Genomic DNA, 223,357 nt, shown 5'->3' with positions numbered 1-223,357 from the left:
CCGCCCTCTGCGCCCGGTTGCGCGAGGAGGATTTCGTGACCGTGGACACGGAATTCATGCGCGAGAAGACCTACTGGCCGGAGCTGTGCGTGGTGCAGCTGGCGGGTGAGCGCGACGTCGCGGTGGTGGATGCCCTGGCCCCGGGGCTGGACCTCGCCCCGCTGGGCGAGCTTCTGGCCGACGAGCGGGTGGTCAAGGTCTTCCACGCCGCCCGGCAGGATGTGGAGATCTTCCTGCTCCGCTTCGGCAATACGCCGCGGCCCATGTTCGACACCCAGATCGCCGCCATGGTGGCCGGCTTCGGCGACCAGGCTTCCTATGACAGCCTGGTCCGCGCCCTGGCCCATGCGCAGATCGACAAGGCCCACCGCTTCAGCGACTGGGCGGCCCGCCCCCTGTCCGCGGCCCAGATCGCCTATGCCGCCGCCGACGTGACGCATCTGCGCCGGGTCTACCGCGCCCTGCGTGACCGCCTGCAGCGCGAGGACCGGCTGGACTGGGTGGGCGAGGAGATGGCCGCCCTGACCGACCCGGCGAACTACCGCACCGATCCGGAGACGGTCTGGGAGAAGCTGCGCCCCCGCACCAGCAACCGCCGCTTCCTGGCGGCCCTGCGCGCCGCCGCCGCTTGGCGGGAGCGCGAGGCGCAGCGGGTGAACGTGCCGCGCCAGCGCCTGGTGCGGGACGAGAGCCTGCTGGAGATCGCCGCCACCATGCCGCAGGACGCCGCCGGCCTGGCCCGGGCGCGCGGCGTGTCCGAGGGCTTCGCGCGCGGCAAGTCCGGCGCCGGGCTGCTGGCCGCCCTGGCCGAGGCCCGCGACCTGCCGGACGAGGCCCTGCCGGAGCTGGCGCGCGAGAAGCAGGGCCCGCCCGCCTCGCCGGCCCTGGTGGCGCTGCTCAAGGTCCTCCTCGCCGCCAAGGCGGAGGAGCACAGCGTGGCGCCCAAGCTGATCGCCAATGGCGAGGATATCGACCGCATCGCCTGCCGCGACGGGGAGCAGGTCCAGGCCCTGTCCGGCTGGCGCCGCAAGGTCTTCGGCGAGGATGCCATGGCGCTCTGCTCCGGCCGCCTCGCCCTGGGGGTGGACGGCAAGCGGATCCGCCTGATCCCGGCCCGGTAGAACCCCGCCGCACCGGCGGCGGGCCTGGTGGGCCGGCAAATCCGCCGGCCCTCATCCGCCCCGCCGGCACTCTCCCGGCCAAACCTTCTTCCACCCGGTGCGTTGGTCGCCCAGAGCTTGGGGAAGGCCCCTGGCATCAGGGAAGCGAGGTTCATGCCATGGATGAAGACCGGATCATCGGCGCCGCGAAGCAGGGCGCCGGCCGCCTGCAGAGCGCCACGGGCGAGCTGATCGGCGACAGCCGGATGCAGGCTCGCGGCGACTACTACGAGGCCGAGGGCCGTGCCGAGAACGCCCTGGGCGGCCTGGCGGACACGATCCGCGAGCAGCCGCTGACCTCCGCCCTGATCGCGGTCGGCATCGGCTGGCTGATCGGGCGGCTCCGCATCATCTGACACGGCGCGCCCCGGCGCTGCCTTACCAACGCGCGGCGACGGTCACGGCCGCCGCCACCGGAGGCAGCGCAAGGCGCCTCCCCCTCGCGGGGGAGGCCGGATCGCGGGACGTGGGGTCCCGCGCCGGCTTCCTGGCCCGGATGGCGGTGCGGGAGCCGCTCATCCGGGCCCTGCCGCCTGCGTTCCGTCCTGTTTTCGGCGCATCCTTGCCATTCTGGAGACACACCCTGCGGAACAGCGGGGTTGTTGCAGTTGTGAGAACGAGCCTGTGTGCCGTTCCGTCACATCACGCGTTGCAGGCCATACCTCACCATGATGTGGCCCGATGCCCGACCCGTCTTCCGCTATCCCTGCGTCATCCCCCCCGGCGCCAGCCATGGCTTCCAGCCCGGTCGGCCTGTCCGCGGCCCAGGGTGCCCGGCAGGTCCCTCCTCCCCCAGCCCAGGTTCCCCCGCCCTACAGCCCCGACCTGAAGCACCTGCTGACCATCGTGGTCGCCGTCGTGGTGGTCAGCGCGCTCTACTTGGCGCGCGAGGTGCTGATCCCGATCACCCTGGCCATCCTGCTGTCCTTCGTGGTGGCGCCGATCGTCGGCCTTCTCCGCCGCCTGGGCCTCTGGCGCACCCCGGCCGTGCTGGCGGCGGTGCTGCTTGCCATGAGCGTGATCCTGGTGCTGGGCAGCATCATCGGCCTGCAGATCGCCGGGCTGGCGCAGGACCTGCCGCGCTATCAGGTCACCATCCAGCGGAAGGTGGACACGGTGCAGGGCACCGCCCTGGGCTGGGTGAACGATTTCGTGCGGCAGATCGACCATGCCCAGCCGGGCACGCCACCCGCCGCCACGCCCGGCGAAGGCACCCGGCCACTGCCGGTGGAGATCCAGCAGGGCCCGCCCTCGCCCATGGAACTGGCGCAGCGACTGCTCTCGCCCGTGCTGGGACCGCTGGAGACGGTCTTCATCGTCTTCATCGTCGCCATCTTCATCCTGCTCCAGCAGGCTGACCTGCGGGACCGGCTGATCCGCCTCTTCGGCTCGGACGACCTGCACCGCACCACCGTGGCCCTGGACGACGCGGCCAAGCGCCTGTCGAAGTACTTCCTCGCCCAGCTCGCCATCAACGGCTGCTTCGGCGCCTTGGTGGCGGCCGGGCTCTTCTTCATCGGCGTGCCGAGCCCGCTGCTCTGGGGCATCCTGGCCGCGCTGTTCCGCTTCATCCCCTATGTCGGCGCGCTACTGGCCGCCGCCCTGCCCATCGCCCTGGCCGCAGGTGTCGATCCCGGCTGGAACATGGTGATCTGGACTGCCGCCCTCTTCCTGGTGACGGAACCCATCATGGGCCAGGTGGTGGAGCCGATGGTCTATGGCCACAGCACCGGCCTCTCCCCCGTCTCGGTCATCGTCGCGGCGATCTTCTGGACCTGGCTCTGGGGCCCGATCGGCCTGATCCTGGCCACACCCCTCACCCTCTGCCTCGTGGTGCTGGGCCGGCATGTGGAGCGGCTGGAATTCCTTGACGTCATGCTGGGCGACCGGCCCGCCCTGACGCCCGCGGAGAACTTCTACCAGCGGATGCTGGCCGGCGACGCGGACGAGGCCCAGGCGCAGGCCGAGAGCCTGCTGGAGGACCGGCCCCTTTCCTCCTACTACGACGAGGTGGCGCTCAAGGGCCTGCGGCTGGCGGCCAACGACGCGCAGCGCGGCGTGCTGTCCGAGGCCAAACTGCAGCAGATCCGCGACACGACCTCCGTCCTCGTGCAGTCCCTGGCCGAACAGGAAGACCGCGACCCGACGCCGCCCGAGGAACGCAGCGCTGTGGAGGAGCAGAGCGTGGCGGAAAAGGCCCTGCCCCGCCGCGCCGCTCCCGCCGTGGTGCTGCCGCCGCCGGAATCCTGGCCCGAGGCCTGGCGTGGCGAGGGCGCGGTGCTCTGCCTGCCCGGACGCGGGCCGCTCGACGAGGCGGCCTCCGCCATGCTGGTCCAGATCCTGGGCCGGCACGGGCTGGGCGCGCGCCTGCTGCCGCACGAGGCGGTTTCCCGCACCGCGATCGGGCGGCAGGATTTCTCGGGCGTGGCCATGATCTGCCTGTCCTACCTGGATATATCCGGTAGCCCGGCGCATCTCCGCTACCTGCTCCGCCGGCTGCGGCAGAAGGCCCCCGGCGCACCTGTCGTGGTAGGCCTCTGGGACGCGCAGGACGAGGTGCTGCGCGACGCCGCCCTGCGCGGCGCCATCGGTGCGGAGCACTACACCACCTCCCTCGCCGAAACCGTCACCGCCTGCCTGAAAACCGTTCGCGCCGCGAGCCAGGTGCCGGAGATGGCCCCGGCAGCGGAGTGAGGCGCAGGCGGTCTGGACGTTGCGCTTCCCGGCCGTCCCGGGAGCAAGGCTCTGCCTCGTCCCCGAGACCCCCACTCCGCCGGGGACCGAAGCCGGTCCCCGGACCCCGGGCTTTCAGTGGTTCCGGTGGCGGTTGTCAGCCTGCGCCCCGATCCCCGGGCGCAGGTGGATCGGCGGGGCTCCCGAAAAGAAGGACATCCCGGCCGCGCTTTTGGCGCCCGCAGTCGCCGGAGAGCCAAACTCTCCGGCGCGATCAGGCATCAGCGGGCGCCAACGAAAACGGATCCAGGGCGCGCAGCGTCCTGGCGGAGAGGGTTCGGGGAAGGCGGCAACTCCCCCGGAGAGCCACGGCTCAGAGAATGAACCGGCTCAGATCGGTACTCGCAGCCAGGGCGCCAACCTTCTCCCGCACATAAGCGGCGTCGATGGCGACCTCCTGCCCGGCACGGTCGGCGGCGGTGAAGCTCAGCTCCTCCAGCAGCCGCTCCAGCACGGTGGCGAGGCGACGGGCGCCGATATTCTCTACCCGCGCGTTGATGTCCGCCGCCATGTCGGCGATCGCGTCCATCGCATCCTCGCCGAAGCTCAGCCGCACGCCCTCGGTGCCGAGCAGGGCGACATACTGCTTGGCCAGCGAATGCTCCGGCTCGGTCAGGATGCGGCGGAAGTCGTCGCGCGTCAGCGCGCTCAGCTCCACGCGAATCGGCAGGCGTCCCTGCAGCTCCGGCAGCAGGTCTGAGGGCTTGGCGAGGTGGAAGGCGCCCGAGGCGATGAAGAGGATATGGTCCGTCTTCACCGGCCCGTGCTTGGTGTTCACCGTGGTGCCCTCGATCAGCGGCAGCAGGTCGCGCTGCACGCCCTCGCGGCTCACGTCGCCGCCACGGAAGCCCTCCGTGGTGCGGGCACAGACCTTGTCGATCTCGTCGATGAAGACGATGCCGTGGTTCTCGGCATGGGACACCGCGTCGCGGGTCAGCTTCTCCTGATCGAGCAGCTTGTCCGCCTCCTCCCGCACCAGCAGCGGACGCGCGTCGGCGACGTGCATCTTGCGCGGGCGCTGGCGGCCGCCGAACATCTTGCCGAGCATCTCCTGCATGTTCGCCATCTGCGCGCCGGGCGGCATGCCGGGGATGTCCATCATGCCGACCGGCGTGCCGCCGCCATCGGCGACCTGGATCTCCACTTCCTTGTCCTCCAGCGATCCCTCGCGGAGCATGCGGCGGAACTTCATGCGCGTCTCGCCCGAGGCGCCCTCGCCCACCAGGGCGGTGACGATGCGCTCCTCGGCGTTGACCTCGGCCTTGGCCTGCACGTCGCGCCGGGCGGTGTCGCGCACCTGCACGATGGCGGCCTCCACCAGGTCGCGCACGATCTGCTCCACGTCGCGGCCGACATAGCCGACCTCGGTGAACTTCGTGGCCTCGACCTTGAGGAAGGGCGCGTTGGCGAGCTTGGCCAGGCGGCGGGCGATCTCCGTCTTGCCCACGCCGGTCGGGCCGATCATCAGGATGTTCTTCGGCACCACCTCCTCGCGCAGCCCCTCAGGAAGCTGCTGGCGGCGCCAGCGGTTGCGCAGCGCGATGGCCACGGCGCGCTTGGCGTCGCCCTGGCCGATGATGAAGCGGTCGAGCTCCGAAACGATCTCGCGCGGAGACAGGTTCACGGGCTCGGCCGCGGCGGGGGAGTTGTCCAGCGGCATGGTCACAGGGTCTCCAGCACGAAGCGGCCATTGGTATAGACGCAGATATCGGCGGCGATGGTCATGGCGCGGCGGGCGATCTCCTCCGCGTCCAGCCCCTCCACCGGCATCAGCGCGCGGGCGGCGGCGAGGGCGTAGTTGCCGCCGGAGCCGATGCCGATGATCTGGTCCTCCGGCTCCAGCACGTCGCCCTGGCCGGTGATCAGCAGGGAGCGGTTGCTATCCGCCACAGCGAGCAGCGCCTCCAGCCGCCGCAGGTAGCGGTCGGTGCGCCAGTCCTTGGCAAGTTCCACCGCGGCGCGTTCGAGCTGGTCGGGAAACCGTTCCAGCTTGGCCTCGAGGCGTTCGAGCAGGGTGAAGGCGTCCGCGGTGGCGCCGGCGAAGCCGGTGATCACCCGGCCGCCGGCGATGCGGCGGACCTTGCGGGCGTTGTTCTTGACGACGGTCTGACCCATGGACACCTGGCCGTCGCCGGCCATGGCCACCTTCCCGTCCTTGCGGACGCAGAGGATGGTGGTGCCGTGCCAACCGAGGGGGTCACGAAGAGGGTCGTGGTTGGAATGCTGTTGCATGGACCGCGATGTGGCGATCCCCGCGCCGCAGCGCAATCCGGGGGGTGGGGCGGAACGCAGGGCAGGGTCGCAGTGCCGGAAGGGCTCGGTCTCCTCCGGCCAGGGCGCCGCCGGATTCCCCCCGGAACACCGCCGGAACTGTGCCGGGAACGCCCTGGGCGGAGCGCAGAAGGCGGGTGCGGAAGAGGCGCCGCTGTGCTTTGCTGCGCCCCCTGGCGGTGCCGGCACCCCCTTCGCCAGGCGGGCGGCCCTGGCCGTCGCCTTCGGGGACCAACCTTTCGGGGTGGCGCCGCCGACTGGCTTCCGGACGGACGCGGCGCGACAGGATGCCGGACAGGGTCCCGGATGGATCAGCCTGTGGGGTCAGGTCCGGCCGAGGGCGCCTTGATGAGAAGGCCTGGGGTCATGGATGTCCCCGGGCGGGTGGAATGGGGCACGATGCCGGGCAAGGTGAGCCGGAATCTCTTGGTCAGGACAGGCTGCGGAAGTTGAATCGCATGCGCGTGCAACGGCTCGCCCCGGTCCTGCCGGCCATGGCCCTGCGTCAGCCTCCCGGCCTGCTGCCCGCCCCGCCCCCGCTGCCACCCGGTGGCGGTCATGGCGCGCCGGCGCGACCTCCCGCGCCCGCCCGCCCGCCATCCGGCGGCAAGCGGCCGGAGGATCGTGGCTGGCGCCGCTGGCGGCGGCCGGCCTTTCTCGCCTCGGCCCTGCTCCATGCCGCCCTCCTTCTGGCGCTGCTGCTGACCTGGCAGGGGCGGGAACAGCCGACACCCTTGCCCGAGGCCGGCGTGCCGGTGATCTTCGAGGATGCCGGGGACGCGCAGCGGACCGCACGGCCGCAGGAGCCTCCCTCGGCCCCCATGCCGCCGCCGAGCCCCGAAAGCGCCGCCCCGCCGCCGCCCGCCCTGGCCGAGGCGCCGCGGCCGGAAGCCGCCCCGCTGGCCCCGCCGGCCGAGACCCCGCCCGTGCAGGCGCCGCAGCCCGAGCCCACCCCGCAGGCGCAGGAGGCCCCGCCGCCCCCCGCCCCGCCGCCGCCGCTTCCCACCCCGCCCCAGCCACGCACGGCCGAACCCCCGCCGCCGCAGCCGCCCACGGTCGCGGAGGAGCTGCCGCCACCGCCGCCTCCCGCGCCCCCGGCGCCGCCCCGCCCGGCAGCTCCCGCGCCCGCCCGGCCGCCCGCGCCGCATCGCGCGCCCTCGCCCTTCGCCGGGGCGCTGGACCTCAGCCGCGGCCCGGCGGTGAACCTGTCCCAGGCCGTGCCGCGCCCGAACATCCGGCCGAACGCCACCGGCCAGGGCCGCGGGCTCGACCTGTCCTTCAACACGCCCTCCCCGCGCGCGCCGCGCGCCGCCTCGCCCTCCGACCTCGGGACCTCGGTGAGGATCCAGGGCGCCAATCCGGGCGCCGACTGGATGGCCGCCTTCCGCGCCTGGCTGGACCGGAACGGCTACTACCCGCAGATGGCCGCCATGGCGGGGGAGGACGGCACCGCCACCGTGCGCTTCACCGTGCTGAAGAACGGGCGGGTGCAGGACCTGCGGCTGGTCAGCCGGTCCGGCTCCAAGTGGCTCGACATGGGCGCGCAGGCCATGCTGCGGGACAAGACCCTGCCGCCCTTTCCGGAAGGGACCAGGGCCGACAGCACGGAGATCACCCTGACCATCGACTACATCCTGATCCGCCGCTGAACCCATGCCGGCGCGGCCTCCTGCCGGATGCCGGCGGGCGGCGGCTTTCCCTGGCCGCGCCTCCCTCTTCCCCCGGTTGCCCCCTCGGGACTAAACGGACGCCATGAATGCCGTCCCCGCTCCCCTCGCCCCCCGCATCGCCGAGATCGCCCGCGAGACGGGCGAGACCGCCATCACGCTCCGCCTCGACCTCGACGGCACGGGACAGGCGGAGATCGCGACGGGCATCGGCTTCCTGGACCACATGCTGACGGCGCTGGCCCGCCACGCCATGTTCGACCTCAGGGTCGAGGCGCGGGGCGACCTGCATGTGGACTTCCACCACACCACCGAGGATGTCGGCATCGTGCTGGGCCAGGCGCTGCGCCGCACGCTGGGCGAGAAGCGCGGGATTCGGCGCTACGGCCATGCCGTGGTGCCGATGGACGAGGCACTGGCCGAGGCGGCGATCGACCTTTCGGGCCGCCCCTTCCTGGTCTGGCAAGTGCCCTTCGAGCGCCCGAAGATCGGGGAGATGGACACGGAGCTGTTCGAGGAGTTCTTCCGCGCCCTTTCCTCCAACGGGCTCTTCGCCCTGCATGTGATGCTGCGGCACGGGCACAACGCGCACCATGTCGCCGAGGGCTGCTTCAAGGCCGTGGCCCGCGCGCTGCGCCAGGCGGTGGAGCCCGACCCCCGCGCGGCGGGGGCGATCCCCTCGACCAAGGGAATGCTGGAGGCGTGATGCGGGTCTTCACCATCCACACGCCGCCCCGCACCTCCGTTCCCGTCACGGGCATGGCGCCCCGCGCGGCGGAGCCCGTGCTGGTGCCGGAAGGCTTCTCCTTCGCCGCCTTTCTGTTCGGCCCGCTCTGGTTCCTGTTCAAGGGCCTCTGGTGGGGCCTGCTCGGCTGGATCGTGCTGGCCGTCGCCATCGCCTTCCTGCCCGGTGCCTCATCCTCCTGGGCCGGCCTCGCCCTGGCGCTGCTGACGGGCTTCCAGGCCCGCGACGTGCAGCGCTGGACGCTGGCGCGGCGCGGCCTGCCGGAATCCGGCGTGGTGGCCGGGGCGGACGAGGAGGTGGCGCTGCTGCGCCTGGGTGGACGATCCCCGGCCGGGAGGCCCGCATGAGGATCGCCGTCATCGACACCGGGGCGGGCAACCTCGCCTCCGTGCTGCGCGCCTTTCGCCGGGCGGCCGGGGAGGCCGGCCTCGCGGCGGCGATCGACGTCACCACCCGGCCGGAGGATGTCACGGCGGCGGACCGCGTCGTGCTGCCGGGCCAGGGTGCCTTCGCAGCCACCCGCCACGGCCTGGACGCGCTGCCGGGCATGGAGGAGGCGCTGCGCGAGGCAGTGGAGCGGCGGGGCCGCCCCTTCCTGGGCATCTGCGTCGGCATGCAGCTGATGGCCGAGCGCGGGCTGGAGCACGGCAGCCATCCCGGCCTGGGCTGGATCCGGGGCGAGATCGCGCCGATGGACCCGGTCGGGCCTGATGCCTCCCCGCTGCCCCTGCCGCAGATGGGCTGGAACGGGCTGGACCTCGCGGCCCCTTCGCACCCGCTTCTGGCCGGGGTGGCGCCCGGGGAGCACGCCTATTTCGTGCATTCCTACGCGCTCCGCGGTGGAGCGGCCGGGGAGCTGCTGGCCAGTGCCGGCTATGGCGGGCCGGTCTGCGCCATGGTGGGGCGCGACAACCTCGCCGGCACGCAGTTCCATGTGGAGAAGAGCGGCGGCCTCGGCCTGCGCATGCTCGGCAACTTCCTGCGCTGGTCTCCGTGAACGGTCCCCTGCCCAACCCCATGCACGAGCTTTCGGTGGAGCGGGTCGATTCGCTGGACGAGGCCGACCTCGCCGAGCTCTGCGAGGCGACCGACGCCGCCATCGCCGAGGGCGGCGGCTTCGGCTGGATCATGCCGCAGGGGCGCGAGATCCTGGAGCGCCATTTCCGCGGCGTGATGCTGGTGCCGGAGCGGGAGCTCTTCGTCGCCCGTCTGGATGGCCATCCGGTCGGCAGTGCCCAGCTCATGCGCCCGCCCCGCAACAACGAGGCCCAGGCCTGGGCCGCCCAGCTCAGCCACGCCTATATCGCCCCCTATGCCCGCGGCCACGGCCTCGCGCGGCTGCTGATGCGGCGGGTGGAGGAACGGGCGGCGGCGCTGGGCCACCGGGTGCTGAACCTCGACGTGCGTGCGACGCAGCATACCGCCATCGCGCTCTTCGAGGCCTGCGGCTATATCCGGTGGGGAACCCACCCCGCCTATGCCCGGGTCGAAGGCGCCACCGTGCCCGGCCACTACTACTACAAGCTGCTGGAGCCCGGGCGGGGCCGACGCGGAAAGGACCGGATGTGAGCCTGACCATCTACCCCGCCATCGACCTCAAGGGCGGCCGTGTCGTCCGCCTCCGCCGCGGCGAGATGGACCAGGCCACCGTCTACAGCGAGGACCCCGCCGCCCAGGCCGCCAGCTTCGCCGGCGCCGGCTTCCGCTGGCTGCATGTGGTGGACCTGGACGGCGCCTTCGCCGGCCGCCCGGCCAATGCGGCGGCGGTGCGCGACATCCTCGGCGCCACCTCGCTGCCTGTGCAGCTCGGTGGCGGGGTGCGCGACATGGCCACGCTGGAATCCTGGCTGGAGGCCGGGGTGGCGCGGGTGATCCTGGGCTCCGCCGCCGCCAAGGACCCGGATTTCGCCCGTTCCGCCTGCCGCGCCTATCCCGGCTGCGTCGCCATCGGCATCGACGCCAAGGGCGGCCACGTCGCCACCGAGGGCTGGGCGGAGGTCGGCGAGATGACGGCGCGCGAGCTGGCGCTGCGCTTCGAGGATGCCGGTGCGGCCGCCATCATCCACACGGATATCGACCGCGACGGCATGCTGGGCGGCGTGAACGTGGAGGCCACGGCGGCGCTGGGCGCGCGGCTCACCACCCCGGTCATCGCCAGCGGCGGCGTCGCGGGGGTGGAGGACATCACCGCCGTGCGCGAGGCCGGGACGATCGAGGGCGTCATCGTCGGCCGCGCCCTCTATGACGGCCGCCTGACCCCGGCCCAGGCCCTGGCCGCGGCAGGCTGAGCGCCGCGCGCCAGCCGGTGGCGGACGCCCCGCCCGCCCCGCCCTACGCGCTGGCGGCCTTCGACTTCGACGGCACGCTTGCCGACAGCTTCCCCTGGTTCGCCGGCGTGTTGAACGGGGTGGCGGACCGCTACGGCTTCCGCTGCACCCGGCCGGGCGAGGCGGAAGGGCTGCGCGGCCTCTGGAGGCGGGCGCCATCCTCGACCACCTCGGCGTCGCGCGCTGGAAGCTGCCCTTCATCGCGCGGCACATGCGGCGCCTGGCGGCCCGTGACGCCGACGCGCTGCCCGCCCCGCAGCGATCCGCTGCTGGCGCGTCAGTCGAGGATGCGGATCACCGCCTCGATCTCCACCGGCACGTCGGAGGGCAGCGAGCCCATGCCGACCGCCGAGCGGGCATGGCGCCCGCGCTCGCCCAGCACATCGACGAACAGGTTGGAACAGGCGTCGATCACCTTGGGCTGGTCGCCATAGCCCGGCGCGGCGTTCACCATGCCGAAGACCTTCAGCACCTCCACCTTCTCCAGGCTGCCCGCCGCCGCCCTGGCCACGGCCAGGATATGCAGCCCGCAGAGCAGGGCGGCCTTGCGCGCCGCCTCCAGGTCCAGGACGGTGCCGACCTGCCCGGTGATCAGCGAGCCGTCTGCCAGCCGCGGCACCTGGCCGGAGATATAGACCGTGTCCCCCGCCCGCCGGAACGGCACGTAGGAGAAGAGCGGCTTGCCCAGCACGGGCAGCTCGTGGCCGAGTTCGCGGAGCTTCGCTTCGGCGTCCATCGTTTCTCTCCCGGCCTCAGCGCGTCATGCCGCGGGCCGGGATCGGCCAGGAGCCGACCACCTCGCCATCGCGGGCGAAGACCACCTCGTCATGCAGGTTGGTCACCACGCAGGTGTGGTTGGGGATGATCCGCACGCGCTCGCCGAGCTCCGGCTTCTTCGCGCAGCGGCTGACATCCACCGTGCCGTGCTCCTCGTTCACGCGGGTGATCACCGCATCCGGGTAGTCGGGCATCAGCCCGTAGCCCGGCCCGACCTCGGGCGCCACCATGTCGCTGGACAGGGTCTTGGAGCCGCAGTCGAGGATCGCGCGCCCCTCGGCCGGGCGGCTGATCACGGTGGCCCAGACCACCATGGCGCAGTCGTCCAGCGTCGCCGCGCCGGCGCCGACCATGGCGCGGTCGTTGTAGATGTAGGTGCCGACCCGCATCTCGTCGATCGGCGCGACCTCGTGCACCGCCCAGGCACCGGGCGAGCCGCCGCCGGAGAGCATCGGAATCTCCAGCCCCGCCGCCGCGAAGGCCGGCCGCGCCTCCTCCAGGAAGACCCTGGTCTGCGCCGAGGTCGGATAGGTCATCAGCCCGTCGAAGCGCAGCCCCGGCGTCGCCGCGATCTCCTTCGCCAGCACCAGCGCCTCGCCCACCGTCTCGACGCCGGTGCGCTTGTTGCCGCTGTCGAATTCCACCACCACGCCGATCTCGGCGCCGCTCTCGCGCGCCGCCTGCGCCGCCGTGGCCAGCGCCAGCGGGTTGTCCACCGCGACCCGCATCCGCACCCGCTTCGCCAGTGCCGCGAGCCGGTGCGCCTTGGCCTCGCCGATCAGCGGATAGGAGATGAAGATGTCGTCCAGCCCGGCATCGGCCATCACCTCGGCCTCGCCCAGCTTCTGGCAGGTGATGCCCTTCGCCCCCAGCTCCACCTGCCGCTGCGCCAGGCGCGGCAGCTTGTGCGTCTTGATGTGCGGGCGCAGCGCGATGCCATGCGCGTCGCAGTAGTCCTGCATCCGCTTCAGGTTGCGCTCCATCACGTCGAGATCCACCACCGGCACCGGGGTTTCCAGCTCTTCGACCCGCATCCGCCCATCCTTTCCGCAGCCCGCACCCGGAAGGGCCGGGAAGCGGCCGCCGGGATGCGTTCCCCGGGGATAGAGGGCCATCGCCCCGGCCTCAACCCCGCATCGCCCCGGAGGCAGCGCCTGCGGCAGGCACCCCGGCCCTGCCGCCTGTCGCGCGGATGCGATGGCTGGCATGGTGGACTCCGGTGCGCCGCCGGGCGAAGCCAGGCGCCGCGCCACCGGCCGCCCAGCGGCCACGCAACCACGGAGAAGGCCCGCATGGAGATCGTCACGGCCGATATCGGCGGCACCAATGCCCGCTTCGCCATCGCAGAGGTCGAGGGCGGCCGCGTCCTCTCCCTCGGCGAGCCGGTGGTGCTGAAGACCGCCGAGCATGCCAGCCTGCAGACCGCCTGGGAGGGTTTCGCCCGCCATCTCGGCCGCCCCACGCCGCCCGAGGCCGCCATCGCCGTCGCCTGCCCGGTGGACACGGAGGTGCTGAAGCTCACCAACAACCCCTGGGTGATCCGCCCGGCGCAGCTTCCCGCCCAGCTCGGGGTGGAGCACATCACCCTGATCAACGATTTCGGCGCGGTGGGCCATGCGGTGGCCGCGGTCGGGCCCGAACACCTCGCCCATCTCAGCGGCCCAGACGGGGGCCCGGACCAGCCCCTGCCGGAAAGCGGCACGATCAGCGTGATCGGCCCGGGCACCGGCCTCGGCGTCGCGCTGGTGCTGCGGCGCGACGGGCATGTCCATGTGATCGAATGCGAGGGCGGCCACATGGACTTCTCCCCGGTGGACCGGCTGGAGGACGGGATCCTGCAACGGCTGCGCGACCGCTTCCGCCGCGTCTCCTCGGAGCGTGTGGTCTCCGGCCCAGGCCTGCTCAACATCTACGAGGCCCTGGCCGCCATCGAGGGCCGCGCCCCCACCCATGGCACCGACACCGCCCTGTGGCAGGCCGCCACCTCCGGCGAGGACGCCCTGGCGGCGGCGGCGCTGGAGCGCTTCTGCCTCGCCTTCGGCACCTTCTGCGGTGATGTCGCCCTGGTGCACGGCGCCAAGGCGGTGGTGCTGGCCGGCGGCATCGTGCCCCGCATCGCCGACCGGCTCGCCGTCTCGGGCTTTGCCGACCGCTTCACCGCCAAGGGCCGCTTCGAGACCAACATGGCCGCGATCCCGGTGAAGCGCATCACTCACCCGCAGCCCGGCCTCTACGGCGCCGCCGCAGCCTTCGCCATGCACCATGCGCGGTAGGGGGTGCTTCCCCCGGTCCCGGGGGGCATCCCGCGGGGCCGCCCGCGCCAGGGCACGACAAGGCGGTTAAAACACGACATCAAATAGTGTTTTCCCGCAAAACACTTTCCGTGCCGCATCCTCCGGGCTATCCCGTTGGCACCATGATTCGCGCCCGACAGAACCTCGCTCCGGCGCGCCGCGCCGCCGCCCTTGCCGCCCTGCTGGCCCTCGCCCTGCCCGCCGCGCCGCTGCGGGCTCAGAGCGTCACCATCGCCGGCGCCAGCCCTGTCGCCTCGGCCGATCCGCATATCTCCAACACCGCCTCGAACAGCGCGCTCGGCCTGCATGTCTTCGACCGGCTGGTGCTGCAGGATGCCGCGGGCAACCTGCGGCCCGGCCTGGCGACGCAATGGCGCGCCGTGTCGGACCGGGTCTGGGAATTCCGCCTGCGCCCCGGCGTGAAGTGGCATGACGGGCGCGACTTCACCGCCGACGACGTGGTCTTCACCTTCGATCGCCTGCCGAATGCCCAGGGCGGCTTCGTCAGCGCGGTCCGCCCCATCGCACGGGTGGAGGTGCCGGACCCGCTGACCCTGCGCGTGGAAACGAAGCAGCCCTGGCCGCTGCTGCCCAGCGACCTCGCCAACATCGCCATCATCGCCCGCCACGCCGCGCAGGATGCGAAGCCCGAGGACTTCAACAGCGGCAAGGCGGCGATCGGCACCGGCCCCTACCGCTACGCCTCCTTCACCGCCGGCGAACGGGCGGAGCTGGTGCGCAACGAGGACTACTGGGGCGGCCGGGAACCCTGGGCGCAGGTGCATTACCGCTTCATCGCCAATGACGGCTCGCGCGTCGCGGCACTCCTGGCCGGCGACGTGGACCTGATCGACCAGGTGCCGAGCAACGACCTCCCACGCCTGTCGCGCGACCCGCGCCTTTCCGTCACCACGGTGCAGGGCACGCGGCTGATCTACCTGCAGACGGACTTTTCGCGCGAGGGCGACGTGCCCGGCGTCAGCGGCATCGACGGCCAGCCGCTCGGCCGCAACCCCTTCCTCGACCGGCGGGTGCGGCAGGCGCTGAACATCGCCATCGACCGCGAGGCGCTGGCCACGCGGATCATGGAGAACACCGCCACGCCGACCGGGCAGTGGCTGCCGCCCGGCACTTGGTCCTATGCGCCGGAGGTCCCGGTGCCGACGCACGACCCCGCCGCCGCGCGCCGCCTGCTGGCGGAGGCGGGCTTCCCGAAGGGGCTGCGCGTCACCCTGGCCACGCCGAACGACCGTTATCCCAACGACGCCAAGGTCGCCCAGGCCGTGGCGCAGATGTGGAGCCGCATCGGCGTCGCCACCACGATCGAGGCCCTGCCCTGGTCGGTCTATCTGGCACGCGGCACCAGGGTCGACCTGCCGGTCCGCCTCGGCGGCTGGGGCAGTAGCAGCAACGAGGCCTCCTCGCTCCTCCGCAACGTGGTGGCGACCTTCAGCCGCGAGGCCGGGCGCGGCCAGCCGAATTTCAGCCGCTACAGCAACCCGGCGCTGGACGGGCTGATCGACCAGGCCCTGGTCACGCTGGATGATGGGCGGCGCGAGGCTTTGCTGCGGCAGGCGACGAAGCTGGCCACCGAGGATGTCGGGCTGATGCCGCTCTTCCTGCTCAACAACAGCTGGGCCAGCCGGAAGGGCCTGCGCTACGAGCCGCGCCGCGACGAATACACCCTGGCCCAGGGGCTGCGGCCCACGCCCTGACGGGCAGTTCCGGCGGGCCCGTTTCCGGCAGGCCTCCGCAGGCCCGGGCCGGCGCGGCGCCCCGACTGGCGGCCGCATCCGGCGACCCGGGATCACATGAGCAGGATGCACGGGTCCCAGCTTGACCCGGAACAACTTCCGGCGCATCGCGGCCTTGTCACAGTCGCTCCCTTCCCGCCCCGGAGGAACCGCCGCCCTGCTCGCCCTGCGTGTCATTCCCTGCCTCGACGTCAAGGACGGGCGTGTCGTGAAGGGGGTCAACTTCGTGTCGCTGCGCGATGCGGGGGACCCCGTGGAACAGGCCCGCCTCTACGATGCCGAGGGCGCCGACGAGATCACCTTTCTCGACATCGGCGCGACGCATGAGAACCGCGGCACCATGCTCGACGTCGTGTCGCGTACCGCGGAGAAGGTCTTCATCCCCCTCACCGTCGGCGGCGGCGTCCGCTCGGTGGAGGATGTGCGCGCCCTGCTCCTCGCCGGCGCCGACAAGGCCTCGATCAACTCCGCCGCCGTGGCCGATCCCGGCCTCGTGCGTCGCGCGGCCGAGGCCTTCGGCTCCCAGGCCATCGTGGTGGCGGTGGATGCGCGCAACGTCGCGCCCGGGAAGTGGGAGGTCTTCACCCATGGCGGCCGCCGCGGCACCGGCATCGACGCCATCGGCTGGTGCCGCCGCGTCGCGGAACTGGGGGCGGGCGAGCTGCTCGTGACCTCCATGGACCGCGACGGCACCAAGTCCGGCTTCGACCTGGATCTGCTGCGCGCCGTGCGCGCCGCGGTACGGCTGCCGCTGGTGGCCTCCGGCGGCGTCGGCAACGTCACCCATTTCGTGGAGGGCGCGCGGGCCGGGGCCACCGGCCTGCTCGCCGCCAGCGTGTTCCATTACGGCGAGATGCGGATCGGGGAAGCCAAGGCGGCGCTGGCCGCCGCCGGCCTGCCGGTCCGCCCGCCCAGCGAGGCGGAGGCCGCCTGACATGGCCAAGGACAGCAAGAGCGCCCGCGAGGATCTCGCCAAGGGCAAGAAGAAGCGCGTCGCCATCCCGGCCGCGAAGGGCAAGCCCAAGCCGGCCGCCAAGGGCAAGAAGAAGGCGCCCGCCCTGCCGCTGCCGGAAACCCTGCCGGCCGTGCCGCTGCCGCCCGCCAAGCGCGCCCGTGCGGCGGAGAAGAAGCACCTCCAGCCGCTCGACGTGCCGGCGCGGGGCGATGTGACGATCCTCGAACGGCTCTGGCAGACGGTGGAGCAGCGCCGTGTCTCCGGGGATGTGACCGCCTCCCACTCCGCCCGGCTGATGGCGCGCGGCACCGCCAAGGTCGCCCAGAAGCTGGGCGAGGAAGCCGTGGAATGCGTGATCGAGGCAACGCTCGGCAACCGCCACGCCACCGTGCTGGAAAGCGCCGACGTGCTTTATCACCTGATCGTGGTCTGGGTGGATGCGGGCATCCGCCCCGAGGAGGTCTGGGGTGAGCTGACGCGGCGCGAGGGCATCAGCGGCATCGCCGAGAAGGCCGCCCGGCCCAAGGGCGTCCTGCGCGCGGCCCGTACCACCAAGCTGCCCTGACTGACGGCTGCGCCCCTCTTGCGTCCAGGCCGGACGCGTCCCAGGAAAGAGGGATATGTCCGGAGGAGCAAACCATGCCCGTCAGCGGCCTTCCGCCCTATGATGACGGCAACATCTTCGCCCGCATCCTGCGCGGCGAGTTGCCCGCCAAGACGATCCACGAGGATGAGTGGGCCGTCGCCTTCCACGACATCGCGCCGCAGGCGCCCGTGCACGTTCTGGTGATCCCGCGCGGCCGCTACGTCTCGCTGGCGGATTTCGCCGGCAAGGCCAGCGAGGCCGAGATCGCGGGCTTCTGGCGCGCCGTGGCCAAGGTGGCCAGGGATCTGGGCCTGGAGCAGCCGGGCTATCGCACCCTGTCCAACATGGGGGAGAATGCCGGGCAGGAGGTGCCGCATTTCCATGTCCATCTCTTCGGCGGCAGGCCGCTGGGGCGGATGCTCTCCCCGGCCGAAGGCTGAGCGGAGGCCGTGACCCCGCCGGCGCCCTTTTCGGCTGTTCCTCCGGCATGAGCGCCGCCGAGGCCCGGGCCGCGCTCGATGCGGCCGGCAGCCTGCCCGACCCGGAGCTGGACCTCGTCACCGTGGCCCTCCAGTTCGCGCGCATCGACGCGCCGGAGGCCGACTGGCAGGCCGCGCAACAGCTCCTCTCCGCCCTGGCGCGCGAGGTGGTCCAGGCCGCCATGGCCGATCCCGAGGCGGATGGCGGCGACCCGGAAGCCCGCCGCGCCCTGCTGGTGCGGGTGATCCACGGCGCGGGTGGCTATGGCGGCGATACCGAGAGCTATGACGACCTCTCCAACGCCAACCTGATCCGCGTCACCGAGCGGCGGCGCGGCCTACCGGTGGCGCTCGGCATCCTCTGGCTGCACGCGGCGGAGGCCGCCGGCTGGGGCGCGCACGGCATCGACTTCCCCGGCCATTTCCTGCTGGGGATCGAGGGCGGGCGCGGCCAGGTGGTGACGGACCCCTTCTCCGGCGGCCAGTCCCTGGGTCCGCGCGAGTTGCGGAACCTGCTCAAGGCCGTCGAGGGGGAGCGCGCCGAGCTGCGCCCCGGCCTGCTGGCGCCGATGGGCAAGCGCGCGGTGCTGCTGCGCCTGCAGAACAACATCAAGCTGCGCCGCCTGCGCGCCGGCGACGTGCCGGGCGCCCTCTCCTGCACCGAGGACATGCTGCGCCTCGCCCCCGATGCCGCCGGCCTGTGGCGGGAGGCCGGGCTGATGAACCAGCGCCTGGACCGCATCGGCGCCGCCATCGCCAGCCTGGAGCGTTTCCTGGAACTGGCCGGCGCGGGCGAATCCGCCGACCGCATCCGCCAGCTCATCGAGGAGCTGCGGCAAAGGCTGAACTGAGCGCGATCCCCCCTTTTGGCCGGTGCCGGGGCGCGCTTAGATGCGGGGAATGAGCGAAGTCGTCAGTCTGCGGCCCGCACAGGGTCCCTCCCTCCGCGGTTCCCCGGAAGACAAGATCTGGGCGGTGATCGCCTCGGTCGGCAAGACCAGCCGCATCGCGAACATCTACGCCAGCCGCGACGCCGCCCTGGCGGACCGCAGCTGGCGCGAGCAACAGGTCCGCGCCTACGCCACCTTCCTGCGCAGCAGCCAGCAGCCCGTGCCGCATTACAGCGTGGCACCAATCCGCCGCGCCGACCTGCCACGCAAATGGTCCCCCCTACCGGCACTGGGCTTCCTGCGCGGCGAGTTCGCCTGATCCAGGCGCGGCGGCCGCCGGCCCTGGGCGCCGCGCCTCGTGGCGGCCCGCCCGGGGACAGGGCGGCGCCCGAAACAGAAAGGGCGGCGCATCCGGCGATGCGCCGCCCTTTCCGAAATCGACCGGGGCACAAAGGCCCCGGCTGTTACGCCGCGGCGCTCTCCGAGCGGCGGGCGTGCTTCTTGCGCTCATGCGGGTCGAGGTAGCGCTTGCGCAGGCGGATCGCCGAAGGCGTCACCTCCACCAGCTCGTCCTCCTCGATATAGGCGATGGCCTGCTCCAGGCTCATCCGGCGGGGCGGGGTCAGGAGAAGCGCCTCGTCCTTGCCGGCGGCACGGATGTTGGTGAGCTTCTTCTCCTTGATCGGGTTCACTTCCAGGTCGTTGTCCCGGGAGTGCTCGCCGAGGATCAGGCCCACATAGACCTTCACGCCCGGATCGACGAAGAGCGTGCCGCGCTCCTGCAGGTAGAACAGGGCGTACTGGATCGCCTCGCCATCGGAATTGCTGATCAGCGAGCCGTTGCGGCGGCCCTCGATCGGCCCGGCCCAGGGCTGATAGCCCAGGAAGAGCCGGTTCATCATGCCGGTGCCGCGCGTGTCCGTCAGGAACTCGCCGTGGTAGCCGATCAGGCCGCGCGAGGGCATGTGGAAGGTGAGGCGCACCTTGCCGCCGCCCGAGGGGCGCATGTCCTGCATCTGCCCCTTGCGCATGGAGAGCTTCTCCACGACGACGCCGGAGAACTCCTCGTCCACATCGACGAGCACCTCCTCGAAGGGCTCCTCGCGCTCGCCGGTCTCCTCGTTCTCGCGGGTCAGCACGCGCGGGCGGCCGATGGTGAGCTCGAAGCCCTCGCGCCGCATGGTCTCGATCAGCACGCCGAGCTGCAGCTCGCCGCGGCCGGAAACCTCGAAGCTGTCGGCCTCCTCGCTGTCCTTCACGCGGATCGCGACATTGCCCTCGGTCTCCTTGAAGAGACGGTCGCGGATCTGGCGGGAGGTGACCTTCTTGCCCTCGCGGCCGCCGAGCGGGCCGTCATTGATGCGGAAGGTCATGCTCAGGGTCGGCGGATCGACCGGGATGGCCGGCAGCGGCTCCGTCACCTCGGGGGAGGCGATGGTGTCCGGGATGGTGGCGTCGGACAGGCCGGCGATGGCGATGATGTCGCCCGCCTGCACCTCCTCCACCGGCACGCGGTCCAGGCCGGAGAAGGTCATCAGCTTGGTCAGGCGGCCGGTCTCGACCACCGTGCCGTCCTGGCGCAGCACGCGGACCGGCATGTTCACCTTGGCGGTGCCCTGCTCGATGCGGCCGGTCAGGATGCGGCCGAGGAAGTTGTCCGCCTCCAGGATCGAGGCGTTCATGGCGAAGGGCTTGTCGAGATCGACCTTCGGCGCCGGCACATGGCTCAGGATCAGGTCGAACATCGGCGACAGGTCCTTGCGCGGCCCGTCCATCGTCAGGTCGGCCCAGCCCTGGCGGCCCGAGGCGAACATGGTGTGGAAGTCGAGTTGCTCGTCCGTCGCGCCGAGGGCGGCGAAGAGGTCGAAGACCTCGTTGTGCACCTCGTCCGGGCGGGCGTCCTGGCGGTCCACCTTGTTGATGACCACGATCGGCTTCAGCCCGCGGGCCAGCGCCTTGGTCAGCACGAACTTGGTCTGCGGCAGCGGCCCCTCGGCGGCGTCGCAGAGCACGATGGCGCCATCGACCATGGAGAGGATGCGCTCGACCTCGCCGCCGAAATCGGCGTGGCCCGGCGTGTCCACGATGTTGATCTTGACGCCCTTCCACTCCACCGCCGTGGACTTGGCGAGGATGGTGATGCCGCGCTCGCGCTCCAGGTCGTTGCGGTCGAGGGCGCGCTCGGCCACGGCCTGGTTGGCGCGGAAGGCGCCGGCCTGCTTCAGCAGGTTGTCGACGAGCGTGGTCTTGCCGTGGTCGACGTGCGCGATGATCGCGACGTTGCGAAGTTCCATGAGCAGGGATGTCCCGGTAGCGTTGCGCAAGCCGGAAATGCCCCGACAGCGCCATGTTGCGGCACACAAATAGGCGACCGTGCGGCAAAAAGCGAGGGTTGAAGCCTTGCACCGGGCTCGCCACAGACGCGCGCGCCTGTTCCCAAGGTCGGGAAAGGCGGGCTCCGGCCGTATCAGACCCCAGAAAGCGCGCCCTGGGAAGCCGGTCCGGAGCCCGCCATCCGGGAAAGATCACGAAAACTTCCCGGACAGCCGTTCGGGCGGAGGCCGGTCCGGGAACCTGCCCGGCCGGACCTCCCCAGCCTCAGCGCATCGGGGGCGGCATGCTGCCCGGAGACGGGGGCTGCATAGAGCCCGCAGGGGGCGGCGGTGAAGCCGGGCGCATGCCGGGCGGCGGCGCGGCCGGGCGGGAGAGCGCCGCATCGGCCTCGTCGAGCGCGGCCAGCGAGGCCCGGGCGTCACGCCGCATCAGCGCGGCCCGCGCCTGGGACAGCGCCCGCACCACCGGGCCCTCATAGGGCCGGGCCGCCCGGGCCAGGACCTCGGCATTGGCGGCGGAGGCGCTGGGCGCCGTCGCCGAAAGGCTGCGGGTCAGGATGCGGCTTTCCGCCCGCTCCACGAACTCGTTGGCCTGGCCGAACTGGCGCCGCGCCACGGCGGCACGGGCCGAGGTCAGGAAGCCGTGGATGTCGTTGATGTCGGCCTGATCCGCCTCATGGGCGATCCGGTCCTGCCCGGGCAGCGTGGGCATGGCGGACGGGTTTCCATGGGCGCGTTGCATCTCGCCGGCGGCACCCTGCGCCCAGGCCGCCATCGGAGCCGTCAGCGCCACTGCCGAGAGCGCCATCGCGCCCAGGGAAAGGGATAGGAAGCGCGTGGACATGATTTCTCCTCGTTTCTTCCGGTCGTCGTGTCGAGACCAGGGCGGAAAACCCGGCATGGGCCGGCTTCCGCGGAATCCGATCCGGCGAAGCGCAAGCTGGGCCAACAACGGATCGGAAGGAAGGGCCGGCCACGGTAGCGCGCCTCGCGCCAACGCCCCGGCTCTGTTCCGGCGGGCCGTCGCGGCCCGCCGGGCCCGCCACGGATCAGTCCGTGATCCGGGCCGGCGAATTGGCGTCCACCGTCGGCTCCATGCCGTCGCGGCTCGGGCGCAGGGAGCTCAGCGGGCGGTCCATGTCCCGTCCCGGCACGAGCTCGGTCGGGGCGAGGCCCGCCGAATAGGGCGCCGTCGCCGCCGCGGCCCCGGTGCCGGGCGGCCTGTCGCCGGCGCAGGCCGCCAGCCCGGCCAGCATGGCCGTGGCCGCGGCAAGGCGGATCAAGGCTCTGGGCATGGTTCTCTCCTCATCGGAGCTCGGGTTCGTCCGGGGGGACACGGGCGATCAACCACCCCGGCGCGGGAAGGTTGCCACCCTGTCCCCGTCGCATGGCCGCATGGGGGCGAAAGCATGGCGCTTCCGCGCGCCGGGGTGGCAGGGACGCGGGCGGCGCCCTGGGAAAGCCGCTTCCCGAGGGAGGCACCACCCCTTGGAAAAGGTCACCCCAGGCCGACCAGCGCCTTCAGGTCCACCTGCGGCCGGGCGCCGAAATGCGCGATGACCTTCGCCGCCGCGACGCTGCCCCAGCGGCCGCATTCGCCTGGCGGCAGGCCGCGCGTATGGGCGGCCAGGAAGCCCGCCGCATAGGCGTCGCCTGCGCCGGTCGTGTCCACCACCTGCGTCGGCACGGCGGCGACCTCGTGCACCTGTCCGTCCATGGCCACGATGCTGCCCTTCTCGCTGCGGGTCAGCACGGCCACCCGCACCTCGCGCTGCGCCGCCGCCAGCGCCTCCTCGAAGCTCTCCGTCTCGTAGAGGCTCAGGATCTCGGTCTCGTTGGCGAAGAGGATGTCGGTCCGCTCCTGCACGAAGGCGCGGAAGGCGTCGCGGTGGCGGCTGACGCAGAAGGGGTCGGACAGGGTGATCGAGACCTCCCGCCCCGCCGCCCGGGCGATGTCGGCGGCGGCGCGGAAGGCCTGCTGCGCCGCCGGCGGGTCGAAGAGATAGCCCTCCATGTAGGTCACCTTGGCCCCGCGCACGGCGGCCTCGTCCACGTCGGAGGGACCGAACTCGACACAGGCGCCGAGATAGGTGTTCATGGTCCGCTGCCCGTCCGGCGTCACCAGGATCAGGCAACGCGCGGTGGGCGTGCCGCCGGTCGAGGGCGCGGTCGGGAAGTGCACGCCGATGGCCCGCATGTCGTGCGCGAAGACTTGGCCGAGCTGGTCGTCGGCAACCTTGCCGAGATAGCCCACCTTCGCCCCGAGCCCCGCCGCCACGGCGCAGGTGTTGCCGGCGGAACCGCCGCTGCTCTCCGTCCCCGGCCCCATCACCGCGTAGAGCGCATCGGCCTCGGCGGTGTCGACCAGCCGCATCTCGCCCGGTGTCAGGCCCTGCCGCCGCAGCAGCTCCGGCTCGGCGCGGGCGATCACATCCACGATGGCATTGCCGATGCCGAGGATGTCGAGGGACGGGGCGGTCATGCGCGGACTCCGGAATGGGAGTGCGGGCGTAGCAGGCATGGCGCCGGACGTCAGCATGCCGGGGGAATTCCGCCTCCCTGGGCTGGGATGGCGATTCTGCCACACCTGCCGTGCCGATCAGCCACAATTGATGATCGTCACGCCAGCGTGCTAGCCGGTGGGTCCCGGAAGTGCGCGGCGGGGGCCGCGCCAGCCGGGACCGCCGGGCCGAGGGGAGACCGTTCCGGTGGGTGCTCAACGCAAAAAAGGGGGAGCAGCTTCATGTCCGTCTTCCGACGCAAGCGGGAGGATGCTGTTCCACCCGCACCCGAGGCTTCGTCGGCCGCAGTGCCTGTTGCCCGTGATCCAGAACTGACCGTGCCGCCCTTCCGCCCGGCGCCGCCGGCGGGCGCCGCCGCCAAGGACCCCGCCATGAGCCTGCCGCCGAAGCCGAACGCCATGCCGGGCCTGCCCCAAGGCATGAACCCCGGAGGGATGAATCCCGGAATGAACAACGCGCCCAACGCCCAGCCCAGCCCCTTCCCCGGCGCGCAGCCGCGCCCCGGCGCGCCGTCCGGCCCCATGGGTGGCCCGCTGCCCGCCTCGGCCGCGCCGCAGCGCCCGCAGGCGCCGCAGGAGGCCGAGCGCCGCACCCTCGTGGTCGGCAAGGGCATCAGCCTGCAGGGCACCGTCTCGGATGCCGAGCGCCTGGTGGTCGAGGGCACGGTCGAGAGCCAGATGATCCACGCCCATGAGCTGAACATCAGCGGCACCGGCGTGTTCAAGGGCGAGGTCGAGGTCGAGAACGCCGAGGTCGCCGGCGTGTTCGACGGCACCATCACCGCCCGCGGCAACCTCGTCATCCGCGCCACCGGCCGGGTGCTGGGCGTGGCCCGCTGCCGCCGCCTGCAGGTCGAGGATGGCGGGCAGCTTTCCGGCCGCATGGAGATGCTGACGGACAACAACCCGCCGCGCATGGGCGTGCCGGCCTTCCCCAGCGCCGAGCCCGCCGAGGTCTGATCCATGGGGCGGCACCGTGCCGCCGCACACCGGAAGCAAGGGGGCGGGCTCTTCAGGGCCTGCCCCCTTCTTCTTGCGCTCCTTGCGGCGCCCCTGCTGGCCGCCTGCGCGGGACCGGCGGACGGGCTGCCGGACCGCAGCGCGGTCCTGGACGAGGTGATGCGGAACTACCGCGCCAGCCTGATCGCCGTGTCCGGCGAGAACCCGCTTCCCGCCGGGGCGGCAGGCGGAAAGGCGGAACCGGCGGCGGTGCAGCCCGCCATGGCGCTGCGCCCCGGCGTCCCGCCCGCCAGCGTGGCGAGCCTGCGTGGCCAGACGGGCCCCGCCGTCCGCGCCGCCCTGGGCCAGCCGGTCTTCCGGCGGGTCGAGGGGCCGGCGGAAATCTGGCTCTACAGCGGCCAGCGCTGCCAGCTTGACCTGATCCTCTACCCGAGCGGGCGCGAGATGCTGGTTGCCTGGGCCGCGGCACGCGCCGCCGGAACCGGCCGCGTGACCGAGGAAGCCTGCCTGCGCGAACTCGGCTCCCGCCCGCCGGGCGCCTGACGCACCGTCACTGGCCCCCCGCCCGGGGGGGGGGAACCACAAGCGCAACGCGAGGCCGCAGCAGGCCCCCAACCATGGCGTCTGTGCACGGCGGATGACGGTGCGGATTGCACCCTGCCACTGTCCTGGCCGTTAGAGGGGAGCCTTCCGGAGCGGCCGGAAGGCCGGCGCGGGACGAGGCGGCATGAAGGCATTCCTGGATTTCGAGGCATCCTCCCTGGAGAAGGGCGGCTTTCCGGTCGAGGTCGGCTGGGTCCTGGAGGACGGCGCGGAGGAAGCGCACCTGATCCGCCCGGCCCCGGACTGGACGGTCTGGTCGGAGGAGGCCGAGGCGATCCATCGCCTGTCCCGCGCGCGGCTGGAGGCCGAGGGCGAAGCGCCCGGAGCGGTCGCGACGCGGATGATGGAGGCCCTGGCAGGGCATGAGATCCTGGCCAGTGCCCCGTCCTGGGACGGGCAATGGCTCAGCCGCCTGCTCCGGGCGGCTGGCCTGCCGCGCCATGCGCTGCGTCTGGGCGACACGGATGCCGCCGAGGAGGCCGAGGCCGACCGCATCCTCCGCGAAGCCGGCCTTGCCGCGGCGAAGCGTGCCGAACAGGTCCGGCGGATCGTGGCCGAGGCCCGGCAGGCGGACGAAGCGCTCGGCCCGCCGGAGCACCGTGCCCTGGCTGATGCACGGCGCGCCCACCGTCTCTTCGAGGCCGTGCGCCAAGCGGCCCGGGCCGGCGCGGAACAGCACAGGGCCGCCGCGACGGCGCAGGGGTAAGGGCGGGCCGTCAGCCGGTGCCACCGTCATCCGTCTTGTCGCTGCGGGCCTGCTCCCGCAGCTGTTCCAGCGTCAGCCCGGCCGGGGTGGAGCCGGCCAGTGTCCCGTCGCCGGCATCCTCATGGGCCTTGTCGGTCGGCGCTCCCTCGGGCGTGTGGCTGGAATCCTCAGCCTTGGTCGGGTCCTCGGCACCGCTACCCCCTGGCTTGCGTGCATCGCTCATCGGGCTTCTCCGGATACCGGGGCGACATGCCCCGCATTCGGGAGCAACGTTTGGGAGCCGCCCTCGTATGCCTCCGCCCACCGATCCGGCCCTCGTGGCGCGCGATCCGCCTTCCATCCGCCGGCCAGGCCAAGCCTATCCCGCCGCGATCCGCCGGAACGGCAGGCCGCGCGCCAGCCAGCAGCCGACGCGGATCTCCGCGACCTCGCCAGCGGCATCGCGCAGGGCACGCAGGGTCCAGTCGCCGGGTGGGGCGAAGTCCAGCGCGCGGGGACAGGGCAGCAACAGCATGTCCTGGGCGAAGGGCAGCAGCGGCTGCATCATCCCCTCCCCCAGCCGTCCGGAAAAGGCGCCGTAGAGCGCCCCGCCCGACGCGGCGATGGTCAGCTCCGCCGCCAGTTCCTCGCAGCGGAAGCGCCCCTCGAAGCCGGAGCCTGGCTCGCCACCGCGCGGCTCCAGCCGGGTCCGGAGATTATCACCGGCACGCTCCAGGATGACGGCATCGCCCTCGCGGAACAGGCGGCTCGCAGCACTGGCGGCACCGCCTTCCACGCAAGCCGAAAGGATCTCCGCCCCGCCCGAGAAGCCCAGCCGCAGGCGCCCGTCCGGCATCGCCTCCACCCGCGTCGCCAGCCCCGTCTCGGGCTCCAGGTAGCAGCCGGCCAGGGTTGCATCGACGGGCGCTGCCGCCGGATCGGCGGGCAGGTCCAGCAGCGCGCCGAAGAGCTCGGCGGCGGCGGCGCGGGGATCGGCCATGTGGTTGAACAGCACCACGACGGAAACCCGTTCCGCCGCCGCATGGGCGCGGAAGCTCCGCCAGCCGCGCAGCCCGCCGCCGTGGGCGGTGACCTGGCGCCCCAGCAGCGCGCCACGCCCCAGGCCGAAACCATAGGCGGCGGGCCTGCCGTCGCGGAAGGCGACCGGCGCGGAAAGCCGGTTGTAGAGCCCGTCCGCCTCGTCCCGGGTCGCGTCGATGAAGCGCTCCCAGGCGATCATGTCCTCCAGCGAGGCGGCGAGGCCGGCATCGCCCGTCCAGTGGATATGGTTCTCCGCCACGCGGAAGCCGCCCGCCAGGGAGCCCTCATAGCCGACCGTGCCGTCCCGCACCGCCGAGGTATCCGGGTTCAGCCCGGCCCGTGGCATGCCTGCGCGGTCGAGGATGCGTTCGCGCAGCAGCGCGGCGAAACCCCGCCCCGTGCGGCGCTCGATGATCTCGGACAGGAGGCGGAAGTTCTGGTTGACGTAGGAGAAGCGCGTGCCCGGCCTGAAATGCAGGCTCCGCGTCCGCCCGATCAGCCAGCGCGCCTCCTCCGGGCCGAAATGCCCCTCCACCGGCGCGCCGCAGAGCATCGCCTGGGCCCAGTAGTCCCGCAGCCCCGACTGGTTGTGGCAGAGATCGAGGATGCCGGGCGCTTCCCCCGCCAGATCCGGCATCAGCCGACGGATCTCCTCGTCCAGCACCGAAGGGTCGGGAAAGAGGTCGAGCAGCAGGGCGCAGGTGAACTGCTTGGTGATGGAACAGACCAGAAAGGGTGTCCGCTCCGTGAAGGGCAGGCGCTTTTCGGCATCCGCCCAGCCCCAGCAGCGGCTCGCCACCACCCGTCCGTCCCGCAGCACCGCCACCGCGCCCCCAGGACCGGCATAGCGGTCGGGCAGGCTGCCGAGGACTCGGTCGAGGCGGTGCGCGGTCTGGCTCATGCACGGCATTGAAGCCCCTCCCATCCGCTCCGCAAATCCCCTGGGCGACGGTCCTGGCCACCTCCACGCGCGACACCGGCCGGTGGGTGCCAGGGCTTCGGGCATTGCGCTTGGGTGGCTGCCCGCCGGAAAGCCATGCTCTCCGGCGCGATCCGGCATCAGCGAGCACCAGCGAACGGGAGGTCCAGGACCCTCAGGGTCCTGGCGGATAGGGGGTCCGGGGGAAAGGCGGAGCCTTGCCCCCGGGGACAGCGCAACGCCGGAACGGGAGGCACCGGCCGCGGTGCCCAGGGGCAGCCGTCCCTCCGGATCAGCCGATCGCCGCGACGATCTCGCCCACCATCGGCTTGAGGTGGAAGTTCTCGCCCGGCTGCATGGCGACATGGCCGCCAGCCTCTTCCACCGCCCGCGCCACCAGCGGGCCCACGGCGGCGATGCGGGTGCGGGCCAGGGCCTCGGCCAGCAGCGCTTCCTCGCCGCTGGCCTTCGCCACCTCGCGCAGGCGCCGCACCTGGGGGGAGGAGGTGAAGGCGATCAGGTCCACCGCCCCCGCCGCCATCTCGCGGATCACCGCCAGGACACGCCTGTCATCCTCCTTCGAGGCATAGGCATAGGGCACGACCGGATCGGGCCGGGCGCCACGGTCACGCAGGAAGCCCAGCAGCGCCTCGTTGGGATTGTCGGGATAGAGCTGCACCGCCACGCGCCGCCCCTCCAGCGGCAGGGGCTCCAGCGCGGCCATCACCCCGGCCGTGGTGGGCGTGGCCGCGGAGATGTCGGGCCCCAGGCCCAGGCTTCGCAGACGGGCCGTCGGCTTCGGCCCGCGCACGATGCGGCGCACCCCGGGCAGCGCGGCACGGAAGCCCTCCGTCAGCCCGGACCGTTCCGCCACACCCAGCAGGCGCGACAGTCCCTCTCCGGTCAACAGGATCAGGTCGTCCGGTGGCGTGTCGATGAAGCGCCGCAGCCAGGCCTCGGCAGGCGCCGTGTCCTCCAGGTCGAGGATGGCGACCAGCGGGCAGCGCAGCACCGAGGCGCCCTGGCGCTCCAGCATCCGGGACATGGTCTCCAGCTCGCGCGTTTCGGGCACCGCGACGCGGCGGCCGGCCAGCGGCCCGGCCACGCCCTGGTTCCCCGCCTCGCCGTCCACAGGGCTGTTCATGGGCTCTTCCTTCATTCCTCGTCGGGTGTTCCGCATCGGGGTGGTGCCCTGGTGAGGCGGCGAAACCCGGGCCGGACACGAACGTTTGGAGAACAATCAACACGAGGATGCCAGATCCATGGCTCAGAAGCACGGTCCACACGCCGAAGCCGCCCAAAATGCGGCCCAGGAAGCGGCGGAGAATCCCAAGACGGATCCCGATCCCGGCTCCAACACGGTAAAGGACCCGGACAACTGGACCACCGGCGACGAGGCGATGACCGGCGCCCAGGCGAGCTATCTCAAGACGCTGAGCGAGGAGGCGGGCGAGGAGTTCGACCCGAAGCTCAGCAAGGCGGACGCCTCGAAGCGGATCGATGCCTTGCAGGCCAAGACCGGACGCGGCCGCGACCATTAGGGCGGATCGCCGCGGGGCGGCATGGAGCGGGGGAAACTGGCCCACGCCCCGTCCTCGCCTCGGGGGGACCACAGCGCCCCAGGCGCCCAGACTAGCCTCGCCGCAGGCCCAGCTTCTCCGCCGCCTGCGCCACGCAGAGTTCGAATACGTCCAGCGCATCGAAGGCCCGGTCCCGCCCATCCGGCGGCAGCACCATCGGCAGCCCACCGCCATCCAGCACCGCGCCAGGGATCATCAGGTTGTCGGGCGCCCCGAAGCCCTCGATGGTGATGCCCTCCAGCGGGTCCGGCAGCGCCGCGACCTGTGTGCGGCTGCGCGTCTCGAACAGGCTGGCGCTGTTCGAATAGCCGAAGATCGGTTTGCCGCGCCCCAGGAACCAGCCGATCTCCACCAGCGTGCCCGAATCGGCGGAAGGACCGCGGAAGGGCGTGAGGTTCGCGATCACGATGTCGCATTCCTCCATCATCGCCACATCCTTGCGATAGATGCCGAGCCAGGTTGTCTCGGCCGCCAGCCCTTCCGCATCCTCGTTCAGCGGCGGGCGCCCGGCGATGCCATAGCGGGCGCAGATCTCGGTCTTGCGGCGCGCATGCTCACGCGCCTTCGGCAGGAACACGTCCGGCCCGGCCAGATAGGCCCTCATCCCGCATTCTCCCTCGGCTGTCCCGCCCTTCTGTCGCGCGGGCGCCGCCCGGCGTCCAGGGGATCGGTCCTCCTTCGGTGAAGGCCGCCGCCTTCCCCCTCTGGGTGCCGCCCCGGCGGAAGGGCACTCCGCCCCGTCCCGGACCCGGTGGCCGCGAGCCGCCTTGCCGCGAGCCCTGCACCGGTGCCATTGATCCTGGATGGCCCCCCGCACCCGCGCCTTCCCGGCATCCGCACCGCTTGGCCTGGCCCTGCTGCTGGCCGCCTGCGCCACGCCGCAGCCGCCGATCGTGCCGGGCCAGCCCTTGCCGCCGCAGGAGCCGGTTTCGGTGCAGGTCACGGACGAGCCGGGCCAGCCCTTCCTGGTCTACAGCGTCACTCCCAGGATCGAGGAATACCCGGACGGCCCACCCCTGCCCCGCGTCCTGACCGCGCTGGGCGCCGGGCGGGCGAGGCAGGACGCACGGGAAAGGGTCTTCCGCGCCACGGTGGAGGTGACCTATGCCGGCCCGGGGCGACAGCGCTTCGACAGCATCAGCATCGCCAACCATCCCCCCGCCCCGATCCGGGAGATCGACCACACGCTGCGCTGCGGCCAGGGCCCCTCGGGGCGGAGCTGCCTCTACACGGAAACCGTGGCCAGCTTCATCCCGGAGGTGGACCTGCGGGCGGCCGCGGCGGTGAACCAGCCGCTGCGCTTCCGGCTCAACGGCCCGCGGCCGATCGTGGTCTCGCTGCCGCCCGACCGGGTCCGCGCCCTGCTCGCCAGGATGGGTGCCGCCGGGACCTGATACGGGTGCCGGCCTTCCCGGGCCGCATCGCGCTTCGTGGCGGGCCGCCGGGGACAGGGCGGTGCCAGACGGGACATACGCCCCGCCTTGGCCCCGGTTGGTTCAGAACTCGGCTTCCAGGTCCAGCTCCGTGACATGCTCGGGCTCGGCCTTCGCTGCGGCGACCCACTCGGCCATGTCCGGCCAGGACATGATGGTGTCGGCATAGCGGGCCGCGGCGCCGTCCAGGCGGACGCCATAGGTCAGGAAGCGTGTCACCACCGGCGCGTACATGGCATCGGCGATTCCGGGCCGAGCGCCGAAGAGCCAGGGCCCGCCCCATTTTTCCAGGCACTCGTTCCAGATCGTCAGGATCCGATCGATATCGGCCTTCGGCCCCGACCACAGCGTGAAGTCCGGCACATGCGCCCGCAGGTTCATCGGCAGCGAGGAGCGCAGCGCCGAGAAGCCGGAATGCATCTCCCCCGAGATCGAGCGGCTGCGTGCCCGCGCCGCCCGGTTCTCCGGCAGCAGACCAGCCTTGGGGAAGGTCTCGTTCAGGTATTCGGCGATGGCCAGCGTGTCCCAGACCGTGACCTCGCCATGGATCAGGCAGGGCAGCAGGATGGAGGAGGAGCGCATCAGCAGTTCCGCCCGGGCCACAGGATCGTCCGCCGCCGCAACGGAAACCTCGACCTCCAGCCCCGCCAGGCGGCAGAGTAGCCAGCCGCGCAGCGACCAGGAGGAATAGTTGCGACTGCTGATCAGCAATCTGGCATCCGCCATGGCACCCGGCCTCCGGTCCTGAATCCGACACCACACAGCTTAGGCACTTCGGCACCGCCAGGGAATCGCGCACTTCCCAGGGCCGACAGCACCGGCCGCAACCGGCCCCGCCCCGCGTTCCGTTCCGCCGGGATGCGTTTCGCCTGGGCGTTCCGGTGCGGCTGCTATATGCTGCGTCGCAGCAAACCCTTCCGGCGGGTGCAGCCTGCCCCGGCCCGGCCCATGGTCCAGCGCGGAGACCGATCGGACCCATGAACTACGCGCTCTACCAGTTCGGGACCGATCTCCTTGCCCCTTGGCAGGGCCTCGCCCATGGGCTGGCGCCGCTGCTGCGCCCGCTGCATCCGCTGCAGCCGGGGGCACCCCTGCTTCGCCGCGCCTCGGCGGCGCTGGAGGTCCTGTCCGAGCTCCGCGTCACCCACAAGCGCCCGGCCTTCCACCTCGCTCCCGTCCGGGCCGGCAATGCCCTGGTGGCGATCGAAGAGGAGGAGGTCTTCGCCACCCCCTTCGGCCGGCTGCTGCATCTCCGCAAGGACAGCGACCTGCCGCAGCCCCGCGTGCTGGTGGTGGCGCCGATGTCTGGGCATTTCGCCACCCTGCTGCGCGGCACGGTGCAGGTGTTGCTGCAGGACCACGACGTCTACATCACCGACTGGGCCAATGCCCGCGACGTGCCGCTGGAAGCCGGGCGCTTCGACCTCGACGACTGCATCGAACATATCATCCGCTTCCTGGAGGAGATGGGCGGCGAGGAGCGTGCGCCCACCCATGTCCTGGCCGTCTGCCAGCCGGCGGTGCCGGTGCTGGCCGCCGTCGCGGTCATGGCGCAGGCCCGCAACCGGCACCAGCCGCGCTCCATGACGCTGATGGCCGGACCGATCGACACGCGGCGGAATCCCACCGGGGTCAACCGCCTCGCCCAGTCCAGGCCGATCGAGTGGTTCGAGCGCAGCCTGATCGACACCGTGCCCTGGCGCTTCGCCGGGCATGGGCGGCGCGTCTATCCCGGCACGACCCAGCTCAGCGCCTTCATGTCGATGAACCTGCACCGGCACGCCCGCGCCTTCGCCACGCAGTACGAGAACATCGCCGCCGGGGCGCTGGCCGCGATCGAGGCGCACAGGCGCTTCTACGAGGAGTATTTCGCGGTGATGGACCTCACCGCCGAATTCTACCTGCAGACCGTCCGTTCCGCCTTCCAGGAGAACGAGCTGCCGCGCGGCACCATGCAGTGGCGCGGCAGGAAGGTGCGGCCGGAGGCGATCCGCCGCACCGCCCTGTTGACCGTGGAAGGCGAGAACGACGACATCTGCGGCATCGGCCAGACCATGGCGGCGCTGGACCTGTGCAGCGGCATCCCCGTGACGATGAAGCGCCACCACCTGCAGACCGGCGTCGGCCATTACGGCGTCTTCAACGGCCGCCGCTGGGCGAACGAGATCTATCCGGTGGTGCGCGAGATGATCCAGACGACGAACTGACGCCGGGCACCGCCCGCGCCACGGCGATGCGGGCCGGGAGGAGGTGCGAGGTTCACAGGAGCAGCCGCCCCTCCACCTCCGTATCCAACGGCCGGATCGGGCGGGCCACCCTCGACCAGGGATAGCGGCGGTAATCCGTGGCCAGGAGCCCGTCGCCGGTCGCGTAGAGCACCGTGGCTGAGATCGGCGCGAAGGACGCATGGAAATGCTGGTTGGACTTCACCACCAGCAGCCGCTCGCCGAGCGGGTCGATTCCCATGTTCGAGAAAAGGTCATGGCCCATCGCCTGGCGGCGCCGGGACGTCAGCACGGCACCAACCCCTGTCGCGGTGCGTATCCCGACGGCATCCCCGAGATCGACCGGCCCGCCGGCAAAGCTCTGATATGCCTCGGGAACGCAGGACAGGACCTCCACCTCCGCATCCAGCGGCTGCCCCGAGGCCCAGCAGGCCTTGCCTCCGATCCGCAGGCGCATCCTCGCGCCGGGCCCGGCGTCGAAGGCCAGGCGGACCGCAAGCGGATCCCAGATCGGTCCGACCGAGGCACCAGCGATGCCACCCTCGGTCAGCAGGCGCAGGAATGTGGTGTTGTCCGACGGAGCACCGCCGCCGGCATTGTCCGAGGTATCGGCAATGGTCACGGGCGCTTCCGCCGTCGCGGCAAGCCGCAGCCCCTCGGCGACCGCTTCCGCCGGCTCCAGGAAGCGCTTCGCGGGGTGGGCATGAATCGCGGCCATGGCCTCGCCGAACTCGCGGGCCAGGCGGTCGCCCACAGGCTTGGCATCATCCGTGACGACCAGCACCCGCGCGCCGCTCTCCGGCACGTCGCCCGAAGGGAAGCCATGGCCCAGCGAAATGGAAAGCACGCCCGCCCGGCCTTCCAGCGCCATCGCGCGGTCGACCAGCCCGCGCATCGGCTGTTCGGTGGTGGGAAAGGAGGCGATCAGCCGGCAGTCCCAGAGCGACATCACCGGGCGGATCTGCCCGCGCAGGGTCGCCAGGACCAGGTCGAGCAGTTCCTCGCCACGCTCGACGAAATCGGTGTGCGGGTACTCCTTGTACAGGACGATGATGTCCGCGATCTCGCAGCGCCGGACGGTGAGGTGGCAATGCGGGTCGAGCTCGACGCCGATCACCGCCTCCGGACCGACCATGCGGCGGACATGCTCCAGCAGGTCGGCTTCGCAGTCGTCATAGTTCTGCGCCACCATCGCGCCGTGCAGGCCGAGCACCACGGCATCGACGGGCAGCGCTGCACGAAGCTGCGCCAGGATCTCCTCACGCATCCGCTCATAGGCGCTGCGGCCGGCCATCCCGCCTGGCATGGCCCAGAAGCAGGAACCAGGGATGAATTCGTACCCGTCGGCCGCCGCACGGCGACGGGTCACCCAGAAGGCGGCCGTCTGCATGGTCGGCTCAGCCGGATGCTCGCCAGGCCGCCAGGCCTGCTGGTCCAGGAAGTTCCGGTAGCTCGTCGGCATCGGCGAGAAGGTATTGGTTTCCAGGGCCAGACAAGCGGAGAAGATGCGCATGGCGAATCCTCGGGCGGAGATACACGGCGCGGCATGATCCCAGGCCATCGCCCGGATATACCATAGTGCAGGGACGCCATTTCCGTCCGTCGCGGCCCTCTTCCGCCAGATCGGCCGCCAGTCCTGTCCCCAGGGAGAGACTCGCCTCATGCTGGACCGGTATCGCCCCGGTTTTTCCTCCGCTCCCTCTGCGGACGCTTCCGCCGGATCCTTCCTGGCCCGAATCTCGACCAACCCGGTCAACGCCGCGCTGCTGGAGCGCCTGCCGGCGCTGGGCCTGCCGCAGGGTTTCCTGACGGCGGGCTGCCTGTTCCAGGCCGTCTGGAACCATCGCTCCGGCCAGCCCGCCGGCCAGGGCGTCAAGGACTACGACGTCTTCTACTTCGACGACCGGGACCTGTCCTGGGAGGCCGAGGACGCCGTGATCCGGCGCGTCGCGGAGGCCACGCGCGACCTGCACGACGGGATGGGCGCGGTGATCGAGGTGAAGAACCAGGCCCGCGTGCATCTCTGGTACGAGCAGCGCTTCGGCTCGCCCTATCCCCGCCTGACCTCGGCCCGCGACGGGATCGGCCGCTACCTCGTCGCCTGCACCTGCATCGGCATCGAGGCCGCCACGGGCGCGGTCCACGCCCCCGACGGCTTCGGCGACCTGGAGGCCGGCATCCTGCGCATGAACCCGCTGAGCGGGAACCGGCACGACCTGTTCCGGCGCAAGGCGGAATCCTACCGCGCCCGCTGGCCCTGGCTGAGCATCGCCGAGCCGGGCCCAAAGGGAGGCCCGCTCACCCCATGAAGCTCCCGGGCCCGAAACTGTCCGGCAGCAACTCGCCCAGGCGCCGCAGCAGCACGGTCTTCCCCGCCGCATCCACCATCCGCACGGTGGTCTCCGCCGTGCCGAATTCCCGCAGCTTCTGCCGGCAGCCGCCGCAGGGGGTGCAGGGCTCCTTCGCCTCGGCGGCCACCACCACCTCGGCGATGCGCCGGCTGCCATCGCCCATCACCATGGCGGCGATCGCCCCGGCCTCGGCGCAGGTGCCCTCGGGGAAGGCGGCGTTCTCGACATTGCAGCCGGCGAAGACGGCGCCGTCCTCCGTCCGCAGCGCGGCGCCGACCTGGAAGCGGGAATAGGGCGCATAGGCCCGCCCCCGCGCCGCCAGCGCCGCCGATACCAGATCATCGGGACCGGACATGCTCAGCGTTCCTTCACATAGGGCGTCCCGCTCGCCTTCGGGGGCACGGAACGCCCGACGAAGCCGGCCAGCAGGATCACCGTCAGCAGATAGGGAAGCGCCTGCACCGCCTGCACCGGGAAACTGCCGATCAGCGGCACCGGCACGCCCTGGAGGCGGATCGCCACCGCATCCAGCAGACCGAAGCCCAGGCAGGTGAGCAGGATCGGCCACGGCCGCCACTTGCCCAGGATCAGCGCCGCGAGCGCGATGAAGCCCCGCCCCGCCACCATGTCGCGCACGAAGCCCGCCCCCTGCGCGGTGGCGATCGTCGCCCCGGCGATGCCGCAGAGCAGCGCCGCGATGACCACCCCGGCATAGCGCAGCCCGGACACCGAGATCCCCGCCGTGTCCACCGCCGCCGGGTTCTCCCCCGCCGCGCGCAGCCGCAGCCCGAAGCGCGTTCGCCCCAGCACCCAGGCGGAAAGCGGCACCAGCAGCAGGGCGAGATAGGTCGGCAGGGTCTGCCCGCTGACCACCACGGCATAGAATCGCCCCAGCACCGGCACATCCGCCAGCGCCGCCGCCCCCGGCAGGGCGATGCCCAGGAAGCGTCCCGAGGCCGGCAGCGGCGGCGTCTGCCCGCCCTGCCGGAACCATGCCAGCGCCAGCACCGCCGTCAGCCCCGAGGCCAGGATGTTGATCGCCATGCCGGAGACCACCTGGTTGCCGCGCAGGGTGATGCAGGCCCAGCCATGCACCAGCCCCAGCGCCAGCGAGGCCGCCATGGCCACCAGCAGGCCCAGCAGCACGTCCCCCGTCACCGCCGCCGTGGCGGCGGCGGCGAAGGCGCCGACCAGCATCTTGCCCTCCAGCCCGACATCCACGATGCCCGAGCGTTCGGTGAACAGCCCCGCCAGCGCGGCCAGGATCAGCGGCGCCGCGGTGCGCAGCGTCGCCGCCAGCATGGAGAGGACCAGTTCCTCCATCAGAGCTCCCCCATCAGGCGCGCTCCGCCGGAAGGGCCGCGCGCGGCGCCAGCAGACGCGCCAGGGCCGGGCGGAACAGGTTGCCCAGCGCCCCGGTGAAGAGGATCACGAGGCCCTGGATCATGATCACCATCTGCGCCGGCACCTCCGGCATCTCGAAGGCCAGCTCCGCCCCGCCCTGGGTCAGCGCGCCGAAGAGCAGCGCCGCCAGCACCACGCCGAAGGGATGGTTGCGCCCCATCAGCGCCACCGCGATGCCGGTGAAGCCGTAGCCGCCGGTGAAGCCGATCAGCAGCTTGTGCTGCGCCCCCAGCAGCTCGTTCACCGCGACGCCCGAGGCCAGCGCGCCGGACAGCGCCATGACCAGCACGATCTGCCGCCGGGCATCGATGCCCGCATAGGCGGCCACGGCGGGGCTGACGCCCGAGACCCGCACGCCGTAGCCCCAGGGGGTGCGCCAGACCAGCAGCCAGACCGCCAGCGCGCAGAGCGCCGCCAGCGGCAGGGCGAGGTTCACCGGCACGTCGGGCGAGAAGCCGAGGAAGCCCAGCTTGGGAAGCCAGGCCGCCTGGGTGAACTCGCGCGTTTCCGGCGCCATGGAACCAGGCGCGATCAGCACGTCCACGATCAGGTAGACCATCAGCGAGGCGGCCAGGAAGTTGAACATGATGGTGGTGATAACGATGTGGCTGCCGCGATAGGCCTGCAGCCAGCCCGGCACCGCGCCCCAGGCGCCCCCGAAGGCCGTGCCCGCCAGGATCGCCACGGGGACCAGCAGCGGCGTGGGCAGGAATTCCAGGTTCAGCGCCGCCAGCGACACGCCCAGCCCGGCGATATAGGCCTGCCCCTCGCCCCCGATGTTGAACAGCCCGCACTGGAAGGCCAGCGCCACCGCCAGCCCGGCGAAGACCATGTCGGTCGTGTAGTAGAGCGTGTAGCCCAGCGCGTCGAAGGAGCCGAGGCTGCCCAGCACCAGCGCCCGCAGTGCCTCCAGCGGTGGCTGCCCCACCGCCAGGATTACCCCCGCCGTCACCAGCAGCGCCAGGAACAGGTTCACCAGCGGCAGCAGCACCAGATCCGCCCAGCGCGGCAGTTCCGCCGCCGTGCCTCCGCTCATGCCGTTCCTCCGGTCCCCATGCCCCGCGCGCCGTCCCCGCGCGCGGCGCCCGCCATCATCAGGCCGAGCACCGCCTCGTCGGCTTCCGCCGCCGGCAGCTCGCCCATCACCCGCCCGCCGCACATCACCAGGATGCGGTCCGACAGGCGCAGGACCTCGTCCAGCTCCACCGAGACCAGCAGCACCGCCTTGCCCGCCGCCCGCGCCGCCAGCAGCCGCGCGTGGATCGCGTCGATGCCGCCGATATCCACCCCGCGCGTCGGCTGCCCGACCAGGATCAGCTCCGGGTCGCGCCCGATCTCGCGCCCCATGATCAGCTTCTGCTGGTTGCCGCCGGAAAAGAGCGCGGAACGCAGCCGCGGCGCCACCGGCCGCACGTCGTGCTCGCGCATCAGCCGCTCCGCATGGGCCTCGATCCGCGCCGGGTCCAGCAGCCCGGCGCGGCGCCAGGCGGGATCGTGCTCATAGCCCAGGATCGCGGAATCCATCGCCGGAAAGCTGCGCACCAGCCCGGTCTTCAGCCGGTCCTCCGGCACATGCGCCACGCGGCGGCGGCGCATCTCCGCCGGGCCGGGCATCGCGCCGGGAAAGATGTCCTTTCCCCGCAGCCGAATGCGCCCCGAGCCCGGCACACGCATCCCGGCCAGCACCTCCAGCAGCTCGCTCTGCCCGTTGCCCGCCACCCCCGCGACGCCGAGGATCTCGCCGCCACGCAGGGCGAAGCTGACATCGGCGAGGCGCTCCACCCCGGCGGCATCGCGCAGGCCCAGCCCCTCGACCTCCAGCAGCAGCGGCCCCGGCCGCGCCGGCGGCTTGGAACGGTCGCGCCGCAGCCGGCGCCCGATCATCAGCTCGCCCAGCTCCTCCACCGAGGTCTCTGCCGTGGTCCGGTGCGCCACCATCTCCCCAGCCCGCATCACCGAGACGCGGTCGGTGACCGCCATGATCTCGCGCAGCTTGTGGGTGATCAGCAGCACCGTCTTGCCCTGGCTCCGCAGCGCACGGAGCACGCGGAACAGGTCGTCCGCCTCCTGCGGCGTCAGCACGCCGGTCGGCTCGTCGAGGATCAGCACCTCGGCGCCACGGTACAGCGCCTTGAGGATCTCCACCCGCTGCTGCGCCCCCACCGGCAGATCGCCGACCAGCGCGTCCGGATCGACCGAGAGCCCGTATTCCGTGGCGAGCCGCCCCAGCTCCGCCCGCGCCCTGGCCCGACCCTTCGCCAGCAGGGCGCCGCCCTCGGCGCCGAGCATGACGTTCTCCAGCACGGTGAAGCTCTCCACCAGCATGAAGTGCTGGTGCACCATCTCGATGCCGAGGGCGATGGCATCGGCGCTGGTGGCGATCCGCACCTCCCGCCCGCCGACCAGGATGTGGCCGGAATCGGCGGTGTAGAAGCCGTTCAGGATCGACATCAGCGTCGATTTCCCGGCCCCGTTCTCGCCGATGATGCCGTGGATCTCGCCGCGGTGGACAGTGAGGTCCACCGCCCGGTTCGCCTGCACCGCGCCAAAGCGCTTGCTGATCGCCACCAGCTCGATGGCGGGCGCCCCAGGAATTCTCCTGGAAATTCCCCCGGAGACTCTCCCGGGCGCGGCCCCGGCCATCGTCCCGGGGCGGTCCCCGCTCAGTTCGGGCACGAATTGTCGGTCATGTAGTCATGGACCTTGATCTTGCCGGCCACGATGTCCTGCCGCGCCTGGTCCACCTTCGCGCGCATCTCGGCGGTGACGATCTTCGCGTTGTTGTCGTCGAAGGCGAGCGAGATGCCGTCATCCTCCAGCCCCAGCACGCGCGTGCCGGGCTTGAAGCGGCCCTCACGCGCCTCCTGAAAGGCCTTCTGCACCGCGACGTCGAGGCGCTTGACCATGCTGGTCAGCACATGGCCCGGATGCAGGTGGTTCTGGTTGGAATCCACGCCGATGCCGTACTTGCCCGCATCCGCGGCGGCCTGCAGCACGCCGAGGCCGGTGGCGCCGGCGGCCTGGAAGATTACGTCCGCGCCGCGCTCGATCTGCGAGCGCGTGAGTTCCGCGCCGCGCACCGGGTCGTTCCAGGCGGTGGGCGTGGAGCCGGTCATGTTCTGGAACACCTCGGCCTTCGGGTTCGCCGCCCGGGCGCCCTGCCCATAGCCGCAGGCGAACTTCCGGATCAGCGGCACGTCCATGCCGCCGACGAAGCCGACCTTGCCGGTGCCCGAGCGCAGCGCCGCCAGCATGCCGGCGAGGTAGGAACCCTGCTCCTCGCGGAAGACGATCGACTGCACGTTCGGCGCCTCGACCACCGTGTCGAGGATCACGAAATGCAGCTTCGGGAACTCGGCCGAGACGGTCTTGAGCGCGCTCGCCTGGTTGAAGCCCACCGCCACGATCGGCGTCTGGCCGCGGCGCGCCAGGTTGCGCAGCGCCTGCTCCCGCTGCGTGTCGTTCTGCGGCTCGAACTCCCGCACCTCGATGCCCGTCTCCTTGGTGAAGGCCTGGGCGCCGTTATGGACGGATTCATTGAACGACTTGTCGAACTTGCCGCCCATGTCGAAGACGATGGCGGGCTTGATCTCCTCGGCCAGCGCCAGCACGGGAAGCGCGGCCATCACGGGAAGGGCGCAGAGCGCGCTCAGCAGCAGGCGTCGCATGGGCAGGGTCCTCGCTCGTTCGGGCGGGTTCATGGGAAACAGGACATGGCCGGGGCGCGAGGGCCGGGCGCCCCCCGTCCCCGCGGTGGCGGCGGGCACCGCGTCCGGGCCGCCGCGTCCAGGCGAAAGGGCGCTCAGCCGAAGGAGACCCGGAACTTCGCGAAGCCGCCCGGTGCATCGCCCAGCGGCTCCGCCTTCAGCCCCGCCGGCAGCGCGACCTTGGCCGCCGCCGGGGAGGTGACGTAGGAGACCACGGCATTCGCCGGCAGCGGCACGATGGACCAGTTTCCGTCGGCCTTCGGGTCCACGCTCTTCTGCTCGACGATATAGCGCACGATCACGTCGCGGTTCAGGTCCGGCGCGTCGAGCACGATGGTCTTGCCGTCCGCCCCGGGGAAGTTTCCGCCGCCCCCGGCGCGATAGTTGTTGGTGGCGACCAGGAACTCGGCCGTCTCGTCCACCGGCTGGCCGTCGAAGCGCAGGTCCCGGATGCGGTGCGCGCCGGGCGCCACCAGCTTCCCGTCGTTGTCGTAGCGTGATTCCTGCGTCACATCGATGCGATAGGTCACGCCGTCGATCACATCGAAGTTGTAGGATGGGAACTTCGCGTTGATCAGCTCCTGCTCGGCCGTCGAGGACGGGTCGATCCGGTTGAAGATGCCCGCCGAACGCTCCAGCCATTCCCGCACCTGCGCGCCGGTGACCTTCACCACGCGCACGGTGTTCGGATAGAGGTAGATATCCGCCATGTCCTTGATGGCGAGCGGCCCCGGCTTCACGTCGGTGTAGTAGTCCGGCCCCGAGCGCCCGCCCGCCTTGAAGGGCGCCGCGGCGGAGAGCAGCGGCAGCTTGTCCAGCCCCGACCCGGCGGCGATACCGCGGATGTACCAGGTCTGCGCGTTGCTCACGATCTGCACCGAGGGATCGTCGGCCACCAGCGCCCAGTAGCTGTTGATCGGCGCCTTGGTCTCGCCCACCGGCTGGCGCACATAGGCGAGCGTCGCCTCGTGCTCCGCCTTCGCCGCCTCCAGCACCACAGGCGCCGCCGTGGTCAGGGCCACGATGCTGCGGTCCGGCTTGCGCTCGTAGATCGGCCGCGCCTCGACCTTGAAGTCCGCCACCTTCCAGACGCCGTTCCGCCCTTCGAGCTCCAGGTCGATCACGCCCAGATGGCTGCCCCAGAAGCCCGCCATCACCGCCGGCACGCCGTGCAGCGTGCCGCGCGCGGCATCCACGCCGTCGATGTTGGCGAAGTCCTTGCCGGGGAAGACGAGGTGCTGGTGCCCGGTGAGGATCGCGTCGATGCCCGGCACCTTCGCCAGGTGCAGCGCCGCGTTCTCGTCGCCCTTCTGGTGGTCGCCGCCGGCGATGCCGGAATGGCACAGCGCCACCAGCAGGTCGCATTGCCGCCGCAGCTCCGGCACGTAGCGCACCGCCGCGTCCACGATGTCGAGCGTGGTCGCCTTGCCGTCGAGGTTGGCCTTGTCCCATTGCGTGATCTGCGGCGGCACGAAGCCGATCACGCCGATCCGCAGCAGGCGCCGCCCCCCCTTCTCGTCCACCATCTCGCGCTCGAAGACGCGGGTGGGGGCGACCAGCGGCGAACCATCGGCCTTGAACACGTTGGCGCAGACGCTGGGAAAGTTCTGCCCCGCCAGCGAGGTGCCCAGATAGTCCAGCCCGTAGTTGAACTCGTGGTTGCCCAGCGTGCCGCAGAGATAGTCCAGCCTGTTCATCGCGGCGATGATCGGATGCACCTGCCCCGGCTTCAGCCCGTGGCTATAGGCCATGTAGTCGCCCATCGGGCTGCCCTGGATCACGTCGCCATTGTCGAAGAGCAGGCTGTTCCTCGCCTCGGCCCGGGCCGCCGCGATCAGCGTCGCCGTCTTGGCCAGGCCCACCGTGTCGTCCGTCCGGTCCCGGTAGTAGTCATAGGGATAGACGTTCACATGCAGGTCGGTGGTTTCCAGCAGGCGCAGCCTGATCCGCGTCGGCTCCGTCACCGTGCCGGTGGTGCCAGCACTGGTCTGGGCCAGGGCCCCGGGAGCGATCGCCGCCGGGGCGGCCACCGTGGCGGCTCCCGCCAGCAGCAGGGAACGGCGGGAGAAGGGAGGAAGGCTCATGGGCACCTTGGGGTCCGTGCGGCGGCGCTAGTCTTCCCCTGCCACCGCGCGGCGATCAATCCCCGTCCCCGCTCACATTGGCCGGGCCACCACCCGGCCAGCGGACACGTGCCCTCAGAAGAAGCGTACCAGCCCGCGTTGGAGGCGATGTTCGGCCTGTTCCAGGTCTTCGGGGGTGGAGAGATGGAACCACACCCCGTCATGCACCAGGGCGAAGGCGCGCCCCGCCGCGATCGCCTTGTCGTAGAGGCGGTTCATGGACCAGGCCCCTTCCGGCGCGCCATCGAAGAGGCGGGGGTGCAGCACCTGCACCCCGGCATAGGTATAGGGCACCACCTCCCGCTCCTTCGGCCGTCGGATGCGCCCCAGCGGGTCCAGCGCGAAATCGCCGCGCCCGACATCGCCCTCCACCGTGGCGGCGCGCGCGACCAGCAGCAGCACGTCCATGGCCTCCGGATCGAAGGCCGCGAAGAGCCGCCGCAGCGCCGGCACCGGCCCGTTCAGCCAGTAGGAATCCCCGTTCACCGCCACGAAGGGATCGGGCCCCAGCTTCGGCAGGGCATTGCGGATGCCGCCGCCGGTCTCCAGCAGCTCCGGCTCCACGATCACCTCGCAGGCGGGCCTGTTCCGGGTGGCGCAGGCGGCCTCGACCTGCGGCGCCAGATGGTGCGCGTTCACCACCACGCGCCCGATCCCGGCCGCGTCCAGCTGGTCGAGGATATGGTCCAGCAGGCTTTCCCCCTGCAGCCGCAGCAGCGGCTTCGGCGTGGTCTCCGTCAGCGGCCGCATCCGCGTGCCAAGCCCGGCGGCCAGCACCATCCCGGTGCGCGGGCTGACACCCGGCGCCGGCAGGGTGAGGTTTGGCAGGGGGGGCTCCTGCGGGGCTGCCTTCTGGGGGGCCGGGGCGGCCGGACGGGTTGCGGAGGCGTCGTTCGGTTCGCTCACGCGGCCAATCCCTTCACGAGCCCCTCGGGGGCGGGTTCATCCGCTTCGCCAATGGCACATGCGCATCCAGGAAGGAAGCGAGCGGCCGGGCCGCCGGTTGCGCCAGCGACGCCGCCAGCAGCCGCCAGCAACGCGGCCCATGGGCGAGGTAGCGCGGCTTGCCGTCGCGGCGCGCCAGCCGTACCCAGAGCGCGGCGACGCGCAGGTGCCGCACCGCGCCATGGGCGGCCATGGCAGCCTCCAGGTCCGGCACGTCCCGCACTTGGCGATAGGCGGCGATGGCGGCCACGCGGGCCTCCGGCGCCACGTCGCGCCGGGCGTCCTCCACCAGGCTCAGCAGGTCATAGGCCGGGTGGCCCAGCGCCGCGTCCTGGAAATCCAGGATGCCCACGGCGCGCACGCCCTCCCGCCCCGGCACCGTGGTCAGGTTCGCCGGAAAATAGTCGCGGTGCACGATGCCGCGCGTGCCGGCGAAAGGATCGATCGTGTCGCAAACGGCGCGCCGGAACCCCTCGCGCTGCGCCTCGGAGGGCGCCTCGCCCAGCGCCGCGGGCCACCACCAGTCCAGGAAGGTGCCCGCCGCCGCCCGGGCCATCGCCGCGCCGTCCCAGGCCGGCAGGCCCGGCGGCGGCGGCACCGCATGCAGCGCGGCCAGCGCCTCGCCTGCCGCGGCATAGAGCGGCGCCGGGGCGGCGCCGGCATCCAGCAGGTCGGCATGGGTGCGCTCGCCCAGGTCCTCCACCAGCAGCAGCCCGGCGGCCTCGTCGCGCGCCAGGATGCGTGGCACGGAAAGCCCGGCCCCGGCCAGAGGCACCTGCATCCGCAGGAAGGGATGCAGGTCCACCTCCGGCTCGGCGGAGCAGTCCATCAGCAAGACCGGCGCGGGCCCGCCGCGCAGGCGGATATAGCGCCGCCGCCCGGCATCGCCCGGCAGGGGTTCGCGCGCCGCGCCGGCGAATCCGCTCGCGGCCAGGAAGGCGTCGATGGCCGGGAAGCCGGGGGCCGGGCCGACCGGGGCAGCGGCAGCCGGGACATCGGTATCCGGGGCGGCGGCGTTCAGGGCATCCATGGTCATGGGGAAAGTCTTTCGATTCGTCCGGGCCAGCCCCGCAGCGTGGCCCGCCGCGCCTCGCCCTCCAGCGGCGTCAGGCGGATGCGCAGCGCATCCTCCGGCGCCAGATCCTCCAGCCGATCCGGCCATTCCACCAGCACCACCCCGTCGCGCGCCTCTTCCCAGCCCAGCTCCGCCACCTCATCCGCCCCGCCGAGACGGTAGAGGTCGAAGTGATGGGCCATGCGGAAGGATGCAGCGTCCGGCAACTCGTAGCCCTGCACCAGGGTGAAGGTGGGCGAAGGCACTTCCAGCCCGGGATCGCAGGCCGCCGCCCGCAGGAAGGCCCGCGCCAGGGCGGATTTCCCCGCCCCCAGGGGACCGTCCAGCAGGATGGCGTCGCCGGGCCGGGCCAGCCGGGCCAGCCGCGCCGCGAGTGCCTCGGTGGCGGCGAGGTCAGGCAGCAGGATGTCGAGGGATGAAGCAGGCGCCATACGGGCGCACCATGCCCCGGCGCATCGCGCAGGGACAAGCGGCCCCAACCAGGATTGTGCCGGGATGACACCGGCCGCGCGCCGATGGCGGGGAAGCGGTGCCGCGATGCACCACCCCTCCCCCGCGCCGGGTCTTCAGACCACCGTCAACCCGACATCCACGTTGTTGCGCGTGGCGTTGGAATAGGGGCAGATCTGGTGCGCGGCCTGCACCAGCTCCTCGGCCTTGGCGTGCTCGACGCCCGGCAGGGAGATCTTCAGGTCGGCGGTGATGCCGAAGCCGCCCTCGGAACGCGGGCCGATGCCGACCGTGGCGGTGACCTTCGCATCGTTGGGCACGCGCACGCCCACCTTGCCGCTGACCGCCTTCATGGCGCCCAGGAAACAGGCGGAATAGCCCGCGGCGAAAAGCTGCTCGGGGTTGTTGCCCTCACCGCCGGCGCCGCCCAGTTCCTTGGGCGTGCTCAGCTTCACGTCCAGCGAGCCGTCCTCGGTGGCGGCGCGGCCGTCGCGGCCCCCGGTGGCGGAGGCGGTGGTGCGGTACTTGACGTCGACGCTCATTCTCTTCTCCTCGTCGCCGCAACGCCCTTCGCGGGGCCGGCGGTCATGGAACCGTGTGCGGGAAAATGGTCAGGCCGCCCGCAAGGCATCGCGCAGGCGAACCAGGTCGTCGCGCAGCCCGCCGATCTCGGCAGGGGAACGGTCGATCGCGCAGGCCAGGCGGTAGGGGATCTCCCGCGCCTTCTCCCGCAGGGACCGGCCTGCCTCGGTCAGACGGATGCGGACCATGCGCTCGTCCGACGGATCGCGCATCCGCCCCACCAGCCCGGCCACCTCCAGCCGCTTCAGCAGCGGCGTGAGGGTGCCGGAGTCCAGGAACAGCCGCCGCCCCAGTTCCTTCACCGACAGGCCGTCCTTTTCCCAGAGCACCAGCATGGCCAGGTACTGCGGGTAGGTGAGCCCGAGCGGCTCCAGCAACGGGGCATAGGCGCGGCCGAGCGCATTCATTGCCGAATAGAGGGCAAAGCAGAGCTGGTCATCCAGCAGGGGAATGTCCTGCGTTCCGCCCGACATGCCGCACCTCCATCGAAGGATTCATTTGGAGCAATATATAGTTGTGTGCAATGAAATCTTTCTCAATGAAATGCGAGCTCTACCATCCGTGACCTGCTCCCATCTCTGCCAAGCCACACCAGAAGTCACGAATTCGTGATAATAGGTACTTAACCTCTTGATTGTGCATCGAATCGTTCTCCGGATCACCCCATGCCGCTGCTATCTTCGCAATCTCCTCTTGTTTTCAGGGATGCACTTCCCCACTCTATGGCCCATCAAGTGTTTGGTTCGGCCTGCTCTCCGAGCTCGTGACGGAGCGCCGAGCCTGGTGTCTGCATCCTTTCCAAAGGCTTGGTCCGCCGTGCATGTCTGCGCGGCGGGGATTTCTGCCAAGGATCGGAAAACACCATGGCAACCGGCACTGTTAAGTGGTTCAACGCAACTAAGGGCTATGGCTTCATCCAGCCGGATGATGGCTCCAAGGATGTGTTCGTCCACATCTCCGACGTTGAGCGCTCTGGAATCGGCAACCTGAACGAGGGCGACAAGCTCGAGTTCGAGATGCAGCGCGGCAATCAGGGCAAGGTCTCGGCCGGCAACCTGAAGCGCGCCTGAACGGGCGTGACGGGACCGCAAGGTCCCGGCGGCCACTCCCCGCATCCGCCGGCCATGCCGGCCGCGGGGATGGTGGCGGCGACGGCAGAGGGGGCTACGGCCTCCCTCCGCAACACTGGAGCGGCAACCAGCCGTGACCGAGGCTTTCCGGCCGCCGCATGTGACAGCCGTCACGCGGCCACCACGCCAACCCGGTCCCTAACGCCAACATCGTTCCAGTGACATTCTTCCAGGCGAAGGCCGCCTGATTGATCGTCTCCCCCTTTCTTGCTGGCTTCGCCCGCGATGACGGATGACGATCTTCATCATGAAGTCACCGACTTCGGGCCATTCTCCACGTTAATCTTCGAAATCAGCACCGAACGGCTCCGATCCCGGAGGCCGCGGCCAAAGGAATACCATGAATACGCCTTCTCATAATCATTCCGGCCATCTGGCCGTCACCGCCAGCCTGCCCTTCCCGGCGGCCCTGGCTTCCACCCCTTCCCTGCCGGCGCGCCCGGAGGCTTCCGGCCTGAGCAGCGAGGAAATTCGCCGCATCGTGCGCGAGATCATGGGCTGACCCTCAGCGGGTTTCCCCTCTCGCCCCGGATCTTCCCCCACCGGATCTTCCCTTAACCGGGTTTTTCGCGATCCGGGCCACCCGGCGGGCCTCGCGCCCAGCCCGGCCTTTCCCATTCCCCGCACAACGCCCCGTCCATCCCTCCCGCGCAGGCGCTAATTTCCGCCCGTCGCCGGCAGGCGGCTTTGACCGCGGCGCGCTTGCCTGTATCACCCAGCCCCGGACTGGCCCGTATCAATGGGAATTGGGGAGACAGGGATGGCCGCGCGCATCGAGACCGACGTCGCCGTCATCGGGGCAGGGCCCGCCGGCCTGTTCGCCGTGTTCGAGTGCGGCATGCTGAAGATGCGCTGTACGGTGATCGACACGCTGGATGCCATCGGCGGCCAGTGCACGGCGCTCTACCCCGAGAAGCCGATCTTCGACATTCCCGCCTTTCCCCGCATCCCGGCCGGCGAGCTGATCGACCGGCTGGAGGAACAGGCGCGCCCCTTCACCCCCACCTATCTCCTCGGCCGTCGGGTCGAGAGCCTGGTGCGGGAGGGCGAGCACCTCGTCCTCGGCACCAGCGCCGGCGACACGGTGGTGGCTAGGGCAGTGATCCTGGCCGCCGGGGCCGGCGCCTTCGGCCCCAACCGCCCGCCTTTGGCCGGGCTGGAGGGCTATGAGGCTGGCGGCGCCGTCCGCTACTTCGTCGCCCGGCGCGAGGATTTCCGCGGCAAGCGCGTGGTGATCGCCGGCGGCGGCGATTCCGCCGTGGACTGGGCCCTGTCGCTGAAGCAGGTGGCGGCCAAGGTCACCTTCGTCCACCGCCGCCCCAAGTTCCGCGCCGCGCCGGAAAGCGTCTCCCAGATGGAGGAAGCCGCCGCGCGGGGCGAGATCGAGATGGCCATCCCCTACCAGCTGCACGGGCTGAAGGGCGACGGGCGGACGCTCACCCATGTCACCCTCGCGACCCTGAAGGGGGAGGAGTGCGACGTGGAGGCCGATCACCTGTTGGCCTTCTTCGGCCTCGCCATGGAGCTCGGCCCCATCGCCGAATGGGGACTGGGGCTGGAGAAGACCCATGTCGCGGTGGACCCGGCGACGATGGAAACCAGCATCCCCGGCGTCCACGCGATCGGCGACATTGCCACCTACCCTGGCAAGCTCAAGCTGATCCTGCAGGGCTTCGCCGAGGCCGCCGTCGCCGCCCATGCCGCGCATGGCCGCGTCTTCCCTGGCGAGGCGCTGCATTTCGAGTACTCCACCAGCAAGGGTGTCGCCGCCGTTCCGGCGGAATAAGGGAGCCAGTCCTATGTCCGAAGGCCGCCTCGTCATCGGCACCAAGCGCTACTCCTCCTGGAGCCTGCGCGGCTGGCTCGGCGTGCATCTCGCCGGGCTGAAGGTGGAGGAGGTGGTGATCCCCCTCGCCGGCGGCGGCGGGACGGCGGCCATCCACGAGGCCACCCCGGCCGGGCTCGTGCCCTATCTGGAGCATCGCGGCGCCCGCATCTGGGAAAGCCTCGCCATCCTGGAATACTGCGCCGAGCAGAGCCCCGCCCTCTGGCCCGCCGACCGCGTGGCGCGCGCCCAGGCCCGCTCCGTGGCGGCGGAGATGCATGCCGGCTTCCGCGCCATGCGCATCGCCATGCCGATGAACCTGGGCCGTGACTATGCCGGCCTCGGCCGCAATCCGGAGAGCCTGGCCGACATCGCCCGGATCGAGGCGGTCTGGGCGGAATGCCTCATCGACCAGAGCGGCCCGTTCCTGTTCGGCCCCGAATTCGGTGCGGCGGATGCGATGTACGCCCCGGTGGTCGCCCGCTTCCTGACCTACAGGCCGGAACTCTCCCCCCGCTCCCTCGCCTATCTGGAGGCCGTGCGCCGCCACCCGCTGATGGAGCGCTGGTATGCCGAGGCCGCTGCCGAGCCGAAGGAATGGCTGCTGCCGAAATACGAGAACCTGGGTTGAACGGCAGCACCGGCGGTGCCGGCACCGCCTCGGACCTCGACCATATCGGCGTCTGCACCCGCGACGGCCCCGCCCTCTGGGCCCAGTGGGAGCGGCTGGGCTTCGCCCTGACCCCCATCGCCCGGCAATCCGCCCCCCGCATGCCCGGCGGTCCGGCGGAGCCGCTGGCCACCGGCAACCGCTGCGCCATGCTGCGCCGGGGCTACCTGGAACTGCTGGCGATCCTCGACCCCGCCCTGCCGGATAACGGGCTGGGGCGTTTCCTCGACCGCTACGTGGGGATGCACATCCTGGCGCTCGGCACCGGGGATGCCGCCGCCAACCTGCCGCGCCTGCGCCGCGCCGGGCTCGACATCCGCGACGTGGCGATGCTGGAACGCCCGGTGGACGATCCCGAGGGGCCCCGCGCCCGCTTCGCCCGCGTGCCGCTGCCGGATGCGCCGGAAGGCCGTGTCCAACTCATCGAGCACCTGACGCCGGAGCTTCTGTGGCAGGCACGCTGGCTCGACCACCCCAACGAGGCCGTGGCCCTGGCCGAAAGCATCCTGGTGGCCGAGAAGCCCGCCGAAAGCGCCGCGTGCCTGTCCCGCCTCGCCGGCCTGCCGCTGGAACCCGACCCGGCGGGCGGCTACGTCCTTCCCCTTGCCGAGACGCGCGTCCGCATCCTGCCGGTGGCGGCGCTGGAGACCCTGCTCCCCGGTGTGGAACCGCCCTCCCTGCCCTTCCACGCCGCCATCACCGTGCTGACCGGCGACGGCAACGCCGCCGCCCGGCGCATCCTCGCCGGCATCGCCACGGAAACCCCGCTCGGCCTCACCGTCCCGCCCGAAGCGGCCGGCGGCGTCGCCGTTGCCTTCCGCGCCGCGGACCGCCACGGATGACACAGGCCGCGGCGATCGGCCGCTCGCTGCGGACCTACTACGCCCCGGGCCGGGCGGCGGCGCTGGACGCGCATCTGCGCCGCTTCCTCGGCCCCGGCGAGCTGGGCTTCGACCTCGGCGCCCATGTCGGCGACCGCACGGCGAGCTTCCGCCGCCTCGGCGCCCGCGCCCTGGCCGTGGAGCCGCAGCCGCGCCTCGCCCGGCTGCTGCGCCTGCTCTTCCGTGCCGATCCCGGCGTCGCCGTGCTGGCCGCCCTGGTCGGCGCGGCAGAGGGCGAGGCCGAGTTGCACCTGAACAGCGCCAACCCCACCGTGGCCACCGCTTCCGCCGATTTTGTCGCCGCCGCCCGCGATGCCGAGGGCTGGGAGGGACAGCGCTGGGACGGCACGCTCCGCCGCCCGGTCACCACGCTCGATGCGCTGATCGCCCGGCACGGCCTGCCGCATTTCGCCAAGCTGGATGTCGAGGGCTACGAAGCCGAGGCCCTGGCCGGGCTGAGCCGGCCCCTGCGCGGCCTGAGCTTCGAGTTCACCACCATCCAGCGCGACGTCGCGCGCCGCTGCCTCCAACGGCTGGCGGCCCTCGGCCCCTACCGCTTCAATGCCTGTCTCGGGGAGGAAACCCGCTTCCTCTTCCCCCGGCCACGCGGCGCGGCGGAGATGGCCGGCTGGCTCGATGCCCTGCCACAGACGGCCAACAGCGGCGACATCTACGCGAGCCTGGAACCCGGGCGCCTCCTCCCTTGACCCGACTCCTCTGACCCACCGGCCCTGATGCAGTTCCAAGCCTTCCTCCAGCACCTCGGCTTCGCCGCGATGCTCGCCCTCCTCTCGGCCGTGCTGGTCCGGGGAATGATCGCCTTCCCCATCCTCGACCGGCCCAATGCCCGCTCCGCCCATGTGGTGCCGACACCCCGCGGCGGCGGCGTCGGCGTGGTGGCGGCCTTCGTGGCGGGGATGGTCGTGCTCTATTCGGGTGCGCAATACGCCCGCATCGCCGATCCCCAGTTCGTCGGCGTGATCCTGGCGGCGGTGGCCATTGCCGCCGTTTCCCTGGCCGACGACGTGGTGAACTTCCGCTTCTCCCTCAAGCTCGCTGCCCAGGCGGGGGCTGCCATGGTGGCCATGGCCTGCGGCCTGGTGGTGCAGCGCCTGGCCCTGCCGCAGATCGGGCTGGTGGAGCTGGGGCCCCTCGGCCCGGTGCTGACCCTGTTCTGGATCCTTGCCTGCACCAACGCGGTGAACTTCATGGACGGGCTGGACGGCCTCGTCGGCGGCTCCCTCCTGGTCGCCTCCATCGCCCTCTGCGGCATCGCGGCGCTGCTGGGCGGCTGGTTCGTCTATGCCGCGGCGCTCTTCCTCGCCGCCGGACTGCTGGGCTTCCTGCCCTTCAACCTCACCCCGGCGCGCATCTTCATGGGCGATGTCGGCTCGCAGTTCCTGGGCTTCATGATGGCGGTGCTGGCCGTGGCCGCCGCCCGCTTCGAATACACCCAGGTCTCCTTCCTGATCGTGCCGCTGCTGCTCTTCGCCCTGCTCTTCGACAGCGGCTTCACCCTGCTGCGCCGCATGGCGATGGGCGAGCGCGTGGCCCAGGCGCACCGCACCCACCTGTACCAGATGGCCCAGCGCGCCGGCATGCCGACTGCCCGGATCGCCGCCGCCCATTGGGGCTTCGCCGTCTTCCAGGGCCTGCTCGCGCTGCTCTTCCTGTATCTCGCGCCCTGGGCCAAGCCGCTGGTCCTGCTGCCGGCCCTGCTGGTGCAGCTCGGCTGGCTGTTCCTGGTGGCGCGGCGGGTGCGGCGGGCAGGGCTCAGCTGGCGGGCGGCGTGAGGACCTCGATCACCATCGGGCGCTCCTCCCCGACCCATTGCTCGGAACGCCAGATCGCCCCGGTTTCCGGCACCGCCCAGTAGCGGTTGGTGAAGGACGCGCCGCCGCCGCAGCGTTCCTCCACCAACAGCGCCTCCCCGCTCCGCGCCGCCCGCAGCCGGCATTCCAGGCCCAGGCCGAAGCGCATGTGGTCTGGCGAGCGGTCGGGGCGCATCAGGTCCACCCAGCGGCGCAGCGTGGCCGGGCGTTCCGCCAGCGCCGTCGGATCGTCCAGCGGGTCCGGCCCGTCCAGCCGCGTGGCGGCCAGATAGGTCCGGGTTCCTGCCGTCGCCGTCACCCGTGCCCCGTCCGTCGCGACCACCAGCCCGTCCGGGCTGCGCCACAGCCGCCGTTCGCCATTCTCCTCGATCATCACCGCCACCACCCGGCGCGAGCCCTGCCGCACCGACAGCGCCGGCTCGGCCGGCAAGCCGTCCCCCGCCGGGGCGGGCAGGCGGCTGCGCGGCATCGCCTCCCCGGCCGGATCGTCCGCCGCCGGACCGCCGAGGACAGGACGCATGAGGTCAGCCATCACAGTGTCGCCACAGGCGGCGAGCAGCAGGAGCGGAAGCGCGAGGAGGAATCGCATGATTGTGACCATAGGTTGTTATTCCGGCCGCGTGGAGATCCTCCGGAACGCCGGTCACGTCTTGTGTCCGGCGTTGCGCTGTCCCGGGTGAAAGGCGCTGCCTTTCCCCCGGACCCCCTATCCGCCAGGACCCTGCGGGCCCTGGACCCGGTTCGTTGGCGCTCGCTGATGCCGGATCGCGCCGGAGAGCCAGGCTCTCCGGCGGACTGCCGGTGCCATGAGAGCGGACAAGGTGTCTTTCTTTTTTTCGGGAATCCCGCCTTTCTACCTGTTCCCAGGGATCAACCCGCAGACTGACGGCCACCACGCAGAACCCACGAAAGCCCGGCGGGGTCCGGGAACCGGCTCCGGTCCCCGGCGGAGAGGGGGTTCCGGGTGGAGAGGCAGCGCCTCTCCCCCGGCGACCGGCCACGAAGCGCAACGTCCGAAGCCGGAACCACCGGGAAAAGCGCCGTCCTCACCCCCTGGCGCGACGTGGTGCCCGCACGCTCAGCAGCATCAGCGCCCCCAGCCCCAGGAACACGCCGATGGTCGCCATGCCGAGCCGCTGGCTGCCGGTCAGCGTGGTCACCGCCGCCAGCACGGCGGGGCCGAGGAAGCCGGTGATGCGGCCCGACAGGGCGAAGAGGCCGAAATGCGCCGCCATCTCCCCGGGCGGCGCCAGCCGGGCCAGCAGCGTGCGCGAGGACGCCTGGGCGGGGCCGAAGAACAGGCCCAGCAGCAGTGCCAGAACCCAGAAGGCCGGCTTGGACGGCACCACGACCAGCGCCGCGCTCAGCAGCAGCAGCGCGGCCAGCGAGAGCAGCACCGTCCGCTTCGAACCCAGCCGGTCGTCCACCAGCCCGCCCGCCGCCGCACCGATCCCGGCCGTGACGTTGAGGGCGATGCCGAACAGCAGGATCTCCTGGATCGCCATGCCGTGCACCCCGGCGGCGAAGATGGCACCGAAGGCGAAGAGCGTGTTCAGCCCATCGGTGTAGAGCATGTTGGCCAGCAGGAAGCGCCACAGGTCCCGCCGCTGCGGCAGGCGGCGCAGCACGGAGACCAGTTCCTCCAGCCCGCCGCGCGCCGCCGCGGCCCAGCCCGGGCGTGGCCCCCTGGGGTCCGGCACGGCCAACAGCACCGGCCAACCGAAGCCGAGCATCCAGGCCGCCGTCAGCAGCGCCGCCGCCCGCACCGGCTCGGCGCTCGCCTTGTCCAGCCCGAAGAGCGGCGGGTCGGGCCGGATCAGCAGCACCAGCGCCAGGGCGAGGCAGGCCAGCCCGCCGGCATAGCCCAACCCCCAGGCCAGCCCCGAGACCCGCCCGATCCGCTCCGGCGGCGCCACCTGCGGCAGCATGGCGTTGTAGAAGACGGTGCCGACCTCGAAGGCCACGGTCGCGCCCCCGACGCAGGCGAGCAGCCACAGCGTCCAGGACGGGTCGGGCCGGGCGAACCAGACCAGCGCCGTCAGCAGCGCCGCCAGCAGCGTGCAGAGGCCCAGCAGCAGGCGCCGCCGCCCCCCGGCATCCGCCACGGCGCCCAGCACGGGCGAGAGCAGCGCGATCGCCACCGCCGCCGAGCTCTGCATCCAGCCCCACATCGCCTGTCCCTGCGCCGGACCGGGCGCCACGGCCTGGGTGAAATAGGCGGCGATGACGAAGGTGGAGACCATGGTGGGAAAGGCGCTGTTCGCCCAGTCGTAGAGCGCCCAGGCGAAAGCTCGTCGGTTCAATCCACTTCCCCTCTCCGCCCGCCCCTCGCGGGCATCACCCGGGGACGGAGGAGGGACAGGCGCCGCCCCTCCCCGTCCCGCCTCACCCCGGCAGCCGCGCCAGCACCCGCAGTGCCACCGTCACGGCGGCGAGGTCCGGCACCGAGGCCGCCTCGCGCGCCGTGGTCAGTGCCGCCTCCGCGCCCGCCGCCGGGTCGCGCCCTTCCAGCAGCACGCGGGCGAAGCGGGCCTGCAACCCGTCCAGCTCGTCCAGCAGCGCCGCCCGCGCCCGGGCGCCGAAGGCCCCGCCCGCCGGGGCCGACTGGGCGGCGCCGCGCAGCGCGTCCAGCCCCATGCGCCGCCCCGCCTCGGCCCACGCCCGGGCGGCCTCGCCCGGCGCGGCCCCGGCGGCGGCCGCCAATCGCAGCACGCCGAGTGCCGGCAGCAGCGCCGGGGCGGCCGCCACCAGCCGCGCGGGCTCGGGCGGCAGCAGCGGGTCCACCTCCCCCGCCGGCACCGCCGCCACCAGCGCCGCCGTGCCGGGCAGCAGCCCGTCCAGCGCCTCGTCCAGCGGCCGGCGCATCTCGCGGCCGGTGAGCAGCCCGCGCGCCGCCGTCTCCTGCAGGGTTCGCAGCGCCAGCAGCGCGTCGCGCCGCCGCGGCCAGGGGGCGGCGGAACGGTCGATGGCATCCGCCGCCGCGTCGATGCGGAACAGCGCGCCCGCCAGCCAGGCCGCCCGCGCCGCGGTGGCCGGGTCGGATTCCGCCGTCAGCCGCGCCAGCCCCGCCGGGCCGATCCGGTTGGCGACCAGGTTGCCCAGCACCGTCGCGATCAGCTCGCGCCGCAGCCGGTGCCGCTGCGCCTCGGCGGAGAAGCGCCGGCGCAGCGGCGTCGGGAAATATTCCACCAGCAGCGGCCGCAGCGCCGGGTCGTCCGGCAGCTCGCTGGCCTCGATGGCATCCGTCAGCCAGAGCTTGGCCACCGGCAGCAACGCCGCGATCTCCGGCCGCGTCAGCGCATCCCCGGCGGCGATCCGCGCCGCCATCGCCGCCGCATCCGGCAGGCCCGCCACGGCGCGGTCCAGCAGCCCGGCGGATTCCAGCCGTGTCATCAGCAGCGCATGCGCCGGCAGCGCATCGGCACCCGCCGCTTCCTCCAGGCTGACGGCGAGCGACTGCTCGACATTGTCGGCCAGCACCTGCCCTGCCAGCTCGCCGGTCATCTCCGCCAGCAGCGCGTCGCGCCCCTGCATGGTCAGCGCGCCGGAGGCGGTGGCATCGGCCAGCAGGATCTTGATGTTCACCTCGTGGTCGGAGGTGCTGACGCCGGCGGAATTGTCCAGCGCGTCGGTGTTCAGCCGCACGCCGGGTCTATCCCCATGGGCGCGCGCCGCCTCGATCCGCCCTGCCTGGGTGATGCCGAGATTGGCGCCCTCCCCCAGCACGCGGGCGCGCAGCTGGTTGCCGTTGACGCGCAGCGCGTCGTTGGCGCGGTCGCCCGCCTCCGCCTGGGTCTCGCCGGAGCCTTTCACATAGGTGCCGATGCCGCCGAAATAGAGCAGGTCCACGTCCAGCGTCAGGATCGCCTTCATCACCTCGGCCGGCTCGGCACGGTCCTTCGCGATGCCCAGCAGCTTCTGCGCCTGCGGGCTCAGCGGCAGGAACTTGGCGTTGCGCGGGAAGACGCCGCCGCCCTCGCTGATCCGCCGCGCCTCGTAATCCGCCCAGGAGGAACGCGGCAGGCGGAACAGCCGCTCGCGCTCGTCGTAGGACGCCTCCAGGTCGGGGTCAGGGTCGAGGAAGATGTGGCGGTGGTCGAAGGCCGCCACCAGACGCGTTTTGCGCGACACCAGCAGCCCGTTGCCGAAGACGTCGCCGCTCATGTCGCCGACGCCGGCCACGGTGAAGGGCTCGGCCTGGATGTCGTGCCCCATCTCGCGGAAATGCCGGGCGATCATCACCCAGGCGCCCTTGGCGGTGATGCCCATCGCCTTGTGGTCGTATCCCTGCGAGCCGCCCGAGGCGAAGGCATCGCCGAGCCAGAAGCCGTATTCCGCCGAGATGCCGTTGGCGATGTCGGAGAAGGTGGCCGTGCCCTTGTCGGCGGCGGCGACGATATAGGGATCGTCGCCGTCCCGCCGCACCACCCGGTCCGGTACCACCACCGCGCCATCGGCGCCGTAGTTGTCGGTGACGTCGAGCATGCCGCGCACGAGCTGGCGATAGGCCGCCTGCCCCGCCGCCATGAAGCCCTCGCGGTCGGTGGGCACCGCGCCCTTGAGCACGAAGCCGCCCTTCGCGCCGGTCGGCACGATCACCACGTTCTTCAGCCGCTGCGCCTTCATCAGGCCCAGGATCTCGGTGCGGAAATCCTCGCGCCGGTCGCTCCAGCGGATGCCGCCGCGCGCCACGGGGCCGGCGCGCAGGTGGCAGCCCTCCATCGCCGCGGCATGCACGAAGATCTCGCGCCAGGGCCGCGGCAGCGGCATCTCGCCCGCCGCGGCGCTGTCGATCTTCAGCACCAGGCGGTCGCGTTCCTGGAAGTAGTTGGTGCGCAGCACCGCATCCAGCAGGCGCCGCAGCCGGGTGAAGATGCGGTCCGCGTCCGGGTCCGCATTCGCCTCCAGCAGCGCGTCCCAGCGCCGCGCGAGCGCCGCCTCGGCCGCCTCGTCGCGCGGCCGCGCGGGATCGAAGCGGGCGTTGAACAGGTCCACCAGCAGCCGCGCCGCCTCCGGCTGCGCCGCCAGCGCGCCGGTCACCGCCTCCTGGCTGAAGGCGAAGCCCACCTGCTTCAGCCAGCGGAACATCGCCCGCAGCAGCCAGCATTCCCGCCAGTCCAGCCCGGCGCGCAGCACCAGCCGGTTGAAGCCGTCCGCCTCGGCCCGGCCGGTCAGCAGCGCCTCCAGCGCCGCCAGCAGTGCCGGGAAACGCTCCGGACGCGCCTCGCAGCCGGCCTCCAGCGTGAAGACATGCAGCACCGCCGGCGAGGCGCCCGCCGGGCTCAGCCGGTGCGGCACCTCCTCCAGCGCGCGCAGGTCCAGCGCCTCGAAGAGCGGCAGCGCATCGGCCAGCGGCAGCGGCCCGCCCGGCCGCACCAGCCGCAGCGTCAGCCGCCGCCCGTCATCGCCCGGCGCGCGCTCGATCCGCGCCGCCAGCCGCCCCTGGCCGATCGCCTCCTCCGCCAGCCGCAGGTCGGCCACCGCCAGCGCCGCCGGCGTCTCCTCGCGATAGGCGGGCGGGAAGCCCTCGGCCCAGCGGGCGAGCAGCCGCGCCGCCTCGTCCTCTCCCCGGTCGCGCGCCAGGGCATCGCCCAGCCGGTCGGCGAAGGAGCGCGCGGCCTGTGTCATGGCCGCCTCCAGCACCGCGTCGTCCACCTGGGGGACGGCACCGGCTGTGGTCGCGATGATGTAGTGGACCCGCGCCAGCGGCCCGTCGCCCAGCGCCACGCTGACCGAGGCGAGCCGCCCGTCGAAGGCGGCGGCCAGCAGCCGCCCCACCCGCTCGCGCAGCCGCGTGTCGAAGGTGTCGCGCGGCAGCCAGGCGATGGCGGCCACCGAGCGCCCGGAGGGATCGCGCCGCAGCATCAGTGCCGGGCGCGGCCGCAGCTGCAGGTCCAGCACCCGCCGCGCCGCCGCCAGGATCTCCGCCTCGCCGGCCTGGAACAGCTCGTCGCGCGGCCAGGTATCGAGGATGAAGCGCAGCGCCCGCTCGTCATGGCTTTCCGGCATGGCCCCGGCGGCATCGAGGATCCGCTGCACCTTGGAGGAGAGCCAGGGGATGGAACGCGGGTTGCGGTTGTAGGCCGTGGCCGCGAAGAGGCCCAGGAAGCCGTGGACGGCCACGACCCGCCCCTCCAGCACCACCGGCGTCAGGATCAGGTCGAGATGCACCGGCCGGTGGACCCGCGCCCGCGTCCCGGCCTTGGCCACGGTCAGGGCGGGGATCGCGGCCCGTGCCGCCTCGCCTTCCGGCAGGGGGGGCAGGGCGTCGAAGACCGGCAGGGCCGGGTCGCGCAGCAGCCCCAGCCCCTCATCCTCCCGCGTCCCGGCGGGCGTCGTTCCGCCCGACACGGCCCCGTCCGGGGCCTCCAGCCGCAGCCGGCGATGGCCGAGCAGCACGAAGTTGTCCTCGTCGAGCCAGCGCAGGAAGTCGCTGGCCTCCGCCCCCGAGGGCGCCCCGGCCACGTCCTGCGCCGCGAGGCGGAGCTGCGCCCGCATGGCGGGATAGTCGGACACGGCCTGGCGCAGGTCGGCCAGCGTCCGCCGCAGCGTGGCCTCCACCCCGGGCCAGTCCTCCGGCGGGGCGGCATCCTCGCCCAGCAGCCGCGCCGGGGCGGGCGAGATCTCGATGCGCATCATGCTCTCGGCCGGCTCCTGCGGGCCGAAGCCCAGCAGCCGCCCCCCGGCATCGCGCCGCACCGTCATCACCGGGTGCAGCAGCCGCCGCACCGTGCGCCCCGACAGGGTCAGCGCCGCCATGGCGCTGTCCACCAGAAAGGGCATGTCGTCCGTCACGATCTCCAGCAGCGCGCCGCCGCGCCCCGGCCCCGGCGGCTGCAGCCGCAGCTTCGCCTCGGCGGGCCGCCGCTCGGAGGCCAGGGACCAGAGCGAGATCGCCGCCGCGGCCAGCGCCTCGGGCGATTCGGCCGCCAGCTCGGCGGTCGGCAGGGCCTCGAAGAGATGGCGCAGCAGCACCGGCAGGTCTTCCGGCAGGGCCGGCGCCAGCCGCCGCGCCGCCTCCCCGGCGGCGCCGAGGATCTCCTCCCGCAGCCGGTCCGGCCCCGTCCCGGCCCCTGTCTGCCGGCCGGCTTCCTGTTCCACTCCACGTCCGGCGGGGCTGGCGTCCTGCGGCATGGTCCTTGTCCTTGTGCTCTGCCCTGCCTCCGGCCTGCTTGCTGCGGTCCGGTTGCACAGGGCGGTTCCTGGCGTCCCCGTTGGTATCGGCGCCCTGTCCTGGGGACGCAAGGCACGCGCCCGTGACGCTTCCGCGCACCGTTCCCCACCGCTCCGCTGGCCCCGGTCCACCGGTAGCAGGACGCCCTTCCGATGCAACCGCGCCACAGATGCCGGCGATGCGCGCCGCACAGGGTGACGGCCCCGGGGGCGGCGATGACGGCCGCCCGGCCCTCGGCTAGGCTGCGCGCCATGGCCCTGTCGCTCTCCGACCTGCTGTCGCCGGTCACGCCGGAACGCTTCTTCGCCGAGTTCCACGACCGGCAGCCGCTGCACATCCCGGGCGGGGCGGCGAAGTTCGCCGCCATCCTGTCCTGGCGCGCGATCGACCGGCTGCTGGACATGACCCATATCTGGTCCAGCCATTCGCTGCGCCTGATGATGGACACTCAGGCGGTGCCGGCGGAGGCCTATTGCATCCGCGCCACCGGCCGCGACGGCCAGCCGGTGCAGCAGCCCGATTCCCGCAAGCTGCGCGAATGGGTGGCGCGCGGGGCCTCGGTCGTGATGAACGACGTGGACAGCCTGAGCCCCGGCCTCGCCTCGGTGAGCGATGCGCTGGAGGATGCCGGGCTCGGCAAGGCGCAGGCCAACGTCTATATCTCCTTCCGCCAGCACAAGGCCTTCCCCGCCCATTTCGACACGCACGACGTCTGGGCCGTGCAGGTCGAGGGCGAGAAGGTCTGGAACATCTGGGCCAACCGGGCGGAATGGCCGATCAGCCATCCCTCCTTCCGTTCGCTCGGCCAGGCGCACCACGAGCAGGCCAAGGGCCCGCTGCGCGAGAAGGTGGTGCTGAAGGCCGGCGACCTGCTGTACTTGCCGCGCGGCTGGTATCACGACGCCATCACCGAGGCCGACACCTCCGTCCATGTCGCCTATGGCGCCAACGCGCCGCTTGGCCTGGACCTGCTGTCGATGCTCTTCGAGCGCGCCATCCAGGACCCGCTCTTCCGCCAGCCTCTGCCCCGCCAGGACGGCACCCCCGCCACACAGTTCGCGCTCACCACCCGCGCCGGGCAGCTCGGCACGCGCCTGTCGGAATACTGCCGCGAGCCGCGGGTGCTGGAGATGCTGGGCCGCCTCGTCGCCGAGCACCGCTTCCACCGCGGCGGCAACAACCTCCTCGCCACGCGGGGCCTGGCCGTGCCGGAGGCGGAGGGCACCCCCCCGGAGGAAACGGGCGAAGGCGGCTTCCGCGTCGTGGCCGAGGGCGCCAAGCCCGTGCGGCGCGGCAGCGAATGGCTGCTGAAGACCGGCGCCGGCACCCTGCCCCTGTCCCCCGCCGAGGCCGAGGCCGCCGGCTGGGTCCTGTCGCGGCGGGAGGTGGACGAGGCCGGGCTCAGCAGGGCGCATCCGGGCGTGGATGCCGCCGGCTTCCTCCAGCGCCTCGCCGGGGCCGGGCTGCTCGCCCAGGCGGCCTCGTGATGCTCCCGCTGCTGCACGGCCTGCTGGCCGCGATCCTCGCCCCCGCGATCCTCGCATTGGCCTCCGCCCAGGGCGCCGCCCAGGCCCCGCGGCGGGACTTCAGCTGCGTCGGGGCGGAACGGCTGGAGGACGATGTCTTCGCCATCCCCTTCCACTCCGGCAATGCCCAGGTCACGGATGCGGCGCGCAGCGGCCTCGCCGCCGCCGCCCGGCTGATCAAGGCGGAACCGGACCGCGATGTCTGCGTGCTGGGCCACAGCGACCGGGAGGGCGGCCAGACCAGCAATGTCCGGCTCGCGGCCAGCCGCGCGCGGGCGGTGGCGGAGGCTCTGACGGCGCAATACGGCATCCCCGCCGCGCGCCTGCGCACCGAGGCCCGCGTCGCCGGATTCAGCCGCAGCACCGAGAACCGCAACCAGCGCAACGTCACCATCGTGGTGCTGCCGGCCCGCGCGCCCACGCCCGAACCGGCGCCGAAGCCCCAGACAGCGCCCCAGACGGCGCCCCAAACGAAGTCTCCGGCGAAGCCCGAGACCCCGGCCGCGCCGCCCGCCGATTCCCGGCCGCCCGCGTCCCAGCCCTCGGCTGCCCAGCCCGCCGCGCCGGATGCCCCGGCCTCGCCGCCGGCCGCCGCGCCAGCGAAGCCGCCTGCGGAGAAGCAGGAGGCGCCGAAGCCCGCCGCCGGGCCGAAACCCGGATCGCCGGAGAGCCATCCGGAAAGCGAGAAGCCGGCCGCCACCCCGCCTGCCGCCGCAGGCGACGGCGCCAGGCCCCCGGCGGACGAGAAGAAGCCCGACCAGCCCGGCACCACCGAGGCTCCGAAACCGGCCCCCTGATGCCAAGGGCGAAGGGCATGGATCATCGGAGGCACCACGGTCCGGTGTTGTCTGCCCTGCGTGCCATCGGGGATTTTCAGGGCTTTAGGATTTTAGGGCTTTAGGATTTTAGCCCTTTATCCGCGTGGTTGGGGGTGGGGTCTTCCTTGCGGTGAAAGCGGATGCTGGCCGGGCTGCGCATTCAGAGGCCGGTGGCATCGTGAGGGGTGTTGACTTTATTCCTATAGCTTGAAGCGGGTCCGGGAAGCAAGGGCGTTGGGACCTGTGCCGCGGGATCGGACCTCCGGGCTGACGGTCAGCCTGCGGAGGACAGCCCGTCCCGGCGTTTCATCTGGCGGCGTCAGGCCGCGGCGGGCAGGCTGCGGGCGGTGGCGGCGGCCTTGGCCAGATCCTCCACGAAACGGTCGTATTCGCGGGCCTTCATGGCGGAATCGGGAATGCGGAGCAGGTAGGAGGGGTGGACGGTCGGGTAGAAAAGCCGCCCGTCCGGCGCGCGGAGCACATTGCCCCGCACCTTGGTGACCGGCATGGCGCGGCCGGTGACGGCGCGCAGCGCGGTGGCGCCGAGCGTGACCAGCAGGCGCGGTGCCACCAGGCCGATCTCGCGTTCCAGGAAGGGCCGGTAATAGGCGATGTCCCCCGCATCCGGCGTCTGGTGCAGGCGCCGCTTGCCGGTCGGGGTGAACTTGAAGTGCTTCACGGCGTTGGTGACATAGGCCTCGTCCCGCGCGACGCCCGCTTCCTCCATCGCCCGGTTGAAGAGCCGCCCGGCCGGGCCGACGAAGGGCCGGCCGGCGAGGTCCTCCTCGTCACCCGGCTGCTCCCCCACGAACATCAGCAGGGCCTCGGGCGGCCCTTCGCCGAAGACAAGTTGCGTCGCCTGTCCGGACCAGCCCGGCAGGTCGTTGCGGGTCTCGATCTCGCGCTTCAGAGCGGCGAGGGCGGCGGGGACGTCGCTGTCCGTCGGGGTTTCGGCATGGGGCATGGCGGGCGTTCCAACGCGCGAAGCCGCCGCCGGGTGCAGGCCATCCGAACGGCCGCCCGGCAGGGAGACGAGATGCGCCGTCCGCTGCCGGCGCAAGGCGGGCGGGGTGGCGCCGCGCTCCACCATCTCGGCGACCCGGGCCGGGGCCTCGGCGATCAGGCGCGGGATGTCGCGTGCCTCGGGCAGGTTGCGCCAGTAGCGGCGGGGCATCTCGGCCAGCATCGCGCCGGTCTTCAGCCGGGCCGGGTTGAAGATGGCGGCGAAGTAGGTGCGCCAGAGATCCTCCGCCGCATCCTCGGCCGGGGCATCGGCGCGGCGGGCGCCGGGGCCGAAGCGGACCTCGCCGCCTTCCGCCCCTTCCCAGTGCGCCGATCCACAGGGCGTCAGGATGCTCCAGCGCAGGGCCGCGAAACGCCGCCGGAAGAAGCCCGCCTCGGCCCGGAGGATGTGGTGCCCCGGCTCGAACCAGGCGACGAAGCGGGCGCCATCCGCCCCTTCCGCGACACGCATCTCCCGGAAGCGCACGAAGGCATGCATCTTGTGCGCGTCCCGCCGCACCGCGCGGGCCATGGCCTCGGCGCGCGCCACATCGGGGTCGGAGGCCACTTCCAGCAGCCCCCGCTCCGCCTGGAGCCGGTGCAGCAGCCGGTGCAGCAGCGCGAAGCGCTGCGGATCGCGGTGGCGGATCGCCAGGGCGGCCAGGTCCGGGAAGCCCCGCGGCACGCGTGGCGCCGGGGCGTCCTCCGGTGCCTCCGGCGGCGGCGGCCCGGCCAGCAGGGCGGGCGGATCGGCGGGGCTGGACCAGGAGACCCGTTCCGGCGCGATGCCGGCGATCACCAGAGCCCGCGCCGCCGCCCGCCAGCCGTCGAAATCGTCCGGCGCGGCCAGGGCGACACTATGCATGGGCGCTTTCCGGAACGGGACCGGCGGCGAAGAGCGAAAGCTGCCGCGGCCGCCCCGGAAGCGAGGCGGCCATCCCCCTTTCGGGCACCAGCAGGGCGCGCAGGTCCGCGCGGTCGAGCAGCCCGGCGCGCGGATGGTGCCCGGCGGCGATCAGGAAGGGCGCCACCTTCCGCAGCGGGATGTGCAGCCGCGCCAGGTCCTCCAGCCGCAGCGTCCGGTGCCGCCGCGCGGCGATCACGCGCTCCACCGTCTTCGCCCCCAGGCCCGGCACGCGCAGCAGCATCTCCCGCCCCGCCCGGTTCAGGTCCACCGGGAAACGGTGCCGGTTGCGCAGGGCCCAGGCGAGCTTCGGATCGATGTCGAGATCGAGCATCCCCGGCGCGGCGCCGTCCTCCCCGGCTGGCGCCACGATCTCCCCGGCCTCGAAGCCGTAGAAGCGCATCAGCCAGTCGGCCTGGTAGAGCCGGTGCTCGCGGACCAGCGGCGGCGCCGTGGGCGGCAGCAGGGCGGGCGCGTCGGGGATGGGCGAATAGGCGGAGAAATAGACCCGCCGCAGCCGGTAGGATCCGTAGAGCGCCGCCGTGGTGCCCAGGATCTGCCGGTCGTCCACGCCATCCGCGCCCACGATCATCTGCGTGCTCTGCCCGGCCGGGGCGAAGCGGGGCGGCGTGGCGCGGACCCGTCCGGCCTCGTGCTCCCGCCTGGCCTCCGCCGCGCCCTCGATCCGCAGCCGCAGGTCGCCCATGGCGCGCTTGATGGCGCCGCTGTCCTTCTCCGGTGCCAGCCGGGCCAGGCTCTCCACCTTCGGCAGCTCGACATTGATGCTCAGCCGGTCGGCATAGGCACCCGCCTGCGCCACCAGCGCCGGATCGGCATCGGGGATGGTCTTGAGGTGGATATAGCCCCGGAAGCCATGCTCCTCCCGCAGCGAGCGCGCCACGCGCAGGATCTGCTCCATCGTGTAGTCCGGCGAGCGGATGATGCCGGAGGACAGGAACAGCCCCTCGATATAGTTCCGCCGGTAGAAGTCGAGCGTCAACGCCACCAGTTCGGCCACCGTGAAGCGCGCCCGCGGCACGTTCGAGGAGGCACGGTTGATGCAGTAGGCGCAGTCATAGACGCAGGCATTGGTCAGCAGCAGCTTCAGCAGCGAGATGCAGCGCCCGTCCGGCGCATAGGCGTGGCAGATGCCCATTCCCTCGGTGCTGCCCAGCCCGCCATCGCGGCTGTCCCGCTTCTCGGAGCCGGAAGAGGCGCAGGAGGCGTCGTATTTCGCCGCGTCGGCAAGGATTTCCAGCTTCCGACGGAGGTCCATGGCACGGCTTTGCATGGATGTTCATATTGTGTTCCGGGCGGAACCCGCAAGCTCCCTCCGCCCGGCGGCGGAATGACCTGCGGGACAGGAGCAGGCAAATTTTCCGTAATCTCCCGGCCCATGTTTCCGCGGAGGCAGGAGGTCTAGCTGACACAAGACTGCCTGCTGGGAGCATACCCCCTTGCCCACCCCCACCTCCCGAAAAGACCAGATCAAGAACGTCTTCCGGGTTGCCTCCGGCAACTTCCTGGAAATGTACGACTTCACGGTCTACGGCTACTACGCCGCCGCCATCGGCCGGACCTTCTTCCCCTCGCAGAACCCCTTCGCCTCGCTGATGGCCTCGCTCGCGGCCTTCGGCGTCGGCTTCCTGATGCGCCCGCTCGGCGCGCTGGTTCTGGGCACCTAATATCGACCGCCACGGCCGCCGCAACGGGCTGCTGCTGACGCTGGCGATGATGGCGGTGGGCACCCTCTCCATCGCCGTGGTGCCGGGCTATGCCACGATCGGGCTGATGGCGCCGGTGCTGGTGCTGATCGGCAGGCTGCTGCAGGGCTTCTCCGCCGGCGTGGAGCTGGGCGGCGTCTCGGTCTATCTCTCGGAGATCGCGACCCCCGGCAACAAGGGCTTCTACGTCTCCTGGCAGTCGGGCAGCCAGCAGGTGGCGGTGATCTTCGCCGCCCTGCTCGGCGTGACGCTGGCCAGCCTGCTGTCCCCGGCGCAGATGGATGCCTGGGGCTGGCGCGTGCCGTTGCTGGTGGGTTGCCTGATCGTGCCCTACCTCTTCTACATCCGCACCTCGCTGCCGGAGACCGAGGCCTTCCTGGAGCAGACGCGGCACCGCCGCCCCACGGCGGGCGAGATCCTGCGCTCGGTGGCCGCCAACTGGCAGGTGGTGCTGCTGGGCATGATGATGGTCACGATGACCACCGTGTCCTTCTACCTGATCACCGCCTATACCCCGACCTATGGGCGGGAGGTGCTGCACCTCGCCTCCACCGACGCGCTGGTCGTAACCCTCTGCGTCGGCGTCTCCAACCTGGTCTGGCTGCCCGTCGGCGGCGCCATCTCCGACCGGCTGGGGCGCTTTCCCGTGCTGGTGGCCTGCACCGTGCTGGCCATCGCCACCGCCTATCCGGTGATCTCCTGGCTGGTGGCCGCACCTTCCTTCGACCGGCTGCTGCTGTCCCTCCTGTGGCTGTCCTTCCTCTACGGCTCCTACAACGGCGCCATGGTGGTCTACCTGACGGAGATCATGCCGGCGGAGGTCCGCACCTCCGGCTTCTCCCTCGCCTACTCGCTGGCCACGGCCACCTTCGGCGGCTTCACGCCGGCGATCTGCACCTGGCTGATCGAGGTCACCGGCAACCGCGCCATCCCCGGCCTCTGGCTCTCGGTCGCGGCCGTGCTGGGGCTGGTGGCGACCCTGCTGTCGCACCGCCGCGCCATGGCGGCGGAACGCGCCGCCGGCGTGCTGGTGCCCTGATCCGGGCGGCGGCCTTCCCCTGGCCGTCGCGCGTTACGTCCGGCGTTGCGCCGTTCCCGGGGGAAAGGCCCTGCCTTTCCCCCGGGCCCCCTATCCGCCAGGACCCTGCGGGCCCTGGACCCATTTTCGTTGGTTCTGTCTGACGCCGGATCGCGCCGGAGAGCATGGCTCTCCGGCGGATTGCCGGGGCCGCCCGTGCGGAAACGGTGTCTTTCTGTTCGGGCGCCCCCCGTTGCCACCTGCCCCCAGGGATCAACCCGCGGGCTGACGGCCACCACGTGGAGCCAACGCAAGCCCTGGGGTCCGGGGACCGACTTCGGTCCCCGGCGGAAAAGGGGTCCGGGGCGAGAGGCGGAGCCTCTCCCCCGGCGGCCAGCCATGAGGCGCGACGCGGCCAGGGCGGGATTGGCCACTCCATCCGGCCCGCGATTGGACCTCCCCGGAGCAGCCATCCAGGCGCATGGACGATTGCAGAAGGAGCCTCGCCATGCCGAGCCGTGCCAGCACCCCGTCCAGTACTCCGTTCCGGGGTCTTTCCGCCTTTCCGGTCACCCCCGCCGATGCGCAGGGCCGCGTCGAAGCCGGGGCGCTGGCGCGCCTCGTCCGCCGGCTGGCGGAGGCCGGGGCGGATTCCATCGGCCTGCTCGGCAGCACCGGCACCTATGCCTATCTGAGCCGCGCCGAGCGGCGCCGGGCCATCGAGGCCGCGCGGGAGGCCGCCGGGAAGGTGCCGCTGATCGTGGGAGCCGGCGCGCTGCGGACGGACGAGGCGGTGGCGCTGGCCCTGGATGCGGAGGCCGCCGGGGCGGACGGGCTTCTGCTGGCGCCGGTCTCCTACACGCCCCTCTTCGACGAAGAGGTGTTCGAGCATTTCCGCGCCGTCGGCACGGCCACCGCCCTGCCGCTCTGCATCTACAACAACCCATCGACCACGCATTTCAGCTTCGGCGAGGCGCTGCTCGAACGCCTCGCGGCCCTGCCCGGCATCGTCGCGCTGAAGCAGCCGGCCCCGCCGCCGGAGGAGGCCGCCGCCCGGCACCAGGCCCTGCGCGCCCGGCTGCCGGAGGGCTTCGCCCTCGGCTACAGCGGCGACTGGAACGCGCCTGCCTCCGTGCTGGCGGGCGGCGCGGCCTGGTACAGCGTCCTGGGCGGGCTGCTGCCGGTGCAGGCCCTGGCCCTGATGCGGGCGGCGCAGGCGGGCGATGTGGCGGAGGTGGCGCGGCTGGAGGCGAAGCTGGCGCCGCTCTGGGCCCTGTTCCGCCAGTTCGGCAGCCTGCGCGTGGTCTATGCCGCCGCGGGGCTCCTCGGCCTTTGCCGGGCCGAGCCGCCGCGCCCGATCCTGCCGCTGGCGGAAGCGGAGCATGGCCGGCTCCGGGCGGCGCTGGATCAGGCGGGCGGCGCACCGGCCTGAGAGCCCGCCGCCGATGGTGCCGGAGGACATCCCGATGCGCTGCCCGCCCGCTTTCGGGGCGGACACCCGGGGGATGGTGCCATCCTGCACAAGACGGCGCCAACCGGAGCCGCCACCGGCCTCGATGATGCCGGGGCACAGCCCTATTCCGCTGGCTTCCAGCGCCTTCGCACCGCCAAGCTCGGCCCGTGGCGATCCGGAAGGAGCGAGCGATGCGGCGCAGGCAGTTGCTGGCGGGCGGCGTGGCCCTGGCGGCGGGCTCCGGCCTGTCCCGTCCTTCCCTGGCGGCGCCGCCGGCCGGCACGCTCCGCTTCGTGCCGCAGGCCGACCTGTCGAGCCTCGATCCGGTCTGGACCACCGCGACCGTCGCCTTCAACCACGGGATGATGGTGTACGACACGCTGTACGGCATCGATGCATCCCTGACGCCGCGGCCGCAGATGGTGGCGGGCCACGAGGTTTCGGATGACGGGCTGAGCTGGACCTTCACCTTGCGGGATGGGCTGGTCTTCCACGACGACGAGCCGGTCCGCGCCATCGACTGCGTCGCCTCCATCAACCGCTGGGGCAGGCGCAAGGGCTTCGGGCAGCAGCTCCTCGCGCTGACCCAGGAGATCGCCGCACTGGACGACCGGCGCTTCCGCATCCGGCTGAAATCGCCCTTCCCGCTGATGACCTTCGCCCTGGGCGGGCCGGATATCTGCATGATCATGCCGGAGCGCCAGGCGAAGGTGGACGCCTTCGCCCAGGTCACCGACGCCATTGGCAGCGGCCCCTTCCGCTACCTGCCGGGAGAGCGCGTTTCCGGCTCCTTTTCCGCCTGGGAGCGCTTCGCGAAGTACCAGCCGCGGCAGGAGCCGCCCTCCTTCTGGGCCGGCGGCAAGGTGGCGAATGTCGCGCGGGTCGAATGGCGCGTCATCCCCGACCCGGCCACCGCCGCCAACGCGCTGCAACAGGGCGAGGTGGACTGGCTGGAAAGTCCGCTTTTCGACCTGCTCCCCACGCTGCGCCGGCAGCCGGGGGTGAAGCTGGTCTCCACCTCCTCCCTGCCCACGCCGGGCGTGATCGCGCTGAACCACACCCAGCCGCCCTTCGACAACCCGAAGCTGCTGCGCGCGATCCTGCCGGCCATCGACCAGGCGGAGTTCATGAGCGCCGTGGTCGGCGACCAGACCGACCTGATGACCGTGCCGACGGGCGTCTTCACCCCGGGCACGCCCATGGCCAGCGATGCGGGGATGGAGGTGCTGACGGGAAAGCGCGACCTCGCCCTGGCGCGGAAGCTGGTGGCCGAGAGCGGCTACAAGGGCGAGCCGGTGGTCTTCATGTCCGCCTCGGACCAGGCGGCGCTGGTGCCGATCGCCCAGGTGGGGCAGAGCCTGTTCCGGCAGATCGGGATCAACGTCGATTTCCAGAGCATGGACTGGGGCACGCTGGTCGGGCGGCGGGCCAGCGACAAGCCGGCCGCCGAAGGGGGCTGGAACGTCTTCTGCACCTCCTGGGCCGGGCTCAGCCTGAGCAATCCCGGCAGCCACTTCCCGCTGCGCGGCAACGGCAAGGGCGGCTGGTTCGGCTGGCCGACCAGCCCGCGGCTGGAATCCCTGCGCGATGCCTGGTTCGCGGCGCCCGACCTCGCGGAGCAGAAGCGTATCTGCGCCGGGATGCAGCGCATCGCGCTGGAGGAGGTGCCCTTCGTCCCGGTCGGCTCCTACAACCTGCCCGCCGCGATGCGCGGCAGCCTTGACGGGGTGGTCCAGGCCAGCGGCACCATGTTCTGGGGCGTGCGGAAGGGCTGAGGCGCCACGCGGGACGCCCCGGCCCTACCCCGCCGTGTCGAGCGGGAAGCCCCTGTCGATCGCCGCCGTGACGTCGATCCGCTGCTTCAGCACGCCGTACTCCACCGCCCGGTCAGCCGCCTGCTGCAGTTCCGCCAGCAGCGCCCCGTCGAGCGGCACGGCGCGGGTCTGCTGCTTCTCGAAGGCCAGTTGCACGGGCTTCTCCGGCAGGCGGGTCAGCTTCGCGTTGTAGGCGGCGTAGTCCGGCAGGTGCGCCGCGGCCCAGTCCCAGCCCCGGCGCTGCCGCCGCATCAGGTCGGCCAGCGCGTCGCGCCGGTCGCGCAGCGCGTTGCGGTGCGCGGCCAGGAAGCTGACGGTGGGGGTGAGGCCCGTGCCGTCCTCCAGCACCCGGGCGCCGAACTGCGCCACCTCGATGGAGACATAGGGCTCCCAGATCGCCCAGGCATCCACGGAGCCCGAGCGGAAGGCCAGCGCCGCCTCAGCGGGGCCCAGGAAGACATGCTCCACCGCATCCGGGGGCAGACCGGCCCGTTGCAGCGCGGCCCGCACCAGGAACTGGCCCCAGCCGCCGCGATTCCCCGCCACCCGCTTGCCGCGCAGGTCGGCCAGGCCGCGGAAGGGCGCGTCGCCGCGCACCAGGATGGCCTGGGAACGCGGATCGGCCCGGGTGGCGGCATAGGCCTGGAGCGGCGCGCCGGAGGCGAAGACCGAGAAGAAGGCGAGGTCGCCCATCGAGCCGACATCCAGCGCATCGGCGGAGAGCGCCTCCAGCAGCGGCGCGGCGGCGGGGAACTCGCTCCATTCGAGGCCGTAGGGCACGCCCTCCAGCGCGCCGGAGGCTTCCAGCAGCGAGCGCAGCCCGCCTTTCTGGTTGCCCACCCGCAGCACCGGCGCGGCCTTCGCGGCACGGGACAGGGCCGGGGCGGCGAGCAGACCGGCGGTGGCGGCGACCAGGGCGCGGCGCCCCAGGGGAAAGGGCCGGCGGCAGGAGGCCGGGGGGGCGGAATGCGTCGTCATGGCGCCATTCTGGACTGGCCGGGTTCCCATCCCGAGTGGTCCAGTCTGGCAAAATCCAGCCGGAAACGAGATGATTCCGCTCCCGCGCGGCACGGTTGGGGAAGGCTTTTCCGGCCTGCCCGGCGTCCCTCCGCGTGGATGTTCGATCCATTCCCCCTGCGCCTCGTTCCGGCACGGGCGCGGCGGCGGGCCGGCCGGCTTCCGCGCTTCAGCCCGCGCCGCCGCCCGTCTCCGCCCCGGCCTGCGGCTTGCGGCCGAACAGGCCCCCGGCCCAGGCCAGCACCGGCCCGCCCAGGTGTTCGGCGAAGGGGATCAGCAGGCTGCCCACCGCCAGCCCCAGCAGGCCGGACAATGCGGCCGTGACCATCCACGAGGCGGCGGCGGCCGTGACGGCGGGCACCAGCGCGGCGACGGCATGGGCGGCGGCCTCCACCCAGTGCTCCGGCAGCGCCAGGCCGAAGGTCTCCATCCCGTGCAGCAGGATGCCGCCGCCGACCCAGAGCATGGCGGCGGTGCCGACGATGCCGAGCAGCCGCAGGAAGGGCGGCATCCCCCGCACCAGCCCCCGCCCGATCGCCTGTGTCACCGGCGCCAGGGCATGGTCGGCACCGGAGGGCTCCCGTGTCTCCGGCAGCCGCCGCAGCCCGAGCAGGCTGGTGACCGGGCGCGGGTTGGCCGCCAGCGCCACGCCCACGTCGTCCGCCTTCACGATCAGCGCCACGCCACCATAGACCAGCGCCGTGAGCCCCAGCCCCACCACCGCCAGGATCACCGCCTGCGCCACCACGGAATCCGTGGTGAGGGAGGCCAGGGTCAGCGCCATGATCTCGGCGGAGAGGATGAAGTCCGTCTGGATCGCGCTGCGGACGCGCGCATCCTCGTGCCGCTTCGCCGCGGCCACGCCACTGGCCGCCGGCGCCCCGGGGGACAGTGGCGTGGCCGGGGATCCGGCCGGCGGAGCTGCGTTCCCGGGGGGCGGATTCCCGGGTGCGGGATGCCCGGGCACCGGCTCGTGCCCCTCCTCGCCAGGCGGCGGGTGGATGGCGTGCCAGACCTTCTCGGCGCCCTCGTAGCAGAGATAGGCGCCGCCCAGCATCAGCAGCACGGAGATGCTCCAGGGCGCCACGAAGCTCAGCACCAGGGCCAGCGGCAGCAGGTAGAGCAGCTTGTTCTTCACCGAGCCGACGGCGATCTTCCACACGATCGGCAGTTCGCGCGAGGCCGCGAAGCCCGTCACGTAGCGCGGCGTCATCGCCGCATCGTCCACCACCACCCCAGCCGCCTTGACCCCGGCCCGCGCCGCCTGGGCCGAGATATCGTCCAGCGAGGCGGCCGACATCCTGGCCAGCCCGGCGATGTCGTCCAGCAGCGCCAGCAAACCCGTGCTCACATCCGGTCCTTCCGTATGTCCGGCGGCGTTTCGGGCCGCTTCCCTGGCCGCCGTCCCTGGAACACCCTAACCGGCCAGGACCGGCGGGGATGCGCCCGCGCCGCCGGGACCGGGATCGTCCGCGCCGTCCAGCCGCAGGATGGCCCCGCCCAGCGCCACCTCCCCGGCCCGCAGCACGCGCGCGGTGATGCCGCCATGGCCGCGCACGGCGTTGTAGCCGCCGGGGCCCAGCACCTCCTCCATGCGGGAACAGGGATGGCACTCCCCCGTCATCTCCAGCACCGCCGTGCCGAGCCGGAAGCGCCGCCCCTTCAGCGCCAGCAGGTTGATTCCCGCGGTGACGACGTTGCGGCGCAGCTCCTCCGGCGCCACCCGCTCCCGTCCCAGGAAGGCGGCGATGGCCGCCAGGTGCTCCGCCTGGATCAGCGTGACCTGCCGCGCCCGGCTCTGCCGGTTGCGGTAGTGGTCCCCCGCCAGCCCGCCTTCCGGTTCCATCCCGGCCAGAAGCACCGGGCGCAGCACGGCGCGCCGGGCCGGGCGCAGGCCGATCCATTCCACCCGGCCCGGCCGCATTGGCGCATCGAAGAGTCGGGACAGGGTGGAGGCGGGGTTCAGCATCGGCGACGATGCTGAAGCCGCTGCCCGGCCGGGGATCAAGGGCGTGCGAGATTCCGTCAGCCCTTCTGACGGCATCCTGATCAGGACATGGCTGATTCCGCCAATCAGACGGTCGCAGGGCGGCGATCGGGACTGCCCTTCGGCGGTGCTCCGGCCTAGATATGCCGCACCGCGATAATCCGGAGGCTCTCATGGCAGACAAGAAGCTCTATTTCGTCTGGGGCGGCGTCTTCACCGATCCGAACTGGCAGGAACTCGAGCCCGGCACCGAGGAGTGCTACGGTCCCTACCACGACGCCCAGCAGGCCGAGCGCATCTGGAACGAGAAGGCCCGCCGCAACATCGACATCGCCGCGCACCGGCTCTTCGTGCTGTCGGTGGACCGCCCTGGCGCCTCCGCCCTGGCGGCCTGACCGGCCGGCTTCCAGGAAGAGGGCGCGGCGGGGCGGGCCCCGCCCGGCCTACCGGGCCTGCCGCGAGATCACGGCCAGGGCGGCGGCGCTGACGCTCACCTGGCCCAGGACCTGCGTGATGTCGCGGATGAAGCCCCAGGTCTCGTAGGGGCTGGGGTCCTGCGGCACCACCACGAGGCTGCCCGGCGGCACCGGCGGCCCGCCGCCCTGCCAGGAGCCGATGCCCGCCGGCACGGACTGCCCGTTCGGCAGCACCACGAAGGCGCGGCCGGCATCGGCGAAACGCTGCTCGCCCCCCGCCGCGCGGACATAGTCCACTGCCTTCTTTCCGGTGGTGAACTGCATGCTGCCCGGGTTCAGCACCGCGCCCACCACCGTCACCTCGTTCGGTCGCTTCGGGATGGCGATCAGGTCGCCCGGCTCCAGCAGCGTGTCCAGCTCCGGCCGGGCCGCGAGGATCGCCGGGTTGGCCTCCACCGACATGCGCCCTGCCGCCTTGGCCTCGCGCAGCGCGGAGGCCATCTGCCGCCCGGCGGTGATGGCGCCGCCAAGGTCGCCGCTGGCCCGGCTGCCCGCCACCGCCTGCCCCGCCGCGACCTGGAGCAGGCTGGATTCCAGCTCCCGCGCCGTGCGCTCGAAGCCGTCCTGCTGCCGCACCCGGACGCTTTCGCGCGTGAAGACGGTGCCATAGGGATAGGCCTGCGGCGTCAGCCCTCCGGCGCGGCCGATCAGCTCCGACAGCCGCTCGCCCCGCCGGATGTCATAGGTGCCGGGCCGCACGAACTCCCCCACCAGCGTCACCGAGCCGATCTCCCGGTCGCCGAAGCCGCGCGGGATGCGGATGCCGTCGCGCGGCGACAGGCGCACGGCGGCGAAGTTGCGCGAGCGCAGGTCGAGCCGCAGCCGGGTCAGCGGCACGGCCCCGGCCTGGTCCAGCGGCTCACGCGAGAATTCCACGGCGGCGAGGTCCGCCGTCTCCCCCACATCCCCCGCCGCCGCCAGCACCTGGTCCAGCCCGGTATCCTCCAGCACGGGATAGAGGCCGGGCAGTCCCACCTCCCCGCCCAGCAGCACGCTCTGGTCCAGCAGGAAGGGCAGCAGGGTGGGATAGTCGATGAAGACCTGCGGGCAGGGCGGGTTGCCCAGGTCCGGGAAGCCCGCGCCGCGCGCATGGGCATAGCGCATCGGGCTGCCCTTGGCCGCCACGGCCAGGGATTGCAGCGCCGGGCAATCCGGCTGCGCCGGCACCGAGGCGGGCAGCCCGGCGGAAACGGCGGTGTTGGCGGTGGGGCCGCCATCGGGCGGGCGCTGGGCGGTGCCGGCCGAGACCGTGACCGGCACCAGCAGGGGGGTCGGCATCTCGCCGCGCAGGGCGCGCTGCACCGGGGGCGAGGAGAGCCAGAGGATGTCGCTCTGCGCCAGGATGATCACCTCGTCGGCTTCGGCGAGGGACAGGTTGGCCTGCCCCTGCAGCACCCGGCCCAGGTCGAAGCCGACGAAGCGCCGCACCCGCGTCCGCGGGTCCACCCGCCAGACCACGCCCAGGCGCACATAGGGATCGGGCCTGATCTGCCGCGAATCGGCCAGGAGCTGGCGCAGCGAGAAGCCCGCCTTGCCGTAGCCTCCGCCCGCCGAGCGCATCACCGGCACCGCCACATGCCCGGCCAGCCGCAGCGCGTTGGCGGAAACGTCCGCCCCCGGCTGCACCAGCACCGCGTCGCCCCGGCGCAAGGGCGCGGCGGGGGCGATCTCGGCATAGGCCCGCCGCCCCCCGGCATCCGTGCCCTGGAGCAGGAAGCGGTTGCCGGAAGGGCGCAGCGCCTCCCCCGCCAGGCGCAGCACGAGGGCCAGCGGCTGCTGCGCTGCGCCGGGCGGCAGCTCGTAGATGCCGGGGCGCGTCACCTCCCCCGCCACCGCGACCACCCCGCCCAGCGGCGGCACCACCACGCGCTCGCCCTCCCGCAGGGACAGGTCCGGCGTGGCACCGGTGCCGGCGATGGCGCCGTAGAGATCGACGATCCGCGCGCCGCCCGGCCCCTCGACCCGGATGGCGCGCAGCGAGCCGGTGCGGCGCACCCCGCCCGCCAGGCTGAGCGCGTCGAGCACGCTGGTCAGCGCCGGCAGGGTTTGCAGGCCGGGCCGCACCACCTCCCCCGCCACGAAGACCGCGATCTGCCGCGTCTGGCCGAGGGAGACATAGGCCTCCGACCCGCCCAGCTCCCGCGCCACCCGCGCCTCGATCTCCGCGCGCAGCTCGCCCAGGCTGCGCCCGGCGGCGGGGATCGGGGCGAGGTCGGGCAGGGTCAGCATCCCGTCCCGTCCCACCCGCAGGGTGTAGGAGGTCCGCACCCGCCCGCGCACCGCGATGATCACCTCGTCGTCGCGGCCGAGCAGGTAGCCCTCCGGCATGGCGCCCGTGGTCAGTCCGGGCACCGCCGCCTGACGGAAGCTGTCATAGCCGAACTGGCGCAGCGGCGGCTGCTGCTCCGGCAGGCGGGCGGCGAAGAAGCTTTCGGTGTTGGAAAGCGGATCGGGAGGCGGCGCCATGCCGGGGAATGTGCCGGCCGTGGCGGCGGGCATCGCGGGGATGGGCGCGGCGGGCGGCAGAGGTGGCGGTGGCGAGAGGGTGGTGCTGCTGCGCCCCGAGGCGGCGTCGAGCAGGCGCTGCACCAGATCCCCCTGGGCTCCGCCCGCCAGCCCGCCGGACAGCGCGCCCGGCAGGGGCTGCCCGCCGGGCAGGGTGGAAGGCAGGGAGGGCGGCATCAGCAGGTTCGGCTGCGCCCGGGCCGCCGGGACGGCCAGGCACGCCAGCATGGGAGCGGCCAGCAGCAGCGACAGGACGTGGCGCGATCCGGAAGGGTGGAGGAGGCTCAATCTGGCGTATTCCCGATTCGGTGCGCACACCCTTGGCAACTCAGGTCATTCCATGGTCTTGAACTGCAACTTTAAGTGATTATTAACTTATTTTACAGCAATTTTAGGTTGTTCCATCACGGAGCGGCATGGTTTTCCGAGCGCTACCCTCCCGTACCGCCATGCTGCTCCGCTTCGATGCCGCCTGGCGGCTCGGCGCGCGGCCGGTGGGCCTGCTGCTGCGCCACCGCCTCCGGCTGGCGGCCGGTCTCGCCCGGCGTGCCCTGCCCGACCTCCGGCCTGCCGAAGGCCCCTTCCTGCCCGGCGGCCATTCCCCGCTTCCCGCGGCGCTGCGGGCGGAAACGCTGCCCGTGCTGATGGCGGTGGCGGAACTCCCGCCACCGGAGACGGAGCCCCGCGATGCCGCCCGTCCCCCTGCCTGCCCCTCTGCCTGCCCCCCTTCCCTCCCCTCGGGCCACGGCCCCTTCGCTTCCCACGCCCATGGGCTTTCGCTCGACCTCTTCGCGCCGGGCGATGTGCGGCCGGTCTGGGAGGCCAACCGCCTGGGGGAGATCCCCCTCCTCGCCCTGGCGCACCGGCTCGACCCGCAGGGAGGCCACCGCGAACGGGCGGAGGCGAGGCTCACCGCCTGGTGCCGCGCCAACCCGCCCTTCCGGGGGCCGAACTGGGCCTGCGGGCAGGAGGCCGCGCTGCGCGCCCTGCACCTGGCCCTGGCCCATGCCCTGCTGGGCGGCGAGGCGGCCAGCCCGGGGCTGCGGGCACTCCTCGCCCAGCACCGCCGGCGCATCGCCGCCACCCCCCGCTATGCCGAGGCGCAGGACAACAACCACACGGTCAGCGAACCCGCCGGGCTCTTCGCCTGCGACCTTCTTCTCGGCGAGGACCCAGCCCCTGCCATGGCCCGGCTTTCCGCCGCGCTGGACCGGCTGGTGGCGCCGGATGGCGGCTTCGCCCAGGTCTCGACGGGCTATCACCGCCTGCTGCTGGACGTGCTTTCCACCGCCGAATGGCTGCGGCGCAGCTACGGGGCCCTGCCCTTCCCGCCGCCCTTCGCCGCCCGCGCCGCCGCCGCCAGCCGCTGGCTCGCCCGGCTGCTGGACCCCGCGACCGGCGCCCTGCCGCGCCTCGGCCACCAGGATGGCTCCCACGTGGCGGACCTGTCGCTGGGCGGGCCGGGCGATGCGCGCGGCAGCGTCGAGCGCGCCGCGCGGCTCTTCCTGGGCGCCTCGGCCGGGGTGGCGGACGATCCGGGCTGCCTCTGGCTCGGCCTGCCATCCGCGCCCGTGCCGCGCCCCGAGGCGCGCTGGCAGGCCAGCGGCAGCCGCGGCTGGACGGTGGGCCGTGCCCGCGCCCTGCTGCGCACCGGCCCGCTGGAGTTCCGCCCGGGGCATTCGGACCTGCTGAACCTCGACCTCTGGGACGGGCCGGTGAACCTGCTGCGGGATGGCGGCACGCTGTCCTACAACCCCGCCCCCGAATGGCGGGCGGTGGCGCTGGGGCTGGAGGATGCCGCCGGGCACAACGCCATCCTCTTCGACGAGGCGGAGCCGATGCCCCGCGCCGGGCGCTTCCTGCGCGCCCGCTGGTGCCGGGGCGGATTGCTGGCGGATGGCGCCTGGGTGCGCGACCGGCACGGCAACCGGCAGGACCGGCGCGTGCTGGGCCAGGGCCGGCGCTGGAGCGTGCTGGACGAGGTCTCCGGCCCCTTCCGGCGGGTCACGCTGCGCTGGCGCCTGGCCCCCGCCGCCTGGGAACGCATCCCCCAGGGCGTCGCCTCGCCGCTGGGCCGCATCGCCGTCTCGGCGGATGTGCCGCTCGACATCGTTCTGGCGTCAGGATGGGAAGCTCCCCGCTATGGCGAGCTGCGCCCGGTTCCCGTTCTGGAACTCCGCGCCCGGGCGCCGGTCTCGCGCATCCTGACGGTGATCCGCCTGCCGGGCTGACCCAGCAGGCCCTCCCCACAGTGAGCGCAGCAGGGTTGCGGGCTTGGTTTCAATCCAGGGTTGAATATTTCGTTAACAAACTCGATAGTCACGGGAAGTCACGCTGGACCAGGGGATGCCGCTTCCGGAACTGCTGCGCGCCCTCTGGCTCTGGCGCTGGAGAATCCTCGCCACCTGGTTCCTGTTGCTGGCGGCCGGCATCGCGCTGGTGCTGTCCTGGCAGCGCCAGTACGTGGCGGAGGCGGTGGTGACCCCCGCCGAGACCACCGGCCTCGCGGTGTCCACGCTGATCCAGGCCAATGCGGTGTTGCAGGCCGGTGGGCTGCTGGACAACCGCTCGGGCGGGAATTTCGCGGTCTATCTCGCCCTGCTGCGCTCGCCCGAGGCGGCGGCGATGCTGATGCGCGACACCGCCCTGCCCGCCTGGCTCACGCAGCAGCGCGCCAGCGGCCCGATGGGCCTGCTGCGGCAATGGCTCGGCCTGCGGATCGAGAGCGATGCCGACGACCTGCAGACCTGGCTGGAGCGGAACTTCGCCGTCACCCAGTCGCTGCAAACCGTGACGGTGACGCTGGACCTGCCGCATCCCGACCGGGCCATGGCGCTCGACGCGCTGGCCCGCCTGCACGCCTTCGCCGAGGGCAAGGTGCGGGCGGATCTCGCCGGCCTGACCCGGAACCGCATCGCCCAGCTGGAGGAAAGGCTGGGGCGGGAGCCGGATGTCTTCACCCGCACGCCGCTCTACGACCTCCTGGCGCAGCACCAGCGGGCCGGGCTGGCGCTGCTGACCGACGAGGCGGTGGCGGCGCGGCTGGTCTCCGCCCCCAGCGTGCCGCTCGCCCCCACGCTGCCGAACCGGCCGCTGCTGATCGCGCTGCTGCTGGTTTCCGTGCCGCTGGCGGTGCTGCTGGGCGCGGCCTGCCTCGTCCTGCTGCGCCAGGCCCTTCCCTCCGGCGCGGGGCCGGGGGGCCGCATGGTGCTGCCGCCCCTGCCGCCCGTCGGCCTGCCGCCGGAGCTGCGGGGCGGCCCGATGGACGATCCGGGCCAGGAGCCGGGACGCCATGGCGGGCGCGACGCCCGGTCCGCCCCCGGAGGCAGTCCGCCGGACACCCCCTCCCCGGCGCCTGCCGGTCTTCCCCCGGGCGCGGCGGCCGGTCCCTACCCCGCCGCCCGGCCGGCACCTCCGCGGGGCATGGGGAACGCCCCCGCGATGCCCCTCGGCCAGCGCCGGGGCCATCCGGATTTCGCCCCCCTGCCACGCTCCCCCTCCCCCATGCCGGAAGGCTGAGCCGGTGGCACGGGTCGATGCCGCCGCGCCGGGCTCGCTGGCCGGGATGGCCGCGGCGGTGCTGTTCCTGGCCGGGGCGCTGAAATCCGTGCCGCAGACCGCCGCCCTGCCGGACATCACGGTGCTTTCCGCCGGCGCGTTGGCCGTCTCCTTCCCCTGGCTCCTGGCCTCGCGCCGCTGGACGGTGCTGCGCCCGGTGGCGCTGCCCCTCGCCGCCGCGGGGGCGCTCTGGCTCTGGATGGTGCTGGCCGCGACCTGGAGCAGTTCGGCCGAGATCCTGTCGCAGAAGCTGCCGGAGGCGGTCCTGCTCGGCCCCACCATGCTGGCGGCGGGCATGGCGACCGGGGCGGATGCGGCGGCCCGGCGCTGGCTGGTGGCCACGGCGATGCTGACCGGCCCCTTTGTCGCGGCGGGCGTGGCCTGGGGGCTCGCTTCCGGCGAGGTCGTCCTCGGCGGCCTGGTCGGGGCCACGGATGCGACGCGGGTGCAGTACCAGCTCGCCGGCCTCGCCATGGCCTGCGGCGCCGGGCTGGCGGCGGTGCGGCTGGTGGAGGCCGGCCGGGCCGGGCGGGTCTTCTGGGCGCTGCTGCTGCTGGGCCTTGCCCTGGGGGCGTTGCTGCCGGGCGGGCGGGCGGCGCTGCTTTCGCTGGGCGTGGCGGTCACGCTGGCCCCGGCGGCGCGGCTCTGGACCGGGCGGCGCCCGCTGGCCGCCGCCGGCTGGATCGGCGCGATGGCCCTGGCCGGGGGGCTTGGGCTGGGCCTGCTCTATGCCGATCCCGATCGCAGCCAGGGCCTGCGCACGCTGGAACGCTTCACCGGGGAGGGCATCGCCGCCTCGGCCCGCCCCGTGCTCTGGTCGGCGGCGCTGGGCTGGGCGGGGGAGGCGATGCCGCTCGGCCTCGGCGCCGGGGGCTTCACCGTCGCCGCCGGCTATGGCGAGCGACGCGGCATGTACCCGCACAACCACGCCCTGGAAGCCCTGGCCGAGGAAGGCCCGCTCGGCCTGCTGCTCTGGCTCGGCGCCTTCGGCGGCGGCGCGGCGGTGGTGCTGGTCCGGCTGCTGGCCCTGCCGGAGGATCTGGAGCCGGAGCGGGTGGGGCGGATCGTGGCGCTGGTGATCCCGGTGGCGATCGGCGCCATGGTCTCGACCGACCTGGGCAACCGCATGGTCTGGTTCGCGCTGGGCCTCGCTTTGTCGCTGGGCATCAGGGCGCAGCGTGTCTGAGCCGGGGGAAGGCTTCTACGCCCGCCGCCTGAAGCGCGGGCTCGACCTCGCGGGCGCGGCGCTGCTGATGGCGCTGCTCTGGCCGCTGCTGCTCGGCACGGCGCTCGCCGTGGCCCTGGCCTTCGGCCGCCCGGTGCTGTTCCGGCAGAGCCGCGCCGGCTGGCGAGGGCGGAGCTTCACCATCCTCAAGCTCCGCTCGATGCGCGACCCCGCCTGGCCGGGCGAGCCCGATTCGGCGCGGCTGACCGGCTTCGGGCGCCGCCTGCGCGCCAGCGGGCTGGATGAGCTGCCGCAGCTGGCGAACATCCTGCGCGGCGAGATGAGCCTCGTCGGCCCGCGCCCGCTGCCGCCCGCCTATACCCCGCTCTACACGGCGCGGCAGGCCGGCCGCCTCGCCGTCAGGCCCGGCCTGCTCGGCCCGGTGACCGCGCGCGGCCGCAATGCCCTGCCCTGGGAGGAGCGGCTGGAATGGGATGCCCGCTACGTCGCCCGCGTCACGCTGGCGGGGGACGTCGCCATCGTCCTCGCCAGCCTGGCGCTGCTGCTGCGCGGGCGGGGCGCCACCGCGCCCGGCCATGCCACCAGCCCCGGCTTCACCGGCACGGCGCCCGCCAGCCAATCCACGGCGGCGGATGCGGGGGGCACGCCGTCGTGCTGATGCAGCGCCGCAACATTCCGCCGGGGATGGTGATTCCGGCCACGGAGCGCATATCTTAAGTTGTAATTCACGATATATTTACAACCATGAACGCCGGAATCCCCCGGCCGGCGAGGGGTGTCCAGAATGGACAGGGCAGCATGGGCATGGATGTAAGCGCCGCCGGGGAGACAGCACTCCTGTCCCTCTCCGACACGCTGCTCAGCCCGTCCGGGCCGCCCCGGCATCCCGCTATGCCGGATCGCGGCCGCACGGCATCGCCCGCCACCCGCATCCACCTTTCCCCGCCGCAGCTTTGCGGGGAGGAGGAGCAGGCGCTGCGCGACACGCTGGCCAGCGGCTGGCTCGCCCCCGCCGGTCCCGCCCTGCCGGCCTTCGAGGCGGCCATCGCCGCCTGCACCGGCTTCCGCCACGTCGCCGCCCTGGCTTCCGGCACGGCGGCGCTGCATCTCGGCTACCGGCTGCTCGGCCTCGAGCCGGGCGACGAGGTCTGGACCAGCACCCTGACCTTCGTGGCCACGGTGGCCCCGGCGGCGCAGATGGGCGCGCGGCTGGGCTTCCTCGACGTTTCCCCGGAAAGCTGGACGCTGGACCCCGGCCTGCTGCGGGAGGCCCTGGCCCGCGCCGCCCGCCAGGGCCGGCTGCCGCGCGTGGTGGTGCCGGTGGATCTCTACGGGCAATGCGCCGACCTCGCCGCGATCGCGGAGGCCTGCGGCCGCTGGGGCGTGCCGGTGCTCAGCGACAGCGCCGAGGCGCTGGGCGCCTTGCAGCACGGCCGTTCCGCCGGGCGCGGGGCGCGGCTGGCCGCCTTCTCCTTCAACGGCAACAAGATCGTCACCGGCGGCGGCGGCGGCGCCCTGGCCTCGGACGACGAGGCGCTGGTCGCCCGCGCCCGCCACCTCGCCACCCAGGCCAAGGAGCCGGCGCCCCACTACCAGCACGAGACCACCGGCTATTCCTACGGCCTGTCCTCGCTGCTGGCGGCGGTCGGCCGGGCGCAGCTGCGGCACCTGGAGGTGCGGGTGGCGCAGCGCCGCGCCGTCTTCGCCCGCTATGCCGCCGGGCTGTCGGGGCTGCCCGGCCTGCGCCTGATGCCGGAGCCGGTCTGGAGCCGCTCCTCGCGCTGGCTCACCGCCATCCTGGTCGATCCCGCCGAGGCGGGCACGGACCGCGAGGCCATCCGCCTGGCGCTGGAGGCGGCCTCGGTGGAAAGCCGCCCGGTCTGGAAGCCGCTGCACCTGCAACCGGCCTTCCGCGCGGCGAGCCATCTGGGCGGCGGGGTCGCCGCCACGCTCTTCGAGCAGGGCCTCTGCCTGCCCTCCGGCGCCATGGGCCCGGCGGAACAGGACCGGGTGATCGGCATCATCCGCGCCTGCTTCGGGCACGGCCCATCGGGACGTGCCCGGACGGGCCGGGGAGGCACCCGGCCGTGACCGGACCGCTGCGCATCCTGTACCTGCACCAGCACTATTCCGCCCCCGCCGGCAGCACCGCCACGCGCGCCCATGCCATGGCCGCCGGGCTGGCGGCGCGGGGGCATGACGTGACCCTGGCCTGCGGCCGCTACGACGGCGCCGAGACCGGGCTGGAGGGCCGCTTCCGCCTGGGCCGCCGGCAGGGGCGCGCACCCGGCCCGGCGGGCTTCGGCCTGATGGAGTTCGACATCCGCTGCGGCAATGCCCAGGACAGGGCCGGGCGCCTGCTGGCCTTCGGGCGCTATGCCGCCGCGGCCTCGGGTCTGGCGCTGTCGCGGCCCTGGGACCTGGTGGTCGCTTCCTCCACCCCGCTCACCGTGGCGGTCCCGGCGCTGGCCGCGAACCGCCTGCGCGGCACGCCCTTCGTCTTCGAGATCCGCGACCCCTGGCCCGAGCTGCCGCGCGCCATGGGCGAGGCCCCGGGCTGGGCCCTGGCCGGGATGGAGGTCCTGGCCGATGCCGCCTGCCGCCGGGCGGCGGCGGTGATCGGCCTGACCGAGGGCATGGCGGACACCGCGCGGGCGCGCGGCACCGATCCGTCGCGCCTGCACGTGGTTCCCAATGGCTGCGACCTCGACCTCTTCGGCCCGCACCGCGCGCCCTGGCGTCCGGACTGCGCGGCGCCCTGGGAATGTCTCGCGGTCTATGCCGGGGCGCATGGCCGCGCCAACGGGCTCGACGCGCTGCTCGACGCCGCGGCCGAGCTGCACCTGGCCGGCGAGCGCCGCCTCCGCATCCTGCTGGTCGGCGAGGGAGCCGAGAAGCCCCGCCTGATCGCCGAGGCGGCGCGGCGGGGGCTGCACAATGTCAGCTTCCTGGACCCGCTGCCCAAGCCCCGGCTGGCCTCGCTGCTGGCGGGCGCGCAGGTGGCGCTGCACTGCCTCGCCCCGGTGCCGGAATTCGCCGAATGGACAGCGCCCAACAAGCTGATGGACGGGCTGGCCGCCGGACTGCCGGTGGTGACCAACCTCGCCGGCCGCGCCGCGCGCATCGTCGCGGAGGGGCCGAGCGGCATCGCCACCCCGCCGGGCGACGCCCGCGCCCTGGCCGAAGCCCTGGCGCATCTGGCGGCGCGGCCCGGGCTGCGCGCCGCCATGGGTGCCGCCGCCCGCGCCCAGGCGCAGCGGCGCTGGGACCGGCGGCTGCAGGTCCGGCAGTTCTGCGCGGTGGCGGAGGCGGCGGCGCGGCCGCTGCCCCGGCCCGCCCTGGCCCCGGCCTGACGCCATGCCCCGCCCCGCCTCCCCCGCGGCCCCGGAAACCCGCCTGCCGGACGGTCCCGCCCCCGCCGCGCCAGGGCCCGCCCCGTCCCCTCCGCCCGGGCCGCGCCTGCCGGAGTTGCACCTGGTGGCCGCCGCCCGGCCGAACCTGCCCAAGATCGCCGCCCTCTGGCACGCGCTGCGGGAGAATCCGATGGGCGCACGGCCGGTGATCCTGCACACCGGCCAGCACCACGACGCCGCCATGTTCGGCGACCACCTGGCCGATCTCGGCCTGCCGGCGCCGGACGTCTCCCTCGGCATCGCCGGGGGCAGCCATGCCGAGCTGACCGGCCGCACCCTGATGGCCTGCGCCGCGTTCTGGGAAACGCGCCGCCCCACCCTGGTGGTGGTGCCCGGCGACGTGGACGGCGCCCTGGCCGCCGCCCTGGCGGCGCGCAAGCTGGGTATCCCCGTGGCGCATCTGGAGGCTGGGCTGCGCTGCGGCGAGCGCGACATGCCGGAGGAGATCAACCGCCGCGCCATCGATGCGGTGAGCGACCTCCTCTGGGCCCCCGACCAGGAAACGGCCGCCCGCCTCCTGGCCGAGGGACATTCCCCCCGGACGGTCCGGGCGGTGGGCAATGCGATGGTGGACAGCCTCCTCCGCGCCCTGCCCGCCGCCCGCCGGCTGCCGCTGCCCGGGGGGCTGCGGCCCGGCGGCTACGGGCTGCTCACCCTGCATCGCCCGGCCAATGTGGACAGCCCCGCCGCGCTGGCCGCGCTGCTGCGCGCCGCCGGCGAGGCCGCGCGCCGCCTGCCCCTTGTCTGGCCGCTGCATCCACGCACGGCGGCACGGCTGGCCGCCCTTGGGGACGCCCTCGGGGACGCGCAGGGGCTGACGCTTCCCCCCGGCATCCTGCGCCTGCCGCCCCTGCGCTACGGCGCCTTCCTGTCGCTGATGGCGCGGGCCCGGCTGGTCGCCACCGACAGCGGCGGCTTGCAGGAGGAGGCGGCGGCGCTGGACCTGCCCTGCCTGACCCTGCGCCCTTCCACCGAGCGGCCGGTGACGCTGCTGTCCGGTGCCAACCGGCTGGTCCGGCCGGAGGATCTGCCCGGGGCGGTGGAGGAGGTCCTCCAGGGCCGCTGGCCCGCCGCCCGGCCGATCCCGCTCTGGGATGGGCAGGCCGGGGCGCGGATGGTCGCGCATCTGCGCGAAGCCCTGCCCGGCCTGGGCGCTTCCTTGGGAATGGCTCCGGGGGTGGCGGCGTGAACGCCCTCGCCCCCTCGCCCCTCCGCGCCGGCGCCAGGGCATCGGCGCCCCTCGTGGTGATGCTGTCCGCCGCCCATCCGCCGGAGGATGTGCGCGTCGTCGGCAAGGAGGGCGCCGCCCTGGCCGCCGCAGGCTGGCGGGTGTGGCATCTCTGCCCCCAGCCCGCCTCCGGCGTCACGGCCCGACCCCCGGCACAGTCGCGCGGCGTGTTTCTCGTGCCCTATCGCCGCCGGCCGGGCTGGCTGGGGCGGCTGCTCGGCATCCCCGCCCTGGCCCGCCGCGCCCGCGCCTGCGACGCGGCGGTGCTGCATGCCTCGGAGCCCGATTCCTGGCTGGCCGCGCTGATCGCCGCGCGTGGCCGCGACACGCGGGTGGTGCTCGATGTCCACGAGCACTACCCCTCCCGCCTCGACCACCGCCTGCCCCGGGCGCTGCGTCCCGTGCTGGCGCCGCTGGCAAGGGCGGCGATCCGCCGGGCCTGCCGCGCCATGGCGGCGCGGGCCGATGCGGTGGTGGTGGCCAAGGACGGGCTGGACGAGGATTTCCGCGCCGCGCCCCGGCTGGCCGCGGTGCGCAACTATGCCGAGCCCCTGCCCCTCGCCCCCCGCCGGCACGCCCCCGGCCCGCTGGTCCTGGCGCATCTGGGCAGCCTGACCCGCAGCCGCGGCTCGGAGGAGATGCTGCAGGCCCTGGCGCTGGGCTCACCGCAGGCGCGGCTGCGGCTGATCGGCCGCTTCGCCGATGGCAGCGAGGCGGAGTTCCTGGCCCTGGCCCGGCTGCTGCTGCTGGAGGACCGGGTGGAGCGGCTGGGCTGGATGCCGCAGCCGGCGGCGCTGGAGGCCCTGGCCGGGGCGGATATCGGCCTCGTCCTGTTCCAGCCCGGGGTGGAGAACCACCGCCTCGCTTTGCCGCACAAGCTGTTCGACTGCATGCTGGCCGGCCTGCCGGTGATCGCCCCGGATTTCGCCACCGAGGTCGCCGACGTGGTGCGGGACAGCGGCTGCGGCCTGCTGGTGGACACCGCCTGCCCCCGTGCCATCGCGGCGGCGGTGGAAACCCTGCGCGACCCCGCCCTGCGCGCCCGGATGGGCGCGGCGGGACGCGAGGCCGCCCTGGGGCGTTACGGCTGGGCTGCGGAAGCCGAACGTCTGACCGGCCTTTACGGGCGCTTGGCCCCCCTCCCCGGGAGGGGCTAGACGAGGATGGATGGCGCCCAGACGCATCCTGCTGAACTTCCTCGTGGACCTCGCCCTGGCGGCGGCGGCCCTGCCGCTCGCCCTGTGGCTCGACGCACCCGGGGACTGGCCACCAGCCCTGTGGTGGCCGCCCGCCCTGATCGGCGGGCTGGGGGCCTTCCTGCTGGGGGCCGTGCCGCTGCGGCTGGCCCGGCAGTACTGGCGATTCTCCGGCCTGCCGGACATGCTGGCCGTGCTGGCCGCCGCCGTGACCATGGCCGCGCTCTTCTCGCTGGGCCTGTTCGTGGCCGGGCCGGTGCGCGGCTGGGGGCCGCCCAGCATCGCCTTCCCCTTCCTCCATGCCGGATCGCTGGTCGCCCTGCTGGGCGCGGCGCGCATGGCGGTGCGGATGCGCCACACCCATTACCGGGGCGCCCGCGCCCTGTCCTCGGGAGAAGCCCCGGCCCGCACGGTGATGCTGGCCGGCGCCGGCGATGCCGCCGACCTCTTCCTGCGCGCCCTTTCGGCGCAGCGCGTGCCGGGCTTCCGGGTGCTGGGCATCCTGGCGCCCCGGGCGCGGCAGGCCGGGCGGCGAATCCTGGGCGTGCCGATCCTGGGCGCGCTGGACGATGCGGACGAGGTGCTGGAGCGGCTGCGGGAACAGAACCGCCTGCCCGCCACCCTGGTTCTGGTGGGCAGCGACGTTTCGGGCAAGGAGCTGGAGGCGCTGCTGGATGCGGCCGACCGCCACGGCGTGACCGTGCGCCGCGCCCCGCGCCCGACCGCGCTGGACCCCACGGCGCCGGAGCGGCAGCGCCCGGACGGGGGGGCCCTGGGGGCGGAGCGCCGCATCACGCTGCGCCCGATCGGCATCGAGGAGCTGCTGGACCGGCCCCAGGTGCCGCTGGACCGCGAGGGCATCGCCCGGCTGGTGCGGGGCCGGCGGGTGCTGGTGACGGGCGCCGGCGGCACCATCGGCGGGGAGCTGGCGCGGCAGGTGGCGGGCCTCGGCCCCGCCATGCTGACGCTGCTGGACCATGGGGAGTTCGCCCTCTACTCGATCGACCTGGAGCTGGGCGAGCTGCACCCCGAGGTGCCCCGCCGGGCGGTGCTGGCGGATGTGCGGGACGAGACCCGCATCCGGCGGCTGATGGAGGAGGCCCGGCCCGAGCTGGTCTTCCACGCCGCGGCGCTGAAGCATGTGCCGATGGTGGAGAACGATCCGGCCGAGGGGCTGCTGACCAACGCCCAGGGCACCCGCATCGTGGCCGACGCGGCCCGGGCGGCGGGGGCCGTCGAGATGGTCTTCATCTCCACCGACAAGGCGGTGAACCCGACCTCGGTGATGGGCGCCGGCAAGCGGCTGGCGGAGATGTACTGCCAGGGCCTCGACATGCAGGCCCGCCAGGGGGCGGCCAGCGGCCATGGCGGCATGCGCTGCGTCACCGTCCGCTTCGGCAACGTGCTGGGCTCCACCGGCTCGGTCGTGCCGCTGTTCCGGCGGCAGCTGGAGCGCGGCGGGCCGCTGACCGTCACCCATCCGGACATGCGCCGGTATTTCATGACGGTGCGCGAGGCCGTGGGGCTGGTGCTCCAGGCCAGCGTGGTGGGGGCGGAGGACCGCGCCGACCAGCCGCCGGAGCTGCGCGAGGGCGGGATCTTCGTGCTCGACATGGGCGATCCGGTGAAGATCGTGGACCTCGCGCGCCGCATGATCCGCCTCGCCGGGCTGCGCCCGGACGAGGATGTGGCGATCCGCTTCACCGGCCTGCGCCCGGGCGAGAAGCTCTACGAGGAGCTGTTCCACGGGCAGGAGCCGCCGAACCCGACGCGCTTCCCCGGCCTGCTGGTGGCCACGCCCCGCACCGCCGATCCGGCACTGGTGGGCCGGGCGATCGACGAGATCGCCGCCGCCTGCCGCGCCGGGCAGCCCAAGCAGGCCCTGGCGCAGCTTTCGCGCCTGGTGCCGGAATTCGACCACGACCCGCATCACGCGGCGGCGCGGGGGGCCTGACCCTTCCCCGGGTCGCTGGAGCGGCCCGCCCAGGCATACGGCGGGCCGATGGAGGCCCGCGATGAATGCCCCCTTCCTGCCTTCCCGCGCCCGCGGCCTGATCCGGCGGCTGGAGGCGCGGCAGGCCCGGATCGGCATGATCGGCCTGGGCTATGCGGGCTTTCCGCTGGCCCTGCGCTATGCCGAGACGGGCTTCCGCGTCACCGGCTTCGACATCGACCCGGACAAGGTGGCGGCGGTGCGGGCCGGGCGCTCGCCCGTCCACGGCATCGCCGATTCGCGCGTGGCGGCCGCGGGCATCGAGGCCCATGCCGGCATGGAGGCGGCGGCGGCCTGCGACGCGCTGGTGATCTGCGTCCCCACCCCGATCGGCCCGCACAAGGAGCCCGACCTGTCCGCCGTGCGCGACACGCTGCACGCCCTGCGGCCCTTCCTGCGCCCCGGGCAGGCGCTCTCGCTGGAAAGCACCACCTATCCCGGCACCACCGAGGAATACGTGCTGCCCGTCCTGGCCGAGGCCGGGCTGCAGGCCGGCCGCGATGCCTTCTGCATCTACAGCCCGGAGCGCGAGGACCCCGGCAACCCCGAGGGCACGGTGGGCCGGGTGCCCAAGCTGGTGGCCGGCGCCACGCCGGCCTGCCGCGCCGTGGGGGAGGCGCTCTACGCCCCCGTGGCGGGCTCGGTCGTGCCGGTCTCCTCGCTCGCCGTGGCGGAGCTGGCGAAGTGCTACGAGAATGTCTTCCGCGCGGTGAACATCGGCCTGGTGAACGAGCTCAAGCGCCTCAGCCACGCCATGGCCATCGACGTGCACGAGGTGATCGACGCCGCCGCCACCAAGCCCTTCGGCTTCATGCCTTTCCGCCCCGGTCCCGGCCTCGGCGGCCACTGCATCCCGGTGGACCCCTACTACCTCGCCTGGAAGGCGCGGGAACTGGGCGTGCCGAGCGACTTCATCGAGCTGGCGGGCCGGGTGAACGATGCCCAGCCGCATTACGTGGTGAACCGCCTGCGCGACGCGCTGGACGCGCGTGGCCGCACCCTGCGCGGCGCCCGTGTGCTGCTGCTCGGCCTCGCCTACAAGCCCGACGTGCCGGACACGCGGGAAAGCCCGGCGGTGGAGATCTTCCGCATCCTGGAGGGCCATGGCGCGGCCTTGGCCTACCACGACCCGTTGGTGCCGCGCTTCCCGGTGACGCGGCGCCTCGCCGGCACGGCGCCGGAGCTTCGCAGCCAGGACCTCACCCCCGCCCTGCTGGCCGGGCAGGATGCGGTGGTGATCGTGACCCCCCATAGCGACATGCCGCTGGAACTGGTGCGCCGCCATGCCCGGCTGGTGGTGGACACGCGCGGCGCCCTGCGCCAGCCCGGCCTTTCCCGGCCAGCCCCGGCACCCGCCATGCCCCCTCCGGCACCCTGGCCGCTCAGCGGGATGCGGGAGGAACAGGCGGGCTTCCTCGGCCCGCAGCCCCGGACGCCGGGAGCAAGATTGCCGGGCGATACGAAGGGTGACTTGGCCCCCGGGGGCGGCGGGGCCTACATCGTCCCCGCATAGGGCCAGCCCCTGCCGCCCCCGGCGGCACCGGGGCGGGCCCGCACTCCCCGAACGGGGCCGGGCCACCGGGCCGGGTCCCCAGCCAGCTGGAATGCCATGACCGCCGCTTCCGAGTCCTCCCCCCGCCCCATCGCCCTCTTCGACATGAAGGCGCAGCAGGCGCTGATCCGTGGCGAGCTGGACCGCCGCATCGCCTCGGTGCTGGATTCCGGCCGCTTCGTGCAGGGCCCCGAAGTGGACGAGCTGGAGAAGCAGCTCGCCGCCTTCGCCGGCTGCCGGCACGCGGTCGGCGTCTCCTCCGGCACCGACGCCTTGCAGATCGCCATGATGGCCGAGGGCATCGGCCGCGGCGACGCGGTCTTCCTGCCCGCCTTCACCTACACCGCCACCGCCGAGGTGCCGCTGGTGCTCGGCGCCACCCCTGTCTTCGTGGACGTGGACCCGCGGAGCTTCAACATCGACATCGCCGACCTGAAGCGCCGCATCGCCACGGTGAAGGCGGAAGGCAAGCTGCGCCCGCGCGCCGTGGTGGGCGTGGATCTCTTCGGCCTGCCCGCCGACTGGCCGGCCATCGAGGCGATCTGCGCCGAGGAAGGCATGTTCGCCCTCGACGACGCCGCCCAGGCCTTCGGCGCCAGCCTCGACGGCAAGCGCCTGGGCCGCTGGGGCGGGGCGGCGGCGCTCAGCTTCTATCCGACCAAGACGCTGGGCTGCTACGGCGATGGCGGCGCCATCCTGACCGACAGCGACGAGAAGGCCGAGCTGTACCGCTCGCTGCGCACCCATGGTGAGGGCAAGCAGCGCTACGAGGTGCTGCGCACCGGCATGAACGGCCGCCTCGACACGATCCAGGCCGCCATCCTGCTCTGCAAGCTGCCGCTTTTCGAGGAGGAACTCCGCAGCCGCGCCCGTATCGCCGGCTGGTATGCGGAACGCCTGGGCAACCGTGTGCAGACCCAGGCCCAGCGCCCCGGTGCCGGGAGCGCCTGGGGCCTCTATTCCATCACCCTGCCGGAGGCCGCCGACCGCCCCCGCGTCCAGGAGGCCTGCAAGGCCGCCGGGGTGCCCACGGGCATCTACTACCCGCTGCCTCTGCACCACCAGCCGGCCTATCGCGGCCACCACGCCGGCGCCGCCCTGCCGGTCAGCGAGGACCTCTGCACCCGCATCCTCAGCCTGCCGATGCACCCCTATCTCGACGAATCCCAAGCCGACCGCGTCTGCCACGCCATCCTGTCGGCGCTCTGAGGGGATCGGACGCGGCGCTCCGGGAGGCTCTGCCTCCCGGACCCTTTGCTGAAGGAGGGGCCGCTCAGGGGGATAGTATCCCCCCGAGACCCCGCCATGAGCGCTCCGCGAGGAGGGGGGACAGGACACCCGTCGCCATCTGGCGAAACGGCGGAACCATCCCCCTCCTCGCGGAGCGCTCACAGGGTTCCAAGGGACTAACGTCCCTTGGCGGGGTGTCCAGAGGGGCAGAGCCCTTCTGGCCCCGGCCTGATCCTTTCAGAAACCCCGACGCAGGGTGGCGAGGCCGAAGCCGGCCAGGACGAGGCCGGCGAGGCGGTCGATCCAGAGGCGGGCGCGCGGGGTGAGGAGGTGGTGCAGGCGGGTGAGTGCCGCGACCAGCCCGCACCACCAGAGCATCGAGCCGGCGAAGACGCCAAGCACGGTGAGGACGGCCGTGGCCGTGTCGAATCCGTTGCGCGGCGCCAGGGCAGTGAAGATCGCCGCGAACATCAGGATCGTGGGCGGGTTGGTGAGCGTCAGCAGGAAGGCGCTCGCCAGCGCGGGCCAGGAGCGCGCCCGCACCGCCCCGGGCGCGGTCTCGGCGGGGCGGCGGCACCAGCTTCGCAGGCCGAGATAGAGCAGGAACAGCCCGGCGGCGAGGTGCAGCGGCTTCTCCTGTGCCAGCAGGAAGCCCGACAAGCCGGAAAGCCCCAACGCCGCCACCAGAGCGTAGCACGCATCGCCCAGCGCGATCCCCGCCCCCGTGGCGAGCCCGGCCTGCCAGCCTTGCCCCAGGCAGCGTCGCATGCAGAGCAGGCTCATCGGCCCGACCGGCGCGGCGACGGCCAGGCCGAAGCCTGCAGCCTTAAGGAAAAGGGCAAGGGGGATGCTCGGTTCCACGCGGAACTCCCGTTCGGCGAAGGCAAAGAAAAAGCCCCGCGACATGATGTCGGCGGGGCCTGCTGAGGGTTGCGGATGTCGGGTCCTTAGGAGGCGGATCGTCTCCGGCCACCGCCCTGTGCCGGGCCGGGGCCCGGACAGGTCACACGCATCCCCTCGGCACAGGCCGTGACCGGCTGTGCTTGCAGCGCTTGTCGCGCAACGGGGAGGAGTCGGCTCAACATTCCGCGAACAGGATGGATGGCGATGGCTGGTGGCGTCAACGCGGATTCCGTGCTGCCCCGCACCATTCCGGAACCGGCCGCAGCCACTCTCCGGCATCCGGCCATACCTCCCGGCCAAGAAGTGCATTTCTTTACAGAGTTTACTCATTGAATAAATCAGCAGTAAATCATGTAACAGCTTTACAAGGCCGGATGTAAATCCGGTGTTCCCTCCGAGGCGGGACGGACGTTCTATGTCCGACGAGAAGTCGTTCTCGGATCAGAGGGAGACCGAAGCCATGTTCATCACCACCAAGACCCAGACCATCCCCGCCGTGACCCAGTCGCGGAACCTGCCGGCCAGCGACGCGGCGTCCGCGCAGCCGCGGGACGAGAACACCTATGACGACGGCCTGGTGCACAACCACGACTGGGCGAACGATCGTCGTGAGGAAGGGCCGGTGGGCCTGCGGCCCGAGCGCCTGGTGGCCGACGCGGCCAGCGTGCGTACGCCCAGCAGCGCCGTGCACGACGACCTCCACTACAGCTGACCCTTCCGGGCCGCACCACGGCCACCACGGCAGACGCCTTCACGACAGCAGGAACAGAGACATGCCCTTCCCGAACCACGCACCGGATGGACTGAGCGGCGGCTTCCCGGGCCCGCGTGGCGGCGCCTCCGCCTATCGCGACGATGTCGAGCAGATCGGCAAGCTGGTGGAGAGCCGGCACGGCACCTGGGACGCGATCAGCCCCGAATCCGCCGCCCGCATGCGCCTGCAGAACCGCTTCCGCACCGGCCTCGACATCGCGCGCTACACCGCCGGCATCATGCGCGCCGACATGGCGGCCTATGACAGGGACCCGGCGCTCTACACCCAGTCGCTCGGCGCCTGGCACGGCTTCATCGCCCAGCAGCAGATGATCGCGGTGAAGAAGCATTTCGGCGGCACGGAGCGGCGCTACATCTACCTCTCCGGCTGGATGGTGGCGGCGCTGCGCTCGGAATTCGGCCCCCTGCCCGACCAGTCGATGCACGAGAAGACCAGCGTCCCCGCGCTGATCGAGGAGATCTACACCTTCCTGCGCCAGGCGGACTCGCGCGAGGTGAACGACCTGTTCCGCGCCTATGACAAGGCCCAGGCCGCGGGCGACCAGGCGAAGGCGGCGGAGCTGCTGGCCAGGGCGGAAAGCCACCAGACGCATGTGGTGCCGATCATCGCCGATATCGACGCGGGCTTCGGCAATGCCGAGGCGACCTATCTCCTGGCGAAGAAGATGATCGAGGCGGGCGCCTGTGCGCTGCAGATCGAGAACCAGGTTTCCGACGAGAAACAGTGCGGCCACCAGGACGGCAAGGTGACGGTGCCGCACGAGGACTTCATCCAGAAGATCCGCGCCATCCGCTACGCCTTCCTGGAGCTCGGCGTGCCGGAGGGCATCATCGTCACCCGCACGGACTCGCTGGGCGCCGGCCTGACCAAGCAGATCGCCTATAGCCGCGAGCCGGGCGATCTCGGCGACCAGTACAACGCCTTCCTGGACTGCGAGGAGATCACCGCCGGGCAGGCGAAGGACGGCGACGTGCTGATCCGCCGCGAGGGCAGGCTGCTGCGCCCGAAGCGCCTGCCCAGCAACCTTTATCAGTTCCGTCCTGGCACCGGCGCGGACCGTTGCGTGCTGGACAGCATCACCTCGCTGCAGAACGGCGCCGACCTGCTCTGGATCGAGACCGAGAAGCCGCATGTCGAGCAGATCGCCAGCATGATGGACCGGGTGCGCGAGGTCGTGCCGAACGCCAAGCTGGTGTACAACAACTCGCCTTCCTTCAACTGGACGCTGAGCTTCCGCCAGCAGGTCTATGATGCCTGGAAGGAGGAAGGCCGCGACGTTTCCGCCTATGACCGCGCGAAGCTGATGAGCGTGGACTATGACGGGAGCGATCTGGCGGAGGAGGCGGATGCCCGCATCCGCAGCTTCCAGGCCGATGCCTCGAAGCGTGCCGGCATCTTCCATCACCTGATCACGCTGCCGACCTATCACACGGCCGCGCTGTCCACCGACACGCTGTCGCAGAAGTATTTCGGCGAGCAGGGCATGCTCGGCTACGTGCTGGACGTGCAGCGGCAGGAGATCCGCCGCGGCGTCGCCTGCGTCCGCCACCAGAACATGGCGGGCTCCGATATCGGCGACGAGCACAAGGAGTACTTCGCCGGCGAGGCCGCGCTCAAGGCCAGCGGCGCCCACAACACGATGAACCAGTTCGCCTGAAGGGGCGTCTCCTCCACAACGCCAGGGCCGCCCCCGCACCGGGGCGGCCCTTCGCCTGTTCGCCGCCCTTTGGGAGGAAGGCTCCGCCGCCCATCACCTTCCCTTGATCAGCCCGCCTCCCCCTCCCATCCGGGCGCCGGGAGATCTGGCCAAAACCCCTTCCCATCGCCAAGTTCCCCGCACGCGCTCTTTTGCCGCCTTTTCCAACCGCGCCACCCACGAGGGCGGCCGCGATCCTTTCCCCTGCCTTCTTCGTGCGAGGACATCCGCATGTTCACCTGCACCGGCTATGCCGCGGAAGCGGCCACGGCACCGCTCGCCCCCTTCACCTTCGAGCGCCGCGATCCCGGCCCGACGGATGTGCGAATCGACATCCTCTATTGCGGCGTCTGCCACTCCGACCTGCACCAGGCCCGCAACGAGTGGCACAACACCCTTTATCCCTGCGTGCCCGGCCATGAGATCGTCGGCCGCGTCGCGGCGGTCGGCGATGCCGTGACCCGCTTCAAGGTGGGCGACCTCGCCGGCGTCGGCTGCATGGTCGATTCCTGCCGCGAATGCGCGAGCTGCCAGGAAGGGCTGGAGCAGTACTGCGAGCGCGGCTTCATCGGCACCTATAACGGCGAGGACAGGCACGGCGGCGGCCATACCTTCGGCGGCTATTCCCGCGCCGTGGTGGTGGACCAGGCCTTCGTGCTGAAGGTGCCGGAGAAGCTGGACCTCGCCGCGGTGGCGCCGCTGCTCTGCGCCGGCATCACCACTTATTCCCCGCTGCGGCACTGGAAGGTCGGCCCCGGCCAGCGCGTCGGCATCGTCGGCCTGGGCGGGCTCGGCCACATGGCGGTGAAGTTCGCACGGGCCTTCGGCGCGCATGTCGTGCTCTTCACCACCTCCGCCAGCAAGGTCGAGGACGCGCTGCGCCTCGGCGCGCACGAGGTGGTGCTGTCACGGGACGAGGCGGCGATGGCCAGGGAGGCCAACAGCTTCGACTTCATCCTCGACGCCGTGGCGGCCCAGCACGACATCAACGCCTATCTCGGCCTGCTGAAGCGCGACGGCACGCTGGTGCAGGTGGGCGCGCCGGAGCAGCCCCTGCCGGTCGCCGTGTTCAGCCTGATCTTCAAGCGCCGCAGCTTCGCCGGCTCGCTGATCGGCGGCATCGCGGAAACGCAGGAGATGCTGGATTTCTGCGGCGAGCACGGCATCACCTCGGACATCGAGATGATCCGCATGGACGAGATCAACACCGCCTATGAGCGCATGATCCGGTCCGACGTAAAGTACCGCTTCGTGATCGACATGGCGACCCTGCCCGAGGCCGCCTGACGGCCGGCCGGGGCGCAGGGCCCCGGCCGCCTCCCCTCATGCCACGAGGCGCCGGTACAGGTGCCAGGTGGCGTGGCCCAGGACGGGCATGACCACGGCCAGCCCGACGAAGCAGGGCAGCGAGCCCAGGACCAGCAGCACCGCCACGGCCAGGCCCCAGCCGAGCATCGGCCCCGGATTGGTGGCCATGGCCCGCATCGAGGCGCGCACCGCCTCCGCCACGCCGACATCGCGGTCCAGCAGGAGCGGGAAGGACACCGCCGAGATGCTCAGCACCAGCAGGGCGAAGAAGAAGCCCGCGCCGTTGCCGAGCAGGATCATGCTGCGCCCCTCGCGCGTCCGCAGCACGTCGCGCAGGAACTCGCCCATCGAGTCCGGCGGGGCGGCGCCCAGCGTGGCGACATAGATGGCCTTGGCCACGAAGAGCCAGGCGACGAAGATGGCGAAGAGCACCACGCCCAGCGCCGCGATGGAGAAGAGCGAGGGCGAGCGCAGCACGTCGAAGGCGTTCACCCAGGAGGCCGGCTCGCCACGCTCGCGGCGGCGGCTGATCTCATAGAGCCCCAGCGCAGCGACAGGGCCGAGCAGGCTGATGCCCGCCAGCATGGGGAAGAGCAGCGGCAGCAGCTCGTAGCCGAAGGCCGCGCGGGCGGCGACGAAGCCGACCAGTGGGTAGATCACACCCAGGAAGACCAGCTGGGTCGGTGTTTCCCGGAAATCACACCATCCTTCGGACAGCGCGGCGCGCAGGTCGTCATAGCCGATGCGGCGGATGACGGGACGCGCGGGCACCCCCATGGTGCCGGCGGCCGCGGACGGATTCCTCACCATTCTCTCTACCCTCCCGAATGCATGGGCCCGGCGGGAACCATGGGAGGGGCACGTGGCCGAGGCGGTCCAGAGAGTGACCGGGCCGGGTCAGGACTCCTGCCCGGGCCCATCGCTGCTTGTGGCGCCGTGCTCCATCGATCGGTCTGCCCGCCACCGGGCCCGTCCTGGAAAGCGGCGGTCCGGCTATCCCTGATCTGGGCGGAAACGAGGCCATTTTCCAGAAGATTCCAGCCGGAGGGCTGGCGAATGGATGGTCATTTCGCGGTGAAGAGTGAACCCGATTCGGCAATCTGCGCGCGCTGTTTCACGAGGTTACAATATCGTGATAGGGTGTCCCAGAACCGGATCAGTTAATCCTTTCCTCCGCGCGGAAGCCAGGCAGGAAAAGCCTTCGCACACCGAGCATATCCCAGGGCGCCACAAGAATAATTCGCCCTGCCGCCGATGGACCCGGCCCATAACTCCTGGCCATGCGCAGGTAATCATCTTTCCGGATTGCTTCCCACATAGCGCATGTCTGTGCCGTTAGGTGTGGACAATCCAGTTCATCCATTCTACATCGCGATCGAGCTTATTTACGGCAGCGGCACATCATTGTGTCATTTTCGGGGCAGAAGGGTCCGACAAGGAACTTTCCGCCCGTTCTGTGCTCATAGCGGCCGTGCCTGCCGGCGGCCGCTCGCATGGAGGTGAGTGCCATCCCAGGGCGGATGGCCAACTGGGAGAGGCATATGGATACGGCGACGACCGCGACATCCCCCGGGATGTCCGCGACCGGTTCCCCACTGGCGATGACCACCGCAGACACGGCCACCGAGCCGCAGGTGAAGATCGCCCTGCGCGATGTCTACAAGGTCTTCGGCGACCATCCCGACCGCGCCATGGAGATGGTGCGCCAGGGCAAGGGCAAGGACGAGATCCACGCCGAGACCGGCTGCACGCTGGGTGTCAACGGCGCGAACTTCGACATCATGGCCGGCGAGATCTTCGTGATCATGGGCCTTTCCGGCTCCGGCAAGTCCACCCTGCTGCGCCTGCTCAACCGCCTGATCGAGCCGACCTCCGGCGCCATCCTGGTGGAGGGCCAGGACATCACCCGCATGTCGAAGCGCGAGCTGACCGAGCTGCGCCGCCGCGACATGAGCATGGTCTTCCAGTCCTTCGCCCTGCTGCCCAACCGCACGGTGCTCGACAACGCCGCCTTCGGGCTGGAGGTCGCGGGCGTGGCCGAGGCGGAGCGCCATGCCAAGGCCATGGCGGCGCTGGAGGGCGTGGGCCTCGCCGCCTATGCCCCGAGCCGCCCCGACCAGCTTTCGGGCGGCATGAAGCAGCGCGTCGGCCTCGCCCGCGCGCTGGCGAGCGAGCCGACCGTGCTGCTGATGGACGAGGCCTTCTCGGCCCTCGACCCGCTGATCCGCACGGAGATGCAGGACGAGCTTCTGCGCCTGCAGTCCGAGCACAGCCGCACCATCATCTTCGTCAGCCACGACCTCGACGAGGCCATGCGCATCGGCGACCGCATCGCCATCATGCAGCACGGCAACGTGGTGCAGGTCGGCACGCCGGACGAGATCGTGACCAACCCGGCCAACGACTATGTCCGCTCCTTCTTCCGCAACGTGGACGTGTCGCAGGTCTTCCGCGCCGGCGACGTGGCGCGCGACGCGCAGGTCGTGCTGATCGAGCGCAAGGGCCTCGCCGTCCCGGCGGCACTGGAGCGCATGCGCCGGCACGACCGCGACGTCGCCATCGTGGTGGGGCGCGACCGCCGCTACCACGGCATGGTCAGCGCGGAATCCCTCGCCCGCGCCGCCCGCAGCGGCGAGGCGGACCCCTATCACCGCGCCTTCCTGTCCGAGATCGAGCCGATCGACGCCGACCAGACGCTGTCCGACGTGCTCGGCCGCGTCGCGCAGAGCCCCTGGCCCGTGCCCGTGATCGACGCGCAGCGGCGCTACATCGGCTCCATCAGCAAGTCCGCCCTGCTGATGACCCTGGACCGCGCCGCCTGAGGCGAGGCCTCCGCAGCGCCCTGCCGCGGACCTTCCCGCGCCCCCTCGGGCCCACAGCACCGGAACCCGTTCCATGAACATGCATCTCGGCATCGGCGAAGCCGCCGACACCGTCGTCAACTACATCCTCGACCACTTCATGCCTTTCCTCGACGGCATCGCCATGGTGATCGGCTTCGTCACCGGCACCATCAAGGCGGCCCTGACCGGCGTCCCGCCGCTGGCCGCCGTGGCGGTGATCGTGCTCCTCGCCCTCTGGCGCGTGGGCTGGAAGTTCGCCCTCTTCGCCGTGGCAGCCCTTTTCGTGGTCCTCGGCATGGATCTCTGGGAGCGCACGATGGAGACCCTCTCCCTCGTCCTCTCCGCCACCGTCATCGCCATCGTGGTCGGCGTGCCGCTCGGCATCGCCATGGCGCGCAGCGAGGCCGTGGCCCTGGTGGTCCGCCCCGTGCTCGACCTGATGCAGACCATGCCGGCCTTCGTCTACCTGATCCCGGCCGCCATGTTCTTCGGCCTCGGCGCCGTGCCCGGCACGATCGCCACGGTGATCTTCGCCATGCCGCCGGTCGTGCGCCTGACCAATCTGGGCCTGCGCCAGGTGAACAGCGAGTTCATCGAGGCGGGCCTTGCCTTCGGCTGCACGCCGGGCCAGCTGCTGATGAAGGTGCAGCTCCCGAACGCGCTGCCCTCCATCATGGCCGGCATCAACCAGACGATCATGCTGTCGCTGTCGATGGTGGTGATCGCCTCGATGATCGGCGCGGGCGGGTTGGGCAACACCGTGCTCACCGGCATCCAGCGCCTCGATGTCGGCACCGGCTTCGAGGGCGGCCTCGCCGTCGTGATCCTGGCCGTGCTGCTCGACCGCATCACCCAGAGCTTCGGCCAGAAGCGCCCCGCCCTGGTCCCCGGCCTGCGCGCGCTCTTCGCGCGCAAGGCCCAGGGTGAGGATGAGGCGAAGCAGGGCGGCACCGCCGCCCGCCTGGCCAGCCACTGACCGCCACACACGAACCGCAGAAAGGAAGACGCCCCATGCTGAACCGGCGCAACCTCCTCACCCTCACCGCCGCCGCGGGCGGCACGCTGCTCACCGGCACCCTCGCCCGCCCGGCCCTGGCGCAGGCGCGGCAGAAGGTCACCCTCGGCTACGCCCCCTGGGCCGATGCGGAATTCGTCACCAAGCTGGCGGCGAAGCTGATGCAGGACCGCCTGAACGTCGAGGCGGTGCTGATGCAGAGCGATATCGCCCCGCTCTACCAGGGCATCACCCGCGGCGACGTGGACGCCATGCTGCAACTCTGGCTGCCCGAGACCCATGCCGACTACTGGAAGCGCATCGAGGGCAAGGTGGACCGCCTCGGCGTGCTCTACACCGATGCCAGGCTGGGCTGGGTGGTCCCCGACTATGTCCCCAAGGAGGAGCTGAACTCCTTCGCCGACCTCAAGAGCGGCGAGGTGCGGGAGAAGCTCGGCGGCATCGTCCAGGGCATCGAGCCCGGCGCCGGCCTCACCCGCGTGTCGCGGGAGGCGCTGAAGACCTACGGCCTCGACGACATGTACCGGCTGCAGGAATCCAGCGAGGCGGCGATGATCTCGATGATCGAGCGCTCCATGCGCCGCAAGAAGTGGGTGGTGGCGACGGCCTGGAGCCCGCACTGGATGTTCGGCAAGTACGACCTCCGCTACCTTGCCGATCCGGAGAAGGCCATGGGTGGCGTGGAAAGCGTCTATGCCATCGCCCGCAAGGGGCTGAAGGAGCAGAGCCCCGGCGTCACCAGCCTGCTCACCCGCATGAACCTGCCGCTGGACGAGCTGCAGAAGGCCATGCTGGACGCGCAGGAGACCAGCTACGACAAGGCGGTGGCGAACTACATCGCCGGCCACAAGGACCGCGTGGAGTCCTGGCTGAAGACGGCCTGACCGGGCACGGGCACTCCCGGGGGAGGCGGCGCCTTTCCCCGGGGGGACCTTCCGCCTTCGGGCCCGCGGCGCCCCGTCCACGGCCGGTCGCGGCCGCCCCATCCGCCCGGAACACCCCTTGCACCGCCCCGCACCACGGGCTACCTAATCCACCATGATCACGCGCGAACCCTCCAGCCGCTGGTGGTGGCCCCTGTAGAACAGGCGGCCCGCGCGTTCCCACGTTTCAAGGCCGCCTCGGAGATCCGGGCGGCCTTTCTCATATCCCCTGCCAGCCTTCCCGGACCCCGAGGCCGCCCAGCCACCCCGGAGTCGAGATGCAGGCATCCACGATGTCCCAGACAAGCTACCGCACCGAAGGCGGGTTGACCGTCCGGCGGGAAACCCTCGCCGCCGATGCCGCGACGCTGATGCCGGACCTGGCGAAGCGCCTCGACCGCCAGCGCGGCGTGCTGCTCTCCTCCTCCTTCGAGTTCCCCGGCCGCTACACGCGCCTGGACATGGGCTTCGCCGACCCGCCGGTGATGCTCACCGCCCGGGGGCGGGAGGTCACCGTCACGGCGCTCAACGCGCGTGGCGAGACCCTGCTGCGCGCCATCGCCCCCGCCCTGCGCGGCATGGCGGAGGCCGGGGAGGCGGAGGCCTCCGCGACCCGCCTTTTCCTCCGCCTGCGCGAGCCGGAAGGCCGCTTCCCGGAGGAGCAGCGCTCCCGCCAGCCCTCCGTCTTCTCCGTGCTGCGCCGCCTGGGCGAGCTGTTCCGCGCGCGCGAGGACGAGCATCTCGGCCTCTACGGCGCCTTCGGCTACGACCTGGTCTTCCAGTTCGAGCCGATGAAGCTCCGCCTGCCCCGCGCCGCGGACCAGCGCGACCTCGTCCTCTTCCTGCCGGACGAGGTGCTGGTGGTGGACCACATGCGTGGCACCGCCGAGCGCCACCGCTACGAGTTCACCGTGGAAGGCGCCGCCACCGAGGGCCTGCCGCGCGAGACGCCCGCCGATCCCTACCGTCCCGGCACGGAGAAGGACGGCGAGATCCGCAGCGACTACGGCCCCGGCGAATATGCCGCGATGGTCGAGCGCGCGCGCGAGGCCTTCGCCCGCGGCGACCTGTTCGAGGTGGTCCTCGGCCAGACCTTCGCCACCCCCTGCGCCGATGCGCCGAGCGAGCTCTTCGACCGGTTGCGCCGCGTGAACCCCGCCCCCTATGGCGCGCTGATGAATCTCGGCGAGGGCGAGTTCCTGGTCGCCGCCAGCCCCGAGATGTTCGTGCGCGTCGAGGGCAGGCGCATCGAGACCTGCCCGATCAGCGGCACGATCAGGCGCGGCCGCGACGCGCTGGAGGATGCCGAGAACATCCGCACCCTGCTCAATTCCCGCAAGGAGGAGAGCGAGCTGACCATGTGCACCGACGTGGACCGCAACGACAAGTCGCGTGTCTGCGTGCCCGGCAGCGTCAAGGTCATCGGCCGCCGCCAGATCGAGATGTATTCCCGCCTGATCCACACGGTGGACCATGTGGAAGGCGAGCTGCTGCCGGAGATGGACGCGCTGGACGGCTTCCTGTCCCATGCCTGGGCCGTCACCGTCACCGGCGCGCCCAAGACCTGGGCGATCCGTCATGTCGAGAACGAGGAGCGTTCCGCCCGCCGCTGGTATGGCGGCGCCATCGGGCGCATCACCTTCGACGGCAACATGAACACCGGCCTGACGCTGCGCACCATCCGCCTGAAGGACGGCGTGGCCGAGGTGCGGGCCGGCGCCACGCTGCTGCACGACAGCGACCCGGCGGCCGAGGAGGCCGAGTGCCACCTCAAGGCCAGCGCCATGTTCGCCGCCATCAAGGGCGCCGCCCCCGCCGCCCCGCCGCAGCGCCCGGCCCCGGCCGAGCTGCTGGGCCACAGCCCGCGCGTGCTGCTGGTCGATCACGAGGACAGCTTCGTGCACACCCTGGCCAGCTATTTCCGCGCCGCCGGGGCCGAGGTCACGACGATGCGCCCCGAACTGGCGCGGGAACGGCTGCGCGAGGGTGCCGAGGGCATCGACCTCGTGGTGCTGTCCCCCGGCCCGGGCCGCCCGTCGGATTTCGCGATGACCGAGACGCTGGACCTGCTGGTGGAACGCAGGCTGCCCGCCTTCGGCGTCTGCCTCGGCTTGCAGGGTATCGTCGAGCATTTCGGCGGCGCGCTGGACGTTCTGGAGCGGCCCATGCATGGCAAGCCCTCGCTGATCCACCGCAAGGACAGCCGCTTCCTCCAGGACCTGCCGGAGGAGTTCGCCGTGGGACGATACCACTCGCTGCACGCGCGCCGGCTGGTGCTGCCGGAGGAGATCGCCGTTACCGCCGAGACCGAGGATGGCGTCGTCATGGCCGTGGAGCACAGGCGCCTGCCCATCGCGGCGGTGCAGTTCCACCCGGAATCGCTGATGACGGACCCGAACCGCATCGGCATGCCGCTGGTCGCCGCCATGCTCACGCGCCTGACCCGCACCAATGCGGAGCCGGCCACGGCGGGTTGATCCGGCGCTGCCCCGTCCCGGGCGGGGCTCCGCCTCCCGCGGCGCGATCCGGCCTGCAACAAGCGCCAAGGAAGGGGAGGTCCAGGGCCCCCAGGGTCCTGGCGGATGGGGGTTCGGGGGAAGGCAGGGCCTTCCTCCGAGGCCGCCGCCACCCCGGTTGACATCCCCCGCCCGCCTCCAAACCTCTCTCCGGACCCATCCGGAGGCGCGCGGCATGACGGACCACCCCTCACCCCCTCGCCCCGGTGCCGCCCGCCCCGGTGCCGCCCGCCCTGGCTGGCGCCGCCGCGACGCCCTTCTTCTCCCCGCAGCCCTTGCCGCCGCGACGCCCGCGCGGGCCGAGGGACGGGTGATCGACCTGCTGCTGGTCCTGGCCATCGACGCATCCGGCAGCATCGATGCCGACGAGTTCCGCCTGCAGCGCGAGGGCTGCGCCCAGGCCATCACCCATCCCGATGTGCTGGCCGCGATCGGTTCCGGACCGCTCGGCGCCATCGGCATCGCCCTGGTGGAATGGGGCGCCCCGGGCGGCGCGGCCACGGTGGTGGGCTGGCACCGCATCGACGGCGCCGCCGCCGCCCAGGCCATGGCGGGCGCCGTGATGGCCGCGCCGCGGTCGCCGCAATCCTGGAACGCCATCGGCGACGCGGTGGAGCATTCCACCAGCCTGCTGGCCGCCGCGCCCTGGCGGGCCGACGAGAAGGTGATCGACGTTTCCGGCGATGCCCCCGACATGCGCAGCCTGCGCCCCCTCGAGGAAGCACGGCAGGCGGCCGAGGCCCGGGGCATCGTGATCAACGCCCTGGCCATCGAGGGCGACCGCCCCGGCCTGCGCCAGACCTACGAAGCCACCGTCATCGCCGGACCTGGCGCCTTCGTCATGGCCGCGGAATCCCGCGCCGACTTCGCCCGCGCGCTGCGCGCCAAGCTGGTCCGGGAGATCGCCTGAGCCCGCGGCCCGCACGGCGTCCGTGAGGGCATGGCCTCACCTCTCCCCCTTTGGACGCATGGCGGCACCGGCAGCCTCGCGCTCCCTCGCGCCCCCTCGTCACTTGCAAATCCCGTTCCGGGCGCCCATGTTCCTCCGGTCAGTCTCGTCGTGCCGGCCTGTTCTCCTTGCTCCTCCGAGCGTCGAGCTCGGTGTCCGTTCCCCTCGATGCCGATCCGGTGCGCATGTCGCGCCCCGGCCTTTCGGAAACGGAACACCCATCATGGCCTCAGGCACCGTCAAGTGGTTCAACAGCACCAAGGGCTTCGGCTTCATCCAGCCGGATGACGGCTCGAAGGACGTTTTCCTTCATGTCTCCGACGTGCAGCGCGCCGGCCTCCAGGAGCCCCGCGAGGGCGACAAGCTCGAGTACGAGCTCGTGCAGGGCCGCGAAGGCCGCGTCTCCGCCGGCAACATCCGCGCGGCGTGACGTGTCGGGGAGGGGTCTCCCCTCCCCGCGACCGGCGGGCATGGCCCGTCCGGATACCGGACCGGCCCCTGCGGGGACCGTCCGGACATCCTGCGGCAGGCTCCACAGCCCGGAAGGAAAGCCCATGGCCAACCACCGTTTCCAGATCGGCGACGAGGTCGAGCTGGTTCCCCATCTCTTCAATCCGCACGAGGCACGGGGCCGTTACACCATCACCCGCCTCCTGCCGAATGATTCGCCGGACCGCGAGTACCGCGTCCGCCAGGGCCAGGACGGCCAGGAACGCGTCGTGCGCGAGAGCGAGATGCGCCTGAGCCCGACCAGCGTCCTCGGCCGGAACACCATGCCCGCCTGACGGTTCCGCTTCACCTTTCCCCTCTTCCTCCCTTCCAGGTGCAGTCCCGTGTCCCAGCAGACCAAGCCGAAGCCCAAACCCGCCGCGGAGCCGGCCGCCCCGCCGGAGGGCCTGGAGGACACCATCGCCTATCTGGCCAAGCGCCACCGCGTTTCCCCGGCCATCGTGCGTGAGATCGCCCGCCGCTCCGGCCAGACCGAGCGCAGCGCCCTGGAACGTGAGATCGAGCGCGGCAAGTCCCGCCGCTGATCCGCGGCGGTTGATGCATCCGGCGCGGGACGCCCTGGCCGGGGCGTCCCCCGCGCTGTCCTTTTCCAGACGCGAACGCATCGCGGATGGCGGCGTCCATCTCCTGGGCCTCGCCGCCGTCCTGGCCGGTGGCATCCACCTGCTGGGCGCCGCCATCGCGCGCCCCGGCTGGCTCACCCTCGCCGCCGTCGCCCCCTATCTGCTGGGCCTGGGCGCGAGCTTCGCCTGCTCGGCCGCCTACAACATGGCGCCGCCCGGCCGGCTCCGGCAGCGCCTCCGCCGCTTCGACCATGCCGCCATCCACCTGCTGATCGCCGGCACCTACACGCCCGTCATGGCCCTCTCCCTTGGCGGCGGATGGAGCATCGCCCTCCTCGCCATGGTCTGGACCGGCGCCGCCGGTGGCGTGGCCCTGAAGCTCCTGGCTCCGGGGCGCCACGAGGGCCTGGGCCTCGCCCTCTATCTCATTCTCGGCTGGGTGGGCCTGATCGCGCTCCCACCGCTCATCCGCGCGCTCTCGGCCTGGCAGCTCGGCGCGCTGGGCCTCGGGGCGCTGCTCTACACGGGCGGCGTGGCCTTCCACCTCGCGCACCGCCTGCCCTTCCACAACGCGCTCTGGCACGCCATGGTCCTGGCGGCGGCGGCCAGCCACTACCTTCTCGTGCTGTCGCTGGTCTTGGCGGGACCGTAGCGCCCCGCCCGCGAAATCCGCCGCACCGGCAGGGCTGGGGCATCACACCCGCGGCTCTCCAGCCCGGCCCTCGCCCGCGCGAAGACGTGGGTCCCGGACATCAGGCCGCCTGGGCGGTCCGCGTCACCCGCCCCATCGCATAGGGCTCCACCGGGATCCCCGTCTCCCGCCCTGCGATCATCGCCGCCAGCAATTCGCCCGTGCCGCAGCCGATGGTGAAGCCCAGACCGCCATGACCGAGGTTGAGCCAGAGCCCATCGACCCCGCTCGGCCCCAGGATCGGCTTCCAGTCCGGCGTTGCGGGGCGCAGGCCAGCCCAGGGCTGCGCGCGCGGCCAGTCGGCGGCGGCGGGGAAGACCTCCCGCGCCTGCCGCGTCAGCGTGTCGAGCCGGCGCTGCACCAGATCCGTGGCGAAGCCGACGAGATCCACCATCCCCGCCACGCGCAGCCGCCCCTCGGCGCTCTCCGTCGCCCGGTCCAGCAGCGCATAGACCACCTTGTGGTGCGCGTCGGTGATGCTGATCTCCGGCGGCAGGTCCCCTGCCCGCGTCGGCACGGTCAGGCTGTAGCCCTTGAGCGGATAGAGCGGCAGCATCAGCCCCAGCGGCTCGGCCAGAGACAGCGCCCCGATGCCGGAGGACAGGACGAAGGCATCCGCCTCCACCAGCCCCGCCGGGCTTTCCGCCGCGACCACCGCGCCGTTCCGCAGGCGCAGCGCCGTCACCGGATGGTTGAAGCGGAAGCGGATGTTCGGCCAGCCCCGCAGCACGCCGCGCAGCGCCTCGCAGAATCCGTGCGCGTCGCCCACCGCCTCGTCCGGCGTGAAGACGCCGCCCGCCAGCTTCTCCGCCGTGTCGCGCAGCGCGGGCTCCAGTGCCAGGCATTCGCGGGCATCCAGCACCTGCTGCTTCGCGCCGTACCGCGCCTGATAGGCCACCAGCGAGGCCGCGCCGCGCAGGTCGCCCTCGTCGCGGAACACCACCAGCTTGCCGTTCTGCCGCCAGGAGAAATCCAGCGGATCGCGTGCCATCATCGCATCGAGCACGCCGCGGCTGTGATAGGCGAGCGCCAGCATCTCGCGCGTGCCCTGCTCGAACACCTCGCGCCGCGAGGCCCGCAGGAAGGCCTTCAGCCAGCGCCAGAGCCGGGGGTCGGCCTGCGGCTTCAGCCGCAGCGGCGCCTCGCCGTCGAGGATCCAGTGCATGCCCTTGCGCGCCACGCCCGGCGCCGCCAGGGGCGCGACATAGGAGTAGCTGAGCTGACCGCCATTCGCCTTGCTGGTGCCCAGCCCCGGCCCGGCCTCGCGGTCCAGCACCGTGACCTCGTGTCCGTCCCGCCCGAGGTGATAGGCCGCCGCCAGGCCGGCGATGCCGGCCCCCAGGACGCAGATCCTCATCGCCCGGGGCATCCGGCACAAGGGAACGACGAGGGGCAGGGGCGGCATCCGGGCATGACAGGTCTCACGAGGCAACGATCCGCGGGACAGGGGGCCGGAAAGCCGGCCCCTCTGTCAAACGATGATGCTCCCTGTCCGCGAGACCGGCCTATCCCGCGGGACGCAGCCCAGCCCTGTCGGGCACGAGGCCGCTGGCCACTCCGGGGGGAACCGGCCCCCGGGATTGTCTCGCCGGGATTGTCTCGCCGGGATCAGTTCGCCGCGATCCGTGTCTCGCTCACCAGCTTCGCCCAGCGCATCCGCTCCTCGGCCATGAAGCGGCCGAAGGCCTCGCCGCCCATGCGGGCCGGCACGGCGCCTTCCTCGTTCAACCGGCGGGCCACCTCGGGCACGGTCAGGCTGTCGGCCACCGCCGTTTCCAGCCGGGCGCGGATCGCCTCCGGCGTGCCCCTGGGCGTGAGGATCCCGTACCAGGCGGAGGCGCGATAGCCCGGCAGCGCCGCCTCCGCCACGGTCGGCACCTCCGGCAGCGCGGCGATCCGGCTTTCCCCGGTCACGGCCAGCGGCCGCACCAGCTCGCCCTGGATCAGCCCGATCACCGAAGGCAGGGTGGTGACCATGAAGGGGATATGCCCCGCCACCACGTCGTTCAACGCCGGGCCGGCACCGCGGAAGGGCAGGTGTTCCGCCTCCGCCCCCGCCATCTGGAACATCAGGGCGGCGGCGAGATGGCTGGCCGAGCCGTTGGAGGCCGAGGCATAGCCGAAGCTCCCCTTGGCGGCCCGCGCCTCCTGCAGCAGCGCCGACAGGTCCTTCGCCTTGCTGCCCGGCCCCGCCACCGCGACCAGCGGCGCATCGGCCATCAGAGCCACCGGGTCCAGCGCCTTCAGCGGATCGACGCGCATGTTCGGGAAGAGCGACTGGTTGACCGTCATCGGCCCCTGGTTGCCCACCAGCAGCGTGTAGCCATCGGGCCGCGCCGAGGCGACCGCCTCGGTCGCGAGGTTGCCGCCCGCGCCGGGCTTGTTCTCGACGACCACCGGCTGCCCCAGCACGGACTGGAGCTGCGCCGCCAGGACGCGCGCCACGTTGTCCGTGCCGCCGCCCGGCGCATAGGCGACCAGCAGGCGGATCGGCCGGGCGGGCCAGGCGGGCTCGGCGCCCCGGGCGGCGAGCGGCAGGGCCGCGAGCGGTGCGGCGGAGAAGGCGCGGAGCAGGTTGCGACGGTTCAGCATGGATGTTTCCTCGTTTCTTGTGTTTGCGGGAAAAGCCTACTCGGCGGCCATCAGGAAGGCGGCTTCCCCCTCCGGCTCGGGCACCAGCAGGTTGCCCTCGAAGATCCGCCGCGCCGTGCGCAGCACGCTGGCCCAGCGCACCACCCCGTCCTCGATGCCGAGGCCGATCTCCAGAACCCCGGCGGGATGCGCGATCCGCACCGCCTCGCCCGGCGTGGCGAGATCGGCTGCCACCGTCCCCGCCATGCGCGCCGCGACGGCCAGGGTGATGCCGCCCGTCACCGCCATGGCGCGGTGCACCGCATGCGGGGTGAGATAGCGCGCGGTGAGCGTCGCGCCCCCCTCCCCCGGCCCCAGCAACGCCGGCTTGGGCACGACGCTGCCGGCGACATCGCCCAGCCCCATGCGCCGCCCGGCCTCCAGCCGCATCGCCTCGATGCGCCGCAGCAGCGCGGCATCGCCCTCGATTGCCTCCGGCGCCGCATCGGCCCGCACCCCCAGCGCGGAGGCGGGGATCAGAAGCATCGGCATGGCGCCGTCCACCAGCGTGACGGCGATGCCGCCGATCTCCTCCCGCCGCGATCCGGTCGGGAAGAGCATGCCGGTCTTGCTGCCGGACACATCGCGGAAGCGGAGCGCCACCGGCGCCGAGCGGCCCGGCACGCCGGGGATCTCCGCCTCGCCCGCATAGGTCACGCGCCCGTCCGGGGTCTGCACCACCGCCTCGACCAGAGCGCCGGTGTTGCGGTTGCGGATGCGCACCAGCGTTTCCGGCGCCCGCGCCCGCACCAGGCCGGCCTCGATGGCGAAGGGGCCCACGGCGGCCAGCATGTTCCCGCAGTTCGGCCGCGTATCCACCGTGCCGCGGTCCACCGAGACCTGGGCGAAGAGGTATTCCACATCCACGCCCGGCTCCTCCGATGGGCCGACGATCGCGGTCTTGCTGGTCAGGCTGTTGCCGCCGCCGATGCCGTCGATCTGCAAGGGATGCGGCGAGCCCATCGCGGCCAGCAGCAGCGCGTCGCGCCGTGCCGGATCGGCCGGCAGGTGCCCCGCCAGGAAGAAGGGGCCGCGGCTCGTGCCGCCGCGCATCAGCACGCAGGGGAGACGGATCTGCATCGGCGTTTCCAGAACCTGTTGCGGTTTCCCGCGTCGGCCCCCTTCTGCGCCCGGGAAAGCTCTTGCTGAAGTGCAAAGATCGGCAGAACTCTTGCGCCACACGCAACAAGGACCGCCCGCTTGGCCATCGACCTCGACCAGCTCCGCGCCTTCGTCGCCGTGGCCGAGGCGCAGAGCCTCACCCGCGCGACGGAAGTGCTGCATCTGTCCCTGCCCGCCGTTTCGCGCCGCCTTTCGGCACTGGAGGAGGAGCTCGGCATCGCCCTGCTTGCCCGCTCGACGCGCCGCGTGGCGCTGACCCAGACGGGGCGAGAGTTCCTGCCACGCGCGCGCTGGCTGCTGGATGAGCTGGAGGAAAGCCTGCTCGGCATCCGCGAGACGGCGGCGCGGCGGCGCGGCCTCGTCACCATCGCCTGCATCCCCACCGCGGCCTACTACTTCCTCCCCGCCACGGTGGCGGATTTCGCGCGACGCTTCCCGGCCGTGCGCGTGCGCGTCATGGATCTCTCGGCCGATGGCGTCACCGACGCGGTGGCGACCGGCGGCGTCGAGTTCGGCATCGGCATGGAAGGCGCCGGTCATCCCGAAGTGGAGTTCCGTCCGCTGCGCCGCGATCCCTTCGTGCTCGCCTGCCGCCGCGACCATCCCTTCGCCCGGCGCCGCAGCCTGCGCTGGTCCGATCTGGCGACGGAGAAGCTGGTCGGCGTCTCGCGCCGCTCCGGCAACCGGCTGATCCTGGATCGTGCCTTGCTGCCGCGCGGCATCCAGCCCAACTGGCACTACGAGGCCGAGCACCTTTCCACCAGCCTGGGACTTGCCGAGGCCGGGCTCGGCCTCGCGGTCGTGCCGCGCCTCGCCCTGCCGCGCGGCCCGCATCCCGTCCTGGTGGCGCGGCGCCTGGAAGAGCCACGCATCGAGCGCGCCACCGGCGTCGTCATCCGCCGCGGTGCCGTGCCTGGCCCCGCCGCCCGCGCGCTGCTCGACCTGCTGGAAAGCCGCATGAAGGCGGGCTGAACAGCGCTGTCACCACGCTTCGTGGCCAGCCCCGTGCCGGTCCGCCGCCCTCTCCTACTCCGCTGGATGCAGCCGCGCTGGCCCCGGATCGCGTCGCCCGCGCAGCCGCCAGCGGTCCAGCGCCAGGTAGATCACCGGCGTGGTGTAGAGCGTGAGCAGTTGCGACAGGATCAGCCCGCCGATGATGGAGATGCCGAGCGGCTGCCGCAGCTCCGCCCCGACCCCGCTGCCCAGCGCCAGCGGCAGCGCGCCGAACAGCGCGGCCAGCGTCGTCATCAGGATCGGGCGGAAGCGGTCGCGGCAGGCGGCCAGGATGGATTCCTCGCTCGACGCGCCCTCCTCCCGCTCATGCGACAACGCGAAATCCACCAGCATGATCGCGTTCTTCTTCACGATGCCCATCAGCAGGATCACGCCGATCAGCGCCACGACGCTGAAGGAGGTCCCGGTGACCAGCAGTGCCAGCAGCGCGCCCAGCCCCGCCGTGGGCAGGGTGGAGAGGATCGTCAGCGGGTGGATGTAGCTCTCGTAGAGCACGCCCAGCACGATATAGATCGAGACCAGCGCCGCCAGGATCAGCAACGGCTGCGAGCTCTCGAAATCCTGGAAGGCGGCGGCATTGCCGCCATACTGGGTGCGGATGCCGGCGGGCAGCATGATCTCCCGCTCCGCCTGGGCCACAAGCGCCTGCGCCTGGCTCAGCGAGATGCCTTCGGCGAGGTTGAAGGTGATGGTGGTGGCCGGGAACTGGCTGCGATGCGTCACGCGCAGCGGCGCCGTTTCCCGCCGCACCTTCGCCACGGACAGCAGCGGCACCGGCCCGTCGCGCCCGGGCACGAAGACGCGGTCGAACTGTGTTGCGCTCTGCTGCAGAGACGGGGTGACCTCCAGCACCACGCGGTACTGGTTGCGCGACATGTAGATGGTGGAGACCTGGCGCTGCGCGAAGGCGTTGTTGAAGGCGGCGCTGATATCCTCCACCCCCACGCCCAGCCGGGCCGCGGCGTCGCGGTCGATGATCAGGCGCTCCACCAGCCCCGCGCTCTCCTGGTCCGAGGACACGTCGGTGATGCCCGGCACCGTGCGCAGCTTGCGGACCATCTTCTCGGTCCAGTCGCGCAGCTCCCCGATATCCGTGCCCAGCATCACGTAGGAATACTGCGCGTTGCCGCCCCGGCCGCCGATGAAGAGGTCCTGCTGCGACCGCATGAAGACGTTCACGCCGGGAATATGACTCAGCGGCGCGCGCAGCCGGTCGATCACCTGGGCGGCGGTCACGCCACGCTCCTCGCGCGGCTTGAGCTGGATGAAGATGGAGCCGGAATTGGTGCCGCCGTTGAAGCCGGAGCCGATGGTGGTGCCGATGCTGGCCACCGCCGGGTCCGCCGCGATGATCTCGCCGACCCGCTGCTGCAGCCCCAGCATCCGGTCGAAGGAGGTATCGGGCGCGGCCTGGCTGGAGCCCTGGATCAGCCCGGTGTCCTGCTCCGGAAAGAAGCTCTTGGGCACGACCATGTAGAGCCAGATGGTCAGTGCCACGAAGCCGATCGTGGCCAGCAGCGCGGTGCGCCGGAAATGCAGCACCACGCGCAGCGTGCGCAGATAGAAGCCGATCAGGGCATCCAGCGCCCGCTCGAAGCCCCGCGCCAGGAGGCCGGGCAGGCGTTCCGGCCCGGCACCGCCGAAATGCGCCGTGATCATCGGCGTCAGCGTCAGCGACAGCACGCCCGAGACCAGCACCGCCACCGCGAGCGTCACCGAGAATTCCCGGAAGATGCGCCCGACCACGCCGCCCATGGCCAGCAGCGGCAGGAAGACCGCCACCAGCGAGACGGTGATGGAGACGATGGTGAAGCCGATCTCCCGCGCCCCTTCCAGCGCCGCCTCGACCGGCCCCATCCCGCGCTCGCGCAGGCGGGAGACGTTCTCGATCATCACGATGGCATCGTCCACCACGAAGCCCACCGCGATGGTCAGCGCCATCAGCGAGAAGTTGTTCAGCGAGTAGCCGAGGAACCACATCACCACCAGCGTGGCCAGCAGGGACAGCGGCACCGCCGCGCTGGCCGCCAGGATCGAGGAGAGCCGCCGCAGGAAGACCGCCACCACCCCGATCACCAGGCCGATGGAGAGCAGCAGGGTGAACTCCACCTCCTCCACGCTGGCGCGGATGGTGCCGGAGCGGTCGCTCTGCACGTTGACCTGCACGCCGCCCGGCACCCAGCCCAGCAGTTGCGGCTCCATGGCCCGCACGCCGTCCACCACCTCCAGCACGTTGGCGTCGGCCTGCTTGTACACCTGCAGCAGCACCGAGGGCCGGCTGTCGAAGAAGCCCGCCTGCCGCCGGTTGCGGCTGCCGTCGGTGACCCGCGCGATGGCGGAAAGCCGCACCACGCCCTTGTCCGTCGCCTTGACGATCAGCGTCTGGAAGTCCCGCGCCCGGAGCAGCCGGCTGTTCAGCCCGATCGAGGCCGCCTGCTCCGGCCCGTCGATCAGCCCGTTGGCCTGGGTGACGTTGGCGTTGCTGATCGCGGTGCGGACGTCCTCCAGCGACACGCCCGCCGCCGCGACGGCATCCGGGTTCACCGCGACGCGCACCGCCGGCTGGTCGGCCCCGCCCACCTGCACCTGCGCCACGCCGTCCACCTGCGACAGGCGCTGCGCCACGACGCTGTCTGCCACGTCATAGAGCGCGCTCTGCGTCAGCGTGTCCGAGGTCAGCGCCAGGATCATCACCGGCGCATCCGCCGGGTTGATCTTGCGCACGGTCGGCGGGTTGGGCAGGCCGGAGGGCAGGTCCTGCCGCGCCGCGTTCACGGCGGCCTGCACATCACGCGCGGCGCTTTCCTGCGTCCGGCTGATGTCGAACTGGATGATGATGTTGCCCGTGCCGGTGGAGGAGAAGGAGGTCATCTCCGTGATCCCCGCCACCGCGCCGATCTGCCGCTCCAGCGGCGCGATCACCGTGGCCGCCAGCGTCTCCGGATTGGCGCCGGGCTGGTTCACCTGCACGAAGATGGTGGGCAGGTCCACGCGCGGCATGGCCGAGACGGGCAGCTTCACGAAGGCCACGACGCCCGCCAGCATCATTCCCACCGCCAGCAGGAAGGTGGCGATGGGCCGCCGGATGAAGGGCGCCGAGATCGAGAACACCGCCCCGCTACTCCGCCGGCGCCGGGGAGGTCCCGCCCGCCCCGCGCCAGCGCTCCACCATGGCCCGCAGCCGCTCCATCGCCAGATAGACGGCGGGCGTGGTGAAGAGGGTGATGAGCTGGCTCAGCAGCAGCCCGCCGACGATGGACACGCCCAGCGGCAGCCGCAGCTCCGCCCCGATGCCGGAGGACAGCACCAGCGGCAGCGCGCCCAGCAGCGCCGCGGCGGTGGTCATCATGATCGGGCGGAAGCGCAGCAGGCAGGCCTCCACCACCGCGTCGTGCGGCGACATGCCCCGCTCGCGCTGCGCCTCCAGCGCGAAGTCGATCACCATGATGCCGTTCTTCTTCACGATGCCCATCAGCAGGATGATGCCGATCAGCCCCACCACGGACAGGTCGAGCCCCCAGAGCTCCAGCGCCAGCAACGCGCCGATGCCGGCGGAAGGCAGGGTGGAGAGGATGGTGACCGGGTGGATCAGGCTCTCGTAGAGCACGCCCAGCGTGATGTAGATCACGATGATCGCCGCCAGGATCAGCCAGGGCTGCCCGGCGAGCGAGGTGTTGAACTCCGCCACGTCGCCGCCGAAGCGCCCCTGCACCGTGTCCGGCAGGCCGATCTCGGCCTCGGCGGCATGGATCGCCTCCACCGCCTGGCCCAGCGACATCCCTTCCTCCAGGTTGAAGCTGATCGTCACCGCCGGGAACTGGTTCTCCCGCGTCACCAGCAGCGGCGCGCGAATCCGGGCGAAGCTCGCGATCTCCGCCAGCGGCACCTCCGCGCTGGTCGTCGTGGTGGTATCGGAATCCGCCGCGCCGGTGCTCGTGCTGCTGCCGGTGACGCGGATCTGCCCGATCATGTTCGGATCGCTGCGCACCGGGTCGGCGGCCTCCAGCACCACGCGGTACTGGTTGCTCTGGCCATAGATGGTGGAGATCTGCCGCTGCCCGAAATTGTCGTAGAGCGCGTTGGCCACGCTCGCCATGCTGACGCCGAGGCGCGAGGCCTTGTCCCGGTCCACCTGGATGGCGATGCGGATGCCGTCGTCGCGCTGGTCGCTCGCCACGTCGCGCAGGCCGGGGATCCGGCGGAACCGATCCACCACGCGCGGCGCCCAGAGGCCCAGGCGCTGTGCGTCGGAATCGGTCATCGTGTACTGGTACTGCGTGGTGGAAAGCCGCGCGCCGATCTGGATGTCCTGCACCGCCACCGGATAGGCGATGCCGCCCGGCACCGCGTTCAGCCGCGGCTGAAGCCGCGCGATCACCTGCTGCGCCGTGGCGTCGCGCTCGTCGCGCGGGCGCAGCACGACGATGATGCGCCCGGTGTTCTGCGCCGGGTTGGTCGCCCCCGCCCCGGCGGTGACGGCGACGGAGGCGACCGCCGGGTCCTGCCGCACCACCTCGGCCAGCCGCTGCTGCAGCGCCGCCACCCTTGCGAAGGAGGCATCCTGCGGCGCCTCGGTGGTGATCTGGATCAGCCCGTTGTCCTGCGCCGGCAGGAAGCCCTTGGGGATCACCACATAGAGCCAGCCGGTCAGGATCACCGTGCCCAGCGCCACCAGCAGCGTCAGCCCCTGGTGCCGCAGCGTGACGGCCAGCATCCGGCCGTAGCCGCGCCGCATCCGCTCGAAGCCGCCCTCCACCCAGCGCGCCACCAGCCCCGGCCGGGAATGCGGCCGCAGCACCAGCGCGCACATCATCGGCGTCAGGGTCAGCGAGATGACCATGGAGACCAGCACGGCGGCCGTCAGCGTCTCGGCGAACTCCCGGAACAGCCGCCCGACCACGCCCTCCATGAACAGCAGCGGGATGAACACCGCGATCAGCGAGACGGTGAGCGAGACGATGGTGAAGGCGATCTGCCGCGCGCCCTCGAAGGCGGCCTCCAGCGGCTTCTTCCCTTCCTCGATCAGCCGCACGATGTTCTCGATCATCACGATCGCATCGTCCACCACGAAGCCGGTGGCGATGGTCAGCGCCATCAGCGACAGGTTGTCGAGCGAATAGCCCATCATCGCCATGACGCCGAAGGTGCCGATGATCGACAGCGGCAGCGACACCGCGGGCACCAGCGTCGCCCGCCCGCTGCCGAGGAAGAGGTAGATCACCCCCACCACCAGCGCCACGGCCAGCACCAGCGTCAGCTGCACCTCGTGCACCGAGGCGCGGATCGTTTCCGTCCGGTCCGACACGACCGACAGCCGCGCCCCCGCCGGCACGGCGGCCGAAAGCTCCGGCATCAGCGCCTGGATGCGGCTCACCGTCTCCACGATATTGGCGCCCGGCTGCCGCTGCACGTCGATCAGGATGGCGGGCCGGCCGTTGAACCAGGCGCCGTTGCGGTCGTTCTCCAGCGCCTCGGCGGAGGTGCCGACATCGCGCAGCCGCACCGGCGCGCCGTCCTTCCAGGCGATGATGACGTCACTGAACTCCGCCGGCGTGGTGATCTGGTCGTTGGCCAGGATGCTCGCCGCCTGCCGCGCCCCGTCCAGCGTGCCCTTGGGCGAGTTCTGGTTGGCGTTGGAGATGGCGGTGCGCACCGTCTCCAGCCCGATGCCATAGGCGGCGAGGCGCTGCGGATCGACGCGCAGCCGCACCGCGGGGCGCATGTTGCCCTGCACGCTGACCCGCCCCACCCCGCTCACCTGCGCTAGCTTCTGCGCCAGGATCGTGTCCGCCGTGTCGCTCAGCCGCGCGATGGGCAGCGTGTCGGAGGTCAGCGCCAGGGTGACGATCGCCGGGTCCGCGGGGTTCACCTTGCTGTAGGTCGGCGGATAGGGAAGCGTGGAGGGCAGCGTCCCCCGCGCCGCGTCCAGCGCCGCCTGCACGTCCTGGGACGCCGTGTCCATGCTCTTGTCGAGCCGGAACTGCAGCGTGATCCGGTTCACCCCCGGCCCCGAGACGGCGGTCATCGCCGTCAGGCCGGAGATCTGCGCGAACTGCCGCTCCAGCGGCGCCGAAACCAGCAGCGCCACCGTGTCCGGCGAGGCGCCGGGGAGCTGCGTGCTGACCTCGATGGTCGGGAAATCCACCTCCGGCAGCGAGGAGACCGGCAGGCGCAGATAGCCCAGGATGCCCCCCAGCAGCACCGCGATGGCCAGCAGCGTGGTCGCCACCGGCCGGGCGATGAAGGGCGCGGCGATGTTCAATTGCGCGCCCCCGCCTGGGCCCCCGATGCCCCCCCGGCCTGGACCTCCGCCTGCCGGCGGGCCTGCCGCGCCGCGCTGGGTGCCGCCGGTGCCTCCGGCGCGGGCGCGGCAGGGTCCACCACCGAGACCGTGGCCCCCGGGTTGAGCCGCAGCGCGCCCGAGGTCACCACCCGCTCGCCCGGCTTCAGCCCCTGGCGGATCACCGCCTCCGCCAGCGTCACCGGGCCCAGCTGCACGCTGCGCTGCTCCACCTTGCTGTCGCTGCCCACCACGAAGACGAAGGCCCCGTCCGGCCCCTGCTGCACGGCCACCAGCGGCACCACCGTGGCATCCGGCACCGTCTCGATGCCGATGCGGAGGTTCACGAAGGCCCCTGGCCAGAGCCGGTTGTCCTCGTTCGGGAACACGGCCCGCGCCTTCACCGTGCCGGTGGCGCTGTCCACCTGGTTGTCCACGGTCAGCAGCGTGCCCTCCGCCCCCGGATCGTCGCCCGCCGCGATGGTGCGCACGGGCACCTTGCCTGCCGCCTGGGCGCGCAGCAGCCGCCCCAGCTCCTGCTGCGGGATGGTGAAGATGGCGGTGATCGGCCGCATCTGCGTCAGGGTCACGAGGCCGCTGCTGTCCGAGGTCTGCACGAGGTTCCCCGCATCGACCTGCCGCAGCCCCACCCGCCCGTCGATCGGGGAGCGGATCACGGTGAAGTCCACCTGCGTCTGCGCGCTGTCGATGGCGGCCTGGTCCTGCGCCACCTGGGCCTCGTACATCGCCACCTGGGCGCGCTGCGTGTCCACCTGCTGCCGGGTCACGCCGTTGGCGGCGAGCAGCCCCTGGTAGCGCTGCAGGTCCACCTTCGCATTGGCGAGCTGCGCCTGGTCATAGGCCTTCTTGGCCTTGGCCTGCTCCAGCGCCGCGACATAGGTGCGGTCGTCGATGCGGGCGAGGAGGTCGCCCTTCCGCACCTCCTGCCCCTCCCGGAAGGCCACCTCGACCAGCGTGCCCGAGACCTGGGAGCGCACGGTGATGGTGTTCAGCGGCGTCACCGTGCCCAGCGCGTCCAGGGTCAGCGGCAGGTCCCGGACCTCCGCCGTCGCCGCCGTGACCGGCACGGGCACGCCGCCGCCGGGTCCGGGGCCGCCCGGCCCGCGCCGCCGCGCCGCGCCCGGAGCGGCGGGCCCGCCGCTCCGGGCCGCCGTCGTGCCGTCCTGCGCTCCGCCGCCCAGATAGTGCTTCCAGGCCCAGTAGCCACCGCCGCCCAGCCCGGCGAGCAGGACGACCAGCACCACGAGGCGGGAGAAGGATGACCGTGTCATGGGGATCTTTCGTCTCAGCGCCAGCCGCCGCCCAGGGCGCGGAACAGCCCCACCGCGGCCTGGAAATAGGCGAGCCGCGCCTGCACCAGGCTGGTGCGGGCGGAGAACAGCGTCTGCTGCGTGTTGATCAGGGTGATCAGGTCGATGGTCCCGGCGCGGAGCTGCGCCTCGGAGATATTGTAGGCCTGCTGCGCCTTTGCAGCCGCATTCGCCTGCCGCTCCACGCGATCGGCCGATTCACGGAAGGCGATCAGCGCGTTCTCCACATCCACCAGCGCCGAGACGATGGCGCGGCGGTATTCCACCACCAGTTCCTCCGCCTGCGCCCGGCTGAGCGCAACCTGACCGCGCAGCGCGCCACCGTCGAAGATGGTCTGCGTGATCCCGGCGGCGAGCGTGAAGAAGGCTGCCTCCGGCGTCACCAGGTTGGCCAGGTTCAGCGTCTGGAACCCGCCCTGCGCCGTCAGCGTCACGGAGGGCAGCAGCGCCGCCCGCGCCGCCGCCACATTGGCGTTGGCCGAGGCGAGGTTGGCCTCCGCCAGATGCACGTCCGGCCGCCGCGCCAGCGCCTCCGCCGGCAGGCCCGGCGCCGCCACCGGCACGCGCAGCTCGTCCAGCCGCCCGCCGGTCACCTTGAAGCTCTCCGGCGTCCGCCCGATCAGCGTGGCGATGGCGTTGATGTTCTGCCCGATGGTCTGGCGCAGCGGCGGCACGGCCGCCTCCTGCTGCGCCACCACCGTCTCCTGCTGCGCCAGGTCCAGCCCCGTGGCCGTGCCCGCCGCCACCTGGGCGCGGATCACCGCCAGCACCCGGTTCGCGGCATCGAGGTTGTCGAGCTGCGTGCGCAGTTCCTCCTGCCCCTCCAGCACCGTGAAATAGGTCTCCGCGAGGGAGGCCTGGGTGGTCATCATCACCGTGCCGACATTGAAGCGCCGCGCGATCGCGGTCTGCCGCGCCGCCTCGGTGGCGTTGCGGTTCTTGCCCCAGAAGTCGATCTCGTAGCTCGCCGCGAGGGACAGGCTCTTGACCGAGCGTGCCGAGGTGCTGGTGCGCCCATAGCCGCTGGTGCGCGTCTGGCTGGCATCCCCGCTGGCATCCAGCGTCGGCAGCAGCGAGGCCCCGGTGATCCGAAGCTGCGCGTCGGCCTGCCGCACCTGCGCCTCGGCGGCGGCCAGGTCGAAGTTCCCCGCCGCCGCGGCCTCCATCAGCCGGTCCAGCTCGGGCGAGCCGAAGCCCTTCCACCAGTCCGGAGCGGGCCAGACGGCCGGCGTCTCGGCCGCCTCGCGGAAACGGTCCGGCAGGGCGAGGCCGGAGCTCACCGGCCCGGGCCGCGGCCCACAGGCGGCCAGGGCGGCGGCGGCACCGGCGAGCAGCAGCAGCGCCCGGCGGGGAGCCCCCCGGGTAACCCCTTGGGGAACCCCCTGGGGACCCCCCTGGGCAACCCCGTGGGGAACCTCATGGGAGACAAGGCACGGAGCACCCTGGACGGGTCGCACGGCCGCGCCCGCAGCCTCAGCGAAATCGCTCAATCGTCCTGGTCCCCTGGCCCATTCCCGGCTCGATCCCCGGCTCGATCCCCTGCCCGGTCCCCGGGCCCATGGCCGCCGGCGTCCCGGCCGCGCCGCCCCTGGGAGCGACCGGGCGGCATGTCCTCGGCGATCCGGCGCCGGCCTTCCGGCGAGATCGCGCCCATTGCCTGCACCAGGTTGGTGTCGAAACTCTGGCCGAACACCGCCCCCTCGGTCCGCGTGGCGGCCAGCGCGGCCTGCAGCGCCGCCGGGTCGAAGGGCTCGCGCCCGATGCTGGCCCGCACCTCGGCAAAGGCTTCGCGAAGCCGCCGCCGGGCGGCGTCGCGCGTTTCCCAGCCCATCTCCATGCGCGCATGGAAGACCTCGCGGTCCCCGGGCGGCAGCAGGCGTTCCATATGGGCGACCAGCCGGCGCGGGTCCGCCGGCCCGCCGCCCGGATCGCGGAACAGCAGCAGCCCGCCGAGCACGAGGTTGAGCGCCAGCGACGCGCCGAAGCCGGCCCGCAGCAGGACAGGAATGGAAAGGCGCATCGTCAGGAATCGGTATCCAGCAGGGCCAGGACCTGGGTGGCGGAGATCAGGGCGTTGTCGTCATCCAGGCCGGAGGAGCCCGGCAGGCTGAGGCTGGGCGGCGAGATCGCCAGCCAGACGGCGCAGAGGGCCAGCATGGCCAGGGCACCACATCCGGCCGGCAGCAGCGGGCGGAACCAGGCCCGCAGCCGCCCGCCCATCCCCGGGGAAGCCGCCGGGGAAAGCGCCGGGGAAAGCGCCGGGGCGGGCATCCGCGCCACCCGGGCCGCCACCGCCGCGCGCATCCGGGCCAGGGCCTCCGGGTCGGGCGGCAGCGCGGCGCCGCCCGGCGTGGCGTCCAGCGCCACATCCAGCCGCAGCGTCTCGGCCAGCAGCGCCCGCGCCTCGGCGGAGGCGGCGAGCAGCGCCCGGGCCGCCACGGCCTCGCCCTCCGGCCAGCGCGCGAGGCCGGCCCCATGGGTTTCGAGCCGCCGGCGGAAATCGCGAAGCTCCATGGCCATCACTCCTTTCCACGCCGCAGCCGCGCCAGCAGGAACAGACGCCCGCGCCGCAGCAGACCTTCCAGCGCACGCTGGGTCACGTCCAGCGCCGCCGCGGCCTCGGCCCCGCTCAGCCCCCGGTCATAGGCGAGCGCCAGCGCCGCCCGCTGCCGGGGCGGCAACTCCCGCAGCGCGGCCGCCACCGCCGCCCGGTCCTGCCGGGCCGCCAGCGCCGCCTCCGGGTCCGGAGACGGGTCCGCCTGCAGCCATGCCTCCTCCAGTGGCACGCCGCCGCGATACTCGCCCGGGCGCCGGGCGCGGTCGATCGCGAGGTTCACGGCGATCCGGTAGAGCCAGGTGGACAGCTTCGCCTTGCGGGGGTCGAAGCGCGCCGCGTCCCGCCAGGCGCGCAGCATCGCCTCCTGCGCCACCTCCTCGGCCTCGGCCGGGCGGCCGGTGACGCGCAGGGCGGCGCCGTAGAGTAGCGGCAACTGCCGGGTGCAGAGGTGGTCGAAGGCCAGCCGGTCCCCGGCCGCCGCCCAGGCGATCAGGGTTTCGTCCGTCGCGGCCCCGCGGTCCCGCTCCTGGACCGGAACCTCGGCGGCCTGGTCCCTCGCGACAGACCCGGCTTGGCGGAACGGGGAATATCTCAGGGGGGACTCGATCCGGCCGGAAAGGGTGAGGCTGAGCATGGGTGGAATAGGGGGACCGGTCGGTTGCGTCATCCCTGATACGGTGCAACCGGAGCGAACCCATGCGCCGGACCATCATTTTTTGCACCACCCCGCCCGGACAGCGGCTTTTCCCGGCAAGCCGCCACCCGGCGGAACGTCCAGGAAGAGTCAACGCCCGCCTCAGGGCCGGGAACCACGCCCCCGCAGCCTGACCCGCCGCCTCCGGCGTCCGGCCGGCCTCTCCTCTCCTTCCCCGGTGGCGGCATTCCCGTCGCCCCCGCGCCGGGCCCGCCACCAGCCGGTCAGCAGCCCCAGCCCCGCCAGCACCAGGAAGGGCAGCCCCACCAGCGGCGACAGCACGGCGGACAGGTCGGGTGATCCGCCCCGGGCGAAGATCTCCGCCAGCCCGGCCCCGATCCAGGCATAGACCAGCGTGGCCGGCAGGATGCCCAGCGCGGTGGCGGCGGCGAAGACCGGCAGCCGCATTCCCACCATGGCCGGGGCGACATTGCCCAGCCAGAAGGGCACCACCGGCATGAAGCGCAACGACAGCAGGTACCAGAACCCGTCCTGCTCCAGCGCCGGCCGCAGCCTTTCCACCAGCGGTCCGATCTGGCGGTGCACCAGCGGCTCCAGCGCCGAGCGCACGATCAGGAAGAGCAGCGACCCGCCCAGCGTCGCCGCCGTCACCGCCAGCCCGGCGCCCAGCCAGCGCCCGAACAGGAACCCCCCGGCCAGCGTCAGGATGGTGCCCGGCACCAGACAGGCCGTGCAGAACGCATAGGCCGCCACATAGATCAGCACCGCCTGCAGGGGCCGCGTCTCGACAAAGACCGCCAGTGCCTCCCGGTACTCCGCCAGCGCCCCCAGGCTGAGATAGCGCCCCAGCCCCAGCGCATAGGCCAGGACGCCCCCGGCCAGCAGCAGCGCCAGCGGCCAGAGCCGCAGCCATGCGCCGCCGGGCCGCCGGCCGGGCCAGCCACCGGGCGGGCGGGCGGAGTGCTGCCCCGGGCGCGGATCGTCCTGGCCCTCCGTCATGGCGGGCTGCCGGGCGAAGAGGCCGTCCGGGCAGCGCGGGCCTCGCCCCCGGATGCATCCCAGGGCGACTTCACGGGTGCGCCCACGGAAGCTCCCGCTTCAGGACAGTTGCTGGGCCCATCCTCCGGGCGACATCTCCGCATCCCCCGGCAACGCCCCGGAGGCAGTGGAGGATGCGGCGCATCCTCCACTGCCTCCGGAACCGGCCACCGCAAACCGGCTTCCCTTGCCCGCGCGGTCTTGATACGCCCGCCGCCACCGATGCGCCCTGCCCTGCATGCCTTCCTGGTGAACGGCCGCTTCGGCGACCCCGCCCTCTATGTCGAACTGCCCTTCGAGCGCCGCGCGCTGGTCTTCGACCTGGGCGACCTGCACGTGCTGTCCCCCCGCCGCCTGCTGCGGCTGGAGGCGGCGCTGGTCACCCATGCCCATATGGACCACCTGATCGGCTTCGACACGCTGCTCCGCCATCTCGTCGGGCGCGAGAAGCGCTTCGCCCTGGTCGGGCCGGAAGGCATCGCCGCCCGCATCGGCCACAAGCTCCAGGGCTACAGCTGGGACCTCGCCGGCCTCTACGCCGCCGAACTGGCCTTCGAGGTCACCGAGGTCGCCGGCAACCCGGCCGCCCCCGCCGGCGGGCTGCCCTGGCGCCGTACGCGCTTCCGCCTCTCCACCGGCTTCGCCCCCGAGCCGGGCGAGGCGGGCGTGGCAGAGGACGGCACCGTCCTGCACCTGCCCCGGCTGGAGATCCAGGCAGCGCTGCTCTCGCACCACGGCGCCCCCTGCCTCGGCTACCTGCTGCGCGAAGTGTCCCACGTGAATCTCTGGCGCGAGCGGCTGGATGCGCTGGGCCTGCCCACCGGCCCCTGGCTGAACGGCCTGAAACGCGCCGTCCAGGAGAACGCGCCGGACGACCATCCGATCCCCATCCTCGCCCGCGGCCAGGGGCCCCGCACCCTGCCGAGCACCCTCCCCTTGGGCCTGCTGCGCCAGGCCGTCACCGTCACCCCCGGCCAGCGCATCGGCTACTGCACCGATCTCGGCGACACGCCGGAGAACCGCGAGACCGTCGCCCGGCTGGCGCGGGAGGCCGACCTGCTCTTCCTGGAATCCGCCTTCGCCGCCGAGGACGCCGCCCTGGCCGCCCGGCGCGGCCACCTCACCACCCGTGCCGCCGGGGAGATCGCCCGCGCCGCCCGGGTCCGCCGGCTGGAGCCCTTCCACTTCTCCGCCCGCTATGCCGGGCAGGAGGCGCGCATGCTGGCCGAGGCCGCCGAGGCCTTCGGCCGCCCCCTCGCCCCGGCCGAGACGCCGGAAGGCTGAAGCCCTGCCCGGCGTGGCCATTCCCGCCCGCCCCTATCGATGCCCTTGAAAAACAGGCACTTCCTTCCCATTTCCCATTGCTTTCGGCAGATCCGGAGGAGAGTTCCCGATGGCCAGCGGCTGGGCCCCCGACGGGGCGGTGCAGGACCAGATCGATGACACCGTGACGGATGGCGTGCTGCGTGCCCGCGCCCATATCCCGAAGGGCGAAGGTCCGACGCACTGCGTGGAATGCGACGAGCCGATCCCCGAGGCCCGCCGCCGCGCCTTGCCGGGCGTCCGTACCTGCGTCGCCTGCCAGTCGGCGCTAGACCGCCGGCCGGTGCAGATCGGCTTCAACCGCCGCGGCAGCAAGGACAGCCAGCTCCGGTAGGCCAGGCCGGAGGGACCGATGGAAAGGGCCCATGGGACGAAGTGATTCCGGTGGCACAACCTCCTCCGCCCCGGATACCGTTCATGCGCGATCTGCTCTAAGCCTTCGCTCCGGACCCTGACCGGAAGGAGCGCCCCGATGTCCCATCCGAAGCCCGCCATGCTGGTGATCCTCGACGGCTGGGGATGGCGCGAGGAAGTGGCCGACAATGCCGTCCGCCAGGCCCATACGCCCTGCTTCGACGAGCTCTGGGCCAACTGCCCGCACAGCTTCCTGCGCACCTCGGGCCATGATGTCGGCCTGCCGGACGGGCAGATGGGCAATTCCGAGGTCGGCCACCTGAACATTGGCGCCGGCCGCATCGTGATGCAGGACCTCCCCCGCATCACCAAGGCGGTCGGGGATGGCTCCATCGCCTCCCTGCCCGCCGTCACCGATCTGATCGCGAAGCTCAAGGCCAGCGGCGGCACCCTCCAGCTCTGCGGCCTGCTCTCCCCCGGCGGCGTGCACAGCCACCAGGACCACGGCCTCGCCCTCGCCCGGGTCTTCGCCGATGCCGGCATCCCCGTCGCGGTGCATGTCTGGACCGATGGCCGCGACACCACCCCGCTCGGCTCGGTGGAGTTCCTGAAGCGCTTCGAGCCCGAACTGCCGCGGGGCGCCCGCATCGCCTCCGTCTCGGGGCGCTACTTCGCCATGGACCGTGACAAGCGCTGGGACCGGGTGCAGAAGGCCTGGAACGCCATGGTGCTGGGCGAGGGACCGAAATCCGCCTCCGCCGCCGAGGCCATCGCCGCCGCCCATGCGGCCGGCACCACCGACGAGTTCATCCCCCCCACCGCGATCGGCGACTATGCCGGGATGAAGGACGGCGACGGCCTCCTCTGTTTCAACTTCCGCGCCGACCGGGTGCGCGAGATCCTGGACGCCATCCTCGACCCGGAATTCTCCGGCTTCTCCCGCCCCCGCCTGCCGAAGCTGGCCGGCGCCGCCGGAATGACGCAGTACTCCACCGACCTCGACCGCTTCCTCGCCACCCTTTTCCCGCCCCAGTCGATGAAGGACATCCTGGGCGCCGTGGTCTCCGCCGCCGGCATGAAGCAGCTCCGCATGGCCGAGACCGAGAAGTACCCGCACGTCACCTATTTCATGAACGGCGGCGAGGAGGAGCCTTTCCCCGGCGAGGACCGCGTCATGGTCCCCTCCCCCAAGGTCGCCACCTACGACCTCCAGCCGGAGATGTCGGAGCCGGAGCTGGCCGAGAAGGCCGAGGCCGCGATCCGCTCCGGCCAGTACGACATGATCCTGCTGAACTTCGCCAATGCCGACATGGTGGGCCATACCGGCAGCCTCGCCGCCGCCATCAGGGCCTGCGAGGCCGCCGATGCCGGCCTCGCCCGCATCGTCTCCGCCATCCGCGACATGGGCGGCGCCCTGCTCGTCACCGCCGACCACGGCAATGCCGAGCTGATGCGCGACCCGGCGACGGGCGGCCCGCACACCGCCCATACCACCAACCCGGTTCCGGTCATCCTGCTCGGCGGCCCCCAGGGCTGCACGCTGCGCCAGGGCCGGCTGGCAGACCTGGCGCCGACCCTGCTGCAGCTCCTCGGGCTGAAGCAGCCGGAGGCGATGACCGGCCAGACGCTGATCCAGGCCGGGGGCTGATTGCCGGCGCCACCCGTCCCCCCGCCGCCGGCCCCGCCCGGTGGCGGCCGGCGGGCGGCCATGCCGTTGGCTGCCCCGCCGCGCCCCCTCCCGTCCCGCTGGAAGGCCCGGCTGCGGGCCGCCGCGCTGGCGCTGCTGGTGGCGCCCGCCTCGGCCACGCCCCTCGCCGCCGCGCCGCGCAGGGCGGCGGAACGCCCGCCCGGCCACGAGGATCTGCACCGGGCGGAACAGGAGGCGGCGCAGGCGAAGGATGTCGCCGAGGCGGCCGCCCGCGCTTCCCGCGAGGCCCGGGAATACGAGGAACGCCTCTCCGCCGAACGGGCCGAGCTGGGCCGCCGCGCCGTCGCGGCCGAGGATGCGTTGGACGAGGCACAGAGCCAGCTGGACGCCGCCCAGGCGGACGTGGCCGCCGCCGAGGCCTCGCTGCGGGAACAGTCGGCCCGGCTGGCGCCGCTGCTGCCCGCGATGCGCCGCATGTCCGCCTGGCCGGCCGAGACGCTGCTCGCCCTGCCGGTGCCGCCGGAGGAGGCGCTGCGTGGCGCCCTGGTGCTGCGCGGCCTGGGCCGCCGCCTCTCGGAGGAAGCCGCCGCCTACCGCATCGCCCGGGAGGAAACCGGGCAGGCCCTGGCCCGCGCCGCCGCCCGGCGCGCGGACCTCGCCCAGGCCCGCGACCGCGCCCGCGCCGCGACCCAGGCGGTGGAGGCCAGCCTGTCCGAGGCCCGCACCGCGCGCGGGCAGGCCGACCGGGCAGAGGAACGGGCGGCGCAGCGTGCCGCGGGCCTCGCCGCCCGGGCCGGCAACCTGCGCGGCGCCATCGCCCGGCTGGAGCGCGAGGCCGCCGCCCGGGCCGAGCGCGAGGCGAAGGAGAAGGCCGCCCGCGAGGAAGCCGCCCGCCAGGCGGCGGCCCAGGCGACCCGCGACGACGCCCGCCGCGCCGCCCGCCGCAACCGGGAGGACGAGGAGCAGGTCGCCGCCCTGCCCTCCGCCCCCGCCATCCCCCGCGGCCGCGGCCGCGCCCTGCCGGTGGCCGGCCGCGTCGTCTCCCAGTTCGGCGCCGACGGCACCACCGGCCAGACCTGGTCCACCCCGCCCGGCGCCCGCGTCGTCAGCCCCTGCTCCGGGCAGGTGGCCTTCGCTGATACATTTCGTTCCTATGGCCTGCTGTTGATCATGGATTGCGGTGACGGATACCATGTGGTCCTGTCTGGTCTCGATCGCCTGGACGCCGGGGTGGGGCAGAAAGTCTCGGCGGGCGAGGCGGTCGGGCAGATGGGACGTCCCTCTTCCGGGCGTCCCAGCCTCTACGTCGAACTCCGGCGCAGGGGACGGGCGGTGGACCCGCGACCCTGGCTGGCCGGCAACGGCCGCACGGGATAGCGGGCGCCTTCTCTGAATTTACCTTGTCTCGGGGAGCCTCGGGCGGATGCGGCGCAAGTTCCGGACAGCAACGGGTGTGGCGGTGGCCTTTGTCGCGGGGGCCGTCGCGGGACCCGTGGTGACTTCGACGGTGGTGCCGGCGCTCGCGCAGGATTCCGGCCGTGCGGACACCTATCGGCTTCTCAACCTCTTTGGCGACGTCTTCGAGCGCGTGCGGGCCGACTACGTCGATCCGGTCAACGACCGCGACGCGATCGAGAACGCCATCAACGGCATGCTGCAAGGGCTCGACCCGCACAGCTCCTACATGAACGCGAAGAACTTCCGCGACATGCAGGTGCAGACGCGCGGCGAGTTCGGCGGCCTCGGCATCGAGGTCACGCAGGAAGGCGGCTACGTCAAGGTCATCTCGCCGATCGACGACACGCCCGCCCAGCGCGCCGGCATCAAGCCCGGCGACCTGATCACCAACCTCAACGGCACCTCCGTCCAGGGCATGAGCCTGCAGGACGCGGTGGAGCAGATGCGGGGCGAGCGCGGCTCCTCCATCCGCCTGACCATCCGGCGCGAGGGCGTGACCACGCCCATCGACCTGAGCCTGACCCGGGAGGTGATCCGCCCGCAGGTCGTCCGGGCGCGGCTCGAAGGCAACGACATCGCCTATATCCGCCTCACCTCCTTCAACGAGCAGACCGATCCCGGCCTGCGCAAGACCTTCCAGCAGCTCAAGACCCAGGCGCCGAACGGGCTCAAGGGCCTGATCCTCGACCTGCGCAACAACCCCGGCGGGCTGCTCGACCAGGCGATCCAGGTCAGCGACGACCTGATCGACCAGGGCGAGATCGTTTCCACCCGCGGCCGCCGCCCCGAGGACGCGCAACGCTGGAACGCCCGCGCCGGCGACATCACCAACGGCCTTCCGGTCGTGGTGCTGATCAACGGCGGCTCCGCCTCGGCCAGCGAGATCGTGGCCGGCGCGCTGCAGGATCACCGCCGCGCCGTGGTGCTGGGCGTGAAGTCCTTCGGCAAGGGCTCGGTGCAGACGGTCATGCCGCTGCCCGGCAATGGCGCCATCCGGCTGACCACGGCGCGCTACTACACCCCCTCCGGCCGCTCCATCCAGGCCACCGGCATCGAGCCGGACGTGGAGGTGCTCGGCCAGCGCGTGGATGCCGCCCAGCGCGACCGCGAGGCCGATCTCCGCCATGCCCTCAAGCATCCCGATGGCTCCGCCGCCACCCCGGTCGCGCCCCTGCCGCCGCTGAACCTGTCCCAGAGCCTGCTCGACCGCATCCAGCACACGCCGCCCGAGGGCGCCCCCGCCTTCGACCCGACCAAGCCGGAGACGGATTTCCAGTTGCAGCAGGCCCTGGTCCTGGTGCGCGGCATGGCCGCCACGCCGCAGCAGGCCCCGGCGCAGCGGCGCGCCAGCCGCTGACCCACCGGCCGCGGCGGAAGCCGCGGCAGGATACCCGACCGCTCCCATCCGGGTGCGGGAGGCTCTCGCACCCGGATGACCCGGCCATGAAAGCGGACCGGGCAGAGCGATGCCTCCCCCGGTACGGGTTTCGCGACTACCGGCCCGAGGCCGTTTTCTCCGGGACCCGTGCCGCCGCGCCGGCAGGGGATACCGGCCCCTCGCTACCGGAAGAACCCCTCGCGGTCCCCTGAAGCCGCCCGCTCATGCCAGCAAAGGTCCGCTACCCTCTTCGCATGGATGAGCGGCATCCTTGCAACTTCCGGCTGTCGCGATGCGGGCGTTTACCGGGCATAAACGACACAGACGCCATAAAATTCTGGAAACCGGCGGACTTGCCTGGAAATGCCCTCATTGTTGAGGATACTCTCAAAAAGAGAGACCGCGGCAGATGACCCGCCGCGGAAAGCCGAAAATCTGCCCTGGACCGGCCCCGATGCGCCCCAGCATCCCGGCCTTCCGGGCGAGGGCGAACGGACGGAAACCATGCGCGAGGCGGTGGCTGGCGGCCCGGAAGCCGGCGAATGGAACAATGGCTGGACCTGGCTGAGGCGCTTCTGGGGCCTCGTCCTGACCGCCACCCTGCTGGGCCTGGGCACGCTCGCCTATCTCGGCCCGCCGCCGCAGGAAGCCTCCCTGGAGGCGAACCGGGACGCCACCCCGCGGCCCCCTTCGGACGCCGCGCCGGATGCACCAGCCGCCATCGTGGCCGCTGCCCAGGCTGCCCCCGCCCCGCCGGCCGCCACTCTGACCGACCTCCAGGACCCCGCCTCCCAGCAGAGCCAGGGGCCGCCGGGTCCGATCCCGCCGCCGGACCCGCAGATGCTGGAGGCCACCCGCCTGGGCGCCCTGCCCCGCGTGGCGCCGGATGGGCGGACCTCGATCCGTGCCTATGGCCGCGCCTTCCCGCGTGCCGAGAAGCGGCCACGCATCGCCATCGTGGTCGGCGGCCTGGGCCTGAATGCGGCGCTGAGCGACGAGGCCATCCGCCGCCTGCCGCCCACGACCGGCCTCGCCTTCAGCCCCTATGCCCAGAACCTCCAGCCCCTGCTGAACCGCGCCCGCGCCCGGGGGATGGAGGCGCTGGTGGCCCTGCCGCTGGAACCCGCCGGCTATCCGTCCAACGATCCGGGGCCCCGCGCCCTCCTCACCACGCTTCCGGCCGCCGAGAACGCGGAGCGGCTGCGCTGGGTGCTGACCCGGCTGCAGGGCTATGTCGGCGCTGTCGGCGCCCTGGGCGGCATGCGCGGCGAACGCTTCGCACAGGCGCCGGAACTGCTGGCCGGGGTGCAGGACGTGCTGCGGGATCGCGGCCTGCTCTATCTCGACCCGCGGCCCGAGGCGACCAATGGGAATCGCGCCTGGGGCCGCACTGCGGATGTGGTGATCGACGAGCCCGCGACGCGCGAGGGCGTGGAGCGCCGCCTGCAGGAGCTCGAACGCGTCGCCAAGGAATGGGGATCGGCCCTCGGCGTGGCCGGCGATGCCTCGCCCGTGCTGCTGGACCGTATTACAAGCTGGGCGACGGGGCTGGAACAGCGGGGGATCGTGCTGGCGCCGGTCACCGCCATCCTCCGCCGCCCCGAGATCCCGCAGAAGGAAAGTGCCGCGCGATGAGCGACCTGCCCTACCGCCCCAATGTCGGCGCCGTGCTCTTCAACGCCGATGGGCTGGTGCTGGTGGCGCGCCGCGCGGACCAGCCGCATGGGGAGGCGGCCGCCGGCGCCTGGCAGCTCCCGCAGGGCGGGCTGGACGAAGGCGAGGAACCCCGGCAGGCCGTGCTGCGCGAACTGGCCGAGGAGATCGGCACCGGCAAGGCCGAGATCCTGGCCGAGCACGACGAATGGCTGCGCTACGACCTTCCGGAGCACCTGATCGGCAAGGTCTGGGGCGGCCGCTGGCGCGGGCAGGAACAGCGCTGGTTCGCCCTGCGCTTCACCGGCCAGGATTCCGATATCCGCCTGGATGCCGATGCCCATCAGGAATTCGATGCCTGGCGCTGGGCGAGGCTGGAAGAACTCCCCGGCCTCGCCGTCCCCTTCAAGCGCCCGATCTACGAGGCCCTGACCCGCGCTTTCGCCCGCTTCGCCGGCTGAAACCAGATCCGGCGTTGCGCTTCCCCGGGGGACAGGCGCCGCCTTTCCCCCGGACCCCCTATCCGCCAGGACACTGCGTGCCCTGGACCCGGTTCGCTGGCGCTCGCTGATGCCGGATCGCGCCGGAGAGCCAGGCTCTCCGGCGGACTGCCAGTGCCATCAGAGCGGACAGGGTGTTTTTCTTTTTCTCAGGAGCCTCGCGCTTCCACCTGCTCCCAGGGATCAGGCCGCAGGGTAACGGTTACCACCAGAGCCAACTCAGGCCCGGGGTCCGGGGACCGGCTTCGGTCCCTGGCGGAGAGGGGGTCCAGGGCGAGAGGCAGCGCCTCTCCCCCGGGGCCAGCCAAAAGAACCGCCCCCAAAAATTGGAATCGAAACGTAACGGAACGTCGCGAACCAGGGCGTCATGCTCCCTGGAACGCCTCTGCCAGCGCGTTCCAGAAGGGCTTGCGATCCCCCTCCCAGTCCAGCGGCAGGCCGCGATGCTTCAGCCCGTCCTTGCGCGTCACGCCGGGGTCGGAGACCAGCCAGGAATAACGGTCGATCAGCCCCCAGGTCAGGATGGTCTTCACTCCCCCGGCCAGGGCCGCCTCGGCGAATTCCTTCACCCGTGCCGCGACGAGGACGTCCCGGGCGGGATAGCCGTCGGGCACCTTCCAGGATTCCCGCACATCCAGCTCGGTGATCAGGAGCTGGAGCCCCTCCCCCGCCAATTCCTTGCAGAAAGCCGTGAAGGATGGCCCGCTGAAGGGCCGGTCCATCTGCAGATGCGCCTGCATCCCCACCGCATCCAGCGGTGCGCCGGCACGGCGGAGCTGCCGCACCAGGGCCAGCAGCCGCCGCCGCTTCTCCAGGCAGTGCGGCGCTTCCTCCTCCACCCCGTACTCGTTCAGGGTGATCCGCAGCGTCGGGTCTCGCTCCCGCGCCAGCCGCAGGGCCAGCTCGATATAGGACGGCCCCAGCGCCCGCAGCCAGGGCGTGTCGCGCAGGTCTCCCGTGGCCTGCGGCGTGTCGCTGCCCGGAGGGTCGGCGACCACCTCGTTCACCACGTCCCAGTCCCGCATGTTTTCGCGCGTATGGTCCAGCACGGCGGTGAAATGCGCCTCCATCACGCCGCGCGCCCGCTGCGGCCCCTCGCCCAGCGCCTTCACCAGCCAGTCCGGCACGGCATGGTGCCAGATCAGCGCATGGCCGCGCATCGCCTTGCCGTTCTGCCGGGCCCAGGCACTCATGGCGTCCAAGGGACCGAAGTCGAACTTCCCTTCCTGGGGCTGCACCGTGCCCCACTTGCCCTCGTATTCCGGCACCAGCAGGGCGCATTCGGTGCGGTAGGCGCGGGCGTAATCCGGATTGTCGCGCAGCATCGCGGACTGCGCGGCGGTGCCATAGCCGAAGCCCCGCGAACGGGCGATCCCGCCCAGGCCGGGGAATGTCTCCTGCGCGTGCCCGGAACGGAGCAGGGCCGGCCCCAGCCCGGCACCGGCCAGGGCCGCGGCGACCAGCCGCCGCCGGTGCAGGCGCCCCGGAAGCGGGCTCAGGCGACGGCTCGCGCGCAATGGGCCGTGGCCGGCAGGCTTCTTGCCGGAGTCCGGCCGGCCCCCGTTTTCGCCGGGCATGCCGTCATGGGCGGCATCATCCGCCCCCGCATCCTCCAGCCGGTCCTCCTGAACATCACATCCGCGCTCCGCTCGATAGGATCATGGGGATGAAGGCCAACCACCCTCCCAGGCATGACAGGAGAAGCCCAGGAAGTCACCCTCGCCTAGAACAGGGGACCGGAGCCACCGTTTCAATCATGAAGCGAGTAACTTCTGCCTTCCACCCGAAATCTGCGATGCACGAAGGAGAGGCATGCCCGGCAGGCCGGCCAATAAACAAAGGGCCGGTCCCCGAAGGAACCGGCCCTTGTCATGGTTCCGCCCGCCCGCATCGGGGCGGGGGCGTTCAGGCGGCCGTCGCGGCATCCCGCATGGCGCGGGCGGCGAGAACGCGGCCATAGGCCTTCTCGCGCAGCGCCTCGCTCTCCGCCGCGGCGGCGTTCAGCTCCGCCTCGGCCTGCGTCAGCCGGCTCTCCGCATCGGCGCGCGACAGTTCCGCGACCGGCGTGGCCTCGTCGGCCAGGACCGTCACACGGTCCGGCGTGATCTCGGCGAAGCCGCCGGCCACGAAGAGGCTTTCCGTGTCCCGCCCGCCTTCGCGCACCTTGATGAGGCCGCCCCGCAGGGCGACGATCATCGGGGCGTGCTTCGGCAGGATACCCATCTCGCCCTCCCAGGCCGGGATGGTGACCATCTCGACCGGGCGGGAGAGCAGGAGCTTTTCCGGGCTCACCAGCTCGAGGTTGAAGGTGTCGGCCATGGGATCAGGCCGCCTGCTTCAGGCCCTCGGCCTTCTTCACGGCTTCCTCGATGGTGCCGACCATGTAGAAGGCGGCCTCCGGCAGGTGGTCGTACTTGCCTTCCACGATGCCGGCGAAGGAACGGATCGTGTCCTCCAGCTTCACGAAGACGCCCGGCGTGCCAGTGAAGACCTCGGCCACGTGGAAGGGCTGGCTCAGGAAGCGCTGGATCTTGCGCGCGCGCGCCACGACCAGCTTGTCCTCCTCCGACAGCTCGTCCATGCCCAGGATGGCGATGATGTCCTGCAGCGACTTGTAGGTCTGCAGCACGCGCTGCACCTCGCGGGCGACACGGTAATGCTCCTCGCCCACCACGCGCGGGTCGAGGGCGCGGGAGGTGGAGTCCAGCGGGTCCACGGCCGGGAAGATGCCGAGCTCGGCGATCGAGCGGTTCAGCACCGTCGTGGCGTCGAGGTGGGCGAAGGACGTCGCCGGCGCCGGGTCGGTCAGGTCGTCGGCCGGCACGTAGATGGCCTGCACCGAGGTGATCGAGCCCTTCTTGGTCGAGGTGATCCGCTCCTGCAGCTGCCCCATGTCGGTGGCCAGCGTCGGCTGGTAGCCCACCGCGGAGGGGATGCGGCCCAGCAGCGCCGAGACCTCGGCACCCGCCTGGGTGAAGCGGAAGATGTTGTCGATGAAGAAGAGCACGTCCTGGCCCTGCTCATCGCGGAAATACTCCGCCATGGACAGGCCCGACAGCGCCACGCGCGCGCGGGCACCCGGCGGCTCGTTCATCTGGCCATAGACCAGCGCCACCTTGGAGCCTTCGGTGTTGCCCTCGTTGAGCTTGATGACGCCCGCGTCGATCATCTCGTGATAGAGGTCGTTGCCCTCGCGGGTGCGCTCGCCCACTCCGGCGAAGACCGACACGCCGCCATGGCCCTTGGCGATGTTGTTGATCAGCTCCTGGATGGTGACCGTCTTGCCCACGCCGGCACCGCCGAACAGGCCGATCTTGCCGCCCTTGGAATAGGGCGCCAGCAGGTCGATCACCTTGATGCCCGTCACCAGGATCTCGGCCGCCGTCGCCTGGTCGGCGAAGGCCGGGGCCTCGCGGTGGATCGGATAGGACTTCTGGTGCGGCACCGGGCCCCGCTCGTCGATCGGCTCGCCGATCACGTTCAGGATGCGGCCCAGCGTACCCTCGCCGACCGGCACCACGATGCCCTTGCCCGTGTCCACCACCTCGGTGCCGCGGACGAGGCCGTCCGTGGTGTCCATGGCGATGCAGCGCACCGTGCGCTCGCCCAGCTCCTGGGCGACTTCCAGCACCAGGGTGCGGTCGCCGACCTTGGTGGTCAGCGCGTTCAGGATATAGGGCAGCTCCGAGGGGAACTGCACGTCCACCACGGCGCCCAGCACCTGGGTGACCTTACCGACGTTGTTCTTCATGTCCTGCTTTCCCCAAGGCTTTTCAGCTGATGCGATTCACGCTTCGCGACCGCATCAGACGGCCGAGGCGCCGGAGATGATCTCGATCAGCTCCGTGGTGATGTTGGCCTGACGCGTGCGGTTGTAGCTCAGCGTCAGCTTGTTGATCATGTCGCCCGCGTTGCGGGTGGCGTTGTCCATCGCGTTCATCTGCGCGCCATAGAAGCCGGCGGCGGATTCCAGCAGCGCGCGGTAGACCTGGATGGACAGGTTCTTGGGCAGGAGCTGCTCCAGCAGCGCCTCCTCGCCCGGCTCGAACTCGTAGAGCGCGCCGTCGCTGCTGGCCGCCGGCGCGGCCTCGTCGCCCGAAGGCGCCGGGACCTTGGCCGGGATCAGCTGCTGCTCGGCCGGGATCTGCGAGATCACCGAATGGAAGCGGTTGTAGATCAGCGAGCATACGTCGAACTCGCCCGCCTCCAGCATCGCCGTCACCTTCGCCGCCACCGCGTCGGCCTGCTCGAAGCTCAGGCGCTTGACCTGGGCGTAGGAGACCTCCTCGACGAAGCGGCTGCCGAAGTCGCGGCGCAGATAGGTGGCGCCCTTGCGGCCGACCGTGATCACCTTCACGGTCTTGCCCTTGGCCTCCAGCTCCCGGATGCGGTTGCGCGCGAAGCGCCCCGCATTGGTGTTGAAGGCACCGGCCAGGCCGCGCTCGCCCGTCACCACGATCAGCAGGTGCACCTGGTCGCGCCCGCTGCCCACCAGCATCCTCGGCGCATCGGGGCTGCCCGCCACCGCGCCGCCGAGGGAGGCCAGCATGCGCTCCATCCGCTCGGCATAGGGGCGCGCCGCCTCGGCCTGCTGCTGCGCGCGGCGCAGCTTGGCCGCGGCGACCATCTTCATGGCCTGCGTGATCTTACGGGTCGACTTCACCGACGCGATGCGCGCCCGCAGGGCCTTGAGATTCGCCATCGGCCTTGCTTCCTCCTCTTAAACGCGCGTCAGGAGAAGGACTTGGCGAAGCCGTCGAGGAAGGCGGTCAGCTTGTTCTCGGTCTCCTTGGAGATCGCGCCCTCCGTGCGGATGGCCTCCAGGATGCCGGGCTGCGCCGCCCTCAGCTCGGACAGCATCCGCGCCTCGAAGGTGGTGACCTTGTTCACCTCGATCCGGTCCAGGTAGCCGCGCGTGCCGGCGAAGATCGACACCACCTGCTCCTCCACCGGCATCGGCGAGAACTGCGGCTGCTTCAGCAGCTCGGTCAGGCGCGCGCCACGGGCCAGCAGGGCCTGGGTGGAGGCGTCGAGGTCCGAGGCGAACTGCGAGAAGGCCGCCATCTCGCGATACTGGGCGAGGTCGAGCTTGATCTTGCCCGCCACCTGCTTCATCGCCTTGATCTGCGCCGCCGAGCCCACGCGCGACACCGACAGGCCGACGTTCACGGCCGGGCGGATGCCCTTGTAGAACAGCTCGGTCTCCAGGAAGATCTGGCCGTCGGTGATCGAGATCACGTTGGTCGGGATATAGGCCGACACGTCGCCCGCCTGCGTCTCGATGACCGGCAGCGCGGTCAGGGAGCCGGCGCCGAAGTCGTCGTTCATCTTCGCCGCGCGCTCCAGCAGGCGCGAGTGCAGGTAGAACACGTCGCCCGGATAGGCCTCGCGCCCCGGCGGGCGGCGCAGCAGCAGCGACATCTGGCGATAGGCCACGGCCTGCTTGGACAGATCATCGTAGATGATCAGCGCGTGCATGCCGTTGTCGCGGAAATACTCGCCCATGGCACAGGCGGAGTAGGGCGCCAGGAACTGCAGCGGCGCCGGGTCGGAGGCGGTGGCGGCGACCACGATGGAATACTCCATCGCGCCCTGCTCCTCCAGCGTGCGGACCAGCTGCGCCACGGTGGAGCGCTTCTGTCCGATCGCGACGTAGATGCAGTAGAGCTTCTTGCTCTCGTCGGTGCTCTGGTTGACCGGCTTCTGGTTCAGGATGGTGTCGATCAGCACGGCGGACTTGCCGGTCTGGCGGTCGCCGATCACCAGCTCGCGCTGGCCGCGGCCGATCGGGATCAGGGCATCGATGGCCTTGATGCCCGTCTGCATCGGCTCGTGCACCGACTTGCGCGGGATGATGCCCGGCGCCTTCACCTCGGCCAGGCGGCGCTCGGTGAACATGATCGGGCCCTTGCCGTCGATCGGGTTGCCCAGGCCGTCCACCACGCGGCCCAGCAGGCCCTTGCCCACCGGCACGTCCACGATGGTGCCGGTGCGGGAAACGGTGTCGCCCTCGCGGATGGCGCTGTCATCGCCCAGCACCACGATGCCGACATTGTCGGATTCGAGGTTCAGGGCCATGCCCTTCACGCCGGCGCCGGGGAAGTCCACCAGCTCGCCGGCCATGATGTTCTGCAGGCCATAGACCCGGGCGATGCCGTCGCCAATGGTCAGCACGGTGCCGACCTCGGAAACGTTCGCCTCGGAATCGAAGCCGGCGATCTGCTTCTTGAGGATCTCGGAGATCTCGGCGGGACGGATGTCCATGTTCAGGCGGCCCCCTTCATGGCGTAGCTCAGGCGCTGGAGCCTGGACTTGATGGATGTGTCGTAGAGGCGGGAGCCGATCTTGAGGATCATCCCCCCGAGGATGGACGGGTCGAGACGCTCGACCAGCCGGACGTTGGAATAGCCCGCCTCGGTCAGGCGGGCTGCGATCTGGTTCCGCTGGGTGTCGTTCAGCGGATGGGCGGTCGTGACCTCGGCCGTCTGCTGGCCCCGGCTCTCGGCGAGCAGCAGGGCGAAGGAGGCGGCCACTTCCGGCAGGGCGGCGAGGCGGCGGTTGTTCACCAGCACGCCGACGAGGTTGCGCACATCCCCGGAGATGCCGGCGCGCTCCAGCACCGCGAAGGCGCCCTTCTGCTGCTGCGCGGCATCCAGCCGGGGGTCCGAGACGAAGGCGCGGAACGGCGCGTCGTCGCGCCACAGCGCCTGGAGGGTTTCCATATCCGCCGCGACCTGGTCCACCGAGCGGTGCTCCCGGGCGAGGTCGAGGAGCGCCTGCGCGTAGCGTTGCGCGAGTCCGGTAGCGCGGGGCGCGTCGGGCGAGACGGTGGTCGCGTCAGAGGCCACGTGAGTTCCCGTATCGTGAGTTGAGCCCCGGCCGAGGAGCCGGGCGCGCGCTGAGGGAAACCCTCTCGCAGCGCGGGCGCCTTAACATATGGCAAGCCATTGCGGCAACTAGCCGAGGGCGCTTCCAGCGGGTTCCGGCCCAGCTTTGCGACAGCCTGATGTCGCTGCGGCGTCTTTCGGGCCAGGGAAAACCGCCCGTCCGGCCTTCCGGGCCCGTCCCGGCGGGGCGCGGCAGGCGGAATCGCGAATCCGGCAGCGCAACTTTCACGCGTGTAACTTCTCGCCCACTGCGGCGATTGATTCGCATGGCCCCCTATCCCGAGGAGCATGCGTCATGAGCGGAACCGAGAAGGACCCGGCTGGGCGGAAACCGGCACCGGAACAGGAGAACGAGCTGGACGAGACCATCGAGGAGAGCTTTCCGGCCTCCGACCCGGCCTCCAACACCGGCGTGACCGGCCCGGTGGTGGACCCGATCGAGGATCTTCCCCCCGAGGAGCGCAACAAGGACACCCCGCACGAGACCATCCGGGACTGGCGGGGCACCTTTCCCATCGAGGTCTGACCCCCGCCCGGCCGGGAAGCCACGGGGGAACCGGCATCCCCTCCCGGCCTCCTATTCCTTTGGTGCAAGCGAGGCGGCGCTGCCGCCCAGCGCCACCTCGGGAATGCCCGATCCGGCCCGGCCCCAGGGTGCCGCAGGGCCCGTCAGCCCCGGGGGGGCGGCCAGGGCATCGTGGCCGGCCGGCGCCTCGCCGCGCTGCCGCCCCGGCAGGAAGCCCCCCTCGCGCAGCGAGGTCTCGATCTCCTCCAGCGTCCGCCCCCGGGTTTCCGGCACCCGCTTCAGCACGAAGACGAAGGAGGTCAGGTTCAGCGCCGCATAGGTCCACATCATCCCGTGCACCCCGGCATAATGCACCAGGGACAGCGCCGTGGCGGTGACCAGGAGGTTGGAGCCCCAGAGCGTGGCCGCATGGGCACTGCTCGCCTTGCCCCGGACGGAAAGCGGAAACATCTCCGATCCCAGCAGCCAGCCCACCACCTGGATGCCGCCGGCATTGAACAGCATGAAGAGCAGCAGGCAGCCCACCACCAGCCAGGCATGCTCATCCGTTGCCATGCCCGCCTTGAACAGCCCGCCGAGCACCAGCAGCGTCACCACGGTGCCGGGGATCATCACCAGCATCAGCCCGCGCCGGCCCACCCGGTCCACGATGGAGCGGCCGATGAAGGTCATGATTACGTACATCACCGCCAGGCTCAGGCTGGACCATAGCGCCACGGACTGCGAGAAGCCCGCCCCGGCCAGGATGGTCGGCGTATAGTAGATCATCATCTCCAGCCCCGAGAGCTGGGTGAAGGCCGCCACGCCCAGCGCCGCCACCAGCGCCGGCCGCAGCCAGGGCTGCGCCAGGGCGCCCCAGCCCCGCTCCGCCGCGTCACGCTCGCGCCGGGCGACCCGGTGGATCTCGCGCAGTTCGGCCCGCGCCTGCCGCTCGTCACCCCGCACGGAGGACAGGACTTCCCGTGCCTCCCGCGGCCGGTCGGCCCCGACCAGCCAGCGCGGGCTTTCCGGCAGGCGCAGCATGGCCAGCAACAGCAGCGCCGCCGGCAGGATCGCCACCGCGATCATCATCCGCCATGACCAGAGCCCATGCAGCGCCACGCCCACGACATTGGCCAGCAGGATGCCGATGCCGATGGCCAGGTTGAAGGTGATCACCAGCCGCCCGCGCCGCGCCGCCGGCGCCAGTTCCGCGATATAGACGGGCACCACCTGCGAGGAACCGCCCACCGCGAGGCCCAGGAACACCCGCGACAGCGACAGCTCCAGCGGCGATCGGGCGAGCGACGAGGCCAGCGCCCCCAGGCAGAAGACCGTGGCCACCACCATCACGGTGCGCCGCCGCCCGATCCGTTCCGACAGCCAGCCGGTGCCGAGGGCACCCAGCACGGCCCCCACCAGGATGGAGGCGGTCACCACCTCCTGCATCCGGTGGCCCAGCCCGAACTCCTGCGTGATCTGCAGCAGGGCGCCGGAGATGATCCCGGTGTCGTAGCCATAGAGGAAGCCCGCCACCGCCATCACCGCGGTGATGGCCAGCAGGAAGGCGTTGCCTGAGGAAGCTGCCCCCACGGTCGGTGTCTCCACCATGGGGGCGGCGCGCGTATCGGCCATTGGATCGCTCCGCTGGTTCGCGAAAGTCGGGCGCGCGCCGGGCGCGCGCCGGAACCTCCTGGGGTGTGGGGACCCCCACGCCGAGCCGGGGGCCATGCTCTGGTCCACCCGGCACGGCCCGGCGGATCGGTGAAGACGCGCATCGGAACGGGCAGGGCTCGCCAAGGCCCCACCGGGAAAACCGGCAACCCTCTTCTTCAGGAAGACCAAGCCGGCGGGCCGGGGCCGGCAGAACCGCCCCGCAGCCCAGGCACCGATGCCCGCGTGAGGGGACACATATCGCAACGCAGCGCGCCGCTTCAACCGCCATTGTGCCGCAAAGCCAGGAAAGCCGCGGCGCAAACCTCTATCATATCAATATGATGGATGGATCTGGCAGGCCCGGGGAGGCGGAGCCTCTGCCCGGGGCCAGCCATGAAGAACCGCCGCTAGAGAAAGCTCACCGGGTCCACATCCACCTGGATCCGCACCGAGGCCGGCACATCGACCCGCCCCAGCCAGTCCCACAGCAGCGGCTGCACCGCCACGTCGCGCCGGGCCTTCAGCAGCAGCCGCCGACGGTGCCGCCCGCGCAGCAGGGCGAGCGGGGCCGGGGCCGGGCCCAGCACCTGCACCCCCTCGCCGCCCGGGGCGGAAAGCCCCAGGTCGCGCGCCACCCGGTCCGCCGCCCGCTCGTCCTCCGAGCTCACGATCAGCGCCGCCAAGCGGCCGAAGGGCGGCCAGCCGCCCGGGCGGCGGGCGGCGGCCTCCTCGGCCATGAAGCTGTCCAGGTCGCCCGAGACGAGGGCCATCATCACCGGATGGTCCGGCACCCAGGATTGCAGCATCACCCGCCCCGGGCTTTCCGCGCGCCCCGCGCGCCCGGAGACCTGATGGAGAAGCTGCACCGTCCGCTCCGCGGCCCGCAGGTCTCCGCCGGCCAGCCCCAGATCCGCATCCACCACCCCCACCAGCGTCAGGTGCGGGAAATGCCAGCCCTTGGCCACGATCTGCGTGCCGATCACGAGGTCCACCTCGCGCTCGGCGATCTGCCGCGCCGCCTCGGCGGCTGCCGCCGGGCCGGGAATGGTATCCGAGGCCATGACCAGCCGCCGCGCCTCGGGAAAGAGCAGCGCCGCCTCCTCCTGCACCCGCTCCACCCCCGGCCCGATCGCGGTCAGGCTGCCCTCCGCCCCGCATTCCGGACAGAACTGGGGCGTCGGCTCCGTGTGGCCGCAATGGTGGCATTGCAGCCGCCGCTGCGCCCGGTGCTCCACCAGCCAGGCGGTGCAGTTGGGGCAGCGCATCCGGTGGCCGCAGGTGCGGCAGAGCGTCAACGGGGCATAGCCGCGCCGATTCAGGAAGAGCATCGCCTGCTCGCCCCGCGCCAGGGTCTCGTTCACCGCCTGCACCAGCGGCGGCGCGATGAAGCGCCCCCGCTCCGGCGGCGTCTTGCGCAGGTCCAGCACCGTCACCTCGGGCAGCCCCGCCGCTCCGTGCCGCCGCGGCAGGTTCAGGGCGGTATAGCGCCCGGTCTCCGCATTGGTCAGCGTTTCCAGCGAGGGCGTGGCCGAGACCAGCACGCATCCCGCCTGGGCGAAGCGCGCCCGCACCACCGCCATGTCGCGGGCGTGGTAGATCACGCCCTCCTCCTGCTTGAAGGCGGTCTCGTGCTCCTCGTCCACGATGATCAGGCCCAGGTCGGGAAAGGGCAGGAACAGCGCCGAGCGTGCCCCCACCAGCACCTTGGCCTCCCCTTCCGCCACCGCGCGCCAGGTGTTGCGCCGCCGCCGCCCGCCCAGTTCCGAATGCCACATCGCCGGCTCGCAGCCGAAGCGGCCCTCGAAGCGCTCCAGCCACTGGGTGGACAGGGCGATCTCCGGCAGCAGCACCAGCGCCTGCCGCCCCTGCCGCAGCGTCTCCGCCACCGCGTCCAGATAGACCTCGGTCTTGCCCGAGCCGGTGACCCCGGCCAGCAGCGTCACGCCGAACTTCCGCGAATCCACCAGCTCGCGCAGCGACGCCGCCGCCTGCTCCTGCTCCGGCATCAGCGACGGGCCGGGATGCGCCGGGTCGGGCGTGGGAAAGGCCACGGGGCGCGGCATCAGCGCCGGCTCCACCAGCCCGTGATCCGCCAGCCCCCGCAGCACCGAGGCCGAGGTCCCGGCCTCGTCCGCGATCTCCGCGCCCGAGCGGATCTCGCCCGGCAGCAGCACGTCCAGGATCCGCCGCCGCCCCTCGGTCAGCCGGTAGCCCGGCGCCCCGTTCCGCGCCGCCTCGCCCGCGGCCGAAAGCCGCCACCCCGCCTGCTGCCCCGGTGGGTCGAGCGCCGAGGGCACGCTCATCGCCATGCGCAGCACCGCGCCGGGCGGCGCCATCGTATAGGCCGCCACCCAGTCCACGAATCGCCGCAGGCTGCCGGTCATCGGCGGCACGATCAGCGTGCCGAGCAGGTTCTTCAGCTTGCCTTCGGACAGCGTCGGGTCCGGCGCTCCGTCCCAGACCACGCCGCGCAGCTCGCGCCCGCCGAAGGGCACCTCCACGAAAGTGCCGGGCGGGGGTACGGCCATGCCTTCCGGCACCCCATAGTCATAGGCGCCGTCCAGCGGCAGCGGCAGCAGCACCTTCACGCGCGGACGCACGGGGCCGACCGGTTTCACAGCTCCAGGCTTTCTGCGGGGGGCCACCATGGGCTATGCCTGCGCAACCAGAACGGGATCGTGACCCATGAAATTCTTCGTCGACACCGCGGATGTCTCCGAAATCCGCTCCCTGGCCGAAACCGGCCTGCTCGACGGCGTCACCACCAACCCTTCCCTGATCGCCAAGGCCAACCGGCCGATGCGGGACATCATCGCGGAAATCTGCGACATCACCCCGGGCCCTGTTTCCGCCGAGGTCACGGCGCTGGACTATGACGGCATGATGCGGGAGGGCGAGCACCTCCGGAAGATCGCGTCCAACGTCGTGGTCAAGCTGCCGCTCACGGAAGCCGGGCTGCGGGCCTGCAAACATATGGTGAACGACGGCACCATGGTCAACGTGACCCTGTGCTTCTCCGCCGTGCAGGCCCTGCTCGCGGCGAAGGCGGGCGCCACCTTCGTCAGCCCCTTCATCGGCCGCCTCGACGACACCGGCCAGGACGGGATGCAGCTGATCGCCGACATCATGCAGATCTACAAGGCCTACCCGCACCTCAAGACCGAGGTCCTGGCCGCCTCCGTCCGCCACCCGGTCCACCTGCTCCAGTGCGCCAAGCTCGGCGCCCATGTCGCCACCCTGCCGCCCAACGTCATCCGCGCCCTGGTCAAGCACCCGCTGACCGACAAGGGCCTGGAAGGCTTCATGGCCGACTGGAAGAAGACCGGCCAGAGCATCCTCTGAGCCGTATCTCCGGGCACTCCGGGGGCAAGGCCCTGCCCTTCCCCCGGCCCCCTGTCCCATGGGACAACCCGGGGCACCGGCCCCGATGGCCCGGCACCCGCCGCCAGCATCCCGGGATCCGGAGGATGACCGGAACCGGGACAACGGCGCGGACACGCCGCTCAGCCGGGCAGCACCGCGCCGCAGCCCGCGAAGCCACGGCCTCCGCTCTCCCTCAGATGATCCGCCGCAGCCTGAGCAGCAGCAGCGTCACCGCCACCGAGCCGAGCATCAGCCCCGCGGCCCAGAGCGTGCCGTGTTCCGGCTCGGCCCAGGCCATGCCGCCGGTGTTCATCCCGAAGAATCCCGCCACCAGGCTCGGCGGCAGCAGCACGGCCGTGATCACCGACAGGGTGTTGACGTTGCGGTTGGTCTCCGCCGCCTGCCTTGCGGAAAGCTCGTCCTGCAAGGCCCGCCCGTGTTCCTGCAGCGCCCGCAGGTCGTCCAGCGCCGAGAGGATGCGCCGCCGCGCCGTCTCGTGGCTCTGCTCCACCGCCCAGTCGGGAAGCTCCTCCTCCTCCTCCCGCAACAGGCGCACCACCGGCGCGACGACGCGCGTCAGCCGGGTCGCGTCGCGCCGCACCACCCCCAGCCGGCGCCCGCTCTCGTCCGGCCCCCGCTTCGGCTCGTCGGACAGGAGGTCGTCCTCGATCCGCCGCGCCTCGTCATCCAGCGCCGCGGCGCGCTGCGCCACCCCGGTCCCGAAATGCGCCAGCATCAGGTCCACCAGCGCCGCCGGGCTCTCTGGCGCATGTCCTTCGCGGGCCGCCTGCCAGGCATGGTACAGCCCGTCCACCGAGCTCCGCCGCCCGGTGACGATCCGGTCCTCCCGCATGGCGAAGCGCCAGTATGCCGCCTCCCGCGATTCCAGCCCGGCCTGGTGCGGAAAATCCGGCAGGATGCCCATCACCAGCCCGTCCTGCGACTGCAGGCGCGGCGTCTCGTCCTTGTCGCGCATCAGGGCGAGGACATCCTCCCCCCATCCCTCCGCCTGGATCGCCGGAAAGGCCGCGGACGTCACCAGGTCGTAGTGGGTCCAGCGCCAGCCGGGCATGTCCAGCACCCAGACACGGCCATGACTGCGGTCGCCCCCTTCCTGAAGCGGCGGGATCATGCGGGCCGGCGGCGCATGGCGGCGCGGCTCGGGGAATCCAGGGATGTCATGCCGCCCGCACTAAGCCCGGCACCGCCGCGCGGCGAGTGTCCGTTCCATGACACGGACCGCCACCCGCCCGCCTCCGCCGGCCCCGGCCGCGCCCCGCGATTCCCGCCATGGCGATCCCGGCATCCGCCTTGCTAGGCTCACTCCCATGCCGGCCCATATCGCCTTCCACCTGAACGACGAGCCGCGGCACCTGCCGCCGGAGCTCTCGCCCACCACCACCCTGCTCGACTGGCTGCGCGGCCCCGCCGCGCTGACCGGCACCAAGGAAGGCTGCGCCGAAGGCGATTGCGGCGCCTGCACCGTGGTGATCGAGGAAGCCGACGGTGCCCGCAGCGCGGTCAATGCCTGCCTCCTCACCCTGGGCCAGATCCATGGCCGCCGCCTGCGCACCGTGGAGGGGCTGCGCGCCCCCGACGGCGGTGCCCATCCCGTGCAGTCCACCATGGCCGCCTGCAATGGCACGCAATGCGGCTTCTGCACCCCCGGCATCGTCATGTCCGCCTGGGCGCACCAGACCGAGGGCGGCGACCCGCACGAGGCGCTGGCCGGCAATCTCTGCCGCTGCACCGGCTACCGCCCGATCCTGGAAGCCTTCGCCCGTCTCCCCGCCGAACCCGCGGCACCCCCGCCGCCGGCCCCGCTGCCCGCCGCGCCGCTCCTGCAAAGCGGGAGCCAGAGCTTCCACCGCCCCGCCAGCCTCGCGGAGCTGGTCGCCCTCCGCGCCGCCCAGCCCGGCGCCTGGCTGCTCGCCGGCGGCACCGATCTCGGCCTGCGCATCTCCGAGCACCGCGAGGTGCCGGAGGCGGTCATCTGCACCCTCGACGTCCCCGAACTCGCCATCGCCGAGGTCTCGCCCGGGGGCCTGCGCATCGGCGCCAGCCTCCCCTACCGCCGCCTCCTCGCCCTCTGCGCCACGGAGCCCGGCTTCGCTCCCCTCGCCGGCCTGCTGCGCCGCCTCGGTTCCCGCCAGATCCGCGGCATGGGCACGCTGGGCGGCAATCTCGGCACCGCCTCGCCGATCGGCGACGCCCTGCCCCCGCTGCTCGCCCTCAGCGCCACGGTCCGCCTGTCCAGCCCCGAGGGCGAGCGCGAGATGCCGGTGGAGGACTTCCTCACCGGCTACCGCCGCAATGCCCTGAAGCCTACGGGCGAGGTCATCCGCGACGTCTTCCTCCCCCGCCCGCCCGAGGGCGCCCTGATGGCCTGCGAGAAACTGTCCCGCCGCCACGACCAGGACATCACCGCCGTCGGCCTCAGCGTCCTGCTCACCCGCGACGGCAACCGCATCGCCACCGCCCGCATCGCCCATGGCGGCCTCGGCCCCAAGGCGGCCCGCGCCACCGGCGCCGAGGCCGCCCTCGCCGGCGCCCCCTTCACCGAAGCCAGCTTCGCCGCCGCCGCCGAGGCCCTGATGGCGGAAATCGCCCCGCTCGACGACCTGCGCGCCAGCGCCGCCTATCGCAAGCGCGCCGCCGGCAACCTGCTCAGGCGCCTCTGGCACCGCTGGTCCGGCCAGGAGGCCGCGTGATGGACACGAACCCGCCCAACCTGACCCGCACCGCCGGCGCCCCCCTCCCCCATGACAGCGCCCTCGCCCACTGCACCGGCCAGGCCCGCTTCGCCGACGACATCCCGGACATCCCCGGCACCCTGCACGCCGCGCTGATCCTCGCCGACACCGCCCATGCGCGCCTCCTCGCCCTCCGCACGGACGAGGCCCGCGCGCATCCCGGCGTCGTCGCGGTCCTGACGCCCGCCGACATCCCCGGCAGCAACGACATCTCCCCCGCCCACAAGCCGGGCGAACACCTCTTCGCGGAAAGCGAGATCCTCCACTGGGGCCAGCCCCTCGGCATGGTCGTCGCCACCACCCGCGACGCCGCCATCGCCGCCGCCAAGACGGTCACGGCGGAGGTGGAGAAACTGCCCCCCGTCCTCTCCATCGAGGACGCGCTGGAGGCGGGCGACCTCCTCCTCCCCCCCATGGTCATGACCACGGGCGACGTGGACCAGGCCCTCGCCACCGCCCCCCGCACCCTCTCCGGCGAGTTCCGCTGCGGCGGGCAGGAACACTTCTACCTCGAAGGCCAGATCTGCCTCGCCATCCCCGGCGAGGACGGCGACCTCACCCTCCATTCCTCCACCCAGCACCCGACCGAGGTGCAGCACATCGCCGCCCGCATCCTCGGCTGCGACTACAACCGCATCACCGTCCAGACCCGCCGCATGGGCGGCGGCTTCGGCGGCAAGGAAAGCAACGCCTCCTGGGTCGGCGCCGCCGCCGCCCTCGCCGCCCACCGCACCGGCCGCCCGGTCAAGCTCCGCCTTTCCCGCAAGGCCGACATGGCCGCCACCGGCAAGCGCCACCCCTTCCTCTATCGCTGGAAGGCCGGCTTCGACGACACGGGCCGCCTGCTCGCCCTCGACGCCCTCATGGTCGCCGATGGCGGCCACACCCTCGACCTCTCCACCGGCGTCGTCTTCCGCGCCGTCACCCACGCCCTCAACGCCCTCGACGTGCCGCATATCCGCATCGACGGCCGCGTCGTCCGCACCAACACCGTCAGCAACACCGCCTTCCGCGGCTTCGGCGGCCCCCAGGGCGTGCTGCTGACGGAGGATGTCGTGCGCCACCTCGCCCGCGCCCTGGGCTCTACCCCCGAGGCCGTCCGCGCCCGCAACTTCGCCGGCGGCGAGAACAACGACAAAACCCCCTATGGCCAGACCCTGGAAGGCGACCTCATCCGCCGCGTCTGGGCCGAAACCCAGGCCCTGTCCGGCTGGGACGCCCGCCGCGCCGCCGTCGACGCCTTCAACGCCGCCCACCCCTACAAGCGCCGCGGCCTCGGCTCCTTCGTCCTCGCCTTCGGCATCTCCTTCGGCGTCCAGAGCATGAACCAGGCCGGCGCCCTCGTGCATGTCTATGCCGACGGCTCCATCCGCCTGAACCACGGCGGCACCGAGATGGGCCAGGGCCTCTTCATCAAGGTCGCCCAGATCGTCGCCGAAACCTTCGGCGTCCCCCTTTCCCGCGTCCGCATCACCGCCACCAGCACGGCGGAGGTCCCCAACACCTCCCCCACCGCCGCCAGCACCGGCACCGACCTCAACGGCTGGGCCGCGCAGATCGCCGCCACCGCCATCCGCGCCCGCATGATCGCCGCCGCCGCCGAGCACTGGTCCGTGGACCCCGCCGACATCACCCTGGCCGATGACGAGGCCCGCGCCGGCAACCACCGCCTCGGCTTCGGCGAGCTCGCCCGCCTCTGCCACGCGAAACGCGTCTCCCTTTCCGCCGCCGGCCACTACAAGACCCCCGGCCTGAGCTGGGACCCCGTCGCCATGCGCGGCGAGCCCTTCTTCTACTTCTCCTATGGCGCCTCGGTCGCGGAGGTGGAGGTGGACACGCTGACCGGCGAGCATCGCTGCACCGGCGCCTGGCTCGTCCAGGATTGCGGCCGCTCCCTCAACCCCGCCGTGGACCTCGGCCAGATCGAGGGCGCCTTCGTCCAGGGCCTGGGCTGGCTCACCTGCGAGGAACTCTGGTGGGACACGCAGGGCCGCCTCCGCACCCTCGGCCCCTCCACCTACAAGATTCCCGGCTCCCGCGACGTGCCGGAGGTCTTCGAGGTGCGGCTGCTGGCGGATGCCCCCGCCCGGGCAGACACCATCTTCCGCTCCAAGGCCGTGGGGGAGCCGCCGCTGATGCTGGCGACGGCGGTGTGGAACGCGCTGGCCGGTGCGGCGGGGGTGGGGCGGCTGGATGCGCCGGTGACGCCGGAGCGGATGCTGGAGGCGTTCGAGGATGGGGGTGGTTAGGCGCCGCGAATCTTGGCGGCCCCTGGGGGAAAGGCGCTGCCTTTGCCCCCAGACCCCCTATCCGCCAGGAAACTGAGTTTCCTGGACCTTCCCGTAGGGTAGAGTGAGGCATTCATAATCTCAAGCTATTCCGGTAAACTCACCATTAATATTCTAGCACTGGGTACAAAACCAAACCTCTCCCTGGCGCACTAAAATAAGTTTTCTAGGGCTTCATTTTTGACTCGTACTTAGTATTTTTTGCCAAATCGGCAATCCATGAAATTCGTACTTATCCATAAAGTCATAGCCAGACAAAAGTCTAAAGTGCCTTATCACTTTGAGCGTTAATAAAGGTGGATTGTAAGAAGCCATTAGGACATCGCCCATAGTCTTTTGACTGGCAGCAATACGCTTATTGAGTACATTTAATTCACCTTTGGGGTCGGTTCTCCAAACGGAACCGCGAGATCTAAAAAAAATCTCCACCGAAGATGCAGCTGGGTGAACAATTTCACACAAATCAGCATAAAGTTCCTTTACTCCATCAATTTTCATTTTTTCGACGCGTTCGACGTATTCGGCAGATGATCGCCTCTGATGACTTTGAGGAAAGTCAGCATTTTTCGGAATTTTTCTGCCATACATGAAATGTATGAGATCGTCTTCTAGTTCTGCGGCCACTGAAAGACTGCCAGAAACTTCACCATTCATGTGCAAATTGATTACTTCACTCAACTCAGCCAGCGACAATGGCACTGCATTTAAGCTGAAATTAATATCTCCGGACGATTCTATCAGGCTACGGCATGCGGATGCCCAACCAAATAAATTCCCAGCATTCTGTTCTCTAACAGCAACATCGACCCACCTCGTTGTGCGAAAAATTGCCGCAACTGAACTCATATGGGCACGATACAAGATTTCCTGCCAATACTTGTGTCCTGCATATATGATACCACTCAATTCATCCGAAGCTAGCCTCTCATATATATGATTTTCTTCGAAGTGAAACCCTCCAAGAAAAAGATTTGGCAATATCTGATTTATGATCGTGCCATAGATAGCAGCATTATCCCCAAAGGTTCTCTTTGCTTCATCCATATCAGGAAATGAAAACCTACTAATGTTTTCATGAGTTGTTTCCGGAGACATCTTACATATTCCTCGTTTCATTTGATAATTTAACATAAATCATGCCCGACATGCATGGACACTTTCAGCTAGAAAAGCGACAATATAGGAAAATTTGCCTAATACCCCCCGCCCGTGCTACACCCTCGCCCATGCGCGCCACCCCCACCCTCCCCTTCCACCCCCTGACCGACGCGGAGTGGTCCGCCCTCTCCCCCTACCTCCCGCACGACCCCCGCCACCGCGGCCGCCCGGTCGCGGAGGGTCCCCGCGCCCGCATGGACGCCATCTTCGCCCACGCCCTCACCCCGCTCCCCTGGTCCGCCCTCCCGGCGCAGCACGGCCGCACCGACACCATCGCCCGCTTCTTCCGTCGCCTCACCCATGCGGGGGTCTGGGGCCGTCTTCTGACCGTCCTGGCCACCCTCCCCGCGCAGCACCCGCTGCAATCCCTCCGCCACCGCATCTGCCGCGCCGCCCGCCGCGCCTACCGCATCCTGGGCATGGGCCTCATCCTCCTGGCCCGCCGGCTGAACCTGCGCTCCGCCCTGCCCGGCCCGCCTTGGCTCCTCCCCGATCCTGATTTGTCCGAAACCCTGCGCCGCGCGAAACTCCGCCCATGCCCACCCGGCGCGGCACTATCACCGCCTACCGCGCCATGCTCCGTACCCTCATGGCCCTGTACCGCACCGCCGCCGGCCGCCGCCGCATCGCCCCCGTCCTGCGCTGGTCCTGGCCATGAGCGCGCCTCCCGCGCCCTCAGCCCAGCGCCCCCCGCAGCCACGTCACGAATTCCCGCCCCGCCCCCGTCTCCACGCTGTCGGAGAACGGAACCGCCCCCCATCGCTCCGGCAGGGTCGTGAAGCCGCAGGGCGCCACCAGCCGCCCGGCCGCCACATCCTCAGCCACCAGCCGCTGCTCGGCCACAGCCACGCCCAGCCCGGCCAGCGCCGCCCCGATGCACAGATGTGTGTGAGGAAACCGCAACTCCTCCTCCCAGGCGGCGGCGCGCCCGGATTCCGCCGCCCACCCGTCCCAGGCCCGGCCCGTATGCTCATGCGCGATCCGCACCGCCATCCGCAGCCGCCCCGCCTCCACCCGGACCGGATAGCCGGGCGCGCAGACCGGCCCCACCGCCACCGGGCCGAGCAGGATCGCCCGCGCCTGGTCGGCGGGCGGATAGGAGCCCCGGTCCCAGGCGATCACCAGCGCTGCCCCCTCGAACCGCACCTCCCGCGCCGTGGTCATGGAAAGCCGCAGCCGCACCCCCGGATGCCGCTGGTGGAACTCGCCCAGCCTCGGCACCAACCAGCGCATGGCGAAGGTCGCGCTGCACGCCACATGCACCGCCGGCCCCCGCGCCTCCTCCAGCAGCCGCGCCCAGCCGCCCTCCAGCCCGTCCAGCGCCTCCGCCACCACGCGCAGCAGCGCCTCGCCGCGCGCGTTCAGGCGCAGCCCCGTCCCCGCCTTGTCGAACAGCGCGCAGCCCGCCGCCTCCTGCAAGCTGCGGATCTGCCGGCTCACCGCCCCATGCGTGCGCCCCAGCTCCGCCGCGGCCCGCGTGACGGAGCCCAGCCGGGCCGTGGCCTCGAAAGCCCGCAGCGTGGACAGGGGCGGCAACTGGCGCAGGACCGGACCTCCGTGAGCTTTCCGCACAGATCGGCGACAAGTATTCGATATGCCGCCCCCGGCACCTCGTCTAGCAACGCCCTGTCACGGGAGACGGAGCGCACCGCCATGGCCGCCATCGCCACGATCGAGGAACTGGAACGCATCTACGGCGAGTTCGGCGCCGTCGGAGAGGCCTCGACCGCCAAGGTCGCCGACCACATCACCCCGCAATACCGCCGTTTCATCGAGGCCGCGCCCTTCCTGGCCCTGGCCACCTGCGGGCCGGAGGGGCTGGACTGTTCCCCGCGCGGCGACAGGACGGGCTTCGTCCGCATCGCCGATCCCGGCACGCTCCTGCTGCCCGACCGCCGCGGCAACAACCGCATCGACAGCCTGCGCAACGTGGTCCGCGACCCGCGCGTCGGGCTGATGTTCCTGATCCCCGGCATCGGCAACGCCATGCGCGTGAACGGCCGCGCCACCATCGACGCCGATCCCGCTTTGCTCGAATCCTTCGCCGTGGAGGGCAAGGCGCCGCGGACCGTGATGGTGATCCGGGTGACGGAAGTCTATTTCCAGTGCGCCCGCGCGATCATCCGCGCCGGCCTCTGGCGCCAGGACAGCCAGGTCGATCCCAGGACCCTGCCCACCCCCGGCCAGATCCTGGCGGAGATGAGCCAGGGCCGGGTCGGCGGCGAGGCCTATGACAACGGTTGGGCCGAGCGCGCCCGCCAGACCATGTGGTAGGGCCCCGCCGCCCCATGGCTGGCCCCCGCCGCAGCGCGTCAGCCCGGAACGTCTCGGCCATGCGGGGCCGCAGGGCGCCCCGGCGGCCTCAGCCGAGCACGCCGGTCCGGTACAGCGTCACCCGCAGCCCCCCATGCGGCACCGGCGCCTCCGCCGGCAGGAAAGGCAGCCCCGTGGCATGGGCCAGCCGCGCCTCGCTGGTCACCATCCCCACGCGCCAGCCGGCGAAGCGCTGCCGCAGCACCTGCCCGAGCGTCTGGTACAGCGGCAGCAGCGCCCCCCGCTCGCCGAGCCGCCCGCCATAGGGCGGGTTCACCATCACCAGCCCCGGCACGGCCCCTTCCGGCACCTCCAGCGCGCCGATCGGCCCCTGGTGGAAACGCGTGAACGCCGCCACCCCGGCGCGCTCCGCATTGGCGCGGCTCATCGCCACCGCCCCGGCATCCCGGTCGCTGCCGAAGCAAAGGGCCGCCAGCTCCCGCGCGCTCCTCACCGCCCGCATCGCCGCCCAGGCCTCCGCGTCGAAGCTCGCCAGCTTCTCGAAGGCGAAGGAGCGCCCCCGCCCGGGGTTCAGCCGTGCCGCGATCTCCGCCGCCTCGATCACGAAGGTGCCAGAGCCGCACATCGGGTCCACCACGCTCTCGCCGCCGGTGAAGCCGCATTGCCGCAGGAACAGCGAGGCCAGCGTTTCCCGCATCGGCGCCGCATTCACCTCAGGCTTGAAGCCGCGCCGGTGCAGCGGCTCGCCGGATGTATCGAGGCTGATCGTGCAGACATCCCGCTCGATCCGCACCCGCACCACGAGTTCTGCCTCGTCGGAGGCCGGCGCCCCCACCGTCTCGTGGATGGCCCGCGCGATCCGTTCCGCCGCCGCGCCGCTGTGATAGATGCGCGACCCGGCGCAGGAGGCCTCGACCCGGAAGGGCACGTCCGGCCGCAGCACCGGCCCCCATTCCACCCGCCGCGCCCGCGCGTCGAGCTGGGCGAGATGCGTCACGCGGAACGTGTCCAGCCGCGCCAGCACCCGCCCCGCGCCGCGGACCCACAGGTTGGCGCGCCACACCTCCGGCCAGCCGCCCCGGATCGTCACGCCCCCCGGCACCGCTTTGGCCTGCCTGAACCCCTTGCCACGCACCTCGTCGTGGAGCACCGCCTCCAGCCCCGGCGGGGCCGCCAGGAAGATCTCGAAATCCTGGTCCTTGGTCATCTCGTCCGCCAAAGGGGAAGCATTGGGAAGGCGCGGTCCGCAGGCGCCACCCCCTCCTCCTACCATCCCGGGAAAGGCGCGCCCATCGCGCCCCGGTCCGGCGCCTCCTGCCCGGCGCCTCCTGCCCGGCGCCGTCCGCGCGCCCGGCTTCCGCATCGCAGCGCTGGCCTTCTGCCCGCCGGGGAGGCAGGATCGGGCCCGGATGACCCTGCTTCCCCAAACCGAGGAGGAGGACGAGGCCGAACGCATCGCCGCCTGGCTCGCCGCCCGGCCGCATTTCCTGGCCGAGCGTCCCGCCCTCTACCGCCGCCTGGAACCGCCCCGCCGCGTGCATGGGGAAAGGCTGGCCGACCACATGGCGGCGATGCTGGCCGCCGAGCGCCATGCCCTGCGCGACACCGCCCGCGCCGCCCGCTCCGGCGACAGCCTCGCCACCCGCGTCCAGGGCGCCGTGCTGGCGCTGATCGGCTCGCACGATCCGGCCGAGACCATCGCCCTGGAATGGCCGACCCTGCTGGGCCTCGATTCCGTGGCCCTGGCCGCCGAGGGCCTGCCCCGCCGCCACATCCGCCCGCTCCGCCCGGGCGGGCTCGGCCGCCTCCTGCCACCGGGCCGCCACCTGCTGCTGCGCGACCGTGGCGCCGCCGGCCTGCCCGACGGTGCCGCCCTGCACGGGGAAACGGCGCCCCTCGTCGCCCGTGACGCCCTGCTGCGCCTGCCCGGCACCGGCCTGCTGGCTCTCGGCACGCGCGAGCCCGCGCTGCTGCCCGCCCAGGGCTCCGGCCGCGCCCTGGACTTCCTCGCCCGCGCCGCCGCCACGGCCCTCGCCTCCGGGGGAAGGGAGGCCGCCGCGCCATGAGGCGCCCCGCCGCCCCCGTCGCCCGCCCCGCCCCCGCCATGCCACCGGAATCCGCCGCCCTTGGCGCCATCGCCGCCCGCGCCGCCTTTCTCGACTGGCTCGCCGGGGAGCGCCTTTCCAGTCGCCACACGATCACCGCCTATGGCCGCGACCTGGCGGATTTCCTGGGCTTCCTGACCCATCACCTAGGCCGCGAGCCCGACCTCGCCGCCCTGGCCGCGCTCCGCCCCGCCGATCTCCGCGCCTTCCTCGCCCGGCGGCAGGAGGACGGCGCCGGCAATGCCACCCGTGCCCGCCAGCTCGCCGCCGTGCGGGCCTTTCTGCGCTGGCTGGCCCGCCGCCACGGCTTGCCGCTGGACATGCTGGCCGGGCTGCGCGGCCCACGGCTCAAGCCCCCCATCCCCAAGGCCCTCACCGCCGCCCAGGCGCGCGGCGTGGCGGCGGAAATCGGCCAGGGCCAGGACGACCCCGCCCTATCCGCCCGCGACAACGCCCTCTTCACGCTGCTCTACGGCGCCGGGCTCCGCATCTCCGAGGCGCTGTCCCTCGATGTCCGCGACGCGCCGCAGCCGGGCGGCACGCTCCGCATCCGCGGCAAGGGCGACAAGGAGCGGCTCGTCCCTGTCCTCCCCGCCGTGGCTGCGGCCATCGCAGAGTCCCTCCGCCATCGCCCCGGCGCCCGGCCGGAGGACCCGCTCTTCATCGGGGCCCGGGGCGGGCGCCTGCACGATGCCCTGGCCCGCAAGCTGATCCAGAACCACCGGCGCCTCGCCGGCCTGCCGGAACACGCCACCCCGCACGCCTTGCGCCATTCCTTCGCCACCCATCTGCTGGGCGGCGGTGCCGACCTGCGCGTGATCCAGGAGCTGCTGGGCCATGCCAGCCTGTCCACCACCCAGCGCTATGCCGCGGTGGATGCGGCGGGCCTGCTGGAGACCTGGCGCAAGGCGCATCCGCGCGGCGGCTGAAGCGGCGCGGATTCATCAATGGGCGATTTCCTTGACTTGATAGGATTTTTATCCTAGAAAGTCAAGGCCAGCGGGCGAACCGCGCCCGATGGCCCACCCCAGCCCATCCCTGCACCGGAATTCCCGGCCGCCCCATCCCGGACGCGGTCGGGAATGCCGCGTCGCCATGCCTCCGGGCCTGGTCCCACGCGGCCGGTGCGTCGCGCGAGGCCCCCGCCCCATGCCCCTGCCCCACCTGCCCCTCGCGGTGGCGCTGCTGCCGGATATCGCCCGGTGGCTCGCCACCGATTCCTCCGGCCTGCTCGGTTCCCGGGTTTCCGAGGCCGTCACCCAGGCCACCGGCGCCGCCGGGGCCCAGGCCGCCCATGCCGCCGTGGCGGCCGATCCCGCCCTCGCTGCCGGCCTGCGGATGCGCCTGGCGGAGATCCTGCTGGCGCACCTCCCGGAAAGCGGCGGCGGCGCCCCGGGCGATGGCGCGAAGCCCGCCTCCGCCCACCTGGAACTGCCACCCCTGCAGCCCCTCCCCTGGGGGCCGGCCCTGATCTCCAGCCTGGTGATCCTGGCCTTCCTGGTGGTGATGGTGCTGCTGGTCTCCTTCAACCACACCTTTCCGCCGGAAACCGCGGCGCTGGTGAACATCACCGTGGGCACGCTGGGGGCCGCCTTCGCCTCGGTGGTGAATTTCTGGATCGGCTCCTCACAGTCCGCGCATGAGAAAGACCGTCTCGCCGGGGTGCTGCAACGGGCGCAGACGGTGCAGGCCGGGGAGCAGGTGCAGTCTGCCCTCTCCACCCTGCGCGACATGGCCGCGACGCCATCCAACGTGGCCAGCCTGCCCCGGACCGCCTCCGCCCCCGATTCGCCGGAGGAACGCTTCGACCGCTGCCTCGCCGTCGTGCTGCAACAGGAAGGCGGCTTCGTGAACGATCCGCGGGACCCCGGCGGCGCCACCAACATGGGCATCACCCGGGACGTGCTGAGCGCCTTCCGCGACCGGGCGGTGACGGTGGACGAGGTCCGCGACCTGTCCCGTGCCGAGGCGCGAGAGATCTACCGCGCCCGCTACTGGACACCGATGCGCTGCGCCGAGCTGCCGCCGGGGGTCGATCTCGGCGTCTTCGATTTCGGCGTGAATGCCGGTCCCTCGCGCGCGGTGAAGCTGCTGCAGAAGGCGGTGGGTGTGATGGCGGATGGTTCGGTCGGTCCCATCACCCTGGCCGCCGCGCGGGCGTTGGAGGCGGAGCGGCTGATCGCCTCCTTCTCCGAGGCCCGCCTCGCCTATTACCGCTCGCTGGACGGCTTCGCCCGTTTCGGCCGGGGCTGGGCCAACCGGACGGAGGCGGTGCGCATGGCGGCGCTCCGGATGGCCGGCACGCCCAGCCGGGCTGCCGCCTGAGAAACACGGCACCCGGCCACGTGGTGCCGGGGGGGCTTCCCCTCTCCGGCGCCATGCGCTAGACGGGCGCTGACGGACCCGTAGCTCAGCTGGATAGAGCGTTGCCCTCCGAAGGCTGAAGTCAAGGGCTGCTGGTTTGTGAGAGACGTAGAAAAGGAGATTGTTTACAAAGGTTTGCGGGAGTTACCGTTGAGGCTTCCACCCTACAGGTTTTCCGCGTAAGCACTGCGTAAGCAACAGGCACCCATAGCTCAGCTGGATAGAGCGCTACCCTCCGAAGGTAGAGGTCTCAGGTTCGAATCCTGATGGGTGCGCCATCTCTCAGACAGACAGTACGATCGCTTTCAGGCTCCTTCATGAGGAACTGGGCGGAGCTGATGGCGCCGTTGTGACGCTGCGAATACCTCCAAGCCCTGCGGGACTTGACCAGCATCGCTCGCAAGCGGCACGCGTAATGGCAGAACTTACCTGCGACTTCTCGCCGTTCACGAGTGTTTTGGCATCCGACAGCTATTGTCGGACGCCGACATTCAAAGGGGTGCTCAGATGCCGCACTGTTGATTGATCTAGCAGGGAGCGTAGCGCTGTTCCTGATCAAGCTAGCGCGAAGGGGGGCTAGCCAATGCTACAGATCGTGCAAGGCATGTATTTCCGGCCGGTACCGCTCACGGACACGCTACACCGGGGTATTTTTTATACAAACCTGCGCGCCTTTCGTGAGCAGACACTGACCTTCGTTTTTGGGAGGCTGCTGCCTTCGACGACATTTGATGGTCCGCGCACCTTCACGGTCGAAGCGCGAGAGCAGCTGGAAGCCCAGAGCCCCTCCGGGACGCTTGAAGTCCTCGCCGCCACCAGTGGCGACCAGTTGCTCGACGAGGTTGCCGCAGTAGTCGCCTTCTGTACCAAAGCCACTTGCGTCCGCGACCATGACATGGCGCGCCGGCTGATTTCTGCTCAACAAGGCGAGGAAAGAAATCGCCGCGGTCCCGCGAGCCTATTGCGCCAGACCTTCGACGCAACGGTTATCCTCACGGACGAGGGTGTAGCGGACCTTGAACGCTTCACGCGCTCACTCCTCGGGCTACAGCGCAAGAGCTACGAGGCGGTCATCAGGGCCATACGCCAGATCGTCGATGCGACGCTTATCGTCGATGAAGACGCCGCATTAGCATATACATTGATGGTGGCGGCTCTAGAATCACTCGGCCAAGCGTCCGAAAGCGAACCCGCTGTCTGGGAGGACTACGATCCGTCGAAACGACATCGGATAGACGCAGCCACCCAAGGACTTGACGACGTTGTCCGCGCGCGGATCGAGAGCGCCGTGCTTGCAAATGAGCATCATGGTCTTCAGCGGCAGTTCGTCGCCTTTGTGCTAGATCACGTTGAGCCCTCCTTCTATCGGAACGAAGCTGTTGGCGCGATCCGACCAATCAAGACTACCGAGCTCCCAAACGCGCTGCGCCAAGCCTATTCTATCCGCTCGCGAACCGTTCACGCTTTGGAGCGCTTGGCTCGGGAGGTTTGGATGGCAGGCGATCGTGCCGATACGGCATTGCTAGACACCGGCATTGTCCTAAGTTTGGAAGGACTGTCACGCCTGAGCCGTCATGTGGTGCGGCGCTTCGTTGAGCGTGCTCCTCAAGGTGTCGATTCGACATTCAACTACCGCTCAGCACTACCCGGAATCATGCCGGGCCGCTGGGCAGCGCAATATTGGATCGGACGGGCCGAGGGGTTCAATCGTGATACCGCTGCCGAGTATTTCGATGGAATGCTAACATATCTGATCGAGGGGCTATCAAAGCGTAGCGAGACGGGTCTTGTCGATATGAGCCCTGTTCTAGAATCCATCGAGGGCACGGCGCTCGGCCTTTCCAAACGAGAGGATCGCCTTGCGATGGCCGGGATCATGACGGTCTGGAACACGGTCGCTCCCCCGGACCGTCGTCGCAGGCTCAAGCCGAAGCTCGCCAAGCGGTTTGAGGCCGACTTGGCGGAACCGAGCATGGTGAGCTTCGCAATCGGAATGGTGCTCGGACGGCCGATTGAATGGTCGACCGAAGATATGCAGTTGCTTTCCGACGCCCGCTGGAAAGAGCGGTTAGGCAACAAACCCGCCCCTCTTCCGATGCGAGTTGATGCGGCTCTCCACATCCTGCTCGCAGACCGGCTCTTGCACGAGGGCAGCAAAACTAAGGCGCTGGGTGAGCTCGGTCGTGCGGTCGAGACTGTTCCCGGACTTGCTCCCCTGATCGAGTTCGAACAGGCGATCGAACGCGGTGAGGACCCTGTACTGAATCTCGGTCGCTTCGTGCTCGGCGAGGCGGAGTTTATTGGAGCAGCGTCGACTGCCAGCCACCGACCGGAGTCGGATGAGGGGCAACCGGGAGAAGTGCGTTCTGACTAACGTCGGAGATACTCCGGCGTTACTCCACATGTACGACTAACGCTCTAGCGCGTTCTCCGAAAAATGCTCGCGGATGAAGTCGAGCTTGGGATCGATGTATCGCCGACAAAAAGGCCTGTTCGGGTCGGTGCGATAATAGTTCTGATATCGCTCGTCCGAAGCTTTGAAGCCCGCGAATGGTAGGACGAGGGTGTGGACCGGCTTGCCGGTCTCCGCAGCGTATCCGCGTATCGCCTCATCGGCTTCGGCTCGCTGAATCTCGTCGAAGATATAGATCGCGCTTCGGTACTTGTTTTGAACCGAGCGCGCACGAGTGGCGGAGTGTGTGCGCAGGTGCACCTCGGACAGTGTCTCCAGTCCGATAACGGAGGGTTCGAACGTTACAATCACCCCCTCGGCCCAGGTGTCCGCCGGGGCGGCCGATTGTAGAAAGCCCTGGTGGACCTGCGTGACGCCGCGCAACGCTTGGAAAACGCCCTCGGTGCACCAGTGGCAACCTCCTCCAAAGCCCACCTGTGCCATACTTAGCTCCTGCGCAAAGGCACAACGGCCGGGCCAGACTTATCGAGCTGGCGGACGAACGCGATGATCCGCTGTCCGACATCGTTCGCCATTTCGACATGAGGGTAGTGCCCAGCGCCCTCGACAATCATGGTTTCGGCATGGAGCCTCGAAGCCAAGCTTCGGGCTTCTTCGACAGGGTCCGTGAAGTCGGGATCCTTTGTGCCCATGACGATGAGGCTCGGCACAGAGATCTCGTCCAAGATCGCTGCGGTGTCGGACTTCGACAATGAGAGCATCGTCAAGAGAGCCTGCATGCGCTTTGGCTCCCTGAGGTTTGCAGCAATCGCCGCTTTTACCTCAGCATGATCCGGCGCCGGTTTCGTCGGGAATAGGCTGCTCCAGTAAGTGGTCCAGAACCAGGTTCGCCATGGCCCCGCGAATCCGAGCCCAAGGACAAGTTTCTGGATCGTCGTGAAGGGAAGATCGCGAACGATCGGACCGAGCAGCACCACCCCGTTGACGTGACTAGGAGCTTCCTTGGCAGCCCAAAGCGCGGAGCCGGCTGCGAACGAGTTGCCCATGATCACGGCTGGCCCGTCAGCCAACTGTCGGAGGATGGCGACGGCGTCACGGCCGACCGCTCGCGCGGAGTAATCCGACCACTCCGGCGACGATTGGCCGAATCCGCGGACGTCCATCGTCACCACTCGGCATCCCGCATGCTGCAGCATGGGCTTGATGAGCCGATACTCGGAGCGCAGGTCTCCCATTCCTGGGATGCCTACGACGAGAGGTCCGGTTCCACCCGTATCGTCGAAGGCTATCCTACCGCCCTCTGTCTGAAGGAACTGGGTCTGCACATCGTTAGGCGCCATGAAACGATCCGATCCGTTGAGCAGCAGACCTATCGGCTGACTTCGAAAAGGAACCACGCTCGGCGTTCCGCTTCGTCGGTCCAGGTATCGATCAGGCCGGAGGTCGCGTTGTCCTTCGCCTCGTCGGCGACTTCCTTTGCGCGGCGCAGCGACTCGACCATGTGAAGATTATCGGCGCGCAGCTCCGCCAGCATGTCCTGCGGCGTGACGAACTCAGCGTCGTTGTCCTTGATCGTCTGGTGGCTGGCGATATCGCCGATCGATCGTATGGTCGTATTTCCGGTCTTCCGGGCGCGCTCCGCCATCGCATCGGTCGCTGCGAGGATTTCCGCAGCTTGCTCATCGAGAAGGAGATGGTAGTCCCTGAAGTACGGGCCCGAGACATGCCAGTGAAAGTTCTTGGTCTTGAGGTAGACCGCATAGCTGTTCGCCAAAATGATCTTCAACGCATCCGCGACCGTCATGGTCGCGTTCTCGTCGAGGTCAGATGGTGAAGGCACGGTTGCAGCACTGGAGTTTGTCATCGCGTGAACTTCCTCGATGAAGGCTTGCGCAAAAGATCAGCGCCGATTCTCTGGAACGCTGAGGTATAGAAGATGAATTTACCTCAGATCGAAGTCCAATGGCCTGTGTCTATAGTTTCGATAGTTCTGGCGACCAGAAGGGGCGCTTGGAGCGGCACGGGAAAATGGGAAGGCAGCGAACCCCACATGCTCATCAGGCATTCGGCTGATAGCCCAATACGAAAGCGATAACCTTCTCCGAGGACATCTCGCACGGCTTCAGCGACGCACTGCCCGAAGCAACGCGATACAGATTGAAGCTGACGATGTCGTTCCCGGCTAGTTCTCGAGCAAAAAGGCTGTTCCTCCGTCCATCCTCCGACCGACGAACCGTCACGCCGAAACGCCTGCCTTCGTAAGCGCCTTCGCTATACCCCTCAGGCAGACGCTCGAAAGCCGTATCGAATTCTGGATGGTCCATTCTGCATCACCGCCAATCGGCCTTCGCCCTGCGAACGTGAGTGCTGCGCCATGCGATTGGGGTCATCGCGTCAGTCTGACGTTGCGGCCCCAAAGAAACCCCGCGTCATTAGCGCTAGCGAAGTCCGGGTCCACGTAGATGAAAACACGCTTGATAAGCGCGCCGTCGAACTCGAATACGTTGGCGAAACGGCCTTCGGACCGGCCTTCAACCGGCCACGCCGTGCCGTCAGCCATAACGCCACCTTCAAAGCCTTCCACAATCACGTGGTCGCCGGCTACGTGGAAGGTCATGCGATCGAAATCGTGCTCGATCCGCTGAAGCGACCCCAACAGACCCTTGGCGACTTCCATGAATTCGGCTTTGCCATATCCAACTCCGAACTTCGGGAAGTACGTCACGACATCGTCAGTCAGAATGTCGAGGATGGTGGGATCGCCACTGTCGATTTTCCGGAAATAGTCGGTGGCGACGGCGATGCGGTCTTGGGTCACCTCTGCATTCGGCACTCTATGAACTCCTGAGATGCGGAAGCTTTATCCGCTATTGCTTCGAGAATAATGGGCCCTGCAGGATCAGCCGGTCTGCTGCCCGGAATTCAACGGAGCGCTGAGGTGCGGAAGTGATCGTCCTTCAGTTATCCGCGTGACACGCCCGTCGAGCATCGATTCAGACCAGGACGCCCCCTGACACATCTATCACCGCGCCAGCTGTGTAGCTTGCAGCGGGACTAACGAGGTAACTGACGGCGCCCGCCACTTCCTCAATCGTGGCGATCCGACGGATGGGATGCATATCGATGACGGCCTGCGGAAAATTCTCAGCAACTTCCCCGGTCATGTCGGTTGGCATGATGCCAGGTTGGACCACGTTGACGGTAATGTTGCGTGGGCCAAGATCGCGTTGCACCCCACGGGCATATCCTGCGATCGCTGCCTTGGTTCCTGCGTAGTCGGCAATTCCCGGCACGATCGCTCGGGTGCCCAGGCCGGAACCGATGAAGACAATGCGGCCACCGTCAGAGATTTTCTGCGCCGCCGCACGCGTGATCGCCACGGTGCCCATGACATTGACCATCCACTGCCTGTCGAACGCGGCGGAATCGAGCGTCGGATCGTCAACCAATTTTCCTTGGACGGCGATTGCGGCGTTGTTGATCAAGATGTCGAGCTTGCCGAGTTCAGCTACGACCTGCTCGACCATCGGCTTGGCGGCGGACGTATCCGCTTGATCGCATCGAATTGCGAGAGCGCGAACGCCTTTGGCCCTCACCACCTCGGCGACGGACTCGGCTTTATCGGCCGACGCAGCGTAGGTGATAGCAATATCGGCTCCCTGATCGGCGAGCGTCGCCGCCAGCACGGCGCCAAGGCCTCGAGAGCCACCCGTGATGATAGCGACTTTGCCGTCCAAAACTTTCGACATCGGCGGTTCCTTTCTGAAATCTAATTGCCGGCGGACGGCTACGCGACGTTGACGCCTTTCCAGAAGGCGATGTGATCCTTGATGGAATGGGCCGCCGGAGAAGGGTCGGCATAGGTCCACGCAGCGTTTGCGTTGCGCCGGTCCCCGACCCGGAGATGGAAGTATTGGGCCGTCCCCTTCACGGGACAGACAGACGTGTGCTCGCTCGGTTCCAGATACTGCCGGTCAACCGAGTGAGGCGGGAAATAATGGTTTCCATCCACAACCATAGTCTCGTCGCTTACCGCGAGGGTGACATCGTTCCAAACTGCTGAGACCAAACCGGACTCCTCTCTCGTCGTTCAGCCACTTCCATCGACAAGTGGCCCTGTCGGGCGGGACAAATCAGTTTGCCGTGGTTTGTCCGGCAAGCAGCTTGTCGAGCGAGCCATCTGCATCGAGCGCAACGAGATCGTCGGAGCCGCCGACATGCGTCTCGTTGATGAAGATCTGCGGCACGGTGCTTCGCCCCGACGACTCGATCATCGCCTTCCGGTGTGCAGGATCGGCTTCGATATCAAGCTCAGTGAATGCCACGCCCTTCTCTTTGAGGAGCGCCTTCGCACGACGGCAGAACGGGCACCAACTCGTGGTGTAGATGAGGACTTCAGGCTTCATGTTGCATCTCCAATCGTTGAGGGGTGATGGGCCGGCCGGATTCGCGGCGGTCATCCGAAGGCAAAGGCTTGCGCCCCAGGGTCTCGTGGACCGCGCAGCTCCGGCGTCCGAGTTGGTCGAGGCGCTGGACATCACGCCGCCATCTTTCGGACCGTGTCCAAGACCCGGTCTTGCCGGTATGGCTTGGCGAAGAACACAATGTCCGCTGGAACAACGGCTTCGTCAGGCCAAGGCCTCCCGGACGTGATTATGATCTGGATGGTTGGCCACCGCCGGCGGATGCAAATGGCGAGCATGATGCCATCGATCCCGCCGGGCATGTTCACGTCCGTGAACACGACGCGCACATCCAGTCGTTCCTCCAGGGTCATGAGCGCGGCGGATGCATTCGGCGCCTGCAAGACTTCGAAGCCCGCCTCCTCGATCATGTCCGTCGCGAACAGTCGGAGAAGTGGTTCGTCTTCGACGACGAGCACCACGGGTTTCACCATTCCACCCATACTCCCATCAACCTTGAACCAGGTGACGCATGGAGGCGTGCAGATCGGCCGTTAACCCGGCGGGCTCGTAGCGAACATCGACACCTCCGGTGCCGACCAGGCCGATGTTGATCAGCTTCGATCCAAAGCCTCGGTGAGTTGGCGGCACAACCGGAGGCCCACCCCGTTCTCGCCATGTTACGCGCAGAAGGTCGTCGTCCTGGCCGACTTCGACATCCCACGACAGCGAGACGTGGCCGTCGTCACTGGTCAGCGCGCCGTATTTGCAGGCGTTTGTCAGCAACTCGTGGACGATGAGGGAAAACGAGAGCGCCGCTCGTGGTCCCAGCGCCACCGCCGGCCCACTCATGTCGACCCGATCTGAGAACCCGATCGCGTCGATCACTGTCGCTGCGACAGCTTGTAGATCAGCTTGTGTCCAACTCATTTGGTGCAAGGCGTCGTGCGCCGCGCTCAGAGCCATCAGCCGACGCTCGAAGGCGTAGACCGCTTCGCGATCGGTGACGCTTCGCAGCGTTTGGCTCGCGATGGCCTGCACCATGGTAAGCATGTTCTTCAGGCGGTGAGCGATTTCGCCGTTCACTATGAGTTGCTGCTGCTCGGTACGATGCCTCGCGACGCCTGCCTCGAGCCGGTCTGCCGCACTTCGTAGGAACGAGATTTCCTCTGCGGGCCAAGGTCGGGGATGCGCCGAATGAACGAAGAAAACGGCGATGGTTTTGCCACGATCTCGAACCGGCATGTCGACCAGCGACCGAACGCCGACCCGCATTGCGCTCTCGAGATTGTGCAGAGTGCGATCGTCGGTCAGGGCGTCCCACACAACGAGAGGGTCGCCAACGACGAGCGGCTCGCGCAAGTTCCCGTACTCGTCGAGACGGTGGCGCCCGGCAATGCTCACCGCCCCCGGGGCCGTCCAATCGGTTTCGACGTCAATCGTATCGACGTCCTCGTTGACGGATCCGAACCCGGCTCGGTCAGCGGAGAGCGTTCGGCCGACAATGGCGGCGGTCGCCGAAGCCATCTCTGCCGTATCGTGGCTGCTCCGAATGGTCTCGCCGATTTCGACCAAGGCTGTCTGCAGGGCTGTGAGGCGCTCACTGGCCTTTGCGATCCGGCGGAGTTCGAGATTTTCGCTGGCGAGACGGGCAAGGGCTTGCAGCATCGCCTTTTCCATCTCGCTGAGCCCTTCAGGCCGCGGAACGGTATCGATGACGCACAGCCGACCCACGATCGCTCCCGATCGCAGGACGAGCGGCGCGCCAGCGTAGGCGCGAAAGTGCCGGACGCCCGTGACGAGCGGATTGCGCTTGGTCCGCGCATCATTTGTGAGATCGACGATCTCTAGAAGATCGCCTTGATCGATCTCGATCCGACAGACCGAGTGTTCGATCTCCGTCTCGCATACCTCAAGCCCGTACTTGGCTTTGAACCATTGCCGGTCAGTATCCAGCAGGGTGATGAGCGCGATGGGAACGTCACAGGCCTTTGCGGCGACAAAAACGAGATCGTCGAAGGCTTGCTCATCCGGTGTGTCGAGCACCATGAGGTCTGCAAGCGCCCGCGCCCGCTGTGCCGCCCCGAAATCGGTTCTGTCAGCGCTCAGGCTCACCGCAGTTCTCCTGGATGATGCCTCGAAGGTCGAGCGTGGCCGATCATCGGCGCTTCCCGCGTCATGTCAGTGCCCCCTCATGCGGGGCGGCCACTGCGCTGACGGCACGCCCGCTTGGCCGCTCTGATCGGCGATGGCGTCACCGACGGCGAGGACGATCTTGCCCTGGATATGGCCTGCCTCTGCGCGTTCGTGAGCGACGGCCGCTTCGGAAAGGGGATATGTGCTATCGACGGCGACGCGGACCTCACCGCTGTCGAGCAAGCGAGCTAGCTTGGCCAACTGATCGCCGCTGGAACGCACCTGCGTCGCCGAAACGGTCACTCCTCGGTCGGCAGCCTCGTCATGTCCGGCAAAGCCAAGGGGAAAGATCGGGAACAGCGCACCGCCACGACGTATGGTCCGAAGGAAGCGGCCGGAGGCCGGACCGCCGACGGCATCGACGACAAGATCGATGTCGCGCACATCGTCTTCGGGTTTAGTCTTCGTGTAGTCGATGAACTCGTCGGCGCCCAGTTCGCGAAGGAACGCTTCGTGCCGGGTTGAAGCGACGGCGATGACACGCGCGCCTTCGTGCTTTGCCAACTGCAATGCCAGATGACCGACACCGCCCGCAGCCCCGTTGATCATAACGCTCTTCCCAGCCAACGGGACCGGGCTGTGGCGCTCGGGCTGCAGCGGGTTCTGCTCGTTATGGCCTAGCTCGATCAGGAACTGCCAAGCGGTCAGCCCCGACATGGGAACGGCGGCTGCATGAATGTGGTCCAGGTGTCGGGGCTTGGCCGCAAGGTCGGAAGCAGGCGCGGAAACATACTCGGCGTATCCCAAGCTCTCGCCGAAACTGGGAAAGCGGATCATTCCAAAAACTTCATCGCCGACCGAGAACGCCGTCACATCGTCAGCGACCTTCTCGACGATCCCGGAGACATCCGAGCCGGGTATGGCGGGGAATGTCACCGACGGCCGCCACTCGGGCGGCAGAGCCTTGTATCCCTCGCGGAGATACCAGTCGGGCGGGTTGAGGCCTGCCGCTTTTACACGGACGAGCACCTCTCCCGGCTTTGTCACAGGTGTCGGCGCCTCCTCATAGCGAAGGACATGAGGAGCGCCGAACTCATGGAAGCGGATCGCTTTCATTTTTCGTCCTCCGATCAGACGCGTTCGAGGAGGGCGACAGTGCCTTGACCACCATCGGCGCAGATGCTGACGATCCCGCGAGATCCGACCGGCATGGCCCATAGCTCTTTCACAGCTTGGCTGAGATCGCGCGCGCCGGTCGCGCCGAAGGGATGTCCGATGGCTACCGAGCCGCCGTTGGGATTGACGCGATCCCAATCGAAGTTGCCCATCTCCTCCGAAACACCGGCCTTGTCTCGGACCCAGTTCGGATCAGTAATGGCCGCGACGTTGGCCAGCACCTGTGCCGCGAACGCCTCGTGGATTTCCCAAAGTGCGATGTCGGCGAAGCCAAGGTGATGGCGCGCCAGAAGTCGTGGAATGGCATAGGACGGCGCCATCAGCAGCCCCTCCGTGCGCAGGTCGACCGCCGAGACTTCGTAGTCGATTATCCGCGCATAGGGCGTGCCATCGGGCAGCCTCTTCAGACCCTCCTCGTTGGACACCCAACAGCCGGCCGCCCCATCCGTGATGGGGGAGCTGTTGCCGGCTGTCAGGCTACCCATTCCGCTCTCACGATCGAAGGCGGGCTTCAAACCGGATAGACGTTCGGCGGATGTGTCCGCGCGCGGGTTCGCATCGCGGGAAAGCTCCGGCAACGAGATCACGAGGTCATCGAAGAAGCCGCCGTTCCAGCCGGCGACGGCGCGCTGGTGGCTTTTTAGAGCCCAGTCATCCTGAGCCTCACGCGAGATGCGCCACGCCTTGGCGGTCTCCTCCATGTGATCGCCCATCGTCCTGCCCGTAAGGCGGTTGGCCCAGCCCTTCGTGGGGAGCACATAGTCTTGAGGGGTCAACGCCCCCAGGGCGGCAAGTGCTGCGGCCGGATCCTGCGCGAAGAGATCGGTGAGTCGTTTAGATGCCTCAGCGGTGAGAGCGAGCGATGGTCGGCTCATGACCTCAGACCCGCCGACCAGTATCAGGTTGAGCCCGCCGCCGAGCATCCCGGCTGCGGCGAAGCTCGCGGTCATGCTGGTCGAGCACGCTAGGACTACGGAGAATGCTGGAACGTTGGGGTTGAGCTTCCCGTCCAGCCAGATTTCGCGAGCGATGTTGCTCCAGCCCAGGTTCGGGATGACGGTTCCCCAGATCGTCAGATCGGGCTCCGCAAGCTTCGCCATTTCTTCAACGACTGGCACTGACAACGAGACCGCGTCATAATTTGCCAGCGCTCCTCCGCCACGACCGAATGGTGTCCGCAAGCCTGCGGCTATGAAAACTGGTTCGGCGAAGCGGCTCACGGTGATCTCCCAAAGCTAAAGATTCTAATTAGACGAGGTGGCGTAGTGCGGTCCGCTGACGGCAGGCGCCGGCCGTCAGGGCGTCTCCCCATCCCTGAGGTCGATGACCATTTTTCCGATGTTTTTTCCGGCGAACAGATCGAGGAACGCCGAAGGGGTTCTCTCGAGGCCGTGAACTACCGTCTCCTGCCATTTGACCTTCCCATCGGCGATCCACCGGGTGACGTCGCGCTGGAAATCCTCCCAAACCGACATGTTGTGGATGGTGACGAAGCCTTGCAGCAGGAGGCTCTTCTCAATAACCGCATAGATATTGCGGGGGCCGACCGGCTCGCTGTTGTATTGCTCGATCATTCCGCACAAAGCGAAGCGTGCGAAGCCATTGGCCGCCTCAAGCGCGGCTTCCAGGTGCGTGCCACCGACGTTGTCGAAATAGATGTCGACACCCTTAGGCGCAGCTTCGCGAAGTGCTGCGACCATGTCGTCCGTATTCTTGTAGTTTATCGTGGCATCAGCGCCTGCTTCCTCGCGCAGCCAACGCAATTTGTCCTCGCCGCCCGCAGACGCAACGACTCGGCATTCCTTGATCTTTGCGATTTGGACAGCGAGCGATCCGACCGAACCCGCTGCTGCTGACACGAACACAGTTTCGCCAGCTCGCGGCTTTCCGATCTGGAGCATGCCGATGTAGGCGGCGAAGCCTGGGAAACCGAGCGGGCCCAGATACGCCTGCTCTGGAATCGTCGTATCGATCCTAGTAGCGGACGCGGCGTCGATGATCGCGCGGTCGCGCCAGCCGGCAAAGTGGCTCACAACCTCGCCAGGGCTGAACCGTTCATCCTTGCTTTCGACTATGACGCCGATCGCGGCGCCATCGAGAGGCTCGCCAACTTGGAAGGGCGGCATATAGCTTTCTCGACCGGTCATGCGGCCGCGCATGTAAGGGTCAACGGAGAGCCACCGGTTGGCGACGAGCAGTTGTCCTCGCTCTGGCGCGGGGAGATCCTGCTCGACGAGTTCGAAGTTGTTGGCCTGCGGTAGCCCTTCGGGACGACTTTTAAGGTGAAATTGACGGGCCATGATGGTCATGGGCGAAGCCTTTCCCGGACAGAGCTTGAGCTGGGCGCTCCCGCGTGATGGGATGCGATCATCTGGCCGCCCCTACCCACCGTAGCGCTCGGTCTTGATGATCGAGACGCCCAGCCCTGCCGACAATGCGCTGTCCGTCGCGATGTTGACGAAACCGTTCGACCCGCAAACGAACACGTGGCCCGGGTCGCGACCGAGACGTGCGATTGTCGCCTGGACCATCCCATCGTCGATCCGTCGGCCATAGTCCGAGGCGCGCTTTGGCGCTTCTCGCGTAATCGCGAGCGTCAAGATGAACGTGGGATCGCTCATCTCGATTAAGTGGAGTTCGCTGGAGAAGAGCACGTCCTCAGCGGTTCGCGCCGACAAGAGCAGAGCGACTGGAACGGCCTGTGCCGATGCCCGACGCTGCCGGATCATCGCCATCAGCGGCACCACGCCTGAACCTGCGCCGATCAGCAGCACCGGCTTGTCGGTAGGCTCGGGCCAAAGAAAGTGGCCTCCAAGCGGTCCCCTGAGTTCGATCTCGTCGCCGGCTGCGGCGACGTCGTGGAAGAATGGCGAAACTTCGCCATTCGGCAGGCGCTCGATGGCGAGTTCCAGGATCGGTGAAGAGCCCGCCGACGATGCGATCGAATAACTGCGCATCGCCTGATAGCCGTCTGGGGCGGTCAGCCGGACGTCGACGTGCTGGCCTGCTGTATGGACGAATGGTTCCTGCAACCGCAGGAAAAAGCTCTTGATACTCGGTGTCTGTTGGACGATTTCGTCGATCACGCCTGACTGCCACGACGCGGGTTGCGCATCGAACTCAGTCATGGGTGTACCGTTGCTCGCGCCACGGATCACCGTAGATGTGATAACCGCGCAACTCCCAGAACCCGGCCTCGTCGCGAGTGGTGAACTGCAGCGCATTCACCCACTTGGCGGACTTCCAGAAGTAGAGATGCGGAACAAGAAGGCGCGCCGGTCCGCCATGGTCGCGGGGAAGCGGCTGGCCCGCGTAGCTCAGCGCGACCATAGCTTTGCCGGACAACATGTCCGCGAGCGGAACATTCGTCGAATAGCCATCGTAGCAGTGCGCGAGAACGAAGTCTGTTGGCTGTTTAACTTCAGCGTCAGCGAGGATGTCCTCGATCAGCACGCCTTCCCACTTCGTGTCGAGCTTGGACCAGGACGTGACGCAGTGAATGTCTTTGGTCACTTTGGTCTTTGGAAGGGCGTTGAATTCACTCCAACTCCAGACCTTCACGGGTCTCGGACCGATCTTGACCGTGAACTTCCAGTCGGACGTCTCGATACGAGGCGTTGGCCCAGCGGTAAGAACGGGAAAGTTCTCCACGAGATGTTGACCTGGCGGAATACGGCCCTCGTGGTCGCCGCCTGAACCGCGGCCGGTGAAACCTCTGGTGACCATGCCGAACCCCCTTGCTCGTCACGACGGACCGACCGACTTCATCTCAGGCTAATGCGTAGATGACCCTCGCAAAGGAAAGATATCGAGCGGATCGCAAAGCTGATGTTCAGACAACCGGGTGTTAAATCAGTAGAGACACGCAATTCATCACTATGACTCGCGATAATCCCGCCTCGACTATAGCTTTATATCAGACTGCTTTCCCAATGCCCTGTCGCTATAGTTTCGATAGCTTTGAATCGGTGTTGCGTGAGCGTTATGGCTCGTGGGACAGAGAAGCTTCGCGAGGTGAGGTCGCCAGCATGCGACTGCGGCGTGCCCAGGAGGTCGTCATTCCCATCCAAGACGAGATTATCGCAGCGCTCGGCGTTTCGGCGTCGTTCGATGCCCGACGCGAGGCGGCAGAACGCGCCGCCTTCCTCCGCGACTATCTTAGGTCGTCGGGGCAGCGAGCGTATGTGCTTGGAATCAGCGGCGGCGTCGATTCCCTGACGGCGGGCCTAATCGCGCAATCGGCCGTGAAGGATCTGCGTCAGATCGGGTACGAATGCGAGTTTGTAGCGGTGCGGCTGCCCTATGGCGAACAGATGGACGAGCGCGATGCTCAGCTTGCCTTGTCAGCCATCAGGCCCGACCGCGTTGCCGTGATCAATATAAAGCCCGCGACCGACGCGCTGTGGAGCGGGATGACAGGCTCCGATTACGAGTCCGCCGACCCCGGCCTGCGCAGTACGGTGCTCGGGAACATCAAGGCACGCCAACGGATGGTCGCCCAGTTTGCTCTCGCGGGGACCCTGGGCGGCCTTGTGATTGGCACGGACCATGCAGCCGAAGCGGTGATGGGTTTCTTCACAAAGTTCGGCGATGGCGCGGCCGATGTTCTCCCTCTCGCCGGTCTCAATAAGCGGCGCGTTCGCGCGATCGCGTCTCATCTGGGCGCCCCGGCGGAACTGATCAGTAAGGTTCCCACGGCAGATTTGGATGACGCGATGCCGTTACACCCCGACGAAGACGCCTACGGCGTGACCTATGATGAGATAGACGATTACCTCGAAGGAAGGGGTGTGGCCCAGGCGGCGGTCGAGACGATCCAAAGAGCGTATCGAGCCACCGCGCATAAGCGCGCGCTGCCTGTGGCCTCCAACGTGCAGCTTCTGGCGCCGCAAGGGTCGAACGGACGCTAAATTTGCTCCCGCCTAGGACATAGAAACTATGTCACGCCGCTATTGGAAAAGACCGGCGTTGGAATTCATAGTCATCCACGTAAACTCGTGGCCTCGTCGGGTATAGTCTAGACAGGATTCTGGTCTTATCGACTATTCGACGCTCGGGCCGTGGGGCGGTGAAGTATAGCAGTTCCCCTGCGCTCGCGAGTTTTCGCTGCACGTCGGGCACATGCTTCGTGTTCGGAGAGAGGGATGAGCGCGGCCGATCGTCAAGCGCCAGAGCTTCGCATTCATCGGTGGATCGGCGTGGATGGAAGCGACCTTAAGGCGCCGATCAAGCTATCGGATCTTGGCGTAGGGCCGAAGGTCCTTTTCGCGTTTCAGCATTGGTGCAGGGGCTGCCATCTGCATGGGTTTCCTACACTGCAGAAATTGCATGGTGCGCTGGAGTCCAGAGGCGTCGGATTCGCAGTGATCCAGACGGTCTTCGAAGGCGCGCACGAAAATACATTCGACAAGTTGCGCATCAATCAGGTGGAGTACCGTCTCCCCGTCGCTTTCGGGCACGACGAACCGCCGCCTGGTGCTGCGTTTCCAACGTTCATGGAGGATTACCGGACACGGGGAACGCCGTGGTTCACGGTCATCAACGCCGACGGTTGCGTCGTCTTTTCGGATTTCCACCTGGACGCGGATCGTTTGGTGGCAAATTTGGAGAGCTCGTGAAACATGCCACGGTGGCTCATTCTAGCCTGCACCCACTTCGTCGTTGGCATCACAGGCTTTGCTGCCGGCATCTACACGCTGCCTATCCTCACCGCGCCGGCGTCGCCCACTGAAGCTGCGTTGAGGAGTTCGACGCCTGAGGCGCTCTATTCGGGAAAGCTTTCTCGTGATCTAGCCGGCAGCGACCTGCTGCACTGGGGTGAAGGCGAAGTGCAGATCCTGCCTCACCGGATCGCGCACATTGGCCGTCTCTCTCCCGGGCCGGACTACAAGCTTTATCTCGCCCCGCACTTCGTAGAGACCGAGGAAGCGTTCCTCGCGATCAAGGCCGCGTCCGTTCGGGTCGGCGATGTGAGGGCCTTCAACGGCTTCATTATGGAGGTGCCCGCCGACATCGACGTTCGCGACTACAGTGCCGTTGTCATCTGGTGCGAAGCCTTCGATCAGTTCATCAGTTCTGCGGCGTATCAGCCGCCGCGCCAGGCTCGGAAATGAGTCAGGCGATGGATAGCGTGAAGGCGGCCTGCGCGCGGGGGCTCGTTCTGGCGCCGGTCGCAGCGCTGTTGTTGAGTGTCGCCACCTTGCTCTTGGGCAATGGTCTATTGGGTACCCTTCTGATCGTGAGGGCTGGTGAGGAAGGCTTTTCCGCTCAAACGATCAGCGCGATGATGTCCCTATACTTTGCGGGCTTCACCATTGGCGCTCTCACGCTGCCCAGGATGATCGTGTCCGTCGGTCATGTGAGGACTTTCGCTGGCTTCGCCGCGATCGCCTCGATGACGGCTCTTCTTCATGTCGCATTCGTGGAGGCGAACGTATGGATGCCGCTTCGCCTTGTGACCGGTTTCGCCTATGCAGGCATGATCCTGGCGACTGAGAGCTGGCTCAACGCTCACGCGATTCAATCCACGCGCGGTCAGCTTTTGTCGATTTTCGGCGTTGTTTCGATGGGTTCATGGGCCCTTGGTCAAGCGCTTCTCAACATCGCTCCACCCGCAGACGTGACGCTGTTCCTGTTCGTCTCGCTGCTGATATCTGCGGCCGTCGTCCCCGTCACGCTACTGCCCAGTCATCCCCCGGCCGAGGTTCAACAGGAGCCCGTCGCCTTTCGCGATCTCGTTGCAATTTCGCCCCTTCCGTCGGTCGGCGTTTTCCTAGCCGGTCTGGCCATCGGCGGCTTCTGGGGACTAGGGCCCAATTTTGCGCAGAGGATTGGCCTCGATGTGGGCGGCATTTCTTCGTTCATGGCTGCGGTCCTTGGTGGAACGCTCGTGCTGCAGTGGCCATTGGGATGGCTATCGGACCGCGTGTCGCGGACACTCGTCATTGCCGGCGCCGCCCTGGCTTCCGCGGCGGCCGCGATCGGCGTAGCGCTGGCTGCGGACGCGCCTCTGCCTGTGCTACTTGCGGCGGGCGCGCTGTTCGGCGGCTTCGGTATTCCCATCTATTCGCTATGCCTTGCCGTTGCGAACGACGACCTTCCTCCGGGTCGGCTGCTGGGCACCGCTCGCGGACTTCTCCTACTCAACGGGATCGGAACCGCCGCCGGGCCGCTCATCGGAGGCCTGGTGATGGACCTCCTCGGTCCTGGCGGCCTGTTCCTCTACGCGGCGGCATTGCTGACTGCCCTGGCGGTCTTGGCCGGTGTGCGTAGGCACTCCGACCGATCCGTCAAGACAAGAGCGACACGCTGCCCGAGCACGGCGATGATAACCGGGTCGCTCGACGCGATGATACGAACCCCGGCGGATCAGCGCCGCTGAGACGACGATGCCCATAACCGAAGGACTGCCAGTCGGCTGTTAGAGGAGCCTGGCTGAGAACAAGGTGGAACGCGTCATGGATGAGGGCGTGAAGGCTTCAGCCCCGAGAGACGCATACGAGGCTAAACGGGGGGCGATCGCCATCCTCCCGTTGGCCTTCGGGGCCAGCGTGTATGGCTTGGCCTTCGGTTTCCTGGCCGTACAGGTAGGTTTCCCATGGTGGGGCGTCGCGATCATGAGCGCCTCTACCCATGCGGGCTCTTCGCAGATCATCGCGGTTGAGCAGTTCGCTTCCACAGGTGTCGTGTTGGGCGCGGTTCTGGCCGGTGCGTCACTGAACCTGCGCTATGTCGGCATCATCGCCTCTTTATCCGAGGTGCTGGCCGGCTTGTCGCTGAGGAAAAAGCTCTTCGCCATCCACATTACTGGCGACGAGAACTGGGCTTTGACGATGTCCGAGCGGGCAAAGTCCCCCGATGTCGGAGCACCATTCCTCATAGGCTCAGGGCTGGTGAATATCTCCATGTGGACAGCCTCCACGACGCTCGGGGCTTTGCTTGGCGCCGCGCTGCCCGATCTCGGACGCTTTGGCCTGAGCTTCGCGTTCACGGCGGCCTTCATTGCAATGGCGCGAGGTCTGTGGCGGGGACGTTCCCAAGCCCTGCCATGGACCATGGCCGCGGCAGCGACCATGGCCGTCATCTCGCTCGGCATGCCCAAAGCTTACGGGATCATCGTCGGCGCATTCTTCGGCTTGGTGGTGATCTCCTTGAAGCGCAGGATCGAGGCGGCAGCCTGATGAGCGCTTCGCACTGGGCTGTCGTCGGTTTGCTCGTCGTGGCTGCGTTTGCGATCCGGGTCGCCGGGTTGATTGCCGGTGAGCGAATTAGGGTTTCCAGGCAGGCTTGGGTTCTGGACGAGTTGCCTGGGCTGATCGTGGTCAGCTTGGTCGCTTCGTCGTTGATCGGTCAGCCACCTCCAACCTGGATCGCGGCCGGTGTCGCGCTGGGTGCAGCGATCGCCACGAACCAGGTCATCGTGGCGATGGTATTGGGAATGCTCGCCTACGCAGGTCTGGGGTGGCTTGGCTCGTAAGTGCCGATCATCTGCGAGAAGGAGCTATGGGGAGGCCAGCAGTCGTCCAGTCAGGCTGCGAACGTCGATGGCCCGCACTCACGATCCGAGGACCGCGGGTCCTTGCCTACGCAACAGCCTCCACGGTCAAATCGCGGCCATTGAACTGCACCGTTTCCCCGGCTCGCGCGCCTTCGATCGCCTCGTAGATCGGGGCCATCGTCGAGATGCCCATCAGTTCCTGCCCATGACAAATGAACCTGCCAGTCGAGACCGAAATGACGAAGTGCTTGCCGGACAGCTTGACGACGGCGCCTTCCGAGACTTCTGACTTCGGTCCAAAATCGATCGTCCGAAGCTTGTCGAGCTTATCAACATAGTCATCGAGAGTGTCATCGAGCGCCTCAGCGAAATCGCTCGCCACCTCGGCTTGCGCCTGCTCGTCGTTCTCGATCGGCTCGCTGCGATCGAGGCGCGCGGTGGAAACGTAATCCAGATACTTCTCGCGAGCGCTTTTCAGTGCCGCTGTCTCAAGAGACAGCATGGTCTCGCGAATGTGGTCCTTATTCCAGTCCATCTCTGCCTCGTTATCGCTGACCTGAAAGGGAAATCCCATCCTTCGTTCGGGTCCAATTTGTTCCCGCACGCTGCGCCGACCTCATTCGTCGGGAATCACGTCTTCGCCCTGGTAGGGAATCCTTATCAGCCGGGGATCCCGAATAATGCTCGTCACGAGCCAGACGTATGATTGTTCTGCTGTATCGAAGCCAAGGATGCTGAAGGCTCCCCCGAACGGGCATGCCGGGAAGTCTGGGAAGCCTTCCCGCAGAACGTAACGCTCAGGGTCGCGATCAAACTCGCTTTTATAGACCTTGCGCAGCCCATGCTTGCTCGGCACGTCCGCGTCACCGGCCGGAGATGTTTCACGATGCTCAAGAAGCCGTTCGGACAGGTCGCGGTGGCATATCTCGTCGAACACATCGAAGGCATCGATCAGCAGACCTTTGTGCTCGGTCGCCGGGTCGGTGATGGCGTAGATGTTCGATGCGTCTTCGGCTCCATCGCCGCTTTCGAGGCGTACCGCGGCATCGACACGGATGCTGCATGCGTCGAGGGTCGATCCGAGCTCGAGATCGACGAGAGCGCCGTCCTTCACACGGTACTCTCGGTCATAGCCCTTAGCCACGAAAGACTGCACGGCGTCCAGAACGTCTGTCACTTGAGTTGTCATCAACGCACCTCGAGTTCGGATTGTAAGGGTTGCGCGCCGACCGAAGGCGCGCATTGGCGCGGTGACCGACCAGCACGGAAGGTGCGGAGCGCCATCACAGCCACTTGGCTCGCTTGAAGCGGACGAACAGGAAAAGACAGAACGTCAGCATCAGGCCGAGCACGACGAAGTAGCCGTACGCTGTGTCCAGCTCCGGCATGTTCCTGAAGTTCATTCCATATATCCCCGCGATAGCCGTAGGGACCGCGAGTATCGCCGCCCATGCAGCGAGTTGGCGTGTGATGACGCCTGTCCTTTGCGCCTCGAGAAGGCTGCTGAATTCGAAGACCGTGGACAGCACCTGGAGGAGGCCATCGACCATGGACTGGACGCGGTCGACGTGGTCGGCAACGTCGTTGAAATACGGCCGCACCTCAGCGCTGATACACGGGAAATGTCCGCGAACAAGCTTGCGCACCAGTTCCGCCATAGCGCCAAGGGTTCGCTGGAAACGGGTCAATTCGCACCGCAAGCCGAAGATGCGCGCGACCTCCTCCCGCCCCAGGAAGTCGTCGAGCGATCGCCTCTCCATCGCGAGGACGTCGTCTTCGATCATTTCGAAGATCGGCAGATACTGATCGACGATGCGGTGAAGGATGGCGTGCAGGACGTAATCGACACCCTTACCAAACTGAGCAGGCGAACCCTCAAGCTGCTCGCGAAGATTGCCGAGCGCTCCGGCGTTGCCGTGACGCACGGTGATCAGATGGTTGTGACCAGTGAAGATCGCCGTCTTGCCGTAGCGTATGCGGTCCCCGACCAGCTCGGCCGTCTGAGCGACGACGTAAAGCTCGCCGTTATAGACTTCGAGCTTCGGCGGGCACATCGGGTGCATCGCGTTATCGATCGCCAATGGATGCAGATTGTAGGTCGCCTGAAGCGCCCTGAGTTCGCTGACCGAAGGCTCGCTGAGCCCGATCCAGCAGAAGCCAGATCGGTTCTTGTCGAGTTCGATCCGCTCGTCGATAGCGACCTCGCGGATGCGGCGACCCTCGTTGTAATAATAAGCGGCGATGACGCTCATGCGGGCCTCGCCGGGATGACCAGGCCCCGCTGCACGGCTGGTCGAGCGAGGCCGCGATCCAACCAACCCCGGACGTTCCGATGATCGGCGATGCGCAACAGGTCGCCGGCGTCATAGGTGCCGACCAGGGCATTGACCCAGCCGAGCGTCGCGATGTCGGCGATGGAATAGTCGTCGACGATCCACTCGCGCCCATCAAGCTGGCGATCCAAGATTCCCAGCAGGCGCTTCGACTCGTCGGCGAACCGTTGCTGAGGCCGCTTGTCTTCGTAGTCCTTTCCGCCCCAGCGCAGGAAGAAGCCCAGCTGACCGAACATCGGGCCGATCGCAGACATCTGGAAGAATACCCAGCTCAGCACCTCATAGCGCCTGGCTTGTCCCGGTGGGATCAGCCGGCCCGTCTTCTCGGCAAGGTAAACGAGGATCGCACCGGACTCCCAAACCCCGAGCGGCTCACCATCGGGGCCTGACGGATCGATGATCGCAGGGATCCGCCCGTTTGGGTTCAGCGACACGAATGCGGGGTCTTTGGTCTCGTTTTTGCTGATGTCGATAAAGTGCGGCTCGTATGGCAGCCCGGTCTCCTCAAGCATGATGGACACCTTGACGCCGTTGGGCGTGGGCGCCGCATAGAGTTGCAGGAGATCAGGATTGGAGGCAGGCCAGCGCTCGGTGATCGGATATGACGAAAGGTCTGGCATGCTGGGGCAATCCTACCAAATCGATGGCCGGCAAGCGGCATGACCGCTTGAGGGGCCGTTCGAGGACCGCATCGTTCGCCGATGCGGTCCCATTGCTTGCGATGCAGAGCGCTATGTCGCGATAGGCGCTGCAGCTATTCAGCTGCCGCTCCGGTGGTAGGCTGGGTAGCACCAGCGTCGTCACGCTTGGGGAGCACCCAATTCGCGCGCGGGAAATGGCACGTGTAACCGCCCGGGCGCTTCTCGAGATAGTCTTGGTGCTCCGGCTCCGCTTCCCAGAAATCGCCGACGGGCTCGACTTCGGTGACGACTTTTCCGTCCCACAGTCCGGAGGCGTCGACGTCGGCGATCGTCTCCTCGGCGACCCGTTTCTGCTCCTCGTCGACATAGTAGATGCCTGATCGATAGGAGAGGCCGCGATCGTTGCCTTGCCGATCTTTCGTCGTCGGGTCGTGGATCTGGAAGAAGTATTCGAGGATGTTGCGGTAGCTTGTCGCTGCCGGGTCGAAAATGATCTCGATCCCTTCAGCGTGAGTGCCGTGATTGCGATAGGTGGCGTTCGGGACGTCGCCACCGGTGTATCCGACGCGGGTCGACACGATGCCGGGCTGCTTGCGGATCAGATCCTGCATGCCCCAAAAACATCCGCCTGCGAGAACAGCGCGCTGATGCATGTTACGCCTCCTCCACCTGATCGAGATACTCGCCGTAGCCCTCGGCTTCCATCTCATCGCGCGGGATGAAGCGAAGGGCGGCCGAGTTGATGCAATACCGCAGTCCGCCACGGTCGGCCGGACCGTCGGGGAACACGTGGCCGAGATGGCTGTCGCCATGGACCGATCGAACTTCCGTCCGGACCATGCCGTGAGAACTGTCCCGCACCTCGTTCACGTGCGCGGGGACGATAGGCTTGGTGAAGCTGGGCCAGCCGGATTTCGACTCGAACTTGTCCGTCGATGCGAAAAGCGGCTCGCCGGACACGACATCGACGTAGATGCCCGGTTCCTTGTTGTCGTTGTATTCACCGGTGAAGGCCCGCTCCGTGCCGTCTTCCTGAGTGATCCGGCGTTGCTCGGGGGTCAGGCGGTCGATCGCTGCCTGAGACTTTTCAAACTTCATGATCGTCTCCAATACTTGGTTACAGGGCCAGGCACATTACGGACATCTTATCTTGCTTGACGGTCGCCTCGACTATCGCAGTGCCAAATATATTTATCCAATACGCTGTGCGTATAGTTTCGATAGCTCCGCTGTGTCAGCGGTGTTCAGTTCCACGCGTATCTGGCCGCCAGCTGCGCGATCTTTCGGATCTCAACCGGCGCCGTGGAGCCGGAGACCGTCGCGATCACGACCTCTCGTTCGAGGACGAACCCGTCGATAGGGCGGGTAACCAGACCTTGGGCTGTAGCCGACCGCTCCGGAAGGATGCATATGGCCTCGCCTTCGGCGACGACCCGTTGCACCCAATCGTCACGATCGGACCGGAAGCGCGGTCGCATCAGCACCTCCCGTCGTGCGAAATGGTCTAGGATCTGCTCGCGAAACTCACACTTCAGACGATCGACGAACGGGAACTCCAACAGGTCCTCGCCGCGCACGATATCGCTCGCCGCGAGCGGGTGCTTTGCGGAACAGCCGAGCACGAAGCGCTCGCGGAACAGAGGTCGCACATCAAGCTTGCGGTCCGGCCGCGTCTCGCGTGGCAGGATGCATGCGTGATACTTGCCCGACAGCACCTCCGATGTGTCTTCACTCGCCCCAAGCGAATGCATCTTGATCTCGATCGATGGCACCTCGGCCAACGCGCTCTCGAAAAAAGTCGTGAAAAGCTTCGGCCCGACGGTCGGAGCGACGGCTACGTCCAAGACCCGGTGCCTTCCCATGGCCCAGTTCTCAGAATGATGCCGAACACTTTTCATCGCGACTAACATGCGCCGAAACTCAGCCTCCACGTCCTGGCCAAGGCCGGTGAGACGGCTGTTCTTCCCATCGCGATAAATGAGCGGACCGCCGAGTTCTTCCTCCAAGCGGCGGATCGCGCGTGTCAGACTTGGCTGGGACACACCGCTCAACCGCGCCGCTGCTGTAAAATTCAGCGTCTCGGCCAAGTTGATGAAATAGCTGACCTGATTGAGTTCCATAGCCCTTCGGCCTGCGCGCCCTGACTGATGCCGCTTCCAGGACCGGTCTTTTCGACCGCCACCAGAAGTATGCGCGACGCATATAATCACGCTTTAGGGGCTTGTCTATATGCACCACGCATATAAAAAGAATGTCTTGGACGGCTAGTCCGGGCCTGATGGCGCTTCCGCCAGGGCCCAAGGGTTCCGGTGCACCCACTAAGTCGCCGTGGGAGGCTCGACGCTTATGACAGGAACACCGTTCACGTTTCCCGGTGGTGGAGGCTCTGATCTAACCGGGTATTTGGAGGCGCCCGAAGGTACGCCTCGCGGCTGGGCTATTTTCGCCCATTGCTTCACTTGCGGGAAAGACAGCCGCGCCGCCGTGTACATCGCACGCGCCCTCTCGCGGGCTGGCATCGGCGTCTTGCGGTTCGACTTCGCCGGCACAGGGATCGAGAGTTCTGCGGATGAGGCGATAAGCTTCGCTTCCGACGTCGATGATCTTAAGGCCGCCGCGGAGGCCATGGCTGTCGCCGGTAAGGCGCCCTCCCTCCTTGTCGGACACAGCCTGGGTGGCACGGCTGCGATCGTAGCCGCCGCCGACTTGCCGGATATCGCGGCGGTAGTGACGATCGGCGCCCCGGCTGACCTTCAGCATATATTGCGCGTCTTTCAACCTGCCGACCTAGACGCGATAGCGAGCGAGGGCGAGGCATCTGTGGAGATTGCTGGCAGGCCCTTCCTGATCCGCCGCAGTTTCCTGGAAACGGTCGACGAAGTGGACATCGAGAGGTCTATCGCTGCCCTTCGACGTCCGGTGCTTGTGATGCATTCACCGGTGGATCAAGTCGTGGGTATCGAGCACGCCTCGCGCATCTTCGTCGCGTCGCGCCATCCCAAGAGCTTTGTTTCGCTCGACACGGCCGATCACCTTCTCACCGATGTCGAAGATGCGAATTACGTCTCAGCTATGGTCGCAGCGTGGGCAAGCCGCTTCCTGCCGCCGCTCGCGGCGGACCTTCCACAAGTCGAGTTAGCGAATGGAGTCGTGGCGTCGGAAACGTTGGCGGGGAAGTTCCAACTCACGGTCCGTAGTGGCGGGCACACGCTGTTCGCCGATGAACCAGAATCGGTCGGAGGTCTCGGCAGCGGGCTGTCTCCTTACGAACTGGTGTCGGCCGGACTGGCCGCCTGCACGGTGATGACAATGCGTCTTTACGCGAACCGCAAAGGCTTTCCGCTGGAGCGAGCGACGACGACCGTGCGACACGAGAAAGTGGCGGACATGGTGCCTCCCGACCGCTTCACGCGCACCGTCTTTCTCGACGGGCCGCTCAACGATGAACAGCGGGCGCGCATACTGGAAATCGCGGATCGGTGTCCGGTCGACCTGACACTCGTCCGAGGCTCGGATGTGCAGACCCAACTTTCGAACAATGCGCAGCCTGCAGGTGCGGCGCCGGCGATCTGATGTGGTGCACATAGCGGAGGTTGATCGGATGCAGAGTCTGCCCACTACTGACCAAACGCCGACACGAACCGAGCGAGCGATACTTGCGGGTGGATGTTTTTGGGGCCTCGAAGATTTACTTCGCCGCGCGAAGGGCGTCGTGACGACGCGTGTGGGCTACATCGGCGGCGAACTGCCGGACCCGACTTACACGAGACACCATGGTCATGCGGAAGCGGTGGAGGTCACGTTTGATCCTTCGATACTGACGTATCGTGCTCTCCTGGAACTCTTCTTCCAAATCCACGATCCGACGACATACGAGCAACAAGGTAGCGACGTCGGACCAAGCTATCGGTCCGCGATTTTCTACACGTCCGAAAAGCAGATGGACGTTGCTCTGGAGACAATCGCCGAGATCGAAGCGTCGGGTCGCTGGCCGGGACCTGTCGTGTCAGAGATCAACCCGGAAGAGCCGTTCTGGGAGGCCGAGCCAGAGCATCAGCAGTACCTCCAGCGTCGACCCGGCGGCTATAGCTGCCACTTCGAGCGACCGGCCTGGCGACTGGACCGAGCGAAACGATGAGCACGCAGGGACGGTCATCAACGATACGCACGCGATGGCGCTCGCCCCGCGTCGCTAGGTCAGCCGGGTTCTTGCGATGATACCCGAATACGCAATCGCCGGCTTGTGGGGGCTTTTGTCAGGAAGCGGACTTCTGGTGGGGGCGGTACTTGCGGACGTGCTGTACGGGCGACTCACTCACCGCATGATCTCAGCGGTGATGGGCTTCGGTGGTGGTGTGTTGATTGCCGTGGTCGCTACCGAACTCATAGGTGATCGCGTGTCGGCTGGCATGGGACCCTTGGCGATCTTTGCGCTGCTCGCAGGGGCCGCAATCTTCAGCGGCACAAACTGGTTTCTCTCTCGGCGGGGCGCGAAGCATCGAAAGCGATGCGGTGAATGCACCGAGCAGGCCACTGAACAGGAGCACCGCGGCAGCGGTGCTGCGATTGCGCTCGGCAGCGTTCTCGACGGCATTCCAGAGGCCCTCGTGATTGGGATGTCCGTGGCTGGCGGAGGCAAGATCAGCCTTGCAGTAGTGGCAGGCTTCTTTTTGGCTAATGTGCCACAGGGTCTATCGAGCACTTCCGGAATGAAGGTCGCGGGCCGATCGCGAAGCTATATCTACGCGGTCTGGATCGGTATTCCGCTACTTGTTTGCATCGCCGCCGGTACGGGAAACCTTCTGCTCGGCTCGGCGTCCACTCAAGCCCCTGCCATTCTGTCGTTCGCAGCTGGCGCGGTCATAGCGATGCTGGCGGAGGCCATGATCCCCGAGGCTTTCGAGAAGGCGCCGCCGTTCATAGGTCTGATCACGGTCGTGGGGTTCCTGGCGGCGTATCTCATCGCTCAACACTGAAACCTGCGAATTCCGGAGCCCTAAGCCTCGCCGCCGTTCTCGCGATCTACCCCGCGCTCGTGCAATTCGGCATCGATCGGGCAATTCGTGCAGCCCTCGTAACAGCACAAACGGCAGATGCGGTAGGAATGCTCGAGGTTTTCCAAGCGGTCGCGCAGCACGCGTTCAGCAATGCTGTAAAGGGCGTCCAACTCGGTAGGGGTGAGGATCGATAGTCCCTCAGCGATCACCTTGTCGCGCGACGCCAAGACCGCATCGCTCGCGACCTTGCCAGCCTCTGTAAGATGGAGGGACCGCGTGCGCCCGTCAGTCGAATGCTCACGCCGCTCGACCAATCCCTCCGTCGACAAACGGTCCACCAAGCGGACGGTCGCGGCATGGGAAAGTCCCACCCCAACTGACAGCATGCGGATCGATAGCCCTGGCTTATGGGCAATCAACGCAAGCGCCGAGGCGGCGGGTCCAGCTTCTGGCGCCCGCGATGAACTAGCGCGAACGATGTCGTCGCTGATCATGAGTGCGAACGCCCCAAAGATATTTCGATCTCGAGGTCCATCCATTGCCCCATCTATATGTGCGCGAAGCATAGACAGCAAGCCATACCCCTGCGGCGCTGGGGGATTGTGGCAAACCGAAAGGCGCGCCTTTACAGTGGTTTAGGATACGCTGCGGATGGCGCGGAAGATTGAAATACAGGACTTCGATCGTCGGGTCACACAAAATGGCGATACCTGGCGGCTATGGATCGGGGTGGGCTGTCGTGATTTCGGCTGCCTGACGGCCGAATCACATCACGCCTGCGCCAGGTGCCACCCCTCGTCGGCACCTAACGGAGGGATCCGGGGGCTTGCTTTCTGAGATGCACCTCGACCGTCTCACCGCGTCCGACCACCACAGTGTCAATCTCGCTAAGAAACAAGCCGTGCTCCATGACGCCGGGGATGGCATCGATCGCTCCGGCGATCTCGATCGGCCGAAGGGCCTTGCCGAAGGCTGCATCCAAGATGTGATTGCTCTGGTCTGTGATGAATGGTTCTCCGCCGACCGAGCGAAGCGTCACACTGGCTCCGAGCTTGGCAAGATGCGTTCGAACGAACTCGCTCGCGAAGGGCACGACTTCGACCGGCAGAGGAAACTCGCCGAGTCGTCGAACGACTTTGCTAGCGTCTACGATCACGATCATCCGGCTAGAAGCGGCGGCCACGACCTTCTCTCGGAGCAAGGCGCCGCCGCCGCCTTTGATCGCCTGAAAGTGGCAGTCGATCTCGTCAGCGCCGTCGATCGTGAGGTCTACCGAACTGAACTGCTCAAAAGGAACGAGCGGCACCGCGAGACGACGAGCGAACATTTCGGTCGCTCGGGAGGTGGCGACAGCGGTGATGCGAAGGCCCTGCCGAATGCGGTCGCTCAGGCTCTTAATGGCATAGGCTGTTGTGCTTCCGGTCCCAAGGCCAACGAACATGCCATCTTCGATCTCGTCGACTGCTCTGGCCGCAGCCAGCCTCTTCTCTGCTTCTTGGGAAAACATCTAACGCCACTTCATCTCGCCGGTATGCGTGCCTTCACCAGGTCGATTGTGAAACTGGGCAGCGCAAATCTGATCCTCGATGCCGACATTGCCTCGTTGACCTACAGCCTGCAGACGGATAGGTCTATGCGTGACGCATACATAATGCGGATGGTCTGATCGGCAAGCTTTCGCTGCCGGAGTGCACCTCCGGGTGCCAGTCGGCACTGAGCGAAGTGCATATGCCGTAACTATCTCGGCGAACCAGGGGACACAGGCATGACGGTCAAGGTCGCAATCAACGGTTTCGGTCGGATCGGACGACTAGCTTTAAGGTCGATCGTCGAACTACGGCGTGAGGACATCGAGGTGGTTGCGATCAACGACCTCGGGCCGGTTGCTACGTTGGCGCACCTCCTGAAATACGATTCAGTTCACGGCCCCTTTCAAGGATCAATAGCCACCGGCGAAGACTGGATCGACGTCGGGTCTGGTAAAATCCAAGTATCTTCAGAGCGCGATCCATCAAAGCTTCCGCATGATGAGCTTGGAGTGGACGTAGCGCTCGAATGCACAGGTCTGTTTACCTCCAGGGAGAAGGCTGAATCGCACATCCGTGCGGGAGCAAAGCGCGTGCTCGTCTCCGCGCCCAGCGAGGGGGCAGACAAGACGATCGTCTTCAAGGTCAATCACGAAACGCTGACAACCGATGATGTCGTCGTATCGAATGGCTCATGCACCACGAATGTCCTCGCCCCCGTCGCGAAGATCCTGAACGATCTATGTGGCATTGAGCGGGGCTACATGACCACGGTTCACGCCTATACCGGTGACCAACCGACGCTAGATACGGTGCATAAGGATCTCTACCGCGCACGGGCAGCCGCGCTGTCGATGATCCCAACCTCGACCGGAGCCGCGAACGCAATCGGACGCGTGCTGCCAGAACTGAAAGGCAAGCTCCATGGCTCGTCAATCCGCGTGCCAACGCCGAACGTATCGGTCGTCGATCTCGCTATTTCCGCATCCCGGGAGGTCACGATCGACGAAGTGAACGACGCCATTCGTCAGGCTGCGAGTGGTCCTATGAGTGGGGTGCTCGCTTACACGACAGAGCCATTGGTGTCTGTGGATCTGACCCACCGGACCGAATCCTCGATCGTCGCGCTACCCCAGACCGATGTCGTCGATGGCCGGATGGTTCGCGTGCTTGCTTGGTACGACAACGAGTGGAGCTTTGCGACACGCATGGCGGATGTCGCCGTGGTGATGGCGAAGCTCATCTAGCGGATCGGTTGCGGGAAAAGTCGGATCTTGGCGACAAGATGCGTTCGCGAAACGGAGGCATTGAACATGAATGGGCCACTAGCACGTGCAGCGAGAGCGCTCATTCAGTGGCCGCGATCACATGTCGCCAAGATCGCAGGCTTGGAGGAAGAGGCGCTAGCTCAATTCGAAGCCGGCGCCAGCGTGTTTGCAGCCTCGGATCTGACGCGGCTGCGGGACGCGCTCGAACGCGGCGGCGCGGTCTTCATCGGCGAGGACAATAGTGGAGGGCTCGGCGTGAGGCTCAAGTTCAACGCCAAGGATGTGCGTGCGATCAATCGGATGGAGGGCGAAGGTGGGCCGGTAGGCACCGACGACGTCTAAGCCTTCCAGCGAACGCTTGTACTCCGGCACGAGGCTCGACACCGGCCCACAGATATTGTATGCGAGACGCATATATTGCGTGAGTCGCGGCGATGGATGACCCCTCGGATCGCTTGATCAACATCTTTGGCGCGCTGTCTCAAGCGGTGTCTGACCGCGTGCGCTTGGCGATCGCTGAAGCATTCAATGCGGGGGGCGAGACGGCCGCGGCTTTGATCGCGATCGGTCACGCGCCAGGAATGTCGATCGGCCAGGTACGGCAAACTCTCCGGCTTTCGCATGCAGGTGCAGTTCGCGTCGTCGAGAGGCTAGGCGAGCAAGGCCTGGTGGCGAAATCGCCATCGCCCTCTGACCGCCGGGTAGTTCATGTCTCGCTGACCTCGCGTGGTCAGGTGGAGCGGGCCAAGCTGCTAGGTCTGCGGAACGCGGCGGTGTCCGAGCTGCTGAGCAAAGTGTCGGCTGACGATCGCGTCGTGCTGGAGCGGGCCGCGGACAACATCCTGTCGTCGCTGTTCTCGGACCCCCACGGCGGCTTGGCAACCTGTCGTCTGTGCGATCAGGCCCGCTGTACCGATTGCCCAGTCGGCCACCATCGTCCGTGACGCCCTGACGATCATCCCCTTTTGAGGAGTTCGATATGAGTATTTTCGATCGGTATGAATTGCTTGTGCCCGAGCGCAGTCGGAAGGAACTGGCGCTGTTGAGATGGGCGCTCGTGATCGTTTTCTCTTGGTTCGGCGCGATGAAATTCACGGCCTACGAGGCCGATGGCATCGCCCCCTTCATCGGCCATAGTCCGATCATGAGTTGGCTGGGTATGTTCGGGGTACAGGGCCAAAGTTACTTTGTCGGCGTCATCGAGCTGTCGACCGCAGTCGTGCTGGCCTTAGGGGCTTTCCGCGCATCCTTCTCAGCGCTTGGCGCGCTCATGTCGGCGGCGACCTACTTCATCACCCTAACCTTCTTTTTTACGACGCCTGGGGTCGGGGAGCCGACCGCCGGAGGCTTTCCTGCGATATCTGCCGCTCCTGGCCAGTTTCTGCTGAAGGACGCAGTCTTGCTGGCGGCATCACTTGTGCTGCTGCTTGCGTCGGTCCAACCCAAAAATGAGCGCCTGGGGCCGATGACCACCGATCGGTCGTGAGCATAGGCACGATGGTCTTGGACACGCTCCGTGGAGAGTGGGCGCTTCGTCGCAACGTCGATCCGACGGGCGAACAACTGATTGGCGACGCGGATTTCGCTTCGACAGGTGAATCCGCGCTCACCTATCGAGAAAGCGGGATACTTCGGCTTCGGGATGGCCGCGAACTCTCAGCGTCTCGGCAATATCGGTACTGCGCGGTCGGCCACCGAGTAGACGTTCAGTTCGCAGACGGACCGAACACCGGGAAGCTGTTTCTCAACCTTGAATTCTCGCGCAAGAATAGGGGGTACGAGGCAACAGACACCCACGTCTGCGGTGACGACGCCTATCACGCTTTTTACCGAATTCTCGACGCAGGATCTTTCGAGACAGTTATCAGGGTCATTGGTCCACGAAAGGCGTACGACCTGCGGAGCCGGTACTCAAAGGTGTCACGAACGACGCCGGACCGTCTACTTTTTCCCCTGGCCTGACGCGCCGCTCCTGGCCAGTCTGTCACGCGCTTCGAATCCAAAAACGATCGTGGTCGTCATCACGAGGTAGGCGACAATGCCACCCGGAGAAAGCGTAGGCATTGCGGCAAGGATTAAAGCGTCGTTGCCACCGGGTATCAGGCCGATGCCTATTCCCATCAACGCGCCGCCGGCGATCGACCGCAGGATGCCGGCGAGCGTCGGTCGCTGGAAACGCAAGCGACCCTGACGCACGGATGCCGTGATTGCTCCCGCAACAGAGGCAATGACCGCAACCAGTGCGACCTCGCCTGTCGGCGACATTCGAAGAGGAAGGCCGCGTTGGATGAGGTCAGCGAATGTCCATGCTGGTGAAAGAGCGTAGAGAAGCCCACCAGTCATACCGAGGCCAATCATTGAAGCGCCAAACGCCCAGTTCTGCCTTCTTTGCGGTGCGGTCTTCCGTGACACGAAAATCGCCGCTAGCCCGAGCACCACGCCTAAGGCGAGAAGCGTCGCGCCCCCTGGGACACTCGGCCTAGCGATAAAACTTGGCCATGTCGCGACGGGGCCAAACCGGCCGAGATCAGCGGCCAAGATGCCGATTGCCAGTCCGGCAGGAAGGGCGAGCAACCGCATCTCTCCATCCCCTAACCGTGCCAGTGAACCTAGCAGGCAGGTGTCATTTATGAGCGCGCCGAGGCCGAAGGCGATGGCGCCGATGATGACGAGGCCGTTGACGCTCGTCGAGAGTGGGAGGGTCGCGTTCAGCGTCCCCGACCAGGCGAGCGGTATCGCAATAAGGCCAGCAGCCGCAGACGCCGCAACAAATCCAACGAACATTCTTGGTCGGCGCCGTTGCTGCAACTCATGAGCCGCTACGACCAAGCACGTGCCGCCTCGGTTCGCAGAATACCCGAACCAGAAGGCCAGTATGCATATGAGAAAGTCGAACGCGATCGATGCCAAAGATATCAAGCCTGCCTCGGTTTCTCATCAGCCCTTGTGCGAAGGGCGCCGGCGCAGCTGGCGGGAGGGCTGAGATGGATTTTCAGCCGGTGTCTGTCCCGGGTAGCCAACCACGGGCCACATAGTCTCGACACCAGATTTCTCGTAACCGTTTGCGATAAGGAGCCGCTGGGACAATCGGCCTAGTTTGTTCAGGTCAGCCGGCGACAGCGGCGAGACACACGCTGCAATCACTTGTTCGCGCGCTCTGAGCAGAGCGCCGGTCATTTTCACACCTGCATTGGTCAAGTGGATAAAGCGCGCCCTCTTGTCCGCCGTGTGTCGCCGCCTTTCCACCAGGTGATCGGATTCGAGCCTATCGATCAATCGGACCGTTCCCGCATGCGAAAGCCGGATCCGGCTCGCAAGGACACTGATAGGCAATCCCGGCTCGAAGCTAAGGAAAACCATCAATGCAGCCGCGGGGCCGCTCGGCGAAAGCGAGGCTGATGCGCTCGCGATGCTGTCAGCTACCGCGAGCGCAAGTGCACCAAAATGATATTTGGCGGCCTCGGGCTCCATCCGGAAAGAATATATGCGTCACGCATAGACATCAAGCGCCCGAATATGTATGACCGGCGCATACATCTATCACGGATTCGGAGATGGTCATGCTCACTGATGGGCTCGGCTTGGATTCCCCATCTGAGATCGAAAAGCGGGGCCTCCAGCAAAGGCTTTGGAGCGTCGCGCGCTGCTCGTGTGAACGGAAGCCGGGAACGGGGAATGCGCGTCATGCCTGATCTGACGCTCGATCTTCGATACCTTAAGTATGCTATCCATGTCGCCGAAGCGGGTAGTTTCCGCAGGGCGGCGGACCGCCTTTCGATATCGCAATCAACGGTCAGCCGCCGCGTTCAGATGCTCGAACGGCAGCTTGGCGTTTCCCTGTTCAAACGCACGCGATCGGGCGCTGGATTGACGCCGGAAGGAGAGCGATTTCTGCAGCAAGCTGCGGTCGGAGCGAGGTATCTTCGCGAGGCCGCCACTGAGATGCGATCGGTCCGTAAACCTACGACTGGACTAGTCAGGTTCGGGATGCTCGAGGCGTTTCCGGCATGTCCCATAATCGACCTCTTGGCGACCTTTAGACAGCGATACCCGACGATCGAGGTGAAGCTCGAAGAAGGCACGTCAGAGCAGAACACCCTCGGCGTGGAGCGCGGGCTGCTAGACGCGGCGATCAGCCTGGGCGCAACGAAGGGACCTCCGTTTCAGATTCGACGGTTGTGCGAACCCGACCTCTTCGTTGCCCTATCACCCATACACCAACTCGCGTCGCGACCGCGGCTCGCCTGGGAGGACATTTGCGACGAAGTCTTTCTTGTCCGCTCAGATGGTGCCGGGCGCGAACTCGCAGCTATTCTCCGGCGGATGCTGGGCGCTGCCGAAGAGGCGATCCAACTATCTATCCAGCAGGTCAGCAGGGAAACACTTCTGACCATGGTCGAGCAAGGCTTCGGGCTGACGATAACGAGCGTCGTGCATCGGCCCGATATTGCATTGGTTCCGCTCACACCAGCGCGCGCGCCGACGGCGGCTATGATTTCGTCGAGCGATAACGACAATCCGGCTCTGCCGCTGCTGCTGAAGTGCTTCGATGTCCTGCCAGCCTTCAAGCAGAGCAGCGCCAGCTAATCGGAGGCGTTCTGGGTCTTCGTACGCCTAGCCTTCGAGAAACCTCGATCGGTTGCGATGAACCGCTGCAGCATCGGTACGATCAACCGCGCGGGCTCGACAGCAGGCAGGCCTTGTTCGCGTCCCAACAAATCCGCGTAATCAGAAAGGTCTTGGTGGAGAGCCGCCGGCAGCTCTACCTGAACCTTGATCGGCTTCTGGTCGGCGATCGGCCCCAGCTTGAGCTTCGACATCATCAGCCCCCATAAGGTTCGAGTACGAGATCACGGGTCACGACAACACGCACAGGAAATCCCGGTCGGATCGTCAATGTTGGAGCCACGTTGAGTTGCCGTCTGACGATCTGCTGACCGGCATCGTTGATCGTGTCTTGACCGCCATTCCGGATCGCCTGGATGAGACGGTCGTCATTGTCGGCGGCGAGCTCGGCGCCGACTCCGAGAAGAGTCGAGAGGCCGGCGGCCTTGGCAAGATCCCACCAGTGGTAATCGACGCCATCCTGCAGGCCGGCATAGCCTTCGACGTCTGCGCCGGGCTGGCGCTCGAGCACTATTGAACGGCCATTTGGGAAAATCAGTCGATTCCAGACTAGCAGGACGCGGCTTTGACCGAATTGCACATTGTTATCGTACTGGCCGATAACCCGCGTGCCTTGTGGCACGAGCAGAATGCGCCCTGTCGGGCTGTCGTAGATGTTTTCGGTCACCTGAGCGGTGATCTGGCCCGGAAGGTCGGATCGGATGCCGGTTATGAGAGCTGCTGCGATAACTGCGCCGGCCTGAAGGACATTTGGCGACGCTGGAGCAACGACGCGATCGGGCGACACCGTCCGTCGATCGGTCGCTGCGTTCAGGAAAGCGTTCTGACGCTCCTGTGCGGAGGGGGTGGCCGGCGGAGGTGCGAGGCCGAGGCTCGCCAAATCCGGGGCGGACGGGAGTGCTGGGGCAGCTCCCGCTGCAGCGGGAGCGCCCCGGCTTTCCGATCCGGAAAACAGACGGCTGGTGCGTGCGGTCTCGATTTCCTGAAGGCGGCGTTGCTCTTCCGCGCTGATACCGGGGTTGGGCGTGGCGATACCGGGTGCGGGCACGGGCTGTCTGCGATCCTGGGTGCTGAGGATCGGCCGGCCGAGGTCACCGGGAAGGGGCGGACCGAGCTGCGGCACGCCACTGTAATCTCGCGGCAGGCCGGCCAAGCCGTCAGCCGTCGAGCGATTTTCGGTCGAATAGAGTTCGTCGTTGGGCCGACCGGCGTCGCGCGTCTGCAGCGCGTAGAGCAGTGCACCGCCGAGGCCGACGCTGGCGACAAGACCAAGGCCGGCGAGGACCTTGCGCGATAGTCGAGTGACGCGGGGCGGTTCGGCGCGCAGACGCATCGGCGCTGGCCCGACCGGCTCACCGGTCAGGGGCTGTGCATCATCGTCTGGCACTTCCTCATTTGGGGGCGAGTTCGCGCTCACGAGGTGGGCCTCCCGTCTGTTCGGACGATCCTGACGCGCTTCTGCTCGCGACCGGAACCGAACCGCAGTTCCGCCGCCGCGAAGAGTCGATCGACGATCATGTGGTGGCCGCGAACGCGGTAGTTCACCAGTTCTGAGGTGTTGCCCTCGGGCCCGACGACGAACAGCGGCGGCATCTCGCCCTGACCAATGCCTCGCGGAAACTCGATGAAGACCTGGCGACCGTCGTCGAAGGCGCGCAGTGGGCGCCAAGGAGCGCGGTCACCCTCGATGGCATAGCGGAAATTGACGTTCGCGAGATCGACACCGCTCGCAACCGGTTGAGCGGCCTGCGCGTCGGCATTCTGCCGGCGCAGCGCGATGAGTTGATCCTGCGGATACTGCCAGGACACTGAAGCCATGTAGGTTCGCTCTGTCGACCGCAACTCCATGTGATAGGTGCGCATGTTGGTGTTGATGACCAGGTTCGTCATCAGGTCGGCCCGTGTGGGCTTCACGAGGATGTGGATCTGGCGCGTCGCGCCCGATCCGCTCTCGGTGTCGCCGATGATCCAGCGCACCGTGTCCCCGGCCGCAACAGGGCCTGCGCCGACGAGCTGTTCGCCGGGCTGAAGCGCAATGTCGGTGATCTGACCGACAGCGGTATATACCTGATAGAGCGCGCCTTGCGTCCAGGGATAGACCTGCATGGAGTTGATGAAGCCGTCGCGCACCGGCTGGACGCGGGCCGCCTCATTAGCCTGGTTGACGCGCGCCGTTGGGTTGGCGGGCTCGGGCGCGCGTCGCGTCTCCGGCACACGCTGCAACTGGCCGGGTAGCGGCAGCGGCCGCGGCAGTTCGACCACGGTGACAGGCGCTGGCGGATCGACGGTCTGCACGGCGGGAGCCGCGTTGTCGTAGGAGATCTCGGGCGGTGGGTTCGTGGTGGCGCAGCCCGCGAGCGCAGTTGTCGCCAGCAGGACCATCGGGATTGCGGCTCTGCGGAGAGCCGGGTTTACAAGTGCGTGTGAAGCCGGGTTTCCGGCTTTACGGAAAGACGGCTTCATTGCCCAAGCTCCCGTGACCAATTGATGGCGTTGACATAGATGCCGAGCGGGTTTGCCCTCAGCCGATCGGCGTTGCGGGGGACCTGCACGACGATCGTCAGGATCGCGGTCCAGCGCGTGGTCTCGGCGAGCTGGCCGTTCTCATAGCGGCGCTCGACCCAGGCGACGCGGAAGCTGTCGGGCGAGGCGCGGATGACGCTTGAGACATCGACAGCAACCTGCTGTCGGCCGACCCGCGTGAACGGGTCGTTCGAGCGAGCATAGTCGTTGAGCGCCATGGCGCCGCGATCAGTGGTGAAGTCGTACGCCCGTAGCCAGTTCTGGCGCACGATGATCGCGTCCGCCGGGATGCTGCGAACCTGTTCGATGAAGCGCGCGAGATGAAAGGCGATTTGTGGATCGGTGGGCCGGAAGTCGGCCTCGGCGGGTGCGACCGCCTGGGACTGACCCAGTCGATCGACCTGCACGACCCACGGCACGACGGTCCCGCGAGCTGATTGCACGACGAGGGCGGTGGCGAACCCCGCCGTAAGGATCAGCGAGCCGAAAGCCATCAGCCGCCAGTTTTTCGCCTGGATCCTGGAGGCCCCGATCCGATCGTCCCAGACTTGGGCAGCACGTTGATACGGCGTCTCCGGCTCGGGTGCCTTGCCGTAGTGAGTGGATGGTCGTTTGAACATTAGCGGTCGCCTTGAGTCAGATTTACCGAGGAACCGCCGCCATGGGCGTCGCCAGAGCGGACGGCATGAGCCGTGGCCTGGGCGGCGTGAGTCATTTGCTGGGACCGGCGCATTCTCTGCGCCCAAGCCGGCGGCCCGCCAGCGCTCGCAGGCGCCGCGCCATCGCTGGCGGCATCACCCCCTATCGAGCCCATGGTGGACGTTCCGCCTGTCGCTTCGAACGCCGCTTTGCCGCCTGCGTTGAAGCTTGACCTCATTGTGTCGGCAGCGCGCGATGCGGCACGGCGCAGAGGTGAGACAGCCGCGCTGCCGCCTGCACGCGCAACGCCTCCGAGGCCGGAGGCCACCCCGGCCGCGCCGGACTGTCCGGCTGCGCCAAGGCTGTAGGCTGTGGACGCTCCACCCGCGATGGCGGCGCCACCACGAGCTGCGGCTGCCGCACCGCCTGCCAAGGCCGCGCCGCCGGAGGCTGCTGCACCGACGGCGCCGGCGCCAAGAGCGACCACGCCGCCCGCTGCGAGGCCGGTTCCTATCGCCGCGCCTGCACTGAGCTGCGGGCCGCCAGAAACGAGCCCGGTGGCGATTCCGGGACCAAAAATGCCGAGGCCGAGAAGTGACAACGCGGCCAGCACGATCGCCATGGCTTCGTCGATCGACGGATTCTGCCCGCCAAAACCGGAAGTGAACTCTGAGAAGAGCGTTGACCCGATGCCGATGATGACCGCGAGGACCAGAACCTTGATGCCGGAGGAGATGACGTTGCCGAGCACGCGCTCGGCCATAAACGCGGATTTGCCGAACAGGCCGAACGGGATCAGGACGAAGCCGGCGAGCGTCGTCAGCTTGAATTCAATGAGGGTGACGAACAGCTGGATGGCGAGAATGAAGAAGGCGAGCAGGACCAGCGCCCAGGCAAGAAACATGCAGGCAATCTGGATGAAGTTCTCGAAGAACGACCAGTAGCCCATCAGGCTGGAGATGGAGTCGAGCAATGGTCGACCGGCGTCTAGGCCGGTCTGCGCGACTCTTCCCGGGCGCATGAGGTCCGCAGTTGAAAATCCGGTGCCACTCGCCTTCAGCCCGAGACCGGCGAAGCTCTCGAAGACGATACGTGCGAGGTTGTTCCAGTTGCCGATGATGTAGGCGAAGACGCCGACGAAGAGCGTTTTCTTCACCAGCCGCGCCATGATGTCGTCGTCGGCGCCCCAGCTCCAGAACAGTGCAGCGAGCGTCACGTCGATGACGATCAGGGTCGTGGCGATGAAGGCGACCTCTCCGCTAAGCAGGCCGAACCCGCTGTCGATGTAGCGAGTGAAGACCTCGAGGAAGTGGTCGATGACCCCGGTGTTGCCCATGATGCTATCGCGCTTCGTTGATCTGTGGCGTGCTCGGCGCGGTCGGCGCGTGATCTTGCGCGTCTGTCCCTCGTGGTTGAGGGCTGAAGACGTCACCGATGGGTGATGCTACGTCCGGCAAGCGCTCGACGGGACGAGAACCGGGCGCGAGAAAGCGGTGTCGGTTCTCGGCCCACGCCCGGCGGCAGGCGGGGTCTCGCGGACCTTCTTCGCCGAGTGCCTGGCAGCGGATGAGCGCGTCGCGCAGGGGATCCGCAGTTTCTTGAGGCGTTCGTCCGGACGACCAAGCCTCAGGCACTTCCTCTTTCCGGGACATCTCGATCGCGGTCGCGGTGACCGCAACCGCGACGAAAATCACCGCGCCCATCCGAGCGACCAATTTGCCGTCCACGGTCGGTCCCCTCAATTGCCGTTCGGGAACATGCGCGCATTGCCCGGCTGGTAGCCGCTGCCGGGCGTGAGAAAGCGACGGCGCTGCTCACGACCCTGTTCCGCCGCTGCGGCGCGCTCGGCTTCGGATAGGCTCTGAGCGCGCCCGTTAGCGGCGACGACGGCGGTGAGGTCGGCGAGCTGTTGGGCCTGCAGTGCGAGCAGTTGATTGCCGGCCTGCGTCGCCTGCAACGCCCCCGTCGCGCCCTGGCTTTGGCCGATAAGCGCTGACATCTCCGTACGGTTGGTGTCGATGTTGCCGACAACAGCCGCCTGGACTCGCATAGCGTCCTGCAGACCACCGACAGTGTTCTGCCAGCGCTCCCGCGCCTGTGTGACGAGCGCCTGATCCGAGGCGGACATCGAGGCATTGCCATAGGTGGTCTGGAATGCTCGGTCGATCTGTTGGACGTTAAGGGCTATCCCCTGCGCCTCGCTCAGAAGCTGTTGCGTCCGCTGAACCGACTGTTGAAGCTGCTGAAGCGAAGAGTGCGGGAGGCTGGCAAGATTACGCGCCTGATTGATCAGCATCTGAGCTTCGTTCTGAAGCTGAGTGATCTGCTGATTCACCTGCTGGAGGGTCCGCGCCGCAGTGAGGACGTTCTGGGCATAGTTCGTTGGGTCGTAGACGATCCACTGAGCGGCAGCCGGGGTGCTGAGGACCGGTGAAAGTGCGAGCGGGACCGCGAGGAGTGCGGCCGTCACGCGCAGTGCGCGACTGTGGGTTTGAATCAGACGTGTCATGGACGTGCCTCCGGGTCTCGTTGATTGACGTTGGTGAGGTCGGTGATCAGGTCGGCAGCCCAGTCGAGTCGGTTGGCCGCCAGCCACTCGGCGAGGAACCCCTCGGTGCCGCTTCGGGCGTGGACATCGGCGATCATCGCTTGATGCTGTTTGGATGAGGCTGCGCACAGCGCCAGCGCCACATCCGACAGGCCCAGCTCGAACAGGCGATTGCCCCGTCGCGATTGGCAGTAATAGTCTCGCTTGGGCGTTGCCCGCGCGAGGATTTCGATCTGCCGGTCGTTGAGACCGAAGCGGCGATAAATCGCGGTGATCTGCGGCTCGACCGCGCGCTCGTTCGGCAGGAGGATGCGCGTTTGGCAGCTCTCGATGATGGCCGGCGCTATCGCAGAGCCGTCGATGTCGGAGAGCGACTGGGTGGCGAAGATGACGCTGGCGTTTTTCTTGCGCAGCGTCTTCAGCCATTCGCGGAGTTGTCCGGCGAAGCCGTCGTCGTCGAGGGCGAGCCAACCTTCATCCACGATCAGGAGTGTTGGCCGGCCGTCGAGGCGGTCCTCGATGCGATGGAAGAGATAGGCGAGCACCGCTGCCGCTGCACCGGTGCCGATCAGACCTTCGGTCTCGAAAGCCTGGACATGCGCCTCGCCGAGATGCTCGGCCTCAGCGTCCAACAGCCGGCCATAGGGGCCGCCGACGCAGTAGGGTCGTAGCGCCTGTTTCAGGTCATTGGACTGGAGAAGTACCGACAGCCCGGTCAACGTGCGCTCGGCGACCGGCGCTGACGCCAACGACGAAAGCGCTGACCACAGATGCTCCTTGACCTCGGGCGTGACCGGCACGCTCTCTCGGGAGAGGATCGCGATCAGCCAGTCGGAGGCCCAGGCGCGCTCGGCGACGTCGTCGATGCGGGCGAGCGGCTGGAGCGACACACTCTCCTCGGAACCCTCGGTCAAACCGCCGCCGAGATCATGCCAGTCGCCCTGCATGGCGAGCGCCGCGGCGCGGATCGATCCGCCGAAGTCGAAGGCGAAGACCTGAGATTGTGCATAGCGGCGAAACTGGAGCGCCATGAGTGCGAGAAGCACCGATTTACCGGCGCCGGTCGGCCCGACGATCAGCGTATGACCGACATCGCCGACGTGGATGGAAAGCCGGAACGGGGTCGAGCCCTCCGTTCTGCCGTAAAGCAGTGGGGGTGCATCGAAGTGCTCGTCCCGTTCCGGTCCCGCCCACACCGCTGACAGCGGGATCATGTGAGCGAGATTCAATGTGCTGATGGGCGGCTGGCGGACGTTGGCGTAGACATGCCCGGGGAGTGAGCCCAGCCAGGCGTCGACAGCATTGATGGTCTCAGTCATCGCCGTGAAGTCGCGGCCCTGAATGACCTTTTCCACCAGCCGGAGCTTCTCGGCCGCGACGCGGGGATCATCGTCCCAGACGGTGATGGTCGCGGTCACGTAGGCTTGGCCGGCATAGTCGGCGCCCAGTTCCTGCAGCGCCATATCAGCGTCAGCGGCCTTGTTGGCTGCGTCAGTGTCAACGAGCGCCGATGCCTCGTTGGTCATCACCTCTTTGAGAATGGCGGCGATCGACTTGCGCTTTGCGAACCACTGCCGCCTGATCTTCGTCAGCAGCTTGGTCGCGTCGGTCTTGTCGAGCAGGATCGCTCGGGTCGACCAGCGATAGGGAAAGGCGAGCCGGTTCAGCTCGTCGAGGATGCCGGGCGTCGTCGCGGTCGGGAAGCCGACGATAGTGAGGATGCGTACGTGCGCATCTCCAAGCCGGGGCTCCAGCCCGCCGGTAAGCGGCTGATCGGCGAGCAAAGCGTCGAGGTACATCGGCGTTTCGGGCACGCGGACGCGATGGCGCTTCGTCGAGATCGTCGAATGCAGGTAGGTGAGCGTTTCGGCGTCATCGAGCCATACGCACTCCGGCATGAAGGCGTCTATCAGGTTGAGGATACGGTCGGTGCGATCGACAAAACTTCGGAGCACTTCGCGCGCATCGACGCCGGCATGGTCCCGACCCTCGTAAAGCCAGGTCTCGGCACGGGCGGCATCCTCGGCTGGCGGTAGATAAAGGAATGTGAGGAAGTAGCTGGATTCGAAATGGGCGCCGGCTTCTTCAAAGTCTGCCTTGCGCTCGGCATCGACAAGCGCCGAAGCGCTGTCGGCAAACGTGCTTGCCGGATATGACACCGCGCCATGGCGCTGCGCTTCGACGAATATGGCCCATCCGGAACCGAGGCGACGGAAGGCGTTGTTCAGCCGGCCAGCGACGGCGACGAGCTCGGCTGGCACTGCGCTGTCGAGGTCAGGACCGCGAAAGCGGGCCGAGCGCTGCAGGCTGCCGTCTTTGTTGAGGACGACGCCTTCGCCGGCGAGCGCCGCCCAGGGTAGGAAGTCGGCGAGTCGGGTATTCCGATTGCGGTATTCGGATAGGTTCATCACTGCCCGGCTCCTCAAGTCGCCAAGTGGCCGGGGATGCGCAGATGTTTGCGCACGACGTCGACAAATTGCGCATCACGTTTGGCCGCCCAGACGGCGGCGAAGTGGCCGACTGCCCATAGCGCCAGCCCGACCAGCCAAAGGCGAAGGCCCAAGCCAAGCGCGGCGGCCAGGGTGCCATTGAGGATCGCGAGCGAGCGCGGCGCACCGCCGAGCAGGATGTGCTCGGTCAGCGCACGATGAACCGGCACGGAAAAGCCCGGCACGTCCGCGCTATGATCCGCTCCAACGGCCATCAGACAAGCGCCCCGCCGCCGAACGAGAAGAACGACAGGAAGAAGCTCGACGCGGCGAAGGCGATCGACAGGCCGAACACGATCTGGATCAGGCGGCGCGCTCCGCCCGACGTGTCGCCGAAGGCGAGAGTCAGGCCGGTGATGATGATGATCATCACCGCGATGATCTTTGCGACCGGGCCCTCGATCGATTCGAGAATCGACTGCAGGGGAGCTTCCCATGGCATCGACGAACCGGACGCATGAGCGGCAGGTGCGAGGGCTATGGAAATGAAAGTGACGGAAGCCGCCGTGGCGATGTGACGGCGGATGCGCAGGGCATGCTTGATCATTACCTGTCTCCTGAGATGGACGGAATTGTTGGAGTGACGCAGTAGTCACCGTCGGGGCCCAGGCCTTCGACGCGGGCAAGCTCGGCCAGGCGGCGCGAGGAGCCGCGGCCGGAGAGCACCGCAACCAGATCAATGGTCTCGGCGATCAGCGCGCGCGGAACCGTGACGACGGCTTCCTGGATGAGTTGCTCCATCCGGCGAAGAGCGCCGATGGCGGTGCCGGCGTGGATCGTGCCGACGCCGCCGGGATGCCCAGTGCCCCAGGCCTTCAGCAGATCGAGCGCCTCTGCACCGCGCACCTCGCCGATCGGGATGCGGTCGGGACGAAGACGCAGCGAGGAACGGACAAGATCGGAGAGAGAAGCGACGCCGTCCTTCGTGCGCATTGCGACCAGGTTTGGCGCGGCGCATTGCAGTTCACGGGTGTCCTCGATCAACACGACGCGATCGGAAGTCTTCGATACCTCCGCTAACAGGGCGTTCGTGAGCGTGGTCTTACCGGTGGAGGTGCCGCCGGCTACGAGAATGTTCCGCCTATGAAGAACGGCCTGACGCAGCGTTTCGGCTTGGTCGGACAGCATGATGCCTGCCGCGACATAGTCATCGAGCGTGAACACGGCGACGGCTGGCTTCCTGATCGCGAAAGCCGGCGCGGACACCACCGGCGGCAGAAGGCCCTCAAACCGCTCCCCTGTTTCAGGCAGTTCGGCGGAGACGCGAGGCGCCCCGGCATGAACCTCGGCCCCGACGTGATGCGCGACAAGTCGAACTATGCGTTCGCCGTCGGCTGGAGATAGGCGTTCACCGGTGTCGGAGAGACCTTCCGACAACCGGTCGACCCAGAGCCGCCCGTCGGGGTTGAGCATCACCTCGACGATCGCGGGGTCTTCCAAAAACGTGGCGATCGCCGGGCCGAGCGCAGTGCGCAGCATCCGAGCCCCGCGAAGGATCGCCTCCGATTTCTGGTGAGCTGCCGTCACGTCGTCCCCGTTCTTTTGCGGGACCGCCGCGGGCGGCCCTGGATCGGGGATGAGTAGAAGAGGCAGAAATCATGGCGTGACAACAACCATCATGTGGCCGTCGTACTGTGGCGTACAAAGACAGGGAAACGGCGGAACGGTCGAATACTTGTGATGCGTCAAACAGTGATTATTCCGCGTCGCGCGCGGGGATGTCTTCCGCGATTTCCTGCCTGAGCTTCGGACCTTGCGCGAGTCGTCTTCCGAGCGCGGTCACGAAGGCTTCGTAGCGCTCCGACGCTTTGGCGCGAGCCGCGACCTGCGCCGGCTCCGGCAACGGCGGGTTGGAGGTCAGCCAGAAGCGGATGAACACTGCGAGCGTCTCGACCGATATTCCCAGATCGCGCTCCATACGCGCCATGCGTCGGTCGAGCTGGTCAAGCCGCTTCGTCGTCGCGGCCTCCTGACGCTCGGCAGCGTCCGGCGAGAGGAATGAAGCGATACCGGCCTCGGCTACCAGTGACAGGGACAGATCGCGCCGGGCAGCATGGGCTGCGAGCGCCTTCATGACGTCCGGGTCGAGATAGACCGACAGCCGCTGCTTCTTCAAAGGCTTGGTCACCCCCGCCTCCTACAGCTCGATGCCATCGCCAGGATCGAGCGATGCCTGCCGAGCGACCTGGCGCATGGTCTGCGTCATGCGGCTGAGGCGCGCAGCATCCTCATCGACGTCGTCGCGAGGATCGATCTCGAATTCGTTGTCGACGATCGCCTTGCGTTCGACGGTTTTCGTGCGGCTCAGTTCAGGCTGATGCCGTTGCTCGGAGTCCGTCGGGTCGTCGTCGGCCAGATTATCTGCCGTAGCTGGCGCACTCAGCACGGGGGGTTTCGGTATGGCGAGCGCGCTCCAATCGTCGGCTCGAGCGCTTGCGGGCTTCGTGAGTGCGGGAGGCGTAAGGATGCGCTCCTGAAGCCGACGATCCTCGTAATAGCGGGCCTTCTTTGCGCGGATAGGCGGGATGCCGGCGACCATGACGATCTCGTCTGACGGCGGGAGCTGCATGATCTCGCCCGGCGTGAGCAGTTGCCGAGCAGTCTCCGAGCGCGAGACCATCAGGTGGCCGAGCCAGGGCGATAGCCGGTGGCCGGCGTAGTTCTTCATGGCCTTCATTTCGGTCGCGGTTCCAAGCGCATCCGAAACGCGCTTCGCAGTTCGCTCGTCGTTGGTGGCGAAGCTGACGCGCACATGGCAGTTATCGAGGATCGAGTTGTTCGGACCGTAAGCTTTCTCGATTTGGTTCAGCGATTGCGCGATGAGGAACGCCTTCAGACCGTAGCCCGCCATGAAGGCGAGCGCGCTCTCGAAAAAGTCCAGGCGCCCAAGCGCGGGAAACTCGTCGAGCATGAGCAGCAGCCGATGGCGATTGCCCTTCGCCTGGAGGTCCTCGGTCAGACGGCGGCCGACCTGATTAAGGATCAGGCGGATCAGCGGCTTGGTCCGGTTTATGTCAGATGGCGGCACCACGAGGTAGAGCGTGGTCGGATACTTGCCGCCGACCATGTCGGCGATGCGCCAGTCGCACCGACGGGTAACTTCCGCGACCACGGGATCGCGATACAGGCCGAGGAACGACATCGCTGTCGACAGCACCCCGGAGCGCTCGTTATCGGACTTGTTGAGCAACTCGCGGGCGGCGCTGGCAATCACCGGATGTGGACCGGCCTCGCCGAGATGGGCGGTCTTCATCATCGCCGCGAGCGTCGACTCGATCGGGCGCTTCGGATCGGAGAGGAAGGCGGCGACGCCGGCCAATGTCTTGTCGGCCTCTGCGTACAGGACGTGCAGGATCGCGCCGACCAGAAGCGCGTGCGATGTCTTCTCCCAGTGGTTTCGCTTTTCGAGCGAGCCTTCCGGGTCGACGAGAATGTCGGCGATGTTCTGCACGTCGCGGACTTCCCATTCGCCCCGTCGCACCTCAAGCAACGGATTGTAGGCCGCCGACTTCGCGTTCGTCGGATCGAAGAGCAGCACGCGGCCATGCCATGCGCGATAGCCGGCGGTGAGCGTCCAGTTCTCGCCCTTGATGTCGTGGACGATCGCTGACCCCGGCCAGGTCAAGAGCGAAGGCACCACCAGGCCAACGCCCTTGCCGGAACGGGTCGGCGCGAAGCACAGCACATGCTCCGGACCGTCATGGCGAAGATACTCGCGCTCATGCCTGCCGAGTACGACTCCGTCGGGGCCGAGCAGTCCTGCCGCCTTCACCTCTTCCGGTCGCGCCCAGCGGGCCGAGCCATAGGTCTCGACGTTCTTGGCTTCACGCGCCCGCCATACCGACATGCCGATCGCGACGGCGATGGAGATGAAGCCACCCGACGCGGCGATATAGGCGCCCTCGACAAAGATCGGCGGCGCATAGGCGTCGTAGAAATACCACCACCAGAAGAAGGCCGGGGGATAATAGATCGGCCATCCGGCCAGTTCGAACCAAGGCTGACCGAGCTGGGGCTGGAAGCCGAGACGGTAGGCTGTCCATTGCGTGGCGCCCCAGGTCGTCATCAACACGATCAGGAAAACGGTGAGGATCTGCCCCCAGAGGATTTTCGTCGCCGACATGGCAGGTACTCCTTTCTTGGTGGGGCTACATGCCGAGGCCGCGATTGCGGCCGAAGCTCCAGTCGACGCCGCCGCCCCCGCGCGAGACCCCGGAGACGTGCTGGCCGAGTTGACGTTCGAGGGACGGCGACCAGGGCACGAGCTGGAAGCCGAGCCCGTCGTCGATCATGGCGAAGCGGCCGGAGGCGAGCGCGAAGCGCTGGCGATAGGTGCCCGCCACATACTCGCCCGTTCCGGCCTTCGAGAATGGCCGGCCGGTCTCGGCCGCGAGCTTCTCCCCGAGCGCTTCGACCTCGCGCTGGCGCAAAGTTTCGATCAGCCCCGGCGAGAAGCTGACGCCGCGGGTCTGACGCTCGGCGAGCCCTTGGTGGATAAGATGCTCGGCGCGTCGGTCCATTGCCTGCCGCACCTCCGCGCCAAAGCCGCCACCACCGAGAGCCACCGGTTCGCGGGCGATAGCCTGCCGGTCGAGCCAGGTGGCGCCGGTCGCATGGACCTGCTGTTCGATATCGAGATCGGATCGAACAGCGAGTGCGACACGGCGGCGGCCCTGCACGTCGTCGAACTTGCGCAGCTCGACGATCGAACCCGGCGCGCTGTCGGCAGCCGCGTCGAGATCGGGGAGCTTAATATGATGGGTTCGCCCGTCGGTGCCGTCGACGACGGCATAGGCCGTGCCCTTCAGTTCGTCGTCGAGACCGCGATCGACCAGACGCCCGATGACAGGGTCATCGATGCTTTCGCCCGCGAGCACATAGCTCGCGGCGCCACGCTCGATGCCGCGCTCGGTCAGGCCACGATGGATGCGCTTGATGATGTCGCCGCGTTCACCGAGGGCGCGTAGAGTCTTCTCCGCAGTCTCCGACACAACCCACTGACCGGGACCGACCTGATCGGCGAGACCAAGCGTCTCCAGCTTGCGCAGCCTGCCGACCTTCAACGCGTGGAACTCGTCAGGCTTCTGATCGGGACGTGGCGCGAGGTCGACGATGCCGGTGCGATAGCTGTCGCGGGAGATCTGCCGATCGAGATCGGTCCAGCGTTCCGCCTCGACCTGACGTCCGAGGTTACGACGGATCTCCTGCTCGGTGCGGGGCCCCAGTTCCTGGGTGACGAGGTCCTGCGCGCGGGCGCGCATGCCCTCCTTGATGTAGTCGCGGGAGATTACGAGGTCCTGGCCGTCGTCGGTACGTCCCCGCAGGATGATGTGGACATGGGGATTGTCGGTGTTCCAATGATCGACGCCGACCCAGTCGAGCTTGGTGCCGAGGTCCTTTTCCATCTGCCCCATCAGGTCGCGGGCGTATGTCTTGAGGTCGGACATCTCCGTTGCGTCCTCCGGTGAGACGATGAAGCGGAAATGATGGCGGTCGTCCTGGGTTCGCTCAGCGAAGGCCTTGGGATCGTCGTCTCCGGTCTCGGGACCGAACAGCTTGGCCTTCTCCCCGTCCCGGGTAACACCCTCGCGCCGGAGGTAGTTGAGGTGGGCGCTAAGCGGCGCGGCCTTGGCGGTGTGCCGCACGACGCGCGTCTTGATAACCACGTTGCGCGACCGGCTGGTCAGGAGCCGGTTGGCCTGCACTGTCGCGCGCTGCCCGCGACCGAACCGCGAGCGATTGCTCTTGGTGATCTGGCCGGATCGCGAGACGCGGCCGCCAGCCCGCTGTGCGGCCGCAAGTGCCTGAGCGATGAAGGGCCGTGCCTGTTGCGCGCGGGTCGAGCGGATGCGGCCAGGCCGGATGCGGAAATCGTCCTCGCCGCTCATCGCCAAAGCTCCGCACATCGCGCAAAGCGAAGGAACCACTTGGAAAAATGGCGATAGCGCAGGCTGCGCCAGTTAGGCGCACCTCGCGCAAATGCGCCATAAGTCCCTGAAAACACACGACCGCACCAAGCCGCACATCGCCGGCTTTTATCTCGCCATCGTTCGGTTGTGCTGACTGCTCCCCCTCCGCAGACTGCCCATCTCCCGCCAAGGCACGCCACGGTACGAACGGGTGCGAACGCGGTCATCGCGGTCCCCCGGAAACGCTGCGCGCAACGAAAAGGCCATCGGTGGGCGAAGCCACGGGGCCTTGATCGCGCACCGGTGCCGCCGCCGTGGCGGTGTCCGACTTGCCTTCAGACTGCAACGGCACGACAGACTCTCTGCCGGCCGACTGTGCGACGAAGAGCGGCGCTCTCGTCCAGGTCAGCGGATCGGCGGACGCCACCATGACAGGGCCGGTGAGTTCACCGCCCCCCACGATGGGGGCGAGCGTCGCGACATAGGCGCGCGTTTCGGCCGGCAATGGGCGGCCGGCGAGATACTCTTCGTAGCGGCCCGGACCCGCGTTGTACGCCGCCAAAAACCCCGGCGATCCGTAGCGGTCGTGCATCTCGCGCAGATATGCAGCACCCGCCAGAATGTTGTCCCGGGGGTCGTAGGGATTGCCGCCGAGCCGATGCCGGACGCGCAACTCCTCCCACGTGACGGGCATGATTTGCATCAGGCTCATTGCGCCGGCCGACGAGATCGCGCGCACATCGCCCGCGCTTTCGACGCGCATGACGGCACGTATCCACGTTTCTGGAACGCCAAACCGCTGAGACGCCTCTGCGATGTACGCGCCATAGGGATCGCTGCGTGATGGCTGCTCGACCTGCGCCTGCTGGGCGCATGCAGTGCTCGCGGCGGATCCGGCGAGGACCAGGCCGGAAAGGAGAAGGAGAGCTGCACGTCGGAGGGCGATCCTCCCTCCGACGACAGGTTTGATGCGTGTGGCGGGCATCGTTCAGTCCCGCTCGCCGCGCTTTGGCGGACGGTTCCAGTGCAGGCCCCAGGCGGACTTGTCGTCGGCCGACTGGAACAGGTTGGCGCGGATCGGATGTTCGAAGGTCGGATCGTCAAGCTGCAGCGAGACGTATTCGCCGGCCTTCTCGCCGGTGCGCTTCCAACCCGCGCCGATCTCCGCGCCGGTCTCGTTGCTCATGGTGTCGAGCACATGGACGCGGTAGTCGGGCGCGTTCTCAGCTTCGGACGGCTCGGCCGCGACGATGATGATGTCCTGGTGTATGGAAAGTGTCGTCAGATGGCCGATGAAGCCATCATTCTCGCGCATGAATTGACCGATCACGGGCATTGGTCGTCTCCTTCAGATTGCGGTGGACAGGGTCATGGGCGCGCCGTCACCGCGTCGGCGCGCGCCAGACGAAGCGGCCATCGCCGTCCTCGTCGGTGTAGAGAGGGGTGGCCCGGCCGATCACGGCGGTGGCCGGAAGCGGGCCGAAGTAGCGGCCGTCGAGGCTGTCGCGGACCTGCCAGTTCATCAGTAATAACTCGCCAGCCGCGACCAAGCGGCAGCCCTGCCAAACGGGGAGCGGGCGACCGCGACGATCGCGATCGAGGGCGTCGCCGATCGGCACGCCGTCGACCGTGATAGCGAGCCCGGTCCGGCAAACCCGCTGACCCGGGAGCGCGGCGACGCGCTTCAAGAGCGGTACGCCGCGTGGCAGGTAGTCGCCATCGGACAGGAATGTCGCGAGCGGCTCGGGCGCGTCGACCGCCACCAGATCGGTCACGTCGAGGGCGCCTACATCGCCGATCGTGTAGAAGCCGACCGGCGTGCTGGCTGAAGCGTTCCAGATGAGGCGCGGCGCGAATGAGGCGATCGAGGCGAGGCCTAGAAGCGACACCGCCGCCGTCGTGGCGATGGCGTAGGAGAGCCGCGTCATGCGCCGATCTCCTCGCGCAGGAGAAAGGCGCGATGCTGCCGAAGACCATAAGCGCGTGGCGTTTCGCCGGCGGTCATTCGGTTGTGGACGTGGCGCCAATGGTCCGGCGAGACCTCGATCGGCTCGATGCCACGCGCCTCGATGGCGTCGATGAGCTTGAGCATGCGCTCCACCTTCGGCCAGCCGTCGACGCGCAGGAGGATGTCCGCTCCGGGCGTGACGGTCGGCATCGTCTGGCACGGCGCAGCAGGCTCAACAGCGCGCAGGATGTCGAGGCGCGAGAGCACGGTCCCATGCTCATTCGCGGCCCATCGGACCAGCGCAAAGATGCTTCCGGGAGGGAAGAAGAGGATGCGTCGGCGCCGGTCGAGGATCTGTTCGCGTATCTCGCGACCGAACCGTATCCAGTGCTCCGTTCGCTTCTCGACCCAAGTAAGTTCGACCTGGGTGAAAGCTTCTGGCGGCGGCTCGGCGGCAGCGCGGCCGAAGCGCATTGGCGCGGCGACATGGCCGGTCATGATCCTTCTCCTGACGGGGGTGGGAATTCGCGCTCGAACAGCGCGCGCAGCATGTCGGCGACGGTCTGCCCGCGCTGGAAGGCGGCGATCTTGATGCGGCCGCGCATATCCGCAGTCACGTCGATCGTCAGTCGCGCCGAGAAGTCCACGCCGGCTTGTGCGCGCGGGGTGTGGCGCTCGGGCGCCTTGATCCAGCTCTCCGGATCGGCCGGACGCGCCGCGAAGCTGCGTTTCGGGGACCGCGCGCTCATGCGCCGATCCTCGCGACTTCCGCCGCGAGCGCGGCGATCTCGCGCGCGCCAGGGCAATCCTCGTCCTGCTCGGCGGCGAGCCGGCCGGTCTGCACGACATCGGCGAAGACGATGCGCTGGCCGATCGTGGTCGAGAGCAAGGGCGGGTCGTGATCCGCGAGCGTTTCGGCGGTCTCGCGCGCCAACACGGTGCGAGCCGCGCAGCGGTTCAGCACGAAGCGGGCGGCGAGTTGCGGGCGGTAGATGCGTGCCTCGCCGAGCAGCGAGAGCATTTCGGCGGAGGCCCAGCCATCGAGCGGCGACGGCTGCACCGGAATGAGCACGAGATCGGCCGCGAGCAGCGCCGAGCGCATCAGCCCAGCGACGCGCGGCGGGCCGTCGATGACGACATGGTCAACGTCGCGGGCCAACTCCGGCGCTTCGCGGTGGAGCGTGTCACGGGCCAGGCCGACGACACCGAACAGCCGCTCCAACCCCTCTCGGCTGCGCTGCTGCGACCAGTCGAGCGCCGAACCCTGGGGGTCGGCGTCGATCAGCGTCACGCGCTGTCCACGGCGAGCCCATTCGCCGGCGAGGTGCAGGGCGAGCGTCGTCTTCCCGACGCCGCCCTTCTGGTTGAGCAGCGCGACGATCATGACGGTCTCCCGGCGATCGGGGACTCGTCCACAGCGGCCGAAAAGCACGGTCGCGTTAGAAAGATTCCGTAGGAATCTAGGTTAGATAAGTTACAGGGCTTGCAAGTCGCTGATTCAGCGCGAGGATTCGTCGAATCCGGTCCCCGATAGCACGAGACTTCGGTCCCCGATGGCACGATAGTGCCGGTCCCCGATAGCACGAGACGATTCACAGCTTATCCCCAGGGCGAGTTTTCGAGCGGCGACGGCGGCGCGGAATGCCAAGCGCGTCGGGATCGGTGGGTGCGAAGGACAGGATGTCGGGACCGCCGACGCACTGCTCGATGGTGAGCTGATACCCGGGGAGCGGCTGCCGGCGGACGATCTCGCGGAGGTCGTAGGCAAAGTGCTTGAGCGGCGAGAGGCTACCAGACTTTGCATGGAGGTGCGGAAAGTCGAAGCTCCAGCCGAACTCCTGCTTGCCGCCGTGCTTGCGCACCAGGCGGTACAGCCAGCGCTCCAGCCCTCCGGTCAGGCCGAAGTAGTTGCGGTCGATGCTGAGCACCAGCGCGTCGTCGAGCACCGCGCTGTAAAACCAGTCGGGAACGATGAGTTCGAGGCCGAGCGGCCTGCCGCGTTGGTCGGCTCGTTCCTTCCACTCGTTGATCCAGGAGAACCGGTGCATCCGACGCTCTGTCGGCTGGCGGATCGAGGTCGCGACGGTAGTCGACTGCAGTCGGTCGAGTGCGGCCTTGAGCCGATCGTAATCACGCAGCGATACGCCGCGGCCGATGAAGTTCAGGATTTCATACGGGGTCGTGGCCATCAGCCGCGACGGCTGGAGCCCCACGTCGCGAGCCTCGACGATCTGTGAGGCGGCCCAGATGAGGATGTCGGCGTCCCAGATCGTCGCCATGCCATGCTCGGGCACTGCCTCGACACGGATCTTGACCGATCCGGCCTTGAAGTCGATCGGCGCAAGCCGCTTCGACTTGGCGAGGGAGAAGAACGGATAGGCCATCAGGTCCTGCGCATCGCGAGGCGCCAAGTCACCGGGCAGCGCCCGGAAGAGGTCGAGTTGCGCTCGCTCGTCGCTGCGTTGATGGCGGGACGACATCACGGAGACCGGATCAGCGAAGGCCGGACGTGCCGGCGTTGCGGCCTTGGGAGGCCGCAGCTTTCGCAGGAGCGACGATGCCGCCACGCGGATCCGAGGTGGAGGTCACCAAGCCGCGATCGGCCCACGCCTGCAGGTCGGTCAGCGAATAGACCACCCGTCCACCGAGCTTCCGGTATGTCGGTCCGGTGCCATATGTTCGGTGCTTTTCGAGCGTGCGCTCCGACAGCCCGAGAAAGCGCGCGGCTTCCTCTGTCCTGAGGTAGCGTGGCGGCATGGGGGCGGCCGTTTCGTCCATGATCGAACCTCCGTGGTTTCGCGGCGCCTGCCTCGGACAGGCGGCGGATTGCGGTCACGGTGGCGCGATTGCGGCGGTCGGCACGATGTCGAAGTAAAGGAGATAAGTTCGACACCCTTTGGGGCGTCAGCGGTCTCGGCGTGGCCGGCGCAAGATCGAACGATAGCCGCCCTGAACGAGCTTCGTGCCGTCTCTAGCCAGGCGAATGGTCGTCTCGCGGATTGCGCTGCCTACCCACGAGGCTGCGTCGTGATCATGTTTGGGAAAGACGGCGTCGGCGATTGCACGATACGTCGCTCCGGATGCCCGACCGTCGAGGACGCGCAGCATTTCTCGCGCCCGCTTTTGTCGGGATCGGGTGATACGCGGATCCGGCGGGACGGTTTTTCCAGCGAGAGCCGCCCAAAAGCGAGCCAGCGCGCTCAGGCGGTCGGGCGTAAGCTCATCGAGAAGGACCATGGCCGCGAGACTTCCGGCACCGTCGCGCAGAGAAGCGTCGAACTTTTCTCCCCGGAGCTGAAGGCGCAGCATCTCGCCATCGATGCCATTTATGGCCTGCGCCCTGATGAAATCGTCAAGTGAGGGAGGCGTGTGAGCCGTCGGGATTTTGCCGAGGACGACGATCGATGGATCGAAGTGGGCGTCCCAATAGACTGGAGAGACGATTGCAGATGCAGAAGGGTCTGCCGGGAAATCGCAACCCCCATCGGGATGTAAACTCCCGGGTCAGTTCTTCGGTGTTGTCGCCTGCCTGGAGGAATTCGTCGTATGATCGCCGGTACTCGGTGTTTCTCCGCAAAAACTCCCAGGCAAGATCTCCGGGAGACAGAGCATCGACATAGTCGTAAGCGGCCTCTGACCGCCAAGAATCTTCTTCAGACATCCTCCACAGCCTCCGCAGTTTTAGCGCGCGAATTGAGCTGCGGACACGATTCCAAGTTGTGTGAGGGCTGGGAATAACGAAGGCGGAGCAACGTGATGCGAAACCTGCATCACGTTCAGTTCACGCGGCCGGCCAGCAAACCGCTATAGCCGTTCTTCGTCATCCACTTTGCGCGCGCGAGATGCGAGCGGTGAACGCGCTCGGCACGCTCGGGCTCGGCGTTGACCGAAATCCCGAAAATCGTCTCGACGACGTCTGCCCAGGAAGCGCCTTGCGCTTCGGCATCCAGCAAACGCAGGTAAAGCTTCACATTGGCCGCGTCATAGGCGGTCGGCGTCGCGCTGCTTGGCGGTTCATCAAGAAATAAGCTTGTAGTCACGGCGTTCCCCGGCGCGGATATCCATCCATACTGGAGCATTTTGTTAACGATGTTACGAGCGAGCTTCTAGCGCAACCCGATGAGTGGGGCGTTTGCGAGTTCGCTCCTCGCGTGCCGTCAGGCTTGCCCTTTGCGATCAACCACCATCACTCCCACACCACGGTCGGAGCTCAGGAACACGACGCCATTCTGTTCGAAAGCGCGCCTGACCTCATCCCGCGTGCTCTCGTACACCTCGAGGCCACTGGCGGACTCGAGGCGCTTGAGGGCGGTCAGAGATACGCGAGCCTTGTCAGCGAGCGTCTCCTGTGTCCAACCCAGCAACGCGCGCGCGGCCCGTGATTGTCGGGCGGTGATCATGCATGATCACCTCCCACTCGGACCTACGCGCACGCCAGAACTACGACTATGATAGTCGCCCTATGCCAGTTTGACCACCGCAAAGCCGACCGGGAAAACGTCAGCTGATTCGTTCGCCAGAAAGCTGAAAGGCCCCGACCTTCCGGCCGGGGCCTTGCGCGGAGACCTCAGTCGCCGCGCCGCCCGCTCGGGCGGGACCAGATCAGCGAGAAGGTATCGCCGTCCTCGTCGTCGAAGAGGTTGGCGTAGATCGGGGCGTTGAAGCTCGGATCGTCGAGCTTGAGGCCGAGATAGTCGCGGCCCTCGTTGGAGCGCTTCGACCAGGCGGCGCCGATCTCGGCGCGGCCCACCAGGACGCGGTGGCTGGGAGCGTTCTCGCCGGTGGCGCGGGTATCGGGGACGATGCGCACGCCCTTGGCCTGGACGCTGAGGGTGACGATTTCGCCGGTGAACTCGTTCGAGCCGGTCTTCTTGAAGGTGCCGATGGTCGCCATTGTAATTCTCCGTTTTCCGTTCCCGAGCCCGCACCATTGCGGCCTCGATGGCGATCGGCAGGCCGGAGGCGGTCGACGGCGCACCCCGAAGGGGCCTGACAGCTTAGGAGGGCTTTCTTGTCTCGCGAGGAATGACGGCGCAGCCGGCAGGGGAAGAAAGTTCGACGCGGCTGTTGTGTCATAGGCGATCGAGGCGAAGCCGTACTTCGGCCAGATCAGGCCATTGAAGAGGCCGTTTGGAGCGGTCTAGGCACGGGCAGATAACGGAGAAGATGGCGACCCTCCCGCATCGGCAAGTCGGCGCAGGGCGTGCGCAGCAGCTTCGTTCCCCATCGACAGGCATCGCTCCAGCATCTCCGTCCACTGCCACCGGGAGCGTCTCTGCCTTCAGTGCACGAACGGATGCGCTGCCGGTGTCGCCCAAAGCGCTCCCCCGCGGGTTGCTTTTCGGGGCGATGAACAATCAGCACCCACCGCTTCATCTGCAACCTCGGAGGCTACGAGGATATGCGTTGTCTTGTGCTGTTCCGATCCGCCGGAACGACGTCGACAAAGATTATGCCCGAGTAAGGCCCGGGCTGGATGGGCTGGGAGTCGCCACTAGTCCAGCGACCCGGAGGAAGGCGGTGATCCCGACCGCGACGGCCCCGAAGATCGAAAACGCCATCTGCCACGCTTCCGACGGCATCAGGTGCTTCACGATGCCATGGGTGGCATGAAAACCCGCAATCGCCGCCGGGGCGACGAAGGCGACCGCCACGACGAGTTTCAGCCAGATCGGACGTACGAAGGCGATCAGGAGGTGCCCGATGGCGAGCGTCATCGCCGCTGCGAGCACGCCCACGACGACAGCGCCGGCAATGCCGGCGCCGCCTTCGTTGGCCCAGGCGCCCGTCGTCACGCCGACGAAGGCGGGCAGAGCGAAAACGGCCAAGGTGAACACCAGCCAGCAGAGCAGGCCGACGGCGAAGAGGGATGCGAGTATGGCAAGGACGATCATGGCAGTGGTTTCCAATCGTTCATGGCTGACGATCGCGCCTCCACCACCACCACAGCGCGCCTGAAGTATAGCGAATGACAAGCCGGGACGGGAGCGGAAATCCTGCCGGACTTCCGCTTGCGGCCGTGAAGCCTTGCCCGCGATCAGCGGGCGAAGGGATCAACCTCATGGACGATCGCGGCGAGTTCGCCGTCATATTCGCCCGCGGGCATGACACCCATGCTGCCGTCGCCTGCCTGGAAGATGACAATCGAGACCATCAGGGTGGTGGCGAGGCTGAAGGCGAAGGCGTGAGCTTGATTGAGGGACATCTGCTGGGCTCCTGCTGGAGCGGGGGACCATCCCCCGCCGACAGGCGCCCGAAGTGTTCGGCCGTGGACTGCAATCACCGCGCAGGCGCAGCCGCAGCGGCGGCATGCTCGCATAGCCGACCCTTCATGGGTTGATGGCGACAAGTCCGCGGCTGGACCAAGGATCAGCGCTGATAGGCGGAGGTGGTCTTCGCGTCGGGAGACCCGTTTTACAGTCTCGACACTGCTTTCGACTCAGCCTCGCGTCGTGTCCTCAGATGGCTATTTGCGCTATGCTCTTGGCGGCAAGTGTAGAGTCGCGAAGGGCTGGACGATGGCGGAGTTCACAGGAAGGAGCCTGCACCTCTTGAAGAAGGCTTTGACGATCGCTGTGCTGGCGATCGAGCGGCAGCCGGGCCCCTTCCAGTCGTCTTCGGACCAAGCGGATATGAAAGCGCTTCTCGACGCGTTGATCGAAAACGACACCGAGCTTGCCTTCTACGTGCGATCCGCCCGTATCGCAGTGACAGGCGAGCCAGACTGAACGTGGGGCTGCCAATGACGGAGACGCTCGCTTTCGAGAAGCGACACAAGGACGGAAGCTTGTGGGTCGTCGGCCAGACGATGGAGGGACAACCTACCGGATACTGGGAGTGGTTTCGCCGGGACGGTTCGAAGCTGCGGTCCGGCTACTTCGACGACGGTCAGCAGGTTGGTGATTGGACCACGTATGATCGCTCCGGGTGCGTCTACAAAGTCACGAAGATGAAGCGCTAGGCAGCGGCGCATGCGTGGCGGCGCTTACGCGCCGCCGTGCTTCCAAACCGGAATGCCGAGTTTCTTGGCCTTGTCGGCGAGGTTGTCATTTATGCCCGTGCCCGGGAAGTGCAGCACGCCCTTCGGCACGATCTCGAGCATCTGGTCATTCCGCTTGAACGGTGCCGACCGTCCGTGCTTGGTCCAATCGGGTGCAAAGCCGATCTGCGGAACGTTGCGGTTCGATGCCCAGAGCGAGGCGATCCTCTCGGCACCCTTTGGCGACTTTCCATGGACGAGAACCATGCCGGCGTGCTTGGCGTGAACCTGATCGAGCTTTGCCCAGATAAGCTGGTGATCATTGAAGTCGAGGCCGCCGGTGACGACGATCTTGGGGCCAGGCGGCAGGAGCACCTCTTGATCGGCGCGCTTCTTCGCCATCAAGAAGTCGCGGCTGTCGATCATCGCCGAAGTCAGATTGCGATGGTTGACCTTCGATCCGCTGCGCGGGAGCCAAGGCTTGCCGACGTGGCGTTCGTAGTGTTCGGCGGCCTGGTCGCGCATTAGCTCGAAGGCGTTCTGGCGCTCTATCAGCGTGATCCCCTCTGCGATCAGGCGCTCCAGTTCGACCGATTTCACCTCGCTGCCGTCCTGTTCGCGCTGCGCCCGCTTCTGGGACTGCTCATTGTCATCCAGTTCGCGGCCGATCCGGTCGGTCGCGCGGTGGAAAACGTTCACGGTCGACCAGAGGAGATCGTCGAGGTCAGGTTCGAGGCGCGTGTCTGCCAGGGTGCCGATTAGAGCGTCGAAGATGTCGGCGACGGCGCCCGCGACCTGGTTGCCGTCCGGCAGAAGCCGCTGGTCGGGCTCGTCGGTGAAGGGTCGGTAGCCGTGAAGTTGCAGTTCGTTAAGGACATGGTCGGTGGGTGAGGATTCGTGATGCGGTTCGTAGTCGTCGTGATCGCGCATGGGATGCTCCATCGGTTGGACCGCGACCGTCGCGGCCTTCATGGCGACGAAGCCCGCGGGCCGGACGGCCGGGCACCCGGAGCGAAAGCGTAGGGCTCGATGGCTAAGGCCGGCAATTTTGCTTCGCGATGGAAAGCGGCCTCTGGGCCGCGCCGGAAAATAGTCGGCCGCCGCCATTGCCCGGTTGGCCGGCTTGTGGGCCGATCGCCCTCTCGAAGGCCGAGGCGCGGTCCCCCTCCGATGGATGATGCATCCGCCGAGCACGGCGGCGAACCTCACGCCCGTTTTCCTGCCGGCTATGCCGCCAACGCCATGAAGCGCGCGACGTCCTGCGGCGCGACCTGCAACCGGGCTTCCACGCTCAATGCGTCCAGGCCGAGGCTGCGCAGATCCTGGTTGAAGTCGCCCAGCTGCGGCGAGATGACAATCGCCTCGATCCCGGCCGCGTCGGCCCGTTCGATGAGGGTGTCGCGCGCAGCGTCACCGGCCGGATCGTTGTCGCGGACGATGTAGAGCCGCCGCAGTGTGTCGGGGAACAGGATGGCAGCGAGATGGGCCGCGGAGAGCGCCGCCAGCATAGGCATGTCGGGAAGGACCTGACGAAGCGACAGGACGGTCTCGATGCCTTCGCCCGCCGCTATCACATCGCTGCCTATGCCGAAGCGGACCGCGTTGCCGAGAAGATCGCCCATGGCTCGCCTCGGCGTGTCGATTGGCGCCTTGTCGCGGCGGCGCGGATCGAGCCAGGTGCGATGCGCCCCGGTGATCTTGCCGTCGAGGTCGGTGACGGCCGCGATCATCGCCGGCCAGGTCTCGGTCGGCGAATGCTCTTCGGGGCGATAATAGCAGCGCGGGTGGAAATGCAGGCTTCCGGTTCCGCGCAAATCCGTAATGCCGCGTTCCCGTAAATACGTTTGTACGAGCGTGCCGTGGATCGGCTGCGACATGCGGACCAGTCGGCGGGCCGCTTCGGGGGAGCCATGCGGCGCTGGGTTCTGCCGTTCGTGCTGACGGGCCTCCGGTGCCGGCGGCACTGAGAGAAAGGTCCGCGCCTCGTCGGCGACATCCTTGAAGTCGATGAGGCCGCAGCTTTCTCGGATGACGTCGAGGAGATCGCCATGCTCGCCCGTCGCCGCATCGGTCCATTTGCCGGCGGGACCTTTCGGCGTGTCCTTGAGCCGGACGTACATCGAGCGGCCGGGTGTGTTGCGCGCATCGCCCACGAGCCAGTAGTTGCCCTCGCGGCGACCGCTGGAAAGATAATGCCGGCACACCGCCTCGGCCTGCCGGCCGAGACTGTGCGCAAGATCGGAAGCGTCCTGACGTGCCATCACGCGGCCTCCCGCTCGGAGATGCGCGCCACGGGATATGTATCGAGCACCTTGGCGAGGACGCCCGGTCCGGCGGCGTCGGCCGGCACGAAAAAGCGGAGCTTCCACGAGATGATCTCGCTGAACAGGCCGTAGGTGCGCAGCCGGTCCCGCATCGCCTCGGTGAAGCCGGTCAGCTCCAGGCGCTGGGCATTCATGACGCGGGCGCGCCGAAGCTGAAGGCCGTCAGCGAGATCGAGGATCGTCGTGCCGTCCATCAGAGCGGTGAAGGCCTGCTCAGGGGTCAGCGATGTTGCGCCCGTGGTGACGGCGTTTGCCGCCCAGGCGGGCGAGACGCGGCGGCCGATGATGCGCTCGCCGCCATCGGTCTGGAGCCGGTAGACCCGCGTCGACTCGTTTGGCAGCCGCTTCCAGATCGGCAACAACAGGCCGGCGACAATGTGGATCGTGCTGTCGGAAAACTCCGGCACGTCATTCAACTCAGCCCACCACGCGGCGGCGAAGGCGGCGCGATCGGCTGCCTCCCAATGGCTCTCACCCATCATGCGCAGCGGCGCATAGTGCTGCTCCATCGGCCGGACCAGGCAGACGCGGCGCTCGATCTCGCCATCGTCGAGCATCATCGATGGTGCGGAAATCTGCACGGCGGCGCGGCCGGAGCGACCATTGACCAGGAGCCGTGCGCGCGGATCGGAGAGATGATCGAGCGCCTCGGCGAGGCTCGTCGGTCGATTGCGCTCCCGGCGGGTGATGGTGAGAAGGCGCGTTTCCGCGCCGGTGCCCGGGTGCGTATGGATCACCTCGCTGCCGGTGACGATGAAGCTCTCGGCCTGCAGCGTTTCGAGTCCGGCGTCATAGACTCCACTGCGAACCGCCCCGTCGACCTTTGCCGTCAGGAGCTGCTCAAACGCCGTAAAAAGCACGCCCTGCAGGTCGATGGTCAGCGCGAGCAGACGGTTGAGGAAGGTCGTGATCGGCGGCAGCTCGTCCTTGATGCCGTTGTCATCCGTGAGTTTGAGTCCGGTGGCGGACTCAAAGCGGTCGAGCGAGCAGTTTTCGACCTTGCCACGCACGAGCAGCAGATAGAGCTGGCGCAGCGCATCGCGCGCATAGGGGCTTTCGAGATTGTCCTCTGGCCGGAAGAGACCCTGTCCGCCGGTCTGGCGCTGCCCACGCGTGATGGCGCCGAGTGTATCGAGCCTACGCGCGATCGTGGAGAGGAAGCGCTTCTCAGCCTTCACGTCAGTGGCGATCGGGCGGAAGAGCGGCGGTTGAGCTTGATTGGTCCTGTTGGTCCGACCGAGACCCTGGATCGCCGCATCGGCCTTCCAGCCCGGCTCCAGCAGATAGTGGATACGCAGGCGCTGGTTCTTCGCGCCAAGATCGGCGTGATAGCTGCGCCCCGTACCGCCCGCATCCGAGAAGACCAGGATGCGCTTCTGGTCGTCCATGAAGGCGGCGGCCTCGGCGAGATTGGCCGAGCCCGCCCGATTTTCGACGGCAAGGCGATCGCCCTTGCGCACAACGCGCCGTGAACGGCCGGTGACCTCGGCGACGACATCGGAGCCAAAGCGCTGGACGATCTGGTCGAGGGCGCCTGGAACGGGTTCTAGCGATGCGAGCCGTTCGATCAGCTCGTCACGGCGGGCAACGGCCTCCCTGCTCTCGACGGGCTGACCGTCCCGGAAGACTGGCCGCGACGACAGATTGCCCTCGCTGTCGGAGAACGGCTCGTAGAGCTGCACCGGGAAGGAATGGGCGAGATAGTCGAGGACATATTCCCGCGGCGTGATGTCGACACGCACGTCGTTCCATTCCTCGGTCGGGATCTCGGCCAGTCGGCGCTCCATCAGTGCCTCGCCGGTTGAGACGATCTGAATGACGGCGCTGTGCCCGTCGGCCAGGTCCTGCTCGATCGAGCGGATCAGCGTCGGGGTCTTCATGCTGGTCAGCAGATGACCGAAGAACCGCTGCTTGGCGCTTTCGAATGCAGAACGCGCGGCCGATTTCGCCTGACGGTTCAGGGTGCCGCTATCGCCGGTGATGTTGGCGGCCTGCATCGCGGCGTCGAGATGGTTATGGATGATGGCGAAGGCGCCGGCGTACGCATCGTAAATGCGGGTTTGCGCGGGCGTAAGCTGCTGCTCGACCAGTTCGTATTCAACACCGTCATAGGAGAGCGACCGGGCCGTGTAGAGGCCGAGGGCGCGCAGGTCGCGGGCAAGCACCTCCATGGCCGCGACACCGCCATTGTCGACGGCCTCCACGAACTCGGCGCGGTTGGCGAAGGGAAAATCGTCACCGCCCCACAGGCCGAGCCGCTGGGCATAGGCGAGATTGTTGACGGTTGTCGCGCCCGTGGCAGAGACGTAGACAACGCGCGCATTTGGCAGCGCGTGCTGGAGCCGGAGCCCGGCACGGCCCTGCTGTGAGGGCGCAACATCGCCCCGTTCTCCCTTGCCGCCGCCGGCGTTCTGCATTGCGTGCGACTCGTCGAAAATAATGACTCCATCGAAGTCGGAGCCCAACCATTCGACGATCTGTTTGACCCGCGAAAGCTTCTCGCCACGGTCGTCGGACCGTAGCGTGGAATAGGTGGTGAAAAGGACGCCTTCGTTGAGACGGATCCGCGTGCCCTGAGGGAAACGCGATAGCGGCGTGACCAGCAAACGCTCCATACCGAGCGCCGACCAGTCGCGTTGCGCGTCTTCCAGCAGCTTGTCGGACTTCGAGATCCATACTGCCTTGCGGCGACCCTGCAGCCAGTTGTCGAGGATGATGCCAGCGGATTGACGGCCCTTGCCGGCGCCGGTCCCGTCGCCGAGCATAAAGCCCCGCCGGAAGCGGACGGCGTTTGGCGCGTCGTCCGGCGCGGCGGTGACGAGATCGCCGGTCTCGTCCACGGTCCAGGCGCCTGCGAGGTGTTCGCCATGAGCTTCGCCGGCGTAGATCACCGTCTCGAGCTGGGCGTCGGACAGAACGCCCTCGGTGACGATCGCGGCTGGAAGCGTCGGGCGATAGCTCGGCTTCGGCGGCGCGACCGACGCCATGGCGGCCGACTGCACCAATTTGGTGGGATGGGGCTGCGCGCCCGGGATGCGGATCGACTGGAGCGTATAGGCCTCGTAGATCGCGTCCGACAGGCGGTCACCCTCGGGCGGCGTCCACTCGGCCGTCTCGTAGTCCAGCGGCACGCCTCGAATCTCAGCCGTGCGCCAGGCGGGCGTAGCGGCTGCGGCCCGGGCGAGATAACCGCGGACGGTGCGCGGCGCGGCATCGGGCGTGACCTTGGGCAGTGCGACATCCATGCGCGGCGGCACGTCCCGCTCGATCCAGGCGAGCAGCGTCGCCACATCGGGCGCGACGCCGACGGAGTCCGGGAAGCGTGCCGCATCCTCGGCCGGCGCCTTGTCGATGACGGTGAGTCGCGTTTCGATGGTCGTGCCGTGCTTGGCATAGACCGAGCCCGCGATCGCCGCACTGAACACGACGCGGCCGCGCTCCTGCAGCCGGGCGAAGTGGTCCCGCCAGGCCGGCAGCTCGGGCGAGAAATTTGCGCCGGTGATCGCGACCAACCGGCCGCCCGGCGCGAGCCGCGCCAGAGCGGAAGCGATATGGCGATAGGCGGCGTCGGCGACGCGTCCTGAGACGGCCGCCATGACCGAGAACGGCGGGTTCATGATGATGACACTGGGAATGGCGGCGCGGTCGAGATGATCATCGATCTGCGCGGCGTCGAAACGCGTGACCGAATGAGCTGGAAAGAGAGCGGCAAGAAGATCGGCGCGGGTCTCGGCCAGCTCATTGAGGATGAGATCGGAGCCTTCGATCTCGGCAAGGATCGCAAGCAGGCCCGTGCCGGCCGAGGGCTCCAGTACCCGGTCAGCGGACGTGAGCGCTGCGGCGGTCAAGGCCGCGAGACCAAGCGGCGTCGGCGTCGAGAACTGCTGACGGGCCTGAGCCTCTTCGGACCGGCGCGTGTGCGTCGGCAGCAGCCCGGCGATCTTGCTCAGCGCTGCGAGCCGTGCTGCCGGAGACGCGGCTTTGCGGAAAAGCGGCTTTCCGTATTTGCGCATGAAGAGGATGGTTGCCGCTTCGCAGGCGTCATAGGCCGTCTTCCAGTCCCAGGCGCCGCTAGCGTCGGACGCGCCGAAGGCCTGTTCCATGGCCGAGCGCAGTATCGCGGCATCGATCGCGCGGCCCTGTTCGAGATGAGGAAGGAGATGGCCGGCGGCGGCGAGAATGGCGGCGGCCGGCGGCGCGTTGGGCGCGAGCGGAAGCGAGGCCGCCGGGGCGGCTCCGGAGACGGGAGCGTAAAGCATGGAGGGAACCTCGAGAGAGCAAGAACGGACGAGCCGGCCCGGCGCTCTCTCTCGACCGGACGGGCTCAACCCCGTCCCGGCCGACCTCTCACTCTGACGCGGTCAGCGACCATCGCTCCGGCTTGCGGGAAGCACGTCTTCGGCAGTTGCGCGTGCCGGCGGGCGATGCGCCGTTCCCGGCGAAGGATCGCACTATTGTCGCGGATCCGCCCGAGCGCCCGCGTCAGGGCGAGGCATCGGGTGGACGGTAGAGCTCGCAGGGGTTGCCGTCGGCCAGATGGCCGAAGGGCGTAAAAACGTAGTCGCCGTCGTCACGTCCAACGGCGCAGATGACGTAGCGAACCTCGCCCGTTGCGATCTCGGTGCATTCAATTAGCGCCAGGTCGCCGCTGGTCGCGGCGTACACCAGCGTCTCGAAATTGGCACGGGCATGGTCGGGAATGCTCATCGCGCGGCTCCCTGAGGAAGTCGATCGGCGAGCCAGCGTCCGGTGCTGATCCATTCGAGCGTCCGGCCGGTCGAAAGATCGAGCAGATGGGCGCCGCCAGAAAAGCCGTCGATTACGGGGTCCGAGGCAATATTCGCCCACTGGAAGCCCCAATGTCCGGTCAGGCCGAAGGCCGCGGCGCAGCGGGTAACGAAGGTGATCACCAGTTGCTGGTCAGCGCTGCCAGGATCGCGCAGCCACAGGCGAGCCGATCCGAATTCGGGCGAAAGGGTGAGCAGGAACGGCTCGGCCGGGGGATCCTCGCGGGAGTTTTCGGCCATCAGCGTGGTGTAGATGTCGAAGGCGCGCGTCGCGTTGGCGGCAGTGCCGACGTCGAGCAGGCAGGAAAAGCGGGTGAGAAAATCGGTCATGGCGGACTCCTGAAACGAAAAAAGCCCGGCGCTGGGCCGGGCTTGGGAGGGATCGAAAGACTGTCCGGCTAGTAGCCGAACCGCCAGGACGGCCAGTCTTGACCGTCGTCGGCGGCCTGCACTGCCTCGCCGAGATAGGCGGGATCGCCTTCGACGATGGTGGGATCGCGGACTGGCGTCTCATCGATGACGGTGACGCAGGCAACTAGCCCGTCCTCGACCTCGACATGCACGGGAACGAGATACTGGAAGACGACGCGCCGGGGCGCCGGGCTGGATTGCGACATGGCGTAGCTCCTCGATTGGGGGAATAGACGGAGCGGCCAAAGCCGCCCCGCCAGAGCGATCATTCGGCCGCGACGAGGTGGCGTTCATCGTCTTCGCCGGCGGCCTCCTCGTCATCGCTCGCGAGAAAGTCGGGCAACGCCGCCCCATCATCCTCGCCTCCGGTCTGGGTTTCCGCCGTCGACACCTCACCCTCGGCGACCACGCGCAGCGGCTCCGGCAGCCAGCCGGTGTCCGCCAGCAGGCGCTCGGCCTCCTTCGCCATGTCGCCCTTCTTCAGATGGTCGATGAGTTGTGCGGCTTGCTCGCCGGCGCCCTCGCGGACAGCCTGCAAGATGCGGGGCTTGGTCACCCGGTTGAGGTAGTTGCCGAAGGTCGGTCGCCAGCCGGCCTCGACCAGATCGAGGCCTGTCGCCTTCGTCAGGCGGTCGGCCTGCGAAAGCCTCATGTCGAGGGTATGCTGGCATACACCGCTGCCACTATGCGGGTTCGGCCGCTCATAGAGCGCGTTCACGCCATAGCTGACGCAATGCGCGAGGAGAGCCATGCGGCTGGGCTCATCCAGGTCGGCGAGCCAGTCCCACAAGGCTGCATCGTCCTTCGGGATATCGCCAGCCCAGGCGGCGTGGCGGTCCTGCACCGCACGGGCGGACGAGCTGTCCTTCAGCGCATCGTCCTGGGCCGGGAAGAAGACGTGCTTCACCCCGGCTTCCATGGCGCCCGTATACATGCGGGTCATGAAGGTGTCCGAGACGAGCTTGTGGAGGAGCGCCGTCATAGCGACGTGCGGGTTCTCCGCGACGGCGTTGCGCAGCGCGAGCGTGCGATAGGCCGTCAGCTCGATCACCAGGCGCTCCGGCAGCGGCTTGATGATGCCGTCATCCTCGTCGTCCTCGGGCTCGGCAGGCTGGCCGCCGATGGTGATGACCGCCCTCTGCACCGACGGCTCGGCCAAATCGCCGTCGGCGTCCACGCCGTTCTCGACCTCTGGATCGATCGGTGCTTCATCCTCCGCCCGCACGTAGCCACGGTCGATGGCGAGGCTGCCGTCATGGGCGACGCTGATGAAGACGCCCGCGCGCGGGATGTCGTCCGCCTCGTAGCGCATCGGCCGGGTCTCGAAGGCTGCGAGCGCCGTCTCGATCTCGCTGAGGCGCTGGTCTACCTCGTCCGGCAGTTCGTCGGCGCCTTCATACTCGGCTTCGAGCTTCTGATACTCGGCATTGAGCGCCTCGATGGTCGCCTGTTCCTCGGCCGAAAGGTCGAGCGGCTCGCCCTGCAATTCCCGCAGGCCGCGCGTCGTGTCGTAGGGAAAGCTGACCGCGACCTCGATCCACTTCCAGCCTTCGGCGGCGATCGACTCGGCGGTGGCCTTGAGCTTTTCGGCGACCAGGCGGTCGAGCAGGCTCGCGTCCTGCAGCCAGCCGCCATCATCGGACTGGAAGAGATCGCGCATGACGATGCCTCCCGCCTGTTCATAGGTCTCGATTCCTACGAAAACCGCGCGCTTGTCCGCGGCGCGAACGGTTGTCTCGGTCAGCATGCGCCTGATCTGGTAAGGCTCCTTCGACCAGGCGTCCTTGATCGCGTCCCAGACCTGCTGCTGACGGGCGTGGTCGCCCGACACGGTGAAGGCCATGAGCTGCTCCAGCGTCATGCCGTCTTCGGCATAAACCTCGAGCAGCGCTGGCGACGCCGAAGCAAGCCGCAGCCGCTGCTTGACGACTTGGGCCTGCACGAAGAAGGCCGCGGCGATCTCCTCCTCGGTCATGCCCTTGTCGCGCATGTCCTGAAAGGCGCGAAACTGGTCGAGGGGATGGAGCGGCGCGCGCTCGATATTCTCGGCGAGCGAGACTTCTTCCGCGAGGATCGCGCTGTCGCGCTCGCGCACCACGCACGGCACCGGCGACACCTTGGCGAGGCGCTTCTGCTTCACCAGCAGCTCCAGCGCACGGAACCGGCGTCCGCCGGCTGGGACCTCGAACATGCCGGTCTCGTTGCCTTCGGCATCGACGACCGGGAAAACGCTGATGCTCTGGATCAGGCCGCGCCGGGCGATCGAGGCCGCCAGGTCCTCGATCGAGACACCAGCCTTGATGCGCCGGACGTTCGACTGACTCAGGACCAGCTTGTTGAAGGGGATGTCGCGCGAGGGCGACAGGACGATCTTTTGAGCTGCAACAGCCATCGGGATGTACTCCGCGACGGGCGGCCAAGAGACTCTCTCTCGACCTCCAACCCGTCACGAAAAACCCGTCCTCCCTCTCACTCTCCTCCTGGGCGCGCCCGGCGAGACCCCGGAAGGGCATCGGCGCGACCAAGGAATCTGGCAAGCGCCTCATCCTCAGGCGCATCCCGGTCGAACAGGATGTATTCCGCGCCGAGGCGCCGCGCGTATTCGGTGATCCCCACCAGATCGGTGGGGAGATTATCGCGGTCGCCTTCTCCGACCCAGATGAACCAGCCGTAGGGTGTCGCCGCGACAAGCTCATCGCCCTGATCGGCGTGAACATTCAAATAGGTGCTCGACGCTTCCGAGAGGTGAGCGGTCGAGCAATCGAAGAAGACCCGGAGCGGGTACGAGATCATGCTCATGCCGCCCTCCTTTCAAGCTCATCGGCGGTAACGTCGCGGGCAGCGGCCTCAGGCGCATGCGCCAGCAGCCAATCGGCCGCCTTGCTCGCCTGACTTGCGGCCCGAACGATGGCGCGGTTGTCCTCGCGCAGGACCTGCAGCCACGAGCCGATATAGTCGGCGTGGCGGACGGTGGGCACGATGCCGAGTGAAGCGCAGCAGAAGGCCGCGTTCATTTCGGCGACATATCCTGACAGTCCAGCCCCAATCTGACTTCCGACGCCAATTTTTAGGACGCGCATCATGCCGCCAACTCCTCGGGCTGGGGTTGC

General features: G+C 69.3%; 217 protein-coding genes, 1 tRNA gene and 1 pseudogene (1 of these 219 cut by a window edge). 96 read left to right on the top strand and 123 right to left on the bottom strand.

Annotated elements, in window-relative coordinates:
- From rnd to BT98_RS0101045, 3 genes are all read left to right on the top strand, one after another.
- Window positions 1-1,121, top strand: the 3' portion of a protein-coding gene (rnd, locus tag BT98_RS0101055; protein WP_019461940.1) for a ribonuclease D. The gene continues 64 nt to the left of window position 1, outside the view; only the last 1,121 of its 1,185 coding nucleotides appear in the window; its start codon lies beyond the left edge, outside the window; the stop codon is at window positions 1,119-1,121.
- 158 nt (window positions 1,122-1,279) lie between these two features.
- Complete coding sequence (locus BT98_RS0101050) at window positions 1,280-1,516, top strand: CsbD family protein (RefSeq protein WP_019461941.1); 237 nt, start codon at window positions 1,280-1,282, stop codon at window positions 1,514-1,516.
- A gap of 376 nt (window positions 1,517-1,892) precedes the next feature.
- Window positions 1,893-3,854 carry an AI-2E family transporter gene (locus BT98_RS0101045; protein ID WP_019461942.1) on the top strand — a complete coding sequence of 654 codons (1,962 nt, stop codon included), beginning with the start codon at window positions 1,893-1,895 and terminating at the stop codon, window positions 3,852-3,854.
- A gap of 352 nt (window positions 3,855-4,206) precedes the next feature.
- Here the strand turns inward: BT98_RS0101045 and hslU are convergent, their stop codons facing one another.
- Together hslU and hslV are read right to left on the bottom strand one after the other, a co-directional pair.
- Window positions 4,207-5,553: an ATP-dependent protease ATPase subunit HslU gene (gene hslU, locus BT98_RS0101040; RefSeq protein ID WP_051005054.1), complete on the bottom strand. Its 1,347-nt coding sequence runs from the start codon at window positions 5,551-5,553 to the stop codon at window positions 4,207-4,209.
- 2 nt (window positions 5,554-5,555) lie between these two features.
- Entirely contained in the window at window positions 5,556-6,125 is a 570-nt protein-coding gene (gene hslV, locus BT98_RS0101035; protein WP_019463355.1) for an ATP-dependent protease subunit HslV, read from the bottom strand.
- A 497-nt stretch (window positions 6,126-6,622) separates the two neighbouring features.
- Between hslV and BT98_RS0101030 the strand changes: the two genes are divergently transcribed.
- The 6 genes from BT98_RS0101030 (at window position 6,623) to hisA (ending at window position 10,864) form a co-directional block, all read left to right on the top strand.
- The gene (locus tag BT98_RS0101030) at window positions 6,623-7,813 is read left to right on the top strand and encodes an energy transducer TonB (RefSeq protein WP_027297119.1); all 1,191 of its coding nucleotides are present in this window, start codon (window positions 6,623-6,625) and stop codon (window positions 7,811-7,813) included.
- Between the two features lie 103 nt (window positions 7,814-7,916).
- The gene (gene hisB / locus BT98_RS0101025) at window positions 7,917-8,537 is read left to right on the top strand and encodes an imidazoleglycerol-phosphate dehydratase HisB (RefSeq protein ID WP_019461453.1); all 621 of its coding nucleotides are present in this window, start codon (window positions 7,917-7,919) and stop codon (window positions 8,535-8,537) included.
- Entirely contained in the window at window positions 8,537-8,923 is a 387-nt protein-coding gene (locus BT98_RS22755) for a DUF2628 domain-containing protein (RefSeq protein ID WP_019461454.1), read from the top strand. Before hisB ends, BT98_RS22755 begins: the two co-directional genes overlap by 1 nt.
- On the top strand, window positions 8,920-9,573 hold the full coding sequence (hisH, locus tag BT98_RS0101015; RefSeq protein ID WP_019461455.1) for an imidazole glycerol phosphate synthase subunit HisH: 654 nt from the start codon (window positions 8,920-8,922) through the stop codon (window positions 9,571-9,573). The genes BT98_RS22755 and hisH overlap by 4 nt, the downstream gene beginning before the upstream one ends.
- 20 nt (window positions 9,574-9,593) lie before the next feature.
- Complete coding sequence (locus BT98_RS0101010) at window positions 9,594-10,145, top strand: GNAT family N-acetyltransferase (protein WP_019461456.1); 552 nt, start codon at window positions 9,594-9,596, stop codon at window positions 10,143-10,145.
- Window positions 10,142-10,864, top strand: a complete 723-nt coding sequence (gene hisA / locus BT98_RS0101005; protein ID WP_019461457.1) for a 1-(5-phosphoribosyl)-5-[(5-phosphoribosylamino)methylideneamino]imidazole-4-carboxamide isomerase — start codon at window positions 10,142-10,144, stop codon at window positions 10,862-10,864. Before BT98_RS0101010 ends, hisA begins: the two co-directional genes overlap by 4 nt.
- Window positions 10,865-11,180: 316 nt before the next feature.
- On the opposite strand, the gene BT98_RS0101000 is transcribed toward hisA, so the two are convergent.
- Both BT98_RS0101000 and BT98_RS0100995 read right to left on the bottom strand, forming a co-directional pair.
- The gene (locus BT98_RS0101000) at window positions 11,181-11,639 is read right to left on the bottom strand and encodes a RidA family protein (protein WP_019461458.1); all 459 of its coding nucleotides are present in this window, start codon (window positions 11,637-11,639) and stop codon (window positions 11,181-11,183) included.
- 16 nt (window positions 11,640-11,655) lie between these two features.
- Entirely contained in the window at window positions 11,656-12,714 is a 1,059-nt protein-coding gene (locus BT98_RS0100995; RefSeq protein WP_019461459.1) for a D-TA family PLP-dependent enzyme, read from the bottom strand.
- 258 nt (window positions 12,715-12,972) lie between these two features.
- Here BT98_RS0100995 and glk point away from each other — a divergent pair, with 258 nt between their 5' ends.
- The 7 genes from glk (at window position 12,973) to BT98_RS0100960 (ending at window position 18,957) form a co-directional block, all read left to right on the top strand.
- Window positions 12,973-13,953 carry a glucokinase gene (glk, locus tag BT98_RS0100990; RefSeq protein WP_019461460.1) on the top strand — a complete coding sequence of 327 codons (981 nt, stop codon included), beginning with the start codon at window positions 12,973-12,975 and terminating at the stop codon, window positions 13,951-13,953.
- A 143-nt stretch (window positions 13,954-14,096) separates the two neighbouring features.
- On the top strand, window positions 14,097-15,689 hold the full coding sequence (locus tag BT98_RS0100985) for an ABC transporter substrate-binding protein (protein WP_019461461.1): 1,593 nt from the start codon (window positions 14,097-14,099) through the stop codon (window positions 15,687-15,689).
- Window positions 15,690-15,885: 196 nt separating this feature from the next.
- Window positions 15,886-16,662, top strand: a complete 777-nt coding sequence (gene hisF / locus BT98_RS0100980) for an imidazole glycerol phosphate synthase subunit HisF (RefSeq protein WP_026033257.1) — start codon at window positions 15,886-15,888, stop codon at window positions 16,660-16,662.
- 1 nt (window position 16,663) lies between these two features.
- Window positions 16,664-17,248 (top strand): phosphoribosyl-ATP diphosphatase, encoded by a 585-nt coding sequence (locus BT98_RS0100975; protein ID WP_019461463.1) that lies wholly within the window; start codon window positions 16,664-16,666, stop codon window positions 17,246-17,248.
- Window positions 17,249-17,322: 74 nt separating this feature from the next.
- Window positions 17,323-17,709 (top strand): histidine triad nucleotide-binding protein, encoded by a 387-nt coding sequence (locus tag BT98_RS0100970; RefSeq protein WP_019461464.1) that lies wholly within the window; start codon window positions 17,323-17,325, stop codon window positions 17,707-17,709.
- 47 nt (window positions 17,710-17,756) lie between these two features.
- Window positions 17,757-18,599, top strand: a complete 843-nt coding sequence (locus BT98_RS0100965; RefSeq protein ID WP_019461465.1) for a SirB1 family protein — start codon at window positions 17,757-17,759, stop codon at window positions 18,597-18,599.
- 49 nt (window positions 18,600-18,648) lie between these two features.
- Window positions 18,649-18,957: a hypothetical protein gene (locus BT98_RS0100960; protein WP_019461466.1), complete on the top strand. Its 309-nt coding sequence runs from the start codon at window positions 18,649-18,651 to the stop codon at window positions 18,955-18,957.
- Window positions 18,958-19,102: 145 nt separating this feature from the next.
- Here the strand turns inward: BT98_RS0100960 and typA are convergent, their stop codons facing one another.
- The 4 genes from typA to BT98_RS0100935 all read right to left on the bottom strand — a co-directional run bounded on the left by typA (window position 19,103) and on the right by BT98_RS0100935 (window position 23,453).
- Window positions 19,103-20,932, bottom strand: a complete 1,830-nt coding sequence (gene typA, locus BT98_RS0100955; RefSeq protein WP_019461467.1) for a translational GTPase TypA — start codon at window positions 20,930-20,932, stop codon at window positions 19,103-19,105.
- A gap of 304 nt (window positions 20,933-21,236) precedes the next feature.
- Window positions 21,237-21,815, bottom strand: coding sequence for a hypothetical protein (locus BT98_RS25815; protein ID WP_051004864.1), 579 nt, complete (start codon window positions 21,813-21,815; stop codon window positions 21,237-21,239).
- Between the two features lie 205 nt (window positions 21,816-22,020).
- Window positions 22,021-22,266, bottom strand: a complete 246-nt coding sequence (locus tag BT98_RS0100940; protein ID WP_139341675.1) for a hypothetical protein — start codon at window positions 22,264-22,266, stop codon at window positions 22,021-22,023.
- Window positions 22,267-22,469: 203 nt separating this feature from the next.
- Window positions 22,470-23,453, bottom strand: coding sequence for an adenosine kinase (locus BT98_RS0100935; protein ID WP_027297118.1), 984 nt, complete (start codon window positions 23,451-23,453; stop codon window positions 22,470-22,472).
- Between the two features lie 411 nt (window positions 23,454-23,864).
- Between BT98_RS0100935 and BT98_RS0100930 the strand changes: the two genes are divergently transcribed.
- From BT98_RS0100930 to BT98_RS0100920, 3 genes are all read left to right on the top strand, one after another.
- Window positions 23,865-24,452, top strand: coding sequence for a bactofilin family protein (locus BT98_RS0100930; RefSeq protein ID WP_079253330.1), 588 nt, complete (start codon window positions 23,865-23,867; stop codon window positions 24,450-24,452).
- A gap of 3 nt (window positions 24,453-24,455) precedes the next feature.
- The gene (locus tag BT98_RS0100925; RefSeq protein WP_019460252.1) at window positions 24,456-24,995 is read left to right on the top strand and encodes a hypothetical protein; all 540 of its coding nucleotides are present in this window, start codon (window positions 24,456-24,458) and stop codon (window positions 24,993-24,995) included.
- A 184-nt stretch (window positions 24,996-25,179) separates the two neighbouring features.
- A complete protein-coding gene (locus BT98_RS0100920; RefSeq protein WP_019460251.1) occupies window positions 25,180-25,761 on the top strand; it encodes a 3'-5' exonuclease in 582 nt (193 codons plus the stop codon).
- Between the two features lie 10 nt (window positions 25,762-25,771).
- On the opposite strand, the gene BT98_RS0100915 is transcribed toward BT98_RS0100920, so the two are convergent.
- From BT98_RS0100915 to BT98_RS0100905, 3 genes are all read right to left on the bottom strand, one after another.
- Window positions 25,772-25,984 (bottom strand): hypothetical protein, encoded by a 213-nt coding sequence (locus tag BT98_RS0100915; RefSeq protein WP_019460250.1) that lies wholly within the window; start codon window positions 25,982-25,984, stop codon window positions 25,772-25,774.
- Window positions 25,985-26,119: 135 nt separating this feature from the next.
- Window positions 26,120-27,682, bottom strand: a complete 1,563-nt coding sequence (locus tag BT98_RS0100910; RefSeq protein ID WP_019460249.1) for a D-aminopeptidase — start codon at window positions 27,680-27,682, stop codon at window positions 26,120-26,122.
- Between the two features lie 310 nt (window positions 27,683-27,992).
- Window positions 27,993-28,844 carry a uroporphyrinogen-III synthase gene (locus BT98_RS0100905; RefSeq protein WP_019460248.1) on the bottom strand — a complete coding sequence of 284 codons (852 nt, stop codon included), beginning with the start codon at window positions 28,842-28,844 and terminating at the stop codon, window positions 27,993-27,995.
- Window positions 28,845-28,962: 118 nt separating this feature from the next.
- On the opposite strand from BT98_RS0100905, the gene BT98_RS22745 reads away from it, so the two are divergent.
- Window positions 28,963-29,241, top strand: coding sequence for a DUF3072 domain-containing protein (locus BT98_RS22745; protein WP_019460247.1), 279 nt, complete (start codon window positions 28,963-28,965; stop codon window positions 29,239-29,241).
- Window positions 29,242-29,332: 91 nt separating this feature from the next.
- Here the strand turns inward: BT98_RS22745 and BT98_RS0100895 are convergent, their stop codons facing one another.
- The gene (locus BT98_RS0100895; protein ID WP_019460246.1) at window positions 29,333-29,884 is read right to left on the bottom strand and encodes a nucleoside 2-deoxyribosyltransferase; all 552 of its coding nucleotides are present in this window, start codon (window positions 29,882-29,884) and stop codon (window positions 29,333-29,335) included.
- A 199-nt stretch (window positions 29,885-30,083) separates the two neighbouring features.
- Between BT98_RS0100895 and BT98_RS0100890 the strand changes: the two genes are divergently transcribed.
- A complete protein-coding gene (locus BT98_RS0100890; protein ID WP_019460245.1) occupies window positions 30,084-30,674 on the top strand; it encodes a hypothetical protein in 591 nt (196 codons plus the stop codon).
- A 102-nt stretch (window positions 30,675-30,776) separates the two neighbouring features.
- Here BT98_RS0100890 and BT98_RS0100885 read toward each other — a convergent pair whose 3' ends face one another.
- Window positions 30,777-31,424 carry a glutathione S-transferase gene (locus BT98_RS0100885; RefSeq protein WP_226946017.1) on the bottom strand — a complete coding sequence of 216 codons (648 nt, stop codon included), beginning with the start codon at window positions 31,422-31,424 and terminating at the stop codon, window positions 30,777-30,779.
- Between the two features lie 266 nt (window positions 31,425-31,690).
- Between BT98_RS0100885 and BT98_RS0100880 the strand changes: the two genes are divergently transcribed.
- A complete protein-coding gene (locus tag BT98_RS0100880; protein ID WP_019460243.1) occupies window positions 31,691-32,920 on the top strand; it encodes a polyhydroxyalkanoate depolymerase in 1,230 nt (409 codons plus the stop codon).
- A gap of 52 nt (window positions 32,921-32,972) precedes the next feature.
- On the opposite strand, the gene BT98_RS0100875 is transcribed toward BT98_RS0100880, so the two are convergent.
- Window positions 32,973-34,451 carry a M81 family metallopeptidase gene (locus BT98_RS0100875; protein WP_019460242.1) on the bottom strand — a complete coding sequence of 493 codons (1,479 nt, stop codon included), beginning with the start codon at window positions 34,449-34,451 and terminating at the stop codon, window positions 32,973-32,975.
- A gap of 148 nt (window positions 34,452-34,599) precedes the next feature.
- Between BT98_RS0100875 and BT98_RS0100870 the strand changes: the two genes are divergently transcribed.
- Window positions 34,600-35,247 (top strand): nucleotidyltransferase family protein, encoded by a 648-nt coding sequence (locus BT98_RS0100870; protein ID WP_019460241.1) that lies wholly within the window; start codon window positions 34,600-34,602, stop codon window positions 35,245-35,247.
- On the opposite strand, the gene cdd is transcribed toward BT98_RS0100870, so the two are convergent.
- The 11 genes from cdd to BT98_RS0100815 form a co-directional block, all read right to left on the bottom strand.
- Window positions 35,237-35,644, bottom strand: coding sequence for a cytidine deaminase (gene cdd / locus BT98_RS0100865; protein WP_019460240.1), 408 nt, complete (start codon window positions 35,642-35,644; stop codon window positions 35,237-35,239). The two genes, BT98_RS0100870 and cdd, sit on opposite strands and share 11 nt — an antisense overlap.
- A gap of 2 nt (window positions 35,645-35,646) precedes the next feature.
- A complete protein-coding gene (locus BT98_RS0100860; protein WP_019460239.1) occupies window positions 35,647-36,612 on the bottom strand; it encodes an ABC transporter permease in 966 nt (321 codons plus the stop codon).
- A 13-nt stretch (window positions 36,613-36,625) separates the two neighbouring features.
- Window positions 36,626-37,729, bottom strand: a complete 1,104-nt coding sequence (locus BT98_RS22740; RefSeq protein WP_019460238.1) for an ABC transporter permease — start codon at window positions 37,727-37,729, stop codon at window positions 36,626-36,628.
- Window positions 37,726-39,261 carry an ABC transporter ATP-binding protein gene (locus BT98_RS22735; RefSeq protein ID WP_019460237.1) on the bottom strand — a complete coding sequence of 512 codons (1,536 nt, stop codon included), beginning with the start codon at window positions 39,259-39,261 and terminating at the stop codon, window positions 37,726-37,728. Before BT98_RS22735 ends, BT98_RS22740 begins: the two co-directional genes overlap by 4 nt.
- Window positions 39,262-39,356: 95 nt before the next feature.
- Window positions 39,357-40,361, bottom strand: a complete 1,005-nt coding sequence (locus BT98_RS0100845; RefSeq protein ID WP_019460236.1) for a BMP family lipoprotein — start codon at window positions 40,359-40,361, stop codon at window positions 39,357-39,359.
- A 134-nt stretch (window positions 40,362-40,495) separates the two neighbouring features.
- A complete protein-coding gene (locus BT98_RS0100840) occupies window positions 40,496-42,484 on the bottom strand; it encodes a bifunctional 2',3'-cyclic-nucleotide 2'-phosphodiesterase/3'-nucleotidase (RefSeq protein WP_019460235.1) in 1,989 nt (662 codons plus the stop codon).
- Window positions 42,485-42,598: 114 nt separating this feature from the next.
- The gene (locus BT98_RS0100835) at window positions 42,599-43,429 is read right to left on the bottom strand and encodes a nucleotidyltransferase family protein (RefSeq protein ID WP_019460234.1); all 831 of its coding nucleotides are present in this window, start codon (window positions 43,427-43,429) and stop codon (window positions 42,599-42,601) included.
- Window positions 43,430-43,442: 13 nt separating this feature from the next.
- Window positions 43,443-44,504 (bottom strand): aminoglycoside phosphotransferase family protein, encoded by a 1,062-nt coding sequence (locus BT98_RS0100830; protein WP_019460233.1) that lies wholly within the window; start codon window positions 44,502-44,504, stop codon window positions 43,443-43,445.
- Entirely contained in the window at window positions 44,501-44,974 is a 474-nt protein-coding gene (gene tsaE / locus BT98_RS0100825; protein ID WP_019460232.1) for a tRNA (adenosine(37)-N6)-threonylcarbamoyltransferase complex ATPase subunit type 1 TsaE, read from the bottom strand. The genes BT98_RS0100830 and tsaE overlap by 4 nt, the downstream gene beginning before the upstream one ends.
- 135 nt (window positions 44,975-45,109) lie before the next feature.
- Entirely contained in the window at window positions 45,110-45,535 is a 426-nt protein-coding gene (locus tag BT98_RS0100820) for an organic hydroperoxide resistance protein (protein WP_019460231.1), read from the bottom strand.
- 69 nt (window positions 45,536-45,604) lie between these two features.
- Window positions 45,605-46,048 carry a MarR family winged helix-turn-helix transcriptional regulator gene (locus BT98_RS0100815; RefSeq protein ID WP_019460230.1) on the bottom strand — a complete coding sequence of 148 codons (444 nt, stop codon included), beginning with the start codon at window positions 46,046-46,048 and terminating at the stop codon, window positions 45,605-45,607.
- 390 nt (window positions 46,049-46,438) lie between these two features.
- On the opposite strand from BT98_RS0100815, the gene BT98_RS0100810 reads away from it, so the two are divergent.
- The 7 genes from BT98_RS0100810 to BT98_RS0100780 all read left to right on the top strand — a co-directional run bounded on the left by BT98_RS0100810 (window position 46,439) and on the right by BT98_RS0100780 (window position 51,874).
- Window positions 46,439-46,645: a cold-shock protein gene (locus BT98_RS0100810; RefSeq protein ID WP_019460229.1), complete on the top strand. Its 207-nt coding sequence runs from the start codon at window positions 46,439-46,441 to the stop codon at window positions 46,643-46,645.
- Window positions 46,646-47,045: 400 nt separating this feature from the next.
- A complete protein-coding gene (locus BT98_RS27065; RefSeq protein ID WP_019460228.1) occupies window positions 47,046-47,207 on the top strand; it encodes a hypothetical protein in 162 nt (53 codons plus the stop codon).
- A gap of 258 nt (window positions 47,208-47,465) precedes the next feature.
- The gene (locus BT98_RS0100800) at window positions 47,466-48,491 is read left to right on the top strand and encodes an NAD(P)/FAD-dependent oxidoreductase (RefSeq protein ID WP_019460227.1); all 1,026 of its coding nucleotides are present in this window, start codon (window positions 47,466-47,468) and stop codon (window positions 48,489-48,491) included.
- A 13-nt stretch (window positions 48,492-48,504) separates the two neighbouring features.
- Window positions 48,505-49,161 carry a glutathione S-transferase family protein gene (locus BT98_RS0100795; RefSeq protein WP_019460226.1) on the top strand — a complete coding sequence of 219 codons (657 nt, stop codon included), beginning with the start codon at window positions 48,505-48,507 and terminating at the stop codon, window positions 49,159-49,161.
- Window positions 49,158-50,042: a VOC family protein gene (locus tag BT98_RS0100790; protein WP_019460225.1), complete on the top strand. Its 885-nt coding sequence runs from the start codon at window positions 49,158-49,160 to the stop codon at window positions 50,040-50,042. Before BT98_RS0100795 ends, BT98_RS0100790 begins: the two co-directional genes overlap by 4 nt.
- The gene (locus tag BT98_RS0100785) at window positions 50,039-50,788 is read left to right on the top strand and encodes an FkbM family methyltransferase (RefSeq protein ID WP_019460224.1); all 750 of its coding nucleotides are present in this window, start codon (window positions 50,039-50,041) and stop codon (window positions 50,786-50,788) included. Before BT98_RS0100790 ends, BT98_RS0100785 begins: the two co-directional genes overlap by 4 nt.
- A 27-nt stretch (window positions 50,789-50,815) precedes the next feature.
- Entirely contained in the window at window positions 50,816-51,874 is a 1,059-nt protein-coding gene (locus BT98_RS0100780; protein ID WP_019460223.1) for a glycosyltransferase family 4 protein, read from the top strand.
- Here BT98_RS0100780 and BT98_RS0100775 read toward each other — a convergent pair.
- From BT98_RS0100775 to BT98_RS0100765, 3 genes are all read right to left on the bottom strand, one after another.
- Window positions 51,855-52,445 carry a YjbF family lipoprotein gene (locus BT98_RS0100775; RefSeq protein WP_237719336.1) on the bottom strand — a complete coding sequence of 197 codons (591 nt, stop codon included), beginning with the start codon at window positions 52,443-52,445 and terminating at the stop codon, window positions 51,855-51,857. The two genes, BT98_RS0100780 and BT98_RS0100775, sit on opposite strands and share 20 nt — an antisense overlap.
- A gap of 514 nt (window positions 52,446-52,959) precedes the next feature.
- Window positions 52,960-54,216 carry an MFS transporter gene (locus tag BT98_RS0100770; RefSeq protein WP_019460221.1) on the bottom strand — a complete coding sequence of 419 codons (1,257 nt, stop codon included), beginning with the start codon at window positions 54,214-54,216 and terminating at the stop codon, window positions 52,960-52,962.
- An 82-nt stretch (window positions 54,217-54,298) separates the two neighbouring features.
- A complete protein-coding gene (locus BT98_RS0100765; protein WP_019460220.1) occupies window positions 54,299-59,047 on the bottom strand; it encodes an NAD-glutamate dehydrogenase in 4,749 nt (1,582 codons plus the stop codon).
- Window positions 59,048-59,302: 255 nt separating this feature from the next.
- Between BT98_RS0100765 and BT98_RS0100760 the strand changes: the two genes are divergently transcribed.
- The gene (locus tag BT98_RS0100760) at window positions 59,303-60,574 is read left to right on the top strand and encodes a cupin domain-containing protein (protein WP_226946016.1); all 1,272 of its coding nucleotides are present in this window, start codon (window positions 59,303-59,305) and stop codon (window positions 60,572-60,574) included.
- Window positions 60,574-61,410 carry an OmpA family protein gene (locus BT98_RS0100755; RefSeq protein ID WP_026033039.1) on the top strand — a complete coding sequence of 279 codons (837 nt, stop codon included), beginning with the start codon at window positions 60,574-60,576 and terminating at the stop codon, window positions 61,408-61,410. Before BT98_RS0100760 ends, BT98_RS0100755 begins: the two co-directional genes overlap by 1 nt.
- Before the next feature lie 340 nt (window positions 61,411-61,750).
- Here BT98_RS0100755 and BT98_RS0100750 read toward each other — a convergent pair whose 3' ends face one another.
- The gene (locus tag BT98_RS0100750; protein ID WP_019460218.1) at window positions 61,751-63,298 is read right to left on the bottom strand and encodes a UdgX family uracil-DNA binding protein; all 1,548 of its coding nucleotides are present in this window, start codon (window positions 63,296-63,298) and stop codon (window positions 61,751-61,753) included.
- Window positions 63,291-64,613 carry a putative DNA modification/repair radical SAM protein gene (locus BT98_RS0100745; RefSeq protein ID WP_019460217.1) on the bottom strand — a complete coding sequence of 441 codons (1,323 nt, stop codon included), beginning with the start codon at window positions 64,611-64,613 and terminating at the stop codon, window positions 63,291-63,293. Before BT98_RS0100745 ends, BT98_RS0100750 begins: the two co-directional genes overlap by 8 nt.
- Window positions 64,614-64,794: 181 nt before the next feature.
- Between BT98_RS0100745 and BT98_RS28330 the strand changes: the two genes are divergently transcribed.
- From BT98_RS28330 to BT98_RS0100730, 4 genes are all read left to right on the top strand, one after another.
- On the top strand, window positions 64,795-65,022 hold the full coding sequence (locus BT98_RS28330; protein WP_019460216.1) for a hypothetical protein: 228 nt from the start codon (window positions 64,795-64,797) through the stop codon (window positions 65,020-65,022).
- 46 nt (window positions 65,023-65,068) lie between these two features.
- Complete coding sequence (gene tcuC, locus BT98_RS22730) at window positions 65,069-66,100, top strand: tricarballylate/proton symporter TcuC (protein WP_019460215.1); 1,032 nt, start codon at window positions 65,069-65,071, stop codon at window positions 66,098-66,100.
- A gap of 487 nt (window positions 66,101-66,587) precedes the next feature.
- A complete protein-coding gene (locus BT98_RS0100735; protein WP_019460214.1) occupies window positions 66,588-67,511 on the top strand; it encodes a dihydrodipicolinate synthase family protein in 924 nt (307 codons plus the stop codon).
- A gap of 212 nt (window positions 67,512-67,723) precedes the next feature.
- Entirely contained in the window at window positions 67,724-69,307 is a 1,584-nt protein-coding gene (locus BT98_RS0100730; RefSeq protein WP_019460213.1) for an ABC transporter substrate-binding protein, read from the top strand.
- Between the two features lie 24 nt (window positions 69,308-69,331).
- Here BT98_RS0100730 and BT98_RS0100725 read toward each other — a convergent pair whose 3' ends face one another.
- From BT98_RS0100725 to BT98_RS22725, 3 genes are all read right to left on the bottom strand, one after another.
- Complete coding sequence (locus tag BT98_RS0100725; protein ID WP_019460212.1) at window positions 69,332-70,324, bottom strand: ABC transporter substrate-binding protein; 993 nt, start codon at window positions 70,322-70,324, stop codon at window positions 69,332-69,334.
- A gap of 208 nt (window positions 70,325-70,532) precedes the next feature.
- Window positions 70,533-71,714, bottom strand: coding sequence for a DUF808 domain-containing protein (locus tag BT98_RS0100720; protein ID WP_027297117.1), 1,182 nt, complete (start codon window positions 71,712-71,714; stop codon window positions 70,533-70,535).
- 66 nt (window positions 71,715-71,780) lie between these two features.
- Entirely contained in the window at window positions 71,781-72,332 is a 552-nt protein-coding gene (locus tag BT98_RS22725; protein ID WP_019460210.1) for an MOSC domain-containing protein, read from the bottom strand.
- 191 nt (window positions 72,333-72,523) lie between these two features.
- Between BT98_RS22725 and BT98_RS0100710 the strand changes: the two genes are divergently transcribed.
- On the top strand, window positions 72,524-72,745 hold the full coding sequence (locus tag BT98_RS0100710; protein ID WP_019460209.1) for a DUF4170 domain-containing protein: 222 nt from the start codon (window positions 72,524-72,526) through the stop codon (window positions 72,743-72,745).
- A 48-nt stretch (window positions 72,746-72,793) separates the two neighbouring features.
- On the opposite strand, the gene BT98_RS0100705 is transcribed toward BT98_RS0100710, so the two are convergent.
- Window positions 72,794-75,619, bottom strand: a complete 2,826-nt coding sequence (locus BT98_RS0100705; protein WP_019460208.1) for a polysaccharide biosynthesis/export family protein — start codon at window positions 75,617-75,619, stop codon at window positions 72,794-72,796.
- 128 nt (window positions 75,620-75,747) lie between these two features.
- Here BT98_RS0100705 and BT98_RS0100700 point away from each other — a divergent pair, with 128 nt between their 5' ends.
- The 11 genes from BT98_RS0100700 to BT98_RS0100650 all read left to right on the top strand — a co-directional run bounded on the left by BT98_RS0100700 (window position 75,748) and on the right by BT98_RS0100650 (window position 90,666).
- Window positions 75,748-77,562, top strand: coding sequence for a heparinase II/III domain-containing protein (locus tag BT98_RS0100700; protein ID WP_115359173.1), 1,815 nt, complete (start codon window positions 75,748-75,750; stop codon window positions 77,560-77,562).
- A 115-nt stretch (window positions 77,563-77,677) separates the two neighbouring features.
- A complete protein-coding gene (locus BT98_RS0100695; RefSeq protein WP_026033037.1) occupies window positions 77,678-78,850 on the top strand; it encodes a hypothetical protein in 1,173 nt (390 codons plus the stop codon).
- A 4-nt stretch (window positions 78,851-78,854) separates the two neighbouring features.
- A complete protein-coding gene (locus BT98_RS0100690) occupies window positions 78,855-80,075 on the top strand; it encodes a hypothetical protein (protein ID WP_019460206.1) in 1,221 nt (406 codons plus the stop codon).
- Window positions 80,068-80,733, top strand: a complete 666-nt coding sequence (locus tag BT98_RS0100685) for a sugar transferase (protein WP_019460205.1) — start codon at window positions 80,068-80,070, stop codon at window positions 80,731-80,733. The genes BT98_RS0100690 and BT98_RS0100685 overlap by 8 nt, the downstream gene beginning before the upstream one ends.
- Window positions 80,734-80,873: 140 nt before the next feature.
- Window positions 80,874-82,166, top strand: coding sequence for a DegT/DnrJ/EryC1/StrS family aminotransferase (locus BT98_RS0100680; RefSeq protein WP_237719335.1), 1,293 nt, complete (start codon window positions 80,874-80,876; stop codon window positions 82,164-82,166).
- On the top strand, window positions 82,163-83,428 hold the full coding sequence (locus tag BT98_RS0100675; RefSeq protein ID WP_019460203.1) for a glycosyltransferase family 4 protein: 1,266 nt from the start codon (window positions 82,163-82,165) through the stop codon (window positions 83,426-83,428). The genes BT98_RS0100680 and BT98_RS0100675 overlap by 4 nt, the downstream gene beginning before the upstream one ends.
- Window positions 83,429-83,552: 124 nt before the next feature.
- A complete protein-coding gene (gene wecB, locus BT98_RS0100670) occupies window positions 83,553-84,677 on the top strand; it encodes a non-hydrolyzing UDP-N-acetylglucosamine 2-epimerase (RefSeq protein ID WP_237719334.1) in 1,125 nt (374 codons plus the stop codon).
- Complete coding sequence (locus tag BT98_RS0100665) at window positions 84,674-85,873, top strand: glycosyltransferase (protein WP_019460201.1); 1,200 nt, start codon at window positions 84,674-84,676, stop codon at window positions 85,871-85,873. Before wecB ends, BT98_RS0100665 begins: the two co-directional genes overlap by 4 nt.
- A gap of 10 nt (window positions 85,874-85,883) precedes the next feature.
- On the top strand, window positions 85,884-87,866 hold the full coding sequence (locus tag BT98_RS0100660) for a polysaccharide biosynthesis protein (RefSeq protein ID WP_027297116.1): 1,983 nt from the start codon (window positions 85,884-85,886) through the stop codon (window positions 87,864-87,866).
- 61 nt (window positions 87,867-87,927) lie between these two features.
- Entirely contained in the window at window positions 87,928-89,418 is a 1,491-nt protein-coding gene (locus tag BT98_RS0100655) for a nucleotide sugar dehydrogenase (RefSeq protein ID WP_019462804.1), read from the top strand.
- A 96-nt stretch (window positions 89,419-89,514) separates the two neighbouring features.
- A complete protein-coding gene (locus BT98_RS0100650) occupies window positions 89,515-90,666 on the top strand; it encodes a DegT/DnrJ/EryC1/StrS family aminotransferase (RefSeq protein WP_019462803.1) in 1,152 nt (383 codons plus the stop codon).
- A 258-nt stretch (window positions 90,667-90,924) separates the two neighbouring features.
- Here BT98_RS0100650 and BT98_RS0100645 read toward each other — a convergent pair whose 3' ends face one another.
- Complete coding sequence (locus BT98_RS0100645; RefSeq protein WP_026033181.1) at window positions 90,925-91,548, bottom strand: LysE family translocator; 624 nt, start codon at window positions 91,546-91,548, stop codon at window positions 90,925-90,927.
- 457 nt (window positions 91,549-92,005) lie between these two features.
- Here BT98_RS0100645 and BT98_RS0100640 point away from each other — a divergent pair, with 457 nt between their 5' ends.
- The 3 genes from BT98_RS0100640 (at window position 92,006) to BT98_RS0100630 (ending at window position 95,348) form a co-directional block, all read left to right on the top strand.
- Window positions 92,006-92,302: a hypothetical protein gene (locus BT98_RS0100640; protein WP_019461103.1), complete on the top strand. Its 297-nt coding sequence runs from the start codon at window positions 92,006-92,008 to the stop codon at window positions 92,300-92,302.
- Between the two features lie 61 nt (window positions 92,303-92,363).
- Window positions 92,364-94,022, top strand: a complete 1,659-nt coding sequence (locus BT98_RS0100635; protein ID WP_019461102.1) for an isocitrate lyase — start codon at window positions 92,364-92,366, stop codon at window positions 94,020-94,022.
- 270 nt (window positions 94,023-94,292) lie between these two features.
- Entirely contained in the window at window positions 94,293-95,348 is a 1,056-nt protein-coding gene (locus BT98_RS0100630; protein WP_019461101.1) for an NAD(P)-dependent alcohol dehydrogenase, read from the top strand.
- A gap of 36 nt (window positions 95,349-95,384) precedes the next feature.
- Here BT98_RS0100630 and BT98_RS0100625 read toward each other — a convergent pair whose 3' ends face one another.
- Window positions 95,385-96,179, bottom strand: a complete 795-nt coding sequence (locus tag BT98_RS0100625) for a DUF2189 domain-containing protein (RefSeq protein WP_237719362.1) — start codon at window positions 96,177-96,179, stop codon at window positions 95,385-95,387.
- A 791-nt stretch (window positions 96,180-96,970) separates the two neighbouring features.
- Between BT98_RS0100625 and proV the strand changes: the two genes are divergently transcribed.
- The 9 genes from proV to trhA all read left to right on the top strand — a co-directional run bounded on the left by proV (window position 96,971) and on the right by trhA (window position 105,340).
- Entirely contained in the window at window positions 96,971-98,191 is a 1,221-nt protein-coding gene (gene proV / locus BT98_RS0100620; protein WP_026033179.1) for a glycine betaine/L-proline ABC transporter ATP-binding protein ProV, read from the top strand.
- Between the two features lie 73 nt (window positions 98,192-98,264).
- A complete protein-coding gene (locus BT98_RS0100615) occupies window positions 98,265-99,188 on the top strand; it encodes an ABC transporter permease (RefSeq protein WP_019461098.1) in 924 nt (307 codons plus the stop codon).
- Window positions 99,189-99,223: 35 nt separating this feature from the next.
- Entirely contained in the window at window positions 99,224-100,111 is an 888-nt protein-coding gene (locus BT98_RS0100610) for a glycine betaine ABC transporter substrate-binding protein (RefSeq protein ID WP_019461097.1), read from the top strand.
- Between the two features lie 317 nt (window positions 100,112-100,428).
- Window positions 100,429-102,627 (top strand): anthranilate synthase component I, encoded by a 2,199-nt coding sequence (locus tag BT98_RS0100605; protein ID WP_019461096.1) that lies wholly within the window; start codon window positions 100,429-100,431, stop codon window positions 102,625-102,627.
- Between the two features lie 214 nt (window positions 102,628-102,841).
- Window positions 102,842-103,576, top strand: a complete 735-nt coding sequence (locus BT98_RS0100600; RefSeq protein WP_079253429.1) for a DUF1194 domain-containing protein — start codon at window positions 102,842-102,844, stop codon at window positions 103,574-103,576.
- A 262-nt stretch (window positions 103,577-103,838) separates the two neighbouring features.
- Window positions 103,839-104,045: a cold-shock protein gene (locus tag BT98_RS0100595; protein ID WP_019461094.1), complete on the top strand. Its 207-nt coding sequence runs from the start codon at window positions 103,839-103,841 to the stop codon at window positions 104,043-104,045.
- Between the two features lie 124 nt (window positions 104,046-104,169).
- Window positions 104,170-104,400 (top strand): hypothetical protein, encoded by a 231-nt coding sequence (locus BT98_RS0100590; RefSeq protein WP_019461093.1) that lies wholly within the window; start codon window positions 104,170-104,172, stop codon window positions 104,398-104,400.
- A gap of 48 nt (window positions 104,401-104,448) precedes the next feature.
- The gene (locus BT98_RS0100585) at window positions 104,449-104,649 is read left to right on the top strand and encodes a hypothetical protein (RefSeq protein WP_019461092.1); all 201 of its coding nucleotides are present in this window, start codon (window positions 104,449-104,451) and stop codon (window positions 104,647-104,649) included.
- A 13-nt stretch (window positions 104,650-104,662) separates the two neighbouring features.
- Entirely contained in the window at window positions 104,663-105,340 is a 678-nt protein-coding gene (gene trhA / locus BT98_RS0100580; RefSeq protein WP_019461091.1) for a PAQR family membrane homeostasis protein TrhA, read from the top strand.
- Between the two features lie 100 nt (window positions 105,341-105,440).
- Here the strand turns inward: trhA and BT98_RS0100575 are convergent, their stop codons facing one another.
- The 3 genes from BT98_RS0100575 to BT98_RS0100565 form a co-directional block, all read right to left on the bottom strand.
- Window positions 105,441-106,736: a D-amino acid dehydrogenase gene (locus BT98_RS0100575; protein ID WP_019461090.1), complete on the bottom strand. Its 1,296-nt coding sequence runs from the start codon at window positions 106,734-106,736 to the stop codon at window positions 105,441-105,443.
- A 251-nt stretch (window positions 106,737-106,987) separates the two neighbouring features.
- Window positions 106,988-107,971, bottom strand: coding sequence for a Bug family tripartite tricarboxylate transporter substrate binding protein (locus BT98_RS0100570; RefSeq protein WP_019461089.1), 984 nt, complete (start codon window positions 107,969-107,971; stop codon window positions 106,988-106,990).
- Window positions 107,972-108,007: 36 nt separating this feature from the next.
- Window positions 108,008-109,090, bottom strand: a complete 1,083-nt coding sequence (locus tag BT98_RS0100565) for a 4-oxalomesaconate tautomerase (RefSeq protein ID WP_019461088.1) — start codon at window positions 109,088-109,090, stop codon at window positions 108,008-108,010.
- Window positions 109,091-109,210: 120 nt separating this feature from the next.
- Between BT98_RS0100565 and BT98_RS0100560 the strand changes: the two genes are divergently transcribed.
- Window positions 109,211-110,104, top strand: a complete 894-nt coding sequence (locus BT98_RS0100560) for a LysR family transcriptional regulator (protein WP_019461087.1) — start codon at window positions 109,211-109,213, stop codon at window positions 110,102-110,104.
- Between the two features lie 54 nt (window positions 110,105-110,158).
- Here the strand turns inward: BT98_RS0100560 and BT98_RS0100555 are convergent, their stop codons facing one another.
- The 8 genes from BT98_RS0100555 to BT98_RS22705 all read right to left on the bottom strand — a co-directional run bounded on the left by BT98_RS0100555 (window position 110,159) and on the right by BT98_RS22705 (window position 121,968).
- Window positions 110,159-113,257 (bottom strand): efflux RND transporter permease subunit, encoded by a 3,099-nt coding sequence (locus BT98_RS0100555; RefSeq protein WP_019461086.1) that lies wholly within the window; start codon window positions 113,255-113,257, stop codon window positions 110,159-110,161.
- A gap of 7 nt (window positions 113,258-113,264) precedes the next feature.
- Entirely contained in the window at window positions 113,265-116,408 is a 3,144-nt protein-coding gene (locus tag BT98_RS0100550; RefSeq protein ID WP_019461085.1) for an efflux RND transporter permease subunit, read from the bottom strand.
- Window positions 116,405-117,718 carry an efflux RND transporter periplasmic adaptor subunit gene (locus BT98_RS22720; RefSeq protein WP_037249483.1) on the bottom strand — a complete coding sequence of 438 codons (1,314 nt, stop codon included), beginning with the start codon at window positions 117,716-117,718 and terminating at the stop codon, window positions 116,405-116,407. Before BT98_RS22720 ends, BT98_RS0100550 begins: the two co-directional genes overlap by 4 nt.
- 14 nt (window positions 117,719-117,732) lie before the next feature.
- On the bottom strand, window positions 117,733-119,067 hold the full coding sequence (locus BT98_RS0100540) for an efflux transporter outer membrane subunit (RefSeq protein ID WP_079253431.1): 1,335 nt from the start codon (window positions 119,065-119,067) through the stop codon (window positions 117,733-117,735).
- A gap of 176 nt (window positions 119,068-119,243) precedes the next feature.
- Window positions 119,244-119,777 carry a periplasmic heavy metal sensor gene (locus BT98_RS0100535; RefSeq protein ID WP_019463280.1) on the bottom strand — a complete coding sequence of 178 codons (534 nt, stop codon included), beginning with the start codon at window positions 119,775-119,777 and terminating at the stop codon, window positions 119,244-119,246.
- Between the two features lie 2 nt (window positions 119,778-119,779).
- The gene (locus tag BT98_RS25810) at window positions 119,780-120,271 is read right to left on the bottom strand and encodes a hypothetical protein (RefSeq protein ID WP_155985191.1); all 492 of its coding nucleotides are present in this window, start codon (window positions 120,269-120,271) and stop codon (window positions 119,780-119,782) included.
- Between the two features lie 5 nt (window positions 120,272-120,276).
- Window positions 120,277-120,948, bottom strand: a complete 672-nt coding sequence (locus BT98_RS22710) for a sigma-70 family RNA polymerase sigma factor (protein ID WP_019463278.1) — start codon at window positions 120,946-120,948, stop codon at window positions 120,277-120,279.
- Window positions 120,949-121,110: 162 nt separating this feature from the next.
- A complete protein-coding gene (locus BT98_RS22705; RefSeq protein WP_019463277.1) occupies window positions 121,111-121,968 on the bottom strand; it encodes a TVP38/TMEM64 family protein in 858 nt (285 codons plus the stop codon).
- A gap of 261 nt (window positions 121,969-122,229) precedes the next feature.
- On the opposite strand from BT98_RS22705, the gene BT98_RS0100515 reads away from it, so the two are divergent.
- The 7 genes from BT98_RS0100515 (at window position 122,230) to BT98_RS0100485 (ending at window position 130,282) form a co-directional block, all read left to right on the top strand.
- Window positions 122,230-123,291 (top strand): MBL fold metallo-hydrolase, encoded by a 1,062-nt coding sequence (locus BT98_RS0100515; RefSeq protein ID WP_019463276.1) that lies wholly within the window; start codon window positions 122,230-122,232, stop codon window positions 123,289-123,291.
- A gap of 109 nt (window positions 123,292-123,400) precedes the next feature.
- On the top strand, window positions 123,401-123,664 hold the full coding sequence (locus BT98_RS0100510) for a DksA/TraR family C4-type zinc finger protein (protein WP_019463275.1): 264 nt from the start codon (window positions 123,401-123,403) through the stop codon (window positions 123,662-123,664).
- A 138-nt stretch (window positions 123,665-123,802) separates the two neighbouring features.
- A complete protein-coding gene (gpmI, locus tag BT98_RS0100505; protein WP_027297115.1) occupies window positions 123,803-125,332 on the top strand; it encodes a 2,3-bisphosphoglycerate-independent phosphoglycerate mutase in 1,530 nt (509 codons plus the stop codon).
- Between the two features lie 60 nt (window positions 125,333-125,392).
- The gene (locus BT98_RS0100500) at window positions 125,393-126,709 is read left to right on the top strand and encodes a murein hydrolase activator EnvC family protein (protein WP_147292447.1); all 1,317 of its coding nucleotides are present in this window, start codon (window positions 125,393-125,395) and stop codon (window positions 126,707-126,709) included.
- A 46-nt stretch (window positions 126,710-126,755) separates the two neighbouring features.
- Window positions 126,756-128,147: a S41 family peptidase gene (locus BT98_RS0100495; RefSeq protein ID WP_026033545.1), complete on the top strand. Its 1,392-nt coding sequence runs from the start codon at window positions 126,756-126,758 to the stop codon at window positions 128,145-128,147.
- 525 nt (window positions 128,148-128,672) lie between these two features.
- Complete coding sequence (locus tag BT98_RS22700) at window positions 128,673-129,803, top strand: divergent polysaccharide deacetylase family protein (RefSeq protein WP_019463007.1); 1,131 nt, start codon at window positions 128,673-128,675, stop codon at window positions 129,801-129,803.
- Window positions 129,800-130,282: an RNA pyrophosphohydrolase gene (locus BT98_RS0100485; protein ID WP_019463006.1), complete on the top strand. Its 483-nt coding sequence runs from the start codon at window positions 129,800-129,802 to the stop codon at window positions 130,280-130,282. Before BT98_RS22700 ends, BT98_RS0100485 begins: the two co-directional genes overlap by 4 nt.
- 404 nt (window positions 130,283-130,686) lie before the next feature.
- On the opposite strand, the gene BT98_RS0100480 is transcribed toward BT98_RS0100485, so the two are convergent.
- From BT98_RS0100480 to BT98_RS0100455, 6 genes are all read right to left on the bottom strand, one after another.
- Window positions 130,687-131,838, bottom strand: coding sequence for an endo-1,4-beta-xylanase (locus BT98_RS0100480; RefSeq protein ID WP_037249541.1), 1,152 nt, complete (start codon window positions 131,836-131,838; stop codon window positions 130,687-130,689).
- Window positions 131,839-132,226: 388 nt separating this feature from the next.
- Window positions 132,227-132,640: an ATP synthase F1 subunit epsilon gene (atpC, locus tag BT98_RS0100475; RefSeq protein WP_019463004.1), complete on the bottom strand. Its 414-nt coding sequence runs from the start codon at window positions 132,638-132,640 to the stop codon at window positions 132,227-132,229.
- 4 nt (window positions 132,641-132,644) lie between these two features.
- Window positions 132,645-134,072, bottom strand: coding sequence for a F0F1 ATP synthase subunit beta (gene atpD, locus BT98_RS0100470; protein WP_019463003.1), 1,428 nt, complete (start codon window positions 134,070-134,072; stop codon window positions 132,645-132,647).
- 54 nt (window positions 134,073-134,126) lie between these two features.
- Window positions 134,127-135,023 carry a F0F1 ATP synthase subunit gamma gene (locus tag BT98_RS0100465; RefSeq protein WP_019463002.1) on the bottom strand — a complete coding sequence of 299 codons (897 nt, stop codon included), beginning with the start codon at window positions 135,021-135,023 and terminating at the stop codon, window positions 134,127-134,129.
- A 29-nt stretch (window positions 135,024-135,052) separates the two neighbouring features.
- On the bottom strand, window positions 135,053-136,585 hold the full coding sequence (gene atpA, locus BT98_RS0100460; RefSeq protein WP_019463001.1) for a F0F1 ATP synthase subunit alpha: 1,533 nt from the start codon (window positions 136,583-136,585) through the stop codon (window positions 135,053-135,055).
- A gap of 2 nt (window positions 136,586-136,587) precedes the next feature.
- Window positions 136,588-137,169 (bottom strand): F0F1 ATP synthase subunit delta, encoded by a 582-nt coding sequence (locus BT98_RS0100455; RefSeq protein WP_027297113.1) that lies wholly within the window; start codon window positions 137,167-137,169, stop codon window positions 136,588-136,590.
- A gap of 334 nt (window positions 137,170-137,503) precedes the next feature.
- On the opposite strand from BT98_RS0100455, the gene BT98_RS22695 reads away from it, so the two are divergent.
- Complete coding sequence (locus BT98_RS22695; protein ID WP_019461013.1) at window positions 137,504-137,734, top strand: hypothetical protein; 231 nt, start codon at window positions 137,504-137,506, stop codon at window positions 137,732-137,734.
- A 51-nt stretch (window positions 137,735-137,785) separates the two neighbouring features.
- Here BT98_RS22695 and BT98_RS22690 read toward each other — a convergent pair whose 3' ends face one another.
- Window positions 137,786-139,348, bottom strand: a complete 1,563-nt coding sequence (locus BT98_RS22690) for a sugar porter family MFS transporter (protein WP_019461014.1) — start codon at window positions 139,346-139,348, stop codon at window positions 137,786-137,788.
- Window positions 139,349-139,776: 428 nt separating this feature from the next.
- A complete protein-coding gene (locus tag BT98_RS0100440; RefSeq protein ID WP_051004818.1) occupies window positions 139,777-142,017 on the bottom strand; it encodes a primosomal protein N' in 2,241 nt (746 codons plus the stop codon).
- Window positions 142,018-142,054: 37 nt separating this feature from the next.
- Between BT98_RS0100440 and fsa the strand changes: the two genes are divergently transcribed.
- The gene (gene fsa / locus BT98_RS0100435) at window positions 142,055-142,711 is read left to right on the top strand and encodes a fructose-6-phosphate aldolase (protein ID WP_019461016.1); all 657 of its coding nucleotides are present in this window, start codon (window positions 142,055-142,057) and stop codon (window positions 142,709-142,711) included.
- Window positions 142,712-142,925: 214 nt separating this feature from the next.
- Here fsa and BT98_RS22685 read toward each other — a convergent pair whose 3' ends face one another.
- On the bottom strand, window positions 142,926-143,864 hold the full coding sequence (locus BT98_RS22685; protein WP_051004821.1) for a CorA family divalent cation transporter: 939 nt from the start codon (window positions 143,862-143,864) through the stop codon (window positions 142,926-142,928).
- A gap of 196 nt (window positions 143,865-144,060) precedes the next feature.
- Here BT98_RS22685 and BT98_RS0100425 point away from each other — a divergent pair, with 196 nt between their 5' ends.
- Both BT98_RS0100425 and xdhB read left to right on the top strand, forming a co-directional pair.
- The gene (locus BT98_RS0100425) at window positions 144,061-145,443 is read left to right on the top strand and encodes a xanthine dehydrogenase small subunit (protein ID WP_019461018.1); all 1,383 of its coding nucleotides are present in this window, start codon (window positions 144,061-144,063) and stop codon (window positions 145,441-145,443) included.
- The gene (gene xdhB, locus BT98_RS0100420) at window positions 145,443-147,734 is read left to right on the top strand and encodes a xanthine dehydrogenase molybdopterin binding subunit (RefSeq protein ID WP_019461019.1); all 2,292 of its coding nucleotides are present in this window, start codon (window positions 145,443-145,445) and stop codon (window positions 147,732-147,734) included. The genes BT98_RS0100425 and xdhB overlap by 1 nt, the downstream gene beginning before the upstream one ends.
- 213 nt (window positions 147,735-147,947) lie before the next feature.
- Here xdhB and BT98_RS27060 read toward each other — a convergent pair whose 3' ends face one another.
- Window positions 147,948-148,868: a hypothetical protein gene (locus tag BT98_RS27060; RefSeq protein ID WP_147292448.1), complete on the bottom strand. Its 921-nt coding sequence runs from the start codon at window positions 148,866-148,868 to the stop codon at window positions 147,948-147,950.
- 41 nt (window positions 148,869-148,909) lie between these two features.
- On the opposite strand from BT98_RS27060, the pseudogene BT98_RS28580 reads away from it, so the two are divergent.
- Window positions 148,910-149,194, top strand: a pseudogene (locus tag BT98_RS28580) (transposase); the annotation flags it as partial.
- 272 nt (window positions 149,195-149,466) lie between these two features.
- Window positions 149,467-149,589, top strand: coding sequence for a hypothetical protein (locus tag BT98_RS28325; protein ID WP_019461020.1), 123 nt, complete (start codon window positions 149,467-149,469; stop codon window positions 149,587-149,589).
- 17 nt (window positions 149,590-149,606) lie between these two features.
- Here the strand turns inward: BT98_RS28325 and BT98_RS0100410 are convergent, their stop codons facing one another.
- The gene (locus BT98_RS0100410; RefSeq protein ID WP_019461021.1) at window positions 149,607-150,467 is read right to left on the bottom strand and encodes a LysR substrate-binding domain-containing protein; all 861 of its coding nucleotides are present in this window, start codon (window positions 150,465-150,467) and stop codon (window positions 149,607-149,609) included.
- A gap of 117 nt (window positions 150,468-150,584) precedes the next feature.
- On the opposite strand from BT98_RS0100410, the gene BT98_RS0100405 reads away from it, so the two are divergent.
- On the top strand, window positions 150,585-151,205 hold the full coding sequence (locus BT98_RS0100405; protein WP_019461022.1) for a pyridoxamine 5'-phosphate oxidase family protein: 621 nt from the start codon (window positions 150,585-150,587) through the stop codon (window positions 151,203-151,205).
- Window positions 151,206-151,293: 88 nt separating this feature from the next.
- On the opposite strand, the gene BT98_RS0100400 is transcribed toward BT98_RS0100405, so the two are convergent.
- A complete protein-coding gene (locus BT98_RS0100400; protein ID WP_026033163.1) occupies window positions 151,294-152,412 on the bottom strand; it encodes a THUMP domain-containing class I SAM-dependent RNA methyltransferase in 1,119 nt (372 codons plus the stop codon).
- Window positions 152,413-152,614: 202 nt separating this feature from the next.
- Here BT98_RS0100400 and BT98_RS0100395 point away from each other — a divergent pair, with 202 nt between their 5' ends.
- The 5 genes from BT98_RS0100395 to BT98_RS27055 all read left to right on the top strand — a co-directional run bounded on the left by BT98_RS0100395 (window position 152,615) and on the right by BT98_RS27055 (window position 158,048).
- Window positions 152,615-153,271 (top strand): hypothetical protein, encoded by a 657-nt coding sequence (locus BT98_RS0100395; RefSeq protein WP_027297111.1) that lies wholly within the window; start codon window positions 152,615-152,617, stop codon window positions 153,269-153,271.
- A gap of 38 nt (window positions 153,272-153,309) precedes the next feature.
- Window positions 153,310-154,239, top strand: coding sequence for a tyrosine recombinase XerC (locus tag BT98_RS0100390; protein WP_027297110.1), 930 nt, complete (start codon window positions 153,310-153,312; stop codon window positions 154,237-154,239).
- 220 nt (window positions 154,240-154,459) lie between these two features.
- Window positions 154,460-155,635: a glycoside hydrolase family 108 protein gene (locus BT98_RS27750; RefSeq protein ID WP_019463287.1), complete on the top strand. Its 1,176-nt coding sequence runs from the start codon at window positions 154,460-154,462 to the stop codon at window positions 155,633-155,635.
- A 240-nt stretch (window positions 155,636-155,875) separates the two neighbouring features.
- A tRNA-Arg gene (locus tag BT98_RS0100380) sits at window positions 155,876-155,952 on the top strand.
- A gap of 305 nt (window positions 155,953-156,257) precedes the next feature.
- A complete protein-coding gene (locus BT98_RS27055) occupies window positions 156,258-158,048 on the top strand; it encodes a hypothetical protein (RefSeq protein ID WP_072492846.1) in 1,791 nt (596 codons plus the stop codon).
- A gap of 36 nt (window positions 158,049-158,084) precedes the next feature.
- Here BT98_RS27055 and BT98_RS0100370 read toward each other — a convergent pair whose 3' ends face one another.
- From BT98_RS0100370 to BT98_RS0100310, 15 genes are all read right to left on the bottom strand, one after another.
- Window positions 158,085-158,570, bottom strand: a complete 486-nt coding sequence (locus tag BT98_RS0100370) for a peptide-methionine (S)-S-oxide reductase (protein WP_027297108.1) — start codon at window positions 158,568-158,570, stop codon at window positions 158,085-158,087.
- A gap of 2 nt (window positions 158,571-158,572) precedes the next feature.
- Window positions 158,573-159,427, bottom strand: coding sequence for an alpha/beta fold hydrolase (locus BT98_RS22670; RefSeq protein ID WP_072492847.1), 855 nt, complete (start codon window positions 159,425-159,427; stop codon window positions 158,573-158,575).
- Window positions 159,428-159,456: 29 nt separating this feature from the next.
- Entirely contained in the window at window positions 159,457-159,951 is a 495-nt protein-coding gene (locus BT98_RS0100360; protein WP_027297107.1) for a Dps family protein, read from the bottom strand.
- A 193-nt stretch (window positions 159,952-160,144) separates the two neighbouring features.
- Complete coding sequence (locus tag BT98_RS26435; RefSeq protein ID WP_024588016.1) at window positions 160,145-160,411, bottom strand: hypothetical protein; 267 nt, start codon at window positions 160,409-160,411, stop codon at window positions 160,145-160,147.
- Between the two features lie 62 nt (window positions 160,412-160,473).
- A complete protein-coding gene (locus tag BT98_RS22665; RefSeq protein WP_207790344.1) occupies window positions 160,474-160,920 on the bottom strand; it encodes a nuclear transport factor 2 family protein in 447 nt (148 codons plus the stop codon).
- A 160-nt stretch (window positions 160,921-161,080) separates the two neighbouring features.
- Window positions 161,081-161,836: an SDR family NAD(P)-dependent oxidoreductase gene (locus tag BT98_RS0100350; RefSeq protein ID WP_027297106.1), complete on the bottom strand. Its 756-nt coding sequence runs from the start codon at window positions 161,834-161,836 to the stop codon at window positions 161,081-161,083.
- Window positions 161,837-161,874: 38 nt separating this feature from the next.
- On the bottom strand, window positions 161,875-162,156 hold the full coding sequence (locus BT98_RS28515) for a DUF427 domain-containing protein (protein ID WP_062342448.1): 282 nt from the start codon (window positions 162,154-162,156) through the stop codon (window positions 161,875-161,877).
- A 64-nt stretch (window positions 162,157-162,220) separates the two neighbouring features.
- Window positions 162,221-162,493, bottom strand: coding sequence for a glutaredoxin 3 (gene grxC / locus BT98_RS0100345; protein ID WP_027297105.1), 273 nt, complete (start codon window positions 162,491-162,493; stop codon window positions 162,221-162,223).
- Between the two features lie 131 nt (window positions 162,494-162,624).
- Window positions 162,625-162,972, bottom strand: a complete 348-nt coding sequence (locus tag BT98_RS0100340) for a response regulator (RefSeq protein ID WP_239406385.1) — start codon at window positions 162,970-162,972, stop codon at window positions 162,625-162,627.
- 28 nt (window positions 162,973-163,000) lie between these two features.
- Window positions 163,001-164,605 (bottom strand): sensor histidine kinase, encoded by a 1,605-nt coding sequence (locus BT98_RS25805; protein ID WP_051544228.1) that lies wholly within the window; start codon window positions 164,603-164,605, stop codon window positions 163,001-163,003.
- Between the two features lie 66 nt (window positions 164,606-164,671).
- Window positions 164,672-165,742, bottom strand: coding sequence for an NADP-dependent oxidoreductase (locus BT98_RS22655; RefSeq protein ID WP_051544225.1), 1,071 nt, complete (start codon window positions 165,740-165,742; stop codon window positions 164,672-164,674).
- A 14-nt stretch (window positions 165,743-165,756) separates the two neighbouring features.
- Entirely contained in the window at window positions 165,757-167,022 is a 1,266-nt protein-coding gene (locus tag BT98_RS0100325) for a thiolase family protein (RefSeq protein ID WP_027297103.1), read from the bottom strand.
- Between the two features lie 75 nt (window positions 167,023-167,097).
- Complete coding sequence (locus tag BT98_RS0100320; RefSeq protein WP_027297102.1) at window positions 167,098-168,111, bottom strand: NADP-dependent oxidoreductase; 1,014 nt, start codon at window positions 168,109-168,111, stop codon at window positions 167,098-167,100.
- Window positions 168,112-168,183: 72 nt separating this feature from the next.
- Window positions 168,184-168,930: a ferredoxin reductase gene (locus tag BT98_RS0100315; RefSeq protein WP_027297101.1), complete on the bottom strand. Its 747-nt coding sequence runs from the start codon at window positions 168,928-168,930 to the stop codon at window positions 168,184-168,186.
- Window positions 168,923-169,528, bottom strand: a complete 606-nt coding sequence (locus BT98_RS0100310; RefSeq protein ID WP_024350792.1) for a sulfite oxidase-like oxidoreductase — start codon at window positions 169,526-169,528, stop codon at window positions 168,923-168,925. The genes BT98_RS0100315 and BT98_RS0100310 overlap by 8 nt, the downstream gene beginning before the upstream one ends.
- 302 nt (window positions 169,529-169,830) lie before the next feature.
- Here BT98_RS0100310 and nadE point away from each other — a divergent pair, with 302 nt between their 5' ends.
- From nadE to BT98_RS0100280, 6 genes are all read left to right on the top strand, one after another.
- Complete coding sequence (gene nadE / locus BT98_RS0100305; RefSeq protein ID WP_051544223.1) at window positions 169,831-170,712, top strand: ammonia-dependent NAD(+) synthetase; 882 nt, start codon at window positions 169,831-169,833, stop codon at window positions 170,710-170,712.
- Window positions 170,713-170,946: 234 nt separating this feature from the next.
- Window positions 170,947-171,420, top strand: a complete 474-nt coding sequence (locus BT98_RS0100300; RefSeq protein ID WP_027297099.1) for a peroxiredoxin family protein — start codon at window positions 170,947-170,949, stop codon at window positions 171,418-171,420.
- Window positions 171,421-171,423: 3 nt separating this feature from the next.
- Window positions 171,424-171,915, top strand: coding sequence for a DM13 domain-containing protein (locus tag BT98_RS0100295; protein WP_027297098.1), 492 nt, complete (start codon window positions 171,424-171,426; stop codon window positions 171,913-171,915).
- 8 nt (window positions 171,916-171,923) lie between these two features.
- Entirely contained in the window at window positions 171,924-173,183 is a 1,260-nt protein-coding gene (locus BT98_RS0100290; protein WP_027297097.1) for an MFS transporter, read from the top strand.
- A 76-nt stretch (window positions 173,184-173,259) separates the two neighbouring features.
- Window positions 173,260-173,982, top strand: coding sequence for an AzlC family ABC transporter permease (locus BT98_RS0100285; protein ID WP_051544221.1), 723 nt, complete (start codon window positions 173,260-173,262; stop codon window positions 173,980-173,982).
- Window positions 173,982-174,278 carry an AzlD domain-containing protein gene (locus BT98_RS0100280; RefSeq protein ID WP_027297095.1) on the top strand — a complete coding sequence of 99 codons (297 nt, stop codon included), beginning with the start codon at window positions 173,982-173,984 and terminating at the stop codon, window positions 174,276-174,278. The genes BT98_RS0100285 and BT98_RS0100280 overlap by 1 nt, the downstream gene beginning before the upstream one ends.
- Before the next feature lie 106 nt (window positions 174,279-174,384).
- Here the strand turns inward: BT98_RS0100280 and BT98_RS0100275 are convergent, their stop codons facing one another.
- From BT98_RS0100275 to BT98_RS0100245, 7 genes are all read right to left on the bottom strand, one after another.
- Window positions 174,385-174,834, bottom strand: coding sequence for a hypothetical protein (locus BT98_RS0100275; protein WP_027297094.1), 450 nt, complete (start codon window positions 174,832-174,834; stop codon window positions 174,385-174,387).
- 81 nt (window positions 174,835-174,915) lie between these two features.
- The gene (locus tag BT98_RS0100270; protein WP_230450757.1) at window positions 174,916-175,476 is read right to left on the bottom strand and encodes a hypothetical protein; all 561 of its coding nucleotides are present in this window, start codon (window positions 175,474-175,476) and stop codon (window positions 174,916-174,918) included.
- Between the two features lie 106 nt (window positions 175,477-175,582).
- Window positions 175,583-176,551 (bottom strand): magnesium and cobalt transport protein CorA, encoded by a 969-nt coding sequence (locus BT98_RS0100265; protein ID WP_027297092.1) that lies wholly within the window; start codon window positions 176,549-176,551, stop codon window positions 175,583-175,585.
- Complete coding sequence (locus BT98_RS0100260) at window positions 176,548-177,252, bottom strand: glutathione S-transferase N-terminal domain-containing protein (RefSeq protein ID WP_027297091.1); 705 nt, start codon at window positions 177,250-177,252, stop codon at window positions 176,548-176,550. Before BT98_RS0100260 ends, BT98_RS0100265 begins: the two co-directional genes overlap by 4 nt.
- Before the next feature lie 134 nt (window positions 177,253-177,386).
- Window positions 177,387-177,926, bottom strand: a complete 540-nt coding sequence (msrA, locus tag BT98_RS0100255; protein ID WP_027297090.1) for a peptide-methionine (S)-S-oxide reductase MsrA — start codon at window positions 177,924-177,926, stop codon at window positions 177,387-177,389.
- A 1-nt stretch (window position 177,927) separates the two neighbouring features.
- Complete coding sequence (gene msrB / locus BT98_RS0100250) at window positions 177,928-178,371, bottom strand: peptide-methionine (R)-S-oxide reductase MsrB (RefSeq protein ID WP_024350804.1); 444 nt, start codon at window positions 178,369-178,371, stop codon at window positions 177,928-177,930.
- A gap of 146 nt (window positions 178,372-178,517) precedes the next feature.
- The gene (locus tag BT98_RS0100245) at window positions 178,518-179,393 is read right to left on the bottom strand and encodes a LysR family transcriptional regulator (protein WP_027297089.1); all 876 of its coding nucleotides are present in this window, start codon (window positions 179,391-179,393) and stop codon (window positions 178,518-178,520) included.
- A 226-nt stretch (window positions 179,394-179,619) separates the two neighbouring features.
- On the opposite strand from BT98_RS0100245, the gene BT98_RS0100240 reads away from it, so the two are divergent.
- From BT98_RS0100240 to BT98_RS0100235, 3 genes are all read left to right on the top strand, one after another.
- Window positions 179,620-180,846 (top strand): bifunctional alpha/beta hydrolase/OsmC family protein, encoded by a 1,227-nt coding sequence (locus BT98_RS0100240; protein ID WP_027297088.1) that lies wholly within the window; start codon window positions 179,620-179,622, stop codon window positions 180,844-180,846.
- A gap of 28 nt (window positions 180,847-180,874) precedes the next feature.
- Window positions 180,875-181,411: a peptide-methionine (S)-S-oxide reductase MsrA gene (gene msrA, locus BT98_RS26425; protein WP_072492901.1), complete on the top strand. Its 537-nt coding sequence runs from the start codon at window positions 180,875-180,877 to the stop codon at window positions 181,409-181,411.
- A gap of 76 nt (window positions 181,412-181,487) precedes the next feature.
- Window positions 181,488-182,249 carry a ZIP family metal transporter gene (locus BT98_RS0100235; RefSeq protein WP_051544219.1) on the top strand — a complete coding sequence of 254 codons (762 nt, stop codon included), beginning with the start codon at window positions 181,488-181,490 and terminating at the stop codon, window positions 182,247-182,249.
- A 20-nt stretch (window positions 182,250-182,269) separates the two neighbouring features.
- Here the strand turns inward: BT98_RS0100235 and BT98_RS0100230 are convergent, their stop codons facing one another.
- Window positions 182,270-182,764, bottom strand: coding sequence for a MarR family winged helix-turn-helix transcriptional regulator (locus BT98_RS0100230; RefSeq protein ID WP_230450755.1), 495 nt, complete (start codon window positions 182,762-182,764; stop codon window positions 182,270-182,272).
- A 311-nt stretch (window positions 182,765-183,075) separates the two neighbouring features.
- Window positions 183,076-183,711, bottom strand: a complete 636-nt coding sequence (gene rpiA / locus BT98_RS0100225) for a ribose-5-phosphate isomerase RpiA (protein ID WP_230453149.1) — start codon at window positions 183,709-183,711, stop codon at window positions 183,076-183,078.
- A gap of 324 nt (window positions 183,712-184,035) precedes the next feature.
- Here rpiA and gap point away from each other — a divergent pair, with 324 nt between their 5' ends.
- The 5 genes from gap (at window position 184,036) to BT98_RS27940 (ending at window position 187,026) form a co-directional block, all read left to right on the top strand.
- Entirely contained in the window at window positions 184,036-185,043 is a 1,008-nt protein-coding gene (gene gap / locus BT98_RS22650; RefSeq protein WP_037249475.1) for a type I glyceraldehyde-3-phosphate dehydrogenase, read from the top strand.
- 141 nt (window positions 185,044-185,184) lie between these two features.
- On the top strand, window positions 185,185-185,406 hold the full coding sequence (locus BT98_RS0100210; RefSeq protein ID WP_197430705.1) for an XRE family transcriptional regulator: 222 nt from the start codon (window positions 185,185-185,187) through the stop codon (window positions 185,404-185,406).
- A gap of 92 nt (window positions 185,407-185,498) precedes the next feature.
- Window positions 185,499-186,008, top strand: a complete 510-nt coding sequence (locus tag BT98_RS26420; protein ID WP_072492849.1) for a MarR family winged helix-turn-helix transcriptional regulator — start codon at window positions 185,499-185,501, stop codon at window positions 186,006-186,008.
- A 35-nt stretch (window positions 186,009-186,043) separates the two neighbouring features.
- Window positions 186,044-186,550 (top strand): YkgB family protein, encoded by a 507-nt coding sequence (locus BT98_RS0100205; RefSeq protein ID WP_027297082.1) that lies wholly within the window; start codon window positions 186,044-186,046, stop codon window positions 186,548-186,550.
- 11 nt (window positions 186,551-186,561) lie between these two features.
- Window positions 186,562-187,026: a DUF6314 family protein gene (locus BT98_RS27940; protein ID WP_072492850.1), complete on the top strand. Its 465-nt coding sequence runs from the start codon at window positions 186,562-186,564 to the stop codon at window positions 187,024-187,026.
- On the opposite strand, the gene BT98_RS26410 is transcribed toward BT98_RS27940, so the two are convergent.
- Both BT98_RS26410 and BT98_RS26405 read right to left on the bottom strand, forming a co-directional pair.
- Window positions 187,006-187,974 carry a YeeE/YedE thiosulfate transporter family protein gene (locus BT98_RS26410; protein ID WP_072492851.1) on the bottom strand — a complete coding sequence of 323 codons (969 nt, stop codon included), beginning with the start codon at window positions 187,972-187,974 and terminating at the stop codon, window positions 187,006-187,008. The two genes, BT98_RS27940 and BT98_RS26410, sit on opposite strands and share 21 nt — an antisense overlap.
- 27 nt (window positions 187,975-188,001) lie before the next feature.
- Complete coding sequence (locus BT98_RS26405; RefSeq protein WP_081798498.1) at window positions 188,002-188,535, bottom strand: MarR family winged helix-turn-helix transcriptional regulator; 534 nt, start codon at window positions 188,533-188,535, stop codon at window positions 188,002-188,004.
- A gap of 213 nt (window positions 188,536-188,748) precedes the next feature.
- Between BT98_RS26405 and BT98_RS0100200 the strand changes: the two genes are divergently transcribed.
- Window positions 188,749-189,651 (top strand): LysR family transcriptional regulator, encoded by a 903-nt coding sequence (locus BT98_RS0100200; RefSeq protein ID WP_027297081.1) that lies wholly within the window; start codon window positions 188,749-188,751, stop codon window positions 189,649-189,651.
- Here BT98_RS0100200 and BT98_RS0100195 read toward each other — a convergent pair.
- The 29 genes from BT98_RS0100195 to BT98_RS27680 form a co-directional block, all read right to left on the bottom strand.
- Window positions 189,648-189,884 carry a DUF2274 domain-containing protein gene (locus BT98_RS0100195; RefSeq protein ID WP_027297080.1) on the bottom strand — a complete coding sequence of 79 codons (237 nt, stop codon included), beginning with the start codon at window positions 189,882-189,884 and terminating at the stop codon, window positions 189,648-189,650. The two genes, BT98_RS0100200 and BT98_RS0100195, sit on opposite strands and share 4 nt — an antisense overlap.
- Before the next feature lie 2 nt (window positions 189,885-189,886).
- Window positions 189,887-191,107: a TrbI/VirB10 family protein gene (locus BT98_RS26400; RefSeq protein WP_072492853.1), complete on the bottom strand. Its 1,221-nt coding sequence runs from the start codon at window positions 191,105-191,107 to the stop codon at window positions 189,887-189,889.
- Window positions 191,104-192,072 carry a P-type conjugative transfer protein TrbG gene (gene trbG, locus BT98_RS0100180; protein WP_230450753.1) on the bottom strand — a complete coding sequence of 323 codons (969 nt, stop codon included), beginning with the start codon at window positions 192,070-192,072 and terminating at the stop codon, window positions 191,104-191,106. Before trbG ends, BT98_RS26400 begins: the two co-directional genes overlap by 4 nt.
- A 77-nt stretch (window positions 192,073-192,149) precedes the next feature.
- Complete coding sequence (trbF, locus tag BT98_RS0100175) at window positions 192,150-192,833, bottom strand: conjugal transfer protein TrbF (protein WP_024350821.1); 684 nt, start codon at window positions 192,831-192,833, stop codon at window positions 192,150-192,152.
- Entirely contained in the window at window positions 192,833-194,188 is a 1,356-nt protein-coding gene (gene trbL / locus BT98_RS0100170) for a P-type conjugative transfer protein TrbL (RefSeq protein WP_024350822.1), read from the bottom strand. Before trbL ends, trbF begins: the two co-directional genes overlap by 1 nt.
- Window positions 194,189-194,192: 4 nt before the next feature.
- Window positions 194,193-194,579, bottom strand: coding sequence for a putative entry exclusion protein TrbK-alt (gene trbK-alt, locus BT98_RS26395; protein WP_070154328.1), 387 nt, complete (start codon window positions 194,577-194,579; stop codon window positions 194,193-194,195).
- Window positions 194,580-194,590: 11 nt separating this feature from the next.
- Window positions 194,591-195,361, bottom strand: coding sequence for a P-type conjugative transfer protein TrbJ (trbJ, locus tag BT98_RS0100165; protein WP_027297076.1), 771 nt, complete (start codon window positions 195,359-195,361; stop codon window positions 194,591-194,593).
- Window positions 195,358-197,811 carry a conjugal transfer protein TrbE gene (gene trbE / locus BT98_RS0100160; protein ID WP_027297075.1) on the bottom strand — a complete coding sequence of 818 codons (2,454 nt, stop codon included), beginning with the start codon at window positions 197,809-197,811 and terminating at the stop codon, window positions 195,358-195,360. The genes trbJ and trbE overlap by 4 nt, the downstream gene beginning before the upstream one ends.
- Window positions 197,812-197,822: 11 nt before the next feature.
- A complete protein-coding gene (locus BT98_RS0100155) occupies window positions 197,823-198,104 on the bottom strand; it encodes a VirB3 family type IV secretion system protein (RefSeq protein ID WP_027297074.1) in 282 nt (93 codons plus the stop codon).
- Window positions 198,104-198,436, bottom strand: a complete 333-nt coding sequence (locus BT98_RS0100150; RefSeq protein ID WP_024350826.1) for a TrbC/VirB2 family protein — start codon at window positions 198,434-198,436, stop codon at window positions 198,104-198,106. Before BT98_RS0100150 ends, BT98_RS0100155 begins: the two co-directional genes overlap by 1 nt.
- Window positions 198,436-199,368: a P-type conjugative transfer ATPase TrbB gene (gene trbB, locus BT98_RS0100145; RefSeq protein WP_275436986.1), complete on the bottom strand. Its 933-nt coding sequence runs from the start codon at window positions 199,366-199,368 to the stop codon at window positions 198,436-198,438. The genes BT98_RS0100150 and trbB overlap by 1 nt, the downstream gene beginning before the upstream one ends.
- Window positions 199,369-199,585: 217 nt before the next feature.
- The gene (locus BT98_RS0100140) at window positions 199,586-199,963 is read right to left on the bottom strand and encodes a CopG family transcriptional regulator (RefSeq protein ID WP_194248570.1); all 378 of its coding nucleotides are present in this window, start codon (window positions 199,961-199,963) and stop codon (window positions 199,586-199,588) included.
- 63 nt (window positions 199,964-200,026) lie between these two features.
- Window positions 200,027-202,012 (bottom strand): conjugal transfer protein TraG, encoded by a 1,986-nt coding sequence (locus tag BT98_RS0100135; RefSeq protein ID WP_027297072.1) that lies wholly within the window; start codon window positions 202,010-202,012, stop codon window positions 200,027-200,029.
- 25 nt (window positions 202,013-202,037) lie between these two features.
- The gene (locus BT98_RS0100130; protein WP_027297071.1) at window positions 202,038-203,777 is read right to left on the bottom strand and encodes a relaxase/mobilization nuclease domain-containing protein; all 1,740 of its coding nucleotides are present in this window, start codon (window positions 203,775-203,777) and stop codon (window positions 202,038-202,040) included.
- A gap of 244 nt (window positions 203,778-204,021) precedes the next feature.
- Window positions 204,022-204,783, bottom strand: a complete 762-nt coding sequence (locus BT98_RS0100125; protein WP_027297070.1) for a lytic transglycosylase domain-containing protein — start codon at window positions 204,781-204,783, stop codon at window positions 204,022-204,024.
- Between the two features lie 3 nt (window positions 204,784-204,786).
- Window positions 204,787-205,134, bottom strand: a complete 348-nt coding sequence (locus tag BT98_RS0100120) for a DUF736 domain-containing protein (protein WP_027297069.1) — start codon at window positions 205,132-205,134, stop codon at window positions 204,787-204,789.
- A gap of 46 nt (window positions 205,135-205,180) precedes the next feature.
- Window positions 205,181-205,726 (bottom strand): S26 family signal peptidase, encoded by a 546-nt coding sequence (locus tag BT98_RS0100115; protein ID WP_027297068.1) that lies wholly within the window; start codon window positions 205,724-205,726, stop codon window positions 205,181-205,183.
- Complete coding sequence (locus tag BT98_RS0100110) at window positions 205,723-206,244, bottom strand: DUF2840 domain-containing protein (RefSeq protein WP_027297067.1); 522 nt, start codon at window positions 206,242-206,244, stop codon at window positions 205,723-205,725. Before BT98_RS0100110 ends, BT98_RS0100115 begins: the two co-directional genes overlap by 4 nt.
- Window positions 206,241-206,495, bottom strand: a complete 255-nt coding sequence (locus tag BT98_RS0100105) for a hypothetical protein (RefSeq protein ID WP_027297066.1) — start codon at window positions 206,493-206,495, stop codon at window positions 206,241-206,243. Before BT98_RS0100105 ends, BT98_RS0100110 begins: the two co-directional genes overlap by 4 nt.
- Window positions 206,492-207,130: a ParA family partition ATPase gene (gene parA, locus BT98_RS0100100; protein WP_027297065.1), complete on the bottom strand. Its 639-nt coding sequence runs from the start codon at window positions 207,128-207,130 to the stop codon at window positions 206,492-206,494. Before parA ends, BT98_RS0100105 begins: the two co-directional genes overlap by 4 nt.
- 208 nt (window positions 207,131-207,338) lie before the next feature.
- Window positions 207,339-208,226: a replication initiator protein A gene (locus BT98_RS0100095; RefSeq protein WP_027297064.1), complete on the bottom strand. Its 888-nt coding sequence runs from the start codon at window positions 208,224-208,226 to the stop codon at window positions 207,339-207,341.
- A 13-nt stretch (window positions 208,227-208,239) separates the two neighbouring features.
- Window positions 208,240-208,524 (bottom strand): helix-turn-helix transcriptional regulator, encoded by a 285-nt coding sequence (locus tag BT98_RS22645; RefSeq protein ID WP_024350838.1) that lies wholly within the window; start codon window positions 208,522-208,524, stop codon window positions 208,240-208,242.
- A gap of 126 nt (window positions 208,525-208,650) precedes the next feature.
- Window positions 208,651-208,983, bottom strand: coding sequence for a DUF2285 domain-containing protein (locus tag BT98_RS28575; RefSeq protein ID WP_234797314.1), 333 nt, complete (start codon window positions 208,981-208,983; stop codon window positions 208,651-208,653).
- Window positions 208,984-209,098: 115 nt separating this feature from the next.
- Entirely contained in the window at window positions 209,099-209,407 is a 309-nt protein-coding gene (locus tag BT98_RS28570; RefSeq protein ID WP_072492857.1) for a transcriptional regulator domain-containing protein, read from the bottom strand.
- Between the two features lie 115 nt (window positions 209,408-209,522).
- Window positions 209,523-209,786, bottom strand: a complete 264-nt coding sequence (locus BT98_RS22640; RefSeq protein WP_027297062.1) for a DNA -binding domain-containing protein — start codon at window positions 209,784-209,786, stop codon at window positions 209,523-209,525.
- A gap of 117 nt (window positions 209,787-209,903) precedes the next feature.
- The gene (locus BT98_RS0100075) at window positions 209,904-210,146 is read right to left on the bottom strand and encodes a helix-turn-helix domain-containing protein (protein ID WP_027297061.1); all 243 of its coding nucleotides are present in this window, start codon (window positions 210,144-210,146) and stop codon (window positions 209,904-209,906) included.
- A 167-nt stretch (window positions 210,147-210,313) separates the two neighbouring features.
- Window positions 210,314-210,640 (bottom strand): DUF736 domain-containing protein, encoded by a 327-nt coding sequence (locus BT98_RS0100070; RefSeq protein WP_027297060.1) that lies wholly within the window; start codon window positions 210,638-210,640, stop codon window positions 210,314-210,316.
- A gap of 556 nt (window positions 210,641-211,196) precedes the next feature.
- Window positions 211,197-211,640: a hypothetical protein gene (locus tag BT98_RS0100065; RefSeq protein ID WP_027297059.1), complete on the bottom strand. Its 444-nt coding sequence runs from the start codon at window positions 211,638-211,640 to the stop codon at window positions 211,197-211,199.
- Between the two features lie 143 nt (window positions 211,641-211,783).
- Complete coding sequence (locus BT98_RS27680) at window positions 211,784-211,951, bottom strand: hypothetical protein (protein WP_167522629.1); 168 nt, start codon at window positions 211,949-211,951, stop codon at window positions 211,784-211,786.
- Window positions 211,952-212,297: 346 nt separating this feature from the next.
- Here BT98_RS27680 and BT98_RS0100055 point away from each other — a divergent pair, with 346 nt between their 5' ends.
- A complete protein-coding gene (locus BT98_RS0100055) occupies window positions 212,298-212,474 on the top strand; it encodes a hypothetical protein (protein WP_239406392.1) in 177 nt (58 codons plus the stop codon).
- A 257-nt stretch (window positions 212,475-212,731) separates the two neighbouring features.
- Here BT98_RS0100055 and BT98_RS0100045 read toward each other — a convergent pair whose 3' ends face one another.
- From BT98_RS0100045 to BT98_RS0100005, 9 genes are all read right to left on the bottom strand, one after another.
- Complete coding sequence (locus BT98_RS0100045; RefSeq protein ID WP_027297056.1) at window positions 212,732-213,655, bottom strand: DUF2493 domain-containing protein; 924 nt, start codon at window positions 213,653-213,655, stop codon at window positions 212,732-212,734.
- 296 nt (window positions 213,656-213,951) lie between these two features.
- On the bottom strand, window positions 213,952-214,986 hold the full coding sequence (locus tag BT98_RS0100040) for a DUF7146 domain-containing protein (RefSeq protein WP_027297055.1): 1,035 nt from the start codon (window positions 214,984-214,986) through the stop codon (window positions 213,952-213,954).
- Complete coding sequence (locus tag BT98_RS0100035; protein WP_027297054.1) at window positions 214,986-219,308, bottom strand: strawberry notch family protein; 4,323 nt, start codon at window positions 219,306-219,308, stop codon at window positions 214,986-214,988. The genes BT98_RS0100040 and BT98_RS0100035 overlap by 1 nt, the downstream gene beginning before the upstream one ends.
- Before the next feature lie 223 nt (window positions 219,309-219,531).
- A complete protein-coding gene (locus BT98_RS0100030) occupies window positions 219,532-219,756 on the bottom strand; it encodes a DUF6117 family protein (RefSeq protein WP_027297053.1) in 225 nt (74 codons plus the stop codon).
- Complete coding sequence (locus BT98_RS0100025) at window positions 219,753-220,166, bottom strand: hypothetical protein (protein WP_027297052.1); 414 nt, start codon at window positions 220,164-220,166, stop codon at window positions 219,753-219,755. Before BT98_RS0100025 ends, BT98_RS0100030 begins: the two co-directional genes overlap by 4 nt.
- A gap of 68 nt (window positions 220,167-220,234) precedes the next feature.
- The gene (locus tag BT98_RS0100020; protein WP_027297051.1) at window positions 220,235-220,453 is read right to left on the bottom strand and encodes a hypothetical protein; all 219 of its coding nucleotides are present in this window, start codon (window positions 220,451-220,453) and stop codon (window positions 220,235-220,237) included.
- Between the two features lie 59 nt (window positions 220,454-220,512).
- Entirely contained in the window at window positions 220,513-222,639 is a 2,127-nt protein-coding gene (locus BT98_RS0100015; protein ID WP_027297050.1) for a ParB/RepB/Spo0J family partition protein, read from the bottom strand.
- Between the two features lie 77 nt (window positions 222,640-222,716).
- Window positions 222,717-223,046: a DUF5983 family protein gene (locus BT98_RS0100010; protein ID WP_027297049.1), complete on the bottom strand. Its 330-nt coding sequence runs from the start codon at window positions 223,044-223,046 to the stop codon at window positions 222,717-222,719.
- Window positions 223,043-223,357 (bottom strand): zincin-like metallopeptidase domain-containing protein (locus BT98_RS0100005; protein ID WP_244881534.1); only part of this gene is annotated, 315 nt, incomplete at its 5' end. The genes BT98_RS0100010 and BT98_RS0100005, both read right to left, overlap by 4 nt.

The organism is Roseomonas mucosa ATCC BAA-692 (assembly GCF_000622225.1).
GTDB lineage: Bacteria > Pseudomonadota > Alphaproteobacteria > Acetobacterales > Acetobacteraceae > Roseomonas > Roseomonas mucosa.
Note: the sequence above shows the minus strand (reverse complement) of the source record. Positions and strands in the feature narration are given on the sequence as shown.

Coding starts and splice junctions, on each gene's coding strand:
- BT98_RS0101050 (WP_019461941.1), top strand. CDS start 1,280: ATGGATGAAGACCGGATCATCGGCGCCGCGAAGCAGGGCGCCGGCCGC.
- BT98_RS0101045 (WP_019461942.1), top strand. CDS start 1,893: ATGGCTTCCAGCCCGGTCGGCCTGTCCGCGGCCCAGGGTGCCCGGCAG.
- hslU (WP_051005054.1), bottom strand. CDS start 5,553: ATGCCGCTGGACAACTCCCCCGCCGCGGCCGAGCCCGTGAACCTGTCT.
- hslV (WP_019463355.1), bottom strand. CDS start 6,125: ATGCAACAGCATTCCAACCACGACCCTCTTCGTGACCCCCTCGGTTGG.
- BT98_RS0101030 (WP_027297119.1), top strand. CDS start 6,623: ATGCGCGTGCAACGGCTCGCCCCGGTCCTGCCGGCCATGGCCCTGCGT.
- hisB (WP_019461453.1), top strand. CDS start 7,917: ATGAATGCCGTCCCCGCTCCCCTCGCCCCCCGCATCGCCGAGATCGCC.
- BT98_RS22755 (WP_019461454.1), top strand. CDS start 8,537: ATGCGGGTCTTCACCATCCACACGCCGCCCCGCACCTCCGTTCCCGTC.
- hisH (WP_019461455.1), top strand. CDS start 8,920: ATGAGGATCGCCGTCATCGACACCGGGGCGGGCAACCTCGCCTCCGTG.
- BT98_RS0101010 (WP_019461456.1), top strand. CDS start 9,594: ATGCACGAGCTTTCGGTGGAGCGGGTCGATTCGCTGGACGAGGCCGAC.
- BT98_RS0101000 (WP_019461458.1), bottom strand. CDS start 11,639: ATGGACGCCGAAGCGAAGCTCCGCGAACTCGGCCACGAGCTGCCCGTG.
- BT98_RS0100995 (WP_019461459.1), bottom strand. CDS start 12,714: ATGCGGGTCGAAGAGCTGGAAACCCCGGTGCCGGTGGTGGATCTCGAC.
- glk (WP_019461460.1), top strand. CDS start 12,973: ATGGAGATCGTCACGGCCGATATCGGCGGCACCAATGCCCGCTTCGCC.
- BT98_RS0100985 (WP_019461461.1), top strand. CDS start 14,097: ATGATTCGCGCCCGACAGAACCTCGCTCCGGCGCGCCGCGCCGCCGCC.
- BT98_RS0100975 (WP_019461463.1), top strand. CDS start 16,664: ATGGCCAAGGACAGCAAGAGCGCCCGCGAGGATCTCGCCAAGGGCAAG.
- BT98_RS0100970 (WP_019461464.1), top strand. CDS start 17,323: ATGCCCGTCAGCGGCCTTCCGCCCTATGATGACGGCAACATCTTCGCC.
- BT98_RS0100965 (WP_019461465.1), top strand. CDS start 17,757: ATGAGCGCCGCCGAGGCCCGGGCCGCGCTCGATGCGGCCGGCAGCCTG.
- BT98_RS0100960 (WP_019461466.1), top strand. CDS start 18,649: ATGAGCGAAGTCGTCAGTCTGCGGCCCGCACAGGGTCCCTCCCTCCGC.
- typA (WP_019461467.1), bottom strand. CDS start 20,932: ATGGAACTTCGCAACGTCGCGATCATCGCGCACGTCGACCACGGCAAG.
- BT98_RS25815 (WP_051004864.1), bottom strand. CDS start 21,815: ATGTCCACGCGCTTCCTATCCCTTTCCCTGGGCGCGATGGCGCTCTCG.
- BT98_RS0100940 (WP_139341675.1), bottom strand. CDS start 22,266: ATGCCCAGAGCCTTGATCCGCCTTGCCGCGGCCACGGCCATGCTGGCC.
- BT98_RS0100935 (WP_027297118.1), bottom strand. CDS start 23,453: ATGACCGCCCCGTCCCTCGACATCCTCGGCATCGGCAATGCCATCGTG.
- BT98_RS0100930 (WP_079253330.1), top strand. CDS start 23,865: ATGAGCCTGCCGCCGAAGCCGAACGCCATGCCGGGCCTGCCCCAAGGC.
- BT98_RS0100925 (WP_019460252.1), top strand. CDS start 24,456: ATGGGGCGGCACCGTGCCGCCGCACACCGGAAGCAAGGGGGCGGGCTC.
- BT98_RS0100920 (WP_019460251.1), top strand. CDS start 25,180: ATGAAGGCATTCCTGGATTTCGAGGCATCCTCCCTGGAGAAGGGCGGC.
- BT98_RS0100915 (WP_019460250.1), bottom strand. CDS start 25,984: ATGAGCGATGCACGCAAGCCAGGGGGTAGCGGTGCCGAGGACCCGACC.
- BT98_RS0100910 (WP_019460249.1), bottom strand. CDS start 27,682: ATGAGCCAGACCGCGCACCGCCTCGACCGAGTCCTCGGCAGCCTGCCC.
- BT98_RS0100905 (WP_019460248.1), bottom strand. CDS start 28,844: ATGAACAGCCCTGTGGACGGCGAGGCGGGGAACCAGGGCGTGGCCGGG.
- BT98_RS22745 (WP_019460247.1), top strand. CDS start 28,963: ATGGCTCAGAAGCACGGTCCACACGCCGAAGCCGCCCAAAATGCGGCC.
- BT98_RS0100895 (WP_019460246.1), bottom strand. CDS start 29,884: ATGAGGGCCTATCTGGCCGGGCCGGACGTGTTCCTGCCGAAGGCGCGT.
- BT98_RS0100890 (WP_019460245.1), top strand. CDS start 30,084: ATGGCCCCCCGCACCCGCGCCTTCCCGGCATCCGCACCGCTTGGCCTG.
- BT98_RS0100880 (WP_019460243.1), top strand. CDS start 31,691: ATGAACTACGCGCTCTACCAGTTCGGGACCGATCTCCTTGCCCCTTGG.
- BT98_RS0100875 (WP_019460242.1), bottom strand. CDS start 34,451: ATGCGCATCTTCTCCGCTTGTCTGGCCCTGGAAACCAATACCTTCTCG.
- BT98_RS0100870 (WP_019460241.1), top strand. CDS start 34,600: ATGCTGGACCGGTATCGCCCCGGTTTTTCCTCCGCTCCCTCTGCGGAC.
- cdd (WP_019460240.1), bottom strand. CDS start 35,644: ATGTCCGGTCCCGATGATCTGGTATCGGCGGCGCTGGCGGCGCGGGGG.
- BT98_RS0100860 (WP_019460239.1), bottom strand. CDS start 36,612: ATGGAGGAACTGGTCCTCTCCATGCTGGCGGCGACGCTGCGCACCGCG.
- BT98_RS22740 (WP_019460238.1), bottom strand. CDS start 37,729: ATGAGCGGAGGCACGGCGGCGGAACTGCCGCGCTGGGCGGATCTGGTG.
- BT98_RS0100845 (WP_019460236.1), bottom strand. CDS start 40,361: ATGCGACGCCTGCTGCTGAGCGCGCTCTGCGCCCTTCCCGTGATGGCC.
- BT98_RS0100840 (WP_019460235.1), bottom strand. CDS start 42,484: ATGAGCCTTCCTCCCTTCTCCCGCCGTTCCCTGCTGCTGGCGGGAGCC.
- BT98_RS0100830 (WP_019460233.1), bottom strand. CDS start 44,504: ATGACCATGGATGCCCTGAACGCCGCCGCCCCGGATACCGATGTCCCG.
- tsaE (WP_019460232.1), bottom strand. CDS start 44,974: ATGGCGCCTGCTTCATCCCTCGACATCCTGCTGCCTGACCTCGCCGCC.
- BT98_RS0100820 (WP_019460231.1), bottom strand. CDS start 45,535: ATGAGCGTCGACGTCAAGTACCGCACCACCGCCTCCGCCACCGGGGGC.
- BT98_RS0100815 (WP_019460230.1), bottom strand. CDS start 46,048: ATGTCGGGCGGAACGCAGGACATTCCCCTGCTGGATGACCAGCTCTGC.
- BT98_RS0100810 (WP_019460229.1), top strand. CDS start 46,439: ATGGCAACCGGCACTGTTAAGTGGTTCAACGCAACTAAGGGCTATGGC.
- BT98_RS27065 (WP_019460228.1), top strand. CDS start 47,046: ATGAATACGCCTTCTCATAATCATTCCGGCCATCTGGCCGTCACCGCC.
- BT98_RS0100800 (WP_019460227.1), top strand. CDS start 47,466: ATGGCCGCGCGCATCGAGACCGACGTCGCCGTCATCGGGGCAGGGCCC.
- BT98_RS0100795 (WP_019460226.1), top strand. CDS start 48,505: ATGTCCGAAGGCCGCCTCGTCATCGGCACCAAGCGCTACTCCTCCTGG.
- BT98_RS0100785 (WP_019460224.1), top strand. CDS start 50,039: ATGACACAGGCCGCGGCGATCGGCCGCTCGCTGCGGACCTACTACGCC.
- BT98_RS0100780 (WP_019460223.1), top strand. CDS start 50,816: ATGCAGTTCCAAGCCTTCCTCCAGCACCTCGGCTTCGCCGCGATGCTC.
- BT98_RS0100775 (WP_237719336.1), bottom strand. CDS start 52,445: ATGGCTGACCTCATGCGTCCTGTCCTCGGCGGTCCGGCGGCGGACGAT.
- BT98_RS0100765 (WP_019460220.1), bottom strand. CDS start 59,047: ATGCCGCAGGACGCCAGCCCCGCCGGACGTGGAGTGGAACAGGAAGCC.
- BT98_RS0100760 (WP_226946016.1), top strand. CDS start 59,303: ATGACGGCCGCCCGGCCCTCGGCTAGGCTGCGCGCCATGGCCCTGTCG.
- BT98_RS0100755 (WP_026033039.1), top strand. CDS start 60,574: ATGCTCCCGCTGCTGCACGGCCTGCTGGCCGCGATCCTCGCCCCCGCG.
- BT98_RS0100750 (WP_019460218.1), bottom strand. CDS start 63,298: ATGCATAGTGTCGCCCTGGCCGCGCCGGACGATTTCGACGGCTGGCGG.
- BT98_RS0100745 (WP_019460217.1), bottom strand. CDS start 64,613: ATGGACCTCCGTCGGAAGCTGGAAATCCTTGCCGACGCGGCGAAATAC.
- tcuC (WP_019460215.1), top strand. CDS start 65,069: ATGATGGCGGTGGGCACCCTCTCCATCGCCGTGGTGCCGGGCTATGCC.
- BT98_RS0100735 (WP_019460214.1), top strand. CDS start 66,588: ATGCCGAGCCGTGCCAGCACCCCGTCCAGTACTCCGTTCCGGGGTCTT.
- BT98_RS0100730 (WP_019460213.1), top strand. CDS start 67,724: ATGCGGCGCAGGCAGTTGCTGGCGGGCGGCGTGGCCCTGGCGGCGGGC.
- BT98_RS0100725 (WP_019460212.1), bottom strand. CDS start 70,324: ATGACGACGCATTCCGCCCCCCCGGCCTCCTGCCGCCGGCCCTTTCCC.
- BT98_RS22725 (WP_019460210.1), bottom strand. CDS start 72,332: ATGCTGAACCCCGCCTCCACCCTGTCCCGACTCTTCGATGCGCCAATG.
- BT98_RS0100710 (WP_019460209.1), top strand. CDS start 72,524: ATGGCAGACAAGAAGCTCTATTTCGTCTGGGGCGGCGTCTTCACCGAT.
- BT98_RS0100700 (WP_115359173.1), top strand. CDS start 75,748: ATGGTTTTCCGAGCGCTACCCTCCCGTACCGCCATGCTGCTCCGCTTC.
- BT98_RS0100695 (WP_026033037.1), top strand. CDS start 77,678: ATGCCGCTTCCGGAACTGCTGCGCGCCCTCTGGCTCTGGCGCTGGAGA.
- BT98_RS0100680 (WP_237719335.1), top strand. CDS start 80,874: ATGGGCATGGATGTAAGCGCCGCCGGGGAGACAGCACTCCTGTCCCTC.
- BT98_RS0100660 (WP_027297116.1), top strand. CDS start 85,884: ATGGCGCCCAGACGCATCCTGCTGAACTTCCTCGTGGACCTCGCCCTG.
- BT98_RS0100655 (WP_019462804.1), top strand. CDS start 87,928: ATGAATGCCCCCTTCCTGCCTTCCCGCGCCCGCGGCCTGATCCGGCGG.
- BT98_RS0100650 (WP_019462803.1), top strand. CDS start 89,515: ATGACCGCCGCTTCCGAGTCCTCCCCCCGCCCCATCGCCCTCTTCGAC.
- BT98_RS0100640 (WP_019461103.1), top strand. CDS start 92,006: ATGTCCGACGAGAAGTCGTTCTCGGATCAGAGGGAGACCGAAGCCATG.
- BT98_RS0100635 (WP_019461102.1), top strand. CDS start 92,364: ATGCCCTTCCCGAACCACGCACCGGATGGACTGAGCGGCGGCTTCCCG.
- BT98_RS0100630 (WP_019461101.1), top strand. CDS start 94,293: ATGTTCACCTGCACCGGCTATGCCGCGGAAGCGGCCACGGCACCGCTC.
- BT98_RS0100625 (WP_237719362.1), bottom strand. CDS start 96,179: ATGGTGAGGAATCCGTCCGCGGCCGCCGGCACCATGGGGGTGCCCGCG.
- proV (WP_026033179.1), top strand. CDS start 96,971: ATGACCACCGCAGACACGGCCACCGAGCCGCAGGTGAAGATCGCCCTG.
- BT98_RS0100615 (WP_019461098.1), top strand. CDS start 98,265: ATGAACATGCATCTCGGCATCGGCGAAGCCGCCGACACCGTCGTCAAC.
- BT98_RS0100610 (WP_019461097.1), top strand. CDS start 99,224: ATGCTGAACCGGCGCAACCTCCTCACCCTCACCGCCGCCGCGGGCGGC.
- BT98_RS0100605 (WP_019461096.1), top strand. CDS start 100,429: ATGCAGGCATCCACGATGTCCCAGACAAGCTACCGCACCGAAGGCGGG.
- BT98_RS0100600 (WP_079253429.1), top strand. CDS start 102,842: ATGACGGACCACCCCTCACCCCCTCGCCCCGGTGCCGCCCGCCCCGGT.
- BT98_RS0100595 (WP_019461094.1), top strand. CDS start 103,839: ATGGCCTCAGGCACCGTCAAGTGGTTCAACAGCACCAAGGGCTTCGGC.
- BT98_RS0100590 (WP_019461093.1), top strand. CDS start 104,170: ATGGCCAACCACCGTTTCCAGATCGGCGACGAGGTCGAGCTGGTTCCC.
- trhA (WP_019461091.1), top strand. CDS start 104,663: ATGCATCCGGCGCGGGACGCCCTGGCCGGGGCGTCCCCCGCGCTGTCC.
- BT98_RS0100575 (WP_019461090.1), bottom strand. CDS start 106,736: ATGAGGATCTGCGTCCTGGGGGCCGGCATCGCCGGCCTGGCGGCGGCC.
- BT98_RS0100570 (WP_019461089.1), bottom strand. CDS start 107,971: ATGCTGAACCGTCGCAACCTGCTCCGCGCCTTCTCCGCCGCACCGCTC.
- BT98_RS0100565 (WP_019461088.1), bottom strand. CDS start 109,090: ATGCAGATCCGTCTCCCCTGCGTGCTGATGCGCGGCGGCACGAGCCGC.
- BT98_RS22720 (WP_037249483.1), bottom strand. CDS start 117,718: ATGACACGGTCATCCTTCTCCCGCCTCGTGGTGCTGGTCGTCCTGCTC.
- BT98_RS0100535 (WP_019463280.1), bottom strand. CDS start 119,777: ATGCGCCTTTCCATTCCTGTCCTGCTGCGGGCCGGCTTCGGCGCGTCG.
- BT98_RS25810 (WP_155985191.1), bottom strand. CDS start 120,271: ATGGAGCTTCGCGATTTCCGCCGGCGGCTCGAAACCCATGGGGCCGGC.
- BT98_RS22710 (WP_019463278.1), bottom strand. CDS start 120,948: ATGCTCAGCCTCACCCTTTCCGGCCGGATCGAGTCCCCCCTGAGATAT.
- BT98_RS22705 (WP_019463277.1), bottom strand. CDS start 121,968: ATGACGGAGGGCCAGGACGATCCGCGCCCGGGGCAGCACTCCGCCCGC.
- BT98_RS0100515 (WP_019463276.1), top strand. CDS start 122,230: ATGCGCCCTGCCCTGCATGCCTTCCTGGTGAACGGCCGCTTCGGCGAC.
- BT98_RS0100510 (WP_019463275.1), top strand. CDS start 123,401: ATGGCCAGCGGCTGGGCCCCCGACGGGGCGGTGCAGGACCAGATCGAT.
- gpmI (WP_027297115.1), top strand. CDS start 123,803: ATGTCCCATCCGAAGCCCGCCATGCTGGTGATCCTCGACGGCTGGGGA.
- BT98_RS0100500 (WP_147292447.1), top strand. CDS start 125,393: ATGCCGTTGGCTGCCCCGCCGCGCCCCCTCCCGTCCCGCTGGAAGGCC.
- BT98_RS0100495 (WP_026033545.1), top strand. CDS start 126,756: ATGCGGCGCAAGTTCCGGACAGCAACGGGTGTGGCGGTGGCCTTTGTC.
- BT98_RS22700 (WP_019463007.1), top strand. CDS start 128,673: ATGCGCGAGGCGGTGGCTGGCGGCCCGGAAGCCGGCGAATGGAACAAT.
- BT98_RS0100485 (WP_019463006.1), top strand. CDS start 129,800: ATGAGCGACCTGCCCTACCGCCCCAATGTCGGCGCCGTGCTCTTCAAC.
- atpC (WP_019463004.1), bottom strand. CDS start 132,640: ATGGCCGACACCTTCAACCTCGAGCTGGTGAGCCCGGAAAAGCTCCTG.
- atpD (WP_019463003.1), bottom strand. CDS start 134,072: ATGAAGAACAACGTCGGTAAGGTCACCCAGGTGCTGGGCGCCGTGGTG.
- BT98_RS0100465 (WP_019463002.1), bottom strand. CDS start 135,023: ATGGCGAATCTCAAGGCCCTGCGGGCGCGCATCGCGTCGGTGAAGTCG.
- atpA (WP_019463001.1), bottom strand. CDS start 136,585: ATGGACATCCGTCCCGCCGAGATCTCCGAGATCCTCAAGAAGCAGATC.
- BT98_RS22695 (WP_019461013.1), top strand. CDS start 137,504: ATGAGCGGAACCGAGAAGGACCCGGCTGGGCGGAAACCGGCACCGGAA.
- BT98_RS22690 (WP_019461014.1), bottom strand. CDS start 139,348: ATGGCCGATACGCGCGCCGCCCCCATGGTGGAGACACCGACCGTGGGG.
- BT98_RS0100440 (WP_051004818.1), bottom strand. CDS start 142,017: ATGGTGGCCCCCCGCAGAAAGCCTGGAGCTGTGAAACCGGTCGGCCCC.
- fsa (WP_019461016.1), top strand. CDS start 142,055: ATGAAATTCTTCGTCGACACCGCGGATGTCTCCGAAATCCGCTCCCTG.
- BT98_RS22685 (WP_051004821.1), bottom strand. CDS start 143,864: ATGATCCCGCCGCTTCAGGAAGGGGGCGACCGCAGTCATGGCCGTGTC.
- BT98_RS0100425 (WP_019461018.1), top strand. CDS start 144,061: ATGCCGGCCCATATCGCCTTCCACCTGAACGACGAGCCGCGGCACCTG.
- xdhB (WP_019461019.1), top strand. CDS start 145,443: ATGGACACGAACCCGCCCAACCTGACCCGCACCGCCGGCGCCCCCCTC.
- BT98_RS27060 (WP_147292448.1), bottom strand. CDS start 148,868: ATGTCTCCGGAAACAACTCATGAAAACATTAGTAGGTTTTCATTTCCT.
- BT98_RS28325 (WP_019461020.1), top strand. CDS start 149,467: ATGCCCACCCGGCGCGGCACTATCACCGCCTACCGCGCCATGCTCCGT.
- BT98_RS0100405 (WP_019461022.1), top strand. CDS start 150,585: ATGGCCGCCATCGCCACGATCGAGGAACTGGAACGCATCTACGGCGAG.
- BT98_RS0100400 (WP_026033163.1), bottom strand. CDS start 152,412: ATGACCAAGGACCAGGATTTCGAGATCTTCCTGGCGGCCCCGCCGGGG.
- BT98_RS0100395 (WP_027297111.1), top strand. CDS start 152,615: ATGACCCTGCTTCCCCAAACCGAGGAGGAGGACGAGGCCGAACGCATC.
- BT98_RS0100390 (WP_027297110.1), top strand. CDS start 153,310: ATGCCACCGGAATCCGCCGCCCTTGGCGCCATCGCCGCCCGCGCCGCC.
- BT98_RS27750 (WP_019463287.1), top strand. CDS start 154,460: ATGCCCCTGCCCCACCTGCCCCTCGCGGTGGCGCTGCTGCCGGATATC.
- BT98_RS27055 (WP_072492846.1), top strand. CDS start 156,258: ATGCTACAGATCGTGCAAGGCATGTATTTCCGGCCGGTACCGCTCACG.
- BT98_RS0100370 (WP_027297108.1), bottom strand. CDS start 158,570: ATGGCACAGGTGGGCTTTGGAGGAGGTTGCCACTGGTGCACCGAGGGC.
- BT98_RS22670 (WP_072492847.1), bottom strand. CDS start 159,427: ATGGCGCCTAACGATGTGCAGACCCAGTTCCTTCAGACAGAGGGCGGT.
- BT98_RS0100360 (WP_027297107.1), bottom strand. CDS start 159,951: ATGACAAACTCCAGTGCTGCAACCGTGCCTTCACCATCTGACCTCGAC.
- BT98_RS26435 (WP_024588016.1), bottom strand. CDS start 160,411: ATGGACCATCCAGAATTCGATACGGCTTTCGAGCGTCTGCCTGAGGGG.
- BT98_RS0100350 (WP_027297106.1), bottom strand. CDS start 161,836: ATGTCGAAAGTTTTGGACGGCAAAGTCGCTATCATCACGGGTGGCTCT.
- grxC (WP_027297105.1), bottom strand. CDS start 162,493: ATGAAGCCTGAAGTCCTCATCTACACCACGAGTTGGTGCCCGTTCTGC.
- BT98_RS22655 (WP_051544225.1), bottom strand. CDS start 165,742: ATGAAAGCGATCCGCTTCCATGAGTTCGGCGCTCCTCATGTCCTTCGC.
- BT98_RS0100320 (WP_027297102.1), bottom strand. CDS start 168,111: ATGACCATCATGGCCCGTCAATTTCACCTTAAAAGTCGTCCCGAAGGG.
- BT98_RS0100315 (WP_027297101.1), bottom strand. CDS start 168,930: ATGACTGAGTTCGATGCGCAACCCGCGTCGTGGCAGTCAGGCGTGATC.
- BT98_RS0100310 (WP_024350792.1), bottom strand. CDS start 169,528: ATGGTCACCAGAGGTTTCACCGGCCGCGGTTCAGGCGGCGACCACGAG.
- nadE (WP_051544223.1), top strand. CDS start 169,831: ATGCGACTGCGGCGTGCCCAGGAGGTCGTCATTCCCATCCAAGACGAG.
- BT98_RS0100300 (WP_027297099.1), top strand. CDS start 170,947: ATGAGCGCGGCCGATCGTCAAGCGCCAGAGCTTCGCATTCATCGGTGG.
- BT98_RS0100295 (WP_027297098.1), top strand. CDS start 171,424: ATGCCACGGTGGCTCATTCTAGCCTGCACCCACTTCGTCGTTGGCATC.
- BT98_RS0100290 (WP_027297097.1), top strand. CDS start 171,924: ATGGATAGCGTGAAGGCGGCCTGCGCGCGGGGGCTCGTTCTGGCGCCG.
- BT98_RS0100285 (WP_051544221.1), top strand. CDS start 173,260: ATGGATGAGGGCGTGAAGGCTTCAGCCCCGAGAGACGCATACGAGGCT.
- BT98_RS0100280 (WP_027297095.1), top strand. CDS start 173,982: ATGAGCGCTTCGCACTGGGCTGTCGTCGGTTTGCTCGTCGTGGCTGCG.
- BT98_RS0100275 (WP_027297094.1), bottom strand. CDS start 174,834: ATGGACTGGAATAAGGACCACATTCGCGAGACCATGCTGTCTCTTGAG.
- BT98_RS0100265 (WP_027297092.1), bottom strand. CDS start 176,551: ATGAGCGTCATCGCCGCTTATTATTACAACGAGGGTCGCCGCATCCGC.
- BT98_RS0100260 (WP_027297091.1), bottom strand. CDS start 177,252: ATGCCAGACCTTTCGTCATATCCGATCACCGAGCGCTGGCCTGCCTCC.
- msrA (WP_027297090.1), bottom strand. CDS start 177,926: ATGCATCAGCGCGCTGTTCTCGCAGGCGGATGTTTTTGGGGCATGCAG.
- msrB (WP_024350804.1), bottom strand. CDS start 178,371: ATGAAGTTTGAAAAGTCTCAGGCAGCGATCGACCGCCTGACCCCCGAG.
- BT98_RS0100245 (WP_027297089.1), bottom strand. CDS start 179,393: ATGGAACTCAATCAGGTCAGCTATTTCATCAACTTGGCCGAGACGCTG.
- BT98_RS0100240 (WP_027297088.1), top strand. CDS start 179,620: ATGACAGGAACACCGTTCACGTTTCCCGGTGGTGGAGGCTCTGATCTA.
- msrA (WP_072492901.1), top strand. CDS start 180,875: ATGCAGAGTCTGCCCACTACTGACCAAACGCCGACACGAACCGAGCGA.
- BT98_RS0100235 (WP_051544219.1), top strand. CDS start 181,488: ATGATACCCGAATACGCAATCGCCGGCTTGTGGGGGCTTTTGTCAGGA.
- BT98_RS0100230 (WP_230450755.1), bottom strand. CDS start 182,764: ATGATCAGCGACGACATCGTTCGCGCTAGTTCATCGCGGGCGCCAGAA.
- rpiA (WP_230453149.1), bottom strand. CDS start 183,711: ATGTTCGTTGGCCTTGGGACCGGAAGCACAACAGCCTATGCCATTAAG.
- gap (WP_037249475.1), top strand. CDS start 184,036: ATGACGGTCAAGGTCGCAATCAACGGTTTCGGTCGGATCGGACGACTA.
- BT98_RS26420 (WP_072492849.1), top strand. CDS start 185,499: ATGGATGACCCCTCGGATCGCTTGATCAACATCTTTGGCGCGCTGTCT.
- BT98_RS0100205 (WP_027297082.1), top strand. CDS start 186,044: ATGAGTATTTTCGATCGGTATGAATTGCTTGTGCCCGAGCGCAGTCGG.
- BT98_RS27940 (WP_072492850.1), top strand. CDS start 186,562: ATGGTCTTGGACACGCTCCGTGGAGAGTGGGCGCTTCGTCGCAACGTC.
- BT98_RS26405 (WP_081798498.1), bottom strand. CDS start 188,535: ATGGAGCCCGAGGCCGCCAAATATCATTTTGGTGCACTTGCGCTCGCG.
- BT98_RS0100200 (WP_027297081.1), top strand. CDS start 188,749: ATGCCTGATCTGACGCTCGATCTTCGATACCTTAAGTATGCTATCCAT.
- BT98_RS0100195 (WP_027297080.1), bottom strand. CDS start 189,884: ATGTCGAAGCTCAAGCTGGGGCCGATCGCCGACCAGAAGCCGATCAAG.
- trbG (WP_230450753.1), bottom strand. CDS start 192,072: ATGGTCCTGCTGGCGACAACTGCGCTCGCGGGCTGCGCCACCACGAAC.
- trbF (WP_024350821.1), bottom strand. CDS start 192,833: ATGTTCAAACGACCATCCACTCACTACGGCAAGGCACCCGAGCCGGAG.
- trbL (WP_024350822.1), bottom strand. CDS start 194,188: ATGGGCAACACCGGGGTCATCGACCACTTCCTCGAGGTCTTCACTCGC.
- trbJ (WP_027297076.1), bottom strand. CDS start 195,361: ATGACACGTCTGATTCAAACCCACAGTCGCGCACTGCGCGTGACGGCC.
- BT98_RS0100155 (WP_027297074.1), bottom strand. CDS start 198,104: ATGGCCGTTGGAGCGGATCATAGCGCGGACGTGCCGGGCTTTTCCGTG.
- BT98_RS0100150 (WP_024350826.1), bottom strand. CDS start 198,436: ATGATCAAGCATGCCCTGCGCATCCGCCGTCACATCGCCACGGCGGCT.
- trbB (WP_275436986.1), bottom strand. CDS start 199,368: ATGCTGCGCACTGCGCTCGGCCCGGCGATCGCCACGTTTTTGGAAGAC.
- BT98_RS0100140 (WP_194248570.1), bottom strand. CDS start 199,963: ATGAAGGCGCTCGCAGCCCATGCTGCCCGGCGCGATCTGTCCCTGTCA.
- BT98_RS0100135 (WP_027297072.1), bottom strand. CDS start 202,012: ATGTCGGCGACGAAAATCCTCTGGGGGCAGATCCTCACCGTTTTCCTG.
- BT98_RS0100130 (WP_027297071.1), bottom strand. CDS start 203,777: ATGAGCGGCGAGGACGATTTCCGCATCCGGCCTGGCCGCATCCGCTCG.
- BT98_RS0100125 (WP_027297070.1), bottom strand. CDS start 204,783: ATGCCCGCCACACGCATCAAACCTGTCGTCGGAGGGAGGATCGCCCTC.
- BT98_RS0100120 (WP_027297069.1), bottom strand. CDS start 205,134: ATGCCCGTGATCGGTCAATTCATGCGCGAGAATGATGGCTTCATCGGC.
- BT98_RS0100115 (WP_027297068.1), bottom strand. CDS start 205,726: ATGACGCGGCTCTCCTACGCCATCGCCACGACGGCGGCGGTGTCGCTT.
- BT98_RS0100110 (WP_027297067.1), bottom strand. CDS start 206,244: ATGACCGGCCATGTCGCCGCGCCAATGCGCTTCGGCCGCGCTGCCGCC.
- BT98_RS0100105 (WP_027297066.1), bottom strand. CDS start 206,495: ATGAGCGCGCGGTCCCCGAAACGCAGCTTCGCGGCGCGTCCGGCCGAT.
- parA (WP_027297065.1), bottom strand. CDS start 207,130: ATGATCGTCGCGCTGCTCAACCAGAAGGGCGGCGTCGGGAAGACGACG.
- BT98_RS0100095 (WP_027297064.1), bottom strand. CDS start 208,226: ATGTCGTCCCGCCATCAACGCAGCGACGAGCGAGCGCAACTCGACCTC.
- BT98_RS22645 (WP_024350838.1), bottom strand. CDS start 208,524: ATGGACGAAACGGCCGCCCCCATGCCGCCACGCTACCTCAGGACAGAG.
- BT98_RS28575 (WP_234797314.1), bottom strand. CDS start 208,983: ATGGTCCTTCTCGATGAGCTTACGCCCGACCGCCTGAGCGCGCTGGCT.
- BT98_RS28570 (WP_072492857.1), bottom strand. CDS start 209,407: ATGTCTGAAGAAGATTCTTGGCGGTCAGAGGCCGCTTACGACTATGTC.
- BT98_RS0100075 (WP_027297061.1), bottom strand. CDS start 210,146: ATGATCACCGCCCGACAATCACGGGCCGCGCGCGCGTTGCTGGGTTGG.
- BT98_RS0100070 (WP_027297060.1), bottom strand. CDS start 210,640: ATGGCGACCATCGGCACCTTCAAGAAGACCGGCTCGAACGAGTTCACC.
- BT98_RS0100065 (WP_027297059.1), bottom strand. CDS start 211,640: ATGATCGTCCTTGCCATACTCGCATCCCTCTTCGCCGTCGGCCTGCTC.
- BT98_RS27680 (WP_167522629.1), bottom strand. CDS start 211,951: ATGTCCCTCAATCAAGCTCACGCCTTCGCCTTCAGCCTCGCCACCACC.
- BT98_RS0100045 (WP_027297056.1), bottom strand. CDS start 213,655: ATGCGCGATCACGACGACTACGAACCGCATCACGAATCCTCACCCACC.
- BT98_RS0100040 (WP_027297055.1), bottom strand. CDS start 214,986: ATGGCACGTCAGGACGCTTCCGATCTTGCGCACAGTCTCGGCCGGCAG.
- BT98_RS0100035 (WP_027297054.1), bottom strand. CDS start 219,308: ATGCTTTACGCTCCCGTCTCCGGAGCCGCCCCGGCGGCCTCGCTTCCG.
- BT98_RS0100030 (WP_027297053.1), bottom strand. CDS start 219,756: ATGAGCATTCCCGACCATGCCCGTGCCAATTTCGAGACGCTGGTGTAC.
- BT98_RS0100025 (WP_027297052.1), bottom strand. CDS start 220,166: ATGACCGATTTTCTCACCCGCTTTTCCTGCCTGCTCGACGTCGGCACT.
- BT98_RS0100020 (WP_027297051.1), bottom strand. CDS start 220,453: ATGTCGCAATCCAGCCCGGCGCCCCGGCGCGTCGTCTTCCAGTATCTC.
- BT98_RS0100015 (WP_027297050.1), bottom strand. CDS start 222,639: ATGGCTGTTGCAGCTCAAAAGATCGTCCTGTCGCCCTCGCGCGACATC.
- BT98_RS0100010 (WP_027297049.1), bottom strand. CDS start 223,046: ATGAGCATGATCTCGTACCCGCTCCGGGTCTTCTTCGATTGCTCGACC.